Genomic DNA, 230,686 nt, shown 5'->3' with positions numbered 1-230,686 from the left:
TCGACGGCGGACGTTTGTGAAAGTGCGGTTGGCATTTGGCTGCAACGGTCCTGAAAACGAATTGCAATACTCGCAGTACATGGTTCGACTTCATCGGCGAGCGATCGACGCCTCGCACGGAATGCGAACGAAATCAGATACCGGACGACGCCGACAGGATCGGGAGCCGGCGCAGAAGGACAAGGGCGGCTATGAATTCTAACGGCGACGCACCTGCGACATCAGTTCGTGTCGTCAGAGTCCCGCCGGGCAGAATCAGGAGCGGCCGATTTTGTCACCGGTGGTTCCGTGCCGCTTAACATCCGCATGATGTTACTTCGATGCCGCCAGATAATCAGCAGCGGGACCAGCACGGAAAACGCTGTCATCGACGAAAACTGCGGTTCGGTGGCAGTTGTTCCCATCAGCCACAACTGCACGATTCCAAACGTGACCGCGGCCGCCATCGACGCCAGCGCGACCTTGCGAGTCAGACCGGTCACGGCCAGAAACACGACAAACGCGACTCCGACGGCCTTCGGAGCCAGCACCAGCACGACACCCAGAGCCGTCGCGACTCCCTTTCCGCCGCGTAGTTTCAGGTAAACCGGATACATGTGGCCGATGATCGCGCAGATCCCTGTCGCAACCGCAGCGTGCAGACGCAGTGATTCGGGCAACTGTTCGCTCGCGACCTTCATCGCCAGCCAGGTCGGCAGCATGCCCTTCAACGCGTCCAGGACCAGCACCAGTCCGCCCCACTTCCAGCCGATGACACGGCCGACGTTGGTGGCTCCGATGTTGCCGCTGCCGTGTTTCCGAATGTCGTCCTTCAGCAGCGCGCGGCCGGCCAGATACCCGAACGGGATGCCTCCGACCAGAAACGCGACAAGACAGAAAAGCGGAATCAGCACAGGTTCGTCGTTTGGCATTCGAAAAAGAATGGCCACAATGCGATCGCTCCGGACCGGGCTCGCAATCGCGGACGGAGAAATTTAGCCGGTCAGTGAACGTGTGTCACTTCGCCGCGCGAATGGCAGAAATCGGGAATCGGCATGATCGCTGTGGAGAATCTGACGGTTCGAGCCGGCAGCTTTCAGTTGACCAATGTGTCGCTGACGGTGCCGACGGGAAAGTACGCTGTGCTGATGGGGCGCACCGGCACCGGCAAGACCACAATTCTGGAATCCATCATCGGGCTGCGCCGAATCGTTTCCGGTCGCATTCGGCTGAACGGAAGTGATGTCACCGACCTGAACCCGGCGGTTCGGGGAATCGGCTACGTGCCTCAGGACGGAGCCCTGTTTCGCCGAATGTCCGTCCGCGATCATCTGGCGTTTGCGCTTGTGGTTCGAAAGTCGTCGAAGCAGGTGATTCGGCGGCGAGTGTCCGAACTGGCCGAACTGCTGGGCATCGGACACCTGCTGGACCGCACGCCTCCGGGACTCAGCGGCGGAGAACAGCAGCGAGTGGCTCTGGGGCGGGCGCTGTCATTTCGGCCCGCTGCCCTGTGCCTTGACGAACCGCTGAGTTCTCTGGATGCGGAAACGCGGCAGCAGATGTGCGACTTGCTGCAAAACGTCCGCCGGGAAGAACACGTCACCGTCATGCACGTCACGCACAGCCACGACGAAGCCAAACGGCTGGCCGACTGCCTGCTGCTGCTCGCCAATGGCAGCGTCACTCTCGCCTGATTGCAGGAACTGCGTTCGGGCGTTTCGCCGTGAGAGGTGGTTGCAAGAACCTGCAACGTGCGGTGCTGGTGAAGGAACCCCTCCCGGCCGAAGGCCAAAAGGGAGGGGTCGAACGAGCGAAGCGACGTTCGGGGGAGGGCACGTCCGCGCATTGGTCGCCCTGCGTTGTCACGACGTCGATCGCGCACTCGGCCCTCTCCCGGGCATCGCTCCGCTGGCCCGACCTCTCCCTGCCGCTGCGCTGGGAGAGGTGCATGATGCGCGGGCCTTCCCCGCACACAGCGCTGGGAGGCGTGGCAGTTGTGCCCTGACGCCGTCGAGTGCTCAGATGCTCGACGAATCGGCGCCCAGAAGTCCGACCGGTATTCCGTTCTGCTTCAGCACGTTCGTTGCCTTGGCGTTGACGGCCAGCAGTGCGATCAGACCAATGCAGGGAATCAGTGTCAAAAGCCCCAGCAGGATTCCGATTCCCGTTCCGTAGACCTTGATCGCCAACATGAACGTAAAGACGGCTCCCGTGAGTCCGACGGCCAGCATTCCGAGTCCCAGAAAAAGCCGCAGTGTTTCCGGCAGGAGAAATTGCGATACCACAGCCAGCAGGTAGATCGCAATACAGATCAGGATCACCTTCTGGTAGCGAGCGACGGCTCGCAGGTCTTCCCGGGAACCACTGAGTACTCCCACGGCGGAATCGCTACTCTGCGGCGCGGCGTAGGGATTGTCGTCCATCCGATCGTCCATTCAAAAAAGTCGCGACCGAGGTCGCATCCGGTAAGTGCAGGTGACGACGTTCGTCACGTTGCGCAGAACCTGCGACGCCGCGCGCTCGATCGATCAGTTCGATCAGGCTTTCGGTGGTGTAGAAGTCAGCAAGCTGAGGTTTGTCGACTCCCGGGCCATCGACCACGATCAAAGGTATGCCCTTTGCTCCCAGTTCCGTCAGGTACTGCGCCGCCACGCTGGTGTTGACCGTGGTATCAGCCTTGAATGTCACCAGGGATTCATCGGATTCCACAAGCTGCCGGATGCGATTGGAAGACAACACGGTCTTCCAGAGAGCCTTGCAGTTCAGTCACCAGTCGGCGGTGAAGTGGACGATCGCGACCTGACCACTGGCTCTGGCGGAAGCGTATCGCTGCGGGTCGTAGTCCTGCCACGGCGGAGGACGAAGCTGCAGCACGTGACGGCCGGCGCCGTTGCGTACCGCTTCCTCCAGTTGAGTCACATAGGCCTTCATTTGTTCGGTTTCGGTATCATGGCGAACCATGGCTTCCCACGAATCGGCGGTTTCCCCGTTCGACCAGATCGCCATGCCGGCGAACAAGGCCAGCGAAAGCAGCGAATACCCGATTCGCTTGACCGTCGACTTCGTGATGCGAAACGTCTGCAGTGTCAGCCATACCGACATCACCGCGACGAACCCGGTGGCGATCCACCAGTGCAGCACCGGTCCAAGGTGTGGATGCTGTTTGACCAGGCCGAGTACTCCGGTGCCTCCAAAGAAAGCCGCCACGGCCAGCATCAGCAGACCCATCACCTGCTTGACCAGCACGCTGGCCGGACCGGTTCGAGGAACTTTGCTGACCAGTTTCGGATACCACGACAGCAGGACATACGGCCAGCCCATGCCGATGGCGATCGACGCGAACACCGCCAGCACCAGACCGGGGCTATTGGCCTTCGTCGCCCAGGCCGCGGCACTGCCCATGAACGGAGCGGTACACGGAGTCGACAGCACCGCTGTCATGACTCCGAACAGAAACGCGCCGTGCAGCGTGTCGTGTTTGGGGTTGATGCGATGCACGGCCTGAGGAAGCTGGATGGTCATGTCGACCAGCATTCCGATCCCCATGAACGCGATGAACAGGCCGACGCTGATTCCAAACACCGGTCGCTGAAACAGCGAACTGATGCTGTCGAATCCGCTGACGAACGAAATCGCTGCGCCGATCGCCAGCCAGAACGCCAGAATCCCCAGCCCCATCGACACTCCCAGAACTCTGGACCGGCGAGCGTCCCCGGCCGCCGATTGCGTCAGTCCCATGATCTTGATGGGAATGATGGGCAGCACGCAGGGAGTGAGGTTCAGCAGAAATCCTCCGACAAACGCAAACAGCAGCAACAGCGGAATCGCGAAGGCGCTGTTCGCCGAAAATCCGAAGTTCGTGCCGAACACGTTTGTCTGAAAGTCGCCGGCAGCGCTTTCCGTGCCATTGGCTGTCGAACCGGCAGCGGCATGGCCGGAGTCATCGGACGTTGGTTCCCCAGGTGCCGACGGCGCAGGCGCAGTATCCGTGCCCAGTGAATCGTCGCCGGAAGTTGCCGGCGAATCCGCAGCGTTTCCGACGGGCGGAGACTCAGGCGGCGCGCCCGGAGAATCGCCGGCCACCGTCAGCGCGACGGTCAGCTTCTCTGTCGTCGGCGGCAGACACAGGCTGGCACACGTCTGATATCGAAACGCGATGTTCAGAGCGTACTTTCCCGGCGCAGCGTCGGCGGCAACGGTCACCGGAATGGAAAACACGACGCGGCCTTCGTAGGCCGGCTGCAGTTCGTTGAACGCGTTCTGAATGAATCCCGGTGCGGGCCAGACAGTTTCACCGATCGTGATCGCCGGGGCTTCGGACTCCACCGTGATGCTGGTCGGAATCTCGATTCCCTGGTGCTGCTCGCGGCGAGGATAGATGTGCCAGTGCTTTCCCTTCGAATCAAGATCGCTGGTGATCTCGGCGACTACTTCAACAATCGCTTCGGCGCCGGGTGCAACGGGCTGCTGACTTTGCAGCGCCGCGGTCACCTTCACGGGAGCTTTCCCGACCTGCGCGAATACGACGCCCGGGCGGACGCAGGTCGCCAGCGTCAGTGCGGCGGCCAGCAGCAACGTTGTCGGTCTTCGATTGGGAATCATGAGCCCGCTCCGCATGCTCCACTGCGAAACCCGCGGATACGACATCTGTGAACGAGAAACCACGGCAGTTATACTTCATCTCTCCGCTGGCGTCACCGCCGTTCCTTCTGAAAGGCAATACGTGAATCTTGCAGTGTTGCGGTAAGTGTACTTTCGTTTTCCGATTCCCCGTCCGGCCTGAGAACGCTGAGCACCGGCCGCCGTGCGGGATTTCAGGTGTCAAATCACCGGGAATTTCCGCAGGAGTCCATTCATCTAAAGCCGCCATGACAGCCGCACGAAGAATTTATGCCATGCTTGAAAACGAAAGCCTGTGGGACGCCGCAGTGCGCTGTGGCCAGGTCCTTTCGGATGCCGACATTGCGTATTCAGTGTGCGGCGGAGTCGCCGTATGTCTGCACGGTTACCAACGGAACACGGTTGATCTGGATTTGATCGTACACCCCGCGGATGCTGACCGAGTGCACAATCTGCTCACCAAAGCGGGGCTTGTGTGGGATGCCGGCGCAAAGGAATTTCGAACGGATTCCGGAGTTCCCGTGCAGTTTCTGTTGTCCGGAGATGATGCGGGCGGCGGTGAAGTCCGAATTCCCGAGCCTGCCGGGGGCGACAATGTTGAGACCATCGACGGACTGACGGTACTGCGATTGTCGCGGATCATCGAAATGAAACTTGCCTGCGGCATGGCGAACATGCGGCGCCTGCACAGGGATTTCGCCGACGTTGTGGAACTGATCGCCGTCCGACAGCTCGACGGATCATTCTCGCGGCTGCTCCACAAATCGGTCCGGCCTGCGTTTCGAAGACTTGTCCGACGAGTCAGCGGTACCGACGCGTGACAACCGACCCACTTGTTCGCAAACGCCGACGTCGCAACACTGAAACCTGTTGCACGCCCGGCCAACGGCGGTCCCCTGGCGGCTCGCCGTCTGAATTCCCGATAAAACGCTCCCCGGATTCGGTCCGGCAGGCGTCACCACTGTTTCGTGCCCGGACCAGAGTTTGCGACTGAGTTTTCAGATCCTTCCGACAAGGAGAACAGAATCCATGCGAGTCACGATTTCCGTTTGCTCTTTGCTGCTGCTTTGTTCGGCCTGGCTGCCGCGAGCGTCAGCGGAGGATGCAAAATCGTTGTTTCAAAAGCCGGTGCAATTGACGGCCGCAAATGAGCCGATGGGCAACGGGATTTACTACCCGTCCCCGAAACTTCAGGATCTCGACGGCGACGGCGTCGCGGAAATGCTGATCGGAGATCTGACCGGACGGCTGCTGTTCGCAAAACGCTCCGGAGACGAAAATTCCACCGCCTGGAGCCAACTGGAACCGCTGACGACCGCCGACGGGCAGCCGATCAAATTCGACAACTGGTGATGTATCGGGATGGCTCCACAGTTTGTGGACTTCAACGCCGACGGTCATGTTGACATTTTCACCGCCACGTTCGACGGCTCACCTCACGTGGCCTACGGCAGCAAAGACGGCTTCGACCGCCCGCAGCGGATTCTGGACGCAAACGGCGAACGCGTGCTGCTGACTCAATTCTGGAATTACGACACCACGAAATGGGACGACACCGGTCGAACGATCAGCGACAACACCGACGGTCAACTGCACTGCGTGTCGTCTGTCGCCTTTGACTGGGACAACGACGGCGACTTCGACCTGTTGCTGGGCGACAAGAATCGCGGCCGGCTGTTCCGGCAGATGAACGAAGGCAGCAGCGCCGAACCGAAGTTTACCGGCAGAAACATTCCGGTGCTGAGCGATTCCAAGCCGTTTGAATTGAACGGCGGCATGACAGCGCCCTACCTGGTTGACTGGGATGCCGACGGCCTGATGGATCTCGTCTGCGGCAACTTTGGCGACTCCTACGGTGACGGCCCAGGCGGCGGAATCTTCTGGTATCGCAACATCGGCCACGCCGGCGATCCTCAGTTTGCAAAGCCGGTCACGCTGATTCCGCCCAGCCCCAGGGGTACGGAGACGCCGACTCGCCCGGACAGCGGCCTGTACGTTGATGTCGTCGACTATAACGGTGACGGACAACTCGACCTGGTCGTGGGCGGGTATTCGCAGTGGACGCCCGTGGCAAAAGACAGCTCCGAAGAACAGGAAACTCGGGCCGCGGAACTTCAGAAGCAGCAGGGAGAACTGATCAATCAACTCACGTCTCTGCAGAGCAAGCTGCTAAAGGAGTCCGAGGACTTGACACCTGACGAAGCGAACAAGAAACGCCAGGAGTTGCTGACGTCGGATGAGTACCGGAACCTGGTTCAGAAGTACTCGGACATTCACAGGGAATTATCCGAATTGAAACCCGGCCCGAAACGCGAAGCCTTCGTGTGGCTGTACCTGCGAGCCGACGCGAACAAAGTGGTCGGCAACTGACACGGAGCTTTGAACGAACGAACGAAAAGCAAGTCGCAGGCAGGGTTCGCCGTACGGACCCTGCCTGCTGGCTTCTCAGGATCATTCATGCGGTTTGTACGATGGGACTCCGATCCCGTCGCGCGCGGGTTCGACGGGATTGGAGTCCGGTCGCGCAAAGCAGGACAAACAATCCCGGCGAAGGTGTTTTCAGGAAATCAACGCAACCGTCACCGTCAGCTGAATGACAATGGTTGCAAGCGCCCGAAAGCTGTTTCGGCGCCATCCGATGACGCGATTCACGGCAGCGACTCCGTCTGTTTGCCGTCTCACGCTGTCGCGTCACTCTTTCCATAGCAACGTTGCCGCACGAGGTCCGCGATGAAAGTGACAATCGACTGGAGTGGTTCGTTTCAATGTCGCCTGGCAACTGACCCCGGGCCCAGCAATTCCAGCCCGACTATCTACTCAGCAACATCGGGCTGGACGATCGCTTACGGCGAACCGGCGTTTGATCGATTGATTCGGCTGCAGTCCCCCGTCAGTCTGCGCACTGCATTGGTGGATTCGTGGGAGGACACGAAGGTCACCAGTGTTGTCCTCAGCTTTCCTGACGGATCCAGCCAGACGGATGAAACCCTGAAGGGCAAGAAGGTGTCGTATGGAACTGTCGTCTTCGACGGTCCGATTCCCGCGCAGGAGACTTTGAAAGGACTGGAAGTGTCCATCGGCACCAGTGGCGAGTTCACCGGGAAACCCAGTTCACCCGCCCAACTGACCGGCGCGAAATTCGACAAGACTCGGCAGGGTCTTTACGAACCGGCCAAGAAGGCAAAGCTTTCCCAGGTAAAGAATCCGGTTCGCCTGGGAACGATTGGAACGCTGATGACGAACTACGCAGCGTTTTACGGATTCTGGGCGGAGACCGGTACCGTCACGCTGAACGCCACGGGAACCGCAGAGTTTCTTCGCATCCCGGAACGTAATGCGCATGCCGTCACAGAATTCAATTGGGAGTTCAGCACGAAGTTCTTCGCATTCGACGGTGATACTCTGACCGGCAGGATCACGGGGCAGTTGATAGGCAATCTCAATCCGGCTCCGGCCTTTCCGTTCCCCTGATTGGCAGCGACGCAAAGGCGCCTTCGGCCACCCGTCCGCGACGACGGCCGCAGTGTCATTCCCCCCGCAGACCGCAGAGTCCTTCCGGTATCCGTCCGGCAGTCTCGCTGTACCGGAAGCTGCGCACCAGGGCGGCCGGCTCACCCCAGGCGTTTACCTCGTACCCAACGCTGGCCGAATGCGTACCTTGCGAAAGTCGGTCTCTGTTGGCTGCGAGAGGCCCACTTTCGTTTCGCTCAATCCGTCCACTAATAACCGGAGAGCCGTGTGCGGGAAAACCGCACGCACGGTTCGGAGGGAAGGGAGTCCGGCTCAACCGGACTTTTCTGCCCCAATACGTTGTGCCTGCCCTGCGGGCATCAACAACCGGAACCGCAGTGTTGTTGGATCCCAACGTCAGATCTGACCGAAGAATCAGTAACATTGACGTCGAACATCGGCGAGCCATCATCGACCGATCCCTCAGCAACACCCCCATTCCCCGGAAGAGCCAGAAAACATCGGTGCCCTTATCAGAAACATGATCCCTGCTCGCAACTCGTTGCAGGCGTGCGATTTGTTGCAAGCAAAAATAGAAAAAGGCACTTACGACGAATCGCAAGTGCCCTAATGAAATGGAGGCGGCGGGAATCGAACCCGCGTCCTGTGGACCCTTGATCAGAGCTTCTACGTGTGTAGTTCGATGATTGAATTCGCGACGACGAGGTTCGGCGAACAAGACCTTCCGGCGCTAGATCACAACGAATCTTACATCAACCGTGGTGACCAGTGAGTTGATGCCAGTCTGAATTTGCAACCGAACTTCGGACTCCTCAGACGGGGATTCCTGATTCGGGACGGCCTATTTCTAGGCAGCCAGAGAGTACTGCGGTGTAGCAGTTATTGTTTGATCAGCTTTTTACGTGGCCAACTGATCAACCACGACACGCCACCCTGATCGACGGTGACCCAGTCAAATCCGATCGCCCCCGATACAGTCCGGACACAGACGCCGTGCCCTTCGTTCACCCGTATTGTATCGGCTGCGGAGTCATTTTGCAGTGGTCGCTTCCGGGGAATTTCCGGCGGTGATGCCGGTGGCCCGGGTGATCCGTCACTGGCTGCCGAATTCTTCGTCGTAGTCGGCGATTGACGCTTCGATCACCTTTTCGGCATGCGCGCGGTCATAAATTGTGTCGATCGACACCTGCGTCGACGTGTCGCCGGGCATCACTTTGTACGTCGTGAAATAGTGGCGAAGTCGCTGGACGAGAGCCTGGGGAAGTTCGTCGAGATCCTCGACGTGTGACCAGATCGCGTCGGTCGCCAGCACTGCGATGATCTTGTCGTCGGCTTCTCCATGATCCAGCATCGGCAGTCCGCCAATGACTCGCGCGTTGAGGATGACTTCGGACTTGTTGATCGGCCGTTCACTCAGAACGCAGATGTCCAGCGGGTCGGCATCGCCGCGTTTGGCCTGAGGCATCAGCGCTGCGACACGTGGACCGCAGTACGTTCTCGGGACAAAGCCGTACAGAGCCGGGGGCTGCGATGACGTCCGTTGCGGCCGGTCGACTCGCAGGTATCCCGTGACTTTGTCGACTTCGTACTTCACGAGGTCGAACGGTGTGATTTCGATGAAGGCGTGAACCAGGTGCGGCGGATCGGGGCCGACCTGAAGTCCATGCCACGGATGAGGGCGCCACCGATAAAAAGGCTGCGGAAAACTCATTCGGTCCTGCCGACGCGAGAACAAAGGGAAAACACAATCAGTCCGGATCACCAATGTCGCTGTAGAAGAAGTCGGGGCCGCCGCCCGACGGTTCCCGAGAACTCCTGGCCGCGATTACTCCGGGCCGCAATTTTTCACGGGTGCAAGACGAAAGCCGCTGCGTCGAGTGACCCGGAACCGTCCGACTCCGGCGTTCTACAAAATCCATCGACCATCGGAAACGCCAGACTTCCGCAACGGATCGATTTCCGAAACTCGGACAAGCCGCTTCGCGGGGGACCGCGTCCGTCCCTGTTCCGTCCGGGCAGACATTCCGCACGACGCCGCCGGAGGACGGGATTCTGCCCGGCGTCCGCAGTTTCGTCAGGCAGGAATCGCCGGTTGGCAGCCGGGGCAATTGGCAGTGACTGTAGTTGCACGGTTCGCAGAAAAGCCAGGCGGCGAGGAAATCGGTTTGAGACATCCTGACGGGTGTGACGATTGCAAGGGATGATGCCGCAGTACGAAACGAAGGCGGGAATTGCGCAGTGCCAAGGCTTACGCGAATGATCCCGCCGGGCACGGATGTCAGCGTTTGGCTGCGGCGGGAACGATTGCTTTTCAGGCGTACGGAGACGCGGTGATGCCCTTTCGGAAACCCTTCTGTCTGCTGGCAATGTCGGTCGTTGTGATTTCCGCCGGGTGCAGTTCCGGCCGTTCCTGGAAGGGCTGGAACCGCTTTCTGGCCGCCGGAGATCAGGCTGTCGAAACGGATCCGCTGGCCGGCAGCAAGACGGAACTGAGCTCTGAGTTCAAGACCGCTCAAAAGAGCCTGGAAGAGCCTGACAAGGCTCAGCTTGCCTTTGCCCGCTGGAAGGAAGACATGGGCCAGCATGCGGAAGCCCGGCAGCGGTATCAGGAAATTCTGACCGCCGATCCGGACAACCTTTCCGCGAGACTCGGGATCGCCCGAATTGAATTCGCCACCGGGCGAGCGTCGGAGGCTCAGAAGATTTTGCAGGCCGCCGCGGCGCGAAATCCCGGCAGCGCAGAAGTCTGGATCGAGCTTGGACGAATTCAGGCGAAACGTGACGCGTGGACCGAAGCGATTGCCAGCTTTCAGAAGGCCACCGACATCAATGCCACTGATCAGGTGGCGCGCTACGAACTGGGCATCGCATATGCCCGGGCCGGGCACCTGACGGAAGCGATGAACCACCTGGACTATGCCGTCGGTGAAGCGGCGGCGATGTACAACGTGGGCTTTGTTTTGAGTGAGCAGAACCGCATGTCTGAAGCGGCTGCCTGGTTTGAACGTTCGCTGGCGGCTCATCCGGACGTTCGCACCAGAGATCAGGCCGAACGCATGCTGGCACGCGCCGGCGGCAATCCGGCAATGCGTCGCGTATCGCAGTCGGGCCAGTCATCGGCCTTCGGGCAGCCGATCGTGCAGTCCGCCGCAGTTCCTCAGATCCGACCGAGTTCCTCATTCGCCCCGGCCATCACGCCGCAGCAGGGAATCGCGTCGTCCGGGCAGGCGTCGTCGATGTTCGCGTCGCAGGCATCTTCGGCCAGACAGCCGGGGATCGTGAAGCAGGCTTCGTCGTCGACCACGGTCAACGGAATCCCTGCCGCCACGGCTCAGTACACGTCGGACCCTCAGGCGGGAACAACTCTGCCCGTGATCACGGCACAACCGGCTTCGATGACGATGCCGGTTGTCAGGTCGGCGGATCATGTTCGTTCCGGAGACGTTCGATCCGCTGACGGCAGCAGCGGTCCGGCTCAGTGGAATGGTCCGCAGTCGACGTCGCCGCCAGTGTTTGGAAACGGAGCGGCAACCGCTTCGGGAAACATCCCCGTTGAGCCGGAACCGTGGCGACCGGGTCGATAGGCGTGACGATTCGCGTCAGGCGTCGGTGATCCGCACGGCGACCGCGGCGTCATACGTCAGCGACGGTTTCATCAGCCGGGCGCCGTTTCGCAGGTAGTGAAACGCGGCGGCTCGGCGAGACTTCGAGCTGCGGTTCGCGGCCGATTGATGCAGCGTATTTCCGTGGTGGAACAATACGCCACCGGCCGACACGGGTGCCGCGGTCATCATCGCGTTCTGCAATTCATCGCCAGTTACCTGCAGGTTGAACGGCTCGTTCTCGGGAGCAACATGCGGCAACACCGGGCCGAGGTTGCTTCCGTCCGCGTAGAACAGGCAGCCGTTTTCCAGCGTCGCGTCATCCAGAGCGATCCAGACGGTCAGCGTCGCGTCTTCGTCATCGGGGCCAAAGTAGAAGTTGTCCTGATGAACGGGCTTCGGGCCTCCCACTTCCGGCGGCTTGCAGAAGATCTGACTGAAGAAGACGCCGACTCCCGGTCCGATCAGTTGCTCGACGATTCCCGTCAGGCGTTCATCGCACGCCATCGTCCGAAACACGGGCCGATGAAAGACGGGATTGTCGAGCTTTCTGAGCACGACTTCCGGTCCTGCCCTTCGTTCCAGAAACCAGCCGTGCTGCGTTTCGTCCAGTGAGCTTAGAAACTCGCGGCTCCAGGCTTCCATGTCGCTGATCGCTGCGGCAATCTCTTCGGCGGTGAATATGCCTTCCACCGTGACGTGCCCGGTCTGGCGAAAGGTCTGTAGCTGCGTGGCCGTCAGTTTCATGCGCGGGTCTCGGCGGCGGGCGGAGTTCGGTATTTGTCGATCTGAGCTGGCAGGTCCTTGAAGGCGATCTTCGCGGCCATCGCAATCAGAATCAGCAGGCCGACGGTACCCAGGCTCGTTGCGATCGGACCGTTGACGTGGTCGCCCATGATGTCCCGCGAACTGGTGAGCCACAGCAGCACTCCCGCCACCAGCGGTGCGGCGATCACCGTGACCGCCTGCGCCGCGATAATGGTGGGAGTGCGATCGAAATCGAACGCCAGCACCGCGACTCCCACGGCCATCCCCGTCAGCAATGCAACCGTGGTCAGCATCCGCGGCCCAAGCTGGTCGGGACGGCTGCCAAGTCCCAGACCGTCGGCCGCCATGAACCCGCCAATCATGGAATTCACCAGGAACGACGAATACGCGGCGGAGAACAGTCCCACGCAGAAGATGACCTTCGCCGACGGCCCGAACGTGGCTTCCAGCGCTTTCGCCACGTCGGCCGGATCGTTCAGCGGAGCGGAGCCGTCCCGCGGAAGACCGGCCGCGGCCGTCGACATCAGCATCACCGTAATCAGAAACATGATTACGGACCCGACGCGAGCATCCATCAGACCGTGCTTCAGGTCCTCCGCTTTCCAGCCCTTCTGACGGACCAGGTATGCCTGGTAAAAGGCTGCCGTGATGACCAGCGTCGTGCCCACAAGTCCCAGCACGGCCAGTGCCTCGCCGGAAGCATCAACACCGCCCGGAGTCTGGCCGGACGGACCGAGCGACGGAATAAAGCCTTTTAGCATGGCAATCGGATCGGGCTGCAGTCGAATCAGATTGATGGCGAAGCTGACCAGCATCAGCCCGACGAATACCGCCATCAGGCGTTCCAGCCAGCGGTACAGGTCCCGGAATGCAAACAGAAAAGCGATCGCCAGGACGTTGAAAGCGATCACCAGTCCCGTCACGACCCACTTCGAATCAACAAACGCCGCGAATGCCGCGGCCACGCCGATGTTGTTCCCGGACTGATACGCCGCGGAAATGAAAAACACGCCCAGGCCAACCAGCATCGCCAGCCAGCGTCCGGCCTTCATACGGATCAGATCGCCGGGAGCCTGCGCGGCGACGGCTCCCAGCTTCGCTCCAAGCGTCATGTAAACCAGCATGAACAGGACCGACGCTGCCACCACCCACAGCATCGCATAGCCCTGGCTGACGCCCACTTTGGAACTGGTCATGATACTTCCCGGACCGATGACGACGCATGCCGTAATCAGCCCCGGACCAATTCGCGTGTACCACGGACGTGACGACGGAGCAGGACTCATGTGAATTCTTTCAGCGCGGAAAACGGAAGGAACCAGTTCAGCGCTGAACAGTGTCCGCAAAAGTCTGTCGCCTGCCAACTACCAGTGCATGACCTGACCGCCATCGACGTTGATCGTCTGTCCTGTGACATGTTCCGCTCGGGCTGATGACAGAAAGACGATCATGTCAGCCACCGAATCCGCGGTCTGCCATTTTCCAAGAGGAGTCACGGTCCGAATCTTCTGTTCGGCCCATTCCTCGTAGCTCAGGCGATCCGGTTCCGGCGTCTGATCGTGCCATGCCTGCCAAACGGATTGATTCAATGCCGTGCGAACCATGCCAGGGCAAACGCTGTTGACGCGTATTCCGTGCGGCGCCAGATCCTTTGCCAGGCATTGAGCGAAGTTGATGTTGGCCGCCTTCGAAGCGCTGTACGGCGGGTCCGTCTGCGATCCGATCTGTCCGGCGATCGACGCCACAAACACCATCGTCCCACTGCTCTGCCGCACCATGGACGGCGCAACGGCGTGGGCGACGATTGTCATGCCGACGATGTTCACGTGCAGAACTCGTGACCAGTCGCACGGCTTCAGATTCGTGAATGGAAAACCGAATTTCCCCGATCCGACCGCGGCTGCGTGAACGAGATGTTCGACCGGCCCCAGCAGCTCCGTGGTCTGCGCCATTGCCGCTGCCACACCTGCTTCGTCGGTGATGTCGACGACAATTCCCCGACACTCGACGCCGCATGTATCGCCGACTTCACGGGCAGCCGCGGTGACTTGTTCACTGCGGTCCCAAATGGCAACGCGCGCTCCTTCGTTCGCGAATGTTCGGGCGGTCGCCATCCCGATACCGCTTGCTCCGCCGATGACCAGCACGACGTGATCAGAAAGCTGCAATTCCATCACCAACCCCCGGACATCCACCGCTCGGATACTGTTGCGAATGCGAACCGGCTGCGATCAATACCACTGAAACAGGAATTCGTTGAACTGCCTGCGGGCGTTATTTCGCAGACTTTCGTTGTCGTGGAACGGCTGAAGCCGCGAACGAATCTCCCGGAGACGAAGCAGCAGCATGTCGTCCGCAAGCTGAAACGCGGACCAGCCACTCTCTGCCGAAAGCGAAGCGTCCTGTTCGCACTGGATCAACCGTTCCGCCAGCATCGACCGAATCCCTTCCCGGATCGTTTCGTTCTCGGACTGCAGCAGCGGTTCAAGTACCAGATACCCGTCCGCGGTGATCGGATGAACGCTGATCTGAACTCCGGGAGCCAGGTCTCCGGCCAGCACTCGGCGGACGTTGTAGCGATGCACCATCGGGTCCAGCGGCAGCAGCGCGTACAGCAGCACCGCCAGAGCAACCGTCAGCAGGTGTCGTCGCAGCAGCCAGGCGAACCGCCGGTTGAAGACAATTTTCCACACGACAAGTATGAAGCCGATGACGACGCAACTGATTCCCAGCAGCCCGACGACTCTCATCCGCGTCATCCCGTTGTAGCCGATGTAGATCAGCAGCCGGTGATAGACGGTGATTGCCAGCAGTCCGTTTTCCAGCGACCACAGCCATGCCAGCTTCCGAATCTTCGGAAGCCGCGGATCGCCCAGCGTTGCACCGCGAAAGATCAGTGACAGGACAACGGTTGCCATCGCCAGAGCCATCGTCAGCCACGCGGCGCCTTCATGAGCGTACTTGTGGACTCGGCCGGACCTAAAGAACGTCTCCGGAAATTCGCGGAACCAAAGCGTTCGGAACTCAAATACCAGATAGATCGCGAATAAGGCGATCACTGACAGCAGTGTGTTCCGAAACGCGATCAACAACGGCGCTTCGGCGGCGGGAGTTTCCGGCCGGCTTTCGTCTGCAACGGACGGAGCGGCGGTCACGTACGGGCGAATCAGCCCGACACTGACCCACAGTGCCGCAACCCAGAACACAACTTCCCAGAACGAAAACGCGGACAGCCAGTCACTGATCGCATCGATAACAATCTGCAGGCGTGTGGAGACAATCGTTACCAGATCCGGGTTGGCAAGAATGAACACGGTACCGAACGCCAGCAGCGCGGCCGCCGGCAGGCCCGTGTTCATCCAGGGCCTGCGCTGTTGAGCATCCGCTCGGCGTTCCAGAACTTTGCCGTATTGCTTCAGTCCTTCGAATCCGGAACGAACCGTCTGCGATGCAAAGACCAGAGTTTCCAGCACAAACGGGCACGATCCCGCGAGTGCCATGGAAAAGGCGAACAGCAGTCCCCAGCCGCAGAGCGTCAGCAGAGCAGAACCGCTCCACAACTGACGAGCCGCGACAAGCGCAAGCAGCAGGAAGACAAGTGAAGACGCGAACGTGACTTTCCGTGTTGGAGTTCCCGTCCAAAACAACAGCGGAGCGATTGCAAACAGAGCTGCGTACGCCGCGTACCCTTCGCCTCGAAAGATGGTGACATCGGCCAGAACGACCAGCAGCGCGACGACAATGAGTTCGCGTTTGCTGACCGGTGCAGGCGTCACTTCGGGCTGGACGGCCGACAGCGAGTCGTCCAGTGGAAGACTGTCATCGTCCGGCCCGATCGCTGCCACGAGATGCTCCTTTTGTCACGCTTCGAAATCTCCCTGTGGTACGCCGGGATGCAAGTTGCTGTTGGGGCGATCGTGAAAAACGGTACCGCGCGACGATGAGTCAACGGGCCATCAAGCCGCCCTGGATCCGGCGCGGACGGTTTCGTCGGGCACCTCTTCGGACGATGAAACTTCTTCGGGAGCCTCGAGGGGAATCGCTGCCACGCCGGGAGCGACCGTGCGAAGATGCAGGTCTCGCTGTGGAAATGCGATTTCAATCCGTGCCTTGCGGAATTCCCGGTCGATTGCCGAATGCAGGTCTGTGATCACCTTCAGGCGATTATCCAGATTCGGCAGATAACACCGCAGAACCATATTCAGGCAACTGTCACCGAAGCCTTCAAACGTCGTCACGGGAGCGGGGTCGTCCATCACCAGCGGATGCTCCTCCGCCACGCGCAGCATCAGGTTCAGCGCTTTTTCCGTGTCGCTTCCGTAGGCCACGCCCACATTGATCATGACGCGGTTCGTCTTGTCCGACAATGTCCAGTTCAGCAACCGCCCGGTGACGAATTCCTTGTTGGGAACGATGTATTCCTTGCGGTCCCAGTCCGTGATGGTCGTCGCGCGGATCTGAATTCGTGACACGCTGCCGCTGACGCCGTCGATCGTAACGACGTCGCCGATGCGGATTGGCCGTTCAAACAGAATGATGAGTCCGGAAATGAAGTTGGCGAAGATTTCCTGCAGCCCGAAACCCAGGCCCACGGTCAGTGCCGCCAGCAGCCATTGCACGCTGGACCACCCGATGCCGACTGTTCGGCAGGCCATGACGATACCCGTCAGCATCAGGGCGTAACGACACAGCGTTGTGACGGCATGGCGACCACCGTGATCCAGCGGAAGACGCTGCAGAACGGACAGTTCCAGCAGGCCGGGAAGGTTGCGACTTGCGAGGACCGCAATTCCCAGAATTCCCAACGCGACGATCAGTGCTCCCAGCATGATCGGCTGCAGCTGTGTAACTTCGCGGATTTCGCTCTGGCCGTTCCCAAGGTCATACGACTTCGCGATCGTAACGGCTGTCGTCCAGAGTTCGACGCGATTCAGTATCTGCAGAGCAGGCAGCACGCGGCTCCAGATCATCCAGCCGAACGTCAGAAACAGGACACACGCGGCTCCCTGAACCAGATGCAGCATCTGCTGATTCACGACGGACAGATCGACGCGAGGGATCTCCGCGGCGGGAATAGTGTTGCCGGATGTTTCTCCGTTCTGCTGCGCGGCGGCCATCGCAGCCGCTCGGCGGGAACGAGCCTGTTCCATGGCAAGTCGCCGCCGCGCTTCCAGCATCCACTGTGTGATCATCGTGTAGGCGATCGTCAGAATGACGCACAGCGACAGTGTCAGTTGCAGCCGCAGCATCAGTTGCTGCGCCGTGTACACGTAACCCATCAATGCCAGCGCGGCGAGTGCGATCGGTGCCGAAACCACAACCGGATACCAGATCGTTTTTGTTCGTGACATCCAGCCGGTGGGGTTGCTTCGCAGGATCTCGCCCAGCCCGGCTCCATCGGGACGAACGGTGCCGCGAAGCAGAACCGTCAGCAGCACGCAGAACGTCACCAGCGCCGCGCGTCCCAGAGAATCCGCCCACTTGCCTTCGTCCAGCCGTTCGGCCACGACCACGAGAAACACCAGCGGCAGGCCGGCCATCAGCAGACGCCGCAGGCCGATTCGAAGCACGCGGATGATGTCGACGGGCCAGTCCAGAAATGTTTCCGCGATTCCCTGCGGCCGGCACAACTGGCGAAAGACTTCCACCGACCAGAACACAATTGCTGTCGCCTGCAAAGCGTCCGCGACGGAACGTGTGAAGTCGTTTGCTCCTTCCGACGACATCCTCCAGCCGACCAGCCATGTCACGGCCGGCCACCACGAAGCCAGCACCACCGTCAGTCCCAGCGCCAGCAGTGTCGACGGAATTCCCACCGAAGTTCGCCGGTGCTGTATTCGTCCCAGACTGCGGATCAGAATTCGGATGCGCCGTGAAAACACAAGCAGGCCAAGTCCCGCCATGAGAGCCAGGCCATAGGCCGGAGTTCGCGACTGGACATCACGAATCAACTGACTTCCCGCGCCGGCCCAGTGCCGCGGACTGGCCATGACCTGCGTGGCCGACACCATCCGCTGCAGCGTGCCCGTATCGACGCCGGACGCGCTGCGAATCCACAGCACGCGTTCGTCAATGTAGTTTTCGTATTCAGAAATCCTGTCGGTCAGTCGGCGGCTGCTGACATCCAGTTCGCCCAGCGTCAGCAAACACGTGCCATAGTCCGTCAGCAGATCGTAGAGATACCGCTTTCGGTCACGCAGCAGTTCGAAGACCATGTTCTGAATCTGATCGGTCATCGCGACGCCGGACTGCTGAATTTCGTCCAGAGTCGCCTGCGTGCGAATGTCCAGGTCCGTCAGGTCGTCGCGTTCGTCTTCCAGTTGCATCTGTTCCAACTGCATCCGGACGATTTCCGCTTCCGTGTCGCTCAGGATGCGAACGTATTCTTCCGTCGACGGCAGATGGTTGCGCTGATTGCGAAGCAGCAGACCGATGCCGGTTGTCAGTCCGGCGCGGGCTTCCTTTTCGACGACGTTCCGGAAGTCGTGTTCCAGGCCGTCCAGAGTCCTGTTGACCGCAGTCAGATTCGCGGTTGAGGCGGCCAGACGTTCCTGCAGAGCCTTCCGCTGCTGTGTCAGTTCGGAATTGCGTTCCGCCAGATCTCGCAGAGCCGGGTGGGCGTTGCGCAGCGTTTCGCGAGCTTCCTGCGCCTGGCGTTCGCTTTCGCGGCGGCGAGCTTCCGCAACGGCGGACTTCCAGAACTCCGTACGCTTTTCAAGGGTATTGCGGGTGCGGGACAGATAGTCTCGCTGCAGCGGAAACCACTCCGCCAGCGCCTCGTAGCGCACCTGTTCAATGCGGTACTGATCGAGCTGCTGCTGCAGCAACTGCACCAGCGCCATCTGATCGGTCTGCCGGGCCTGTGTCAGCACGGCCGGTTCGCCTTCGGGTGCCGGAGCGTCCAGAGATTTCCTCGCGTCGGCCAGTTGCTGCCTTGCCTTCTCAATGATCGTCGGCATCTGCGGCTTGCGGTCCGTTCGCTGCTTCGCGCGAGCTTCCCATGCTTCCAGATTCTTTCGAGCTTCTTCGGCTCGCACTTCGTCCGCCAGACGGAACTGTTCCAATTCCGCCAGGGTGGTTCCTTCAGGAATCGCGGGATCGGAATTTGAAGAGTTCTGAGCCAGCAGGGCTTTGGCTTCCGCGATCATTGCCGCCGCGTTGTCGCGTTCGGCTTTCCACTCGGAGGTTCTGCGAGCTGACTCGACGGAAAGGCGGACGGAATCCGCGGCGCGCTGCAGCAGCTTCAACGCCTGGCTCCGGACCTCGTCGGACAGCTCCGGCGTCTGTTCAATCAGAGTTCGCTGTTGCTGGATATCTTCCGGAGACAACAGCGCCGTCACGGGTTCCGCGTCGGTTCCTGTACCCGGAACGGCCGCGGTAACCGGATTCTGTTCGGTGCCGGATTCGGCCGTCACGGCTGAGGGTTCTGTCGCGATTGATTCCGCGGCGGGTGGCTGTGACGCAGGAATCGTGACTCCGTACGCCGCCTGAATCACCGGCGGCGACTGACGCTGTGGCTGCCTTTCGTAGTACGCAGACCGCAGATCGTCGCTGTCCGACGTCGGTACCGGCAGCAGACGTGATCGTGTCGAATCGGCCGGCCGCGTCCCGCCGAGAGGTTGCCATGCGTTTTCATCGAACGACGGTGATGTCCGCGACGACGGGATTTGCAGCGGCGAATCCGCGTTCGGAAACGTCCTGTCCAGCGGCGTGATTTGAAACAGCGATGGCGGCGACTTCGGACGTCCGCCGTCGCTGGTCTGCGCGTTCGTCTGCGCCACACCGGTCAGCACAATGACGGCGGTGACCGTCGCTGCAAGCATCCTGAGACGCGCGGAATGCGTTTCGGTGGTATCGTGCCGAACGGCTTGAATGGGCATGGACGGACCGAACTGAAGGGGAATGGCGGCAGTGACGCATTCCGGAGGCAGCGAAGCTGGTGCTGCCGAAGCGCCACAGCACCGCGAACCGGAATTGGACCTTCCGGCCCGCCACTGGAACGGCGGGAATCACCCTGTGAATCTCCGCTGACTGTTCGTATCCGACGCTCCGAAAGCGGTCAATACGCGATGCGTCACAGGATCGACGGACACCAGCCGCGCACACATACGTTCGAATCGATCCCCTTGTCGGACCGGCAGTTCCTGCCGATCACCGTCGCCGTCGCCCGGGTTTAGGCGTGCGGCAGATGAGAATCGACCCGCCAGCCGCAGCGCGCTAGCCCCCGTTCACCGCGGGCACAACCGCGGCAAGCGCCGTGCGGCTCGCGGGCAGGTCACGACTCATCTGCCGCTCGCCTTGGTAGGTCGGCTGAAGCCAGCAGCCCCGGCAAGCAATGTCGCCTGACATCCCGTGTGACGGAATTGACAGCAGTCCGGTTGTTCCGGTCGTCGTTTTGACAGCGCCGCCGGGCTACTGACGATTTGTGTTGACGTAGCCGGCTGGTCTGATGCCGGTGTCGGCAGATCCGCCGACAAAGGAGTTACCGGATCCGGAAGTGCGTCGCGAGTAGCTGACTGCGTGTCCGGTAACGGCGCCTCCGATGGTGGCCAGAGGTTGAACCTGCGGCACGAATTCTCCCAGCGAACCGCCGACGCGGATTCCATACAACGGCGGCATGATGCGATTGTTTTCCGCAACCAGAAACGGCTGGTCGCTGTCGCGCAGCCAGTCCGATGCCAGATGCGCCGCTTGAGTTTCGTGCCAGATATTGATCCCGGAAATGCCCTGAGCAAATCCGTAGGTTCCGCGATACTTGTGCCGGGAATTGTCGACGGCATAGGCGGTTTCATGGACGGCAGCCGTTGGGATGTCGGAGTAGATCGACACCGTGTTCGTATACGGATTGTAGTTGTCGCCGCCGAACAGCCGCCCCGGAATAAGTGTGTAACCGAGCGTCGAGATCGCTCCAAACGTGTATCGCCACAGAGGACTGACGGCTTTGTTCTGCGTCAGCCGCTTCCATTCGGCGCCTGGTGAATACTGGTTGACGCGAATCTTCACATCCTGCATTCCGTTGTCCGCAAGATACTGTTCGACGGTCCGGATCGTTTGCGGTGACACGGAGTGGTTTTCGGCGCGGCTGTCCCAGAGCAGGATCTTCTCCGGGATACCAAAGAACCAGCCGATTCCGTCGATGAATCGATTCGGTCGCCCGACTTCGATCTGCGGGTCGCAGCCGGCGAATTCCGCGCACGCCGGCGATTCCCGCCGGAACGAAGCCGGTGTGACGGAGTCTGTGGACTGAGTCACTTCCGCCGACTGTGCTCGCCACGCGGATTGCCGAATGCCACCGGAATGAAACTGAGCACAGCCCGTGAGCGACATCGTCACCAGCGACAGCAGCGCCACGATTTTTCGAGTGATTGAACGGAATTCCCTCATGGTCATCCACCTTCGGTTGATGCAGAAAACTGCAGGATTGATCTGTTTGCCACGCGTCGCTGACGCAACAGAGCCGCGGCGGCAACAACCAGCGGCACCGCGATCTGCCCCGGTGATTGTTTCATGTCGGGCGCCGCTGAAAACGCGTCGGCATCGAAACGAAGCGTCGCGCGCGGTTGGTCCCCTGTCAGATTCAACTGGCCGACCGAGACTGCGGCCACCAGCACTTGCAGGCTCAGCGCTGTGCCAAGCCACCAGCGTCCGCGGCCCGAATGTTCCCAGGTGCGGCACATCAGCACGGCCGCTCCGACGAACGGAAGAAACACAGCCGAACGAAAACAAACGCCGCAAACGATATAGCCCGCTGTCCACGGCAGACTTGGATTCAGGAACTCCACACCCAGGAGCGGCAGCAGATCCGTAATTGTAAAGATGCAGGCTACCGCACTCAGAGTCAGCAGCAGCGGTGTGCCGAGCATCGTAACGGCCAACAACGCGAGCAAAGGGTGTCTGCCGGCAGGATGCTGTCGTCGGAATTCCGTGACGATTCCCTCCACGAGCACGTCCACACTTCCCAGAACATTTGAAGGATCGTGAGTCGACGCGACGTGTCGGCCATCGGTGGTGTCAGCGGCTGCATCGTCCACATGAGCTTTCAACTCACCGATGACGCGGCGGACGTAGGCAGCCGGCAGGCATTTCCGCAGCCGAAGTTCGATGTCATCAAAGAACGGCAGGTTCTGCATTGCTGTCTCCATCCAGCATCGTGCGAATTGCCTCAGCCACCGTGTTCCAGCGTCGGGAGATTTCGCCCAGTCGGCGCTTGCCCGCTGCCGTGGTGCGATAGACCACGCGCTGCCGCTGATTCACGGTTTCCGTCCGGCTGGTTAGCAGTTTTTCCGCTTCCAGACGGTGCAGAATCGGATAGATGCTGCCTTCGCCGAATTCGAAGACCTGGTCCGACTCCCGCCGGATGGCTTCGACAATTTCGTATCCGTACATCGCTCGACAGCTAAGAAGTTTCAGTACCAGCAGTTCCGGCACACCATTCAGAAACTCCGGATTGGATCGCCGCATTCGTCTTTCCTGAATCCGTCCGACGGGTCATACCTTTCGGTTCAAGGTATGTATCGGCGGTTTCATACCTCGAACTGCAATGTACCGTCAACGGGAGTTAGCGGTCCGCCGTTCGGCGTCCGTCGTTTGAGGGCAGTCGCAGGTGGATCAGCAGTCCGCCGATGCAGCGGCAACGGAACCCGACTTGCATGTTTTCGCGATGGAAGAGCGCGTTCGGGACGACCGGAAGCCGATGGCAATGGGGCAGAAACTGTCAGAGTTCGCCCCATTGCCTAAGGACAGCAGTTGCTCTATTCCGGTTTCTTCTTTGCGATTTTCAATTCTTCCAGTTGCTGTACGATGTCTTCGCCGTGGCTGTCGGCTTTGACTTTCTTATCGATGAATTTGATGTTGCCATCTTCACCGATGATGTACGTCCAGCGTTCGGGCACGTCGCGTCCTTCATGGACGACTCCGTAGGCTTTGGCAACGTTCTTTTCCGGATCGCTGAGAATCACGTAGTCCAGATCCAGACTCTTTGCAAACTCCGTGTTCTTCTCCACGCTGTCACAACTCGCGGTGAAGTAGGCCACGTTGAATTCACGGATGGCTTCGCCGCTCGCACGGAGCGACAGACATTCCTTCGTTCAGCCACCGGTAAAGGCTTTGGGATACCAGGCCACCACGACGGCCTTCTTTCCCTTGAAGTCGGACAGCTTGTAGGTTTTCCCGTCGCTGCCCTTCAGTTCAAACGCCGGCGCGGCGTCGCCGACTTTCAATTCCTCAGCCTGGGACATGTTGACTCCTGACGCCAGCACCAGGCCGGCAAACGCAATGGCAAAACTGTGCTTCATGGAAACTTCTCCTGCGTGAAGGAAACAGCCGAACGCGGCTGCGCGAGTGTGACGGCGATATTGTTGCCGAAATGTGGGATCCGCCGCTACCGATGTGTAGAATCTGCACCGGTGTCCCCGTCACGTCTCTGTCCATTCGGCGTGAACCATGCAGCCGTCGCTCGCCTCCGTACGACCTCGCTTCGTCTCGAAAGGGACCGGCGATTCGCTTGTGCTGGAGGAAACTGTCCGAGACGCATTTCAGCATTGTTCGTCCGGAATCATCGAAATCACCGGACCAGCCGGATCCGGCAAGACGTCCGCCGTGCTGCATCTGCTGGCTGTGCTGTCGGCCGAACGCGACGTGGGCCTGATGGATCGCAGCGAACTCAGTGAAACGTCCGGCGTCCAGCGCAGGATCATCGTCGAAGTCAATCTGCACGCGCCGCCGCTGACGAATCGCATCGCTCGCTTTGAACTCGCGCCGTGGGGCATCGACGAGTTCATTGAATACGCTCTGGCCGTTCATCCGCAGCAACATCAGTCGATCATCGCGCGTCTGCTGGCCGCGAAAGACCGATCACTGCTTGATGGCTCCGCGGAGCTGAGCACTCGAGTGATCGACCGCATGGCTGAGAACTCCGGCATCACCACGATCGCAGAAGCACTGCGGGCGGAGATCTACCGCCTGACGGATTCGGATATCACAAAGCTGCCACCGCCCAATGTACTGGTCGGCGTTGACGCATTGTCTTCATATAAAAAGTATGCGCGAAATGTGCCGGATGAACTCGCCCGCCTGTTTCGCCACGCTGCAGCCCGCGTCGTTGCGTGCGCCATGCAGATCGCGGCAGGTTTGAACAACAGTTGCGTCTCCGGGATTCCAGCGGGGACCAATCTGCAGAACTTCAATGAGCTGATCGAACTCACCGCACGTTTGATGGAACCCGACGGCGTCAGTTTCCTCGCGAAGGCGTTGAATTCTCGAAAGTATTCGTCGCGTCACTCGGTGCTGGCGTCGCTGTTGTTTCAGTGCGATCCGACCTGGCGGCCAGGCAGTCCGCGTCTTGATTTGTCCGGTGCTCTGCTTCCGCGGGCGGACTGGAACGCAATCGACCTGCGTCGATATTCACTCGATGCTGCCGACCTTCACGGCGCACAAATGAAGAATGCCCGGCTGAATGCCGCGACCTGCGTGGGAACTCAGTTCGAAGGTGCTTCACTTCGCAATGCACTGCTGGTGCGAATTCAGGCCGCGACGGCGGATTTCCGCAACTGTGATCTTCGCGGCACCAACGCTTCGCTGGGCAAGTTTGAGCTCGCGAAGCTGCGAAAGGCTAACGCTGCCACAGCCAGGTTTTCGCACTCCGACCTGCGGCGGGCGGACTTGACGGAAGCCATTTTTCGCGACGCCAATCTGAGCGGTGCGAATCTGACAGCAGCGACTCTGCAGTTCACTGACTTATCGAATGCCGATTTGTCTGACGCAACGCTGGTATCGATCAACCTCTCTGATGCCCGGATTGACGGCGCGAACTTTGAAGGCGCTGTTCTTAGTCACAGTTGTCTGGAGGGCCTGCGGATCGCCGATGCGAGGTTCGCCGGCTGCCGGCTGTGTCATGCCGCGATGACAGGCTCGTCGTTTCCCCGTGCTGACTTCGGCAGGGCAGATCTGACCGGAGCGTATTTGGCGGAAATCGACTGGCCTGGTGCCGACCTGCGCAACGCAGACCTGCGCGGCTGCACGTTTCACATGGGATCGTCTCGCAGCGGGCTGGTTCACAGCGATATCGCCAGCGAAGGGACTCGCACGGGCTTCTACACATCTGACAACGACGACCACCTCTACCGCCGGCCGGAAGACATCCGCGTCGCGAACCTGAGTGGTTGTAATCTGCGCGGTGCCGACATCGAGGGCGTCGACTTTTTTCGAGTCGACCTGCGCGGAGCCCGCTGCGATCAGCATCAGCGAGATCAGTTTGTCGCCACAGGAGCGATTCTGGAATAGACGTTGCTCCGGCCGCCGCATGTTCGCACGTGTGACCAGCTTCCGCGCGAGGCGCACGGGACGCCCCGACCACGCCTGCGAGTTCATTCGTGCGTTTTCGCAGCTTCATTCGCGACGACATCATCCAGCACGATGGCTTCGGCATTCTTCACGTTGAAGGACGGTCCCGCAGTCTGTTCGTTGTTTCGATAGACATAGATGCTGCAGCTCGATCCCAGCGCGATTCCGTCGAATGAGTAGTTGCCGTTTTCGTCGGACAACGTTGTCAGTGAGATGCCGTTGCCTGCTTCGGGAAGATCGACTTCGACGTTCAGCACGACTCGCGCGGCAGCGACGGGCTTGCCCTGATCGTCCACGATTCGCCCGGTGGCACTTCCCGCGGGAACCAGCGTCAGTGTCACGTCGGCCGTGTCTTCTGTGATCCTTACGAAGCCAGCCAGGCCTTTTTCGCTGTGCAGCGCATACACGACCATTCTGTCCGACCAGCGTTCTGTGCTGAATCGACCATCGGCACCGGTCTTCGTGCGGAAACCCGCGTGTCCGAGTGCGGCGATCGATTCGCCGTGGACCTCGCAGCCAGCCAGAGGCTCACCGTCTTCACCGACAGCCGCACCGGTCAGAGTCACGCGGTCTTTTCGATCCGAATGACCGTCATGCACGATTTCCGCTTCATTCGTGACGCGCACAGCGATCTCCGGCCGGGACTCGGAATTCGGCAGTCGCAGCGTGTAATTGCCGGGGCCGACACGAAAGCGATAGCGGCCCTTTTCGTCGGTGAAACTCCAGCGAACCAGATCCGTTCCGCCGGACGACTGCAGCAGCGTGGCGTTATCGCCGACAACCGGTTCGCGGTCTTTGCCGAGCGTGATCGTGCCGTGAATCAGAGTTCCCTCACTGACGACGAAGTCCGCGTCGTCCAGCGATTCACCTTCCTTTAGCAGAATGTCCATGCGACTTTCGGCCGCGTGGGCATTGTCCGTGACGGCGATGATCGTGGACTGGTCGGGGTACACGTCGATTTCATACGTCCCGTCCTTCCGAGTCATCGTGTGGCCGCGAAAATATCTGTTCGTGTTTCCTCGGCCTTCTCCCTGCAGATGAACTCCCGCGACCGGCGTGCCGTCGGTTCGAGTCACCATGCCGCGAATCGTCGCGACGCGCAGGACGTGAGCCGTCAGGTCGGATGCTTCACTTTCAAAGTACGGCGGCTGCGGACAGTGATACTTTGGATGATGGATAATAAACGCCACGTTCCGCGCCAAGTCGATTGGAAGCCACGGTACGGCGGCGATCCCGGAGTCATCGGAAATGGCCACGTCCGGCATGCCGCTGAGATTGATGTATGACAACTTTCCCGTCTTCTGAATGATCCACGGCGTAACACGAACTCCCGATACCGGCTGCTTTTTGGAATCAACGACGATGACATCGGCAGACTGGCTGCCGTTCAGAGTCAGCGTGATTTCCTCCGGCGGCGTCAGTCGTTCCTGCGTGGGAAACGCGTCGTAATTTTCGTAGTAGTCAAAGCCCTTGCCGGCGAGCCTGGCGAAGACCCAGTCGATTTGCGCGTCGGCGGGCAGATCAAAGCCGGCCCGGCCGTCATCGCCGGCCGTTGCCGAGTCCAGCAGCCGCATATCCGCAACCACACCAATTGTCGCACCGGGCTGCACGTTGCCGGAATCGTCGACGACAACAACGGACACCCGGCGCACGGGTTTCAGAACAACGCGTGTCAGCTTGCGAGTCCAGTGGTCTGGCTGCGGCACGAAGCTTTTCCGGCTGCCGTCACTGCTGCGAACGACCATGGGCGATCCGTACTGGCTCGCGGAACGAAAGTTGAACACGAAGCGGCCGTTGCTGTCCGTCACGGCCGACTGAGCATGCTCCCGCGCCGGCAGCGTTTCGACGATGGCTCCGGCGACACGAGTTCCCTCTTCATCCTCGACGATCCCCGGAATGTACCACTCAAATGGGAGGGCGGTGTCGTCCGTCTTTTCGTCGAGTGCCAACGCGGTCGATGAAACAAATATCAACCAGATCAGTGCAAGTGCAGTTCCCGTGTCACTTTTCATGCCGCACATCATCAGTTTCTGCAATGTCATCGCGGAACCCGTCCTGAATCGCCTTTTGGCCTGTATTCAAAGTGGTCAGGGGCTATCCCGAGGCGAGATAGTTGCGACCGGGTCGCTTCACGACGTGTTTGCGGCACCGGAGGGAGGATGTGAGTTGTCAGCGGGGTGCTGCTTTGAGTTCGGAATCTTCCGCCAACCAAAAAGCGTTACCAGGACGAGCCCGAGCGGCAACTGGACCGCAATGTGGATGAACTCTATTCATCGGGACTGCCAGCCGGAGGCCGAATTCCGGAACGCGACAGAAACGTACCATGCCACGCTGATGACTGCCATAAGAACCAAAATTCGCCGACGGCTGGGATGCGGCAACATGACGACTGCAAAAACCACCATCCCCGCCAATGCACCGACGAGCGGTCTCCCCGGCCCCGGAAAATCCCGCGATCGGCCCGAATCGAGAACAGGATCCGGAAACGACCACGTCAACCAGCTAAGGATGACAATTAGAAGGCAAAGCTTCTACGGCTTTCAGACATGCCACGATCTGATCACGGGACCGGCGGCCGATGATGGAGACAAAGTCACTACTTCGAATTGTCTGAGATTTCTTTCAATCTCTTACTCTTTTTTCAGTATGGACGTTGCAACGGGATGCTCGTCCATGAAAAGCCGGGCAGGACAGTCGCAAATCATCCCTGGTTGAATCCGGCTCACGAACTTCACAGGGTTTCGCGGTCACATCGTGCGCCGAAGCGCCGGCCTGTTTCGATGCCGCTCGTTACGTCAAGGTCTGCCATGCAGGCAGCCCGAGTTTTACCTTCGCTGCACGTAAAGCTTGACGTTGTGAGTCGCTCGGCCGCCGGCGACGATGTCGGGAAAGCCGTCGCCGGTCAGGTCTTCCACGATCAGGTCTTCGGTCGCGATGCCGCCGGAATCGATCACGTGTTTCTGCCATTTCTGTCCGCTGGCGTCCGTGACGTCGTAGATGATAACTCCGAACGTATCCGGTGTGTCGCTGTGGCCGAAGACGATTTCGTCACTGCCGTCACCGTCGATATCGGCCGTCCATAACGCGTGGCCTCGCACGAAGCCGCCGTCGATCACGTTGCGCTGCAGTTGTCCGGTGTCGTCGGCGGGAGGCAGGTAGACGGACACCAGATGACCATGCATCGGTTCGACGGACGTGACGAATCGCGGGCCGTCCTTGATCTGTCCGATCTTCACTTCACCGGCTCCGCGCTGAGGCGGATCGTCAGGTTCCGTGCCCTTGCCCAGGCCGGTGCGACTCCAGCCGTCGGCATTGCGGCGAATCAGATAGACTCCTTCCTGACTGGCGGTCAGAGTGTCGATCACTTCGTCGCCGTCGAAGTCGACGTGCCAGTGGTTGTGCATGCGGTTCATCGTGTTGTCCAGCACGGTCGACGGCCAGCGATCGTTCACGGGATCAGCCGGGATTTCGAAAGCGGTCAGGCGAACTCCCGGGCCGGCCGAAGCATTCAGCGGGGAGATCACCAACTGCGGAGTTCCCGTGTTCAGCACATCCGCCCATCTCATGCGATGCAGCCACAATTCTTCGCCGATGGAATGCACGGTCCATTTTTCGTCGAGCGATTCTCCGCGGCTCAGCCAGTGCAGCGTGCCGATTTTCGTCCAGCCGGCTCCCAGAGCAAAGTCGACCAGGCCGTCACCGTCGATGTCGTGAGCCGCGATGCAGACGTTGTCGCGGGGCGTCTGGTCTTCGATGATGACGCGGGCTTCCCACGACGGGTTCTGATACCACAGCACTCGGTTTTCACTGACGGCCACGATGTCTCGCAGGCCATCGTTGTCGACATCGGCAATGGTGACGGCATAGCAGACATTGCCGATGTTGGCGTCGATTGTCCTGGCTTCAAAAGCCGGAAAGGCCTCGTCGGCAGCGACGGAATTGAGCGTGACCAGGACAACTGGCAGCAGCCGGACGGCTTTGGTGATCGCGTTGTGCATGAGAGTGCTCCAGGGCAAACGGGGACATCACGCGGCCATCATCGTCGACGTTCGCTGCCCCCTGCAAGGGACGCGGCGCGAAAGTCAGCGGGCTCCGGTTCGTGTCGATCGTTGTCCGCGTTCATTTCGAGTATTCTGCGGACCGGCATCGCGAGTTCTGCACGATGTGTCACCGGGCTCAAAAACGATGACGACTCTGATACGCGACAAGCAGCGGGAGCAACCACGAATGTTTCGCCAGAAACGAATCCGACAAAGTCTGTTCATTGTGACGGCATTGATTGCCGCGACGTTTGCCGGGTGCGGCGAAGATTCCGGCCCGGAGAAGTCCGCCGGCGAGGAGGTTCGCGGAACCATCGGCTATTCGGCGCTGACGCTCACGAACCCGTTCTTCAAGGTCATTGCCGACAAGATGACCGAAGAAGCGGCGGCTCACGGATACAAGGTGATCGTTGTGTCCGCGGATCAGGACGTGAACGAACAATCGCGCCAGATCGATAACTTTATCGTGCAGGGAGTCACCGCCATCGTGCTGAATCCGGCGGATTCCCAATCGATCGGCCAGGCCATCAGGAAGGCGAACGACGCAGGGATTCCGGTGTTCACGAACGACATCAAATACGCCGGTTCCGACGGCAAGGTCATCTGTCATGTCGCCACTGACAACCTGCAGGGCGGGCGACTTGCCGGAGAAGCCATGGTCAGGCTTCTTGGCGAATCGGGAGGCCAGGTCGGCATTCTGGGCTACCCGGACGTCGAATCGTGCCAGATGCGAGTCCAGGGATTCAAAGAAGTTGTCGATGCTCACAATGCCGCGAATCCGAATGCGAAGATCGAATTGGTTTCAGAACTGAATGGAGAAGGAACGCGCGATGCCGGCAAACAGGCGACTCAGGCCATGATCGAAGCCAATCCGGATCTCGCCGCCATCTTCGCGATCAATGACCCGTCAGCACTTGGAGCCTGGGTGGCTATCGATGCCGTCGGCAAGACTGACCAGGTGACGATTATCGGATTCGACGGCCACATCGATGGCAAGCGCGCGATTCTGGAAGGCAAGATCCTCTGCGATCCGATCCAGTTCCCCGATCGGATGGCGGTGCAGACAATCGATTCCATCGTGAAGTACTTTGCCGGCGATACGAATCTGGAATCAGAAATCCTGATCCCGTCGCAGCTCTATTACAAAGCCGACGCGGAGAAGGATCCGGAACTGGCGTCGGGCCATTGACAACTTTGGGCGTGCTATCCGTCGAGAGATGCGCGACGAAGTGTTTCCGGCGGTCCGATGCTGCCGATCGCTGACCACTGAAGGAACCGGCGCCGATGTCGCTCAGTGACACGTACTTCAGTGACGCAGACTGCGCGATACCGACGCCGACTGCGGCAAATTCCCATTGACGGTGGGAATGCACGGCGCCTCGGGAAATAATGCCGACGGAAACTCAATGTGAACTCAGTGCGGCCGTGCAACAACCCGGCCAGCCGAATTCTCTGACCAGGTGATCTTGCGATGTACACGTTGAAGATGGCCAAACGCGTGCTGCTGGAAACTGACAAGCGTTTGCTTTGGAAACTTGTCTGGAATCTTGGCGTCAAGGGCAGCCGTTCCGTCATGAAACACCGGCGACGGATGAAGCGCGGACAGTTCTTTCCGCCGTTCCTGTATGTGTCGATCATCAACAGTTGCAACCTGCGCTGCCAGGGATGCTGGGTCGATGTCGCTCACAGGCAACAGACGATTGATCTGCCGGCGATGAACAAGCTCATCACCGAAGCCAAGGCCGCCGGCAACAGTTTCTTCGGACTTGTCGGCGGTGAACCGTTCATGCACCCCGAACTGTTCGACATCCTGGCGGCTCATCCGGACTGCTACTTTCAGGTCTTTACGAACGGGCAGTTCATCTCGGAGGAAAAAGCGAGGCGCCTGTTCGAACTGGGAAATGTGACTCCGCTGATCAGCATCGAAGGCAATGAGATTATCAGCGACGAACGGCGGGGCCGGTCGGACGTGTACAGCAAGTCTTTGGCCGGAATTCAGAACTGCCTGAAGCACAACGTGATGACGGGAGTCTGCACCAGTCTGTGCAGGACGAACATTGACGACCTGCTGACCGAAGAATGGATCGACCGGCTGATCGAAATGGGCGTGCTGTACACCTGGTTTCACGTCTATCGGCCAATGGGGCCGGACGCGATGCCCGAATTGTGTCTGACTCCCGAACAGCAGCGGCGTGCCCGCGAGTTTGTCGTCGACATGCGTGCCAGAAAACCGATCGTCATAATCGACGCCTACTACGATGGAGAAGGCAAAGCGCTTTGTCCCGCGGCGAATGGCATCAGTCACCACATCAATCCCTGGGGAGATATCGAACCGTGTCCGATCGTGCAGTTTTCGAAGGAATCCATCCATTCGACGGACGATGATCGACCGCTGTTTGAGAAGTTTACTCAGTCGGAGTACCTGGCGGACTTTCGACTGCTGGCTCAGGAAACAACGCGCGGCTGCATCGTTCTGGAACGACCCGAACTGCTGAGTCAGCTCGTGGAAAAACACCAGGCCAGGGATTCAACCGCGCGCGGGACCGCGCTGCAGGAACTGAAGTCGATGGTTCCCCGGACATCGCAATATCATCCGGGGCACGAAGTCCCCGAACGAAATCTGTACTATCGACTGGCAAAGCGATTTCTGTTCAATGACTTTGGTGTCTACAGCGGGCACGATCATTCGACGTCAGCGGCTCCGTTTCTGACCTCCGGCGGCGATGCAGTCGTGGAAGCGACAGGTGTCGGATCCGGAGTGCGGCATCAGACGCATGAAGACTGCTGCATGTCCGAAACGCTGGTTCCACTTGCCGCTGATGCAGGCTCGAAAGCAGAGTCGCAGCACTGATCGTGACGGTTGATATCGCACGGATCGCTGGGCGAATTGCGGCAAAAGCACGGCGGCAGGTTTCGGACGCCGCCGGACAAATCTGTCGCGGTGCGGTTGCCACACCAGCCGTGTCGCCGCTATGTTCACAGTCCGGATGGAAATGCCTGCACGGACTACCGGCCTTGCGCAGTTGCGTCAGTCTGCGCGGCGTCGCAGTGTCGAGAATGAACGGATTCCTGTGAAGTTCAACTCTTGCTTCATTCCTGTTCGAAAGTCTGCTGGAGATTCTATGAGATCGCTTCTGTGCATTGCTCTGCTGCTGAGTCTGTCAAACATCGCCGCCGCGGAGCTGACGATGAGTTCCGTATTCAGCGACCACATGGTCCTGCAGCGGGATTCGCCAATTCACATCTGGGGCTGGACCGCCGCAAATCAGGAAGTTGTTGTCTCGCTTGGCGGGAAGGGAGTGAAGGTCAATGCGGATGCCGACGGACGGTTCGACGCGGAACTTCCGCCGATGTCAGCCGGCGGTCCTCACACACTGTCGGTGGCCGCCGACGAAACGAAGGCGTTTGCCGACGTACTGATCGGCGAAGTCTGGCTGTGTTCCGGCCAGTCGAATATGCAGTGGCCGGTCGCCGCGTCGAACGATGCTGATCTGGAAAGCCTGACCGCGAAGTATCCGAATCTGCGGATCATTACCGTGCCCCAGGTCGGTTCTCAGCAGCCGGAACGCAGCTTTCGCGGTGAATGGCAGGCGGTGACTCCCGATACCGTCAAGGACTTTTCCGCCGTGGGCTATTTCTTCGGCAGGCAATTGCAGGAGACACTGGATATCCCCGTCGGACTGATCGACAACTCCTGGGGAGGCTCTGCCGCGGAAGCGTGGGTGCCCACCGCAAAGCTGCAGGGAAGGGAACTGTATGCTCCCCTGCTGGATCGCTGGAAGAAGATGGAAGCGGATCCGGAGGCCAACAAGAATCAACTGGCGGGCCAGCACCGTCCGGCGAATCTGTACAATGGCGTGCTGTATCCGGTGCTGGGCTACACGATTCGCGGTGCCATCTGGTATCAGGGCGAATCCAATGCCGGCCGTGCTTACCAGTATCGCGACCTGTTTCCGCTGATGATTCAAACCTGGCGGGACGACTGGAAGCAGGGAGATTTTCCGTTCTACTGGGTGCAACTGGCTGACTTCAACGGAGAAGCATCAGAACCCGGTGACAGTGCCTGGGCCGAACTTCGCGAAGCTCAGACGATGACGATGACCGCACTGCCGAACACGGGAGAAGCAGTCATCATCAATCTCGGCGAAGCCAGCGACATTCATCCGCGGAACAAGCAGGACGTTGGCAAGCGGCTGGCTCGCTGGGCGCTGGCCAACGAATATGGCATTCCCGTGGCTTTCCACAGCCCGATGTACAGTTCAATGACTGTTGACGGAAACAAAGTCACGCTGAAGTTTGCACACGTCGGCGGCGGTATGGACACCTTCGACGTGAAGGAACCGATCGGCTTCACCGTGGCCGGTGAAGATCGGCACTTCCATAAGGCGTCGGCAAGACTTGTCGACAGGGAAACGATTGAAGTCTGGAACGATTCCGTCGCAAACCCCGTGGCCGTGCGATATGCGTGGGCGGACAACCCTGTCGTGAATGTTCAGAGTGCGGAAGGATTGCCGCTGACGCCGTTTCGCACGGACGACTGGCCCGGCGTAACAGCCGACGCGAAATAGCCGACGCGAAGGTGTCGGCAGCGACCGTGCGAAAACGACAGATGTGATTCGCGACGCGGGATTTGGTGAGCCGCCCGACGGGATGCCGGGCCGATGCAGATCGGCCCGGTGACGTCGCGCGGCTCGTCCGTTTTTTGCCGGGCGATTCGTGCGAAAAACGTGTGGCCAGCGCGGTCACAGTCCCAGGACGTCCGCCATCGAATACAGGCCGGCGGACTTGTTCGCGACGAATTTTGCGGCGGCAAGTGCCCCGTAGGCGTAGCTGTCGCGCGTGTGGCCGCGGACGGTCAGGTCGATCGTTTCACCCAGCAGTCCAAACACGATGGTGTGTTCGCCGACATTGTCGCCGGTTCTTAAAGCGTGGTAGCCGATCTCATCGCGGGGCCGCGGGCCGGGGCGGCCATGACGGCCGTGGACGTGTGCCGTCTGGCCCATTTGTTCCGCGATCAGCCTCCCGAAATGCAGTGCTGTGCCGCTGGGAGCATCTTCTTTGAAGCGGTGATGCCGTTCAATGATCTCCACATCGCAGCCGGCGGTCGTATTCTTCAGCACGCGAGCGGCATCCGAAGCCAGCTTCATCACCAGATTGACGGCGGTACTCATGCTGGGAGCCATCACCAGCGGAATGGACTGTGCGACCTTTGCGACGCGCTGCAATTGTGCCGTCGACAAACCGGTTGTCGCCAGGACGAGCGGAATCAGGCGTTCTTCGCAGACCGTGATGATGCCGTCGACACCTTCCGGCGTCGAAAAGTCAATCATCACATTGGCTTTGCCAACCAGCTCCGCAGTCACCGCGACGCCGCAGTTTCCGGCTCCGCAGAGTTCGCCCGCGTCCTTTCCCAGCGACGGGCTTGCGGCGGCTTCCAGCGCGGCTGACAGTTTCAGTTCGCTGTCCGCCAGCGTCAGCGAGACGATGCGCTGCCCCATGCGACCTGCGGCTCCGTTGACAGCAATCGTCAGTGGATTCGATGACATCGATGATTTCCGGAAATCAAAGGGATATTCGTTTTGAAAGTAGCGGCGCGGCGGACGGTAGCCTCTGCCAGACATTGGTTTCAGAACACACCGGCCGGCGTCGAAGCGTCTTCATGGCGGACGCCGACGCAGTTCTCCAGCCAGTCATCCAGCATCGCGATCGTGTCGCAGACGGTCAGCAGCGAACGATACTTTGACGGAAGAAACTGCTGTTCGACCATGTTGTCAATGGTTGTGATCAGGCCGTCATAAAGCCCGTTCAGGTTCAGCAGGGCGATCGGACGCGTGTGAATCTTCAGTTGAGCCCAGGACAACACCTCAAACAGTTCTTCCATCGTGCCGTATCCTCCCGGCAGCGCGATGTACGCATCGGACAGTTCGTGCATCAAAGCCTTGCGGGCGTGCATGTCCGGTACGATGCGCATGTCATCGACTCGCGAATGCATCAGTTCGACACTGGCCAGCGATTCGGGAATGACGCCAATGACGTCGCCGCTGTTCTTCAGCATCTCATCCGCGATCGCGCCCATCAATCCCACGCTGCCGCCGCCGTACACCAGTCGATGCTGTCGACGAATCAGCAATCTCGCGAGTTCCTCCGCCGCGGACGCGGCCGTGTCATGGAGCCCAGTTCTGGAACCACAAAAAACGCAGATTGCTGACATGGCGTAGAACTTTCTGAATGCCGGACGTTTCTGCAGCGGTCGCCGCTGAAACAGGACCGGTCTTTGACGTTCCGATTCCGGAACGTGAAGCTGTCAATCCGCGCTGAGTATCCGTCGAAATGCGACCAACTGCTGCATCGGTTCGAACAGAGCTTCCCGGAACAGCGCCATCGCGGGTTCGTTTTCGGTACCGACCTGAGCTTCGATTAACTGCACAGACTGGTCGCGAAGTCGCCGCGTGATCTCCAGGACAAGTGACAGTCCGTAGCCCTGTCGGCGGTACGGCTCCGGCACGTAGATTTGCCGCATTCCTACAGCCCGCACGCCCCACTTGGGCACGTACACGTCCAGGCCGATGATTTGTCCCATGGCGACTGCTTCATTCGACACGCGATCGCGTAATTCGAACTGAATGGCGTCAAGGTGACCGAAACGCGTGTACCACCACCAGTTCAGCCCGGGAATCCGGTCAGTAATCACCAGATTCAGCCGACGGCGGTGACGCAGCAGTCGGGAACTGACGGGATCACGTCCCTTGTTCAGATCACGATGCAGCACGACAACGGGAGGTCTGGCCTGGTATCCCAGCCGTTCGAAAAGCTGACTCCAGGGAGCGGCGGATTCGGCAAAGCCGGACGGTTCCAGTCCGCCATAAATCCCCACGTAGAAACCGTTTCCATCAGCCCCGCCTCCCGCCGTGACTTCCTTCGCGCCTTTTCCCGCGAGGTAGCCCTCTGCGCGGCGGATGAGTTCCGTGGCAATGCCGCGGCGGCGAAAATCGGGATGCACGACCAGAGCGGCAATGACGCCTTTTTCGAAATCCAGAGCGTCGCCGGCGCGGCTCGCTGAGAAACCCGCATGGACAAAGCCGATCACACGTTCGTCTTCGATTGCAAGAATGCAGCCGCGACGGTCAAAGAATGGCTGCGAGAAGACGAATAACTCAAGTACGTCGCAGGGAAAGCCTTCGGCGGCGCTGGGGCCAAGGTTGCTGGCGTGCCAAAGTCTCAGAATTTTCGGAGGATCGGCGTTGTGAAAGGTACGGTACTCGACCACAAAATCATCCATGCCAGAAAGTTACTCGGATGCGTCGGAATCTAACGCTCGCCATTCTCTGAGGCAAGTTGTTAGAGTTGGCGTCGCAGACATTCCGACGTTTCGTCAGGATGCGACTTACGACGCGTTCGTCGTCCTTCAGCCCTCGCAACAGAAGAGTCGAATTGATTTGATGACCTGGACCGACCGCGAACTGACGGCGTGGCTGGACGAGATGCTGCCCGTCGACCGAATGACACAACTCGAACAGCAACTTCGCGACGATGCCGCCCTGCAGCGCCGAATCGCCGCCATCATTCGCGACCGCGATCAGGGCGGGCACACCGTCGGCGAAATCTGGCAGCGCGAACGGCTCAGTTGCCCGGGCCGCAGTGAGCTGGGCGGTTACCTGCTGGGAACGCTGACTGCCGAAGCCGCAGCCTATGTGGAATTCCACCTGCTGACGGCGGGATGCCGCGTTTGCCAGGCCAATCTGAAGGATCTTGAAGACCACGCGACCGCGGCCTCCGACGCCCCCGTGCGCAGAAAACGATTCTTCGAATCATCCGCCGGACTGCTGAGTCAGCCGGACAGCGGCGAAGAATTCTAACTATGCCCCGCAACAGGCCATCCGGTTCGCCACCGGGAATCGTGCAGCCACTCGATTACGGCATGTTCCGCGGCAATCGTGGCCACTGGCACGGCGATGGTTCTCGCCGTCCGCGCCATTCTCACGAGCAGCCGCCTGAACCGCAGCCTCCCGATCCACAGCCTGACGATTGCTGAATGACTCCGTCGGCGCTAACGGACTGGACATGAATGATGCCCAGGCCGGCGGCAGCCGCCAAAAGCGCTAAGCGAGTCGTTTCCGCGCCCCGATCGTTCAGCACGTACAGCACAATTCGGCTGCGATCCAGCGTCCATTCCAGATCAATGAGCTGCAACTGCAGATTCCATGCATCGATCCGCTTCCGCCAGTCTTCAAACTGCTGATTCGCCATGCGTTCGTTTTCACGGAATCGGCCTAGATCGTCGTCGCTCGCGGTTCGCAGAACAGACCCGGACACGACTCTTCCGGCAGCCATTGCAGGTACCAAATTTTCCAGGACGGCACCGAGTTCCAGCCCGCGACTGGTTTCGACGACAACTCGCGTCCCGCGAATGTCATTGCCGTTCAGTTCGCTATTTCGGTCTGCGGTGGTCGGAAGTTCCTGAGATGACCATTCGAATCGCGCAACCTGTGGTACGGAACCATACCGTACCAGCACCACCCGGGAGCTGGCTGAGTTCGATTCAGAAACGGTTGATACGGGCGCTGGAGAGATCACGTGTCACAGAGTCCCGGCAATTCATGTTCAGCGATTGAGAAATGCCGACCATCACAAATGACGTCGACTTCGGATTTGCTACGCTCCTGCCGAAGCGGTCATACCAGTATCGAAGATCCGGAGCCAAACTCCAATGAAGGCACTTGTAAAACGACACGCAGAAAAGGGATTGTGGCTTGAGGACGTGCCGGAACCGAAACCGGGCCTGAACGATGTTCTGATCCGGATCGACCGGACCGGAATCTGCGGCACGGACGTTCATATCTACGAATGGGACGAGTGGGCGAAAAAGACGATTCCCGTTCCGATGGTTGTCGGACACGAATTCGTGGGAGAAGTCGTTGAGGTCGGCAGCAACGTGCTGGACTTTCACGTCGGCGAAGTCGTCAGCGGCGAAGGCCATGTTGTCTGCGGGCGCTGCCGAAACTGCCTCGCCGGTCGTCGGCACCTCTGTGCGAAGACGCAGGGTATCGGTGTGAATCGTCCCGGAGCGTTTGCTGAGTACATCTCGCTGCCGATGACCAACGTCTGGCATCATGCCGATGACATTGATCGTGATATCGCGTCGATCTTTGACCCGTTCGGCAACGCCGTTCATACGGCGCTTTCATTCGACGTCCTTGGCGAAGACGTGCTGATCACTGGTGCCGGTCCAATCGGTCTGATGGCCGCCGCTGTCGTCCGCCACGCGGGAGCACGCCACGTTGTAATCACCGACGTGAACCCGTGGCGCCTGCGACTGGCGCAGGAACTTGGCGTCACTCTGGCCGTTGATGTCCGCGATACCAAACTGGAAGACGTCCAGCGGCAACTTGGAATGCAGGAAGGCTTCGACGTCGGGCTGGAAATGTCGGGCAATCCGGCGGCGTTCCGTGACATGCTGAAGAACATGTGCCACGGCGGAAAGATCGCGATGCTGGGGATTCCTTCGGAAGAAATCGCGATCGACTGGAATACCGTGGTGTTCAACATGCTGACGATCAAGGGCATCTACGGTCGTGAGATGTATGAGACCTGGTACAAGATGACCGTGATGCTTCAAAGCGGTCTGAACATCAGCCCCGTGATCACTCATCGCCTGCCGTACAACGATTTTCAGCAGGGATTCGACGCCATGCGTTCAGGAGAATCGGGCAAGGTCATTCTGAATTGGCGATCTTCGTAATCGCCGGAAGTTCCTGCTGCGAGCCATTTCAATGACGGACTTATTCCTGGACCATCTTTCGTCACAGCTTGAAGAGATCCGGCTGCAGGGTCTGCTGAAGGCCGAACGCCTGATTGATTCGCCACAGAGTGCTGACATCAGGCTGGCTGACCACAGCCAGGTGCTGAACCTCTGCGCGAACAACTATCTGGGGCTGGCGGACCATCCGGAGATCGTCCGGGCAGCTCACGAAGGGCTTGACCGCTGGGGCTACGGGATGGCATCGGTGAGATTCATCTGCGGCACTCAGACAGTTCACCGGCAACTGGAACGCGGCCTGAGCGAATTTCTGCAGATGGACGACACGATTCTGTACAGCTCCTGCTTCGACGCGAACGGCGGCCTGTTTGAAACCATCCTTTCCGCCGAAGATGCGGTGATTTCCGATCAGTTGAACCACGCCAGCATCATTGACGGAATTCGCCTGTGTAAGGCTCAGCGGTTTCGGTATCGCAACAATGATATGGCGGACCTTGAGGAGCAGTTGAAGCAATCCCGGTCGGCTCGGTTTCGTCTGATTGCCACCGACGGCGTGTTTTCGATGGATGGCTTTCTGGCGAACCTGGCCGACATCTGCGAACTCGCTGACAGGTACGACGCGATGGTGATGGTGGATGATTCTCACGCCGTTGGATTTATCGGCGACCATGGCCGGGGCACTCCCGAACACTGCGGTGTTATGGACCGAGTCGACATCATCACGGGCACGCTGGGAAAGGCGCTTGGCGGAGCCAGCGGTGGCTTCACCAGCGCCAGACAGCCCATCGTGGATCTGCTTCGGCAAAGATCGCGACCCTACCTGTTTTCAAACACGCTGGCACCGCCCATCGCGGCGGCATCATTGAAGACATTGCAGTTGCTCAGCGAATCCGACAGCCTGCGGACACGACTGCGAGACAATACGGCGTTCTTTCGGAAGGCGATGTCTTCCGAAGGTTTTCGGATCCCGGATGGCGTGCATCCGATCATTCCGGTCATGATCGGCGATGCCGCACTGGCGACGAAGTTGTCCGATTCCCTGCTGAAACGCGGAATCTACGCCGTGGGCTTTTCCTTCCCGGTCGTTCCGAAGGGCGAAGCGCGAATCCGAACGCAAATGTCTGCGGCTCACACGACAGACCATCTGGAACGGGCGGTTGCCGCGTTTCGGGACGCGGGGCGCGAGGTGGGTTTGATCTGACGACTTCCGTTCGCGAATCCTGCCGCGTGGCGCGTCGTCGCCGCGACTCTGCGCGATTACAGGTCGGCCGCTTCATGAACGATGCCGAAACGCGATCGAGCCGACGAGGCTCCGTGAAGAGCTTCGCCGGCTCGAATGGAATCGGCCCGGAAGTGAGCAGGTTCGGTCGGCGGACCCCTACTTTCCGCCGAAGACGGCGCTGTTGTTGCCGGTGGAGCTGGTAGCGCCGCGACGACGGTTCGAGTAGAGTCCGGAGATCGCAGCGGAACTGTTTCTGCTGCCGAATGTCGCTCCGACCGAACCGCTGCGGGCTCCATTGGATAGTTTGCCAGGAAATTCCTGTCCGGGAGTCCAGCTGATCTGCTTGCGGCTGTAGCCGATGTGTTCCAGGAATGCTCCAAGGCTGATTACGTAAACGCCGTGGTTGTCAGCCTGATTGCGGAGTTCCGCTGTGCTGTTCTTGATGTCACGGTACGCCGCCTGCAGGTCAGCGTCGTTGGTGTCGTTGGTTTCTCCGGTATCCGCGATCACCAGGTACCGGATTCGTTCCGTGATTCTGTCCTGGGCTTCCTGGGAGGCGATCGGCTTCCCGGAACCGTCAGTGAATCGGCCTTCCTTGTCGACCATCACAGCAATATCCGCGCCGGCTCCCGTCACGATTCTCTTAAATGCGGCACGGTCACTGTCGCTGCCGTCTTTGCCATCCAGGTTGATCATGCCGGCCACCGCGATTTGCAGTTTCTCTCCGCTGGTGAAGATCGGCGAATAGATCGGGTCATCGTTGGCAACGGGCCGGATAAGGTCTTCTTCAACGATACGCGCCTCAGCCAGGTGATTGCCGAGAATTGAAACGACTTCAATCTTGCCTTTCACGTCCTCGGTGTTGTTTCGGCCCACACCGTTGTTGTTTTTCTGATAGACGGAAAACGTCGTGCCGATTCGCAGTTCATCGCTCTCACCCAGGTTGATGTAGCAGATCTTCCGCGAACGATCGATGGACGACACGATGCCGTCAGCGCGGCTGAAGCTCAGGTCTTCCTGTTCAAACAGCTTCTTGCGCAGGAAGACCAGCGCCGTGCGCTTTTGCGTGATATCGGCCTCCAGATCGGCCGTGTCCCGGTTGTATCGAGTCTGCAGCGCTGCGTAGTTGCTTTCGAGTTCGTTCTTTTCCTTAATCAGATCGTCGATCTGTGTCTGCAACTGGGACAGTTCTTCGCTGTGCTGCACTTCCTTTTTGCGGAGATCTTCTTCAGTTCGCCGACGGGCGTCCTGGTGCTCCTTGATCTCAGCATCTTTGGAAGCAATCGTCCGATTCAGTTCCGCTTCCTTTTCATTGAAGTTTCGCAGCCGTTCCGTGGCGGTCATGGCCTGCAGGTCGCGATCTGTCGCAGCCTTCAGCAGCCCGGATTCCAGGTTCAGAGCAGCGTTGGTTCCGTCACCGGCGGCTTCTGTCACGGTTTCCTGAAGCTTTGTCACGACCGCAGCCACGTCGGTCTGATCCGCCGCACCAGGTGTCCCGGCGATTGCCAGTAACGAGCCCACCTGTTCGTTGCGTTCACGCACGGTTGTGTCGCGAGCACTCAGGTCCGCCTGAGCCTTTGCAAGCTGCCCGGACATTGCCTGGTTGTCGGACATGGTCATGTACCACGCGACGGCAAATCCGACCGCTAGGACCATCGAAAATGCAAGGGCGATAACGGGGCCATTTTTCTGCTGAGCCATAGACCTGAATCCCGGGAGATGTTTCCGAAAGGCAGCACAAAGCGGATTATGCGAAACGCAGGGAAACTACCGTCATGGCGGAGTTTCTGCAGCTTGATGGCAAAACGACGTGAAATAAGGTTATCGGAGCGACTAGTTGAGTCAAGAAGTTCCTGACCCTGCCCGCGATCCATCCGCAGACGTTTCAGCAAAGTGGAAACAACCGATACCGACGCGTCATCCGGAGGTCCGTTCCCGACGCAGCATGGTCAAGCCCGGATCAATCCGCGTCCGGGATGCTGACTTCTTCTGCTTATCGAACGGCCGGGCATTTCAGATTGACCTCCCCGGCAGAATGACCGATCAGCCCGTCAATGCAGGCGGTTTGTGATGTCCCCGCTGCAGCAATCGCACCGACTTCATCGATTGACCGGCCTACCGCACGGACTCCAGAAACGGCAGCACAACATTCAGCAGCGGCTGAGTCGCCGTCCAGTGAATTCCATGGGGAGCACCGGGAAACGCCACACGCAGAACCCGGTCATTCAATGCCAGGACATATTCTGCGTCGGCCCTCGTCAGCATTCCACCGGCTGCTTCATCGGCGTGAAGAATCAGAGCCGGGCATTTCAGAGCCTGAAAAACGTCATCGACGGAAAAACCTTCGAGCCAGGTTGATGTCAGAATCGGTTCCAGCACCGCGGGATCCAGCCGCTTCAGGCTGCTGGCGGCAAATCGCAGTTGAGCCGCATCGCGGGTGTCTCCGATGCGTAACGACGTTCCCGTTGCGGGATCCTGATAGGTAGTGTCGGCGAGTTCCCTGGCCATCACATCGACGGGAAGTCGGCTGCCGGCGAACTTGCCGACCTGCGTGAAATAACTCAGCAGCGACGTTTCACCGATGCGGGTGCCCATCGTCTGCAGCGGCGGATCTTCCATGACCAGGGCGGAGACATGCTCACCCAGCCGGGCCGCGACACCGGCTGCCGTCATCGCTCCCAGTGAATGCCCGTAAATCATCAGCGGGCCCGGAATACAGGCGTGGATCAGTTCACAAATGTCATCGACGTAGTTGACGACGCGGTAGCCTCCGGTCGCCCGATCCGATTCGCCGTGGCCTCGCAAATCCACCAGCATCAGTCGACATCGCTGCGCCAATGCGGCCGTGACGGGAAGAAACGTCTGCCATCGCCGCGTGACACCGTGCAGCATCAACAGCGTCGGTTCACTTGAAGCTGTTGCGGGTGTGGACGCCGTCGACAGAGCCACGTCTCCGATTTTCGTCATCGCAATGGTGAAGCTCATCGCTGCAGTCCGCGTAGTTGGAAACTGATTGCGGGAATTCATCGCCTGGCAAAGCGTTGTCATCCTGGCCGCGACTTGCAATCCAACGAGGCGGTTTTTCAGAGGCCGTTGTGAGAATCCTGCCAGCGACGATCAATCCTCCGCACCTTCGCCGGAATCCGTCGTGCAGTAATGCGAAGGTTCTCGTCCGCCAAAACACTTCATACCGATCATCGCGAATTTTCCGGTCAGTCCTTGCATGCACATTCAGCGTCGGATAGAGGTATGACCCCCGGCAGCCGATCAGCCACAGGGCCCAACATTGGGTTGACGCACGTCTCGGGTTTTCCTGGTCCGAAGTGCCGGATCGCAAAGGCTGATTCTCCTTCTGAGCATGTGCTGCATGCGGTATTCCGAGGTCATTCACGATTCGAAGACGCGGCGGTATGTCGCGCGTCAACCTGTGAACCGCAAACCGTTTCGTCGCGGCTTCACGATCGTCGAACTCTTGACCACGATCGCGATCATCTCGGTGCTGATCGGACTTTTGCTGCCTGCCGTCCAGCAGGCGCGCGAAGCCGCCCGGCGTACTCAGTGCCAGAATCAACTGCGGCAAATCGGACTGGCGCTGCACATGTATCACGACAGCGTTCGAGTGCTTCCGCCCGCGTATCCGGGAGGATTTCAGTTGCATCTGGACGGCAAGCGCTGGGGGTGGGGAACTTTTCTTCTTCCGTATCTCGAACAGGCCCCGCTGTATGCAGAACTGGATCCTGATCATCGTGAACTGTTTCATGTTGTTTTCGACAACCACCGACGGCATCTGCTGCAGACCGTCATTCCCACGTACCTGTGTCCCTCCGATCCGTCTGAGGTGATCGCTGACCGGAATCATGACTTCACCGGCCCGACTTCAATTGGCGGCGCGGTCGCCTTCCACCTGAATCACCTGGGCTTTCGCGGTGCGACATCGAACTATGTGGCGAACTTTGGATCGTCATGGCGTCCGAATTACGGAATCTGGAGCGCCGATGAACTGCGGGGCAACGGAGTCATGGGCTGCAACACGGCGGTTCGGTTTGTTGACATCACTGACGGGACGAGCCAGACATTCGCCGTCGGCGAGCGAACCTATGCCAACCACGCATCGGTCTGGTGCGGCGTTGAGGAATGGGATCAGTGCAGTTCCTTCGGCGTCCCCATGGTGGCCGGTACGGCGTACTTTGACCTGAATCAGCCGGCTTCTGCATACCCCTACACCTGTGACGGCCAGGGTGCCGCAGGTTTCAGCAGTTCCCACGCCGGCGGGGCGAACTTCCTGCTTTGCGACGGATCTGTTCGTTTCGTCAGTGACAGTATCGAGTCGCGCAATTCAGACCAGATTGGAAAAAGCAAAGCGCCGATTGGACTCTTCCAGCGACTGGCCAATGCCAGAGACCAGCTTGTCGTGGGAGAGTTCTGACACCATGCCCGATCGCTTCTGCTGCCTGCCCGCCGCTGTGCGGGGGACACTGGTCCTGCTGTTTGCACTACAAGTCATCTTTGCCGCCATTGGCTGTTCAAAGGATGATGAGCAGCATGTGCATGAACCCGGCACGCACGGCGGGATCATCGTGTCGGTCGGTCAGGACCACTATCACGCCGAAGCTCTGTTTTCCGAAGGGAAACTGCGACTTTACATGCTGGACCAGGACCAGGCGAAAGTCATTGATATCGAACAACAGGAACTGCAGGCGTTTCTGCGACCGTTTGGCGACGCTCAGAGCTATCCGATCACGCTGATTCCGGAGCCACAGGAAGGAGACGGTCCGGATCGGACATCGCTTTTTGTGGGGACGCTTCCGTCGGGCATGAAGGCCGGGCAGTTGCTGGTCAACGTGCCGATGATCCGGATCAACGGCGAACGGTATCGGTTTTCGTTCGCGACAGCCGAACCTGTAATGCCTGCGAAGGTCACCAGCGACGCCGAAAGGCAACTCTATCTGACACCCGGAGGCCGATACACTGATGCTGATATCGCCGCGAATGGTTCCGTCACCGCTTCGGAGAAATTCGCAGACTTCGTCTCATCGCATGACATGCACCCGGAACCAGGAGCAAGAATCTGCCCCATCACCAACACCGTCGCCAATCCCGACTGTGGCTGGATTATTGGCGGACAGGAATACCTCTTCTGCTGCCCTCCATGCGTCGACGAATTTCTGAAACGGGCCAAGGAGGAACCGGAGTCCGTCCTGGATGCGGCTGCATACGTCAAGTAGGCAGATGCTTTTGACATCGTACGGACTGTCCACACAAAAACACAAATCCGCCTGATTGCTTAACGACATTCGGCGTGCTGCAACAAATTGTCTGACACCCTGAGAATACGCCTCAACGTAATTCGTCCTTGCTTTCGTTCGTTCTTGAGAAGGGTTGTCCATGACATTGCTGACATTGCTGACGTCATCCGCTCGGATGTCGAAGTTCTGCCGTGGTTCGCGGAGCCGGGTTGGCCTCCGACGCTTTCGGTCCCGACGGGAAGCCGTCGGAATTCGGCAAATTGAACGGTTTGAAGATAGGTCACTGCTGTCGAGCGTCGGCACGCTGGCCGACGTTCCGCTGCCGGTTCCCAAGCCGCCATCAAAGAGTGACAGCGGTGGAATGTATCTCGCGTCTACTGACGGGCCGCAACTGTACGCAACCGTCGACTTTGAGTTGTTTGATGGTGTCACGGCACCCTCACTTCCAGGCGGCTGGACGTCGACGACGACAAATGCCAACAACTGGGTGACGGTGGCGACGGGCAGTGACTCCGCCCCCAATCATGCGTTTGTTGCCGACATCGCATCGACCAGCGACAACCGGCTGACATCGCCATCGTTCGCGGTATCCGCGGCCAATGGACGTCTGAGCTTTCGGAACTCCTACGCAACTGAAGCCAACTACGACGGCGGGGTCCTGGAGATCTCAGTTAGCGGCGGAAGTTTCACGGACATCATTTCCGCCGGCGGAACGTTTGTCAGCAACGGGTATGTGGGTGTAATCGATTCCGGTTTTGGAAACCCGCTGGCTGGCCGAGATTCCTGGAACGGGAATTCCGGCGGTTATCTTTCCACCGTCGTCGACCTTCCCACTGCGGCATACGGACAGAATGCTCAGTTACGATGGAGAATGGGGACCGACAGTTCGGTCTCAGCGACCGGATGGAGAATCGACACCATTCGGCTCAGCGACGTACCGGATCCGCCGACCGAGGACTTCGGCGACGCCCCGGCACCGTATCCCGTCACATTGGCGGAAAACGGTGCGCGCCACACCGCTGGAGCATTATTCCTTGGAGACTCGATCGATGTGGAAGCTGACGGAACGCATAGCTCTACGGCCGCCACAGATGGCGCCGATGAAGATGGTGTCGTCTTCGCCACCGGCATTGATCCGGGTGAGTCCGAAACGATTCAGGTCACGGCATCACTCGGAGGCGGCCTTCTGAATGCGTGGATCGACTGGAACGCGGATGGCGACTGGACCGATTCCGGAGAACAGATCTTCACCGACCAGTCGCTGTCGGCCGGTGTGAATTCTCTGACGGTCAACGTCCCGGCGGGTGCGGTTATTGGCCAAAGCTTCGGACGTTTTCGAATCAGCACGGCGAGCGGCACCGGCATCACAGGAGCCGCAGCGGACGGTGAGGTCGAGGACTATGCGGTCAATATTGGTCTGCGTCGCCTGAACTGGGTGAATCGCGGGCTGGCGTCAGACCGATTCGATTCCACTTTCGGCACGGACGCAGCCCTTGCGCGGGGCGTGGTGGACGCCGTGTTCGCTTCGTGGGAACGCGTCATCACTGACCTCAATCACGCCGGTTTTGGTGGTCCCGGTCAAATCAACATTACTGTGTCGATGGCTGCGTCCGGAACGGGATTCGGAGCATCCGCCGGTGCGTCCTTCCAAGACGGTTATCCGACGTCCGGAAATGTGACCGTCAGCCGGGGGAATGACACGACGGGCGACGGACTGGGTGATGGAGGCGGCTTCTTCCTCGACCCGACTCCGATGGACTGGTCGGAATTCCAGGGCAATCCCACCGGTGGCGCGTTTATGGCGTTCGCTCATGCCGGCAGCCCGGCTGCCGGAAAGTCCGACCTGTTTACGCTCGTGAATGCGGAAATCACGCATTCCATCGGCCTGTTTCTTTCGCCCGCCCGAATGAACAGTCCCAATAACGGCACTGTCACCAACACGGGAATCGCGGACCAGTCAGAAGGCGGCGGCGTCGGGAACTATTGGGTCTTTGACGGTCCCAGTGTGACTCACCTGATGACCAGCAACAACGGCGGTGGCGGTGGAAACGACTTTGGTCAGGTTGTCCACAGCGCCGGCAAGCCCGGGTCCGGCACCAATCAGCCGGTAACATTCAATAGCGCGTATCGCGGCACTCGCAATCTTGTGGGCACTGACGATCCTGGCAATGCGATTTACGCATTCGGCCAGCGCACGCTGGTGAACGACGTTTTGGCGCTCGTGTTTCAGGATGTTTACGACTACTCCATCGTCATGCCGCAGACATTCGGCACGACGTATGCCTTTCTGGATGAGGCAGCCGGAGAACTTATTGTCCGCGGCGGATTGGGAGGAAGCGCGGACGTGATTGATGTTGCCATGGACGGATCGGATATCGTCGTTTCTGTGGACATCGGCAACGACGTTGCCGGTACCGGTCCGAATGGCGACGCATCGGATCTCCCGGCGTTCGTCAGCCGATTTCCCGCGGCGGCGATATCAGCGATTACGATCAACGCCGGAGACGGGAACGATACGATCACGGTGGCACCGCAGGTTGGGATACCGATTGCGATCAACGGCGGAAGCCCCGTGTTTCCGAACGGCGGAATCGGAGACCACCTGAGCTTCGATCTTGCAGGAGTTTCCGGTGTCGTCTTCACGGACAACGGCAACGGCACCGGATCGCTCACTTCCTCAAGTCACGCTGCGGTCACATGGTCAGAAATCGAGATTGTCGATGCACCGCTGGCACCTCCGCTGCAGGTGACCGAAGTGAAAGTCAGTTCGTCTTCGTGGAACGACGACTTTCGCGATGCAGCGGATGGCGAAACTGTCGGCTCCGGACTTGGTCAGGGCTTTTCCATTCCGACAGGATCGGCGGCACAGATCACGCCGCTGCCGTGGGGAAATATCAACCGCCTGATTGTGACGTTCACGGAATCCGTCGACGACGCGACTGTGATCGAAAACGGCAACGTAATCCTGCATGGAGTGAACTCGTCGCCTTCAATCAGTCTGATCACCGTAGTCGGCAACCAGATGGTCATTGACCTGACCGCGACACTGCCGGTTGACGCGCTGCGACTGGAAATCCAGGACACCGTACTGAGCCTTGCCGGAGAGCCTCTTGACGGCGATTTTGTCAATTCCGTCGACACGCTCACTTCGGGCGGCCCTGCCCCGGTGGGTGATCCGGCCAACGACTTCAATTTTCATCTGGTGACAAATCGAGGCGACGCAAATCGCAGTGGACTGGTCAATATCAGTGACGCGGTACTCGTCTTTCAGAATTTCCTGGCTCAGCCGGGGGGCGCAGGCTATTCGATGTTTGCCGATATGAACGGCGATGCGATTCTGAATATCAGTGACGCGGTGATCGTGTTCCAGAACTTCCTGGCGATGCCCCCCGCGTCGTTTCCGGGATTGTTTTCTTCAAGCTCCGGTTACGTGACGCCGCCGGTGCTGCCGCCGTCGGTAATCCCCGCCAATAGCTCTTCTGCGACGATGAGCCCGAACCGGTACGCATCGGCGCCATCGGGTACTCAGTCGGCCACAGGCATGACGTCAGGCAGCATGAGACCTGTCGCTGGCGACCTGAAGGTGCTGGATGATGTCCTGGCTGACTCCGTCGGCGAACTGCTGACAGTGTAGCCGGACGTCCGGTGCTGGGTCTCTGCGCGACGAACCCGGTTGGGAACAACCAACCGGGAATGTCGCGCGACATGACGACTGGTCGGCGCGTTACGCCTTGAAGATCTTTGCTCGGCCTTCCCGAACGTTTTTCGTGGCGTTGCGAGTGTCCAGGATCATTCGGGAGTGCTTCACGATGAAGTCATAGTCGTAGGCCGAGTGATCGGTCGCAATCAGAACGCAATCCTGGGAGGCCAGAAACTCGGGTGTCAATTCCGTGCTTGACATTTCCGGCACGTCGTGATGCCGCATCCTGGGCAGCGACGGAATGTGCGGATCGTTGTACGTCAGTCTCACGCCGCGTTCCATCAGCAGTTCCATCAGTTCGAACGAAGGACTTTCGCGCGGATCGTCGACGTCTTTCTTGTAGGCCATTCCCAGCAGGCAAATGCGGCTGCCTTTAAGCGGTTTTCCGACTTCGTTCAGGAATTCCGCCAGTTGCGAAATCACGTATCTGGGCATGACGGCGTTCACTTCGCCGGCAAGTTCAATGAATCGAGTGGACATTCCCTGGCGGCGCGCAAGCCACGACAGGTAGAACGGGTCGATGGGAATGCAGTGGCCTCCCAGGCCAGGACCCGGATAGAACGCCTGGAACCCGAAGGGTTTAGTTTTCGCCGCGTCGACGACGGCCCAGACATCAATGCCCATCCGGTCAAACAGCGTCTTCAGTTCATTGACCAGTGCGATGTTGACAGCGCGATAGGTGTTTTCAAGGATCTTGCAGGCTTCCGCGATTTCGCAACTGGTGACCGGAATGACCTGAACGATTGCGTGAGAATACAGCCTGCAGGCCAGGTCGCAGCTCTGCTCGTCAGCTCCTCCGACAACCTTGGGAATTCCGGCAGCGGAATAGTCCGCATTGCCCGGATCTTCCCGTTCCGGGCTGTAGGCCACAAAATAGTCTTCGCCGCATTTGAGTCCGGCGGGATTGGAATCCAGGATCGGGATCATCACATCGCGCGTGGTTGTGGGGTACGTCGTGCTCTCCAGAATCACCAATTGGCCTGGCCGCAGCGTCTTTGCGATTGCTCTTGCGGTGCCTTCGACATAGGCAAGATCCGGATCGCGGCTATCGTTCAGCGGCGTCGGGACACAGATCAGCAGTGCGTCAGCTTCGTCCAGCCGAGACATGTCAGCCGTGGGTTCCAGCACATCCCTCTGAATCCAGCCTGCGATGGTCTCGCCCGCGATGTGTTTGATGTAGCTGCGACCGGCTTTCAGTGCGTCGACCTTTTTCTTGTCGACGTCGTAGCCGATGCATTTCAGACCGGCGTTCGTGAACGCGCTGATCAGCGGAAGTCCGACGTACCCAAGTCCGATCACGCCAACTTTCGCCGTTTTGCTTTCGATCTTCTCCAACAGCGCTGCGGCCGTGGAATTTGCTTCGATGGTTTGACTCATGCCTGATCTCTCTTCGTTTGTGGACCGCCGCGGAACTGGGAGGCGGACGGAATGTTCATGACTATGGCAACGAATTGACGAGAATCAACGGTCTGACCTGCGATTCCCGCGAATTCGATTGGCGAGATGTTCCGTCAGATTGCTTCTCTGGCTTTTCGCTTTTCGGCGACGAGCCGGAGGTATTCGCCGTATTCATTCCTGTAGCCGTCGGCGAGCGCCAGCAACTGCCCGCGATCGATGAATCCGCGGATGTAGGCGATTTCTTCCGGGCAGGAGATTTTCAGCCCCATTCGTTTTTCGATGGCGGCAACGAAATTCCCGGCGTCCAGAAGGGAATCGTGCGTTCCCGTATCCAGCCATGCGAACCCGCGAGAAAGGGGCTCCACCTGCAGAGTTCCGCGGCGGAGGTACTCCCGGTTGACATCCGTGATTTCCAGCTCTCCGCGGGGCGACGGCTTCAGATTTCGTGAGATTTCCACGACATCGTTGTCGTAGAAGTACAATCCCGGGATTGCGAAGCTTGATTTCGGTTCGGCGGGCTTTTCCTCCAGTGAGACGGCTTTGCCGTCGGCGTCGAATTCGACGACGCCGTACTGTCTGGCGTCGCGCACTTCATATCCAAAAATCGTGGCTCCGGTCTTCAGCGACGCGGCACTGGCAAGGATCTGCTGGAATCCGCGGCCGTAGAAGATGTTGTCACCAAGCACCAGCGAAACATGGCTGTCGCCAACAAAGTCGGCTCCCAGAATGAATGCCTGAGCAAGTCCTTCCGGATTGGGCTGCGTCACATAACGAAACGACATTCCCCACTGCGAACCGTCCCCCAGCAGTTTTTCGAAACCGCTGATATCACGTGGCGACGAAATCACCAGAACCTGCTGAATTCCCGCCAGCATGAGCGTTGACAGCGGATAGTAGATCATCGGCTTGTCGTAGACCGGTGCCATCTGCTTGCTGATGCCAAGTGTCAGCGGAAACAGTCGCGACCCGGTGCCCCCGGCAAGGATGATTCCTTTGGAAAAATAGCTCATCGTGATTTGAGTCCTGGCAATCCGGGAAGAGTCAGACGACGCCGAGGCGTTCCCGCTGGTAGGCTCCGGACTGGACGCGTGCGATCCATTCGGGATTGTCCAGATACCAGCGGACGGTTTCTTCAATCCCGGAGTTGAAGTCTTTCCGGGGAGACCAGTTGAGTTCACGCCTGATCTTCGATGCATCAATCGCGTACCGCCGGTCGTGGCCGGGACGATCCCTGACATACGTGATCAGCGAACGGCACGGCGCGTGGCTCAGTCCCGGCTGCAGTCGATCGACAGTGTCGCAGATTGTGTTCACGATGTTGATGTTTGTCTGTTCGTTGTTGCCGCCGACGTTGTAGCACTCACCCACGCGGCCGTTCGACAGGACAGCTTCAATCGCGGAACAGTGGTCCTCAACAAACAGCCAGTCACGCACATTCAGGCCGTCTCCGTAGACGGGAAGTGGTTTGCCTTCCAGCGCATTCAGGATCATCAGAGGGATGAGTTTTTCGGGAAACTGAAACGGACCGTAGTTATTGCTGCAGTTCGTGATGACGGTCGGCAATCCGTAGGTATGCAGGTAGGCTCTGACAAAATGATCGGAAGCAGCCTTGGAAGCTGAATACGGGCTGTTCGGGGAATACGGAGTTTCTTCCGTGAACAGACCGGTATCGCCGAGCGACCCGTAGACTTCATCCGTCGACACATGCAAGAACCGAAAACGGTCGCGGTCACTGCCGCTCAGCGATCCGTAGTACCGGCGAACTTCCTCCAGCAACCGGCAGGTTCCAAGAACGTTCGTTTCCACAAACTCCAGAGGTCCGTCGATGGAGCGGTCGACGTGCGATTCGGCTGCGAAATTGACGATCGCAGCGGGACGGTGAGTCTCCAGCAGCTCGCGCACCAGACTGCTGTCGCCGATATCACCTTCGACCAGCAAATGCTTGTCCGGGCCGCAGTCCGGCAGTGAATCGGGATTTCCGGCGTACGTCAGCTTGTCCAGATTGATGATTCTGGTGTCGCCGCGATCTACCGCGCGGCGAACAAAGCAGCTTCCGATGAAGCCTGCTCCACCAGTGACGAGTAGCGTATGCATCATGTTGTGGCGTTGATTCGAAGTAGCGGGTGAAGTATCGCGACGACCGTGTTCCGGACCTGACGGAATCAGGAACAGGTGAGATTATGACCGCCAACCGGCCTCGCGAAACAAAGGACTGAGAATTATCCGGGAAAATCCGCCGGCGCAGTGACCGGAAGTGCCGCTGGTCTCAGCCGGAAGTGCTCTGTGGATCCGCCTGCGGATCGGAATCCTTCCTTCGGGAAACCGGCCACGCGGCGATTAGCGTCGCCGCCAGGGCCGCGGAAAGATGCGCTTCGTTGGCGAGTCGCGAAAGGTTGTGCAGGCGCATGAATTCCTGAGTCCGTGCCTGGCCGGGAGGGACAATCAGTGCCTGAAGCGGCCGGTAGACGAAAAAGTAATCAGCGCAGAACAGAACACCCGAAAGCACCAGGAATGCCAGAATCAAAATGACCCGGCGACGGACGCCGGCAGTGCTCACCAAGATCGCGGCGCCACATGCCATCGCGGCCGCAATGTGCACGGCAAAGCCAAAGTCGTAGTAATACGGAAAACGGATCGTTGCCAACTGGTCGCGAGTCGTGGAGTTGATATTCGGCGATGTCTGTTCGGCCACGCTGGTCATCACGTACAGAACTGCGGCTCCGATCCATGCCGCCAGGATGATCCGCAGGCACATCAGCAGAAAATGGGAAGTAAGATCCTGAAGTCGTGACATTTCAGTTCCGGCAGGGGGAATCGTGGCGGCGGCGACTGCGTGATGGGAATAATCGGCGGCGCTGGCTGTCAATTCCGCCGACGTGAGTGCTGCATTAAGCGATCAGCATCGCATCGCCGTAGCTGTAAAAGCGATAGCGCTGTTCGACGGCAACGCGATAAGCTTCCATTATCAGATCGTATCCGGCAAGCGCGGCGACAAGCACGATGAGCGTCGAACCGGGCAGGTGAAAATTCGTCAGCAGCCGGTCAATGACCTGGAAGCGAAACCCCGGTTGAATAAACAGGTCTGTCCGTCCCTGCCACTCGGACAGTGATCCCGTTTCGGCGACCGCGGCTTCGAGAGTCCGTACGGTGGTTGTTCCAACCGCCGTCACGAGATGTCCGGCGGCTTTCGTGTTGAGAACATCGGCGGCGGTTTGGCCGGGAACCCGGCACCATTCGAAATGCATTCGATGATCGCTGAGTTTTTCGGTGCTGACCGGCCGAAACGTGCCGATTCCGACATGCAGCGTCACGTAACTTTCCTCAATGCCGTGTTGAGCGCACGACGCAAGCAACTCAGGAGTAAAATGCAGTCCCGCGGTCGGGGCCGCGATGGCCCCCGGTTCCTGCGCAAAGACCGTCTGGTAGCGATCGCGATCTTCTGCGCTGGCTATGCTGCGACCGATGTAGGGCGGCAGCGGCAGCGTTCCGAAGCTTTCCAGAATCTCGAAAGACGCTCCGCTCGGACAAGGCGACGCGATCCAGGTTCCGTCGTCGCATTGTTCTTCCAGCAGAAGCTGCAGCGACCGGCTGCGGGCAGCGTGATGGTCCGCCGGTTCGATTGTCAGGCTTTCGCCGGCTCGAAGCCTGCCGCGCGTTTGTCCCGTAATTCGCCAGCGACGGTCGGGCAGTTCTTCCAGGAACAGGCCTTCCCAGCGGCCCTTTGTCGAAGTTCGAAATCCGAGCAAACGCGCTTGCAGCACTTTCGTATCGTTGAAGACCAGGCGGTCTCCCGGCTGCAGAAGTTCCGGCAGGTCTCGTATCCGGTGATGCGAAATCTTCTGCGTCTGAGTGTCCACAAGCATCAGGCGTGCGTCGTCGCGGCGAGCGGCCGGGCGCGTGGCGATCAGGTGTTCGGGCAGGTCGTACTGCCAGGCGGAAATATCGTTCAGATCGGGTGCTGACATGCGGCTGACGGAGATCCGATGCGGCTGCGAAGTTGAGCCCGCCGAACAGTCTCGCGGATGTCGCCTGCTCGACATCTCATCCGTGAAGCGTACAACTCACGGAAAGAAGCTCATTGACGGAGGGCGACAACGCGGAAGTCTGCTGCGATGCGGGATGCGTGGCGTCGTTCGCGGGCGAAGTGTGACGTCGCAATTCGCCAACATCCACCGTCAATACGTCGAATCGGCGACAGATGCAGAATTCAGACGCGAACTCTGACGTGAATTCCCCGTCGCAGACTTCATCAAAGCGGCTCGTTTTCTGCATTACGGAACTCGACCCCGGCGGGGCCGAAAAGGCTCTGGTGCGAATCGCCGTCGGACTGAAGGATCTGGGCTGGGACGTGTCCGTCGTCAGTCTGCGCGATGCCGGAGTGATGGCACAGCCGCTGCATGCCGCGGGGATCCCCGTGACTGCGCTCAAGTGCGGTTGGTTCGGCGACGTCCGGGCCGTCTACCGGCTGACTCGCCATTTGATAGCTTCGCCTCCGGAGATCCTGCTTTGCTTTCTGCACCAGGCGAACATTGTCGGTCGAATCGTCGGTCGCTGGCTGAAGCTCCCCCGCGTGGTGTCCGGAATTCGCGTTGCCGATTCGCGTCGCTGGATTATCTGGTCGGACCGGCTGACGCGTCGGCTCGTCGATCACTATGTCGCCGTGAGTGATGCCGTCGCGGAACTTCATTCACGTCTGTGCGGCATTCCGTCGTCGAAGATTTCTGCGATTCCAAATGGAGTCGACCTTCCGGCTGAGCCGTCTCGCCGCGTTGTCCTGGGTTCACCAAGTAGCTTTCGGATTCTGTACGTCGGGCGTCTGACGGCTCAGAAGTCGCCGCAGACACTTGTTGAGGCATTCTGCCGACTGTCTGACGGCGTGCGGACGGCGACCACGCTTGACTTCATCGGCGACGGTCCGCAGCGATCGGCGATGACGCGGCTGATCCAACAGCGTGGATTGAGCGATCGTGTGCGGCTGCTCGGACATCGCGATGACGTTGCCGATTTTTTGCAGGCCGCGGATCTGCTGGTGCTTCCTTCGATTTGGGAAGGGCTGCCCAACGTTGTTCTGGAAGCGATGGCTCACCGGCTGCCGGTTGTGGCTTCAGATGTCGACGGTGTGCGCGATCTGATTCGGGACAAAGACACTGGCTGGCTGGTTCCGCCCGGACAACCTGATGACCTTGCGGCCACGATCACGCAGGTGCTTCAGTCGCCTCAGCTTCGTGCGGAAGTTGCTGAGAATGCATTTGCGATGGTGAAGGAAAACTTCACCTGGGACGCCGCGATCCGGAAATACGACGGACTGCTTTGTCGGCTGATGAAGTCCGACTGACCGGTGCGTTGCAGTCAGAATCCCGCTGGTTTTCCGCCCTTTCGAGGATCGCTGCCTCCCGTCAGACCCGACGCGTCGCGGGCGGCGGCCTGGGCAGCCGCGAGTCCCGAGCTTCGCTTGACGGCATGGCCTCGCGACTGCAGATCCCGTGCGACAGCATCGGGAATTGCCTCTTCCAGCAGCAATTCATTCGGTGACCACTGGTGATGAAATCGCGGCGTGGCGACGGCCTGATCCGGCGGCATGCCGAACACCACATGATTCAGAATCGACTGCAGCGTTGCAGAAATGATCCGCGGACCGCCGGAGGCTCCGCTGGCGAACACGGCCTGATTGTCAACGACCAGAATCGTGGGAGTCATGCTCGACAGCGGCTTCTTGCCTGCCGCGACGGCGTTTGCATTGCTTTGAATCAGGCCGAAAGCATTCGGCTCACCCGGCCGAGCCGCGAAGTCATCCATTTCATTGTTCAGCACAACACCAAACTCCGGAACCACGACAAAGCTTCCGTATGTCAGGTTGATCGTTTCCGTGCAGGCGACCGCGTTGCCGGCGGCGTCGATGACGGAGAAATGGCTGGTCCCTGCATCGGGTCGATTGAAGAATCGTCCGTACGCTTCCTGCGACAATGTGCGGTTCAGCGTGATCTTTCCAGCCATCCCGCCCGCGTAGTCGGCGTCGAGCAGTCGGCGAACGGGAACGTCCACGAAATCGGAATCACCCAGAAATTCAGCTCGATCCGCAAACGCGTGCTTCATCGCTTCGGTGACGACATGAATGTAGTCCGCCGAGTTCTGATGCAGCGAATTCAGAGACCGACCGGATTCGGTCTCCCAGCGTTCCAGCGTCTGAAGCATCTGCAGCAACGCGACTCCGCCGCTTGACGGGGGCGGCATGGTGACAATATCTGCCCCGCCGAACCGGCGCACCAGCGCGGCGCGCACGACGGGTTGCATGGTTCGCAGATCATCCATTGTCATCGCGCCGCCGTGATTGCGGACAGTGCCCGCAATCGCTTCGGCAACGCGGCCTTCGTAGAACCCGGCTCTTCCTTCCGCTGCAATGATCTGAAGCAGGCGGTGCTGCGGAGAATGGAACCGATCGCCCGCCGACCACAGTTGCCCCCTGTTCAAATACAGCCTTCGCAGCGACGCGAACCGGCTGTCGTAGCCGGCAAACCGATTCAGCTTGCCCAGCGTGTCGTGTTGCGCTTCAACATCGAATTCGTCCACGGCAACTCCTTCGTGAGCCAGGCGAATGGCCGGCGCCAGCAGCGTTGCCAGAGGCAGAGTTCCATAGTGTTCGGCGGCGTAACACAGCCCCGCGACCGTACCGGGAACGGCCACCGCTCGTCCGCCGCGCACGCTGGCGTCTTCCGGCTGCGATGCGGCTCCGTTCTGCGCAAACATCTCGGGCGTGGCAGATGCCGGAGCTCGTTCGCGATAGTCAAGAGCAACGGCCTGGTGTTTTTCGGCATCCCAGATCAGCATGAAACCGCCGCCGCCGATGCCGCAGCTCGCCGGACGAACGACGGAAAGTGCAAACGACGTTGCCACTGCCGCGTCGACGACATTGCCCCCCTGCTGCAGCATTTCGATTCCCGCGGCACTGGCCGCCGGATGGTCAGCCGCCACGACCGCCTGCGGAAAAGTTTGCGGGCTCGCGACGGAAAGTCCCGGAAGCAGCAGCAACGCGGTTACAACGGCATGACGAATCGCGAACATGATGTTACTTTCGATTTGTTGCAGACCACCGACCGAACCGTGATCGGTCAGCAGCCGTTGACGAATTCCCGGCGTTATTCCTGATGCGGAGTCGCCGGTTCTGTACGCGACAGGCTGACCATTCGGCTATACCCCGAGCGGGGCAATTTGAGGTATTCTGGCTCGCGGCATGAAGAAGTGCGAAAAGTATCAGCGTTCGCCGCGGCCAGTATAAATCAGCTCTCCGCTGCGAATCAGCATGTCACGGATTTCCGCAGCCAGAAAAATCGAACCGGCCACGCAGATCAATCCGCCTTTGTCGGCGAGTCGACGAGCCTCCGCCAGGGCCGCTTCGGGGTTTGGTGATTCAGAAATTTCGGCCGCGAAGTTCAAGGTGCCCCGCGAAGGCAGCAGCGATCGAAGTCTGGCAGGTGACGCACTGCGGGGATTGGTTTCAAAGCGTGTCAGGATGACATCGTCAAAGGCAGTGACCACCTGATTCAGCATTCCGGCCGCGTCCTTGTCTTTGCTCGCGGCAAAAATCAGCACTCGTCTGCGTGACTGCCACGATGGCGACTCCAGCGTCGCCAGCAGCGCCTCAATCGCATCCGGATTATGGGCCGCGTCCAGGATGATCGTCGGCTGCGTCTTGATGACTTCAAACCGCAGCGGCCAGCGTGTCGCGGCAAGACCCGCGCGGATTGTGGCCGGCGTGATGCGATCGTCGGTCTCACTCAGCGTTGAGACAGCGGCAACCGCCAGTGCAGCATTGCGAAGCTGGTGTTTGCCGATCAGCGGAACCGTCAGGTCGTCGTAACGCCAGTGACCGGTGTTCACCGACAGTTTCCCGGAACCGGGTGATTCTGATTGACTGAAGCCGATCCGGATATCGCGCCCCAGCAGCCGGAAATCGCAGCCGAGTTCCGCCGCTTTGGATTCGATGACTTCCCGTGCCTCCCGCCGGTTGACTCCACAGATGACCGGTACGCCGGTCTTAATGATTCCCGCTTTCTCCGCAGCGATCTGCTGATGAGTGTTGCCGAGGATGTGTGTGTGATCCAGGCCGATCGTCGTGAACACCGTCACCAGCGGGTGGCAGACGTTGGTGCAGTCCAGGCGGCCTCCGAGTCCGGTTTCCAGAACGGCCGTTTCGATGTGCTGGTCATCAAAGTACATCCACGCCAGCATTGTGGCGACTTCGAAGTACGTGGGGCCGCCTTCGGCCGCTCCTGTGTGATCCGACTGCAAAATGGCTGCCAGCCGCGCGACAAGGTCCGTCATTTCCGATTCGTCTGGAACCCGTCCGTCGACCTGCATGCGTTCTTCGAACCGATGGATATGAGGCGACGTGTACAGCCCCGTTCGAATTCCGGAGGCTCGCAGCATCGAGTCAATCATCGCAGCTGTGGAGCCCTTGCCCTTGGTTCCTGCGATGTGGATCGCCGGAATGCGGTCCTGCGGCGAGTTAATCAGCGACAGCAGCCGGCGAATTCGGTCCAGCCGAAAATGGTTCGACGACCGGCGCGGCCGGATTTGTTCGTAATTGATACGACCGTAAATCCAGCGAACGGCATCGTCATACGATTCAATGGCGGTCGGAAGCGGCTTGTCCATTGCATGCAGGCTACCGGCTGTACCATCCGCAAATCGCTGTTACCTGCTGCATCCGGGCCAGGATTCGGACGCGATTCAGTGCGGATCTCAGACCCAGCGCCGGTGAATACCCGAAGTTGTGATCCGTTGTTGCCAGGGCCGCCTGCGCGTCCTGCAGTTCGATCCGGGAATCGCCGCGTCTGGCCGCTCGCAACACCGCCAGCCAAAGCGTAATCGGATACATCAGGGCGAGACTTTGGAAGCCTTCCAGCAGCGGCGTATCGTAATGAGCCGGGCCGCAAAAATGTATTCCCTGAATCTTGACGCGAAAATACCTTGTGAAGAGTTCATCAACATCGGGACGACGGCAACTGAACGGCGCTTCAAGATCTGCGAACGAAGGTCGGCGGGACGGCTGTTGGCTGCGACGCGACTCCGCTGGTGTCGAAGGCACCGCCTCAGCATCGGATTCTCCCCGCAGATTTCCGCCAAACGCAACTGACACCGATGCAGGTTCCGGCATGAGCGGCACCCTGCCCCGACCGGTTGCGAACCTGACAGCCGTTGCCGCCAGCCGCAGCTTCGTCTTCAATCCTCCGCGCGCGGTCGCTTCCGTATCGTGCCTCGCATACTGAGCGACCATCTGTCGAAACATGGTCCTGGCGGATCGACCAGGTTTCAGAACCGGCAGGTCGTTGTCCGGCTGAGCCTTCCTGGCCGCGGCCAGCAGGCGCGCAAGATAATCGTCCAGCTTCGCACCTCGCACCGTGCTGAATTGTGAGACCTCAACAACTTCCAGCCATGTCAGCACACGCATCAGTCGTACGGCAAAATTAACGGACTCGTCGGCAAACGAATCATCCAGCGCTTTCAGGAAACGGTGGAAGTCCGCCCAGTCGAGTTGCTGGCTTCCATGAATCGCGGGAGGCGCGACGGCCATTTTTTTCCCGGCGATGACCTCCGACGCAACTTGTCGCAATCCGGCGGACTGTCGGGCAACCGGAGTTCCCAGATTCTGGACAACGGACGGGCAACTGAATCGAAGGCTGACTGTGATTTCTTTGCCTGCAGGATGGTACGCGTACGGATACACCCGACATGCGAGTGGCTTTGCTGATTCGCCGAAGTTCGCATGGATGCGGCAAAGTCCGTCTTCGTTCAGAAACACGCAGGCTCCATCAGCCGTGTGAGCAAGGCGATAGCGGCCTCGGGCGATCTTTTGAATGACAGGGCGTTCCATCGAGATCCCGTCCTTCGCCGTCCAGCCCTGCTTTTCAATGCGGCGTTTTTCGACTTCGGTAATCTCAATCAGATGCTCGCGGCAACACCCGCTGCAATTGTGGCAGCTCCAGTTCTGGATAACGGGCAGCTTAAGCGAAGGCTGAGACATGCAGGAAACACGAAGTGATTCGAGGAAGGGAACTTGCCGGCCCGGCAGACAGGGTGGTGCGATGTCGCGGCCGACATTCGGCGACGATCCGCCAGTTGCGGCAAGGCCGGATCAGGGATCTTCTTTGCCGGAGTTTCGCAGCGTTCGAATCCGGTCAACCGTCATTGCCAGCAGCGACAGCACAACAACCGCGACCAGTTCACCCAGCAGCAGCTTGTTCACGTGAGCCTCGAACCATCGCGCTACGGGAGCTCGCGGGTCGCCGAACAGACACGCGATCGTGGCCAGTATTGTCACGACAAACACTGCCGTCGCCGGAACAATGAGGCGAAACAGCAGGCCTGGCGGTGAACCGGGACGTTTCATGGAATCCGCGCTGATAAAGACGTATGGTTTCGCGTACTTCAAAACGGAAGAGCCGCTGGCAGGTATTGGACCGGGTTTTGAAGTGACCCGCAACGTTCCGTCAACGCTGGTCTTTTCAGGCATACTCTGTCGCGGCCCGGACGGCATGGTGTGCGTTCGAAACCGGATCCCGATAGCCGACGGTTCATGTCTCGCAGATTTCTTTCACCGCAGGCGCTCTGGCTGGCACTTTGCTGGCTGTCAGTTCTTGAATTCTGCCGCCGAGCCGAAGCGCAGCGTTTGCGAGCAGTCCTCGACGCAGGTGCCGACGCGCTGGTCTGGGCCACCAGTTTCTGGAGCGTCGAATCGACTCCGCCGACAATTGTCCTGCTGGCGTTGCCGTCGCTGTTTCTGTTCGTCCGGCGACACCAGCGACCACGAACGGCATCGGTCGCAGGTTACGCGGATATGCCTTCCGGACCGTATCTCGCCTCGCTGCGACAGCGAACCGCGTCCGTGGCTGCGGTGTTTCTTATGTCGCTGGTTTGCAGTGTCGCCGTCGGCAGCCGGCCGGTTTCTGTATCGAACGGGTTCAACGCCCAAACAACAGCATTCGCCGACCTGCCGCCCGCCTATCACGATGAGTTCAGCTACCTGCTGCAGGCACGCACATTTCTGGACGGAAGACTTTCGTATCCTCCGGCTGCCGTGCGACCGGATTTGTTCCATCAATTTCACGTCCTGAACGAATATCGCACTGCCAGCCGCTATTTCCCATGGACCGGCATGTGGGTCGCTCCGTTTCTGAAGCTGGAGCACCCGGTCTGGGGACAGTGGCTGGCCGGTGCCCTTTCCGCTGCATTTTTCTATCTGTCGGCAGCTCAGCTTGTTCGGCAGCGAGCCGCTCTGGCCGGAGGGCTGCTGATCGCGGCCAGTCCCGGGCTCGCTGTGTTCAGCAATCTGATCCTGGCACATCACCCGACGATGCTGGCTCTGAGCATTTTTCTGTGGGCTTTTCTGCGAATGTTGCAGGGAGGCGGCTGGCGATTCTCGCTTATCGCTGGCACGGCACTGATGCTCGCAATGCTGGGGCGACCCATGACGGCAGCCGGGTTCGCTCTGCCGTTTGGCCTTCTGTTTGCATGGCGAATGCTCGCTCGATCGTCGAAATCGGATGCCGCGACCAGCGACTCTTTGCGACCATTCCCGAAAGACGACCGCGCGGACGCGGAAATCCGTCGGTCGGCATCCGCAATGAATCTGCCTGTCCTCGCTGCCGGGCTGGCGGTTCCGTTGCTGCTTGGATTCGCGATTCTCGCGCTGTTCAATCACAGCATCACGGGTTCCTGGCTGAAGTCGGCGTATCAGCAGTACACAGACACGTTTACTCCGAGCCATCGCTACGGATTCAACAATGCCGCGGCTGCGGTCGAATCGACAGTTGACACGGTTCGACCGAAAGCGGTTGTCGAATATGACCGCTGGGCCACCAATCTGACTCCCGCCGGTGCAGTCGTGAATGTTCGACATCGCATTGCATCGAGCGCGCAGTGGTCGCTCGGCATCGTGCCGGTGTTGTTCGGCCTGCTAATGACATTGCCGCCGCTGCTGTTCGGGTCGCCCAGCAGAGATGCCTCTGATGCAGCCGAAACCGCGCAGACGGACGGCGGTCTCGTTGTCAGCAGGACCGGAATCCGACTGCTGGCCTGCAGCGTCATCAGTCTGCACCTTGTTCACATCCCGTATTGGTTTGACGGGATCATGCACTGGCACTACGTCTTCGAAACGGCTCCCCTGCTGCTGCTGCTGACGGGAATCGGGTTGACGTACGCGGTCGATATTCTGAAACGTCAGTTGCCGCCGAAGCCAGCGATCGCATGGATGCTGTGCTTCATTGCTTCCGCGCTGCTGCCGGACTGGGTCAGTGTTCCCGAAGTGTGGGGTACTTCAAAGGTCGACGCAGCTGTCAGCGAACTGGCGTACTCAAGAATCCGCATGAAGCAGTTTCAGAATGTGGTCGGCGACGACGCCGTGGCCAAACCGGCGCTGATTCTGGTCGACGAAACGGGTACCGATTTTCAATTGAGCTACATCGTCAATCCACCGGACTACAGCGGTCCCGTCCTTGTTTGCCGCATGCCGGAATCGCCGGAAGAGATCGATGACCTTCAGGCCGCGTTCGCGGATCGCCGTGTCTATGTCTTCGATCCTGTTGCGTTTTCGCTGACCGAAGTGCCGGCAAGATCCAGCCCTTAGAGTTCACGGACTTCGCCAGGCCGGAAGTGGCTCCCCCCAATCCGCACCGGGGGTGTCGGCACCGCCTGATCCGCTCGCCGCCACCGTTATTCCGGCAGTGCCGCCGCAGCGATTGTTCCAATCCGTCCGATGAGCGGATTCACCGATCCCTTTCCGTCGGGATGGACACGATTGCTGAGGAAGATCACGAAAAGCTGCAGTTCCGGATCGATCCACATTCCCGTGCCCGTGAAGCCTCCGTGTCCATACGCGGAACTCGACATCAGGTCGCCGCGATTTGACGAATAGGGCGATCTCATATCCCAGCCGGCCGTTCTCAATCCGGACGAGACTTCGACTCCCGCCGTCATGCGTTCGACCGTTTCCGGCTTCAGCACCTGCACGCCACCCAGGCTGCCCTGATTGAGCATCATCTGTGCGTAGCGCGCCATGTCGCGCGCTGTCGAGAACAACCCGGCGTGTCCGGCGATTCCGCCCAGCGCAAAGGCGCGCGGGTCGTGGACTTCGCCCTGCATCCAATGCCCGTCCCGCTGTTCCGTCGGGGCGGCTCGGGCACGCAACGGCTCCGCAGGCAGAAATCCCGTTTCCGACATCTGCAGCGGTTCGAAAATTGCCCGCTGCGAGTACTCGTGAACGCTGCTGCCGGAAACCCGCTCGACGAGCTCACCAAGCACGATGAAGCCAACGTCCGAGTATCCGAATTTTGTGCCCGGATCACTGATCAGTCCAAGGCTGTGAATTCTTTCGAAGGCGGTGTCCGGTCCGTTCTCGTAGTCACTCATCGCGTTGTCAGGAATCAATCCGCCGGTGTGAGTCAGCAACTGCTGCACGGTGATGGTGTCTTTGCCGCTGCCGGTGAATTCAGGAATGTATGTCGACACCGGAGCATCCAGCTCGACCTGCCCGTCTTCCACCAGCTTCATCACACTGGTGGCTGTGGCCATCGGCTTTGTCAGCGACGCCATGTCGAACACAGTGTCCTTGTCCATCGGCAATGGTTCGGGCTGAAGCTGCCGATGCCCGAACGCTTCGTGGTAGACGATGCTTCCGCGATAGCCGATCAAGATCACGCAGCCGGGCATTCTGTCGCGGGACAACTCCTGCTGCACGATCTCTTCAATGATCTGCAATCGACGGACATTGATTCCGAGGTCCGACGGATTTGCAATCGTCAGTCCCGCGATCGCATCTTCCGCGGCGACCGGTCGGTGATTGCAGCTTGTCAACAGAATGGCGCACAGCGCAACGGGCAGAGTCAGCGTTCTCACAGGCCTATTCCGAAATTCGCGACTAATCCAGCCACTCGTCGTCCGGATCGAATTCCGGAATGACGATGATCAGGACTTTCATTCGTCCGAGCGCCCGGTGACGAACTCCGGGCGGAATGACGATGGCGATGCCCGGACGGACGTCAATCACTTCGTCGTCCAGTTCCATCCTCGCACCGGGACCGCATTCAAGGAAGTAGTAAGTTTCTGTCAGGTTCTTGTGGTAATGCTTCTGAGCGTCGTCGCTGATTTCCGTGACGTGCAGCGAACCCGGAAACGCATCGATTCCATGGAACGCGCGTCGTGCGGTGCCGCAGGGACACGGGACACCGTCAATTTTCGAGAAATCGGCCAGCGTCCACCGCCGTGTTGTCTCTTGTTTCATCATGCAGTGTGTTCGCCTGACAGAGTCAACTGCAGCCTGATGGCATCTCGTCCGACTTCTGACCACGGATACCTGAACCCCGTGTCAGTGTGATTCCGCGCCGCGCGATCTGCAAGCGCGCCGGTCGCTGCACGCTTGACGAGGTTCTGTAAAGAGGTAAAACAAGTACCTCTTTTGCATGGTTGTGAGGCGACTGCCGGGCGTCGAACGCAGACGCGGTGGAAGTCGCCAGTTGATACGGTGCGGCGGGAGTCCGCTCTGTCACTTTTCAGCCCGTTTTTGTTCGGAAGGGTTCGCGATGATGAAGAAGTATGCGGTCGTCCTGTGCTGTGTGGCTGCCGTGGCCGCCGCAGCAATGTACTTCAGTGTCAGTGCCGGTCGTGCTGAGGCCGACGAAAAGGCGGCAGCCGGGAAGCCGGATGCAGCCGCAGTGGAACGTGCTCGCAAGACAACCGCGATGCTCGATAACATCTTCAAACAGACGGTCGTGCTGATCACCGACAAGTATGTTCACGATGAAAACGACTTCGCGGCGGGCAGTGCTGCCGTGGCGCTGTTTGAAAACATTTCAAGTTCCGGTCCCACGAAAGTGCGCCTGATCGATGCCACCGGACAGCCATACGATGAGAAAAACGTCGCCCGCGACGATTTCGAAAAGGCGGGTATCAAGAAGCTGAAGGCGGGGGCGAAGCTTCATGAAGAGGTTGTCAGTACAGACGGGAAGCCGTTCCTTCGCACTGTGACTACCGTCCCGGTCGTCATGGAAAAGTGCGTCATGTGCCACGCCCACTACGCCGAAGTCGAAAAAGGTGCACCGATCGGAGCGATCAGCTACACGATCCCCATCGAATAACGACTCCGCTTGCCGGATTCGTGTCTTACAGACGCCCACAGCCAGCGCCGAGTATTCTCAGCCACGGATGTGGGCGTTTCGACTTTCGTTCCGCGCTTCGACACGTTTGCGGAGTCGCATTGAGGACCCATCCGGGAGTTTGGGGGCGATTGCCCAATCGCGTTTCAGACCCCGCGGGCCGACACAACCTGTGCTGGTGGCGTCAGCCACTGGTCAGGTGCCTAATTCCTGGCAAAAGCCCCGGAGGGGCGATACAGCTTTAGCCGCAGCGGATGTGTCGGCCGTTCAGGCCTGCGGACGCGGAGACGCCGGCTTCCGGAGCCTGCCGGCTCCGGCTGACGTTGTGCCTGCCCTCCGGGCATCAACAACCGGACACGCAGCGTTTGTCGGATCGCAGCGTCAGATCCGATCGAAGTCTCCGCAGGAATGACGGCGAACATCAGCAGACCTTCATCGACCGATCCTTCAGCAACTCCCCCATTCCCCGGAAGCGCCAGTTTCCGCGATGAAATAGACAGCTACTTCTATGCCGCGAGCGGGGCAGAATGCGGCACTCGGGCTCGCGGGAGTAAGAAGAGCGAAAAGTTTCGGCGTCCGCCGCGGCCAGCCAAATCCGCCCTTTTCTCCGCGTTCTGGATTACGCTGACGTTTCGGTCTGTCGCAGGAAATCCGTCACGAATTCCTCTCCTCTGTCTTGTGCTGGATATTTCGTTTCGCGCAGAGCCGACGTTCCGGCCTTCGAAGCATGCTGGCTCCGGCTGTTGTTGTGCCTGCTCTCCCGGTATCCATACTCAGGCTGCTACTTCGGTTCCGACGATGCGGCCGATCTGTTCAACTGGCGGTGCGTTGGTGCGATTTCGGCAAGCGTCACGCTGTTCAGATATTCAAGCTGGATTCGCTCCGCTTCCGCCAGGACGCGTTTCAGCTTGCAGAAGGACTCGATCGCGCAGACGTTTGTCTGATCGATGCAATCCAGAAGGTGCAGGCTGCCCTCAAACCGGGAAATCACGTCGCCGACCAGAATCTGATCCGGCTGTCGGGCGAGTTCAATGCCTCCTCCGACGCCTCGAATGCTTCGCACGAAACCATGCCGCGACAGCAGGTTCACGACTTTCGCGACATGGTGTACGGAGATTCCAAACAGTTGCGAGACTTCGCCGACGGTGGCCCTTGAAGAAACGGCCGCGAGGTACATCAGCGTTCTCAGCGCGTAGTCAGTCTGTGTTGTGAGCTGCATTCGCGACTCCGAAAGTGACACGTATTCCTGTTCCGCCTCTTTGTCGGCGGCAGCAGCTGCAGCGGGCTTTGCAGGTGACACATGCCGGCCAGAACTACACTTCTTCGCCAATGGCACGGGACACCGGCCGGGACATTGTCAGAAACAGCCGTTCAAAGTGAGGATCGGGCAGCAGGCACGGGTGCTTATATTGTTCGACACTGCCTCCGGCGCGGCTGATACGTTGCGCCATGAATGCGTCCCAGTGATGGTCGGGCACCACGCATGTTTCGACCGATCCCAGCCGCCGGGTACCTCGTTTCTCTTCGTATTCGCAGTTCGCCTGCCGCAGCAGCCGGTCGACTTCGCGTGAAAGATCCTGCAACAGCGAAGCCGGTGGCGACCCGTTTAAACTGCGAGGCTGCACGAACAGTGTGTATCGCGGCGGAGTTCCCCATTCGGGAGTCAGCGTGAACTGCTGCAGCAGAACCTCCTGATGACGACAGGCACGCTCAACGGCATCCACAACCTGGGACTCCGCGATCTTTTCCCCGGCGATGCTGGAAATGTGGGCGCCCTTATGACGGAACTCCAGCAGCGGCGTCGTGCCATAGTAGCCCACGCATCGGACTACGTCGCGGATGTTGTATCGATAAAGCCCCGATGAGGTTGTCAGCAGAATGAAATAGTCGCGGCCGTACTGCAGTTCGTGAGCTTCCAGGACATCGGGACTCGCGATTTCGCCGTATTCAACCGGAACGAACTCAAAAAAGTGCGACTGAATGTCAAGGATTCCGGCCGGCGTTCCATCGTCAACCGGACTCGTCATCCGGCCTTCGCTGGCATGCAGTCCGTGATCTCGAATTGGTACATCGCCGTACACATGCCGAAGCTGCGTCAGATAGGCTCGAGCACTGCCGCCACTCCAGACGCCCAGTGTGTGCAGCGCCTTCCAGCATTCCGTGGGCTTCAGCGCACCGTGTTCATTCAGAATCCTGTGAAGTTCGCGAGCCCTTGCCGGCCGTCGCTTCAGCAGGCGTTTCAGCGTTGCCTGTTCACTTTTCGACAATCCCTGGCAGCGAATTGTTCCGTCAGAAATATCCCGAATCAGGCGATCCGCGTTGTCATTGAAGAACTGGCAAAGGTGCAGCAGCGTTCCGGGGTTTGCCGTGATGAACATGCCAACCCACGGATCAGCCAGTGCGAACCAGGAGACAGCATAACGTTTGGCGTCCGCGTCGTTCAGGTGAGCGACATGGGCCGGGATGCTGTACAATCGGCGAACAATCGGTCGCTGCATCTCAGCAACCAAACCGCTGATGTTGCCGCAGGGAGTGCCGTCCGGAGTATGGAACCGTCGATGGCTGCTGGTGATCTGAGCCATGTTCAGGTGCCGAAGCTGAGGACGCTGCATGTGTGCCGCCACTCCCCAATGCTGCCAGCCCCGCCGATAGTCCGCGACGAACCGGTCCGTAATCGGAATCAGTTTCGAATCCGACGTCGTACCGCTTGTGACGGCATACATCAACAACCGATTGCGACGGCCCAGCAGCGCCCGATGATCTCCGACCTTCATTCGATCAACGTACGGAGCGACGCGATCGTAGTCGGAAATGTCCAGCCGAGACTGAAAGTCTTGAAGACATAGCCCCGGTCGAAGTCCGAAGTCGCGGGAAAACTGACTGTCGGCATTCAGCTCCAGCAATCCCTGCAAAACGCGGTGCTGAGTCTCCCGGCAGAGTGACTTCGCCTGCCACAGAAACATCTGACGCTGGCGATCCAGACGACGACGAAATGCCCCGCCCAGCACCGCTCGAAGCTTGTTTCGAATGGGAATCTCTGCCATACCGAACGCGGCACCCGGCTGATGAGCGGACAAGTTCCAGGATGAATCCGAAGACCTCCGTGAACCAATATCCTCCCATTCTGCCGAATCTCGGCAGATCACCGATATCCCAATCGCCCCTGGTTTCGCGCAGAGCTGCGCCGCAGTGCGACTTTTGCCCCGGCGATCGTCCGAAGTCACGCAATTCCTGCCGACCACGGCCGCAGGATTGTCCGCGCAACCGGCACGAACTCCGACATCCCTGGTGTCGCCGAAATCTCGCGAGAAACAACCGCCAACGCAACGCCGAAACTTCGGGCCTACTTGCCTGCGTCGTCGCCGTCGTCCTTGGACTTCTTTTTCTTCTTGCCGGTGACAACCTGTCGAATACGGACTTTCGGAAGTCCGAGCGGGCTGCGGCCATCACTCCAGCGATCTTCAGACATCAGTTGAAGGATGCGTTCACCGCGTTTAAGGACGTTGCGTGAGCGGACCATACCGCTCGGTTTTTTCAGAGATTTGTCAATGGACACGTCATCAGACTCCGGTTGGCGATTTTGGCGAACGCGGGAGTTTATCGACCGACAGTGCATTTCTCAACTGCGCTGCGACGTGTTTATACTGGCCGCGGCGAACGCTGATACTTTTCGCACCTTTTCATGCCGCGAGCCAGAATACCTCAATTTGCCCCGCTCGGGGTATATTTCGCTGAAATTCTCTGCCTGCCCGACCCTCCTGACGCCGCGTGTGTCTGGTTTCCCGATACCGACGTTGCCTGCAAATCCGCCCCGCCAAACGCCCGACGACAACATTCAGCAGACCGATCCTGCATTGTCAGGAGTCTCCGAAGTCCGTTGTGACACCAGGTTGCATGAGGTTTCACAAAGTCCTATACCTGTCGGAGAACCGGCAGTCTCGGGGGCGGATTGCGTTTCACCGGTTCCTGTACTGAAATCCAAGGTGTCGTCAATACTGCATGACCAGACCTTCGCCCGGCCCAGTGGCGGAATCGGCAGACGCACGGGACTTAAAATCCCGGGTCTCGAATGAGACGTGCGGGTTCAAGTCCCGCCTGGGCCATTGGAGGAACACCGCATCATGACTCGAATGGCGGATCGGGCAACGCCACGTTCACGGTCAGCGGCATTGGGATCTTCTGGATTCTGAAGCTGCGGATTCGAGCGTCAGACGTTCACGACACCTGGGCACGTCGTCGTCGGAATGGCGATTCAGGATTCTGACAATGACATCAACTCCCGGCGGAATGGCGGTTCGTCAAGCTGAGGATGTCGTCCGGGGAATGCTGACTCAGCACCAGGCGGTCTTGCGCGGTGCAGTGTCTGTGCATTCATCTTTCCCAGTGCAGCATCGGGGGAGATCGCACAGGCGAAGCGATGTGTGGGCGGGGCGGCAGGATGTCGCGGAGCAGGCGGGTCGCGATTCCACCGACGCCAGATCGTGTCGCTGGAAACTGCCGGAAGTTTGGCCAGTTGCACTATTTAACGGCCGGTGCTTCCCAGACCTGCAGGGACACTCTCATTCCCGGTTCCAGCGGAGTTCCCGGCTTTGGCTCCTGGTTGCGAATGCGGTGTGTGTCGACGGCTCGCGTTGCGGGGCCGCCCTTGAAGTACTTGACATCCTTCTGCACGTCGACTCCAAGTGCCTGCAGTTGCTTTGTGGCGTCAGTATGCGCCATTCCTCTTAAATCCGGTACGACGAGTGCCTGTGGTTGCTGACCGGGATTTGCGGCCTGCGCGGGCGCGTTGTTGCTCTGGGGTTTCTGAGCGGCCGCCTGGCCGGGCTTCATCACATCGACGTTGTACGGTCCCAAGTCCGGGCGAAACCAATCCCTGTCCCAGAGAAATGGGATGGTGAGCGGGTTCTTTTTCATGTCCGTGAAACTGTACACGGTCTCCTTTGTCCCGGCAGGATCGATCAAAGTCGCACGTGTGCGGGCAGAAATGTCTGCACGTCAAGAATGATATCTGCCCGGCTCCAGTTGGCCTGGTCCTGCTGCAGCTTTGGTTCGGCACGAATGTGTGCGTAGCGATCGCCGCGTTTGAAGACCTGCGGACTGCCATCTCTGCCGGGAGAGAAGCTGAGAGAGAATCGTTCCACCGCGTTTTTCGGCGGCAGCCCGAACAGAAACGGCAGCGGACTGTTCATGATGTTGGCCCCCTGCAGTTGCGGAGGCAACTGAACGACCGTGGCCTCTTTTCGCTCATCGTCAATATCGAAGATCTTTTCTCCATCGCAGATCCAGCGTTCCGACTGTCCTTTCTCCAGCTTAAACGGCTGGCCCGCCCGGCCGCGTTTGGAGGGGATCTTGCCTTCCTCCCGATCCTTCACCATTTGCCGTGTAATCTCGATCGGATGAACATCGATGCGGCCCTTATCGGGAGCTTCGTAGTAGAAGTTTCCTTCGGTGTCCTGCTCCACTTCAAACGTATAGTCGTACACGCGCCGCAGGTGTTTTCCCTGCAGCTTGCGGATTTCCTGACTGCTCTTCGACCAGTACTCCAGCAGGTCCCAGAGAACCGGATCGATTTCCGCTGTCGTGGCCTGATTGGCGGCGTTGGCGATAACCGCACGTCCGGGCTGACCCTGAGCGACGGCATGCCCTGCGAATCCGGACGAAATGACACCGGCAGCAGCGACCGCCAGCAAACGAACTTTAGGTGACCCGAACATCGGACTCCTTCCGATGGCTAGTTTTCTGAATCTGCAAATCGAATCCGGAGAACATCAGCTTTGGACGACAATCCTCGTCACCCGGCACTGGCGCGACCGTTTGGCGCAATCGACTCCGGTCCGATTCAAGGCGGAGGGCTTATAGTTGCTGGCGACATTTGCCGCCAGACCGATTCCGGTGCCGGCAGGTTCCGGGCGGCGGAAACGGATCGCTTGCTGCAACCTCCTGATTACGAACAGCTTCGGTGTGCTGTACCGGCCGGAGCGGCGGCGTCTCTAGCTGAAAAACTGCCCCTGGCCGATCGCTTCGAATGCGTTCCGAAAGTGCTCAACCACTGGCGCAGACTGATCTTCCGGCCAGATGATGGATACCACGTCAAAGCGGGCGGAATGTTCCAGACGGCGATGTTTTTTCAGCCATGCCAGAGCCAGCCGCGTGAGTTTCTGCTGTTTCTGCCGGTTGACGGCCTCAAACGGCTGCCCGTTGTCGGCCGTCCGGCGAGTCTTGACTTCCACGAATACGATCTGCGAACCGTCCAGAGCGATAATGTCGATTTCGCCCGAACGGTCACGGTACTGCTGGCCCAGGATTTTCAGCCCCTGCTTCTTCAGAAACCGCGCCGCTTCGCGTTCACCACGATCGCCCAGCAGCTTGTGCAGAAAACGCTTCATCCGTTCCTGGCACCCGTGTCGACTTCCCATGCTTTCGGCTTGCGTTCCCGAAGGCGAGTCGACTTGCCGGTGCGTTCACGCAGATAGTACAGCTTCGCGCGCCGGACTCGGCCGTGACGAAGGACTTCGATCTTCGCGATCTTTGGAGTGTTGACCGGGAAAATGCGTTCCACACCTTCGCCGGCGACAATACGCCGCACGGTGAACATTTCGCTTGCGCCGTGGCCGCGGCGAGCGATCACAACGCCTGAGAATACCTGAATTCGCTCCTTCGAGCCTTCCAGAATTCGCGTGTGAACGTCAACTGTATCGCCAATGGAGAAATTCAGTTCGTCTTCCCGAAGACTGGATTTTTCGGCCAGGTCCAGAAGTTTGTGTCTCATGGTTCGAGTTCCTTTCGTTGACAGGATGTTGTTTCTTTGACTGAAGTCACACAGACTTCAGACTGATCGATTTCCGGAATCACGATGTCCGGCCTGGATGTCTGCAGCTTTCGGAGGTATCGGCATTGCGACGCAGGCCGATGCGGCTTTGCGCACGGCGCGACATGGGCACCGGGGACCAACGGACCTGTGCCGGTCGGAGCCCGGAAGATTTTGTCAGGGGTTTCAGTGCTTTGTGAGTCGAGTATTGATGGATTGAGCGATCGTTTTCATTGCGCGCGATTCGGGAGGGCGAGACACTCGCCGAGCCGCTGCGGATAGGGAAGTCCTGTGGCACACGCGGCTCGGCGGGAGCCTCGCCTTCCCGAGTCGTCGATCGCACATTCTCACACATCATTTGACGCCTGACAGACCATCGAATCGACACCGCAACGGTACTTACTTCATTTCAGCAGATCGGAACGCCGTTCTGCCGTTCGTTTCAAGCTCTGTTCATGCTGCCATGCAGCAATGGCTTCGTGGTTGCCGCTCAACAGAACATCCGGCACTGACATTCCCCGATACTCGCGCGGCCGCGTGTATTGAGGATGTTCCAGCAGTCCGGCCCTGCTGAATGAATCGTATCGGCTGCTGGTCTCGTCGCCCAGGACGTCCGGAATCAGGCGGATGACTGCATCGATCAGCAGCATAGCGGGCACTTCTCCGCCATTGCAGATGAAGTCTCCCGCGGAAATTTCCAGGGGTTGCAATCCTTCGCGAATCCGTTCATCGAATCCTTCGTAACGCCCGCACAGTATCACCAGCCGCTGTTCCTGAGCCAGCTCTTCCACCAGCGGTTGATTCAGAGTCCGGCCCTGCGGACTCATCATCACCAGTCGGCCCGGCTGTTCCTGCTGAACCTGCACGGCCTCGACGCAGTCGAAGACCGGCTGACACATGATCAGCATTCCCGGACCGCCACCAAAGGGTTTGTCGTCGACGTGGCGGTGCTTTCCGGGAGCAAACTCCCGAAAGTTGTGCCGACAGACTTCAACCAGTCCGCGTTCGATGGCTTTTTTCAGCAGACTCTGTTCAAGGTAGCTGTCGAACAGTTCCGGGAACAATGTCAGAACATCGAAACGCATGACCGTGGCTATTCAGCGGAGGCCTCTTCTGTCGATTCGGTCGTCTCCTCTGTTTCCGCCGATGCTTCGGCCGCGGGTTCCGGAGGTTTCGGGGCCTGCATCGGCGGTGGTGCCTTTGCAACTCCGAACCTGCCCTTCTTAACCTTTTGGATCAGGGCGTTCACCTTTTCTGACGGCTGAGCACCCACCGACAGCCAGTAGTCGACGCGTTCCATGTTCAGGCTGACGCGCTTGGCCTTGTCGGCAACAGACGTGTCGTAGAACCCGACCTCTTCGATTGCCTTGCCGTCACGTGCCCGCCGCTGATCCATGATGCAGATGCGGTAAAACGGGCGGTGCTTTCTGCCCATCTTCTTCATTCGAATTCGTACTGCCATTTCAACTCCTGAAGTTAGTAAACAACACCATGTTCGCCCTTGTTCCGCGAATCATCCCATGCACGCCAGGGGGCTTTCCCGGGAATTTCTTTGACTATTTCCGGCGATTCTTCTTCTTCTGTTTCTTTGCGTCCTTGCGCTGTTTCTTTCGCTTTTCCCGCAGAGCGTCCAGGTCGGTCGGGCCGCGTTTGCTGCGAATCTTTCGTTCCTTCAGATTGGCATTCGGGTCCAGCATGCCTCCGTCCGCCATCTGCCGGACGGTCCGCATTCGGTCCCGCATTCCCATGCCGGACATGTCCTGCATCAGCTTGCCCATGGCCTGGAAGTCCTTGAGCAGCTTGTTGACGTCCGCCGGCTGGACGCCGCTTCCGCTGGCGATGCGGTTGCGACGACTGCGGTCGATCCGGTCCGGGTTATTGCGCTCATCCAGCGTCATCGAATTGATGATGCCTTCAATGCGTCGCATGTCGTCTTCGGGATTCAGGTCGCCCATTTGATCGACCAGTTTGTTCATGCCGGGAATCATCTTCATGACTTCCCGCATGGACCCCAGCTTCTTGATCTGCCGCATCTGCTTGCGGAAATCATCCAGAGTGAACTTGCCTTCCAGCATCTTCTGCTGCTGGGTAAGCATTTCCTCTTCATCGAATTCCTGCTGTGCCTTTTCGACCAGCGACAGCACATCGCCCATGCCCAGAATGCGTCCGGACATGCGATCGGGATGGAATTCTTCCAGCCGGTCAAGCTGTTCCCCCACGCCGATGAATTTGATCGGTACGCCGGTGACCGCCTTAACGCTAAGCGCCGCGCCGCCGCGAGTATCACCGTCCAGTTTTGTCAGAATGACGCCGTCCAGTTCCAGGGCTTCGTTGAAAGCCCTGGCGCTGTTGACGGCGTCCTGACCGGTCATTGCGTCACAGACAAACAGGCACTGGTCCGGACTGACGCGGCTGTCGATCCGCTTCAGTTCGTCCATCAGGGCTTCATCGATACCAAGCCGGCCGGCGGTATCCAGGATCACGACTTTTGCACCCAGTTCTTTCGCCTGACGCACGCCGTTGCGGCAGACCTGGACCGGGTCGCTTTTCGCCGGATCTTCGGCATACACCGGGCAGCCCACCTGCTGACCGATGACCTTCAGTTGTTCAATGGCCGCCGGGCGCTGCAGGTCGGCCGCCACCAGCATGGGCGGATGACCGGCTTCTTTGAGCTTCCTGGCAAGCTTTCCGCAAGTTGTGGTTTTGCCGCTTCCCTGCAGGCCGCACATCATGATGATGCTGACGCCGTCGCGCTTCACGGCCAGCGAATGATCGACGGGGCCCATGAGATCGATCAGGCCCTCGTGGACGATCCCCACGATCTGCTGATCCGGCCGCAGCGATTTCAGCACCCGTTCTCCGACGGCCTGCTCGGTGATCCGCCTGACAAAGTCCTGCGCGACATCATAGGCCACGTCGGCTTCCAGCAGAGCCGTGCGGACCTGCTTCATGCCGTCGCGAATGTTGCTTTCCGTGATCTTCCCGGTTCCCCGAAAAGCCGAAAAGGCAGACGTCAGACCTTGTGTGATACCTTCGAACACGAACCCGAACCCGGATGATAACGCTCTCGCCCGCGACTACCGATTTGATCGCGTCACTTGCCGGTGAAGGATCAGTTCGCAAAGCATTTTCAGAAGCCAGGTTGCGCGATTTTTCGACGGCCGTATACAGCAACGGACCGAGTACGCAACGTGCCCCCGCGAAAAGTGAAGCGGGATAATATCGTTGACGTAACTACCTGACAAGCCGTCCGTTGCGTTTATGGACGCCCCGCTGCGGATTGTCGCCGCGTCTCGTTCTTGCGGAGAAATGACCGCATGCGTAGTGCCGAGTCGGTTCAACGCACTCTGGAATCAGGCCACTGATTCGCCGTGGCAGCGCCGGCTTTGAAAAGGTCCGGGAGGCAGTTTCCCGCACGCACGCGGCGGCACAAGTTGTCCGTCCAGACACCAAGTCCGGCGGCGAAACGCTGAAACGCTGCGGTGCCGCACCGGAAACACCGGAAGACGTCGGCTGGCTTCTCACGGGTGTCCGCAACGGCCTATACTCCGGCGTGCCTCCGAAAACAGAGCCGCCATCGGCTGGAAGCAGTGCCACGGTCGATGTTGATGCGGACGTTCTCTTGTCGCTGGCCCTGTTTTTTGAGGCGACCTCGCGAGAATTGGTTTTTCGCCGGGTGATGCCCGGTTTCTCTTTCGTCCCAGCAAGAGTCCACATCGATGTCCGTGCCCGAGCAGGAAGTTGAGCCGGCGAAATTCGTCGTGCGGTACGGTGCGATGCGGCATCTGGGGGAATTCGCCGCAAAGCGAAATCAACCCATCCGACGCGGCGACGAAGTGATCGTCAAGACGGATCGCGGCGTTGAATGGGGAACTGTGCTGCGCGATGCAGACGCGAGAACTCGCGAGTACCTTGGTTCCGGCGCGCGGTCGGGCCGGATACTCAGAATGGCGTCGGACGAAGATCGCCGGTCGCTGGAAGAAGTGGCGGATCGCGAGAAAACTTCGTTCCGCGAAGCTCAGCGAATGATCAACGAGCGCCGAATGCAGATGCAGCTTGTCGACATCGAACAGGTATTCGGCGGCGAACGAATCATCTTCTACTACCTTGCCGAACAGCGCGTCGACTTTCGCGATCTGGTTAAGGGAATGGCGCGGGAGTTTAACACTCGCATTGAAATGCGGCAGATTGGCGTTCGTGACGAAGCGAAACTTCTTGCCGATTACGGAGACTGCGGAAAGCCGGTCTGCTGTAACACGCACCTGAGCGAGATGCCGCCGGTGTCGATGAAGATGGCCAAGCTGCAGAAGGCCACGCTGGACCCGAACAAGATTTCCGGCCGCTGCGGACGTCTGAAATGCTGTCTGCGGTACGAATACGACACGTACGAAGCTCATCGGAAGGAACTGCCGAAGGCCGGTGCCGTCGTCGTGACAAAGGCCGGACAGGGACGTGTTCTGTCGCAGGAGCTGTTGTCAAGAAAACTGCTTGTCAGCTATGAAGATGGTCGCCGCGTGCTGACGGACGAATCCGAAATCGTCACAGTCGTTTCGCGCGGCAATCGCGGAAGCAGGGACAAACCTGCCGCCGATCCGAATCAAAATGGCGAATAGACGCTTCAGTACGGCGGGGTGCCGTTGTACTATTTCAACAACTGGTGTTTTTTCGCAACGTTCGTTTCGATCACGTGAGTCCTTCGATGCCCATCGTTCGTAAGAAGACACAGTCGCGCAGTTATCACGCCAACGCCTATCAGTTTGTCTTCGCCGGTCTGCGGTACGCACAGGAACATCTCGGTCGTGATCGAACTGACTGCCAGACCGGACACGTCAGCGGCCGGGAATTGCTGGAAGGTGTTCGTGCTCTGGGGCTTCAGCATTATGGCTTGATGGCTTCCTCCGTGTTTGCCAATTGGGGAGTTCACTGCACGGAAGACTTCGGACGCATCGTGTTCGAACTGATCGAAGCCGGCGAAATGCGAAAGACCGACGACGACCAGCTTTCTGACTTTGTCGACGTCTTCGACTTCCGCACCACGTTTCTCGAACACTACGACATCGATACCAGCACCGCGCTGAAGGCAAGGTAGTTCGTTCTCAGCGCGCCGAGCGTACGGTGTGGTTTTTCGAGCGCGCCACGCCGCATCCGAATCGCGCGTGATGCATCGGCGCGTGGATTGGCTACCGACGCTGCCTCACGAACGCGACCAGATCGCGCACCTGGTCGGGTGTCAGCGAATCCAGCAGGCCGTCCGGCATCAGCGACTTGTACGTGCGAGTCCGCTCTTCGATGTCGTCGACCGCGATGACCATCTGTTCCTTGTCGGTCTGGACCGTGACGGTGCTCTCCGTCTCGCCGATGACCACGCCGGTGATGACTCGGCCGGACTTCAGGATGATGACGGACGTGGTGAACTGCCGCGGCACCTCGGCACTGGGATCGATGACATTGCCCAGCAGGTAGTCCATGTTGGCTCGATTGCCGCCCGTCAGATCCGGGCCGATCTTTTCACCCTCGCCGTACAGCTTGTGGCAGTTGGCGCAAGTCTTCTTGAATAGTGCTGCTCCGTTTTCCAGATCGGCTTCGGCCAGACTTTCCTCGGTCAGCTTGTCTTTCCACGATGCAATCGCAGCGGATTTCGCTTCGGACGAATCATTGATGACGCCCCAGTGCTGTTCAACGACGTGCGTTATTTCAGGGTCATTGAAAGCGAGCAGTTGCCGCACCTGAGCGGCCGTCAGCACCGACGCGTCGACTCGACCGTCATCGATGGCCTTCGAAAATTCCGCAGCATACGACCTGCGACTCACCAGAGTATCGGTCGCCGCTTCCTGGGCTCCATGCCGCAGATTGTCCCAGCGTTTCAGAAGCTCATCGGGGATTCGCGGATCATCAAACGCAGCAAGTGCGCGGGCGACGTCGACGTACACGGCACGGTCGTTGAGAAGAGACAGGAAGACTGGTACTGCGTCTGCGTTGCGAGATTCGGCAATCGCCTTCACCGCGACTTCTCAGCGGACCCTCATTCATTCGATCCTTCACTATCGCTAGTAATTCGGAGCCAGCCGCAGGATCATCAAAACGACTCTGCAGTGCAGCCATCTGCTAGCGCAACCTCAGGATCCCGGTAGTTATCAAACCCGTGCGCGGCATCGCGCAGGTTCGATGCCGCTTCTTCAGTCAGCTGAAGATTCGTTCGGCCACCAGTTCCCTTCAAGACGGCGGTGAGCGCATCTTACCACGCGCCCTCAAAGTCGGCCTTTTGCTCGTCCGTAATCAAGTTCGGGGTAAAGCTGCGGAATTCCAATTGAAAGGAGACTAGCTGTGACGTCGCATCCCACTCACTTGCCAGGCGCCGCATGCAGAGCGCAAGAGTCCGTAGTCATTGGGATCTGTAAAGCCATCGATCTTGTTCCAATGGGGCTCGATGCCGTACCAGATCATTCTCCTCAACGGCTTGTTCTTCTCTAGGTCGGCTGTGGCAGGATTATTTTGCAGCAACTCGGTAGCCAGCCTGGGTCAATGTCATCGGGTGAATCAAACGCAAGCTTCTGCAAACAGCTCGCCAGGCTGAGCAGGACGTGCGGGGCGAGCGTTCCTGCTTTGCGACACCGACCAGGATCCGGCCCACCTGATCTGACAGTTCCGATGACTCCGCAACGAACCGTACTGCGAGAGCACGCATGTAATCCTTGCGAGAAAGCAACATTTCAGTGGCCAGCTCCGCATTGACCTCTCCGGCGACGTAAGCGGAATAAGCTGCATGAACATCAGCCGGCGCAGTGTCGAATATTGAGCTGAAATGACTGAATACTCTGTCATTCACGATTGTTTCAATTGCCTTGCCACATCGTCGCGACTCCTGTCGTCGACTGACTCCGCAAGGCGTCGAATATGGCCGGTTACGCCATGTTGAGAATTGCGGCGATCGTCCAGTGAGATCCACCCCAGACGGAGAATCGATCGTTCCGAAGCTGATCCGGTAAATCCTCCCGCTCTTCCGGTGCACTCCGTCGTGGTCGTGGCATTCGCCGTTGTCGGACCAGTCGCTCAGGTATACGCAGCCGGCCGGGCCGTATTTCAGTTCCACTCCGCGGAACCATGGCGTGTTGACCTTCAGGAAATTGGGTTCGTGCTTCGCCACATAGCTGCTGCCTTTGCGTTCCAAACGGTCCACGTTGATGCAGCGGCCGTGAGTGTTGCACATGAAGGCTTTGCCGCGGTATTCCTCCGGAAAATTCTGGCCGTAGTAGATCATCAGGCCGCTGTGACTGTGGCCTCCGCCGAGATCTTCGGCCTTGCCGTCGCGGCTGTTCTGCCAGCCGCCGGATTCGTCCCAATGGTAATGATCGGCGCACATGCCCATCAGTTCGTACAGATGAGGATTGAAGTCCTGGCCGAACATCCGTTCGTAGTGAGCTCCGGGAATCACATGCCACAAGTGGCCAATCACGTTGTTGGACATGAAGAAGTCGCCGTATTCGTTGTAGTCCAGGCCCCAGGGATTCGTGGTTCCGTGACACACGACTTCGAACGTGTGCTTCGTCGGATGGAATCGCCAGATGCCGCAGTTGATCGGCGGGCGTTCTTCCTTCGGCGTGTCGGGAGTTCCCGGGTACGACGTGTCGGTGATGCCGTGGCGACCGTAGAGCCAGCCGTCCGGTCCCCACAGCAGTCCGTTCACGAAATTGTGGCCGGCATTCTTCGTCCAGCCGTTCAGCATTTCGACCGGTTCACTGTCGGGCACGTCGTCGCCGTCGCGGTCGGGTATGAATGACAATGTGCCGTCGTTCAGAATCCAGAGTCCGCCGAATCCCCAGGTCAGGCCGGTCAGCATGCTGCCTTTGTCCCAGAAAACTTTGCGGACGTCGTGGCGTCCGTCCCAGTCCTTGTCTTCCAAAATGATGATGCGGTCGCGGAGATTGGGATCGATCTCGCCGTGAGCACTGTACGTGTAGTTTTCCGCGACCCAGATGCGACCGCGGTCGTCGAAGTCAAACGCGATCGGCTGCTGAACGTCGGGTTCTCCGGCAAAGAGTGTGACGTTGAAGCCGTCAGGCAGTTCGAACAGGTCGAGCATCTCTTTCGGCGACGGCGGGTGTTCGCCCGGAGCCTGCGTGTTGACTGGTTCCGGGAAGTCGTCGGCATGGACGGTGACGTTGAAGGTGAACAGCAGGCAGGCGGCGAATGCGAATCGAATGTGCATAGGAGCCTCGAACAGCAGTGTTGGACCTGAAGATGTCTTGCCGTGATTTCCGCGACGTACGGCAGCGCTGTGCGAATCTGCGACGGCTGTCGGCAATCAATTCCTTCGACTGTGTTGCGGTCGCGGGAAGTGGATCGCGCCGGTGCGGCCGACGACAAGCGGAAGTGCTCAGGCTATCGACAGAAACGGAGTCACACCAGCGGTCGGCGCAAAACCGTGTTTCACGCGGAGCCTGCGCCGCAGTCGTTCCTGCACGGCATGATCGGCAGGACCGTCAGCACCGGACGTGGGGGGATTTGGCATCACTGCGACATTCGCATCACTTTCGCAACCTGCCTGATGCCGAATCGCGGCATTCTGCGAAAAGTCAACGGCACCGCCGACGAGGGGAACTAGGTTTCCGGGAAGAGATTCCCGCAGCGATTCATCCGCAATCTGCCGACCAGCGAAGTGCGGACGGTTCGCGTGACGGGAATTCAGCGGAGCCAGAACTCGGAATGTCGCCAACCACACATTCAGATTCGCCCGACAGCCGGCCGTCGACTTCGGTCGACCGTGGCTCTGTGTCGCGTGCTCACCTGCTGACGGTCAACGTGGAAGACTACTTTCATGTGGCTGCGTTTCGAAAATACATCAACGCGAATCACTGGTACCGGTTCGAATCCCGGCTGGAACGAAATCTGGACGAGGCGCTGACGCTGTTCAGCGATACTCAGACGAAAGCCACGTTCTTTGTGCTGGGCTGGATTGCGGAGAAGCATCCGGAACTCATTCGCCGGATCAGCCAGGCCGGGCACGAAGTCGCGAGCCGGGGTTTTCTTCATCAGCCATTGCCGAACGTACCGCTGAACGAGCTTCGTGACGACCTGCGACGTTCGAAGGCCGTGCTGGAAGACATCACCGGACAGGCGGTCAACGGTTTCCGGCTGTCGGACGGCTGGCTGAAGCGTGACTCGATGTGGCTGCTGAACGAAGTTGCCAAAGCCGGCTACACGTACGATTCCAGCCTGATGCCGCGTCGTCGAGACTTTCGCCGCGATCCCTCTCGCCGGCTGATTCATGAAGTCAGCACCGAAGCCGGAAAACTGCTGGAACTGCCGCTATCGACGCTGCCGTTTGCCGGAGCCTGGTGTCCGATCGCCGGCGGCAACTATCTGCGGCAATTCCCCGATCAACTGATGAAGCGGGCGATCGACTGGCGGATCCGCAGTGAAGCCGCTCCGTTTGTCATGTACTTTCAGATCTGGGAGCTGGACCCCGAGCAGCCGACGCTGAGCGTTTCCGGTCGCATGACCCGAATGCGGCATTATCGAAAACTCGGCAAGTATCGGCAGATCCTTCCGGAGTACCTGAATCGCTACAATTTCACGTCGGTTGCCGATCATGCCGCGCGAGCAGACAGTCCGCTGCATTCGCTTCAGGACCGACCCCTTCGCCGAGGTGGTGTTCGGGCGGACTGCCGATGCCATTCAGCCACTGCCAACGTTCGGCAGCGGTCCACCGCGGGAACGCTGTGGTCGGGCCAGGCGGATTCCAGGCGAATTCCCGTCACGATTGTGATTCCGTGCTTTAACGAAGAATCGTCGCTGCCATATCTGGCGCGGACTCTGGAGCATGTCGAAAACGTTCTTTCGCCCCGCTATCAGACTTCATTTCTGTTTGTCGACGACTGCAGCACCGACAGCACTTCGGAGACGCTGACGGAGCTGTTTCACCAGAAGTCGAACGTGCGAATCGTCCGTCATGACGTCAACCGCGGAGTGTCCGCCGCAATCCTGACCGGCATCGACCATGCGGAAACGCAGGTGGTGTGTTCGATGGACTGCGACTGTTCCTACGACCCGCTGGAACTGCAGCACATGCTTCCGCTGCTGACGGATGACGTCGCGATGGTCACCGCATCGCCGTACCACCGGCTGGGTCGCGTGAACAACGTTCCCGGCTGGAGGCTGGTTCTGTCCAGGGGCCTGTCTGCGATGTACCGCGTTTTGTTGAATCAATCGCTGGCGACGTGGACCAGCTGTTTCCGGGTCTATCGCAAGCTGCAGATCATTGACCTTCCGCTTGTGGAAAACGGATTTCTGGGGACTGCCGAACTGGCCGCTCAGCTTGCCCTGCACAGCAGAATAATCGTCGAGCATCCGGCGACGCTGGAAGTGCGTCTGTTCGGGCTTTCGAAGATGAAGACGCTGCGAACCATCCGGGATCATCTGGGCCTGCTCGCTCGCATCGCGCGACAGAAGGTCACGGGACACGGCCCGGAAATTGCGACCACCGCCAGCGACGTGATCGCGGATCGTGTTGAGTCCAACAAGGCACTTGCCGGAATGAACACCGGCGGCATCGCAGGAGGCGCCTCGTCCCGATAGGAACTTTCCAAACAACACCGGACTCACGTTTGCAGACCGGGCGGTTGGCCGCCAGCGATCGTCAACAGCCCGTCCCGTGACTGTGAATCCGACAACCCGGTCAAACAACTTCTTCCAACCATCATTTGCCCGCAACAAGATCAGGACCTTTCACAATGACAGACTTCATGAACCTGCCTTCCGACCAGGATTCCACCGGCCGAACTCTGGGAGCCGAAGAACTGGAACTGCTTCGGCAGTGCATTGAATCCGGCACTTTGACCAGCACGAAGGGCGCGTTCGTCAGGAAGCTGGAATCGTCCTTCGCGGAAAAGCTGGGCAGCCGGCACGCCTTTGCCTGCAGCAGCGGGACGGCGGCCGTTCACTGTGCGATCGCCGCAATTAATCCGGAACCCGGTGACGAGATCATCACCACGTCCATCACGGACATGGGAGCGCTGACGCCGATCATTTATCAGGGCGCGATTCCTGTGTTCGCGGACGTCGATCCGGCCACGTACAACGTCACGGCCCGGACGATTGCCGCATGCATCAGTGACAAGGCGAAAGCCATCATCGTCACTCACCTGTTCGGCAATCCGTGCGACATGGACGCCATCATGGAACTGGCGAAGAAGCACAACATTCCGGTGATTGAAGACTGTGCTCAGTCGTTTCTGTCCAGCTATCGCGATCGGATGGTCGGGACGATCGGAGCCGTCGGCTGCTTCAGTCTGCAGCAGGGCAAACACATCACCACTGGGGAGGGCGGACTGGTTGTGACCGACGATGATGCTCTGGCTCGCCGCATGTACCTATACATCAACAAGGCGTGGGGTTACGGAGATGCAAAGCCGGATCATTACTTTGTCGCGCTGAACTACAGGATGAGCGAACTGCAGGGCGCCGTCGCGGTGGCTCAGCTTGCGAAACTGGAAAACGTGGTCGCTTCGCGTGTTCGGCTGGCCGATTCGCTGACGAAGGAACTGCTGGGAATCCCCGGCATTGAAACACCGGCGGTGACTCCCGACAGCGTGCACACGTATTGGAAGTACTGTCTGCGAATCGACGAACGAGTCATCGAAGGCGGTGCCGTCGCACTGGGCGCCTCGCTGCGGGAAAAGGGCATTGCCTGTGCACCGCGATACATTCAAAAGCCGGCATTTGAATGTCAGGTGATTCGCGAACAGGTGACATTCGGCACCAGCCGCTGGCCGTTCACGCTGGCTCGCCCGGAAGCCGTTGACTACAGCCGCGAGCGTTTCGTCGGCACCTGGGACGCACTGCAGCATGTGCTCGTCCTTCCGTTCAACGAACTCTACACCGACGAACATATCGCATACCTGGCCACCAACATTCGGGACGCCGCGTCGGCTCTGACGGCGAAAAAGGCGCTGGTGTAATCGTCGTCTTCCTGCATCGCAACGTACGACGGGACTCTGATCCCGTCGGATCGGAAACGCGACGGGAACAGAGTCCCGTCGTACACATTTCTCAGCCGCGATTACATATCTCTTGCTCAGGACCAGACCCATGATCATGCCCACGACTCCCACTTTCGTCATTGTCGGTGCCGGCGGCATCTCAAAGGCGTACGCCCAGGCGTTTGCCGATGGCCTGCCGTTTCATCTTCTGGGAGTGGCCGACATTCGCATACAGGCCGCTGAAGAACTGGCCGAGACTGTCGGTTGCAAAGCGTTTGACTGCGTCGAAACGATGATCGACCAGATTCAGCCGACCGCGGCGATCGTTTGTACTCCGCCGTCGACCCATCCGGACATCTGCGTGAAGCTGATGAACCGCGGTGTCAACGTGCTGTGCGAAAAGCCGCTGGCGATCTCCACGGCCGAAGCGCGACGAATGGCGGATGCCGCCCGCGCCTGCGATGTCACGTTCACGATGGGTTCGAAGTTCCGGTTTGTTCAGGACGTTCAGACGGCAAAACAGATCATTGCCTCCGGCAGCCTGGGTGACGTGATTCTGTTTGAAAACACGTTCGCCGGATTTGTCGACATGTCGAAGCGGTGGAACAGCAAACCGGAAATCAGCGGCGGAGGCGTGCTGATTGACAATGGCACGCATTCCGTCGACATCCTGAGATTCCTGCTGGGTTCGATCGTGGACCTGCAGGTTGTCGAAGGCCGGCGCATTCAGAATCTGGACGTCGAAGACACGGCTCGACTGTTCGCCCGCACCGCGTCCGGAGCCATGGGCAGCATCGACCTGTCCTGGAGCATGAACAAGGTCCAGCCGCACTTCATCAGTATCTACGGTTCCAAAGGGACACTGCTGATCGGCTGGAAGGAATCCCGGTATCAGCTTGCCGGTCAGAATGACTGGACGGTCTTTGGCAATGGATACGACAAGGTCGCCGCGTTCCGGAATCAACTGACAAACTTCGTCGCGGCGATCCGCGGTGAGGAAGAACTGGTCATCACGGCCGAAGACGGAATCGCTTCCGTCAGCGTGATTGAAGCCGCGTACGAAGCCCTGCGAGGCGAATGCTGGTATCGGGTGGCCGACGGTGACCCCGGCAGCCGCATCGGTTCACAGAATCCGCAGCCGGTCATTTAGTGGCCACCGCAACGGGCGCCGGGTGCGTCCGCCCGTTCCGTTGGTGTTGCAGTCAAATCCAGGTCAGAGGTTCAGCATGCCCGTTCGCATTCATCCGACCGCAATCATCGAAGACAACGTGCAGATCGGTCACGGCACGAGTGTCTGGGACAATGTCCACATCCGTCACCATGCGACGCTGGGCAGCGAATGCATTGTCGGCGGAAAGTCGACGATTGCGTACGGCGTGATGATCGGCAACCGCGTGAAAATCAATTCCAACGTGTACATCTGCAATGCCGTTACGATTGAAGACGGCGTCATGATCAGCGCGGGAACGATCTTCACCAACGACCGCTTTCCCCGTGCGGCGACATCGGACCTGAAACAGCTTCGCAGCTCGGATCCCGACGAACACACGCTGCCGACTCTGGTTCGCGAAGGAGCGACGATCGGTGCCGGTTGCCTGATCGGCTGCGACCTGACGATCGGTCGTTTCGCGATGATCGGCATGGGTTCGATCGTTACGAAATCCGTGCCTGACTTTCATCTGGTGCTGGGCAGTCCCGCTCGATCGGTGGGCTGCGTTTGCCGCTGCGGACTGCCGATTCACCGTTTTGAAGCCGACGATGAGCGGCCGGTGGAAATCACCTGCGACTGCGGGCTGATGTACGTTATCAGCCGGCGAACGGTCCACGAACGCAGCTTCGGTGCGTCTGATGACGTTGCTCAGCGGGAGACTTCGCGTCATGCATGAATCCGCGGAACTTGTGACAACAATTCCTGAACGCCGGTCGTCGCGAGTCTCCCGATCATGGGCCGTCGTAGGCGGCGGCATGCTGGGAATGACGATTGCCTGGCGGCTTGCTCAGCAGGGCTATCGAGTCACGCTGTTTGAATCTCGGACAAACGCCGGAGGACTGGCTGACTCCTGGCGCATCGGTGACATCACGTGGGACCGGCACTACCACGTCACGCTGATGTCCGATCTGCTGGTGCGCGAACTGCTGAAGGAACTGCGGCTGGACGACCAGATGGAGTGGGTCGAAACGAAGACCGGCTTCTTCACCGACGGCCAACTGTATTCGATGTCCAACACGGTGGAATTCCTCCGGTTTCCTCCGCTAAGCATGATCGACAAGCTGCGGCTCGGCGGCACGATCTTCTACGGTTCCAGGTTGAAGAACTGGAAGAAGCTGGAGCAGATTTCCGTTGAAGACTGGCTGACGAAGCTCTCCGGACGCCGCACGTTTGAAAAGATGTGGCTGCCGCTGCTGCGGTCAAAACTCGGAGAATGCTGGCGAGACACTTCGGCGGCATTCATCTGGGCAACAATTGCGCGGATGTACGCGGCCCGGCGATCAGGGCTGAAGAAGGAGATGTTCGGCTATGTTCGCGGCGGCTATGCGGTCATTCTGAAACGGTTTGAAGAACAGCTTCGGCAGGCCGGCGTCGACATTCGCTGCGGGACTCCCGTTCTGAGCGTCGAATCGGGGCCGGAAGGATCGGTGATGGTCGGAACGCGCCGCGACGAGGAATTCTTCGACCGCGCTGTCACCACTGTTCCGTCACCGGTCGTGTCGCGCGTTCTGCCGCAACTGACCGACCGCGAACGACAACTCCATGAGGGGATTCGTTATCACGGCCTGGTCTGTGCGTCGCTGTTGCTGAAGCAGCCGCTGTCTCACTACTACGTCACGAACATCACCGACGGTCGTGTGCCGTTCACAGCCGTAATTGAAATGTCGGCGCTGGTGGACCGGCAGCAGCTGGGCGGCCATTCGCTGATCTACCTGCCGCGTTACGCGACCCCGGACGACGACATTTTCATTCGCACGGACGCCGAGATTCAAAGTGAATTCGTTTCCGCTCTGGAACGCATGTACCCGCATTTTTCGTCGGACGATGTGGTCGACTTCCGCGTTTCGCGAGTCCGTCACGTGTTCGCGCTGCCGACACTCGGCTACTCCCGGCAACTGGCTCCGGTTGCAACGTCGATACCGAACATCTTTGCCGTGAACTCCTCGCATATCGTCAACGGCACACTGAATGTCAACGAAACCGTCAGGCTCGCAAACGACTTTGTCAGGCAACACGCACCACGGTGTCCTTCAGAACGCTGAGTCTTGCGTACTGTTTTCGGCGGTGCGTTGAATCGGTCCGGACGAGAACTCCAGCGAACGACCGCGTCTGTCGGAACGAAGTGACACAACAATCCATTCTGTGCCGGGCGACGTTCGGCGGACTACCATCGGATTCGAAACTTCCATGTCTCAGCCCATTGCCAGTCTGTCGCTGGATCTCGACAACAAATGGTCGTACATGAAGACTCACGGCGACGCCGGGTGGGATCGCTATCCCACGTACCTGGACGTCGTGGTGCCGCGTTTCCTGAGCGTGCTGGATGCTCGCAGCCTGAAGATGACAGTGTTCGTCGTCGGCCAGGACGCGTCGCGTGAAGAGAACTTCGAGTCGCTGGCGTCGATTTCCGCGGCGGGTCATGAAATCGGCAACCATTCGTTCAACCACGAACCCTGGCTGCACCTGTACAGCGAACAGGATCTCGTCAGCGAACTGGCTCGCACGGAAGAACACCTGGAGCGAGTCACCGGACAGTGCCCGATCGGTTTTCGCGGCCCCGGTTTCAGTTTCAGCGAAACTCTGCTGAAGGTGCTGATCCGGCGCGGATATCAGTACGACTGCTCAACGTTTCCAACGGTGCTCGGACCGCTGGCTCGGATGTACTACTTCATGTCCACAAGGCTCAGCCGGGAAGAACGGGAAGAGCGCAAACAGTTGTTCGGCAAAGTCAGCGAAGGCTTCCGTTCGCTGAAGCCCTACGAATGGAAGTTTGAAGAAGGCACGCTGACTGAGATTCCCGTCACGACAATGCCGCTGTTTCGTGTTCCGATTCATGCCAGTTACGTGCTGTACCTGGCACAGTTTTCGAAGCACCTGGCACGGGCATATTGGAAGACCGCGCTGTCGATGTGCCGGTTGACGCGAGTTGCTCCGTCACTGCTGCTGCATCCACTGGACTTCATGGGCTGCGACGATGACCGCGACCTGGCATTCTTTCCGGCGATGAAACAGCCGTCCGAACCAAAGATCAGCCTGGTCGCGGAGATGCTGGACGAAATGAGCCGGCACTTTGACGTACGTCCGATGTGCGACCACGCGGCAGCCGTCAAGGCCGGTTCGCGAACGGCCGTGTCTTCGTTCGGCAGGCCGCCGCGAGAATCAACTCCGGCAGAAGTTGTGATGACATGACAACACAGGTCGCAATCCCGGACCCCGCAGTGATTCGCAGGCCCGATTCCCGCCGGAAGCCCGAAGAAACGGCGCAAGAGCTTCCCGATGACGCTTCGGCTGCGCCCATGACGTCCGCGCTGTGGTGGTTGGTGCTGGTCCTGCTGCCGCTGCTGCTGCACGTCGCTGTTGTGCAGCCGGATGAACCGATCTTCGGCGGCGATTCCAATCGGCACGTGATGACCTCCGTGTTCTTTCGCGACCTGCTTGTCGATGGCGACATGACTCACCCGAAGCAGTACGCCGAGCAGTACTTCGAACAGTATCCGGCTCTGGGACTGCTGATCTGGCCGCCGTTCTTTCATGGAGTCGCCGGTCTGGTGATGACTGTGTTCGGCACATCGGTGGTCGTTCCTCGCATGGTTGTGCTGGCGTTCCACCTGATCGCAGTCGCCGCGCTTTATGGAATCGTCAGTCGCCGCTTCGACGCTCGCTTCAGCCAGATCGTTGCGCTGGTGTTTGCCATTTCGCCGCTGGTGTTTGAATACAGCCGCTATGTGATGCTGGAAACTCCCGCGCTGGCGCTGTGCCTGGTGTCCCTGCACCAGTTCGACGCGTGGCTTCACAACAACCGGCGCCGCTGCCTGGTCATTGCGGCACTGATGGCTGCGTTCGCCGCGCTGACGCGATTCGACGCGGCCATCCTGCTGCCGACATATCTGCTGGCAATTGCGTTTCATCGCAGCGGTGACAAACGGCACGCGGCAGGCAGCGCGCCCGCCGCTGCCATGGGGCGGGATGCATCCGGAGACTCGGCACCAGCGACACAAGAATCGGGGACACCGTCAGTGTCATTGCCGACAAACCGCTGGTCCCAACTTCTGCAGCGAGACGTCATCATCAGTGCTGTCCTGGCCCTGGCTGTCGTTGCGCCGCCGTATGCCGTCATTCTGAAGGAAGCCGGCGGCCTGCACCTGCAACAGGCATCGCAGTCAGTCGGACTCGCCGAAGACGAAGGCGACGACGTCGGCTTTCTGCATTCACGCAACTTCTTCTACTACCCGAGTTGTCTGCCGGAACAGATGAGCTGGCCGGTAACGATCTTCTTTGTGGCGGGACTTTTGGTTTCACTGAAACGACCGCTGCGGCAGAAGTCCGGCCTGTTCTGGGCGCTGCTGCTGGCGACGTATCTGCTGCTGACGCCGCTGGCTGAACTGCGTTCCCGACATGCCATCTACTGGGTGCCGGCAGTTGCGTTCTTCGCCACATTGGGAGCCGCCGGTGTCGCGGCCTGGTGTCAGCAACGTATGCCCGCCTCCGTGAGAAAGGCTGCGCTGATCGCCGTTTATGGCTTGTTGATCGTCAGTCCGGCGGTCGCATCCTGGTCGCTTCCGGAATACCGAGTTACCGGCTACCGGCAGGCAGCGGAGTTCGTGCTGCAGCATTCTCAGCCCGGTTCGCGAGTCTTCTTTGACGGCTGGTGGGACGGCAACTTCACGTATCACATGCGTTCGCTTGACGCATCTCGCTCGCGAACCGTCATTCGCGGTGACCGGTTGCTGTACGACTTCACGTGCGTTCCTGACACAGACTTCCAGCAATACGTGGAAACCAGCGGTGAAATTCTCGCGGCACTGTCGGACGCCGATGTGGAATTCCTCGTGCTGGAACAGCCTCAGTTCTTTCAAAAAGTGGAGATTGCCGAACAGCTTCGAAACGTGGTTGCCGAACACCCGGAGCGATTCGAACGTGTTGCCTCGTTTCCTGTTCAATCCACGATGAAGGATCTGCCGGCGTTTTCTCTTGAGATCTATTCCGTCCGGAAATAACTGCCGACGTCTGCGGAACGTTCACAACGGCCACACGCAACTTCAACTCTGACATCACATCCGACAATCCGAACCCGCAGGCCATGGATGCATGCCGGTCTCAACATCACGGACCCTGCATCATGAAACTGCTGTGTGTCTTCGGCACTCGTCCCGAAGCAATCAAGATGGCACCGGTCGTCAGGGCCGCTCAGCGACATCCGAAAGCCCATCCCGTCATTTGTTCCACAGGTCAGCATCGGGAAATGCTGGACCAGGTGCTGCGGTACTTCCGGATTCGCCCGGACATTGAACTGAAGCTGATGACCGACCGCCAGACGCTGTCAGATCTGACCGCTCGCTGCCTGACCGGTCTGTCGGCCGCCATCGAACAGCACCGTCCGGATTGTGTGATCGGACAGGGCGACACAACGACCGCTTTCTGTGCCGGGATGGCGGCGTTCTACGCGGGGCTGCCGTATGTTCATGTGGAGGCCGGACTGCGGACCGACGACATTCGGTCGCCGTTTCCGGAAGAATTCAACCGTCGTGTGTGTTCGCTGACAGCGACGCTGCACTGTGCTCCCACGCAGACAGCGGCGCGAAACCTGCGGAAGGAAGGGTTCGACGCCGACAGCATCGTTGTCACGGGGAACACAGTTCTGGACGCGCTGCACTGGACCGTCGACCAGGAACGCCTGAACTCCGCGACATGGGTGCTGAAGCATCCCAATCTGGCGCAGCAGCGGATGGTCCTGATTACGGCCCACCGGCGAGAAAATCACGGCGACGGGATTCGCAATCTGTGTGCGGCCATCGCGGAACTGGCGGACCGGTTTACGGTCGTGCAGTTCGTCTACCCCGTGCATCTGAATCCGAACATCCGACAGCCAGTCCAGGAACGACTTTCCGGCCGCTCAAATGTCCACCTGATCGCCCCGGCGGAATATCCGGAGTTCGTCTGGCTGATGGATCAGGCGACGCTGATTCTGAGCGATTCCGGCGGAGTTCAGGAAGAAGCGCCGTCGCTGGGAAAACCGGTGCTGGTGACTCGCGACAGTACGGAACGCCCGGAAGCGCTGGCGGCGGGAGCCACGCGGCTGATCGGCACCGACCCGCAGCGCGTGGTCAGTGAGGTGACTCGACTGCTGACGGACAAGGCTGCCTACGCCGCCATGCAGGTCGACGAGAATCCCTATGGCGATGGTCGAGCGGCGGAGCGAATCGTGGACCTGGTCGTCACGCGATTCGGCAGTGTCGACAGAACGCTCGTTCTTCACGGCGGCAAGTCGACGTAAATCGGCCGCACCATCCTGCTTTGCGACGCACCGAATCCGGAATTTGCCGGTCGGTGTTGCGTCCCGGCATTTGCAAAAACCGATATTTCTGCTAGGGTTTCGGGTTCGCTGCCGACTAACTGGCTCGGTGCGGTTTGGCTTTTCATCCCCTAAAATGGAGGCTCTTTGTGGTTAAGTTGCGTTTGCGTGATAATGAAAATGTGAATGATGCGGTCAAGCGATTCCGGAAACTCGTGGAACATGCCGGAGTCAAAAAGGAAATGCGCAAACGCGAATTCTACGAAAAGCCAAGCGACGAACGACGGCGCACCCGTCGCCGATCGGAGTTGCGAGCCAAGCGAGCACAGTCTCAGCCGGACATCGGCGGCTGAAGCGTCACGCTCCTGAATCAAGATCGAATGCAAAGCCCGGCACTTTCGCGTGCCGGGCTTTTTTTGTGTTAGGTCACGGCTGCCGACAGCTTCCTATACCCGCCAGCCGCACTCAAACCCGATGTCGCCACGGCTGGTGCGCCGTAAGCGGTTCTGCAATCGAACCCTGCTGACGCGTCCGGACAGACGGGCGGCCTCCTGCGCCTATTGCTAATTGAATTTGCGCAGCCAACAATGAAGGCATTCGAAGTTCCCGTCAGCAGCCCGAAACAAGGAGAATCGGATGAGCCAGCTTTCTCAGCGAACACAGACGTCCGGCAGTGACCTGCGGTGCGGGATTCGCTCGGTTGTGGTTTTTTCGACCGTGTTGCTGACATGCCTGCTGATGCCGACGATCGCGGAAGCTCAGCGACACGGTGGCGGACGCGGCATTGCCGGGGGCAACCGAATGTCGATCGGTTCCACCTGGGAAGGCAGCTTCAGCGGGTCCGGATTCGGCAACCAGGGTTCCGGAGCGAACTTCGGTGGAGTTCCGTATCAGTACGGCGGCCATCACCACCACGGTCACGGCGTCTACGATGGCGGCTACTACGGCGGTGGCTATTACGGAAACGGTTTCTACGGAAACGGCTATTACGGCGGCGGCTTCTTCCCGACGTTCAATTCCGTCACCGTGCATTCGGCAAGATACGGGACAAGCTTCACGGCTCCGCTGCTGTTCCCGTTCACTCCGTACTACGGAATCGGTTACGGCTACAACAACTACGGTTTGGGGCCTGGCTACGGTTACGGCTATCAGAACACCGCCACGTTTGTGAACCCGAACGTGGTTGTCGCGACACTTCCAGCGCCGAACGTCCCGGTGTTCGTTCCGGACGGAAATGCGGATCTCGTTCAGCCGGCCGCAAAGCCTCCGATTCTGAACCTTCCGAATCCGTTCGCGGAACGAGTTCCCCTGGTTGACGAATTCCCCGTCGCGGCGCTGCCCGGAAACGGTCGCGGCGAAGGCAACGCGGTTGACGGAATCCAGAGCCTGCGGATGCAGTCGGCCGGCGACGACGCGTTTCGACACGGCGACTACGTGTCCGCGGACGCCGCCTATCGTTCAGCGATTCAGCTCACGCCGTTTCGCCGCGCGCCGTGGATGCGGCTGACGTGGGCACTTGTGGCTCAACAGCGGCTGGGCGACGCGGCTGCCAGTCTGAAACACGCGCTGCTGCTGCCGGAGGATCCGACGCGAGCCTGGATTCACGGCGACGAACTCTACGGTGACAACGCGCAGAACATCATCAACAGCCACAGCGACGTGATCTGGAACTGGCTGAATGAACGGCCGGGCTCCAGCGATCGGCTGCTGCTGCTGGCGGCCTTTCAACACCTGCGAGGCTACTCCGGCATCGCGGAAGAACTGCAGAAGACGGCTCGCGCGGTCGGTCTGCAGAGAAAGTTTGAAGATGCGCTGTCGTCGGTTCTCAGCGAGGATTCGGGTCAACCTGATCGCCACGAGAGGCGGATCGAGAAGCCCGACGAAGAGGCCGCCGTTGAACCGGCCGATCAGGCCGCGGGCGCGGGATTCTCGCTGACGATTCCCAATGAATAGCGTGGAGCCGGCCAGTTGGGCTCTATTCTTCCGAGCTGGCTGGCGGATCGGCGGCTGGCGGTTCCGCGACCGGCGCTGGTTCCGGATTTGCAAGCGCCGTCAGCCATAGTTTGCTTGTTCCGGAACGACCGCCGGCAACAGCAGCGACGCGAGCCGCCGGCATCGCTGCGTCCGTTGAGTTCTCGTCCCCGGTGACGGTTTCTCCCTGAACTGTAAACACGCCCGAATGTCCCGCCGGCAGTGTCGACGCAAGCCTGATCGTGACCGACTTACTGCTGTCTCCCTCCGGCAATGATTCGGCGGACTCGAAGGTAATGCCTTCCGGCAGTTGATCGGCAGTGATGCGGACCGTCCCGGCGAAACCGCCCCGGCGCTCGATCGAAACAGGCACTTCCAGCGGCTTGCCCGGAGCGATCTCAAAGTGATCCGCCGCGACAGAAAGCACGAACTCCGGTTTCGGTTCCGTGCATGTCAGCAGATAGAAGAATCGCTCGCCGCCATGATCGAACCGATCTGCGATTTCGATGCGGTATTCACCGTCGTCCGGAAGCGTCACGGTAACCTGAACATCCTGATTTTCTTTGCTGATATCATCAGCGTCTTTGATGACTGTTCCGTCTGCCGTCTTCAGTTCCAGAACCGGATCGAGCAGGGAAAACTTTGCTCTCGCAACGACCGACAGTGCAATCTGCTGCGACTTGTTGCCGGTGAAGGAAACAACGTCCACCTGACCCGGTGCATTCACGGAGCCCGAAACGGCAAACGGAATCGTCATCGTCGCAGGAAGTTGAGGTTCCGTGAATGTCGGATAGTCCATCACATCGACCGATGTGCTTCCGGCCGCGGACGTCGCAATGTTCAGCGAAGTTTCGTCGCCGGTCGCTGCTGCTTTCGTGACACGGGCGTCCGCCGAAAGATTCCAGCCATGCAGCAGGACGTCGCTTTCGACTCCCGTCGTGACCGCCAGCGGCAGGGAATGGTCGACGAACGCATCGGTGGCCAGCGTCAGTCGGTAAACAAAGTCCTCACCGCCCGCGAAGCGAATCGTGCTGTTGGGAGTCGCCGGGAATGCAAACAGGCGGACGAAATAGGTACCGTCGGCGGGAGCCGTAAAGGTGATCTGAGGATCAAAGCCGTGATCGTCATCGTTCTGTTCCAGGACTCGCCCGTCCGGCCCAAGGATCTGCAAGACGGCATCCATCGGCGAACCCAGATCGCGGTGTGCCTGCAACGCCGCCACAAGAATCTGACCGGACGTCAACTGTACGGCAGCGCAGTCAACGTCATCGGTTTTCGACAGAACTCCGTTGATGACGACACTGCCGGTGTAACAGCTTCCTGACTCAGCGACGCGATCGTTGGGTTCGGTTTCCGTCGTTTCCGGAGCGGTGCCGATGACAAACGGCAGCAGGCTGGCAGCACCTGCGGTGTTGTGGAATCGCAGCCAGCAGAGACCCGGAGATGCAGTTTCAGAAACTGCGATGTTTGCCGAAGTGCCGTCTTCGGAAACCTGACAGTCGACCGCCTCAGAGGAACTCCAGGCGCTGACAGGAAGAGTTCCGGGCTTCCCTTTCAATTCGACAGCAACCGTCGTTCCGATTTGTGCTCCCGGCGGAAAGACTCGCGTGATCTGCGGCGCGGCGGGATCGTCGGCCGATGCGCGAGAAACGCACGACACCAAAACTGCCAGCACCGAGAGGACGCCCAGCCCGCGCGAGCGAGACCGTCCCGATGATTTCTGTGATGTGCCGGTTCCGGCGATGTGTCGTGATCGTGTTGCATTCATGGAAACAGATGATCCTGTCACGGCCGGGAAGGGTCAAGGTTCTGATAGGGGTCAAAGGTGATTCGATGCACCCGTCGACGGGAGCGATTTCACCCGTGCGTCACACGGACGTTTTCCAGCGTGACCGTTGCGCGCGGTGCTCAATCCGTCGGCGACGCTGGACAACGACGGCGGACGTCAGTCAACTGGTGACGCAAACATCCAGCCCGTACCGTTCCGCCGTCGGTCGACGGCCCGCCACCGGAGACACGATCATGACTGTAACTCGCCGCAGTTTCCTTGGAGCAGCCGTTGCCGCAGCCTCGGTTCCGTCGTTCGCATTCCCTGCCGTCGCTGCCGACCCGCCCGACCACATTCCGGGGTCACACATGAAGCTCAGTCTGGCGGCCTACAGCTTCAATCGCCTGCTGCCGCGGCGAGGCACGCCGGAGGACATCGCAAAGGCGAAGATGACACTGGAAGACTTCATCCGGTTCTGCGCCGAACAGCAACTCGGGGCGACCGAGCTGACCGGTTATTACTTTCCGAAGGAGATCACGACTGACTACCTGCTGAGTATCAGGCAGCTGACTCACCGCCTGGGGCTGACAATTTCCGGAACGGCGATCGGGAATGACTTCTGCGTGGCCGAAGGTGAGGCTCGCGACAGACAGCTTGCCGACTGCCGCGACTGGATCGACTACGCAGCGATCATGGGCGCGCCGGCGATTCGCATCTTTGCCGGCAACGTTCCGAAGGGTGATACCGAAGAGGCTGCCGTCGAACGCTGCGTCGACGGCATCAACCAGAGTCTCGACTATGCCGCCACAAAGGGCGTCTTTCTCGCACTGGAAAACCACGGCGGCATCACATCGACTCCCGATCAAATATTGAAGATCGTTCACGGCGTGAAGGATTCGCCGTGGTTCGGAATCAACTTCGATAGCGGCAATTTTCGCACGGACGATCCGTATCGTGACCTGGAACGCATCGCGCCGTACGCTGTTAATGCCCAGATCAAGGTCGCCGTTTCGATCAACGGAACGCAACAGCCGGCAGACCTGAAGCGAACTGTCGAGATCCTGAAGGCCGCCAACTATCGCGGCTTTCTGGCGCTGGAGTACGAAGAGTCAGCCGATCCATTCACGGAGATCCCGCGATATCTTGCCGAACTCCGGGAATTGATCGAAGCGTGACAGCGCGTGGGTTGCCATTCCGTCGTGTGTGACGTGGTGCCGCCGTGCGGTACGTTCGCGCCAAATCGAAGTGGGCGAGGCTGCGAACCCAACCGCCGCGCGAGTTGCGGGATCGGTGGCCTCATCCGCTGCAACAGTCGGCCGGAACGAAGCCGGACGTGCTCTTCGGGCCATTCCTCCGTCAGCGAACCGTCATTTTGCGGGTTGGCCCAGGTAAAGGTCGATGCGGCTGTGCATCGTGTACAGTCGAAAGCGAATTCCGTCGGGCACAAGCTGGCCGCTTGATCGATTATCCGGAATGGGCAGCAGCGGTCCTCCCGGATGCTTCGTCCAGTGCCGCAGGTCGTCAGAAACCGCCAGGTACGTACACCAGTCGCGGGGTTTGGTGGCGGTTCCGGTGCCGTGCAGTACCGCATAGTAGCGACCGTTGTGACGGATCACCTGATTCATCGCGATCATCAGGCTGTCATGGTTTTCCGGACCGGGAACGATCAGCGGCTCGTCACTGACGTTGGTCCAGACCGTCATGTCGCGGGATGTGGCCAGCCAGATGCCCTGATCGCGGCGTTCGTAGAACAGGTACCAGTTTTCATCTTCGAACCATGCCGTTGGTGTTCCGTAAGGTCCCGGCGGAATCGGTTCTCCGTTTGTCAGTCGTACATCCAGCGTTCTGATTCGTTGCCACTGAATGCCGTCGGCAGACTTCAGTAGTTGCGCCTGGTCGCCGGCTCCTTCGGCAAACATGAAATACGTGTCGCCATGCTTCACGACCATCATGTCTTCGATCCAGACATCATCGAAGACGGGATTTCGGGGATATCGAACCCACCGGATGCCATCCATCGAGGTGGCATACCCCAGCTTCATTTTCAGCGGTTCCTCGGCGTCATCGTAGCCGGTGTACCACAGCTTCCACTGCTCACCGTCTTTCATCACCCAGCCGCGTTCGCGGATTTTCGAATCCCACTGACCGGGTGCCGCCGCGAAGATCGGATCTGTCGACACCGCTTCGAAGTGCGTGAGTTCCGGCGGAAACACATCGTCAGCAGCGGCCGCCAGCGGAAGCGACAGCGAACCGACGGCGACAAACGCGGACAACAATCGTGCGGGAATGGTCAAGGGCATTCTACGGCTCACATATCGGGCAATTGGCGGCATGTCGCAGAATAGTGTTCAACAACAGTCAGCGGCAATTTCACGGCAAATCTTCGGCCACGTCGCACGCGACAACGGCGCGCCTTCAAGCCGGATCGAGTTCGAATCGTGGTGCTATTCCGATTCGTCGTCATCGCTTCCCAGGATTTCGCGAAGGCGTCGAATGGCCCTCAGGTATCGCATTCCCGCAGCGGGTGCGGTCAGTCCCAGAGCCTGCGCGACCTCGGCGTTTCCCAGATGTTCGAAGTGCCGCATCACGATCATTTCCCGATCGTCGTCGCCAAGCTGGTTCAGTGCCGCCAGAAACCGCTGCTCCATTTCTCGCCGAACGGTGGCCGCCGCCGGCGTCAGTTCAGCATCCTTCAGCAGACTCACCAGGTCGGCGGCTGACTTGTCGTCGCTGCCGAGACTGCTGACGTGCTGCTCCCGGTCGACGCTGCGCCGCTGAGCCGTACGGTGGCGACGATGCATGTCAATGATGCGGTCGCGGGCAAGCTGTCGCAGCCACAGATGAAACGGCATTCCCGGATCGCGGATGTATTCTTCCATCCGCCGGCTCGCTTCAAACAGGACGTCCTGGACAACATCGCTGGCATCAACCCGTCGCGACAGTGCGTTGTCCATTCGCATCTGAATCATGCGGCGAACGGCTTCTCGATGCCGTTCCATCAGCCGATTCACAGCGTCGCCGTCGCCGTCGCGGACGCCATTCAGCAGTTCCATCGTTTTCTCACCTTCCGGCCACATCAGGTTTATCCTTCCACAGTATTGCCGGTTTCGCAAGCAGCGGCGAATACGGCGTCGTCAGCGGAGAGCCGTCGCAGTGGAGCATTCAATGGCTCGAAAAAGTCAAAGTCGGGATGATTCACCGAGCTGCGTCCCGCCAGCCCGGTCGCTGATTCGCGTCAGACAACGAACTCGTCCGTTCCGGTGCGAGTCGCGCTGATTGGTGTTTTTACCGGCCATCGGGGGCTGCAAAGACCTCCACGATTTTTCTGGCCGCCCGCAGACCGTCGACCGCCGCTGTTACGATACCGCCGGCATAGCCCGCGCCTTCGCCCACGGGATAGATGCCCGTCATCCCGGGAACCTGAAACGACTGCCGGTCACGGTCAATGCGAATGGGCGAACTTCCGCGCATCTCCGGTCCGACCAGTGTCGCGTCTTTCAGAAACTTCCCGTGCCACCTGCTGTCCATGATCGGCAGACCGCGTTTCACGGCCTCCAGAATCACGGGTGGCAGAACTTCACACAGATTTCGAACCGCCGTGCCGCGATGATACGACGACGCCAGCTTCTCGCCGGCTGCCGGAGTTCTTCCTTCCAGAAAATCGATCGCCCGCTGGATGGGAGCGTAGTACGTTCCGCCCGTGAGCCGAAACGCGGCCGATTCGTACTGCCGCTGCAGAGCGACTCCGGCCAGCGGATGATCGCTGCCGAACTGTTCCGGTTTCAGAGTCACTACCAGCCCGCTGTTTGCAAATGGTGTGTCGTGCCGGGAGTTGCTCATTCCGTTGGAACAGAACATCTCCGGCTCGGACACGCTGGGAATCACAACTCCTCCGGCACACATACAAAATGTAAACAGGTCGCGTGGTCCCTTCGCCACCAGAGAATAGTCGGCGGCTCCCAGCAGCGGCAGATATTCGGGACGGCCGTATTTGTGGTCGTTGACCGTTGCCTGAGGCTGTTCGATTCGCAGCCCAAGCTGAAACGCCTTGGCTCGCAGCGGCAGTCCGGCGTCAAACAGCATCTGGTAAGTGTCGCGGGCACTATGGCCGATTGCCAGTACGCAGTGATTCGTCTCGATCAGCCCGCTCGACGTTGCTACTCCCGTCAGCCGGCCGTCTGTAATCCTTAGACCCTCCAGGCGGCAGCCGAAGCGATATTCCCCGCCGAGCGACTCCGTCCTTCGTCGAAAGTTGCGACAAATGAGCGGCAGTCTGTTGCTGCCCAGATGAGGGCGATGCTCGTAGATCAGTGATTCACGGCCACCGCAGTCGACAAAACTCTGAAGAACCCAGTCGACGTCCGGCCCGGTGATGCGACACGTCAGTTTGCCGTCGCTGAAGCAGCCGGCGCCGCCCTCGCCAAACAGGTAGTTGTTCTCCGGATCATGTTCGCCGCCGCAATCGAATCGCCGGATGGCCGGGACGCGATCCTTCACCGGCTGTCCTCGTTCCAGAACAATCGGCCGATAGCCCCTTGTCGCGAGGTAATAGCCGGCCAGCAGTCCCGCGGGCCCGGAACCCACAACGACCGGCTGTGAGGTCATCGGCTGCCCGCCAGGATCGGGATCAAAGAACGACTCCGGCTGGTATGCTTCCGCTCGAAAGTCGCCTGCGCTTCGGTTCGAAAGAGAATCCGGTCCGTCCACCGCCACCGAATACACGAACTGCAGTCTGTCGCGCTGCCGGGCATCCAGACTTCGCCGCAGAATTCGCATCGAACGAAGATCCGCGACGGCCACGTTCAATCGCTTTGCCAGCACGTGCAGCAGCTCACGTTCAGGCTGCTCGACGGCGACTCGCAAATTCGTAATTCGAAACAACATGCACCACAGACCACACACTGGATGACAACGGGCGAAGCAGCGTGGCGACGACCATCACTGTTGTCAAACCACAAGCACCGCCGCAGCGTTCTGCGTTTTGATTGCCCCCGGCCAGCATCGGCGGCTTCGCAAAACAGCACCGCGCCGAACCCTCTCACCGCAGCAGGCATCGTTGCGGATTGAGACGTCACGGGTATACTGCGACCCGCAAAGCCGGAGTGGTGGAATCGGCAGACACGCTGGATTCAAAATCCAGTGAGGGTAATACCTCGTGCGGGTTCGAGTCCCGCCTCCGGTAGTCGTTGATGTGCGTTTCGACTGGAAAAAGACTGAGAGTGCTGTGTTTTTCCGGCTGAAGTCGGTAGTGGCGTTCCCTTCGAGTCCTTTCGGGAATCGTCGATTCCGTCCGATTCTGTGCCACTATTTGCGCTTTTGCAACGGCGGGCATCATGCTGTTGAACCTCTCGAAGTGGCCTTCGGTGATCTGAGCGTAGCTGGCTCGCTGGACCTTCACGGAATGTCCGATCCACGCAGCCACCACGTGTGCCGGATGGCCTTCGTCCAGCCAGTCGGTTTCGCAGTTGGCTCGCAGGTTTTGAAACAGCTTTGGCCACGGCACGATTCCCGCCCGGTGCAGAATTTTGCGGAACGGTTTGTCGAGATTGCTGTTCGACTTTGAAAAGCGAGTGATGATCGGCATGTCTGCCGGAAGGCTTCGTTTTCCATCCGGCAATGCCGCTTCGAAAACCACAGACGGGTGAACTTGAACGTCGCGCGGCAGAACGTAGCGAATGTCCTTGCCGTCGTGACCCGCTGTTTTCTTCGAATGGACTCGCATCCTGCCCTTGTCGAACAGCATCGCCCCAGGTCAGTTCGAACACTTCCATCTTCCGCAGGCCGGCGTAGCGCCACGGTGCCACCAGCAGCCTCCATTCGTCATCCGGACAGGCGGCGATGATCTGCTCCGTCTCTGCACGGGAGACGTAGTGGTCGCGATCGCGATTCTTTTTCGTGCTGGAAACGAGATGGTCGAACGGATTCCTGTCGATCAGCGCGTCGCAGAGCGGCGTTGAAAAAGACCTTCGCATTGTCGATGTGTTTTCGCTTCCCGTTTTCCAGCATTGGCTGACCTTTGGGGCCGCCGGTGGTCGTCTTCCTGATGCGTCGGTTGTCGAGCCACTTCCGGAATTGGTAGGCGTCTTCGCTGGAGATGGAATCCAGCAGCCGTTTCGCCCGAACACTTTCACCGAGGAACTTCATCGTGCCTGCCCATTTCAGCAGCGTCGATTCGGCTGCGGGATCGCCCTTCGTGGTGAGTCCGGCCGCCAGATACTCATCGAGATAGTCCTTCAGCGGGAACCTGGGCAGCCGGCTCGGCTTCGGGCTCCATTCTCGGTTCTGCCAGGCCGGCGTACAAGGCGAGCATGCATGGCGGGGGAAGGCCGCCGAGCCAGACGGCGTCGACTTCGGTCAGTTGCACACCCTGCAAGCGAGTGCTGATGATGCTTTCGATGTGGCGGAAGTGGCCTTCCGCCTGTTTCTTCGTGACGTTGTAGAGCCGGATCTGCTTTCGCTTTTCCGTGCCGCCGAGATCCCTGAACAGGATTCGCCACCGCTTCGGACTTTCCTGGCTGAGTGATGCCATTGAGTTCACTGCCTTTCTGTGAACAGCCCTGCACTTTCGGAGATCTCGATAGTCCAGGTGAGCGTTGGGGTCGGTGGTGGGGATGATGGGTTGGCGGGGGCGCGGGAGGATTGGTCTGGAAGAGAACGGGGCTCTCGCGGTATCACGCGGTACATCACAACCTGCCTGACCGGAGAGCCCCGATGGCTGCATGGACGCTGCCCCGAAGGTTTCGCGAATGGACAACTCAGATGGCCGAACCGCTGGATCGGCGATCGCGGAAGTACTTGCTGCCGATTGTCATCGGCGTGCTGTTTGCCACTGGCCGCCGCACACAGGGTCGGCGCATTTGGAAGGTGGCTAATTTCCGAACAGAATGGCTTCGAGGGTGTCAGTGCTGAGTGTGGCGCGTAGTCGTTTTCGCTTGAGGCTTGTTTTGGGCAGCGAAGTGTCGCGCTTGAGCAGTGTCAGGACAAAACGCCGCAGGCCGCCCATGATCGCGGGCGCAGTGCCCTTGCGAATCCGGCTTTTGTCCTCGGTAAAAGTTACATCCAGGGTCCAGTGCAGCGAGTTTTCAACCGTCCAGTGTCTGCTGACGTATTTGGAAATCAGCGAGGCCGTCGGTCGCAGGCTGCTGATGAAAAATGTCACGCTGTCGGTTTCCGGGATCGCTCGCGGACTGCCGGAATTATACTGGCCGCGGCGGACACTGGTGCTTTTCACAACTCTTACTGCCACGAGCCTGCTTCCCTCATTTTCCCCCGCTCGCGGTATAACCGGTTCGCGGTGGCGCCAGACCATTCCGATCGACTGGATGCCCTGCCACTTGTCCATCGCCCGGATGGATTCGGGTACGGGTGCGACCGTCACCACCTGTTCGCTCAGGTCGGCCGCGCGAACGGCTGCGTCTGCGGTGCGAACGAACCGTGCGGTCGACTTCGCCGTTTTCGAAGTACTCGTCAAACCGGTCAGCGATCGCCTGAGCCAGTGTGGGCTGGTTGTCTTTGACAGTGATCACAAAGTCGGCTTCCTGTTCGATGATCTGCTCGACGGTCTTCTGCTGGCAGTTCATCGCGTCCAGCGTGATCACCGCGCCTTTGATCTCCAGCATCTCCAGCAGCAGCGGCACAGCGGTGATCTCATTGGACTTCTGGTCCGCAGCGATCTGGCCCAGGCAAACACTGTGCTCATCGACCCAGGCACTGACCAGATGCAGTGCCTTCAGATTGGTGTCGCTGTCAAAACTGTGGCGAGCCGTCTTGCCGTCCACATGCACGCCCCTGCCGGCCAGGTCAAGTTTGAGGCCGCTGATCCAGTCCTGCAGACAGGCGTAAAAAGCGGCCGTGTCGAGCCGCGAAATGACGCGGGCAATCGTGTCATGATGGGGGACACCATTTTCGAGCGGGACGTATTTTCGAAGCCACTCCAGCCGCTCATAGCCGAAATCTTCGATGTCTTCCCACGTCTCGCACCGGCAGATCGTCGCACAAAGTGCCAGAAACATAATGTCAATCAGCCGATGGCGATGATTGCCGGCCGGGCGGCGCGGATCGACCAGCGGCTCAAAGCATGCAGGAACTGCCAGGCACCTTGTAAACATTACAGACTCCGTTCGGATGGAAGGTTCGTCTGCCGAATCATTCAGCCGCAAAAACGAAGCGTGCTCCCTCCGCCCGGTTGACTGTCGCCATCTCCCCGCAACAATCACGCCACTGCCTGCACCCTGCCAAATGCGCCGGCCCTGGATCAACAGCCGAAACAAATTCGTGTTCCGTCAGCGAAGATTCTTCAGACATCCGTGTTTCCATGACAATCTGGCAGCAATGAAACGTGTTCATTGACAGCGCAATTCTCATGCCAAACTCCACCATGTCAGACAGAAAAACCAAAGTGAGTGACATTGGGCTGACGCCACCGGCACAGGTTGTGTCGGCCCGCCGAGGGCGTCGGGATAGAGGCACGCGGGCGTTTTCTTGTGTCCGGCAGTTTCAGTTGCTGTCTTTGGAGCAGGCAGTAGAATGCCGCTTCGTTTCCCCGGCAGCCTTTGGTGGCTGCTCCGTCGGGCGGCTGCATTGACGACTGGATCTGTCTGGCAGCTTTACGGGGTCTTTGCCCGCAGTTTGCAGTTTGCTGAACCGTTCCCTGAGGACCGGTACACGCAGAAAGAGAGCAAGTTCGTCGATGGCCACAATTTCCAAGAATGACCTGAGAAAGCTCCGGAAGCGCCGCGCAAAACTCAAGAAGAAAAAGATGAAGTGTCCGTTCAGCCCGGACGGCGTTGTGTCGCGGCCGGTCTACGTGGATTACAAGGACTTGAAGACTCTGCGAACTTTGATTGACCGCGAAGGCCGGATTCTGCCTCGCCGCCGTACCGGAACGTCCGCCCTGTACCAGCGAGCCGTCCGGTCGGCTGTGCTGCGAGCCCGCTTCATCGGTCTGCTGCCGTTTGTTGCGGAAGAATAGACCCGGCGCGATGAATCTGCTGGCCAACCATGCGGCGTTCGTGACGGGCAGCACGATGGGAATCGGCTGCGAAATCGCCAACCACGTCGCCGCGGCCGGAGCGTCGGTAGTTCGGCATGGTCTGGACCGTGCTGGCGGTGGCGACGGCGACTTTGTCTTCGGTGATCTGTCGGCGCCGCTTCCTGACTGCGCTGTTCGCGTTGCGGACGCTGCACTGCAGTGCAACCCGGACATCGACCTGCTGGTCTGCAATGCGGGCACGTACATCGATCAGCCATTTTTGGAATTGGATTTTGCCACGTTCGATCGAACGATGCGGCTGAACGTCTATTCGCAGTTTGTTCTTGTTCAGCATTTCGCCCGGCGATGGGTAACAGCGGGCGTTCGCGGTCGAATCATTCTGATCGGTTCCATCAACGGGCGGTTGTCAGAACCGACTCACGTGGCGTACGACACGTCCAAAGGCGCCGTGGAGGCTCTGGTGCGGTCTCTAAGCGTGTCGCTGGCGCCGCACGGGATTCGCGTGAACGGCATCGCTCCCGGCCTTTTTCGAACGCCGCTGACGGAACCGGCACTCAAAGACAAGCGGTCACTGCGATGGATGGAACTGCATACGCCGAACGGAATTGTTCCCGGACCGGACGCCGCGGCGGGCGCCGCCGTTTTTTTGCTCAGCGACGCGGCGCAGCACATCCATGGTCAGATGATCTTTGTTGACGGCGGGATGAGCATCTGGCAGCAGCCCGACGTTCCTGAAGACTGGCAACCCTGACACGCAGCGCCGGACGAATCGCGGTGCGATGGCGGAATCGCCGTCATCCGTCAGATTGACGATGGCGCCACTGACAGAGATTTGCGAGCGGCTCTGGTATCATCCCCGAGCACTGGAATGCATCGTCGAAACGCGAGGGAGGTTTCTTCCGGTCAGTTCAAGGCAGGTCTCATGAGTTTGCAATCTGGTTCGGTTCGTCAGTTGTCCGCGGTGCTTCTCGTTGTCGGATGCAGTCTCGCGCGAGTGGCTTCACTTGCGCAAGCCGAAGACACCGACTGGCCGACTGTCGGGAACGATCCCGGAGCGATGCGATATTCGCCGCTGGATGAAATCAATCGCAGCAACGTCAGTCAGTTGCGACCGGCCTGGACGTTTCGTACCCGCGAACTGCAACCAGACGGCAGCGGGAAGACCATTGAATGCACTCCGGTGATTGTTGACGGCGTGATGTATGTCACTACCGGCTACCTGCGCGTGGTGGCGCTGAACGCGGCGACCGGTGAGGAACTGTGGCAGTTTGATCCCCTGAAAGATCACCCGTGGCCGCATACGCCGACGTCCGGCGGCGTCAATCGGGGCGTGGCGTACTGGAGCGACGGACAGCCGGACGGTCAGCGTCGGATCATTCACGGTTCGTCGGACGGCCGGCTGTTTTCACTGGACGCGAAGACCGGCAAACTTGATGCCGGCTTCGGTGACGGAGGAATCCGCGATCTGCGCGCGGAGTTTGCCGACGATGTCAGAAAGCTTGGCTACGGTCCGACGTCGGCGCCTGCAGTCTGGCGCGACACGATCATCGTCGGCGTGTCGAATGGCGAGGGTCCGGGTATTGCCGCTCCCGGAGACATCCGCGCGTTTGACGTGAGAACCGGAGAACAGGTCTGGAGTTTCCGCACGGTGCCGCATCCCGGCGAATTCGGCAACGACACCTGGGCGGAAGGTTCCTGGAGGAATCGCGGCGGAGCCAACGCGTGGGGCGGCATCACCGTGGACACCCAGCGCGGCCTGGTGTTTTGTGGCACGGGTTCAGCCGCGTTTGATTTCTATGGCGGCGATCGGCACGGGCAGAATCTGTTCGCCAACTGCACACTTTGCCTGGATGCAGAAACCGGAAACCGCAGGTGGCATTTTCAGACGGTGCATCACGACATCTGGGACCACGATACTCCCGTCTATCCCAACCTCGTGAGTGTGACTCGCGACGGCAGAGCGGTCGACGCGGTTGCTCAGGTCACGAAGACGGGCTATGTGTTTGTCTTTGACCGCGAAACGGGAAAGCCGCTGTTCGATGTCGAAGAAAAGCCGTTTCCCGCGTCGACTGTCCCCGGCGAACAGGCATGGCCGACTCAGCCGGTGCCGGTCCGTCCGCCGCCGTTTTCTGTTCAGCACTTTGATGAATCCAACGTCACAAACATCGGTGAAGCCAACCGGCAGTCAGTGCTGGACAAGCTGAAAACGCTGCGCCGAGGATCGACGAATACGCCACCGAGTCTGGAAGGATCCGTCGTGATTCCCGGCTTTCACGGCGGAGCAAACTGGTCGGGAGCTTCCTTCGACCCGACGACCGGGCTGCTTTACGTGAATTCGAACAACGTACCGAACATCATGACGCTGGTTCCGGGAAAACCGGGCGACCACGACCGGTTTGGTCACAAGGGATACGTGCAGTTTCTGGATCATGAAGGCTACCCGGCGATTCAGCCGCCGTGGGGACAGTTGACGGCCATCAATCTGAACTCCGGCGAATTCGCCTGGCAGATACCGCTGGGTGAACACGAAGAACTGACGCGGCGGGGAATTCCACAAACCGGAACAGAAACCTTCGGCGGCTCAATCGTAACCGCAGGCGGGCTGGTGTTTATCGCCGGCACGAAGGACGAAAAATTCCACGCATTCGACAAGGCCACCGGCGAACTGCTGTGGGATTACAAACTGCCCGCGGGAGGTTATGCCACGCCGTCGACGTACATGGTCGGCAATCGGCAGTACGTCGTCATTGCCGCCGGTGGAGCCGGAAAGCTGCGAACGAAAGCGGGCGACAGTTTCGTCGTGTTCGCACTGCCGGGGGAAGAATGAACTGATGAATCGACTGCTTCCCATGCCGATGTCCGGGCGACCGCCGCGATGGATCTCCAAATCGGTTGTGTCTCTTCTGTTGCTTCTGACCGTCGGTTCGATGCTGCATGCCGACGAAACGAAAACGCCGGCGCCGGCAGTTGATTCCTATTCGTCCACGGACGTCGTCGCGGCACAACAGTTAGTTCACGGCATGGGCGTTGCCGACTGGCTCGGCCCGCTGGCTCCCGTTGCGTTGTCGCCGTTTTTCGGAATCACGTGCCTGTCGGGAATGGCGATCTTCGGAAAAGGCTGGGTGTCGGCGGAAAATCCGTTTCTGGGTGCAACATCACCGCTGAACAATCCGGCGGTGTTCTGGACGTTCCTGGCGCTGACGCTGGTCACGTCGATTCCGCGATTTACCAAGGTCAGCAAACCGTTCGCTCAGGCCGTCGATCAGGTGGAAGCCTGGGCAGGGATCATCACACTGCTGACATTGAAGGTGCTGATGTCGGCGACGACCGGGTCCGACGTCACGGTTGAAGCTCCGGAGGTTGTGCAGCTTGGCGTCATTTCCGTAACGGTCGACACGCTGCTGATGGTCGCTGCGGCGATTAACATTTTCGTCATCAACACGGTGAAGTTCTTCTTTGAAGTGCTGATCTGGATTACTCCGGTCCCCGCGATCGACGCGGTCTTCGAAGTCGCCAACAAGACAGCCTGCGCGGTGCTGATGGCGATTTACGGGTTCAGTCCGACCATCGCAACGGTCATCAACCTTGCGATGCTGGCGGCATGTTTGGTCGTGTTTCGCTGGATCTATCGCCGAGAAGTGTTCTTTCGCACCATGCTGCTTGATGCCGTGTGGGCACTGATTTCTCCTCCAAAGACGCAGCTTCGGCCTGAGGTCGTCGTGTTTCCGGTGGCTACGGTCGGAACAGTACCGGCGCGGTCGCGCTGCATCCTGAGTCGCAGCGAAGCCGGCTGGCTGCTGACTCAGTGCCGACTGCTGCGAGATGACGCAGTGACGAAAATCCCGTTCGATGGATGCCGAGCCGAGCTGGTGACGGGTTATTTCACCAACAGTATTCGATTGTCCGGCAGTCACACGGCGGAACTGACCTTCAGTCGCTGGTACAACGGCCAATTGCCCGCGCTGGTTGAGGCGCTCGACGTTTTGGCTCGCGAATCAGACGCAGATCGAAGCGTGCCGCATTCGCGTCTGAAGACCGAACTGGCGTAGTGCTTTGCCAATCGTGTCATCCGCCCATTGATGGATTGCACGGACGCGACCATCGGGATACGTGATGTTCGGGACGCGTGATGATCGGGAGGGCGAGGCTCCTGCCGAGCCGCGTTTGCCAGCGGGCGCTTAACCCGGAATATTCACGGGTTTGTACGACGGGACTCCGATCCCGTCGAAATGCAGTGACGGGATCGGAGTCCCGTCGCGCAGTGTGCGTCTCGCCGACTTGAAATAGCCAACGTCTCCCAGACACCGTACACCAGAAAACGCTGATCGCGTGAGTAATCCGGGCTAACGCAGCGGCTCGGCAGGAGCGTCGTCCCCTCGTTGGAATTGACCCTGCTGCCGTCGGTCGCACATTTGCCGGGCGGAGCGGCGTATGGGTTCGTCCGCGTCGACGCGCGTGAACGACGCGGCGGCTTCCGCTATCCTGCCGTACGAGTTCACATCCTTCTCAAATACGTCGGGGACACGATCATGAAACGGCGCGACTGGCTGAAGAACACGGCACTGGGATCCGGGCTGCTGGCAGCGGGGTCTGCTCACGGCTTCGTTCAGCAGACCGGCACAACGGCGGCCGGCAATGATGATGTTCGCATCACCAACGTGAAGTCGATTCTGACCGCGCCGGCGGGAATCCGGCTGGTTGTGGTCAAGGTCGAAACCAATCAGCCGGGTCTCTACGGACTTGGATGTGCCACGTTCACGCAGCGAGCCCGCGCGGTTGAGACCGCCGTTGATACGTTTCTCAAACCGTTTCTGCTGAACAAGCCGGCGACCCGGATCGAAGAAACCTGGAACTCGATCTTTCTGAGTTCCTACTGGAGAAACGGGCCGGTTCTCAATAACGCTCTCAGCGGAGTCGACATGGCGCTGTGGGACATTCTCGGGAAGCTCTGCAATCAGCCCGTGTATCGGCTGTTCGGCGGACCCGCGCGGACTGCGGTAGATACGTACCGGCACGCGTCCGGCAACAGTCTGGAAGCCGTCGAAGAAAGTGTGCGGCGGTACATGGCCGAAGGGTATCGTCATATTCGGGTTCAGGTCGGAGTACCCGGACTATCGACGTATGGTGCCCGCGGCAGCGGCGGTTCGTCGGACATTCCGGAGAACGCTCGACCGGACGTGTTTGAACCCGGCCCCTATGTTCGTCTGGTGCCAAAGCTGTTCGAGCATCTTCGAAACAACATCGGAGGCGACGTGGAACTGCTGCACGACGTTCACGAACGCGTCCCGCCGATTCTGGCCATGAAGCTCGCGAAGGATCTGGAACAGTACCGGCTGTTCTTTCTGGAAGATCCGTTCAGCCCGGAAGACGTGGGCTACTTCAAACATCTGCGCCAGCAAACGGCGACACCGATTGCGATGGGAGAACTGTTCAACAATCCGAATGAGTTCGTCGACATCATCGCCGGGCGTCTGATTGATTTTATTCGAGTTCACATTTCGCAGATCGGCGGGCTGACGCCGGCGCAGAAGCTGGCGCATTTCTGCGAATTCTTCCGAGTCCGCACGGCATGGCACGGCCCCGGAGACGTGTCGCCGGTAGGACATGCAGCGAACGTGCATCTGGACCTGGCGACTCAGAACTTTGGCATTCAGGAAGCACGTGAGTTTCGACAGGAAGAAGAAGACGTCTTTCCCGGCTGCCCGACTCTGAAAGACGGCTACTATCACGCCAACGACAAGCCGGGGCTGGGAATTGACATCGATGAGGCTCTGGCCGCAAAGTTTCCGATCAGGGACGATCCGCCGTTCGACATGAACTGGGGAAATCTTCGACGACGTGACGGCCAGATCACCAAGCCGTAGCCCGTTGGCGTCGTGGCTGAGGTTCGCATCGGCTGCATGAAATGAGATGTCGGCGAGTCGCCGAAACCGCTGCCAGGAATTCGGATCGGGAATAACGATGAAGAATGTCGGCTTGGTCTCTGCCGCGATGGTGCTGTTCGGCGCTGTCCTTTCGACAGATGTTCGCGCGGACGACAGCCCCGCGGTCTATTCGGCGGAACTCATCTTTCCGCTGCATGACAAACACAATCACGCTCCGGGGATCGCGGAACTTGCGAACGGCGAACTGATCGTGTCGTGGTATCGCGGCAGCGGTGAACGATCGGCCGATGATGTTACCGTCTGGGGTGCCCGAAGGAAGGCGGACGGCGATGCCTGGAGCGAGCCGTTTCTGATGGCTGATACTGTCGGCTTTCCCGACTGCAACACGGCTCTGATGACGGATTCCGACGGAAGGCTGTTTCTGTTCTGGCCCGTCATCATCGCGAACTCATGGGAATCGTGTTTGACTCGAGTGAAGGTCAGCAATGATCCTTCCGGCAGCGGCTGTCCGACATGGAATCGCGAAGATGTCATTTTGTTGAAGCCGGATGACTTTTCGAAAGACGCCCTGCTTGCCCTGGACGAATTGATGAAACAACTTCCGCGGCCACTGACGGAACGTGAGGCTGCCGAAGTCGCCGACAACCGGGCGAAGCTGAGTCAAAAGCTTTACCAGCGCCTGGGCTGGCAGCCTCGCTGCAAGCCGACCGTCGTGTCGTCAGGCCGAATTCTGCTTCCGCTGTACACCGACACGTTTTCCATCGGTCTGATGGCGATCAGCGACGACGGCGGACAGACATGGTTCGCCAGCAAACCTCTGCTGGGTTTCGGAGCCATCCAGCCCAGCGTGCTACGACGCAACGACGGAACCCTGGTCGCCTACATGCGGGAAAACGGATTCACCGGCAAGGTGCGAGTTTCCGAATCCGGCGACAATGGCGAAACCTGGGGGCCGGTCGGCACGACTGACCTGCCGAATCCCGGGTCCGGTCTGGATGGCCTGCGGCTGAGCAGCGGACGGTGGATTCTGGTTCACAATGACACCGTTAAAGGGCGGAACCGTCTGGCGGTTTCGGCGTCAGACGATGAAGGGCGTACCTGGAAGCTCGCTCGCCATCTGGAAGACCACCCGACCGGACAGTACCACTATCCGTGCGTGATTCAGACATCGGATGGAAGAATTCACGTCGTTTACAGCTACTTCGTGGAAGGCGGAAAATCGATGAAACACGCGGCGTTCAACGAAGCGTGGCTTTCGGAGACTTCCGGAAAGTAGCCGGCCTGCGTTTGCGGTTTTCTGAGAGTGACCGACGGAGCCCGCGTCAGGCTGTTCGCTGTTCCCGTGACGCTGAAGTCGGGTTCAGCGAAGCGTGAACTCCGTTATTGAATCGAGACGCTACTCGCTTCGCAGCGCTTCGATCGGGTGCAGCATGGCAGCTCGTCGGGCGGGGTAGACACCGAAGCTGGTGCCCACCAGCATCGCGACGGCGACAGCAATAATCGGGGCTTCCGGAGTAATGATCGTCTCCCGACCGCTGGCCCAACTGACGATGGACGGAACCACAAGGCCCAGCACGGCGCCAAGCAGGGCTCCGGTGAATGACAGCAGAGCAGTTTCGATCAGAAACTGCGAAATGATATCTGCCCGCTTGGCTCCCAGTGCACGTCGAATGCCGATTTCGCGAGTCCGTTCGGTCACGGTGGCCAGCATGATGTTCATGATCCCGATACCGCCGACCAGCAGTGAAATTCCGGCCGTTGAGCCCAGCAGCAGACTGAAGATCCGCTGAGTCTGCTCAGCCTGTTCCAGCAGTTCCAGCGGGATTGTAACGGCATAGTCTTCCTTCGTGTGGAACGCGCCCAGCACGTCTTCGATAACGGTCGCGGCTTTGCGGACGTTGTCCCGGTCATCGATCTGGACGGTAATCTGGCTCAGTTCGATGCGTTCGACCGACTGCGAACCGGACGTTTCGTAAACGATCATTTCGCCGAAACGTGCGCGGTCGGTGCTGACGGGAATATACACGTCGCGATTGTAGTCTTCAGCACTCAGACTGGAACCCGCTCCGCCGGTCGGTGAACGGTAGTTGGTGACGCCCACGATGCGGTAGAAGTGGTTGGCTCCGATGCGCACGGTTTTCTGAAGCGGGTTCTCGTACGGAAACAGCTCCTCGGCCAGTTCCGCACCGATCACGCAGACGTTGTGGTAGCGAGACAGGTCGATGGGTTCCAGAAACCGACCGCTTTGAAGCGATGACGACGTGAGTTCCAGATAATCCGGAGTCGCTCCGACGACGCGGCCTTCCAGGCTGCGATTCAGGTGACGAACCTGTTGACGGAACTCCCGCAGCGGCGTCGCCCCGGTGGCGCACTTCAGCGTGGTGCGAATGCGGTCGAGATCGTCCCAGGTCAGGCCATACGCGAGCACGAACTCGCTGCTGGCGTTCTGACTTTCGGTATCTTCCACCGGCTTCTTACTGCGAACGATGATGTTTCGCACGCCCAGCGATTCAATCTGCTGCTGAGCCTCGTAGCTGGCACCTTCCGCGATCGCCAGCATGACGATCACGGACGCAACGCCGAACACCAGCCCGAGCATCGTCAGGAACGACCGCAGCTTGTGCAGCGTGAGGCTTCTCACAGCGGCTCGGATCAGCGGGATGAGTAGAAAGATGCGACGCATTGCGGGGGAAGCAGTAAACGGTTGGTGGTTCTTCGCGCGATGAGATCAGTCCGATCCGTCCGGTGGGACTGTTCCACCCGGTTCATCTGACACTGGGGCCGCGTCGTCGGCCATTTCGTCGTCGACCGCTGCATCGTCGGCCGTTTCGTCGTCGACCGCTGCATCGTTGTCGGCTTCGTCGCCGGCGTCGGTTGCGTCTTCCGCATCTCCCTCGCCGTCGTCTGCTTCCGTCAGTTCCTGCAGCTCTTCGCTGTCTTCGGCGGCTTCGTCATCGGAAAACTCTTCAGCAGCGCGGGATCGCGCGTCCAGTGCCACGACATCGCCGGCCTCGATGCCGGCGTTTATGACGATCAGGCGGTTGTTTGTCTGGCCGACTTCGACATCGCGGCGTTCGTAGCCGTTTTCTGTCTGAACGTAGGCGAAGTGTTTGTGACGATGTTCGGCAATCGCCTGAACGGGAACGGCCAGAACGTCGGTCAGATTGTCGACCAGAATCTCGACCTCCGCCGTCATACCGGGGCGCAGAGGGATGTCGCCGAAATCGTTCATTGTCACGATCGTCGGATACTCCTTCACTCCGCCCCCCATGTAACGGTCGGACTTGCTGAGCTGAGCGACGCTTTTGACGACACCGGTGAAGGCCTCGTTGGAAAACGCGTCGACTCGAATGACTGCTCTTTGAGTAGCGGCGACGCGTTTGACTTCGGATTCGTGAACCTTGACTTCGACTTCCATCAGCGTCATGTCAGGAATGTGGAAGACGGACTGGCGACGGTAGACGGTGCCGCCTTCGCGGATGCGGCGCGATTCAGACCACCAGTCTTCGTTCGCATAGGCGACGACTCCTGTCTGCTGAGCTTTGATTTCACACTTCTTGAGTTCCGCCTCTTCCTCGGCCAGGTCTTCCTGCTGCAGCTTGAGTTCGGCCTGTGCTGACTGCAGTTCATTCTGGGCCTTCTTCAGATTGGCGTCAGCCGTGGCCTTCGCTCGCCTTAACTTCCGTTCGGCTTCCTCCGCCTTCGCTTCGAACTCCGTCAGTTTTCGTTTGGAATCGTAGTTCATCAGCACATCCAGCTTCCGTTCGTCGCGGTTCAGGCCAAACTTCGCCCTTTCGACTTCTTGTTCTGCAATCTGAATCTGGTCTGGTTCGCGAAAGCCCTTCTTGACGAGTTCGCGGACGTTTTGCAGGTTCTCCTGGGCCTTCTGCAGATCGATTTTGGCCAGGCTGATATTGCCGCTAAGGTCAGCTTGTTCCACCTGAAGATCACCGTCGCGGTACTTTTCGAAATCCAGTCTTGCCAGAGTCAGCTCCAGCTCAGCCGCGGCGATTTCGCTTTCGCCGGTATTCTTCGCGACTTCGACTTCCTGCCGTTTTGTTTCCACAACGCCTTCCGCCTGAGCCACCTCCAGCTTTTCCTCCGCGATTTCCGTTTCGATTTCCGACGAGTCAAAGCGAACGACAACATCGCCTTCCTGAACCGTCGCGCCTTCTTCGACCAGGAAAATGATCTTGTTGTCGTAACCGCCGAGTTCGCAGACGCCGTTAACGGTTTTCTGGCTTTGCAGCGTGCCTCGTTCGGTAACGGTGATCCGCAGGTTGGTGCGTTCGGCGGTCCACGTCAGCGACTCATCCAGCACTTCGTCGACGCTGCCGGCCATGACGTACCAGATTCCGCCGCCGATCGTTCCGCCCAGCACCAGGAATGCGATCAGTTTGCCGAAGACGCCCTGGCGTTGCGCGGCGGGCCTATTCGACGGGACCGAGGTCGATGACGGGCTCGACGTCGCTGTCGGCTTCGTCTGGCTCGGTGTCGGCGTCTGCGGCTCGATCGGGGCCACCACCTTCTTCGGCGGAGTCTTCGGCGCTGCGGGTGCCGTCGTCGAAGCCGTCGACGTTTTCGGTTCCGCTGTCGGTGAGGAAGTTGTTGCTGAGCTGTCCGTCATTGATCCAGTTTCCGGAATCGTCGACCTGCAGGATCTCCAGCGTCCGGTAAAGTTCCATCCGGGACGTTTCGTAGTTGACCCAACTGGAAATCAAACTGTTGCGAGCGCCGAGCAGCGTTTGCAGTGCCTGGAGCAGGTCGCGGGTGAGGTTGGAGTCGGCTTCAGTCGAAAACCTCAGATTCACCTGAGCCTGTTCGACCTGCCGAGCGGCGGTGATGAGTTGTTGGCGGGTAATCTCGAACTGAAATCGATTCAGCTCCAGATTACGAAGATTGTTACGAACTTCGAAGGAAATCCCATCCTTTGCCTCCATAAAGTCGCGCCGAGCCCGCTGAAATGCAATTTGTGATGCTCGGTAGACGTTTCGTTCAGCCATCCGGTTCAGAGGTCCGTCGAACTGCAGACCTGCCTGCAGCGAACTGGCAGACGCGTCGAATCGAGCCGGATTCAGCCGCGTCCCGTCTGTGCGAACGTCGGCTCCCAGAATCAGGTCGAGGTCCGCTTCCAGCAGATCGGCCGCTACTTCCTTTCCACGGTATGCGTCGACGACCTGCCCCTGGATGTTTTTCAGATCCAGACGATTTTCTCTGGCCAGCCAGTGAGCCGCCTGTTCGGTGATTTCAACCGGCTGAATCTGAATCAGATAGACCCGCACCTGAGTCTGAATGACGAACAGGTCCGCCAGCCGGCCTCGAATGACATCGCCCACGATTTCATTCAGCATATTCCACGCCGTCAACCGGTCTTCTCGTGCGATGGCAGCCCTCGATCGCATCAAGTTGACCCGCATCGAGCTCAGATTCGTCTGAAATTTCGTCCAGAATCTCAATCAGCCGATCGCAGAGTTCCCGTTCACGCTGAGATTCCAGCCGTTCGGTTTCGCGCTGGGTCTTGGAATCTTCATCACCGGTTTCGTCGTCGCCGTCATCAAATTTCGCCGCGCGGTCTTCGATCTGAGCTTTCCACCGCAGAAGCTCGTCGCGGATTTCGTCGGCGATCGGTTGAATCCGATCCAGGACTCCTGCGGCGATTTCGTGAAGCTGGTTAAGTTCGTCCGACGTCGGCAGGTTGGATTCGGCATAGATGCGTGCCGCCCGCTGATGTTCTTCCGGCGTCAGCGTGGCGAGTTGCTCGACCGGCGGCAGACCGAGTTCCGCGAATCGTCTCGTTAAGCGTCTGCCGCTGCTCGTCCGACATGCGATCGACATCTTCATCAGCCGGCAGCCGCAGTTCCGAATACTGCAGCAACTGAACACGGACCGATTCGTTTTCATCCGTCAGTTGATCGAGCCGGGGATCAGACAGTTCGAAGAGCTTGAGTTCGTCGCTGTCGAGCGTCACTTCCAGGGTCGGCGGCAGTCCGAGCTGCAGCTTGAACTGGTCAAACGCGACCTGCAGAGCCTGTCTCGCCCGCAGCAGGCTCAGCCGGCTTTGCTGGTACTGCTGGAAGACCTGGTCGACCTGAAACTGCGAAACTCTTCCGGCGAGATACAGAGCATCGTGCTCGTCCAGGTTAAGCCGCAGACTTTCAAGGTTCGATTCTTCGTTGCGAACCGCCTGAGCAATCGCCAGCAGTCCGAGGTATCCGTTCGAACCAGCCGTGTCGACATAGAACGCCCGGCGGAATCGTGAAAAATTGCGAACGGAATACAACAGATTGCGTTCCGCAAGAGTCAGCGGTTCGAGCTGCACGGACCGGAACGCGCGCCTCATCAGCGGCTGCAAAAACTGAAACGACAACACGGAGTTCGCCGAAATTGACTGACCGCTCAGTTCCCAGACCATCGCGTTCGAAAAGTCGGCAAGCAACTGACCGCCGGACGCGAATCGCTTGCTGAACCCCAGATCGTCATTCAACGTCAGCGTGTCGACGGCTCCGGTCGTGTTGATGCCCTGATTGAAGAAATGCGCGCCGAAGCCTCCGTTCCACTGCGTGTCATACTGAAATCGCTGCAGCGAAACCGGCAGCGCCGTCAGGTAGACGCCTTCGACCTGAGTCTGGTAATCACGGCTGTGCAGCAGAGCAAGTTCCATCGACGTGGCCCGGTTAAGCTTCACGGCACCTTCTTCGTCGATCGGCAGAAACTGCTTCCAGTGCTCGAACTCCACCGTCGGCAATTCACCTCGCTTCCGCCAAACGCTGGAACCCCGCGACTTGTACGGGCGCGCCATGTATCGCCGAGCGTCCGGATCATCCGGGGGCAGTGGACCGCAGTCCGGATCCGTCAGGTCCGCCATTCGCGAGTTCGATGCCGCTTCAACGGTTCGGTCCGGGAGAAAGTAGCGGGGTTGAATCCGTTCTGACACTAGCCGCGAAGCATCGATGTCCGCGTCAAGCCGGTACTGGCGGCGGGAACAGCCGGTCAGCAATAGTGCGAACAGAACGACGCAGAGGAATCGGACTCCGGGCCGCCGAATCTGTGTGTATGCCGCAGTCCGATTTGCGTCACTCTGATTGTGTCCGCCGCAGCGCATACTCACTTTCTTCGAGTTCGGCAGAATGTGCCGGCTGGTCCGGTCGTACCGGTTGTTCGCTTCAATCCTATCGTCAGAGAATACGCGCTGTTTGAACGGCGAATGCCGCAAGCGCTGCCGAACTCCGCGGCGCGTCATGTGAAACCGTCTCAACCGGCGCCACACCGGCAATCGGCACCATCGTTACAGCCGGACTGCTGCGATCACGACCGCTGGTAAGCTGCGAACGGCCTGTGGAATACGGAGCGGCTGACAGCCCAGCCACATTTCATCAGTCCGAATTCCGCGGCAGGAACATGCCGCGTTGGACAGTACGGCGTCATGTCCGGACAATGCGGCATTCGAAATCTGTGCGACGCGGAAAGGCACGGCATGAGACCCTGCGGCAAACATTGTGACCGACGACGCATGCTGCTGAGTTCTTTCGCTGGTCTGTCGGCCATTTCCTTTCCGGTAACGCAGGCCGAATCGCAGCGGCCGGAACCAACCGACTTCCAGCTTGCCTGCATGACACTGCCGTACTCGGCATTCCCTCTCAAGCGAGCACTCACCGGCATCAAACAGGCCGGTTTTCGATTCGTCGCGTGGGGCACGACACATCGCGAGACCGACGGCGGCAAACAGGTACCCGTCATGCCGGAAGACGCGGCGCCGGTCCGTGCGAAGGAACTGGCGTCGACATGCCGTGATCTGGGACTGGAACCCGTGATGATGTTTTCCACCATCTATCCGGAAGCGCCGAAAGGGCTGGAAGTGCTCACACATCGAATCCGCCAGGCCAGCGCCGCGGGAATCGGCCAGGTTCTGACGTTCGGACATACCGAAGGAGGCGACCGCCGGTTGTGGCTCGATCGGTTCCGCCAACTCGGACCGATCGCGCGCGATCACAATGTTCTGCTGGTCGTCAAGCAGCACGGCGGCTCGACGGGAACCGGCAAGGCCTGCGCGGAAATCATTCGCGAAGTCGACGATCCCGGCGTGCGAGTCAATTACGACGCCGGCAATGTGATGGATTATCTGAACGTTAATCCGATCCCCGACATTCAGGCCTGCGCCGATGTCGTTCACAGCTTCTGCATGAAGGATCACCGCAACTGGCCCAAAGATCAGGACTGCGGACCCGGTTTCGGAGAAATCGACCACTATCGGCTGCTGCACCCCGTCGCGTTTACCGGACGGCAGACGCCGTTGTGCTGCGAAAACATCTTCGCGCCACTGGTACAACGACCGGTCGATCCGGATGAAGTCGACAGGCTCGCTGGCATCGTTCGACAGTATCTGCAAACGGTGATTGACGGCCTGCGAACGATCGACGCCTGACCATTCTGCTGTCATCGGAACCAAGACCAACGGCCATTACAAAGGAAGCACGATGAAACGTTCAGCAAGCAGTCGACGTCAGTTTCTCGGTACATCGCTTGCGGCTGCATCAGCGCTTGGCGCGGCCGCAGGTTCATTATCCGCGGCCATGCACGCAGGCGGTGACGACCGACTGAACGTGGGGCTGATCGGCTGCGGCGGCCGGGGTTCCGGAGCCGCGATTCAGGCACTGCAGGCTGACGACAACGCCAGACTGGTCGCTATGGCGGATGCCTTTGAAGACCGGCTGACGTCAAGTCTGGCGTCACTGTCGAAGGAAGCTGCGGTCGCCGAAAGAATCGACGTGCCGAAGGAACGGCAGTTCGTCGGCTTCGACGCGTACGAAAAACTTCTGGCGGCCGATGTCGACGTCGTGCTGCTGACGACACCGCCACACTTTCGGCCGTTGCATCTGAATGCTGCGATCGCTGCCGGCAAGCATGTGTTTGCCGAAAAGCCGGTCGCCGTGGACGCTCCCGGCATTCATTCCGTACTGGCGTCGTGCGCCGAAGCAAAGCGGAAGAACCTGTCCGTCGTGTCCGGGCTGTGCATTCGCTACGACGGAGGATTCCGCGAAACCGTGCAGCGGCTGCACGACGGCGCGATCGGCGAAATTCATACTTTGATCGCCAACGATTACCGCGGGTCGATCTGGGTCAAGCCGCGCCAGCCGGAATGGACTGACATGCACTGGCAGATGCGAAACTGGTACTACTTCACGTGGCTGTCCGGAGACTTCAACGTCGAACAGCACGTGCACTATCTTGACGTGTGTGCCTGGGTGTTTGGCGACTATCCCGTGAAAGCCATCGGCATGGGAGGGCGGCAGGTTCGCACGGGAGAAGAATTCGGCAACATCTTTGACCACCACAGCGTGACATATGAATTCGAAAACGGTACGAGACTGTTCAGCAACTGCCGTCAGCAGAGCAACTGCCGCAACGACATGTCCGCGTATGCCATCGGTTCCAGGGGCCGGGCTGAAGTGTCGGAGCGGCGACTTGAAATCACGACGAACACGAACTGGCGTTTCGACCGCAAAGTGAAAAACATGTACCAGGTCGAACACGATGAACTGTTTGCCGGAATCCGGTCGGGCAATCCCGTCAACAACGGCGAGTACATGGCAAAGAGCACGCTGCTGGCGATCATGGGGCGAATGGCAACGTACACCGGCCAGGAAATCACGTGGCAGCAGGCTCTGGATTCCAGGCACGATCTGTCGCCCGCGCAATACGAATGGGGCGATGCTCCGGCGATTGAAATCGCTCGACCAGGAATCACGAAACTAGTTTGACTGAATCAGCAGAGTATGAACGCGAATCCAAAACTTCTGATTCTGGGAGCCCATCCGGATGACGCGGAGTTTGCTGCCGGAGGCCTGGCGACGCTCTACAGTACGCTCGGTCGCACCGTGAAGATGGTATCCGTCACAGATGGCGGCGCTGGTCACTATCGCCGGTCCGCGTCAGAACTTGTCGAGCTGCGCCGCAACGAAGCGGCAAACGCCGGAGCAGTGATCGGGGCCGAGTATGAAACCTGGGAATTCCCCGATGGCGGCCTGGAACCGACGCTGGCGGTTCGTCACCACATCATTCGTGAAATCCGCAGCTTCCGACCGGATCTGGTTTTGACACATCGACCCTGTGACTATCACCCGGATCACCGCGCTGTCGGACAGTGCGTCCAGGACGCGTCGTATCTGGTGACCGTTCCGCTGGTCGTGCCGGAAGTGCCGGCTCTTCGAAGAGATCCCGTTGTTGCGTATCTGCCGGACCTGTTTACTCGACCGAATCCGATGAGGCCCGACGTGATGATCGATATCGAGCCGCACCTGGACACGATTGCCGCCATGCTGATGTGCCACAAGACGCAGGTCTTTGAATGGCTGGCCTACGAAGCCGATATTCTTGACAGCGTTCCGAAGAACGAAGGTGACCGGCTTCCGTGGGTGCGGCAATGGTTCGAAGGCCACTGCCGGCCGCGAGCCGACCGATTTCGCGCTGAACTGGTCGCTCGCTGCGGCGAAGATCGGGGGAACGCAACCAACTTCGTGGAAGTGTTCGAAATCAGCGAATACGCCCGACAGCCCGACTCGGAGTATCGGAAACTGCTGTTCCCCGGTTCGATCGGCTGAACCGGCATTTCGGGGACATGCGATTGGCGTACGCCTGCCGAATGAGACTCGCGGCGTCAACTTTGAGAACACTGCCGGTCGCCTTCGGAAGAATTTGTTGCCGCCCGTACATCATTCTATAACGCGGCCCGGACCGGCGCGGTGCAGGTCTCGTTGCCGGGTTGGTCTACAGGCACTTTTCTGACGGGAACAACGTTGGATTTTCTTTCGGACGGATTCCTGGGCTACCGCACATCGCTGATGCTGGATGTCGTCGTGTGCGCTTTGGCGCTTGTGGTGCCACTGCTGGCTGTCAGTCTCTGGCTGGTTAAGTTTCGTCGCCAATACAACCTGCATAAATGGATTCAGATCGGCCTGGGAATCGTTCTGCTGGTAGCGGTCGGCGGTTTTGAAATCGATCTGCAACTGGTTCACGGCGGCTGGGAAAACATTGTTGCCAGGTCATACCCGGAAGAAGCCGCTCTGGCGGCCAAGGTCAGCGAGGTAAGACCGTATCTGTGGCTGCATCTGATCTTCGCCGTCACGACTCCATTCCTGTGGGCCACGACGCTGACACTTGCGCTGCGACGGTTTGCCAGTCCGCCGATTCCGGGGGTCCACAGCCGAACTCACAAGGTGCTGGGCTGGCTGTCCATCGTCGACATCACACTGACATCGGTCACGGGACTGGTATTTTACTACGTCGCATTCGTCGCGGGATAAACGCTCGCCGCGGCGGGAAACCATTCTCGTACGGCATTCCGGGACCTGCGGTCGCACGTTCAGTCCGAAGGAGTCCAGATTTTCGAAACAGATTCCGCGGGCTTACCGGAATCGCGAGTTCGGCGCCGGGCCTTCATTCGAACGTATGGCGGAACGAATCTGCCGCGATAACCGTAGTGCGTCACGTCCGCGTTGCGATCCGCGCGAACGGGTTCCCGCAGGTCCTCCAGCACAAACCCGCTGCGGCAAAGTCCGCCGACAAGATCTTCCCACCGATGCAGGTACTCAACCGCGCCGGATTCTCGATACGACGTGTCGCGCTGCGCGGGCAGCGGCCCCGTGTGATAGTACTCGACGCCAATCACAAACTGATGACGCTCGTTGCGATGGCTGATCTGAAGACTTGTGGGCTGCTTATGCTGGCTGATGTAGATGCCGTCATCGCGAATCACGCGCGCGACTTCCCGATAGACAGCGGCAACTTCCGGGACGTAGCACGTGCTGACCGGCTGGTGGACAATATCGAACGACGCGTCGGCCAGTGCGGACAGATCGTCCATGGAAGTTCGCAGGCACGTAACGTTCAGGCCGCGGCGGCGGGACTCGCGTTCATCGAGTTTCAGCATCGACTCACTGATGTCTGCGACCGTCACGCGCGCTCCCGCGGATGCGTACAGGATTGACTGCCAGCCGCCTCCCGATGCCAGGCAAAGCACATTCAATCCGGCCACAGACGAAGGCAGCCATCCCCGGCCGTCCAGCACAGCCAGCGGGTCGCGGCACTGTTCGTCTGTCGCGACGCGGGCGAACTGACTTCCGGAGTCGGCCAGGTGATTCCACGTCCGGCGATTGACGTGGCGATAGTTCCCGGGGCCTGGCATGTCAGTCACGCTTCACAGGGATGTCTGTTCCCGCAGCCAGGCCGCGTAGTCATCGCTGATGCCGACGATGGGCATGGCGGTGATGCAGGGGCAGTCATAGCTGTGCAACTGACGGATGCGAGCCACCAGCGCAGTGAAACAGCCCGACCGTGTCTTCATGAACATGGCCGCTTCGGGACTGACCTGAACTTCTGCCTGCCATTCGTAGATCGATTCGATGGCGGGAACGATGTTGACGCAGGCAACCAGCTTTTCCCGCACCAGAATCCCGGCGATCGTCCTGGCCTCGTCGACCGACGACGTCGTGCAGTAGGCAGTGACAAACTCCGGCAGTGACGAGTCCACGGATCGTCGCTTTCCAGAAATCGCGAACGATCCGGTCGTCTGCTCACGTCAGCGCGACGACCTGGCCGTACGCTTCGCCCGTCGGATCAGGCCGCGTCGTAGTTCTTCAGGCGATTGTGCGGCGCAAAGACTTCTGCCGGACTGGCCTTCAGGCAGTACCGCATGTAGTAGGCGTCTTCCAGCGTGTCGTCGTAGTGATTCCGCAGCACGGACAGCGCTCGAAAATCGCAACTGCTGAAGAACAATTGAGCCGACAGGTTCGTTTCGCGAACTTCCAGCACGATCTCGCGACGACGCTGCTGCGACAGCTTGTCGATCAGCCGCTGAACCATCTGCTGTCCGACACCACGCCGACGGTGATCGGGCGACACGGCGAAATTCAAGATCCGCAGGTACGACTGGTGCAGCTCGTAGATCATGAATCCGACGATCTCATGATCCAGTTCCGCCACGGTGCCGATGCAGTTTCGCTGGCGCAGACAGAACAGGAATTCGTCTTCGGTCCAGGGAAACTCAAAGCTGCCGCGTTCAATCTTCAGGACTTCGTCCATGTCGCGGCGAATCAGCCAGCGAATCTGACTGCGGGAACCAGCGTCATCTGTCCGGGACGGACGACCGGGAGTGCCTTCTGAGTGCTTCAAATCCATTTCGGCCTCCGTGCCGACTTGTATTGAAGAAGGAATGTGCCGCGGAAATAGCGCAGGCCACTGGAAGTGATCGACAGGAAGTTAGCACAGATTCCAGCCGCACGTCCATGCCAAAGAACATGTTGCCGGCGGGCCGCGGAAATTTTGTCAAAATGTCAATTTGCCGCTGCGAAAGCTGCCGAAGTCATTCGACTTGCGACAGCTTTTGCGACATGCTGAATGCGGGCCGTGCGTCAGTTGCTGATTTCCCTGTCGATGTGACTGGTCGTCACCGAACACACCGCATCGTTGATCGCTGTCGGGGCGGTTCATAAGATCCCCGCTCCTTTCACATGCGGTGTGCAGGAATCTCTGACGGGATCTCCGCCTGCACGCATTCATCATTCGGTTATTCCCGCACTCCATTCGGTGCCTACTGCATGTCTGATCATTGCTGGCCGTGCCGAGCGCTGCCCAGTCGTCAAATGTTGCGGAGCTTCCCGGCGCTCGGTGCTCTGCTTGCCGTCCTGGCTGGCGGTCTGCTGATGGCACAGTCGCGGGACGAATCATCAGATGCTGCTCCGCCGGCGAATGCCGCGAAGGACTCAGTCGCCGTCATTGCCGAAGGGGAAACGCCACCGAAGACCGTCAAGGCGGGCAAAGAGGAAGTGCTGCTGAAGCAGGACACGTTCCTTGACGTCTGGAAGCACTACAGCTCGCGACCGGAGGTTCCGCTGCAGGAGGTCTGGAGACTCGTACGCGGCGAAGACGGTACTCCGGAACTCGTCTGCACCGGCGATCCGAAGGGCTATCTGTTCACCGTCGAAAAGTTCTCCGACTTCCGGTTGTCATTCGAATGGAAGTATCCTGATGACCCCCACGGAAACAGCGGCATTCTCGTTTTTACCCAGGACGACCGCCGCTTGTGGCCCACGTCCATTCAGGTGCAGCTGCATCATCCCAAAGCGGGCAGCGTGTTCCCCAGCGGCGATGCTACAAGCCGCAACACCAGTGACGCGGCCGACCTGGCGGTTCAGGCCGATAGCTGGAATCGATGCGTCATCGACTGCCAGAACGGTGTTGTTTCCGTCACGGTGAATGAAAAGAAGGCCGGTGAAGTAACCGACTGCCGTCCCTCCGAAGGCAGCATCGCCATTCAGAGTGAAGGGTCCGTTGTCCATTTTCGCAACATCACGATCGTTCGAATGGACGCCACGGTGACGGCCGCTGTCGAAAGCAAGGTCGAATAGTCGCTTGCTCCGACTCATCAGCGCCGTTCGCGATCGACTGATGATGTCGCGCGAGAATCCTTCAGCCGCGCTTCGTAGACCTCCACCAGCCCCGTCAGTTCTTCCTGCTGTTCCGCCGGAGCAACCTTTGACGCCTCTTCCGCCCAGTGTCGCGCCGATGAAAAGTCACCGGCCTCCGCATAGCAGGCGGCAAGCGTGCTGAGGTGCGACCAGTTGCGATAGCCAGTCAGTTCGCAGGCCTTCCTGGCCAGATAAACGGCTCGCGGCGGGTCGCGGAAATCCGGATCGGACGTCGTAGCCAGCAGCCAGGCAAGGTTGTCGTAGCCCTTCGCAAACTTCGGGTTCAGCGTCGTCGCACGTTGGTAGTCACGGATGGCGGATTGCAGATCGCCGAGTTCCGAATACGCCGCCGCTCGATTGTTCAGCGCGCGAAACAGATCCGGCTGAATCTTCAGCGCCGCGTCCCAACTGATAATCGCATCCTCGAACCGCTGCCTGGCAAACTGCAGGTTTCCGCGGTTGTACAGCGCGGCGCTGTGGCCGGGGTCAAGTTCCACGGCTCTCGAATAGTCCTGCAGCGCCGCTTCAGTTTCGTCCGCGCGAGCGTGGATGTTGCCGCGAACGTACCAGTAGTCCGCCTGGCGATCGTCGAGTTCGATCGCGTGATCAATGTCAGCCAATGCCGCCTGCGACTCGCCCAGATGGTTGCGAGTCAGCGCCCGCCGATACAGCGCGGCGGCCGAGTCGGGGTTGATCAGCAGAGCACTGGAATACTGTTCCACGGCTTCCGCGAAGAGTCCGTCGCGATGCATCAGTGTTCCCAGGCGAATTCTGGCCTCCGCGTCGTCGGGCTTGTGCCGGAGAGCTTCCTGCAGATCGTCACGTGCGTCCGCAAAGCGCCCCTTTCCCTCAAGGATGACGGCCCGGTGAAGTCGTGGTTCCGGATCATCCGGATCTTCGGCGATCACGGCATTCAGGTCGTTGAGCGCGGACGCGAGATTTCCTGTTTCGATCAGACAAATCGCCCGCTTCCTTCTTAGTGAAAGATCATCAGCCGCAGAATCCGTAAGCAGACTGTCATAGTCGAACAGAGCCTGATGGTAGTCGCCTTCTGCGAATCGGCAATTGGCGCGGACTCGCAGTGCGGCCGCGTCATCGGGCTGCTGCCGCAGGACCGACTCGGCGTCGCTGAACGCCTGAGTCATGTCGCCGATTTGTTCGAAAACCTCAGCTCGCGCGACTCGGGCCGAGATTCGGTCGTCCTGAAGTTCGAGCACCCGGTTGAGATCGCGAATGGCGGCATTGCGGTCACCGGACTTCGCCAGCGCCTTTCCGCGAAGTTCCAGCAGTTCGGCATTCTCACCAACCGTCTGAATTGCGAGATCAAAATCCTGCGCGCTGTCGCGATAGTCGCCGTGGTCCAGTCGAACACGTCCGCGCGTGGTCAGCGCGTCGACGTCACCTGGATGCTGAGTCAGGACAACGTTCAGATCGCTGATCGCGGCCGGCAGATCGCCCCGTCGCTGATACACTTCCGCCCGAAGTCGATGAAGCGCCACATCGGCATCCGGTTGCCGGATTGCTTCGTTCAACACCTGCAGCGCGCGATCCGGCTGCTTGTTATCGATGTACAACTGGACGAGCCGGCGAGTGGACTCTGGGGCGAAGTCACTGCGTTTCACGACCGTCGTCAGATCCTGAATTGCCGCTTCGTGCTCTCCGATTTCCAGAAACGCATCGGACCGTTGCTGCAGCGCTTCGACGTCGGCCGGGTCGAGCTTCAATACCGTCGTCAGATCGGCGATCGCCAGCATCGGGCGGCCCGAGCGTGAGTAGCCTTCCGCTCTTTCCCGAAGAAGTTCAACGTCGTCGGGATCGTTCTCCAGGAGGGCAGACAGGTCGGCGATCGCTTCGTTCCAGCGTCTGGAATCCGCGTGCAGCCGGGCTCGCTGCAGCAGTGCCGCCGAACGATGCGTTTCAAGCGACACCAGCCGAGTGTAGCTGTCGAGTGCTTCATCAGATCGCCCCACTTCGGCCAGCAGATCAGCCCGCCGCCGAAGCGCATCCGCATGGTCCGCGTCGATCGACAGCAGGCGGTCCAGCACCACGATGGCTCGTTCGGGCTGATGGTCCTTCGCCAGCAACTGTGCCTTGCGGTACAGAGCGTCGGTGTTGCCGAAATCCAGTTTCAGGACCTCGTCAAGATCCGCCAGACACCGGTAGGTATCGTTCGTCGCCTCAAGAATGTCGGCTCGAAGCAGCAGAGCGGCCATGTTCTTCGGCTGCTTCAGGATGATCAGATTCAGATTGTTGATCGCGTCCGTATGGCGGCCCAGTGCGGTCTCCGTGGCGGCCATCTCCAGCATGCAGTCCCTGTCCAGCGGCGCCAGTTTCAATGCTCGCGCGAACTGTTCGCGCGCTTCATCCGGCCGAACGAGTTCAGCCAGCGCCGTTCCGCGAGCCTTCCATGCCGCCGCCTCTTCGGGATCAAGCCGGCATGCAACCGTCAGATCCGCCAAAGCTCGTTCAGAATCGCCAAGCTTCAGGTACGCCTGACCGCGGTGAAGCCAGCCGGCTGCCTGTTCGCGGTCGAGTTGAATGAGCTGGCTGAAATCCTGAATCGCTTCCTGAAGCTGACCGTTCTCCAGCAGCAACTGACCGCGGTGCTTCCAGCCGCTGATGTTCTGCGGTCGCACCGCGATGATCCTCGAAAAATCACTGATGGCCTCCGCCGATCTTCCCATGTCCTTCAGCAGACACGCGCGGTCAAAGACAGCGTCGGTCATGCCGGGATCCAGTTTGACCGCGACGTTGAACGCTTCCAGTGCCTCGCGGTCTCTGCCCTGCGAGCGATCAGACGTCGCCAGTGCCCACCATGCTTCCGCCCAGTCCGGTCGAAGTCGCGTGGCCCGAGTCAGGTCGTCTGCGGCGGCTGTGAAGTCACGAAGCGCCGCGTGACTGGTACCTCGCAGATAAAACGCTTCTGCACGTTCCGGATCCAGAGCCACGATTCTGTTGCTCGTTTGAATTGCGTCCCGGTGCTGTCCGTTTTTCTGCTGCGCGGCGGCAGTGCGAACAAGGTTCTCCGCCTGCTGCTTCTGGTCCGAACAACCTGTCAGAATCGCTCCGCTGAAAAGCGCACTCACAGCGATCAGCCAGACCAGCCTGCCATGTTTGAATCGGCGGACAGCCGCGGGACCGGAGGTGACGGAGGAACTGCAGGATGTTGAGACAGTTTTCGACATTGGGCACCTGCTGCAAATCGGGATGCGTCGTTGATGCCGGCATCGTCGCGCTGTTTCCAGCGCGCAAGCAGAACCGGATCTGTCATCAGGATCGGCATTAACGGTTTCACCAATTCCGGCCGGATTGTCCGGCAGGATCGTTTCGCGCTGACCTGCGAAGATCGTCCGTCACAGCCTGAACATTCGTAACATCCGGACTCATGTGGAAAGGCGGGTAACCTCCGCGTCGTGGAATCCCGCTCACCGGAAAAATCTGCCACCGATACCGCGGCACTGTGTTCTGAACAGTCATCCGAAGTGGCAGACGCTGCTTCGCAGTCATCCGGGCGAGATCTCTGAGGGCATCGGCCAAAGCGAACTGAAGCGGCGCGGCGCGAAATTCCGAAACCGTAGTCATGCAGGATCTGCCGATGGCACGTTTCGGCAGACCTCCCGGCCCGGATTCCGTCGGACGATTCGTCCGGCGGCACCGGGCAGTGTTTCACGTCCGGCGAATCGCCATTCCGCAAGACACGGATTACGAGTTATGGATCTGACCTCACTGTTTTCAGACGATCAACTGGCTGTAATGGGCTGTTTCATCGCGCTTGCGGTCTGCGGCGGAATTGCTGCCCTGAGCTTTCAGTTTGGACCGGCAAAGCAGCGGCCTGCGACCCGCAGCGTTCAGTTTCGCGATGTTCGCAGGGACGACCGACACGACGATTCGACGCGCAAAGCTGCCTGAGTAATCCACCTCGCGCGGCGCCAACGCACAGCTTGCCGGTCAAAACAATCCGCTGCAGCGATATTCTGGCACAGGCTGTTGCGGTTCCCCGCGCCGAACCATAAAAATGCATCACTCCGCGCTGTCTCGGAACGGTTTCCGGTGCGGCGCGCGGAGTAGGCACAATTCGCAATTCCAGCACGGCGGTTCTTCGCCTGGCAATTTTGAGGTGCAATGATGCGACGACTTCCCATGATGTTGGCGGCGGCAGGTCTGTTCGGCATTGGTTACCTGACCGGACTGTCGCAGGCCGGGAATTCAAAGGCGTTGATCGCCGCGACGCAGCCGCCACAGCAGTCGGGAATCGCCGCTCTTTCCGACGATACGCTCGTCACCTACAAGAAGGCATTCCGGTCGACGAATGATTTGTCGGATATTCTGCGAGCGGAAAGTCTCTACGCCCCGGCAACGGAAGGGCTGAACTATTTTGCTCTGTCCGTCGGCGGAATCGACGTTGTCCGGGACCTTGAAGAAGGGCGCGGCGTCGACCCCGAAACCTTTGCAGCACTCTACGCGGATCGAGCCGTACCGGAGATCAGCCAGAACATCGACCGCGACGAAAGCGGACGCGTCCGCTACAAGGGTACGGTCGTGCGTCTGTATTCCCGCGACCAGCTTAAGGAAATGTTCCGGCATCGCGACCAGCTCGAAGTCCGCGCCAGACGAGCCTCGGACTAACACGCGACGCGTTGGGACTGCGGCAGTTCGTCGCCGCTTTCCTTTTCACTGACGCGGTGATTTCAGAGGAACCGAACGACGGCTCGGAATTCGGCCATTCCTCCAAATCCAAAGCGATGCTGGACGATCGCACTTCAGGAAATCACCTGGATTACGCAAGGAAGTCCGGTCAGTTGGAATCCAGTGTTTCGTTAGTCGCCGAACATGTGGTGGTTCGACTCGCGGCGACAATGCTGATCTGAAGTTGGCTTTCGGCAGGTCCGGTCACAATCAGCGAACCCTGCTGCGTCGTTGGCTCGAAGAATGCCGCGGCGGTCCCCGCGATCTCGATCGAAACGGGCCGATTCGGGTGAATCTCCTGCAGTTGAATGCAGCACTCAGCCTCGTCTCGCGACGAATTTCTCAGCCAGGCGTTTTCCGGCGCCGGTGAAATCGCCGGCTTCGCGCAGAGCACCGTGTCAGAGCAAATCCGGCCCGCCAGCAGCTCTATGGTCCAGTTGCGAAACAGATCCGGGAATTGTCTGTCGGCCAGACTTTCGAGCGATTCGATGGCGTCTCCCTGAGCATCGAGCAGCGTTGCGACGCGAGCTTCGCCGGGCACCGATGACAGAACGCTCTCCAGAAAACTCACACCTGCCGCTCGACAGCCGCCGCGTCCGTAGGCAGAAAATTTCGGAGCATTCGGAATCACGATCGGAAATCGGTGCGGTGTTTTCGCGAATGCCGCAGCGCGAGAAACCAGGTTGCGGCCATCGCTGCCGGTCCGGCGTTCGAAGTGGTGTGAGATTGCCTCATTCAGCCAGTCGGGCACTCCGAGCGACGTCTCAGTCAGCCCGACGGAACCTCGTTCGGCAAGTTGCGAGAACGTCACGACATGCGCCAGCTCGTGAGTCAGGATTTCGGACAGATCGTCGCCGTCCCGCAGGCTTTCGTCGAGATAGACGATGTCGCCGCCAAAGTCGGCGTTCGGCAGGAAGAAGTCGCTGCGACGGACACAGCCCAATACCGGCTCCGTGTTGTTGCCGCGTTCGGACAAGCCGGCAGGCTGCAGGTCGCACAGGACAACGCACAGCATTCCGTCACCGTCAATATCTCTCAGCTGGGCATAATTCGACTCAAGAAACGGCAGCAGGCGAGTTTCACATTCGTGAACAATTGCCGCGGCCAGTTGCGTCATCCGGAGGCGGGATGTTGGTGCTTCTGCGGTGACCGCCGAGAATACCTGAAGGCGCTGACCCTGCGCGACCAGACGTCCTTCTGCTATTCGATGCGAACCGTGCCCCGCCGTCAGGACAGGAACAGCAAACCGCCGCACAACGTTCTCACACGACTCGGCGACGTCAACGTCCGCTACTGAGGCAACCTGATCTCCGGAAGCACAATTCCGGCCAACGCGAATTCCGGCACAATGGCTGAGGTGCAGTTCCGCTTCGCTGATCCGGCGAACATCGACGGTCGGAGGCGCGAAACCGTCCGGCGAACTATGGACAGCCGTGGGATGTGCGTCGCAGCGCAGTTCGATCGTGATGGTGTGAGAGCGCGCCGAGCGGTCAAGGCTGCCGACGATCAGCAGACTGCCCGCCGGAATAACCGGCAGCTCCGTTACAATCGGCTGCCCGGCCGGGTGCTGATCGAGATGCAGTGACGACATCGGCTTCAGCGGCGTCGTGCGGGGAATCTGCCGGTGCCTTTCCCCGAAGATCGCCGACAGCAGCATCGCAATCAGAATCGCGCATGTTGTCGGCGCAGTCCACCGTGCCGCCGACATGGACAACTCACTGCGCGAATCAACGTTGGCATCCCGCAGAGGTTGCCGAACCAAGCAGCCTGAGTCCTCTGCCCCCGACAGTCTGTATCGAGTTTCCGCAACATCAAACTTGACACAATCGTTGCGTTCGGAACTCGCGACGTTGCCTGCTGGAAGGGATTCTGCCCGGTTCCGGCTGCAGCGTTCACGCGAGCGGCGCTATTCCGAGAAGCTTTGACGGTTGCGCCGATGCTCGGAATTGCGATCGCGGACGGCCGCTGTTTCCGACCGTAAACTTTGCCGAGTGCAGCGGCTTCACCGCGCGATTTGAACGACCGCGGCAATTCAGAAGTGGAATGGTCGTTTTTGCGGGGAATTCATTTCTATCAAGTCCGAGAACGAATATAGAATGTTGCCTTCGCGGTGATCCGTGCGCGGACCACCCGCTGTAATGACCAATTCACTCAAGCCAATGTCGGTCTCACCGAAAGGGATTCCTCATGCGGCATCTTCGTCGTTCTGCGTTCCGGTTTACTTGTCTCGCGTTCGCCGGACTCATCGCAGGTTCGCTGTCGGCTGCTGAAGATGCTGCCGGTACCGCGGTCGCCAGGGAATACCGTTCGGCCAGCGGCGCCGAATATTTTGCCCTGGCTCTGCAACCGAATCTGTCGCGTCAGGCAGCCGTTCGGCAACATGTGCTGTTGCTGGATACGTCAGCAAGTCAGGTCGGAAAATTCCGGTCTGCGGAACTGATGCTGACGTCGGAGATTCTCAGCAGCCTTCCTGCCGACGATACCGTGCAGATCTTTGCGGTCGATGTCACCTGTGAAGCGCTGACCAATGGCTTCGTTAAGGCCGGTTCCCCTGAAGCCGCCAGCGCTCTTGAAGCACTCAGGAATCGAACTCCACTGGGTGCGACAAATCTTCCGGACGCTCTGAAAACTGTTGTCGGATCTCTCAACGGTCATCCGACATCGGTGTTGTACATTGGCGACGGTGTGACATCTGCCAATCTGATGTCGGTAGAAGATGTCGATCGTGTTGCGAAATCAATGTCGGCGAATCGCTGCAGCATGCATTCCATCGTGCTGGGACCTTCCATCGACCTGGAACTTCCCGCGATCTTTGCCAACCTGACCGGCGGCGTCGTGCGTCAGTTCAAGGGCGACGAGGCCGGCGACACCGCTTCGGCAATGATCGCAGCCATGACAACCGCGCCGACGAAGCTGGACGGTATCACACTGGACGGCAACGGCCTGAACGGTCTGGCTTCAGTGGCAACCTTTGCCCGACCAGATCGGCACACTGTCGTCGTTGGCCGCGGCAGCCTGCCGGCTTCCGGTTCACTGACTCTGCAGACGGCTGACGGACAATCAACAACCTGGTCAGCTTCCGAGATCACTCAGCAGAACGGCGGCGCAGAACTGCGGCTGCTGGTTGAACGTGCCGAAGCCTCCCACGGCGTCAATGCTCCTGCCGCAAGCCTGGAGATGCTGAATCTGACAGGAAATGAACTTGCGGCGTTTCTGGATCAATCCGTGAAGGTCGTGAAGGCTCTGCAAAACCGTGGCCGCAACCGCGAAGCAGCAGCTCTTGCAACTCGCGCTGCGGATATCGACGACACCAACAGGCAACTGAACACGATTTTGACATCGATGGAATCCGAACAACCGTTCGTTTTCAACTTCAGCACGCAGGAAGAAAATCCTTTCGCTCCGCCCGTTCTGGAAGACGCCCCTGCTGTGCAGAATGCTCCGCCGCCGGTCAGTGCGGGTTCCGCTCAGGACGAGCTTGACGCGGGATTTGGCGGTACGTCGGATCCGCTGTCGGAAGTGGAATCGCAGATTCTTGTCAGAACTCAGCAACTGACTCAGGCGACCAATGCAGCGATTGCGGAAGCGGTGGAATATAGTAAGGATCGGCCGGAGTACGGTGAATCACTGCTGAAGGACGTGCTGGCGACAGTGCGGTCAGAAAACAATGTCAACCCGGCGGCTCGAGCCGAGCTGGAACGGCGGCTGACCTCGGCATTGGAATCCGTCCGTACAGCGGCCATTCGAGCTGCCGAGACTCGGAAGCAGCAGCTTCAGGTCGAAGCGGTCGGAGAAGCTCAGCAAAAGCTGGTCATCCAGAACGCGGAAGAAGAAGAGCGACTTGAGTCGCTGATCGATTCGGTCCGCGGACTGCTGGATCGGGCTCGTCACGGCGACGTGAACGGTTACGAAGATGCCGAAGCAGTGGCCAGGCTGGCAATCGACATGAGACCCGGAAATGGTCCGGCGGCACAGGCGCTGGTCGTGTCGGAAGGCGCCGGACAGCTCGATAAGTCGCGACGACTGCAGGAACTGCGGCACGACCGCTTCCTGGAAACTCTGTACCAGGTGGAATTGTCACACGTTCCGTTCCCGGACGAGCCGCCGATTCAGTACCCGCCGGCAGACGTCTGGCGTGCCCTGACTTTGACTCGCGTGCCAAGATACAAGTCGCTTGTGTACTACGAGCAAAAGCCGGTTGAATTGTGGCTGAACCGGATGCTCGACGAGCCTGTTCCGCCTCTGGACTTCCCCGGCGATGCTCAACTGAGCGAAGTTCTGCAGCAGATTTCGGAGTTCTACACCGCGACGTATGGTCGCGAAGGTGGAGCTGACTACCGGATGACGATTTGGCCGGACTATGCCGAACTGGAATTGGAAGGGATTAACTCGCTGGAAGAAGTCACGGTCAAGGACATCGTCTTAAACGGCATCAGCCTGCGAAATGCGCTTTCGCTGATCTTTGATCAGACAGAAGAACCGGCGCTGACGTACGTGATTAAGAACGAAGTCGTGCAGATCACGACACTCGCAAAAGCTGAAGATCCGCAAGAAAGCGCGACAACCCGCGTGTACGACGTCCTGGACATCATCTCCACGCTTCGGCCGGTCCAGGGCGGTGGCGGTGGTCTCGGCGGCGGTGGCCTTGGCGGTCGGGGCGGTGGCGGCGGCGGCCTGGGTGGCGGTGGTCTTGGCGGCGGCGGTGGCGGCGGCTTCGGCGGCGGTGGCGGCGGCTTTGGAGGCGGCGGCTTCGGTTCAGTACCTGTGTCCGCTGACTGGGATGCAATCCTGAAGGCCGATGGTCCGAACGGAATCTCCAACCAGGCTATTGATAACGTCAAAAAAAAACCAGCAGTGAAGTAAGCGTTCCGGAACCGACCCAATCTGTTCCGGGAAAGGCGACATCTTCCGCGAGCGAAAGTCGCCGGCCGCGACGCTACATTTCAACACTGTTTCAAACAAACCAACCTTCAACACCGCAGCGTTCGGCCGATACCGACGCTGCGGTGTTGTCGCGCGCGGCTGACCTCCTGAAGCAAGTCGGTAAGAACACCGATTCCCCCGATGCCTGGAACCAGGCCTTTCAGTCGCACCGACACTCGGATGCAGCCGTCACCGAAGTCTTCGCCCGTCTACATGCAGAACGAAAGTTCGAAGCCGCGGTCCAGGGAATTCAGGCGGCGATTCGAAATGATCACGCCCAGCCATGGATGTACGACGTCCTGGCAGGCGAAATGAAGCTTACCGGGCGCCCGCAAAGTGAAATCGACCGGGCTCTTCTGTCACGAGTCGACTTCACGGCCGGCGACGCGGATCAACTGCTCGTCACCGCTGCCCTGCTGGCGCGTTTTGAAGCCTGGGACCGGGCAATTGCCCTGTGTCGGGAAGCAACCGATCGAAACCCGTGGCGATCCGAACCCTGGCTGATCGCCAGACGCTACGCCGACCGCAGTTCACAGCCGGAACACATTCTGTGGTCGCGCATCGGGATTCTGAAGTATCTCTGGACCGATGACTTCGACACTCAACACGCGGAAGCCACCGAAACCCTGCGCGAGCTGCAGCGTTCACTGACGGCGGCAGGCAACTCGGAAACAGCGCAGAAAGTGAAAACGGAACTCGACGAAGCGCTGATTCATGATCTTCGAATTCGCGTTGAGTGGGCCGGGGACGGAGACGTCGACTTGTCCGTCGCGGAACCCGGTAAACAAACCTGCTCCTTCCGAAACAAAGTCACCAAAAACGGAGGCGTCCTGCTGCTGACCGGCGACGGAACTCTGCCGAAAGGAAAACGCGGACCATCCGTTGAGGAATACCTGTGTCGTGAAGCACCATCCGGTCAGTATACGATCACGCTGAGACTTGTGACCGGCAAGGTCATCACCGGCAAAGTCATGGTCGTCGTGACTCAGTACGAAAACACAACCGCGGAAAAGAAGACTCGTCTGCCGGTCGCGGTTGGCGCAGGGATGGTGAAGTCAAAGTCGAACTGAAAACGGGCGCCGCGAGGAAAATGGCCCGCCGGGACAGAACTGACTCGGGAAACTGCTCAGGAGACATTCAGCTTCGCCCTGGACGTCGCGAGGAAACAACAGTGCCGGTCGCTGCACCGGATGTGACACACGACACGACAATGCGGCGACCCTCGCAAAGTGCGGTTGCCTTTGTGCAGCGCCGCTTCCGGAAGGACTCGTCAGGAAGACCGCGTGACTGGCTGCATCCGATCCGCGACGGCCAAGCGCAGGACATTCACGTCATGGAATCGCTCGTCGCGGTGCTTCCGAAGGCAGATCGCCACGATCTCGCGAAACTCGGCCGCCTCAGAAGGGATTCGATCCAGAGCCGGCTCGACGCAAAGATGCTGATTCAGGGCATCCGAAACCGACTCGGCGGCAAACAGGGGCTCGCCGGTCAGGCACTCAAAGATCAGGCAGCCGATCGCATAAATATCGGCTCGCCCGTCGATCGCCGTGCCGCGAATCTGCTCGGGAGCCATCGACTTCGGTGTTCCACAGATCCCCCGGCTGGCGTTGTCCGTCCCGGTCGCCATCGTCGCCAGACCGAAGTCCAGGATCTTGACCACGTCGGTCTGCCCGCCGGTTTCCGCCAGAAAGATGTTGGCCGGCTTCAGATCGCGATGCACCATTCCCCTGGCATGAGCTTCCTGCAGTCCATCGCAAAGCTGCAGGACGATGGATTGAGTTTCCATGGCCGTCAGCGGTCCGCTGGCCACCAGCCGTTCCTGCAGCGACTGGCCGCGCAGATATTCCATCACGTAGTAGAAATCGCCTGTTGCTGTGCGACCGTAATCGTAGATCTGCACGGTATTCCAGTGAGAAAGCGTGGCGGAGATCTGAACTTCGTGTTCGAAACGCGCGATCGCCGCTTCGTCCGCGGCTGACTCCGATCGAATCAGCTTGATGGCGGCCGGGCGTTTCAGCAGGCGATGTTCCGCGCGGTATACCACTCCCATCGCGCCGCGACCGATTTCGTCCGTCAGGCGGTACTGTCCGTACTGCCGAGCTTCCTCGACCTCGCGGCGCATTGAATGCACGACATGAGCTCCGACGGTGGCCACCGCCGCCATCGACAGCGTCAGCGTGGACACCGCAAACTGCGCCGCGTCCACCGAATCGGCCAGACGCGGATCGACCCATGTGTGAATCATCGCCACGATCGTCGGCAGCGACGCCGTCAGGCCTGTCACGACGGCCGTTCGTCGCCACGTCCCCGGAATGAACATCCCGTAGGTGGCCACCAGCACACACACCGCAACTCCCACAGCCGCGCGGACGGTTTCCACCGTCTGGAGTTCACCCTGGGTCGCGTAGATCCGCGTGCGAATGACCTGAACGATCAAAAGCTCGATCACCGGTACGGCGATCACGACCAGTTCCAGCCGCCGCAGAGCGGCCATCGAAATCGTGGGCACTCGCCACAGGACCACGACGACAGCCACAATCAAGCCGATCGCCAGCGGTCGCACCATCAGGCCCTGCCCGTGAAACTCGTCGTTCGTTGCCATGATCACGGTCACGGCAATCATGATCAGCAGGACGGCCCCCGCGGCAATCATCAGCCGTTGCCGCAGAAGCTGTCGAGTGGCTTCGCCGAATCGGCTGCTCAGATCGCCGGAAGTCGCTGCGGCTCCCACTGCGATTCGCGAACGCGCGACGACGTGAGTGTCATCCCGCGAAGCGCCAGGGCCACCGCCGTCCGCGACAATAACTGTCTCCTCAAGCTCGGCGGTCATGACCCGGAACCTTTCCTTTCAACCATCACAGCTCACCGGCAGTTCTTTCGAAATCCTGCCAGCTGCCAGGTCAGGCATCGATAATCGTGTCACGGACTCTGCGCTCGAAAATCCGGCGAATTGTCGGCGTCCTTTGTTCTCGAATCCACGTCCTGGAGAACACCAGCTGACAATCCGGGACTTCTGCACAGTGCCCCGACGATAACACGGTGGCTGCAGGCCGGCCCGCTCGGGTCGGGTCAGGACGCCCGTCGAACGTCAGCCGATAAACCTTTCCGGCCGAAACAACTTCACCAGTGCAATCTACTGTTGCCCGTCGTTCTCGCGCAGCAGTTCCGGCGGAAATTCGGCTGCTTCGGCACCACTTTTCAGACGCAGATTTGCTCCCATTCCCTGCTTGTGGCTGAATGGCACCCGGTTAGCGCCGGCATCCTCCAGAATCGTGTGCAGGTCCGCTCTCATCTGAGTAATCCGATCCTGATGCTGCGGATCGAAAATCAGATTGTGTTCTTCATCTGGGTCCTGCTGCATGTCGTACAATTCGTCAATATCCCAGATGCCGTGATATTGAATGAATTTGTACCGATGGGTCCGCAGGGCGAACGTTGTCGGCGTGTGAGGATAGTTGTATTCCCAGTAGTACTCGTACAGCAGGTTCTGACGCCACTGGTCCGGCGGCAGTTGTCCGGCTGCGAGCTGCAGAAAACTGCGACCGTCCATCTGTGTCGGCGTTTTCACACCGGCAGCTTCCAGAACAGTTGGCCCGATGTCGATATTGGCCACGACCTGTTCCAGCGTCGTCCCCGGTTTCCACAGCTTCGGACAGACACCCAGCAGCGGAACGCGGATCGATGCTTCGTAGGCAGTGCGCTTGTCAATCAGCCCGTGTTCGCCCCACTGGAAGCCGTTGTCGCCCATGTACATCACCAGCGTGTTGTCGGCCAGACCGTTGTCTTTCAGCCATTGCCGGACGCGCCCGATTGACTCATCGACGCTCAGCAAAGCTTCACAATACAGCCGATAGTGTTCGGCAATGTCGGAGTCCTGGTGGTAGGCGAAATCCACTCCGTGCCAACTGTTCCGCTGGTTCTTCAGCCACATCGGTTTGTGATGGTAGTTCGCTTCGGTGTTGACCATCGTCTTTGGCTTCGGCAGCGGCTTGCCTTCGTAGCGGCCGGCATGGCGTTCAGCCGGATGAAACATTCCGTGAACGCCCTTGTGAGACAAATACATGAAGAACGGTCTGCTGCTGTCCCGGACACTGTCGTTGAGCCAGCCGATTGCGTAATCCGTCAGTTCGTCCGTGATGTAGCCTTTTTGAGGAACCGGCTGTCCGTCCACATTCAGCGACCAGTTTTTCAGATGTGTCGGCGGGTCGTAGTGACCCTGTCCCCGAAAGGAAACCCATTTGTCAAAGCCTGGCCGCGGCGCGTCCGAGTGGCCGCCCATGTGCCACTTTCCAAAGTACGCCGTCTGGTACCCGGCCTGCTGAAGGTACTGCGGAAAGAAGATGGTTCCGGGCCGGGTCAGCACGTTGTTGTCAACCACGCCGTGGTGATGCATGTATTGACCGGTCAGAATCGACGCGCGACTGGGTGAACACAGGGACGTTGTGACCATCGCATTCCGGAAGTAGACGCCGTCGCGAGCCATCGCATCCATTGCCGGAGTTTCCACCCACGGGTGCCCCAGGAAACTCATCACGTCGTAACGGTGGTCATCGGACAGAATGAAGACGACGTTCAGCGGTTCCGCTCCGTCGATCCGATCGGCGGTAATCTCGTCGGCTGACGCAACAGGCAGCAGGGCGAGCAGGGGCACCACTGTCAGCAAAAGGTCTCGAACAGAAGCGACCATGATGGACCTCAGTCGTTTGCAGCGGGTGAACGATCATTGTCCTGCCATGCTAACGGACGACGCTTCAATCCGAAACGACCAGTCCGGCCAGCGAACGCGCGACGATTCAGAAAGGCAAGGCCACACGACTAGCAGCTGGTGTTCGTTCTTCGCCGTCGAGAGCCAGTCGGACCGGCGGATGGCACGTTCGCGGCCATCAAGTCACGGCACTGCCGGAGTTTTTCGCCGTTGTCCGCCCGAAACGCATGCATCCGATTCCGACGGCACACGCACCAAGAATTGCGCCGCATCCTGAAAAACGGGCTGTCGCGTCAAAGTCTCCGCATCGTCCCAGATTTCGAGGCAAATCCAGTGATACCATTCGCCGCTGAAAATCGCTGGACAAGTCGGGGCGACACGATTTGAACGTGCGACCTCCTGCTCCCAAAGCAGGCGCTCTAGCCAAGCTGAGCTACGCCCCGAATTCTGTTTCCACCACAGTCGTCTGACACAAGTGCGGTTGGTTGGTTCGGCCATTCCGCTGCAGGGCACGGACCGTTTCGAAACCCGCAACCGACCGGCCAACTTTGTTCAATCGGTCAACTGGTGAGACCTGCCCGCTTGCCGGTTGTGGTGCGGCGGGGAGTCTAGTGGGCCTGGGAATCCGTTGCCAGAGACGTTGCGAAGTTTCTCACTCCTTCACCCCGCCGCTGTGCCATTTCGCAGGCTGTTCTCGTGGCGAAGCGCGTCGCCTGTGAATCCGGGCGCGTCCGCGGCGATGGCTGCCGGGCCGATGTAGACAATTTGTCCTCCGGAATCGGCACTGTCGGGGCCAATGTCGATCAGCCAGTCGGCGGACCTCATTACGTCCGTATTGTGTTCGATCACAATCACGCTGTGGCCGGCGTCCACGAGGCTCCTGAACAACAGCAGCAGGTGAGAAACGTCTGCCGCGTGCAGTCCGGTCGTCGGTTCGTCAAGGATGTAGAGAGTCGATTCCGCGTGTTGCGAGGCCAGTTCCGTGGCCAGCCGGACTCGCTGGGATTCTCCGCCGCTGAATGTTGACGCCGGCTGTCCGAGCGTGAGGTATCCGAGTCCCACATCGTGAAACGTCTTCAACAGTGATCGCAGAGAATCAAATTCCCGAAACACGTTCAGAGCCTGATCGACTCGCAGATTCAGGATGTCGGCGGCGTTCAGTCCGGCAAAGCGAACGGTCAGCGTTGATTGGTTGAACCGGCGGCCATGGCAGGCGGGACACGGGACGGTCGCGTTCGGCAGGAAGTTCATCTGAATGTCCTTCAAGCCGGTGCCGCGGCATTCGGCACAGCGACCGTCGCCGGAATTAAAGCTGAAGCGATTTGCCGCGAATCCCCGTGCTCTGGCGTCGCGAGTTCTGGCAAGCACTTTGCGAATGTGATCCCACAGACCGCTGTAGGTGGCGATGTTCGAACGACGATTGCGTCCCAGCGGGCTGTTGTCGACGGAAACGACTCTCGCGATTTCCTGCAGACCGTCGATGCTCCCACACCGGACATCCGCCAGCGTTGTCGCCGGGTCAGCGTCCTTTCGGAGTGATGCGGCAGCGACGGGCAGCAGCGTATCCATAATCAGGGACGTCTTTCCGGAACCGCTGACGCCGGTGACGCACACCAGTGCCCGCAGTGGAATGTCGACCGTGACGTTCTTCAGATTGTTGAGTCGCGCGTTTCGGATCGTGAGTGATTTCAGTGCTTCATCGCCAGGAAAGAGTTGCCGTTGTCGCATCGCAGTCGCGTTGGGTGAACTCTCCTGGGCTGCAAACGGTGGTTCTGCGCCGTCGCGATTGTTCGGCGAATTTTCTTCATCACGAGTTTGACTCGAAGATGCGCGGGTCAGACAGTGCATCGTCGGTGTGTCAACGCCGGATGGAATGGCGTCGCCGGGCCGGCCGGAGTACAGCAACCGGCCGCCGTCAGCTCCTGCGCCGGGACCAAGATCGACAAGCCAGTCGGCGTTTCGGATCACGTCGCTGTCGTGTTCCACGACGACGACCGTGGCACCGCGATCGCGAATTTCAAACAGCGTCTGCAGCAGTCGACGAGTATCTCGCGGGTGCAGCCCGGTTGTGGGTTCATCCAGAACAAAGCACGCTCCATGCAGACCGGTGCCCAGGCAGGCGGCCAGGCGTGCTCGCTGAAATTCTCCGCCGGAAAGAGTACGAGTCGGCCGGTCCAGAGTCAGATAGCCCAGACCCACCTGCTGCAGGCATCGCAGCCGCTGCCGGATATCGGGAAGCGTACGATCCGCGACAAGCCTGGCTTCCGGGCTGAGTGCATTCAGAAGCTGTGCGAACGAATTGCTGCCGGAACGCGAACCGGCTTGTGTGTTCGAAGAAACCGCATCGACGATGCCACCGCTGGTTGCGGCGGAATTCCGGGGCAGCGTTTGAACCTCCGGACTTTCATCATTCGCCAGCCATGCCAGAGCTTCGTCGACATTCATCGAAGTCAGATCAGCGATACCGCGGCCGAGAAACGTCACCGACGAAGCAAATGGCTGAAGCCGGCTGCCGTGGCACACCGGACAGGCTGCCTTTGAAAAAACGGTGATGTCGGCTGAATCATCGACAACACCGTGAACTCCGAAACCCTGACACTCCGGACAGGCTCCCCACGCGCTGTTGAAGCTGAAGGTTCGCGGTTCGGGGGTCGGGAAACTCAGGTCGCAGGCCGCGCAGTGGAAGCGGGTGCTGAAGAATCGGTCGTGCCAGCCGGCATCTGTTTGTTCGCAGAGGATGCATGTTCCATCGCTTTCGCGAACAGCCAGGTGAATCGATTCGCGAAGCCGGGTTTCAATGCCGTCCTTCAGAATGATGCGATCGATCACAGCCTCGATGTCGTGTTCGCGCGACGCGGTCAGCTTCGGGACGTCAGCGATGTCATACTGTTCGCCATCGACGCGGGCTCTCACGTAACCGTTTCGAGCGATCCGTTCGAAGATCTCCCTGTGAGTGCCCTTTCTGCCACGGACGATCGGCGACAGGACCATCAGCTTTGTGCGTTCGGGAAGCTGCAGCGTGCGGTCCACGATCTGCTCAACCGTTTGGCTTTCGACGGGCTGACCGCAGCCCGTGCAGTGAGCCGTTCCCGCTCGGGCAAACAGCAGCCGCAGGTAGTCGTAGATTTCCGTGGTGACGGACAGCGTACTGCGCGCCGGAGCCGCGGCGACTCGCTGATCGACGCAGACGGTCGGCGGCAGACCACTGACTTCGTCGACGTCGGGGCGCGTCAGTTCGCGCAGCAGTGCTCTTGTGTGGACGGAAACACTTTCCAGGTAGCGCCGCTGGCCCTCGGCAAAGAGCGTGTCGAAGGCCAGGGAACTTTTTCCCGACCCGCTGACTCCCGTCATCACGATCAGCCTGCCCAGCGGCAAGTCGACGTCAATGCTCTTCAAATTGTGCGTGCGAGCCCCGCGAATGCGAATGGATTCCGTCGCAGCGGATTCGCGGACAGAGTTGCGACCGGTCATGGCGAAACTGGGCGGGTTGAGGGTAAAGGCGATCGGTAAGCGGCACGTGTGCGTCGTGGGCGGGACCGCGCGTCGAACTGCCCGGAGCCATTACGGAGATTCACATTCGAGTGTATAGCGGACGAGATCAACTCGGGAGGCCGACGCGTGTTGCCGACGGACATCGCGACGGTGTGAAAGATCCGCTGCCGGGGATCTAATCGCGGCTGCGAACGGTTACGAACCGGTCGTCGGAAAGCGTGGATTCGCCGTCGAAGCGGTAGCCGCATAAAAGTCCTCCTTTTGCGACACTGTAATCCAGGCACGCGATGTTAGCGGCCAGCGGCGCCGGCTTGCGGGGCGGCAGCCAGTAGTGACCCACGAAAACCGGCGGCGCGTCGGCTGGATACGGAACCGCAGGAGCGCTTTCGGGTACAGAAACGCCTGGGATGTTCGGTTCCCGCGGCAATGCGTAGTCGCCCAGGTGCCGCCCCTGCGGAGATTCGAACCACCGAATTCGAATGCGACGTCGCGCGGTCCCGTCCTTGTCGGTGACCACGACTCCTTCGGGAAGTTCCATTTCCGGTCCCTTCAGGACTCTTTCGACGGCGTCGAACAGAGGATCTCCCACGGCCGTCGCGCGCTGCATGAACTGTGCATCGAACGGCTGTTTACGCGACAGCGTTTGATCGATGAAATCAAGACCGCCGGGATCCCAGCAGGCGTGCACAATTCGGATGGACTGCAGGTCAAGGCAAACCGGCAGTGAACGAAACCAGTTGAGCCAGTCGGCAAGTTCCATTTCGGAAATCTGATCGAGCGTCGCACGATGCTGCCGAACGTTCTTTTCGGAATGCGGACGACAGTGTTCGCCGGGCAGATCGGAGCGTTCAGTATGAAACGCGATCGCGTTGAACTCATGGTTGCCCATCACGGCCAGAGCCGCAGCACCTTCGACCATGCTGCGCACAATCGTCAGGACATCGTGAATCTGTGGCCCGCGGTCAATATAGTCACCGCAGAACACGGCCTGTCGGGATTCGTGCCGAAAGCAGCCACCTTCTTCGCGGTAGCCGAGTTTTTCAAGCAGTTCGACCAGTTCGTCCGCGTGCCCGTGTATGTCGCCGATGATGTCGTAAATTATGCTGCTCCGTGAACAATCGCTGAATTCGCGGCTCGATCGCCGCGGGCCGCAACTCGCAACGCGACCGGCGAATCGGGTTTTATTCGGTCATCAGGTCGACAACGCCGACACGTTGCAAGCATCCCGCAAACCGTCGCTGTGCTCCGCGATGCGACGATGAATCGTAGATCGTGACAATACGTTGTCAAAACACAGGAATCCCCTCATCGTGACGGAATCTCAGCTCGAACATGAATTGCACTGGTCGCTTCCGGCCGGATGGGAGTCGTTGTTGCCGAAGGAAGCTCTGACCGGCGACCAGGCCAGGATGAACTTTGTCGTGGGTCTGGCAAGGTGGAACATCCGTAATCGCACGGGTGGACCGTTCGCGGCAGCGGTGTTTGAACGAGGCAGTGGTCGGCTGGCGGCTGTGGGAGTCAACCGCGCTGTCCCGCTGACCAGCAGCATGGCTCACGCCGAAGCCCTTGCGATCGGACTGGCTCAAAAGCGTTTCCGGACACACGACCTTTCCAGCGTCAGCGGCACCGGCTTTGAACTGGTGACGTCGGGACAGCCGTGCATTCAGTGCTTTGGGATGGTGTGGTGGTCCGGCGTCACGCGTCTTGTTGTCGGAGCGCGGGCGGCGGACATTGAGGAAATCTGCGGCTTCGACGAAGGGCCGATTCCTGCGGACTGGAAGTCGCAACTTGAAAACCGCGACCGGCTGCCTGCGGTGGAAGTGCTGCTGGACGTTTGCCGCGACGAAGCCTGCGCAGCACTGCAAATGTACGCGGACATGAACGGACCGAACTACAGCCCGGGCCATTCTTAAACGGCCCGCGGAACGTGCGGCGCGTTCGACGCGGCCGGTTTCGCGGGAATAGCTGAGCGTTTCGACAATCTTCGCGGCGGCCATATACTTCCGCCCGCGACGGCGTTTCGCGGTTGCGAAAGGAAAGTGACCGCGTCGCCCATTTGAGAACTCCGCCGTCACGTGATGTCTCGCTGACGCTCCGGGCCGGAATTTTCCGGAACCCTGCGCCGTCCAGCGATTCCCAACACGCCAACTGCCGACTGTTGCCCATATGTCAGAAACCGACATCGTGATTCGCGGTGCTCGCGAGCACAACCTGAGAAACATCAGCCTTTCGCTGCCGCGAAACAAGCTGATTGTGATGACGGGCGTCAGTGGTTCGGGAAAGAGTTCGCTGGCATTCGACACGCTCTACGCGGAAGGACAGCGGCGGTACGTCGAATCGCTGTCGACGTATGCCCGGCAGTTCATGGGCCAGTTGCCGAAACCCAACGTCGATTCGATTTCCGGCCTGGCGCCGTCGATTTCAATCCAGCAAAAGTCGACCAGCCGCAACCCGCGAAGCACGGTCGGCACGATCACGGAAATCTTCGACTACCTGCGAGTTCTCTTTGCCCGAGTCGGCCAGGGCTACTGCTACGTCAGCGGCAAACCGATCAGGGCTCAGTCGACGGATTCGATCATCGACAGCATCGCCAGCATGGAAGAAGGCACGCGATACTCGATCCTCGCGCCGATCGTGCAGAACCAGAAGGGCGAGTTCCGCGATCTGTTCGAAGATCTGCTGAAGCGAGGTTACCTGCGCGCCCGCGTTGACGGGGAAGTTGTTTCGCTGTCAGACGATCTCAAGTTGCGGCGCCATCACAAACATACGATCGAAGTTGTCGTCGATCGACTCGTCGCCGGCCCGTCGAACCGCGGTCGCCTGGCGGAGGCCGTCGAACAGGCCCTGAAGCTGGCGGACGGAAGGCTGGTTGTTAGTCGAGAGTCGAGCGTCGAGGGTCGAGAGAAATCGCGACAACAAAGAACAAAAACTCACAACTCTCAAACCTCAACGCTCGACTCCCTCTACTCCGCCAACTACGCCTGCGCCGAAAGCGGCATGAGTTACGAACCGCCCAGTCCGCAGCTTTTCAGCTTCAACAGTCCGCTCGGCATGTGCATGCACTGCCACGGACTCGGCATGAGTCACGGGTTCGCAGCCTCGCAGATTGTCGCCGACGAAAAGAAGTCCATTCAGAACGGTGCACTCCTGCTGCTGCCTTCGCTGCGAAAGATGGGTCGCTGGCCGCGACACATCCTGACCGGAGCCGCCGAAGCGATCGAGTGCATGTTGGACCTGCACTACGGCTCGCTGCTGAAAACAAAATGGCGGGATCTTCCCGATCAGGCGAAGCACTTGTGGCTGTACGGCACGGGCGACACCCACATCACGTTTGCCTGGAGAACTCGCGGCGGCGTCTACAAGCACGGCGGCACGTGGGAAGGCTGGGTCAACCGGCTGCTGAACGATTACCGCACGACGAAGAATCCAATGCGCCGCCGACAGCTCGAAAAGTACATGGAAATCGTGCCGTGTCCGAGTTGCGAGGGCGAACGACTGAACCGCCAGGCTCGCAACGTACGAATATGGGGGCGCAATCCGAGTGCCACTGGCTCTGCCAGTACCTCAAGCCGCAATCCGAACAGCACTGGCACAGCCAGTGGCAGACAAACGAATCGGCGACGATCGCAATGGGTGGAACTCAGCCTGCCGCAGGTCTGCGCGCTGAGCATCGAAGAAGCGGCCGAGTTTTTCGAATCGCTGAAACTCGATGCCACGCAGCAACTCATCGCCGAAGAAGCCCTGAAGGAAATTCGCGGGCGGCTGGGATTCCTGCTGCAGTGCGGGCTGCATTATCTGACCCTGGAACGGTCGGCTCCGACGCTTTCCGGCGGAGAATCGCAGCGCATCCGACTCGCCGGTCAGATTGGCTGCGGACTGGTCGGAGTCGTCTACATTCTGGACGAACCGTCGATCGGCCTGCACCCGCGAGACAACACGATGCTGCTGGAAAGCCTGCAGCGCCTGCGTGATCAGGGCAACACGGTCATCGTTGTCGAGCACGATGAAGAAACCATGCGCGCCGCCGACCACATTGTCGACTTCGGCCCCGGCCCGGGAATTCGCGGCGGTGAACTGGTCGTCGAAGGCACGTTAAGCGACGTCCTGAAGAACAAACGCAGTGTCACGGGGCAGTACCTGAGCGGAAGTTTGCAAATTGAAGTGCCAACCGTACGACGCGGAACCGACGACCGCGAGCCACAGGGCGCTAGCCCCGGTTCGTCAGCGCGCAGCAGTTCGTCGAAGCAGAAAACCGGGGCTAGCGCCCTGCGGCTTGCGGACTGCATCACGGTCAGGAACGCCCGCCACAACAATCTGAAAGGCATCGACGTCAGCTTCCCGCTGGGACGGTTCATCTGCGTCACCGGTGTCAGTGGCAGCGGTAAAAGTTCGCTCACCAACGACATCCTGTGGCAGGTTCTGAACCGCGACGTCAACAAAGGCAAAGGCGAACCGGGCAAACACGATCGAGTCAACGGGCTGACAAAGATTGACAAAGCCATCGACATCGACCAGTCGCCGATCGGCCGCACTCCGCGCAGTAACCCGGCCACCTACGCGAAGGTCTTCGACGAGATTCGCCGACTGTTTACCCAGTTGCCGCAGTCGAAACTTCGCGGCTACAAACCCGGTCGTTTCAGTTTCAACGTTGCCGGCGGCCGCTGCGAAGCGTGCGAAGGCCACGGAGCCACCAAGCTGGAAATGGACTTCCTTGCCGATATCTGGGTGCCCTGCGACGTGTGCCAGGGCCGGCGGTTCAGCCATGAAACGCTGGAAGTGAAATTCAACGGGTACAGCATCGCCGACATACTGGAACTGGAAATCCGCGACGCTCTGACGGTCTTCGAGAACGTGCCGAAGATCAAACGGATGTTGCAGACGCTGGTCGATGTCGGCCTGGACTACATGCACGTCGGCCAGCCATCGCCCACACTGTCCGGTGGCGAAGCGCAGCGCATCAAGCTGTCGCGCGAACTTGGCAAACGGTCCACCGGCAGCACGCTGTATCTGCTGGACGAACCGACCACCGGCCTGCACTTCGCCGACGTCCACAAGCTGCTGGAAGTCCTGCACAGCCTGGTGGACCTCGGCAACACGGTGATCGTCGTCGAACACAACCTGGACGTGATCAAAACGGCCGACTGGGTAATCGACATGGGTCCCGAAGGAGGCGAAGGCGGCGGTCGAGTCGTGTGCGAAGGCACTCCGGAAGATGTCGCGGAGTGCAAAGACTCCTACACCGGAGCCGCCCTGCGTCCGGTGCTGGGAATGAAGCCACTGCGATCCGGACGGGCGAGGCTGCTGCCGAGCCGCGCGCCGGGCGGCAACGGATTGGCAGCGGCTTCCCGCACCAAAGCGGATCCGTTCATCTTCGCCAAACGGATTCAGATCAGCGGAGCGTCGCAGCACAACCTTCAGCATATCGATCTGCAGGTTCCGCGCGGCGAAATGAGCGTTTTCTGCGGCCCCAGCGGCAGCGGCAAGACGTCGCTGGCAATGGACACGCTGTATGCAGAAGGCCAGCGGCGGTACGTCGAAAGCCTGTCGGCGTACGCCCGGCAGTTTCTCGGCCAGATGCCCAAGCCGCGAGTCGACAGTATCCAGGGCCTCAGCCCGGCCATCGCCATCGAACAAAAAACCGTCGGCGCCACCCCGCGTTCAACCGTCGGTACAGTGACGGAAATCTACGACTACCTGCGAGTGCTGTTCGCCAGACTGGGAACCGTTCACTGCCCGACGTGCGGCCAGCCCGCTCAAAAACAAACCACCGACGAAATCGTCGACGCCATTCTGCAATTGCATGTCGGTGCCGACGGGCCGCGGGAAGTGACTCCTATCCGAGCGCTCGTGCTCGCGCCGATCAGCGTTGATCGCCAGACAACCTACGAATCCGCATTTGAGCGCCTTCGCGCCAACGGCTGGGTTCGAGTTCGAATCGACGGCGTAACCTGTTCGCTGGAAGAGACTCCGGCGATCGATCATCGACGCAGTCACGTCGTCGAAGTCGTCGTCGACCGTATCACGATCAGCGACAGGGACCGGGGCCGCATCGCCGACTCCGTGGAAGCCGCTCTGGATGTCGGCAAGGGAATCATCCGAGTCGCGCTGGCCGAAACTTCCACCGACGAGCCCGAATGGGAATCGCATACCTTCAGCCTGCACCTGTCTTGTTTCAAATGCGGCCGGTCGTTCGACCACCCGACGCCGCAGCAGTTCAGCTTCAACAGCCCGCTTGGATGGTGCTGGAGTTGCGAGGGACTCGGCACGGAGTACGGAGCCAACCAGTCGCTGCTGGTCACCAGCCCCGAACGCAGTCTGCTGAATGGAGCTATCGGAGCACTCCCCGATCCTCGCGAAAATGCTCCGTTCCGCACAATGCTGGAAGCCGTTTGCGCGGAGTTCCACATCCCGCTCGACCAGCCGTGGTACCTGCTGACTCCTGAACAACAGCGCGTGATCCTGTACGGCGATGAGGAGCGATGGATCGAGTTCAAGGCGGAAGAAGAAAGAAGGACGGAGGAAGGAATTCAGCCGCCTTCCGCCTTCCGCCTTCAACCTTCATCCTTCCGGTACCGCGGTCTGTTTCCGACGATCGAACTGGCCGCACGGCTGTCGTATTCGCACCGTCGGGCACTGATGGAGATGGCGGGCGAAAAGGACTGCAGCGTGTGCAACGGAACGCGGCTGCAGGATGTTCCCGCCGCAGTCCGCATGAACAACGTGACTCTGCCGCAACTGTGCCGTATGCCGCTGGCCAGAGCTCTCGAATTTCTGAGGTCACTCAAGCTGAACAAGACCCAACAGCAGGTTGCCGGAGACCTGCTGGACGAAGCGGTTCACCGGCTGAGTTTCCTGGTCGACATCGGTCTGGAATACCTGACGATGGACCGCGGTATGCCCACGCTGTCCGGCGGCGAATCGCAGCGCATTCGGCTGGCCGGACAGGTCGGTCGTTCGCTAACCGGAGTGCTGTACGTTCTCGACGAACCGACCATCGGCCTGCATCCGCGTGACAACGGTCGTTTGCTGGCAGCTCTGAAACGGCTTCGCGATCTCGGGAATACGGTGCTGCTGGTTGAACATGATCGCGAAGTGCTGGAAGCCGCCGACAGGCTTTACGACTTCGGTCCGGGCGCCGGCAGGCTCGGGGGAACGGTCGTTGCGGAAGGCACGCCGAAACAAATCGGCCGGTTGTCGAACAAGTCCCTCACGGGCGCCTACCTCAGCGGCAAACAGGGGATTCCGGTGCCGGAGATGCGGCGCATCTCCGCTCGCGCAGCGGCCTCCGCTGTCCGCTGTCCCCCGCAATCCAATAAACGCACCCCGGAAGACTCGCCAGCGGGGGAGAGGAGGCAAACGCCACCCTGGCTTCGCCTTCTCGGCGCTTCCCAGCACAACCTGCGCAATGTCGATCTCAACATTCCACTCGGCACACTGACGTGCATCACGGGAGTCAGCGGCAGCGGGAAGAGTTCACTGGTGATGAACACGCTGGCTCGGGCCGTGGCCAGGCGACTCAACCTTTCGACGGAAGCACCGGGACCGTTTCGCGAACTGCTGGGCATCGAACATCTTTCCAGGATCGTGATCGTCGACCAGAACCCGATTGGGAACACGCCCGCGTCCAACCCGGCCACGTACACGGGAGTCTTCGACCACATTCGCGAACTGTTCTGCCGCATGCCGGAAGCGAAGGTGCGAGGCTATCGGCCGGGCCGTTTCAGCTTTAACCGAGCCGGAGGCCGCTGCGAAGACTGCGAAGGCATGGGGCAGCAAAAGATCGAAATGCACTTCCTGCCTGACGTCTGGGTCGAATGCCCGACCTGCCGCGGCAAGCGCTATAACAACGAGACGCTGTCCGTGAAGTTCAACGGCAACAGCATCGCCGAAGTGCTGGACATGCCGATCGAAAAGGCGCTCGATCTGTTTTCGAACGTGCCGAAGATCCGCGCGCCACTTGCGACAATGAACGCGATCGGTCTGGGCTACCTGACGCTCGGCCAGCCGGCTCCGACGCTTTCCGGCGGAGAAGCCCAGCGCATCAAACTTGCTGCGGAACTTGCAAAGCCCAACCAGGGCCGCACGCTGTACCTTCTGGATGAACCCACAACGGGACTGCACTTCGACGACATCGCCAAACTGCTGGGCGTGCTGAATAGCCTTGTCGAACAGGGCAATACGGTCGTGGTGATCGAACACAATCTGGACGTGATCAAGACCGCCGACTGGATCATCGACCTTGGTCCCGAAGCCGGCAGTGGTGGCGGCATGATTGTTGTGGAGGGAACTCCGGAAGACGTCGTGGACTATGCGGCTCGTTCCAGGACGCTTGCCTTGAACGCACCGCCAGGAGACTCTGCCTCCGGTTCGAACGCACCTGAAGCAGGTGCCCGGGAACAAATGGCAGAAGCTTCAGGGCATGGCGTTCCGGAGCGGAGCCCGGAAACGAAGTGGCGCTCCTACACGGGCGAATTGCTCGCTCCCGTTCTTGCTGAAGCAAAGACCGGAAAAATCGAAACCTTCGACGTCGCGGCCGCCGCAACAAAGCACGCCGGAGATGTCAGTGTCGAGCAGCTCGGCAAGTCCGCGCAACTGCCGTGGGAAACCAATGGCCAGCGCTGGCACACAAAGGAGTGTCTCAGTCACGACGGTCAGCGGTGTCAGTGGGACGGCGCAGCGCTGCAGTTCGTCATCGATCTGCTGGCGAAGGACAAACGCTTTGCTCCCGTCAACTGGAATCACCGGTCGACGGTCGAGGTCAAAGCCACGAATGGTGTCGGCTGGTTCCTGCACGCTCGCACGGGACACGTTTGGCTGATGGTGCTGTGCTTCCGAGTAAAAAAGGGCACGTTCGAAACACGGCAGCTGGACTTTGAACTCGACCTGACGCCGATCGATGACGTCGACGAAATCCTGTACTACAGCCAGTCACCGCGAGTCAAAGTTCGCAAGATGGCCGGGCCGTGGCAGGAAATAAGCATCAAGGTCTGGAAGAAGGAAGAAATCGACACGCCCGCGTTTCGCAGGTTTCTGAAGCAGGCCGCGGACGCACACGTGGCTCAGGCGTCAAGGGAAAAGGCCACACCGCAGGAATTGCTGCCCTGGAAACAACTCGGGCGGAAATGGCACCTGATGAAAAAGGATCTGGTCAACAATGGCCGCATCGACTGGGAGTTTGCGACGGTGGAAACACTGCTGCCCGTCGTCGAACAGGCGCTCGTCGACTGCGACGCCGACTACGGCATCCGCACAAAGATCAACTTCAATCGCAAGTCGGACGGTTCTCCCGTCGCCGAACTGCAGACCAAACGTCGCGACGGCGTCGATCTGGTGCTGTACGTCCCGCAAGACTCCGTCACCGTCGGCAGCGTCGCTCATTTTGGAATTCAGCAGACTGTGAAACGCCATCTCGCCGGCGGCGACGCGGTCACGCTTCGGTTTACGAAAGCGGAACAGGTAACTTCAGAACTCGCGAAGTGGATTTCGAACGAAGCCTTCCGAACCAATAACGAGACATGACGCGGGAGTTCACATGAAACAGCTTCGCAGCGGAGGCGGCTGGAAGGCCGTCGGTTACAGCATCAGGCTGGCCGGTCGTGTCGGCTGGTGGAAGATGTGGAAAGCAATGCGATCGAAGAACGCCTGCAAGACCTGCGCGGTCGGCATGGGCGGGCAGCTTGGAGGAATGGTCAACGAAGGCGGCTACTTTCCCGAAGTCTGCAAGAAGTCGTTTCAGGCAATGGCTTCCGATCTTCAGGGAGCCATTCCGTCATCGTTCTGGCAGCAGTACAGCGTGAGCCAATTGGCTTCGATGTCGTCACGGCAACTGGAATACTGCGGGCGAATCGTGGAACCGCTGCTGCTGGAATCCGGATCGAAACACTATCGGCCCGTCGGCTGGTCCGAAGCTCTGGACCGGATCGCCGCCGCGATGAAGTCCGCCGGACCGCAGCGAAGTTTTTTCTATGCCAGCGGGCGATCGTCCAACGAAGCCGGATTCCTGCTGCAGTTGATGTCGCGAGTGTTCGGGACGAACTACGTCAACAACTGCAGCTACTACTGTCATCAGGCCAGCGGAGTCGGGCTCGGTGCCAGCATCGGCACGGGAGCCGGCACCGTTCGGCTGGAAGACCTGCGCTCCGCCGATCTGTACATGCTGATTGGAGCGAATCCGTCATCGAACCATCCGCGGCTGATGAAGTCTCTGATGGAACTGCGCCGCCGGGGCGGAAAAGTGATTGTCGTAAATCCGGCGAAGGAACTCGGGCTGGTCAACTTCCGGGTTCCCAGCGATGTCCGCAGCCTGCTGTTCGGCAGCGAAATTGCCAGCACTTACGTTCAGCCGCACATCGGCGGCGACCTCGCGCTGCTGACGGGTGTGGCAAAGGAGATTCTGGAACAGCACGCGCACGATCGAAGGTTCATCGATCAGCACACCGAAGGCTTCGCAGAATTCGCGGCGATGGTCAGAGACACGTCGTGGGACGACATCGTTTCGGGCAGCGGAGTCAATCGCGAACAAATCGCAGACATCGCGGCTCAGTACGCCGCGTCCAAGAACGCTGTGATCGGCTGGTGCATGGGGATTACTCATCATCTGCACGGCACGCAAAACGTTCAGATGATCGCCAACGTCGCATTGCTGCGAGGCATGGTTGGTCGCCGCGCGCCGGAGTCATGCCGATTCGCGGACACAGCAACGTGCAGGGACTCGGTTCTGTCGGAGTGACTCCGGCTTTGAAAACGAAAGATGCTGGAACGCTTCGAGCAGAAACTGGGCATCGACGTTCCGACGAGTCCCGGCCTGGACACGATGGCCTGCATGGATGCCGCTCACCGCGGTGAGATGGATTTCGCGCTGTGCCTGGGAGGCAATCTGTTCGGAAGCAATCCCGACCACCGGTACGCGGCGGAAGCCATGAACCGCCTGACGACGCTGGTTCATCTGTCAACGACGCTGAACACCGGCCACGTGAACGGACTCGGCCAGGAAACATTGATTCTCCCTGTGCTGCCGCGTGACGAGGAACCGCAGCCGACGACGCAGGAATCGATGTTCAGCTACGTGCGGCTCAGCGAAGGTGGCCCGGCCAGGTTTGAGGGACCTCGCAGCGAAGTGTCGATCCTGGCCGCCGTGGCTGAACGTGTCTTTCCGTACGATGCGTCTCCAAACCAGTCGAAGCTTCGGGAGGCTGCGGCGGCTGGCGATCCGCATCAGCCAACGGAAGTCCAGCGTCTCAGCGGCGCGCCGGGGGCCTCGCCTTCCCACACGCAGCACACCGATGCGACGGGATCGGAGTCCCATCGTACGGGCCGAATCAATTTCGCGGAACTTCGCAGCCACGCCGCCATCCGTCAGCTCATCGGAGAACTCGTTCCCGGCTACGAACATATGCTGGGCATCGATGCCTCGAAGCAGGAATTCCACGTCACGGGTCGGGCCGTCGAGAATTACCACTTCCCGACAGCAACCGGCAAAGCGACGTTCCACGCCGTGCCTCTTCCCGATAACACCATCACGGAAAACGAACTGCGGCTGATGACCGTGCGTTCGGAAGGCCAGTTCAACAGCGTGGTCTACGACGACGAAGACGTCTACCGCGGTCAGGACCGCCGCAACGTGATCCTCATGAACGCCGCTGATCTGCAGCGATTGGGACTTCAGCCGGATCAGCAGGTGCGAATCACCAGCGCCGCCGGAGAACTTCGGCTGTTCCATGCCCGCCCCTTCGACATCCGAGCCGGCAACGCCTTGATGTACTACCCGGAAGCCAACGTCCTGGTGCCTCACCGAGTGGACCCGCAATCAAAGACCCCCGGTTTCAAGGGAGTCAGGATCCGGGTCGCCGCAGAAGCCGTCCGCAAATCGTAGCCGAGTTCCTCCGGGAACCGGCCCATTGGCGCGTTCACCGGGCGATAACTTTCGGGCTAAGCCACCGCAGGACATTAGCTGCCATTTCAGCAAAATCGATCCGTCACTCGCCGGCGTTTCCAGGCGATGCACACAAGCCCAACAGCGGCCGACGAAAACCATAACAGCGAATTTGGTTCGGGCACAGCCACGATCCCGTCGGCACGAATGCTGAAATCGTCAAAGAATGCCGAGGTGGCTCCAAGCGTGCCCGGCCGCTCTTCCAGGTGGAAGAATTGAAAACCCGCCGCTTGTGCGAACCGAGGATCCGACAGTGCTGCCACGAGATTGCCATCGTAGAATGTCTCAACCTGGTTACCGGTTCGCACAATTCCAAGACTGGACGCTGAAAGGCTTGTAATACCGCCGCCCGTCGGAATGAGCCCTTCAGGGAAGAAGAAATTCGCCAGCTTTTGATTCGCAAAATAGAAGACGTCGGCGGCAACCGAGCCGTCACCAAAGAACGCCAGAAGTCCTACGGAGCTTGTCGTTTGCTGCGGTTCGATACCGATGAACGCTTCGAAATCACCCGTCACTCGAAAACTCGTATTCACTCTGACCCCGGACGCCCCCGCGATGCCCGCCGACTTTGTTGTATTCGCCCGGCCGCCTGCAACCGTCAAATCCCAGCCCGAATTCGCGTCAACTACGAGCGACGGACTGAGCGAGGATGAGAAATCCTCGACAAATACAACATCCCCAAGCGCCAACTCAGTGGGGAAGAGTGCAAGAGCCACTACGGTGACGACGAGAATCCGTTTCATAATGGTCATATCTCTCCAGAGCAGGTTATTGGAGTCAGCTTCTTTTGGATCTCCGCGCCACGCGCGCATGTTGTATGGCGACCCTGTGGTCGGTCGAAGTCGCCGATCGACAGACTGCTGCGGTCGTTTGGCCGAAACGGAACGCATTCGGGCTACGCAGGTGGCGCATGGACGCTGTTCTGCCCGCTACTTGTTCTTTCCGTTCCCGTTGCCGTTGCCGTTGCCCGGACCGCTGTTGTCATCGCCGCCGCCGGTTGGGTCGAACACCGGGATCGCTCCCCAAAGCGCACTGCCGACAGTGATGTTGTCGGACGATCCGTCGATCAGGCTCACTCGATATGCCGAGTCAAAGCCGCCACGTTTCTTCTTGCCCTTCGTTGACGACCAGACCGCGTCATGGAATGTCACCGGATCAAACAGTTGCAGCCCGTCGGCCGGGCTCATGTCCAACTGAAGCATCATCCCCGCGCCAATGGCGTCCTGGAGTTCATCCCGAGTCGGCAGCCGCCAGACGCCGCCTTCGACGTCAACCGGGCCGTACAATGTGTCTGAAAATTCCTGATAAGTCAGGTACAGCCATTCTTCATCGCCTTCCGGATCCCAGTCCTCTTCGATAATGACAGTTGTTGCCATTGCCCAATCCCACGTGTAAAGAGGCGTGGCACGGCTGTAAACAGCATTGACTTCCTTGAAGTGATGGCCCCAGATCAGTCCGGTTTGCGTGCCGAGCAATCCCTGATCCACAGGCTGAAAGCGATCAACCTGCGCCAGGGCTGCTGGCTGGCTCAGAACGGTGAACACCGCAATGGCAGCGGCAATCAGAATCTGCGAAACACGTGTGCGTGAGGCGGGCATTGAGATCTCCGTGACCTGGTCGGAATGAGGGGTACATCTGCGACAGACATGCGGTGCCGCGGCTGACGAGTCCCCGCCGGGGCTGGCCGCCTGTCCTTCAGAACACTCTGTCACTCCGAATCCCGCAGAAATAGCCGATCGGTTCCCGGAAAAATCGTGAGTTTCCGGATTTTCGAGAGAATCATCGCTGCGATTGGCGGAACGGTGTCGAGTGCTGCGACCGGGTCAGTTTCGGAGAAACTGACCCACAGCCGTCGCCTGGTTTCTCCGAAACCTGGACGAGCATGCCTGTGCCGTGCTGCTGCCATCCGGCCACGAATCGGAATTCGACTTTAGCAAACACCGCTGTTCATTCAGGTTTGCAACCGTCACGGGGCCAGTTTTCGAGAAACTGACCGACGGGTTACAACTCACGTGTCCAGTGCGTGAACTCGTCAGCCGGGACGTGGCCGTGGATTCCGTTGTTGGCGATGTACCGACGCAGATGCTGAAACTGGCATTCGCTGCGGACCAGATGGTCGAAACTCTGATGCTTCCAGAATGCTCCGTTCAGATCCAAGAGGGTGTTGATCTGACGAGCCTGGAAGCGTTTCCAGCCGGCAATCTGCTGTGTGGCCAGTTCTTCGGTCCGGAACGCCGCCAGCAGGTGGATGTGATTAGGCATCACGCAGAAATCCGTCAACAGGTAGCGGTCACCGTCGAACTTCAGCAGGCTGTCCGAAACGATCGTCGCGACGTCCGGGCGACGGAGCAGGCACGCTCCGTGACAATCGTCGAGTCGTTCGTCAAAGCGATTGATGAGTTGCCATTTGATTCGCAATGAATGATTCAAAGGCAGGGCGCTCACCCGGGCACGCCAGTCCCCCTGGGGATTGATGCCATGAGATCTCAGGATGTCGTCTCGATCGGAAAGCCACTGGCGCACGACGGATTGCGGCATGGAATCTTCTGTTCGCCAGGTGATGAACACGACCGTGCCCGCCTGAGTCCAGTGCGGCAGGCGATTCCATCGAATGGAGAAGTCATCGTCGCGATCGAAGAACCGCAGGTCATCGGGAGTAAGTGGTGTGTTGGCCATGATCGGAGTGTAACAGCCGTCGCCAGGTTTCTCCGAAACCCGGTTGATCGCGCATTTGGGGAGCTGACGCCCAAAGATGTTGTTTGGGGAGCGGGTTGCCGGTGACCGCGGGTTTGGCTGAAGGGTACTGATCGTCACGCTGCGTCAGTTTCGGAGAAACTGACCGACGGATGACGATGTGCTGTCCAGCGTCCAGACCAGCAATTGGCGCTTGCCTTCGTGGACGCCTTCGAGGCCAAGATGGCGGCCATCGGGCGAGAACCGCAGTAGTCCGTGATTGAGTCGGCGCACAGGCAGGGAAAAGCAGGGGCGCCGTGTTGCGAAGTTCCACAGCGTGACAGAACTTCCGTCACACGTGGCAAGGGTCCGGCCGTCGGGTGAGATCGCCAGCGACACACCTGCGTCCGGAGATGCCACGAATCGATCGACTTCCGACCAGGTTGACGTGTCCCAAAGCGACACCGTGCCGTCGCTGTTGGATGTTGCCAGGAAAGCGCCGTCCGCCGACCAGGCCTGGGGAACGCCTCCGTACCGGTGCGGCAGCACCTGTCGCTGCCCGGTGACAATATCGACGATTTCGACACTGTAAGTCACTCCATCAGTGGACCCGGCAGCGACTCGTCGGTTGTCCGGTGCCCACGCCATGTGCCAGCCTGTCCGGCCGTTGAACAGGTCGCCGGAGTCCCAGCGGCCGGTTGCGTGATCGAAAAACCGCAGGTGGTGGTCGATCGCGGCTCCGACACGGCGCCCGTCAGGTGAAACGTAGACGCCGACAACTTCGCGGTAGCTTTCCCCAATGTCTGCCAGCAGTGTTGTATCGATGGGCCGATCTTCCTGCAGATCCCACGTCTGCAGCCGGCTGCCCGATTGCAGCAGCCAGCCGATGCGACCGTTTGACGAGATAGCGTCACGCCAGGAGCACGTGGCGACCAGCAGCTTGTCGTGAAGCGAAAGACGGTCGACATCAGCCAGGTGGATGCGCCGTGGCTCGGAGGGACTCAGTTCCTTCGTCGGCCAGCGAACGATTTGGCCGTGGCGATCGGACGTGACCAGCCAGCGTTCATCCTGCGTAACCCGGGCACACCACAGCGGGACGTGGTACTTGAACCGACGGGAGCTGATCAGAGCGGGTGGCTCAGAGTCCCAGTCAACGTTCCAGATGACGGCCCATCCGCCTCGATCTGCCGAGATCAGTTCGCCGGTCGGTGTGAAACTCAGCGATTCAATGCTGCTGTTGTGCGGCCCCGGCAGACTCAGCAATGGAGTATGACGCTTGGAATTCAGCGGCCACACCAAAATGTCCTGGCCAATACCGGCGGCCACGAAGCGCCCGGCGACATCCACTGCAACACTACTGACCATGCCGCCGGGATTTCGCCGACTGATAATGGCGGGATCGCCCACAGTGTCGGCGTCGAGCACAAAGAACCAGCCGCCGTCATTCACACCGGCCACGTGAGACGAACCGGGCACTGCAATCATCGCCTGGATATAGCCTCTCTGGCTGGCCTGCCACAGCATTTTTCGGGTCTTCAGGTCAAACGCACGGACACGGCTTTCCCGTCCGTTCCGCGTTTCGCGTCGTTCGGCGACGACCAGCCGGCGGTGATCGGGCAGCAGGTGAGCCGCGACAACCCACCAGCCGCACTGCACGGAATCCAATACTTCCCAGGTTTGTGTGTCCCGAATCTTCACCGTGCCGTCGTCGCTGGCGGACAGCGTGCGGGTTCCGTCGGGCGTGAATTCACTGAAGTTCACATCGGACGTGTGTTCCGACAGGTGCCTGACCGGCTGCCAGGTTGTTGTGTCCCACAGCCGCACGCCGTCGGAACCGCTGGTGGCCAGCAGCTTTCCGTCCGGTGACTGCGTAATGTGGAAAGCTTCGCCTGTGTGTTTCCCGAAGGGCTCCGGCGTTTCCTCGAGAATTCTCCACAGGTAGTGCCATGCGAAATCGCGCAGATCGGTTTCTGCTTCTGCCGGCACACAGTCGAGCAGCCGCCGGCGCATTCCCGTCCCATCGGTCCCCTGCCAGCTTTGCCAGGCGAGCTGCAGACTGGCGACGTAGCGATGGTTGCGAGTCGCGTCACGCTGCCGGTCAATCACCGCCTGCTGCTGTTGCCGAAGGTACTGTTCGACGATTCGCTGTGACCGTTCGTGCCAGGCGACAAATGCCACGACGCTGACGACAACGAACATGATCGCAGCGGCCAGGCCACCGATCACGAGCCGTCGGCGATGCCGGCGGCACCATTTCAGAAACCGGTCCGCCGTTGTGGGCGGGCGTGCCTGAATCGGTCGGTGTTCCAGAAACGCGCTCAGGTCGACTTCGAGTTCCGCCGCCGTCTGGTATCGGTCAGCCGCATCGAAGGACACAGCTTTCATCACGATTGTCTCAAGATCGCGCGAAACCAGAGGTTGTCGTTGCCGCAACGGCACAGGTTCTTCGTGTAACAGCTGCTGCAGCAGCTCCGGCTGTTCGACAGCGGACAGCATCGGTTCGTCGGCCAGCATCTCGTACAGCGTAGCTCCCAGGGAGTAGATGTCGGCTCTGTGGTCGACGCCCAGCCGGTTGCCGCGAACCTGCTCGGGACTCATATACCGCAGCGTGCCCAGCAAATGGCCGGATGCCGTGAGGGCCGGGTCGGATTCAACGCGAGCCAGGCCAAAATCAGTGACCCAGACCTTGCCGTCGGTATCCACAATCAGATTTGACGGTTTGATGTCTCGATGAATGACACCCTGAGAATGAGCGTGCTCAAGTGCCGCAGCCACCCGCGTTCCAATCAAAGCGACCCAAATCTGGCGCTGGTTGAAGTCGCCAGGCGGCCTTAGTGGCCCGGGGGCTTCATCACCGCTGACTGAAGCGGAATCTTTTTCGGGAACTCGATTCAGCCGCGCTGCAGGATTCATGACCGCATGAGAGCGCCGGCCAAACCATGTCTGGCGCGGCTGCGGCGCCTGACGGAATTCCGCCAACTGGGCCGGAAGCGGAGTTGTTCCGTGCGGCTGAGTGCCGCGGCACTCGGAAGTCCTGTCCGGCAGATCGGTTCGCAGCACGCGCGCGAGATTTGCTCCGTCAACAAAACGCATGGCGATAAAGTGCCGATCGTCGTGGGAGCCAATGCCGTACACGTCGACAATGTTGGGGTGACTTAGCTGAGCGGCGGCATAGGCTTCATTGCGAAACCGTCTCAGCCGCATTTGGTCGGAAAGTGATCCAAATGGAAGCACCTTCAGGGCCACTCGCCTTGCCAGAGAAACCTGTTCTGCTTCATATACGATTCCCATGCCGCCGCGGCCTAGTTCACGCAGCAGAAGGAAGTCGCCGAGCGTTGTGTATGCGGCAAGCCGTTCAACGCCGTCCGGGTTTGATGAACAGTTCCTCGCGAGATCAGTGGTCCGGATTTCGAGATTCGGCAGCCCGGTCATTGCACGCAGGCACGGCAACAGTTCGCGCAGCCGATCTTCATATTGCGGGTGAATTGCCAGCAGTTGGCTGACAAGAGAATCATCTCCGTCCGTTAGCGCGTCGGTCAGATCCTCGACCAGGTTCAACAGTTGAGGATCTTCCACGGGGATTTCGTCAGTCGTACTCATGCGTCGCCGTCGATTCCAGCCTTCTTCAGAATTGAACGCAAGCGATTCAACGCCCGGTAGTGGCGCGACTTTACGGTTCCCTCAGCCACACGCAGTACGGCAGCGGTGTCGGCTACGGATAGCTGCTCAACGTGACGAAGGATCAGCAGTTCGCGATCGTCATCAGCCAATTCCATGAGTCCGGCAGCGACAGCTCTAAGGGTTTCCCGGTGCGCCACCTGGTCCGCGGGTTCCGCAAGTGATCCGACAACACGAGTCGCCAGATCGGGTAGTGAATCCTCCGATATCGGCGGCACCGGCGTATCTTCCCGAACGATGCTGCGTTTCGATGCCGCCAGGTGGTGGCGATGGACGGCCGTCAGCCGCCGAGCGGCAAGCTGTCGCAGCCAGGGATAAAACGCGATCGGGCGGTCGCGCAGGTAGTCCGGAAGCCGCCGATGTGCCTCGGCCAGAGTCTCCTGAATCACATCAGACGGATCGACACGGCGAAGGAAGCGTCCATCGAGACGCGCGATGACCATTCTGCGTAACTGATCGCGATACCGGCCAAATAATCGTTCGACTGCGGAGGCGGACCCGTTGGCAGACCGACGCAGCAGGTCGTCTGTATCGCTGACACCGTGATTGGACATTCGCAATCGCGTCCGTGTGAGGACCAGTCAGGCACCCCGCATTCGCCCAATGTGCCTCGACGATCGTTCGGGGCAGTGATTCCCGTATGTGAGTATCGTTGCCGTGACTGTTCAGTCAATGCAACCCTGTCGATGGCCGAGGCCAGCCACCATGCGCTCTTGCAGAACGCGCGCGAAGGGATCTGACTTTGCGATTCGGAGAACAGTCTGCCGGCCGATACCACCCCGCCGTTGCGTCGGTTATCCCGGACTTGCGAAAGCACCGCGGGTACTTCCCGGACCACAAGACATGCTCCCGTGCATCGGCGACGTGATACGACTCCAATCGCGGACGCCAGGCTCGCGCGAACGGCCGGAGTCAGATTAGGGAGCGGATCAGGGCGGCGGCCATGCGTTTGGTTTCTGTCGCATTCAATGCCTGGTCTCTGTTGGCGTCGTAGGCCATGCAGCGTTGCACAAAGATCTCCGCCAGTTGTCCGGTTGTCGGCTGTTTGTTGCCCGATACATCGCCGTTCGCGTAGGCGTTGGCGACTTCGGGGCTATTCCGCCCCCGCATCTGTTGAAGTTCTTTGATGACCGCCAGGCCGACCTGCCGCAGTTCGTCCTTGTCGAGCAATTCGTTCTGATCACGATCGAACTGCTTCACGTTGCGGACGAACTGATCGACATCCGGAAGGCGATCACGGCGAGCGGCGATCGCGGCGTTCAGGGCGCCTCTGGTGATGGCGTCCTGCACGACGAGATTGTTTGCGGAGGCCGATAGTCCGAGATTCACCATCCTGCGATCGCCGGAGACGACTCCGCCAACCGTCATGCCGCCTCCGCTGATAACGCCGTTTTGCTGAGTCACACTGAACCCGATCTGTGCGGCGGATTCTTCAGCGCAGGCAGACAGCACGAACAACGTCGCGAACAACAACGCTTTTGAACGAAGCATGATGACGACTCCCTGTAACGACAGCGCCGGTGAGTTCCCTATGGCATCCATCAAACGAAAAACCCGCGAAAACGTCCAGAGGCATTCTATCCCAATACCGGCAGAATCGCGAAATCCGTCCGACGGACCGTGGCGGTGCTTCCGATCCCGCCACGATCACGCGGACTCACACGGTCAGTTCCACCGTCAGAAACTTCCAGGGCGTCGACTTGTATGCGGTCTGCAGCTGCTGCAGAGTTTTCCAGCGGATTCTGTGGTTGGGAGATTCAAATTCCGGAAACTCGGCCGGCAGGTTCGTCAACAGGTCGCGGCGAATCACCATCGCTCGCACCTTGCGAGTTCGAACTTCGCCGTCGCATTCGTTGGTCATGCAGATCACGTATTCCGCAGCCAGCACCGGATGACCGACATCGCGCTGAATCAGGCCAATTGCGAACTGTTCGGACAGTTCATTCAGGACCGCATTGAGGTAGTACCAGCAATCCTGTTGCGGGATCGGCACGATCGGATCTTCGGCGGTCGTCTGCTGAGCCAGCCGGATGAGTTGGTCGGTGGCGACCTTGTTGAGGAACACGTCGGAACAGGATTTTTCCGACAGCGTGCGAATCCGCAGCGTACCGTCGCGAATGCTGTTCAGTGAGAAGTTGATGCGGTCAAAGAACTCCCGCTTCTTCCAGTCGCGCGCCGCGCGGCGGCGGGCGATAAGCCAGCCCAGCGCCGTAAACGCACCAGCCGTGACGAACTTGACCCAGTGTTCGTCGATCATCTCGCTGACAGCGCGGATAAAGTCGTCCATGAAATCGGGTACTCGATACGTTGTGAAGGGAATCGGCAGCGACGTTTGATGACAACTCGCGCCGGTCAGCACGGCCGGATTGTATTCGAATTCGCAGATCTTCACTCCCGAAATCGGGTGCAGCACCGGCCGCGGATTCCGGCTGCTTCGGTCGAAAATCCCACCCATCGCTGGCATACTGTCGCAGAGTTCGCCGGGCTGACCGGCGATTCAACATGAACACCACATCGACGCGGGAGAATGCAGATGTCCCTGGCAACTGAATCCGGAACAGCAACGGCACCAGGAATCCGACAGACCGGAATTCTGATCGGCGACGAATTCCGCTCGTCCGTCAGCGGCAAAACATTTGAAACGATCAACCCGGCAACCGAGGAAGTCATCTGCGAAGTGGCGGAAGGAGACGCGGAAGACATTGATCTGGCGGTTCACGCCGCCCGCTCCGCGTTCGAAACCGGCCCGTGGTCACGAATGGACGCTCGCGACCGAGGCCGCCTGATGTACAAGCTGGCCGAGCTGGTCGAAAAGAACCTGGAAGAACTTGCCGCTCTGGAGACTCTGGACAACGGGAAACCGATCGGTGATTCACGAGCGGCCGATCTGCCGCTGGTGATCGATTGTCTGCGGTACTACGCCGGCTGGGCCGACAAGGTTCATGGCGACACGATTCCCGTCCGCGGCGACTATTTTTGTTACACGCGGCGAGAACCGATCGGTGTCTGCGGTCAGATCATTCCGTGGAACTTCCCGCTGCTGATGGCCGCGTGGAAATGGGGACCGGCGCTGGCCACGGGCAATACCATCGTCATGAAACCCGCCGAACAGACTCCGCTGACCTGCCTGCGGCTGGCCGAACTGGCTCTGGAAGCCGGGTTCCCGCCGGGAGTCATCAACGTGGTTCCCGGTTATGGACCGACCGCCGGTGCCGCTCTGGTGAAGCACCCGCAGGTCGACAAGATCGCGTTCACGGGCGAAGGAGCCACCGCTCAAATCATCATGAAGGATGCCGCTCAGACACTGAAGCGCCTGTCCTTCGAATTGGGCGGCAAGAGTCCCAACATTGTGTTTGCTGATTCCGATCTGGACGCCGCGATCGCGGGAGCAGAATTCGGACTGTTCTTCAATCAGGGGCAATGCTGCTGCGCGGGCAGCCGGCTGTTCATTGAAGAGTCGGTACACGATGAATTCGTCGAGAAGGTCGTCGCGCGGGCTCGCCAGCGCGTGCTGGGGAACCCCTTCGACAGCGAAACGACTCAGGGCCCGCAGGTCGACCAGGCTCAGATGGACAAGATTCTGGACTTCATCGATCGCGGCAATAAGCAGGGAGCCAAATGCGTCGCCGGCGGCCGGCGAATTCACGGCCCCGGCTACTTTGTGGAACCCACCGTCTTTACGGACGTGACCGACGACATGGATATCGCGAAGCACGAGATCTTCGGTCCGGTCATGTATATCCTGAAGTTCAAGGACGTCGGCGAAGTGATCGACCGGGCGAATAACACGTTCTATGGTCTGGCGGCCGCCGTCTGGACTCGCGACGTCACAAAGGCTCACCGCATCGCCGCCGCTGTTCGAGCCGGTACGGTCTGGGTGAACTGCTACGACGTCTTCGACGCGGGAGCACCATTCGGCGGTTTCAAGATGAGCGGCATCGGCCGCGAACTCGGCCAGGCGGGACTCGCCAACTACACCGAACTGAAAACGGTCACAATGAGCCTCGGTGGTTGAGCACTTCCGACCGACAGCTTCGGCAACTCCGACACCCAGCGCGCACCGACGGGCGACGTCGCCAAGTCTGCGATGTGCTGCGCTGATTGCACCCGGCCCGGATTATTCACGAGATCAGCAATTCCTGACGTAAAGCGTCCTGGAAACGGATGTGGTCTCGAATCGGCAAGAAGCACACTGTACGACGGGACTCCGAACCCGTCGCTGCAATTCGACGGGATCGGAGTCACGTCGTACAAGCCCGTGAATAATCCGCGTCAACTGAGGACGCCGAACGCCTTGACGCCGCGTTGAACACGATTCCCGCCGCGAGCCGCACGGTGCGGCGGGAGCGCGTGGTTTGCGCCCGTCGGTCCACCAATACACGGGGTATTCGCTGCAAATCCGATTTTTTGGCCAGACGAACCATTTTGGTGAAAATTCAGTGACCCATCCGGTCGCCGTGCCGTTTCCTGATCAAGAACTGTGATTCAAATCGTGTCCCTGAACCGGCGGAACGCAGATGATCCGGCTCACTGAAATCACCCAGCACTATGGCGTGCGCCCGGTGCTGCGAAAGCTGGACTTGGAAATTCGCGGACCGGGTGTCACTGCGATCGTTGGGCCCAACGGCATGGGCAAGACGACACTGCTGTCAGTGATAGCCGGAGTTCTGTCGCCGCAGAAGGGTACCGTCGAAGTGGACGGAATGGTTCGCCGTTCCACCGTCGAGAATGAACTTGAGATCCGGCGACGTGCCGTATTCCTGCCAGACCGTCCGTGGCTGCCGAAACATCGCACTGGACGGGAGTTCCTGCTGAGCGTCGGGGCGATCTACGGTATCGCCGTGGACCGACTCTTCGCGCATGCCGACGGCCTGTTCCAGTTGTTCAACCTGTCTCGCGAGTCCGACTGGCCGATTCGCTCATATTCGAATGGGCAACAAAAGAAGCTGGCGCTCGCCTCGGCCATTATCACGGATGCTCGCATTCTTTTGCTGGACGAACCATTTGGCGGCGGCCTGGACCCTGCCGGAATTCTGGCGTTGAAGCACGTCCTGCGGCGGCTTGCGCGGGAACACGACTATCTGGTTGTGCTGACGGCTCCCGCGCCCGAAATCATCCAGGATCTCGCCGACAACTTCGTAGTCGTCCGCGACGGTCATGTTGTCGCCCATGAGTCGCTCGACGGGCTCCGGCGATTAACGGGAATCGGCGGACCACTCAGCGACGTCCTGGCGTCGCTCACCAGCCCTGAAACTCTGGAAAACGTCGACCACTACTTCAGCAGAGTCTCGCAATGAGAATACAGATCATGTCCGGGATGCGACAGGTTTTTCCGCCACCGGTCTTTGCACTGACGGCTGCTGTTGTGCTGCTGAGCATGGAAGTCACCTGGGCAGCGATCAGCAGTATCGACGGCCCCGGTGAAGCGGCAGACTCCGCACTGCTTGCCAGAGATTTTGGCATTGTCGGCCTGATGCTTATTTACGGAATGCACCGTGTGCTGTCCTTTCACCCGCTGTTCAATTCTGAATACCTGAAATGGCTGAAGAATTCTCCATGGAAACGCGGGATGCCTTTGCCGATCGGAGCGGTCCATCCGCTGTGGGCGGACGCAGTCGTCATTGGAGTTCTGGCCTCACTGCTGACGGACTCCCGTACATTGTTCGATCCGAGCCTCAAGCGGCCGGACGCGATCAGTGCGATTCTGACATGCCTGCTATCGCACGGGACAACTGTCGCAATCATTGTCTGGCTGACTCGACCACGACCGCCGGCCTGGATATCGCTTTTCCTGCTGGCGGCAGGAATTCAACTCAGTGCGTGGTTTCCCGCCACGGCCGTGCCGTGCCTGTTGGCTGGATGGCTCGTGGCTCTCGCGGGACTCAGCAGTAGCTGGAAGTTATTTCCGTGGGACGAGACAACGGTTTGGGGAAGCCGAATCAAGACGCGTTGGACATCGATGAAGACTCGATCCGGCGGAACGATTGACGATCAGTCGTCGCCTGAAAAGCTTCCGCCGTCAGAATTGGGCTGGCCTTTCAGCTCGCTTTCGCCCTGGGTACCGACGCGATCGATCAGCACCGGCGAACGGATGATGACTTCCGCTATGGCAGGATGGTGGCTTCATGCGTTCCTGATACATGTCCGAGACGAAAGCGTTCTTCAGGGCGCAACCATCATGTTGCTGATCTATGGCACGATGTTTCTGATGGCGTTCCGGATTGCGCTTGTCGGCGGAAATCACGCTTCGCCAATCAACCCTCTCGGCAGGCTGCTGACGCTGCGCTGGATTATTCCCGGATACGATCAGATTATCGTGGCGCCGATCCTTGTCGGCGTGGTACCGCTGGTCCTGATGCTGGCTGGCAGGCTGTGGTTTCCCGTTCCGTTGCATATCCTGACGCCGGTCGCGGCAGTGCTGACACTCTGGACGTTTCTGCTCGTTGGGCCGGACCCAAACAACTGGAAGCTGACGGCACCCGCACGAGTCTTTGCGGGCAAGCCAAACACAAAATCCTTCGACCAACTCACGTAGTTGCCTCAGCCGTTGTTCTGGTCGGCGGGCGGTTCGGAAGCGGTTGATGCCGAAGGTTCTTCCGGCGCGTTGTCGGGCTTTGCGCCGGGGCGGGGGCCGAGGATTTTTTCCACTTCGCTGCGTTCGAGGTTTTCGTGTTTGAGCAGCGCCTCGGCCAGCGCATCGAGCTGTTCGCGATGCTGCGACAGCATCTCGATGGCCGTTGAATTTACTTCGTGCATGATCCGCTGCACTTCCATGTCGATGATGCGAGCGGTCTCTTCACTGAATTCACGGTAGCTGTGCATTTCCTTGCCAAGGAACGGATGTTCTTCCGACTGCTTGAACGAAACCGGACCGACCTTTTCGGACATGCCCCAGCTTGCCACCATGCGCCGCGCGAGTTTCGTGGCGCGTTCGATGTCGTCTTCGGCTCCGGCGGAATACTGATTGAACACCAGTTTCTCAGCCGCCCGGCCGCCCATCATCATCACCAGTCGCAGCCGAAGATTGTCTTCCGCGACGTTGTGGATTTCCTTTTCGGGCATCAACTGCGTCACACCGAGTGCGCGGCCGCGCGGGATGATGGACACCTTGTGGACCGGATCCATGCCTTCCTGATACCACGCCAGAACCGCGTGACCGGCTTCATGCCAGGCGGTCAGCCGTTTTTCTTCGTCGTCCATCACTTCATCGCGGCGCGCGCCCATCAGCACGAGATCCTGGGCGAACAGAAAGTCCTCCATCTCGACGCGCTTCTTGTTTTCACGGGCCGCATGAATCGCCGCTTCGTTGACGAGCTTCTGCAGTTCGGCGCCGGAGTAGCCCATCGTTGTCTGAGCGAGGTCTTCCAGGCTGACATTGTCGGCCAGCGGGACTTTGCGAACATGAACCTTCAGGATTCCCAGGCGGCCGTCTCTGGCAGGACGATCCACAGTGACATGCCGATCAAAACGCCCGGGCCGCAGCAAAGCGGGGTCGAGCACGTCGTGACGATTCGTTGCCGCAAGGACGATCACGGTTTCCGACTGGCTGAACCCGTCCATCTCGCTGAGAATCTGGTTCAGTGTCTGTTCGCGTTCGTCATGGCCTCCGCCGACACCGGCGCCGCGAACGCGTCCTACCGCGTCGATTTCGTCGATAAAGATAATGCACGGAGCGGACTCGCGAGCGGTCTTGAACAGATCCCGGACGCGCGTCGCACCAACGCCGACGAACATCTGAATGAACTCTGATCCGTTGATCGAAAAGAAGGGGACTCCAGCTTCGCCCGCGGTCGCGCGTGCCAGCAGAGTCTTGCCTGTGCCGGGCGGCCCGACCAGCAGAACTCCCTTGGGAATCCGGGCACCCAGTTTCAGAAACCGGTCCGGCGACTTCAGAAACTCGACAACTTCCTGCAGATCCTGCTTGGCCGTCTTCAGTCCCGCCACATCGTCGTACGTGACTGCTCCTTCTTCCTTTTCGAACCGCCGGGCAGGACTGCGAATGAAGCTGCCCATCATGCCGCCGCCGCTGAACGGATCAGCGGTGCGGCGCATCATGATGAACATAAACAGCAGCAACAGCAGCGGCACTGAAAACCAAATCAAAAGTTCGCTGCCCGGTCCCAGCGACGTGCGTTCGGCGCTCAGACTGGTGAGTCCGTGCTTTTTCAGTTCAGCGGCCAGCTCGCGGTCTTCGGCATACGGCGGCAGCAGCACCGTATTGAATTCCTTCTTCAGAGTGCCGGTCAGACCTTCGGGCTTTGACTGCGGAACAGTCTTCCATTCACCCGTCAGAATTTCTCCGTGAAACTGCACGGACTTGACGTTGTCCTTCAGCAGTTCGTTCCAGAAGAATCCGTACGGGACCTGCGTTCCGTGGCTTCCCGGGGCGCTGAAGATGTAGTAGCCGCCCAGCAGCAGCAGGACGATAAAGACCAGCGTCATCGGTCCGAACGGACCGCGACCCGGCTTTTCGGAAGCATCCGGAGCGGCTCCGGGTCTGCGTTTCTTTGGTGGCCCGGCGGACGGACGCTCCCTATCCTCGGTCATACTCGCTGCAATCCGGCTGTCGCCGTCGCTGTTCGGACAGAATGAAGGAGCGAGACGCTACCTCCGCATGCACCAGAGAACCGAACACCGCAGGGCTGCTTCCGTTAGGACCTGACCCGGTTTGGCTGGCCTCTCCACAATTGGAGGCAGCGTCCCGCTCCTTGAAGGACGGCTGCTTTCAGAACCCGGATTATCGACAGCGAAGGCGGGAAGGCAAGGCGGTCGGGGGGTGGAAACGAGAAACGCCCGCGAATGCGTGCAGAATCATTGCTCGTCCTTCCGCGATTCCACGATCCAGCCCGGCCTGGGAATTGCCGGGTGGCGAGCAATCAACATCAGCACCCCGACGGAGATCAGCAACACCGGCACCTCCGCATTGAAGGTGATCCGGCCGGTCTGTCGCAGTACCGACAGAATGCTTGTCACCAGAAAGAAGCCGCCGATGACCAGCGTGCCCTTGTCGAACCCGACCGACACAAAAGTCATGACGCCAATTAACGCCAGGGCCAGAGTCCACACCCAGTCGATTTCCGGAGCGATGCCCAACACGGACAACAGCCATCCGGTTCCAGTCACGATCAGCAGCAGGGGAACGGCAAGCGTCCTGTGATTTGGGCTCACAGTGGCTTCAATCCATAAAGATCCGCTGGTAGTTATCGAAGATCACGTCCAGAAGATCGCGACCCGATTCCGTGGCGGCATAGCGCACGTAGCCTTCACCGGCCTGTGTCTGTTCCTGCACGATGCGAACATTATCCGCTTCGCTGTACATCCACGCTTCCTGCTGCAGCAGTCCAAACACCGAGTGCAGGGCGGTTTCGTCGGCGGGAATAAAGACTTCGCCGTCCAGGAACAACTGATAGGCGTACTCCTCCAGCTTCGGCCACGGCAAATCGGAATCGCTGCCCCGATAGTACGGTTCCAGAACGGAATGTTCATCCGGCTTCACATTGGGATTGTGAAGCATGTCGATGGCGTTCCAGGGACAGATCGTCAGCGTATACAGGTCGTTGCTGTCACTGGGCGACCGATAACACATCTGGCAGCCGATGCAGCGAGTGGTATCGATCTGGTGGTAGCTCTGAGACGGAACGGGACTGACGACTTCGTAAATGCAGTCGACCGGACACACGGAAGCGCAGGATTCGCACGACGTGCAGTTGTCCTTGTTGATCACGTTCAGGTAGCGGGTTTCCTTCTTCCGATCGGCTTTGCGAGTTCGAAAGTATTCTGTCGCTGAAATGGTCATCGAAGTACCTGCGTGAGAATGCTAATGCCAGCCGTGAGCCGCACTATGGTACATCGGTCACCGGCCGGGCGCAAGATCAGCGCCGGTGAAACTTACGACGATTCCGCGTTCGGGACTACCGCCCGTCGCGGCGAACGCGGGAATTGCGACTATTGTCGCGGCCTTTCCTGCCAGTGAGAATCACAGGGACTCCAAAGTGATCATTCGATGGCGGCAACTTCGTTGATCGACTTGTAAATTTCTCCGTGATATGCGGGATCGATATCCGCCAGCATTTTCTGCAGCCACTGGTCAACGTCAGCGGGATTGTGAGCCCGATAGAACCAGTAGCGAACCAGCAGCATCCCGGCGCGTTCCCGGGGGGTTGCCGACGCCACAACGTCGTAGAAGCCAACGTCCCCGGTCTGTAATTCGACAAACAGCCTGCGAAGGCCAATGTTCGAAGATTCCAGGATGAGTTGTTCCGCTTCCTGATGTGCCGGCTGGCTACCTGATCGCAGGTTCCCCAACTGCAGCAGATAAATGAATTTCACCAGCTCCGCCAGCTTCATCAGGGCATCGTCGCGGCCGGTCCGTTCAGAATCGATCAGTTCAATCAGCTCCACAAGGTAACGGCTGTAGGTCCGAACGGTACTGTCATCCAGCCGGCTGCCATTGGCGCCTTTCTCGCGTACCAGCCGGCTGTACCTCATCAGTCGCTCATCAACAAGGACTTTCTCGTCAGCCGTCACTTCGCGCGGCTGATAGCCAATCAGCGGAACGGTGGAGTTCTCGCGTGCCTCGAAATCCAGTTTTCGGTTGATCTTCTCGATCGCTGGCAGAGTCGACTGAACAAATCGCAGTCGGTTCTCCATTGCGTCGATCTTCGAAGTCATTTCTTCCGGACTCAGCGCTTTGCCGACCTCCGTCGACTTTCCCCCGAACAATTCAGGGTTCGGGCTCCGGAAATAGCCGCTGGACATCCAGCCGAGAGCAAACACCGCGGCAAGCCCAAGTGACAGGATGACTGCGGTGGCCCGGCGACTTCTCAGAAACCGGGGAGTCACATCGAGCGTCGCCGACGCACCTCGTTCTTCGGACTCCGATGACGCCGTCTTATGCGTCGTGGGTGCTGAACGCTGCCGTCTGCCGGGAGAAGGATGCAATTCGCGAGAATCGCCGTGCATCATCAGCAGCATGCCCAGCGGAGTCCACGAGTCTCCGTCGTCCGGAGTGCATTTCGAAGCGTCGTCGATCAGCCCGTCTGCCTTGCGCAGCCGGAGCTGCTCCAGCGTGTATTGCTTCGACAATCCCTGCACCGTCTGAATTCGGTACTTGCACTCGGCCATCACGAAGGTCTCATTACCTCAACACCACGTCCAACAGGTCCGGTCGTGGAAGACAGCCGTCGCCCGTCCGAGGGCCAGCCTCTGTCAGGAGGCGGCCAACGTGGAGATGCCTCTTCGGTCGGACTACGTCAGCCTGACTCAACTTCGCGCGGGATAGCGGCTCTGTGTTCAGAAATTGTTAAGACGAGCAGAATCTCTCGCTGGAACAACAGATTTCCCGAACAAGACGCGGCGCTGCGGAATGCGGGACACCATTGGGGTCATTGGGACCGTTCGCTGGCCGAGGAGCCATTCGACCGACTGGCGGCGGCTACACCTGCTCCAGCGGCGCGTCGACGGAGGTGACGGCTGGCGATTCCGATTCGGCGCAGTGGCGCGTCGAACGTTCCCGAGCGTCCCAGTGCTGCAGATAATGCTCATAGGCCGGGTGCTCATCGGCCTGATCCTTCAGCATCGCCTTCGTTTCCTCGACGAGTGCCTGTTCTTCATCAAGCGTCAGGCGCCCGATCAGTACGCGGCTGCGCAGGAAGACAAAGTACGTGTCCAGCACATCGCAGCGGCAGTAGTCGTTGATCTTGTCGGCCTGACCATCCCAGTACAGCCCCTGGACCTGTGAACCGTCGACACCTGACTTCCCCGGCTTGCTGATCAGATTCGCCATCAGGTTCAGTCCGCCGCTGATTCGAACCGCGCTGAAGTTGGAAAACAGATCCTGAAGGTCGATATGCCGATCGATGTTGTAGCGGTTGCGAGCCTGCTCGAAGCTGCGGGATTCCACGTTGAACCATGCCGGAAGGCTCAGTCCATATCGAAACGCGCCGAATTCAAGTACTGGAAGGTCATAGCCGCGACCGTTAAACGTCACCAGCGTTGGTCGCCCGTAGTGCATCCAGCCCTGCCAGAACTTTCTGACGATCTCTTCCGGACGGAATTCCGGGGCGTCCAGGACACAGAGTTCGGTCAGGCGAAAATCGGCGGTCACCTTGGCGACCGCGACTGACACCGGCAGCACAAACGTCGCCGGCAGTACGTCGTGTCCGGTCTGTTCCAGCAGATCCGCCTGAAACCGCTCGATGGCTTCGCGCTCCGAAAGCTGCTCATCCGGATACTTGACCCGCTGTATCAGACCGCCGTCGCCGACAGCTTCCACGTCGAAAATCAGGTACTTCACGTCGCTCATGGATGGAACTTTCAGGGGTGCTTAGGCGGAGATTCAGGATTCGGAGGAGACGATGCCCGGCAGTTCACGTCCGCGTGCTTGTCGCGCCGACGCGACTTGTTCCGGCAGGAAACCCGATACAACAAACGCGAACGAAGTGACACCGGTCGAACATCATGCCCAAACGCGCCGGCGTTCGCCAGGCATCGGTCGAAATCCGCTCGCAATTCCCGAGCGTTGTCGTTCCAATGTTCGCAAAATCACCGGTCCACGATCCCTTCGAGCGACGAATGTCACAACAGCAGGAACATGCGAAAAGCGAGTCACGACCGCTCGCGACGGAGCAATTGGAAGAACAGGCGATTAAGGGCCTGACCGCCGCCTATCAGCGAATGCGTCAGGAAATCAGCAAGGTGATCATCGGCCAGGACGAAGTCGTCGACGAACTGCTGATTGCAATGTTCTGCCGTGGCCACTGCCTGCTGGTCGGAGTACCGGGTCTTGCCAAGACTCTGCTGTGCAGCACGATCGCTTCCATCCTGCAGCTTGCCTTTCGGCGAATTCAGTTTACGCCGGACCTGATGCCGTCCGACATCACCGGCACGGATGTTCTGCAGGACGATCCCGAAACCGGCCGGCGACATTTTGAATTCATCAAAGGCCCGCTGTTCACCAACGTTCTGCTGGCGGACGAAATCAATCGTACGCCTCCAAAGACCCAGGCGGCACTGCTGGAAGCCATGCAGGAACGACACGTCACCGTCGGTTCCAGCACGTACCAGCTTCCTGATCCGTTCTTCACGCTGGCGACGCAGAATCCGATCGAACAGGAAGGAACATACCCGCTGCCCGAAGCGCAGCTGGACCGCTTCATGTTCAACATCGTGGTCAAATATCCCACGGCGGCCGAAGAACTGAGAATTCTGAAGCAGACTACCGGCAGCGAGAAGCCGCAGTTGACTCCGGTACTGACGGGAAAACAGATCCAGGCACTGCAGGAAGTTGTCCGCAAGGTACCCTGCGCCGAATACAACTTCGTGTACGCCAGAGACCTGGTCCGGGCAACCCGACCGAACGAACCGGAAGCGCCGCCGTTTGTGAAGGAACTGGTCAGCTGGGGAGCGGGACCGCGAGCCGGCCAGTATTTGATTCTGGGAGCTCGCGCGCGAGCGCTGCTGGAAGGTCGGTTCCACGTGACGACCGACGACATCAAGTACGTGGCCAGGCCGGTGCTGCGGCATCGCATGGTCACAACGTATCAGGCAGACAGCCAGGGCGTCACGACGGACGACGTCATCGAGCGACTGCTGAAGTTCGTCCCCGTCGAACTGCATGAACGAGCACGCAAGCGCACTGGAAAGCCGGCCCCGCCGCAATAGAACGTGCTAATCGCCGCGAGATCAGCCGGGCTGCGAGCGCTTCGCGATTTCCGTGATCGCCAAACGAATTCGCTGACGCCGCGATAAGGCGTGGAGCAAATTCATCAGAAATTAACGCCGGGATTCTACTGTGGAATCGCTGCGGTTCTGATGTCTGACGACTCCGCCGACAGCGTCCTGCGCCGCCGCCATCTGCAATCGGGAACGGTCGCACGTCGCCGAGCGTAACGGGCGATCCAGTCGCCCGGCGCGAGGGACTTCACTTTGAGATATCAGGTTTTGAGGAACGAACGGATCGTGTTCAGACGAATTCTGCCGCTGATGATTGTCGCAGCCATTGGACTTGTGATCGGCTGCGGAGAACAGGTCGACTTCAGTAAGCCGCCGGAACGAATAGCCGAACTTCGAGCGAAGAACAAACCGGACTCAAACACGGACACATCCGCTTCCGCAGCAACAACGGCCGACGCGGATGCAACAACGAAAGCCGCTGTGGATGCAACAGCCTCGCCGGAAGCAGACGCCGCAAACGCATCACTCCCGCCAGCGCCGGTGGCCGAGAATGGGGTCGCCGAAAATATCGGCCTCGACGTCGCCGCAGATTCGACAAACATTGTGACGACTGTTGTCACTCCGACTGAAACCGGTGATGCGGTAACTCCAGCGCAGAAACCCGCCTCCGATGCCGAAGGTTCGACGGCACCGAACAGCGAATCCACAGCCCTGAGTCCGGCACCAGGCAATTCGAATACGGGATCGGAATCAGTCGCCGGGGCTCAGACGCCTGAGACAGTCTCCGCCAGCGACTCGCCGTCGCGACAGAATCCGGACGCCGCTGTGGCCAGTGACGACTTATTGACGGCGAGCGGAAGAACGAATGCCGACGCGGAAAAACGCAGGGCCGAATCGAAGAACGAGTCTGTGGCTTCGGCCGGACTGTCACTGCTCGATCGTCTGAAAATGGAAGATGGTGGCCGGAAACCGACGGTCGGTGGTGTCGCCGCAGCCGCAGAAACTGTGATTTCACGGACCGGCCGCTTCGCGATTGCGACTGCGGCATGGGTGAAGCTGCAGAATCAACTGGCACGCCGCTTCTACGTTGCCGCTACGAATGACGGATCCCGGATCGCAGCGACATCCGGTGAACGCAGTCTTGGTGTCGTGAGTACCCAGGTGGAGGTGTTGGGCACGGAATCGTTCTGGACGACACGGTCCGGTGTTGCGCGCGATTCTGACATCGTCATGGCTGTTACAAGAAACAGGAAAGAAGTGACGACGCAGCCTGTGATCGGACTCCCCGGCGAAATCCGCAGCATTGAATTGCTGGACGGAGGCGACACGGTTGTCGTCGGTACGGCCGACGGTCGCCTCATTGCGCGCAGCAGCGCGAACCTGCAGGATTGGGACATCTATTCACAGGATCTGTTCGCGTTCCTTGATGAACGGCGTGCCATGTCACGGCTGGCAGATTCCGGAATCGTGCTGATTAGAGCCATTGACGGCGAATCTCTGATGACCGTCACAGAACACGGCCTGTGTCAGATCTGGCAAACGTCGAAGGTCGTGCAGCAGCCGACGCCCGTGCTGACAATGACCGAGGCCGAAGCCGTGTCGCCGGAGACCCCTGTGGTGACTGTTCAGCCGCTGTTCAACGTGGAGTTGCCTTCGTCACCGATCCTGAATCTGTTCTTTTCCGAGACCAGAAAGCTGGCGGCTGTTGTGACGTCCGACGAAGTCGTAACGATCTTCAGGACGGACGACGGCACCATCGTTGACCGGGTTACATCGCAGGCACTCGACGATACGCAGCCGGTTTCAGGACTGATTGAGGAAGAACACGGCCGAATCGTCGTGGGACTGGCCGACGGACGAATCCTTCGACGCGCACTGACAGGAGGCGAACCAGTCCGGGGAACCGACCTGAACGGCGACGACGTCGAATACGAAACCGTCTTCGCTCCGGACCTGGGCGACGTATCAGGTGCAATCACAGCGATGGAGCGAAAGCACGACGGCAAGCTGACCTACATTGGCCGACTCGACGGGTCACTCACACACTTTGACCTGGCACGAAAGCAGATGGTCGCAACGTTCAAGCTGCATTCCGGGCCGATTGTCGAACTTCGCAGCACTCCGGCTGGAGTCTTTTCCATCAGCGATGATCGCATTGCTCTGCTGACGGACGTTCCTGGTAATACCGACTCCGCAAAAGCAAAGGAAACGTTCACCCTGCCGAAGGACGCATACCTGGTCACCAGAGAAGTCATTCAAAACGGTGAAGTGCAGCGTCAGAGCGCGAACACAATCGCAAGGAACTATGACCGCGATATCACGACCGCTCAAAACAATCTGACACTGACCGGAATTCGTTCGACGAATCCGCTGCTGGCGCTGTATGAGCACCAGCTTCGAGTTTCCGAAACGGAAGAGCAGCGTCGACGGCTTCGCGAGAGAATTACGGCGATCCGGTCGCAGGACCCGGAACGCGCGGCCGAGCCGACAGCGGACTCCTCAGCGGATGTCGATCCCATTGCTCATGACGGCCAGCCCGGACTCCTGAGCACCATGCCGACGGAATTTGACTTCCAGTCACGCCCGATCCGCCGAGTTGTCCTGTCTCTCTGCGATGACGCCACAACTCTTGCAGCGGCTCAGTTTCTGGAAAGCAAGCTGATGCGGGGAGCCGCTCCAGATCAGCCCGTGGTCGTCTGGGATACCCTGACGGGGTCAAGGCTACGAACCTGGCGAAGGTCGCAGGGCGTCTACGACCTTGCACTGGACCGGACTCGCGGACTGGTGATGCCGTCGCCACTTTCAGCGACGATGGACCTGGTCACCGGGAAGTTTGCCGACGAAGAACAGCAGGCACTTTCGTGGCAGTGGGGAAGAATCGCGGATGCTGCTGTTCTGGGTGTGACCGGCATTCCGGGAATGGCGGCAGATGTGCTTTCCATCCGCAACCTGAAGACCGGAGAAAGCCGACGGTCACTGGAAGCCTTCGAAGGCGCAGTGCCGGCGATGGCGCTTTCATCGGACGGATACTCGCTGTTCGTCAGTGTTCGGGAACGAACGCAGTTCCGGCTTCTTGAACTTGACGCCGAGACTCTGCAGGAAAAGGCATCGATCCTGAAGGAAGACGTGACGGGAAAATGGGACGTCGCAAGGCTGAACCCGGACCCCGACATCCTGGGTCCAACTCTGATTCTTCCTTCGCCGGGCGGGAAGCTGCTGGCGACGTACGGTCGGCACAGCGACGGTAAGCTGCAATTGCGAATCTGGAAAAAAGCGGGCGACCGCTGGCCTGAAGACAAGGCTGTCACCATTTCGTCAACGGAGCCAATGCTGGATACGCGGATGACGGATACACAGATGATGTTTGTCGATCGAAAGGACGCAGCCCTGGCCCTGATCGGAGCAAAGGGAGTTGTCGTCATCGACACGCGAAAGGGGCAGCCAATCTCCGAACTTCCGCTGCGCGACGTCGCAGGGCACCGCCCCGTGGCACTGTTTTCACCGGATGGCAAGACACTGTTTGCCGGAGACTGGGAAGGTCGTGTCTGGAGCTGGCAGCTTCGAAATCTGGATCGGCCGCCAACGGAGTTCAAGGCACATGCGGGTCCGATCATTGGACTTGGCATGTCGAACAACGGTCGATTCCTTGCGACCGCAGGTGAGGAAAACCGGCTTCGTGTCTGGGATATGGAACCGCGAAGCGAAGTCGCGGAAGCCAGATCGAAGAAATAGCGTGATCCTGCCTTCTTCATCCAACGGCGCGAACGCACATCATGATCGCGCTTTGCGGTTCGTACGCAACGTCGTCGGCAGAAACCATCCGGCTGCAGGTTCAGGACTGACCGGCATCGGCAACCGGCTGCGTTGAATCGGCGCCGGACGCGGCGGTTTCAATCGTGCCGGCGGCTGGTGACTCAGACTCAGTCTCAGCCGACGGTTCCGCAGCGGCGGAATTGTCTGTCTCGGCGCCGCCGACTGGCATCGACGGGCGGACTTCCGTTTCGCCTGCGCCCTTGACGATGCGGTACAGCGGCAGATTGCCGAACTTGCTGGAACATTTCGGGCACTTTGCTTTTGCAATCGATTTGCCCGCGGCACCGCCGAGTTTCTGCTTCGCGCGGGACTCTTCCGAAACGGCAATTCCACACGCACAGCACTTGTACCCGGACAGCTCCAACTGGAATCCCGGGTCGTTTTGATAGAAAGACAGGTTTTTCAGCGATTCGACCCGCGACTGACTGATGAAGCAGCTCAGGGTTTCGGTTTCTTCTCTTGCCGGAACGCCGTTTTCTTCGGCCGGCAATTCGACGGAATGCGTCTGTTTCAGTCGGGCGGCAAAGGTTCGAAACGTGCTTAGCGGAAACGACAGAAATGCCTGTCGGCTTTCTCCGGGATCCAGCGGCAGGTAGACCGCGATGCGACCATCTCCGAACACTGCGACTCCGGCGAACATGGATTCGTGTGCCGCGGAAACCGGCTGCACCATTCTGATCTGAGTCGCTTTCTCGGCGTTGATCGTCATCACTTCGGCGTTCTGTACGTCAGCGAAACCTCCGGTCTTTGTGATATGAGCGCGTACCTCCGTTCGCTGGTCCGCTGCTGACGAATCGCCGCCTGACCCGCGACCGAACAGTGACTTTTTCTTTCCCTTCGCGGCAGCTCCCAACTTGACGATGTGAACGCCGCTTTCATGAAATCCAACGTCAACGGGCTCGAACGACTTTTCAAGGCTGCCGGGTTTCAGCACCAGATCCGTGGGAGTCAGAACGTGCAAATGCACATCTTCGACCCAGTCCACGTTGATTTCGGGAGCGGCTTCCTTCTTTCGGGCAACTGCCGGTTTTTCCTTCTTCCTGATCTCCGGTACCAGCACCGGTTTCTTGCACTGGCGGCAGCGGACTGTGCGTCCGGATTGTTCTTCCGTCACGCGAACCCAGGCCCCGCAACTGCACGGAATCAGAATGCGCTTGCGTTTCGCTTCAGCCAGACGGTTACGGCGACGCTGCTGGGCTTCTTTTTGTTCCTTCAGTGCGATACCGAGAAGCTCGTCCGCGTCTACGCCGGCGGGAGCCTTTTCACTGGCTGCGGTCTTCGTCGCGGCGTCCGCACCACCTTCGGATTTCGAACCGTCCGATTTCGCTGAGTCCGCAGTCGCGCCGCCAGGCGTTTGCTTCGTCGGCTGATCGGGACCGTCGGTGCGCGCGGCGGGCGGCGTCTTTGCGGCTTCAGCAGTCGATTTTGCCGAGCGCTGGTGAAGGTCGGCATCCAGCTCGAACTCGCGGTCGCCACCGTCCGATGATCCGATGCCCTGCAGCGTGAATTCATCGTCCTGATCGTCTTCCGCGTCGAACACGTCGCTGCCGTATCCCCCGCCGGAGCGCGTTCCCGGCCGTGGCGGAATGAACTCAGTCCGCTGTTCTGCCGGGATGTCACTAAAGATGATTGGCTGGGGATTGCTGGTCAGCTTCTGGTAGCGTTCGGCAATGTCCTGTCGCATAAACGAGTTGCAGCGCCAGCAGCGAACCAATCCGGTCCGCACCATTTCGCCGCAACTCGGACACGGGTCATGCAGAGCGTTAAATTTTTCCTTCTCGGCATCGCGAGCCTGCTTTGCGGCTGTGGCGGCTGCCGCCTTGGACTTGTCGAAAACATGTCCGCATTCCGGACACTCATAGGTGTCAGACAGAATGAAGCTGTCGCAGCCCGGACAGGTTTGAATCGCATTTGACGTGTTTGACGCTTTTGACGACATGGATACAAACTGGTCCGAACGAAGGATTTGACGAACAAAGCCCGCCGAGGCTGGCCCGGACAGGCAGATCATATACCGAACAACACTCGGGCAGTCCTGAATTGTGTTCCCGGATGCATCTGAACCGTCCCTGCAATCGGCACGATGGCTTCTTTAGCCAGGACCGGCCCTTGCTTCAGAAGCCGATCCCGCCGGAAGCTCGCACCACAATCTGCTCCGGTCAACACGCATTGCGCGGGACTTCGGGACACCAGCCGTCAGACGCACGCATCGTAACTTGAAGACTCCGGTTACGTGAATCGAGTCGATTAGAGCCACACGGCGTTTCAGGCAATCCGTGAATCCCGTGCGCCGCGTTCTTCAGAATAGTGGATTGCGTTCAGGAACTTTACCATTTTCCTGGCGGAAACTGTCTCGTATCGTTGAATTTCCGCGGATGATCCCGTTCAGGCGTTAGCCCGATTCCCTTCGTCCGAGATGCATCCGCGACCAGGCTGCAAAGGAATGCCGTAAATTGACCGGGCTTTCAACCGACCGTAGACTGTTTGTCGGGTATTCGCCCGTTTTTGACCGTCGCGGGTGTCCGATACCGCCAGGTTGCCGACGTCGCTGGCCGGCGGGAGTAGAACGCCCCAGGAATTTCAATGCCCACAGGAACGCCGACTGAGTGGAGCTGCGATGATGCCTTTCACCAACTCGAAGCACGAGATCTCTCATCGAATCGTCGTCCTCGGCGCGATACTGCTGACCGTGTCGATTTTGCCGTCGTTTGCGTATGCCCAGCAGGCCGCCGCGGCTCGAAAGGGCGCTGGCGACGACCGCATCCTTTACGCCCCGGACGGATGGCCGATTCACGTCACATACTACGAAGCGAAAAAGACCACCGAACCGGCTCCCGTGGTGATCCTGTTGCCCGGTGCGGAAGGTCGTGAAGCCGGAAGCATGACTCGCCGAGTCTGGGATGAGACCGCCGAAGCCCTGCAGAGAATTGGTTTCGCCGTCGTGTCTGTGGACCTGCGAAAGCACGGCGACAGTGTTCCCGAAGGTGACGCCGTCCCCGCAGCCCGGCTGAATCGTCTCGCCGCCGAAGATTACCAGGCGATGGTGCTCGGAGACCTGGAAGCCGTCAAGAACTTCCTGATCGAGGAGCACGAACTGAAGAAGCTGAATATCCGCAAACTGGGGATCGGCGCCGCCGGCTCCAGCGCTCTGGTGGCCGCCACCTTTGCCGTTAACGATTGGGCGAAGGCACCCTGGAACGACGCTCCCACGCCTGCTGCCAGCACGCCGCGAGGCCAGGATGTGCGGGCACTGCTGATGCTGAGCCCAAAGTCCAGCGTCCGCGGGCTGAACGCGCTTGGAACAATGCAGGCTGTCTCCTCGATCGTGCCTCCCATCGCCGTGCATGTGTATTATTCTCAGGAAAGCAGGCAGGAGAAGAAATCGGCCGAATCGCTGTTCCGGCCGGTGGAGCCTCGGGAGGAAGGCTTCGAAGAGGTGCGCCGGCTGGCTCCGGGACCGGCGTCCGCGGAAGGTTTTTTGAAATTACGAAGCACCAGCGGCGAAAACCTGATGGAAAAGAACATCGCCGACTTCTTCAATCACAACCTGAAGGAACTGCAGGATCCCTGGCGGACACGTGTTAGCAAGCTCCTGAATTGATCTGCGGACGACCGCCACACACGCCGCCCTGCGACACCGTATGTTCGGGCTCAGATTTGATGGTACAAGTGACCCTTTCCGTACTCGAAGGTCTTGAACGCGGGCGCATCTACAAAGCACTGACGCTTCCCGTCACCATCGGCCGCGAAGAAGATAATACGATTCAGTTGAATGACGAGCGCGTCAGCCGAATTCATGCAAAGCTGCAGGAAGATCGTGGCCGCGTCATACTGACCGACCTGAACAGTACCAACGGCAGCCGGGTCAACGGTCATCCGGTTCAGTTGCGAGTTCTGCAGGCCGGCGATCATCTGCAGATCGGGCGCTGCACGCTGTTGTTTGGCAGTGACGACGAAATCTCGTCACGGGCCGCTCGGCTGGGATTGACGGTTGCCGCGCTGAATCCGCTGCAGCATCCGGACAACGTTCCTCGATTGTCGGCAGCGGCCGATTCGCAGGCAGAATTCAGTCTGTCGTCAGATCTGAATGCAGAAAATCTGCAGTTGCCCCTGTTTCCCGGAGGCCGTCCGCCGCTTCCCAATGTCCTTTCGGCGGCCGACAGAGCGTGCCTGAGCGACGTGCTGAGCTTCATCCATGAACGCCTTCGGGAAGTCGCCGTAGAAGCCATCGACCCGGATGAGTCCGCTTCAATGCCGATGGTTGACGTGCCGTGGGACCGATGGCAGAACCTGCTGCTGCTGCAACGCGACCTGGCTGCATACCTGCGCGAAGTTGCCAACCCCGGCGACGAATAGAACAGCACCGGGCCGAATGTTGTCGTAATTCTCCGATTCCAGCGGCGGCATTGCATAACCGCCGCCGCTGGCCGGGTGAATCAGATTTTTTTCCTGCCGCAGCTTGATTCCGCGGCATCGGCCAACGATGTTAGGTGCCCCGAACCAGGCTGGTTCGAAGGGAAATTCTCTCCCGGGCAACGCACCTGTGGCTTGCCGCCGTTCCGCCCGGATTCGTTTCACCCGGCTACGTCCCGTCAGAAGAGTCACACATGCCCATCAAGGTTCGCTGCAAAGAATGCAGTACCGTCCTGACGGTCTCCGACAAGGCTGCCGGTCGCGTTGTCAAATGCAGGGAATGCAGTGCCCCGGTGAAAGTCCCGTCCGGCGGCGCGTCGGCGGGAGCCGGTTCAAAAAGCGGTCGAACCGGGACACAGCGAACCGGCAGGAAACTCGCTCGATCCGGACGACCGGCCGCGTCCGGGAATCCGGAAAATCTGTTTGGCGGACTGAATCTGGATGAGGCGGCCGACAAGCGCCGGCGAGTCTGCCCGAACTGTACGACGCCCGTGGGAATCGACGACGTCGAATGTCCCAAGTGCGGCGTGAACATCGAAACCGGGATTCTTAGTGAACGCGAACGCCTTCGCCGCGCGAGAAAAGGACCGCCGCCGGAAGAATTCTACGGGAAGATCTGGAAGAACTCCTGGAGGTTCCTGCAGAAGCACTGGGGTTACGCCGTTCGCACCGGCGTGATCTGGGGATTCACCGCCACGATGGCGATCTGCAGTGCGTTCACGCTGAACTGGTATCTGCAGGCGCGAACCATCGAGCTGCGGGATTCCGCGGAGGGCAATATCGAGATCCAGAGAACCGCCGTCATCATCACGATTCAGGAACCAACCGATGAAGCCACCTACGACGGAAAGAGATACACAAAGGGCAACGTTCCCGGCGGAATTCTCATCCTTCCGCCTCCGCACGTTGGGGCCTGGTTGTCGCCGCCGACCTATTTCTGGGTGTCGATGCTGAGCGTCTTCATACTCGGATTCGGCGGCTGGGCATGGACGCTGGCGATCAAGATCGTCGAAGTCACTCTGGCCGGCGAAAAGAAAATCAAGCGTTTTCAAACGGACCTGTTCGGAAGCATGGCGCTGGGGTTCCGTTCCGTGGTCTGGCCGCTGGTGCTGCTGTACCCGTTTCTGTGGATCCCGGTAGTTGTTCAGCTGGCGACGGGCAGCCAGGTGGCGACAGCCATTCTGTGGGTTGTGATCTTCCTTCTGCCAATTCTTTTGTTTCTTCCGGCCGCGCTGGTGCATATGACGCAGCGATACACGTTTCGAGCGTGGCTGCTGAACTGGATGGCCCGGGATACTCTGAAAACTCTGGCGCCATCGCTGTATGTGGGAATGCTGCTGTTCTTTCTGGTGCTGATTATTCCCTGCGCGATCGGCGGAATCACGGCGGCTCAGTGGGGACAGGTTTCCCGGTTCTATACGCAAAGCATCGAAAATCCCGCGCTGAACGGCATGTTCGGATACAACCCGGAAGACTTTCTCAGCACCGGAAGCTTTGTGTTCTACCGGTTCCCGTTCCTGTTTGTCGTGTCGTTTGCAGCGTGCTTTCTGCTGTTCGGAATACTCGCGTTTCCGGCCATCTTCATGATGCGCGTGTACGGGCTTTACGGCCTTTACTTCCGACCGGACCTTTCCCTGGTGAACGAGCAGGTCGAATTGGAACCCGCCGGGTTTGGTCCGCGCTTTCTGGCTTATCTGGTGGACAGCATCCTGCTGACCGTACTGGCTCTGGTGGCGTTCGTCGCGGCAATTCTGATCGGTGGGCTGGTGGGTTTCCTGTACGGCATGTCGGCACAAGTCGCAATGTTCGTTCGATTCGGCATCAACGCCATCATCATGCTGGTTCTGTGGGGTCTGTACTTTGCAAGCTGGGAGTCGGGTCAGAATCGTGCGACGCTCGGAAAATCAGCGCTGGGACTGCTCGTACTCAACGACGACGATACGCCAATCACGCTGAAACAGGGCTTTGGCAGAGCCCTTTCCGCACTTGTCACGGCCCTGACGCTCTACATTGGATTCGTGATCTGCTACTTCCGAAAAGATCACCGGGCAATGCATGACCTGATGACCAAAACCAAAGTCGTCTGGCGCGGCGAAGACGATCGGCAGTAAAGCACGGTTTCGGGACGGCAGCCTCGCCCTCCCAGCCGTTGCCGGATCGGGCGTTTCCTGGCACTCCCGAAGTATCGTTCACATCGGCATTCCGCAATTCACGGTTGGTCAGACACTCGCGGGCATTGCTGTCAGCCGTGTCACGTCACGGGCGGTGACGGCCCGCTTCGAAAGGCATGTTCGCCGGGCCGGGTGCTCAGTGAGGCGTGCCGTCTTTCCACGGCAATTCGCCCATCGCGATGCGAAGTCCCAGTTCCGTGAACAGGATTCGGCGAGCCGCCACGGCAGCAGCGGATCCCTGCAGCGTTGCCAATGTCACACCGGCAAAAATCGACTGACCCGTCACATTATCCTTCGCGGGGACGGCCGGAGCGCTGGGAGGCGTCGTGCTGCCGTCGGAGTGGTACGCCGCCATTCCCGGCCAGCTTGCCGGGCGACTCATGTCGGCACCTTCCGTCGCTTCCATCGCGCTGCGGCGGTTGATGTCGGTCGGATCACTGACCCAGGCTTCCGTCAGTTGCAGCAGTTCCGCTTCGCCGTCATAGAGTTCATCGATGGAACGAACGCATTTCACCAGCCACCAGACTCCACAGCGCTTCGGCAGCGCGTAGGCCAGAAACTTCAGCGCCGGGATTCCGTCCTGCACTGGCTGCAACCGCTGCAGGTAATGTTCGGGCGTTTCGCGGTCTTCAGGAGTCAGCGGCAATGCCTGCTGAAGCCTGAACCGACTGACAATTTCGGTGGCGGTCTCCCCGCTGAAGCCGCGCGTTTGAGTGATGTCCGACTTCCGATGCCGTGGTTCCTCCGGTGAATCGGCGACGGGAGCCGCCGCAACGGCCACGGACTGCGGTGCGGGCTCCGGCGCGCGAGAAATCGTCTGCGGCGGGGCCATCTGCGGTGGAGTCGCGGCGACCGGTGGCGGCACCGATACTGAAGCGGCCGGGACCGGATGAGGAGGACGTGCCGCAGCGGCAGGCGGACGCTCGGTTGACCGATCGTCGGAAAGAAATCCCTCGCGAGACCGCTGCTCAAACGGCACGGTCAGATCGAGTTCCTCCATGGCCAGCACAGTGTCAATGTTGCGGGGGTCAACGGCGGATCGCTGCGGCAGTGGGCGCGGCGGAAGTCCCCGGTCAGCATCCGAGAAATCGAAAATCAGTTCCGTTGTGCCGCACCGCAGCACATCACCATGCGCGACTTTCGCGGAACTGATGCGTCTGCCGTTAACCGTCGTTCCGTTCGTACTGTTCAAATCATGGATGATGCAGACTTCACCCTGCAACTGGATCGACAGATGCCGCGACGACATCTGCGGATCGCCGGCGAACACCAGGTCGTTCTGTTCACCTCGGCCGACGGTAAACAGGCGATCGGGATCGACAACGGCGACATCTCTGCTGGAAGATCCTTCGCGGACCTGCAGGAAGACTTGCATCGTTCGGTGTACTTTCCGGAGCTGCTCCTCACAAAAAACGCGGCAGCCATTCTACAGAGCTAATTGATTTTGGTCATGCCTCCCATCAGCGTCAAAGTTGCATCACCGTTGATCGACGTCGCCGGTGACTTCATCGACGCGGTGGCGTCTCCTTCGGCCTTGACGACCACGCCCTTGATGCTGACTCCCGCCTGATCGATCCGGACTGTGCTGCCGCCGACAATCAGTTCAATCGACACGCCGGCTTCGATCGTGATGGTCGTGCCCGCCTTGATCGTGATGCTGCCGGACACGTCGGTATTCTGGTCGCCGGACAATGCGACATTCTGACTCGTGGCGTTCAGGTTGTCGTCACCCGAGATCGTCGTCCCGCGGGTTCCGCCGATTTCACCGTTTTGATCGCTGCCGATCCGGTACGTCTGATTCGCGCCGATTTCGATATTCTCGTCGGTCCCGACGGATGCCGTGCGGTTGTTGCCGACGTCCAGCGTCTGGTCGGCGCCGATGGTCGTCGCTTCATTGCTGCCGATGGTGACGGTCCGGTCGACAGCGACATCCAGCGTCTGATTGTTGCCGACTTTGGTGTCCATGTTGTGCTGAGCGTTGATGCGGATCTGTTCCGCGCCGGCGGTATCATCCATGGACATTTCGTTGTAACCACCCGCCTTGTGGCTTTTCGTCGTGTTTCCGCGCCGCGTTTTTTCCGCCGGAAGTGCAAACGGCGGGGAGTTCTCTCCGTTGTAGACTCGACCAATCACCAGCGGCCGGTCGGCGTTGCCTTCCTCAAAGCAGACAATCACTTCCTCACCGATCCGCGGCAGGTCCATCATGCCCCAGCCCTGGCCTGCATGAACCTGAGACACCCGGATCCAGCAACTGCTGTTTTCGTCGTTTTTCCCCAGTCGGTCCCAGTGGAACTGAACCTTGATGCGACCAAATTCGTCGGTATAGATCTCTTCCCCCGCCGGACCGACGACTACGGCCGACTGCACGCCATGCACACCGGGCCGCGGACGGTGCGGCGGTCGAAAGATCGTCGGGGCCGGAATACTTCGGAACTGATTCTGGTAGATCTCGTCCGAATGACTTCCACCGGAAACATAGCTGCCGCCGACGTGAGCGCTGTGCTGCACGGCGGTCAGCACATACTGGCCACCTTCTTCGCCGGCATTGTGATGCTTCGTCACCGTAAAGCGGCCGCCGGGCGAGAACGAACGGCACTCGCTTCCTCCGGATATTGTGTCATAGCCGGCCTCTTCCGCTTCCATGCGCAGTCGGGACAGCGTATCTCCGTCGCCCTTCACACCGTACTCGCCCGGTGAGTCATAGACTTCGAACCGGCTGCTGTCGGGCAGCGGAACCAGGGTCTTCTTATTGACCAGCAGTGACGTCGACGGCGTTTCGAAGTTGTAGTCGGCCAGAGCCCACTTGCCCGTCGTGAATTCATACTCGTGTTCCCAGCCCGTCAGGTTGTCGGTGATCTCCGGTTGCGACAGATTCGACAGCAACTGAACTTCGGCGTCGCGGCAGTCGAACACGCCGTCGACATGGTCGGACATTTTCATCACGTGTTTGCCCTGCTGGTGCAGAAAGTAAAAGTAGATCCCTTCTTCGGACAGCAGCCGCGTGATGAAATCGTAGTGCGTCTCTCGATACTGAACGCAGTAGACTCGTGTGACTGGCGTCCGCTTGACGTCCCATGCAAAGTCGGAAAATCCCAGTTCGCTCAGCAGAGCATCGATGATGTCCTTCGCTGACATCTGCTGCCAGATCCGGCAATCTGCGCCTTTCGTCAGAAGCCACGCCCACGGAACAACCTGAGCCCGGTACAGATGCGACCGATCGCTCTGGCCCGCATACGCGAAACGGTTGACGATGCCGTTGAAGTACCGGGGCGTTCCGTCCGGATAACGAACGTAGCAATCGACATCTTTCCCGACGATGTCCACCGGCTTTATTCCGCCGTCGTCGGAAAGCAGCTGCAGATCGAAGCGGAACAGCCCCGACATGCGTTCTTCGCCGGAAAAGGAATTCAGCACCAACTTGTCTTTTCCCAGCGGTGTTTCGACGCCAATCGGACGATCGTCCTGGAGAAACTGTTCCATAGCCTGATCCTGTTCGTGGGGTAGTTCAGCAGCGTCGATCGGCCGTCACTGAAGCCTTACAGTCTTTGGTTCGACGGTCGTCCGTGTCGCCGGTGTCCGCGTCCAGTGTTTCGCGTCGAATTCAGGCCCGCGGAGGAACAATCTGCCTGACACAACCTGCAACCCATTCCGATAGAGGAACGACGCCACTTCGTACGTCCGTGCGCCGCAGGTCTTGTGGTCTGCCAGACGTCATCTGATAAGCACACGCGGCTCGGCAGGAGCCTCGCCCTCCCGCTGACATCGATCCCCGGATCGCGCCCGATGACAGCAACCGTCCAATCGATCAATACTCGGCTCTCGAAGCACCGGACTCCGCCCCCGCGCATCGCCGGCTGCACGCAAACGAGAACCGCTCGCAGTTCACCGGGTCCGCTTCAGCGGCATTCCGCGGCAGTGAAAGTTACCGTCGATGGCCTCGCGCGCAGCGAAAAGACGCCGTGGTACTTCGCATTCGTCTGAGTCCAGCCGGACCCGAAAATTGCGGAGAACCACAGCGCCCTGAGACCCAAAATCTCGAATCGCCTGAGGCATTGTCAATTTCGTGCAACATAGGCTGCAAACCCGAAATTCACGCCGCACACAAGCCGTCCGAGCGGCCGGCAACCGACCGCTCGAAACGGTTCCATCGGCTGCTTAGCTCTTGCCTTCGCCGGGGTTGTACTTGGCGGGGACGTTGCCGACCGGCTTGCCGGTTTTGGGGTCGAGCGTGACGTAGGTCCATTCGACCTTGGTGTAGCCAAGTGTGATGGATTCACTGGGCAGCGGATCGCCGGAGGAATTCGCGGAAATCGCATAGCTGCTGACGATAACGTCGGACAGCTTGTACTTCAGGTACGGTTCCTGCTTGTTGCCGACGGTCGAGCAGAAGTGAATTTCCACTTCCGGATAGAACGTACCGTTGGCACAGGCTTCCTGCAGTTTCGTGGACGACTTGTCCAGTTCCCGCATCACCACGATGTCGCCCAGCGTGGTTTCTCCCTTGGTTCGCTGATGGTCCTTGGCACCTTCCGGAATCGACCGGTAGATCGGCGAACTCATGGACTGAATGATGACCCAGTCCTTGTGTCCGGAATCCGTGGCTTCGCCCTTGATGTCCCCGAGCTTAATGTACGCTGGCATTTCATGTCTCCCTGGTTCTGTGGTCCAAAACGGTCGGAGCCAAACCCCTGTCCGGCTTCCGTGTCCCGACCCTGACTCAGGGCCGTTGTAGGCCTATTCTCCGGGTTCGTCGAAACCGGTTGCGTAATTTTCAGGCGATTTCCGCCGTAAAAAAAGCCCGACGTTTTTGGCGTCGGGCTGTTTCCGGAGTACCAGGTGACGGATCACACGACTTTCACACGTCCATCGGAAGTCAGCGATCCGGTCATTCCCGCGAAGGCGGGAACCCAGGAGACGAATTACGCGACTTCCACATGTCCTTCGGAAGTGGCGTCAACGGGTTCTGCGGCATCGTCTTCGTCGGTGACGTGGTCGACGAATCCTTTCAGGTGGATCGCCCGAGTGTGGTGCTGAAGCTTCTTCAGTGCCTTGCTTTCGATCTGGCGAATCCGTTCCCGCGTGACCTTGAAGATGCGGCCGGTTTCTTCCAGCGTGTAGCTGTATCCGTCGCCGAGCCCGTATCGAAGCTTGATGATTTCCCGCTCGCGATATGTCAGGCTCTTCAACACGTGGTCAATCTTGTCACGCAGCATCTGCTTGGCTGCTGATTCGGCCGGGCTGCTTTCGTGCGAATCTTCCAGGAACTCGCCAAAGCTGCTGTCTTCGCTTTCACCGACGGGAGTATCCAGGCTGATGGGATGCTTCCAGGTCTTCATGATCCGTTCGGTTTCTTCGATGCTCATACCGACGGCTTCAGCCAGCTCTTCGTTGCTCGGCTCGCGGCCGGTGTTCTGCCGAATTTCTTCGGCCTTGGCCTTCAGCATCGAGATATTCTGGAACATGTGAACCGGGATTCGGATGGTTCTGGCGTGATCCGCGACTGCTCGCGTGATCGCCTGCCGAATCCACCAGGTGGCGTAGGTTGAGAACTTATAGCCGCGGCGGTACTCATACTTTTCCACACCGCGCATCAGTCCGGCGTTGCCTTCCTGAATCAGGTCAAGAAAACTGAGCCCGCGGTTGCGATATTTCTTGGCGATCGACACAACCAGTCGCAGGTTTCCGCCGGACAGTTTCTGCTTGGCATCAGTCCAGCCGTCCATGCGTTTCCGGATCTCGCGACACCGTTGCAGGTACTGCGCGGGAGTCTCCAGTACCATCTGAATGTACTCTTCGAGTTCTCGTTCCAGGGACTGCCGCTCCGATTCGGCTGTGCGCAGGCCCTTCAGGCAGGCGATTTCATCCTGCAACTGTTCGATCCGTTCGCCGATCTGCAGCATGCGTTTCATCACCGGTTGCATCCGGTGAGTTCGCACGCTGAGTTCTTCGCACAGGGTACACATCTTGACGCGGCGTTCCTGAATCTGCCGGGCCAGCACTGCCTTTTCGGGATTGTTGTCAGGCAGCTTTCGCCAGGCGTGGAACGCGGCGGCGTTGACGTCCATCAGGTGTCGAAGCGTTCGCAGGTTCAGTTCCATGCGGCCTTCGATCTGCTCTTTCCGAACGTCTTCTGTCTCCGAGGTTCGAAGCGTCCGTTCGAATGGCAGTTCACCGCGCTGGACTTTTTCGATGGTTTCGACGGCGATTCGCAGGGCAAAGTCGGATTCGACGACGTGTCGCCGCATGCGCTTGCGAGTGATCTCGATCTGTTTTGCCAGAAAGATTTCGCGATCCCGGCTCAACAGGGGGATATTCCCCATCTGGCTCAGATACATGCGAATCGGATCGCGCGACGACAGAGCTGATGTTTCCGGTCCCAGCAGCGCGCGAGCAGCCTTTTCGGCCTGTTCTTCCTTGACGGTTTCCTCGACAGGTTCCGGTTCGAGTGGAATATCGGGGTCTTCGATGAAATCGAGCTTTTCGGCATCCATTGCCTTAATCAAGTTGTCGACCATCGCGGGGTCACCACCTTCGTCAGGCAACCATGCATGTGCCTGCTGAATGGTGACGAATCCTCGTTCCCTGGCCTTTTCAATGATCGCCTTCATTCCTGAATCGAGACGATGCACACGAGTCCCCTTTTTCTTGAGTTCCTCAAGCCGAGCGATTCCTCACGACTTCGTTCGGAGTACGGCAGGGCCCAGTGAAGTACGAGTGTCCGTGCCTCCGTGTGAGACACACGCATTTGGGCAAATGCTGACGCTGATGGCATGTCGCACAGTGTCAGTTGCCCCGGTCGCGACGCGCGCGACCGGAATCCTTCAGCATACCGGTGTTTCAGAAAAATCAATCGACTGTCGCGTGATTTCCGACAATCCGCAGTGCACAGGATGCATTGGCACGCAGGGCCGCTCGCTTGCATTGTTACGCAGCGGCTCACCGATCTGTACCCGCAGTGTGCTCGTTTCACCACTCCTTCAGCTCAAAGCACGCAGATCGCATTCGCCGATTTCCGCTCCACGGTGCTTCCCCCGGGAAATCGCATGGCTCAGATTATTCGCCTGGCTGACGGCCTGCGTCAACTTGAGTGAGCGGCAGATTTCACGACTTTCCCGGAAACCTTCAAAATCCTGTCCAGATCACTATCGCAGCAGATCTGACGCGTTCCACCACCTCCGCTGGACGGGAAAAACCCGCCCGGCAAGAATGGAAGACCTTTCGGTCATCGATATGACCATGTTCACAGGCATCTCCCTCTGGCGTCTGTCACACCAATCAGCCACGAAAGCTTACAGACCGTCCGATCATGGCCGCTGCAAAGAAAAAGAATACTGACGATCCGAACTCGCGAATCGTGTGCCGAAACCGCCGAGCACGACACGAATACGATGTGCTCGATGAGGTCGACTGCGGTATTCAGTTGTACGGAAGTGAAGTCAAGAGCATCCGCAACAGCAAGATCTCCATTGAAGAAGCGTATGCCCGCGTCGACGACGGACAGGTCTGGCTGATCAACTCGGACATCGCCGAGTATCCCCAGGCAACCGTCTATAATCATGAACGCAAACGGAAACGAAAGTTGCTGCTGCATCGCCGCGAAATTCGAAAATTTGCCGAACATGGTGAACAGCAGGGACTGACTCTTGTCCCGCTCTCCGTCTTTCTCGCGCGGGGTTTTGTCAAGGTAAAACTGGGGCTCTGCCGCGGGCGCAAGCTGCACGACAAGCGGCAGCAGCTTCGGAAACAAGCCGACGCGCGGGATATGCAGGCGGCGATGAAACGCCGCTGAAGTCTCCTCAATGATGGACTCGGCACACGGCCACGGCCTGATGTGAATTCTCTCGATCAGATGATTTCCTTCGACCCTGCCGCTGGCGGGTATTCAAGGCTGTCCGTGCCGAATCGCCCCATCGGGGGTTCGGGCGCGACGATCGAAATGCCTCGGGCCGGTGTCGGCCGGGTTACGGTGCCGCTTTGCAGTGATGTGAATCGTTTCCTTTGCGCGGGATCCGGCATTCGTCAGGCCGGCCCGGAAATTCGAAGGATTCCGGAACACGTGTTGCATTATGCGGCAATCGGTGGGAAGTGATGGAGAAGCGGGAATTCAGGAGCCTGCTTGTCTGTTGGCCGCCCGGTGAGCCGAATACCGTGTTTTCTCACGGAAACAAGTCGGTATGCCGCGTCACGATCGACCGCTGACGCGACGAATCACCGGGACGCCTTGAATTATTTACAACTCGAAACGGCAGGAATTACAAACCCGGCAGGCGGCACATCGCAAATGGATTTGCGAAACCACCGCCACGATGCGGAATCTGCAGACGCCCGTCAGAACGGTCGCTATCCGGCTCGAATGACAACGGCTGCGGACCAGATGAACCCGTATCCGTCACTTCACAAACACCGGCAAGGAAGCCACGATGAAACTGCTCACCATGCTGATGATGGCCGCCAATCCCGGCGGCGAGTCACTCCCCGATGTTGTGTTGCTGGACTTTACGGCAGGCTATTGTCAGCCGTGTCAGGAAATGGTGCCGCGGCTGCAGCGGATGGAAAGCGACGGCTTTCCGGTCCGCAGGATCGACATCACGCAGGATCCGGAAACAAGCCGCCGGTACAAAGTTGACCGAATTCCGACTCTGATTCTGTTGGTTGAAGGTAAAGAACAGAAACGCTTTGTCGGCCTGACGTCGGAGCAGGAGTTGCGGCAGGTCATGAACGACGCCGCGCGAAAACTCGATTCGGTCCGAAACACTGCCGCCGAACCCGCCATGGCAGCGTCCGATGAATCGCCCCGCGAAGTTGAAGCCGCCGAATCGACACGGGAATTCGACGTCGAAGGCGATCCGTCGCCGGCATCGCCGGTCACCGCTGAAGAACCAAAGCGCAAGGGACTGGGAGCCATCTTCGCCCATATCCGCGAAGGACTCACCGGGTCACGTTCGCAGCCGCCGCGTTTCGAACACCCGACGTTTCGCGGTCAGAGTCCCGATTCCGATGGCTCAGCCGGCAGTCGTAACCCGCTGCCCATGCAGGCGAGTGTTCGAGTCACGGTGCGCGACGGCAGAAACCAGGATTTCGGCACGGGAACGATCGTTCACAGCGTCCCCGGAAAGTCCATGGTGCTGACGTGTGCTCATCTGTTTCACAACGTCAGCAAAGATGCCATCACCAAGGTCGAACTGTTCAAAGATGGCAGAGCCGTCAGCTACCCGGCGAAAGTTGTCGGCGGCGACAGGGAGTCTGACCTTGCGATGCTGCAGATTTCCACGGTCTCCGCTCTGCCGGTCAGTCCCATCGTCGGACCCGATCGCCAGTTGCTGGAAGGAGACGACGTCTTCAGCGTCGGCTGCAGCAACGGAGGACCGCCGTCTACGCTGTCGATGAAAGTCGTTTCACTGAATCGGTACCTGGGGCCGTCCAATATCGTTTGCACTTTGATTCCGCAAAAAGGGCGTTCCGGCGGCGGACTGTTCAATCAGGACGGCGAATTGATCGGAGTCTGCAGCGCTGCGGATCGAGAACAGAATGAAGGGCTTTACATGGCTTCGGTGGCGATTCGCCGGTTGATCACCGATCTGAACCTGCAGGCCCTGTTTGACGGACGTCCGGTGCCGGCTTTCGAAAACTCGGTCGCGGAAGCTTCACGGGAACCGGCCGGACCGTTCGCGGAATTCGAAGACGCCGAACTTTTTGACCAGATCTTCAACGAAGAAGTCGCGGTTCCCGCGGAAAAGCCGACTCCCGTAGCTGTCAGTCGCCACGAACAGGCTCCGCCAATTGATTCTGCTGACCCGTTTGGCAGCCACGAGACGCTGCGGGACGCCGTGGCACAGGTGGCACCGACGGCCGTCAGCGCCGCTGCGAATGCCGTCGCCGGATCGAACCTGGCTCCGCAGGAAATCACTGTCATCATCGATTCCAAAGACCCGTCCCGTGGCAAGCAGGTTATCGTGATTCCTCGTCCCAGCCCGTGGCTCGTGCAATTGCTCACCGGCGAACCACCGACGGGAGATCACGGTATGACGACAGCTCGCAATACCAACATTCGATCAGCGGCAACGGCGTCGCAGGTGTCGCTTCGAAACTCGGCGCCTCGTGCAAAGGCTTTCCCCGTGGCCGGTCCCTGACGGGATCAGTAGATGACGCCGAAGTGGTGCGACAACAACCCTGTTTGCGTGATTTTCGATTGGCGGTGAGCTGCAGGTGCCGGCAGCAGGAGCGAGCGTTGCTGCCGTCAGCACTCTGTCGAGAAGTTCGTTCACACTCGTGTGCAGTCGATCATGTCATCCACGGTTGCCACCGAATCTGCGATCGCCAGGCCTGACATCACGAAGTCTGACGTCACCGGCCCGGGAGGTTCCGGTGGCGCGCCAGCGCGTCGTCCGACCGGTGAGGAACGTACTTTCGCTGAACAGCATGAGTCTTCGCCGCTGAAGACACTGTTATTCAGCGGCCTGCTGCTGCTGCCGTTCTGGATGATTCCGATCGCGCACCTGCTAAGTTCGCCGGACACCGCGACCGGGTTGTTTCAATACGAACTTCCCTACTACGTAGCCAATGGCCGAGCGGCCTTCGAACGCGGCGACGGAATCTTCTATCCAAACCCATACGATCCTTCACCGAACGCTCCGGTGATCTACGCTCACTGGCTGCCGTGGGTCCTGGGCTGGCTTACCGCAAAGTGCAGTGCTGACCCCGGTGACACAATTCTTGCGGTGACCTTCTTCGCGTCACTGATGTTCGCTGTCGCAACGCGAACGCTGGTGCGACAGAGACTTGGGACGGGGCAGGGCACGGGGCCGTCGAAAGGAACCGAACGCGTCGCGTGGATGACTGCGATGTGGGGCGGTGGTCTGCTGAGTTTCGCGGGGCTGCTGCTGCCGACGCCGACGGGAACCGCGGGGATCGAAACCCTGCTGAGATTTGACCCCGGCAACGGACTGTGGTTCCTGAACTGGGGACGCAATGCCTTGTTTCCGACCGAGGCCGTGTACCACACGCTTGTCGCCGTCTGCTGGGTCTTCGAACTTCGCGAGCGACGGGGGATTTCGACGGCTTGCCTGCTGTTTCTGGCAACAACTCATCCGTGGTCAGGCATCGAACTGCTGCTGACGATCATGTTCTGGCGGACGGTGCAGCTTCTGCGCCGACGAAACCGGTCGTCGGCCGCATGGTGGCTGCTTTGCGGAAGTTTGATGGCCGGTTTTCTGGCTTACTACAAGATCTGGCTCCCGTCGTTCCCGGAACATGCGGAACTGCAGTCTGTCTGGGAACTTGACTGGAGCCTGTCCTGGACAACCGCGATTCCGGCATACGGCCCGATTTCCGTCGCCGCGCTGTTGTACGTGACGGGACGCATGAAGTCCGGATCATGTTCCGGTTCCGATCAATTCCTGCTGTGCGCATTCGTCGTGGCGGCTGGACTGGCGTTTCACGACCGGCTGATTGCTCCCGTGCAGCCACTGCACTTCACGAGGGGTTACGTGTGGATGCCGCTGTTCCTGCTGGCTCTGCCGAAGCTGACGGAATGGTGGCAACGGGCGTGGTCGCGTTCGCTATCTGCGCGCGTTCTGGCGGTCACGCTGGTTGCGATGCTGTGCAGCGACAACGCGGCGTTCAGCATCGTTCACACCATCAGGCAGTATTCCGGAAAGGATGGCTTTTACCTGACGGCCGATGACCGGGCACTGCTGCACGATCTTCCTGAGAAATGTCCCGGGGCCGTCGTGCTGACGGAATCGGAGACTCTTAACTACCTGGCACCTGCGTATGGCGGAGTGCGGCCGTGGCTGGGCCATCATTTCAATACGCCCCAATTTCCCGTTCGTCGCGAACGATTTGAAGCCGGCTTTCCCGGCAGTCGCGTTTCTGTCTCACAGATTCCGCCGGAAGTCGATGTGCTTCTGATTCGCCGTGACCGAGACGCCTCTGCTTTGGCGGATTCCGGGCGGTGGATTGATATCGACCTCCACAACGCCGGATGGTCGGCCTGGCTGCGACTGTGACCACGCCATTGCCACTGCAGCACTGCCACCGGTCAGCGCCGTTGACCACGTGTCCAAACGGGTGATCCTGCGGCAAATGGCCCGGATTTTCGAAGAATCCGCCATTCGTCGCGAAGTTATGGAGAGTCGCAACGGATTGTGGCAACATGGTTTACGGAAATCTCGATGATTTCATTCGCGAAATTTCAAAAATTGCTGATAAACTCTGCGAACCTTTTCGATAGCAACGTGGTCAAACACGCGTGCCGCCGGTTCTGATGATGCAAAGGGTCCGGACATTGGCGGCCAGGTTACGACACAGTCGAAAAGAATTCTGACTTCGCCGACGTGTGCGGACTTCAGAAGTTTGAAGTTGGCACAGGAATCGGCAACCGCGCTGCGAATGGTCGCAGCGCAATGACATGGACCGCCACTTTCCTCATCGAGGACGGGGTCGCTTTCAGGAGCCTGGACAATGCTGCTCACAAACACGATTAACGCTCGAACCAACAACGCGTCCATTGCCACGGGCAATGCGATCGTCGGCGGTATCGTTCTGCGTGGCGGTGTTGAGCTATCTGTATGCCAGGCCCGCCCCGTCGTATTCGCAGTTCGACCGTCGGAGCAACTCTCGCGCAAACGCAGATGCGATCGCGCGATGTTTAGCCCGTGCCGGCAACTACTGCATGCAGCCTATCCGACCGTCGGGCATTCCTGGCGATCGGGGTTGCGGCAGCCCGGCTCGGGAAGCTGTTGCGGCATCGGTCGCAGCCTTAGCTGACTCAGTCACTCAGAACCCGTCCGTTCTGATCCGCTCAGTTCTGACGAAATCTGAAACGCTGAAACAGCAGGCCGAAGTGCTTTCGGAATCCCGTTGCCAAACGTGGTTTCCGCTTCGTTCGGGAACGCCGGCGCACCGCCGATCTGGACTCCTGAGGTCTGACTCGTCGTGCGTTGTTCCCGGTTCTGTGATCTGCGAATTCACACTCTCCGTCGCTGACCATCGGCTCACCGTTCACGCTTCGCTGCGTGACGCCCGAGTCCCACTCAGTTGCGGAGCAACTCTCGATGAGGAGAGTGACGATCATGTCTCCTGAAACTCTGACAATGACTGTCCTGCGAGCTCAGAAGGGCGACCGTGCTGCCTTCGATACGCTGGTGATTCACTTCGAATCGAAAGTTTTCGGAATCGCCATGCAGCGGCTGCGCAACGCGGCCGAAGCTGACGAAGTGACACAGGAAGTCTTCCTGCGCGCTTTCCGCAAGCTGACTCAGTTGAAGGAAGCGGAAGCATTCGCCGGCTGGCTGTGCCAGATCGCTGCGCGGCTGTCGATCAATCGCGCTGTACGACGTCCTCCGGAAACGGCCTGCGAACCTGCTTCGTTTGACGTTTCAGTGGAACCGGACGACGGCCCGTCCGCGGAAATTCTGCGGCGTGAAGATGCGGAACAGCTTCGCCTGGCGCTGCAGCGTCTGGGTGAACTGGACCGCGCGACTCTGGTTGCCTTTTACTTCGAAGGTCAGTCGCTGAAGGAAATGGCGGTTGTTTTCGACAGCCCGATCGGAACGATCAAGCGTCGACTGCACACTGCCCGAACCCGGCTGCGCGACGCGATGGCCTCACTGCAGCCAGCCTGATTTCCGGCAAAGTGGGCCGAACTTCCGCCGCGGTGCAACACGGTCAATCCGGTTGCATCGCGGCTTCTTCTGCGCCAACGTTGCCTTTCCGTTCGACGAATGCCGGATTCAGGACGCATCAGAATGTCCGCCGGAAACAGGTTCCGACATCGTTCCCGATTCGTCCGTGCTTCCCTGAGTGCCTGCCGTGCGGCGGATTCTGGAAACCTGCCAGCCTCCCAGCAGCATCAGTGCCCCGCCAAGATAGTATGGAGTGGAACTGGCGAACTCGCGCGATGCCACACCGATGGCCGGGCCCAGAATGCGCGCCAGCGAAGAGAGGCTTTGACCTGATCCCAGCACGGCCCCCTGTTCGTCGGCCGACGCCGCTCGCGACAGCAGCGACTGCAGCGACGGAGTCACGGCGGAAAATCCGATGGTGACGACCGGAAGGACAAACCACAGTGCCCGGGGTGGCAGAATTGTGCTTCCGGTGAGCCCGATCAGCAGCAGTCCCACCGTCATCAGACCGACGCCGATCGAAGCCATGCGGTGTTCCCCGATTCGCGGCAGTAGCCTTCGGACCAGCAGGCCCTGTCCAAGCATCAGGATCGCGCCAATATAAGCGAACAGCAGAAAGTTACTGCGTGATCCGTAACCGAAGTCGCGCGTCAGCAGCGAGAGCGTGCTTTCAAATTGCGCGAACGCGAACGTCGTCAGGAAGATTGCTCCCAGGATGACGGCGAACGAACCGGACGACAATTGGCGGACCATCGTTCCCAATTGAAACAGACCTCCGCGGCGATGGGCCGTTGACGACGAGGAGCCGGACGATCGCGACTCCGGAAGCTTTGCGATCGCCAGCAGCAGGGCCACGCCGGAAAGCAGAGCAGCCACGTACCCCGGCGCGGCTGTCGGAGGTTCCAGCAGGGCCTGCCTGACCTCATTGCGCGGCCTGGATTGCTTCATGTATTCGTTCAGCAGTCGCTGGTCAGCTTCCTCCAGCGGACCCCGTGCCCGCAGGTCGGCCGCGATCTGCTCGGCGCTGATCTGTTCGTCCGAATCGGGCCATTCCGCAACGGCTGCATACTGGTCATCAGTCAGGCCCAGTGCGGGGCGTCCGGTTGTGAACGCGGCCCCGATCAGTGGCCCGAATGTAAACCCGATGCCAAAGGCGGCGCCGATCAGTGCCATCCCCCGGCCGCGATTCTCAGCACCAGTGCTGTCGGCGATCACTGCCTGAGCCGTCGCGATGGTCGCCCCGGCAATGCCCGCCGCGATGCGAGTCAGGAACAGCCACGGCAGCGCACCCAACCCCAGCAGCGTTCCATGTCGTCCGAGTGACGTGGCGACACCAAACATGGCGTATGCCACGGTCGAACCCGCCAGTCCGATCAGCAGAACGGGACGCCGGCCAATTCGGTCGGACAATGCACCCCACATCGGAGCGAACAGAAACTGCATCGCGGAAAACGATGCCATCAGCAGCCCGAGTTGTACCTCCGACGCGCGGAAGTGAGCGCCATAGCGCGGCAGCAGCGGCAGGACAATTCCAAAACCCAGCAGATCGATGAAGACCACGACAAATATGATCAGCAGGGTCGATTTCTTTGCGGTCACTGAGCAGCCTTTTTACGGGACGGCGGTCTGATTCGAATGCGCAGGGCTCACAGACTAATGAACCAGACACACAGCCATGCCAGAAGCGGAAACAGAATGAAGATCAAGCCGAACGTGACCAGGGTCGATCGGGTGTTGTCGGGCCAGCGTCCCACGGAATACCTGCCTGATGAGTGAAAAAGCCCGGCATCTGGCAGACGCCGGGCTTTAAAGGTTTCCAAAAATCAATGCGACAAGCCGGAGCTACGCTGTTGTCACCTGTTCATCGGTTTCCGGAGCCGCATCCGAAGTCGGATCGAACCATTCGTCCTTAAAGACGATGCGTTTCTGGTGCTTCATCGCTAGGTTTGCCGTCAGCGCCATGATGGCGTCGGCCATTGCGACGGTCCCGTTGCAGCGCAGCTCGCTGACGCTTTTGCCTTCGCTGATGCAGTAACAGAAGTGTTCCATTTCCTCACGGTAGCCGCGACTGATTTTGCCCTGAGGGACGTTGCTGGCCGCGGCGGACGGAGCGCCGGTTTCGTAGCTGTCCAGTACCGCGCCACCGGATTCGCTGCTGACAACCCAGATGCGCTGTTCGACGCCGCCCGGGCTGTTTCGTCCCTGCTCCTTGTACAGCAGCGCCTCTTTTTCACCTTTCATCCAGAGTGTTCCGCGGCTGCCGAAGATGGCCTCACCGTAGGGTTCCCAGCCGTTCGTATTGATTGACGAATAGGTGACGATGGCTTTGTCGCGGTCGTTCTGTTCGTAGTGTTTTCCGGGGAATTCAAACGTGACAAAGATCTGGTCGTCGATATCGCGATCGTCCGTCCACTTGTCTTCCGGTCCCACGCCTTCGATGCCGTAGAAGTTCTTGCCGCCGAAACCGGAGACGGCGATCGGATGAACGTGGCCCAGAAAGATGCTGGCTGCATCCATTTGATGGCTGCCGAGTTCCGCCATCAGCCCGCCGCCGGTGTTGTTGTACAGCCGCCAGTCGACAAGCTGCTTCGCGCTGTCGTAGCCGAATTCCTTCAGCACACCGTCCTTTTCCAGCTTCAGCAGGTAGTCGTGGTCGCGTCTGGCATACCCGTCGTAGTCCCAGTTGCGCCATGCGTCGGCTTTCGGAAAACTGTTGTTGCGATGCCACTGAGCACGGATGAACTTCAGGTCTCCCAGCAGTCCCATCTTCGTCAGGTGTGCGGCATTGTCGTACAGAACGCTGTAGTGCCGCTGGTGACCGACGGCCAGCAGCAGACCTTTCTCTTCAGCCGTCCGTATCATCTTCTTGCAGTCGGTGATGTTCTGAGCCATCAGCTTTTCGCACAGCACATGCAGTCCGGCGTTCAGGCACTCAATGGCGATCGGCGCGTGCTGGTTCAGCGGTACCGCGATGACAACAGCTTCGATTCCCAGTTCGTCCTTTTTCTCCAGCAGTTCCCGGTGATTGCTGAAGGACTTGATTTCGGACGCAGTTGCTTCGCCCAGCACTTTGTTCAAACCGCGACGCGCTTCCGGATGGCTGCCGGTGAACGTCCGCTTCAGGTTTGCCGGGCGCAGGTCGGCGATCGCCACGATCTGCATGTAATCCGACGGATGTTCATTGATCAGGACGTTGCCTTCATCGCCGGTTCCGATGAATGCCGTGCGGATTGGTTTGCCCTTCAGTTTCTCGTATCCGAAGTAGACCGCGCCCAGGCCGGTTCCGGCGGCGGCGGCCCCTTTCAGAAAGTCGCGACGAGAGACGCCGACGGAATCATTGAAATTCTCGCGGCCGATTTGTTCCTGTTCGGGTGTCAGCAACATGTCAGGATTCCCCTTTGTAGATTCAGGCAGCCGTTCCGACTGAGCGTTCGCCGGCCGCAGGTGTTCCAATTCCTGATTGTATGAACCAGTGGATGACGTGGCAAAACGATTGCGGGAGCGACAGCGGTCGGACGAATGCCTTGCCGAGATGAAACGCCATTATGAAGCCGAATTCGCTGTCGACTTTTTTTTCCCGCAGCACCTTCCCCAGCAATAACTGACCAGCCGGTCGAGACCGAACCAGCGTCCCGTGGGCAGCGCGGCGATCCCCAGCAGCGCGAAGACTTCAATCAGATTCTTGTTGATGATGAAACTGTGTTCCGTTCCCGGTGGCTCCGGGACACCGGGCCATGGCGGCATTGCCAGATAGAAATTAAACAGCATAAATGCGGCGACGACCGCCGACAGCCGTGTGAACAGCCCCAGAATCAGCAGCGCGCCCAGAATTGTCAGACCTGCAATCGTCAGCACGTCGGTGATTCTTAGCGGCGTCCATGGTTCTGGCACTGGTCCGGCCGAGAGCTGATCCGTGGTCAGAATCTCCTGAGCTTTCTCGTGCAACTCGGCCTCCATGGCCCTGATCGGGCCGACCAGTTCTGACCGAAGCGTCTGGATTTCGCCCCAGGTATGGTTCAGATGATCCCATTGGAAGCTGGTGGACGCCCTGGAACGGTCTGTTTCGTATTCGGCCAGCATCGTTCTGTACTGTGCCGCTTTGCCGACGAGCTGTGCGCCTTCGTCGCCCACAACTTCGGGATCGCCTCCGAGCGCGCCCAAGAGTTTTCGCCGGTATCCCATACCCTTCTTCTGTTTGTCATACAGCCGTTCCAGCGCAGTCCGGAACGCGGCGGCATCGGCATCCGTTCGCGATTTGACCAGACCTTCCAGCCGTTGTTTCTCACCAGGCTGAAGCGGCTTGTCGGCATCTACATACAGTTGTTTCGCGGATTCGTCATACCAGATGACGCTGTCACCCACGTTCAGTTTCACGTCGAGTTTTTCCAGTGGTTCACCGAATGCCAGGCGCTTGCCGACTTTCGTGTGGCTGCCTTCGATCAGCCGATACAATGATCCAGCCTGGTTATCGGTCAGTTGGTAGTGCGACCGGAACCGGGCTGCCCAGTCGTCCCAGCGAGCGCTGACGGTGTCGTAATTCAGCCAGTCAAGGTCGTTGGGATCGCCCGCCATGCTGCGAAACGTGTCTCGCATCGGGCCTGCGGAATTCTTCAGATACCCGGCCGACGTCCACGGCGTCGCCGTGCTGAGCGTGTTGATTTTCCAAAGACCTTCGTAAAGCAGATGCCAGCCGATGGCCAGCCTGAGAACGACCAGCAGCACAACAGCCGCTGCTGAATTGCGACGCACTTCGCTCACGAGATGATTGCTCCGGGATTCTTCTGTGGTACCGGCCGCCGTGAGCGCCGTTACGTTCATATTACCAGTTTGGGACGACGAGCCATCGCGTCAAATCCTTCCACCGGCGACTTAGCCCTCGGTGGCTGCAGGATCAACCTGTTCGGTGTCCCAGAACAGCCGATCCGACGGAATTCCTATGACTGTCGGGGTGACCCGTCGTCCGCTGGCGGGAAAGGGGATCAGCACGGCGGCGACATTGTGCAGATTCTCGCAGCACTTCACAGCGTTTTCGACTCCCATCGCGAAAAACGCGGTGGAAAGAGCGTCCGCCGCCGCCGCGGATTCGGCCAGCACAGTCACCGACAGCATGCCTTCCACAGTCCTGCCCGAACGAGGATCGATGATGTGGCCGTACCGTTTTCCTTCGTGCCGAAAGAACTGAATGTTGGAACCGCTGGTCGACATCGCCTGGTTGTGCAGCAGCACTGTACCCAGTCGCTGCTTTGTGAACAGGGGATTGCCGATACCGACCGGCCAACCCGGCAGGTCATTGTGTTCGCCCCGAGCCAGCAGGCTGCTGTGCCCTCCATGCATCAGATAAGACGCCGGTCCGCAACCGGTGGTTGAAAGCCACTCTGACGCCTGATCCAGAGCGAATCCCTTGCCGATGGCTCCCGGGTCCAGTTGCAGACCATCGACATCGAAGCGGACCGACATTTCGTGATTGTCAAGCTGTAGATGTCGTGAACCCGAACATGCCACTGCCCGGGAGATCTCTTCGTCCGTGGGAATTCGCTGTTGTGAACGACATTCTCGCCAGAGTTTAATTTGAGCTCCGGCAGCCATGTCGAATGCGCCGTCAGTCTTTTCGAACAGATCCAAAGCCGTCTGCAGCAGTTCAAAGAACGATCGTCGTACCCGTACGGCGGCTATCGAAGCCTGGCGGTTCACAAGAGAAATCTCGCTGTCCGGCTTGTAGATGCTCAGCCAGCTTTCGATGTCATGAACCATCTCCAGAACGCTGCTGACGGGGTCCACATGGTGGTGCGACCCGGGATTCATGACGACGGAGAAGTCACACGCCATCGCGCGCGTCGCCAGCCGAATCGTGCCGCCGGCGGCCGGCTGACCGAGTTCGTTCAGGCTGATCAGCGGCGCAGCGTCCCCGCGCGGCGACCTGCGGCCGAAAAAATCGCGTCTTGTTGACGGGACGTTGGTCATTTCACAATTTGTCGTTGCGGCGTGACGGTCAGGTCATCGTCGGGAAGCATCGGCTGCGGACTCGCTTTGATGCTAACGCACTAAATACACTGTGGCCATGACAGACGAGACACTGTCCAATCCGCATGATCGATATTTCAGGGAAACCTTTTCCCGTGTTGAAGTTGCGAGGGACTTTCTGCAGTCGGCCCTTCCGTCGAATGTGCTGTCGCGGATGGACTTGTCATCGCTGGAACTTTCCAAAGACTCGTTCGTCGACGAGCGACTGAAGAGCAGCTATTCCGATCTGCTGTACCGAGTCACTTTGGCGGACAACGCGGGAGAAGGGCTGGTCTATGTGCTGCTGGAACACAAAAGCACTCCCGACCGAATGACCGTGTTTCAGTTGTTGCGGTACTTTGTTCGCATCTGGGAACAACGGTTGCATCAAAACCAGACTCTGTGTCCGGTCGTCCCACTGGTGGTTTATCATGGGCGGAAACGCTGGACTGCGGGCACGTCACTGCGAGAATTGGTTCGCGCGCCGAAAGAATTAACTGCCTTCATCCCCGATTTTTCCTTCCAGCTGTGTGATCTCAGTAAATGGTCTGACGATGAATTAAGGGGAGTCGCTCTCACGCGAGCCGCGCTGCTGGTGCTAAAGTATATCGCTCGGGACGAATTGCCCGACCGCCTGCCGCAAATTCTGAAATTGTTCACGGACCTGATTCGTCAGCCTGACGGAATGTCGTGTCTGGAAACTCTGTTGATCTACATTTCATCCGGCACGGATCGTGTGGATGACGAGCAACTGACGGTGACTCTCAGGGAGATTTTGGGCCATTCGGGAGAAGAACTGATGCCGACGATTGCACAAAAATGGCTCTCGCGAGGTCGCGAAGAAGGTCGCGAAGAAGGTCGCGAAGAAGGCCTGCGTACCGGGATTCGCGCGGTGCTGGAGCTGCGATTCAGCGCGGACATCGAATCAACGGTCGCGAGGCTGTCAGCGATCAGGTCTGTCGCGACGCTGTCACAGCTACTGGAAGTCGCCAAAACGGCATCCGGCCCCGGTGAAGTGACCGAGTTTCTGAAACGTCATGGCATTCCTTAGCGCGTCTATCATGGCTGCGGAAGCGAGCCGCAGGGCGAGTCATTCCCGCCGTGATCGAGCTGCGAACGTCCGCAGCCGTCCGCGAGTGGCATCCAGCAGCACCGCGGCGACGATCACACTTCCGGTTATCATGCCCTTCGTGCCTTCGCGAACACCCAGATGAGCCAGACCGGTTTGAAGGACGGCGATGATCAGCACTCCGAAGAACGTGTTGATCATTGAACCACGACCGCCCATAAGACTCGTCCCGCCGATCACGGCCGCCGCGATTGCCGAAAGTTCAAAACCAATCGCAGCGTTGGAATCTGCGACCTCAAGCCGTGACGCTTCGATCACGCCGGCAGCGCCCGCAAGTGATCCGCAAACGATGAATGCCGCGATGCGAGTCCAGCGAGGATCAATGCCGCTGTACTTCACGACGGTTTCATTGAACCCGATTGCCGTGCAGTATCGGCCGAACAGCGTTCTCCGCAGCACCACCTGCGCACACAGCACGCCGATCGCCGCCGCGATGAATGCGGGCGAAACTCCCAGTCCGTCAATGCGAGCACCAATCGGCGCGATTGCCGCACCGATGAACTTCGTCTGAGAATCCGTAATCAGCCGAGCGGCCCCGCGAGCGATCTCCAGCACCCCCAGAGTCACGATGAACGAAGGAATCCCGGCCAGCACGCTGACGCTGCCGTTGATCAGTCCGCAGATCGCTCCGGCCAGGATTCCCACCGGAACCGCCGACCACACCGACCAGCCTCGGTCCACCATCAGCACGCCGACGACCGACGCACACAGCGCTGTCACGCTGCCGACCGAAAGGTCGATCCCGCCGGTGATCAGTACAAACGTCATTCCCACCGCCACCATTGTCAGCGCGGGAATCTGATTGACGAGCGTTGTCAGCGTCGGCAGCGTCAGGAACCGGTCGCTGAGGCTTCCGAAAACTGCGGCGAGCGTGCCGAGGACCAATAGCATTCCGATGTATTCACCGACTGCGGACACCCATCGGTTTCGGCCCTGGTGAGCGGTGGAACGACTCACAACGACTCCGCCGTCACCAGATCCACCGGCGTTTCCTTGTCCTGAAGCGCTGCTGCGTCGTCGTCCAGAGACTCCAGAGCGTACTCGATGCCGAACACCGCAAGCTGATCGCCGTGTTGGTCGGCAGTCGCCAAAATGCTGCCGTCTTTGATGGCCTGCTGCACGGCCGAGATACTGTCGAAGCCAACAATCTGCACGTCGTCAGTCCGACCGGCTGCCTTGACTGCCGCGAGTGCTCCCAGAGCCATGCTGTCGTTGCAGGCCAGAATTGCTCTGATGTCCGGGTGAGCCGTCAGCATCGCCGAAGCCACCTGATTCGCCACGCTGATTTCCCACTTCGCCGACTGAGAATCCACGATTTCGATCCCGGCCGCTTCCATCGCTTCTTCGAACCCGGCCTTCCGCTGCTGACTGTTGAACGCGGTTTGCACTCCCTCCAGCACGACCACCTTGTCGTCGGACTGAAGCGACTTCGCCAGATGTTCGCCGACTTTGCGAGCTCCCGCTTTGTTGTCCGGCCCGACAAACGGAATCTGCGTTCCGCTCATTCCCAGCAGTTGCGAATCCAGCTTGTTGTCAATGTTGATGACGACGATGCCGGCGTTCTGAGCTCGCTGCAGCACCGGAATCAGCGCCTTTGAATCGGCCGGAGCAATCACGATGGCGTCGACCTGCTGAGCCATCATCTGTTCCACCAGCGACACCTGAGCACTCAGGTCCGTTTCGTCTTTGATGCCGTTGACGATCAGTTCGTAGTTGTCCGCGTGAGCCGCCTGGTGATCCTCGGCGCCCTTCGCCATTGTGGAAAAGAACTCGTTGGCCAGTGACTTCATGACCAGCGCAATGCGCGGTTTGGACGAACTGCCTGCCGACACCGAATCGCCGGTCTTCTCGCCTTCACCGCAGCCGGCAATGGAAAGCACAGACACGGCAAGCGTCAATGTCACAACGCTGAGTCGGTTGATTCGCACGATAAGAGTGTCCTGCTGTTCCGAAAGCCGTTGAATGGAGACAATTCAAGTTTAACCCGCGGGCGGTCCGGTGACTTCTGCGTCCACCGGGACGGAAGCCTGAAGCTGCCCGGCCAGCCGTTGGTCAAACGAGTTTCTCGACGTCGTCTCGCGATGGCATTCCCGGTTGGGCACCTTCGCGAGTTGCCGCGACGGCTCCGGCCGCGCAGGCGAAACGGACAGCATCGCGAAAGTCGGCTGCTTCCGCCAGCTTCAAACCCAGCGCCGCCGCGAACGCGTCTCCCGCAGCCGTTGTGTCGACTGCATGCACCGAAAAGCCGTCCACGAAACCGCACTCACCATTTTTGTCGCAGAAGACGGCTCCCTGATCGCCGAGCGTGATGATCGCTCGCGTCGCGCCGCGCTGCTGCAGCGCCAACGCGGCTTTCTCGGCGGCGGTTCGCGACGAAACGCCAATGCCGGTCAGCAGACTGGCTTCTGACTCGTTCGGGCAGACGACGTCCACCTCCAGCATCTCCGGCGGCAGATCCGTGACCGCCGGAGCAGGATCCAGCACGGTCAGCACGCCGTGCCGCTTTGCCAGTTCGATCGCTGCCCGCACAGTTGCCAGAGGAATCTCCAGTTGCAGCAGCAGAACATCGGCCGCGGAAAACAACGCTTCGGCAGCACTCACGTCTTCCGGAGTCACAAGGCCATTGGCTCCGGGAATCACCGTGATACAGTTCTGTCCGCTGTCTTCGACGCCGATGATCGCAATTCCGCTGGAAGAACCTTCCGTCGACCTGACGCCGCCCGTGTCGATACCGGCCGACTTCAAGCCGTCGAGCAGTCTTCCGCCGAACGCATCGTCGCCGATCCGGCCAATCATACTGACGTTCGCTCCCAGCCGAGCAGCCCCGACAGCCTGATTCGCTCCCTTACCGCCGGGAATCTCGCTGATGCTGCGACCAATCAGAGTCTCCCCCGGCGTCGGCAGCCGAGCCGACTGCACAACCAGGTCCATGTTGATCGAACCAACAACAAGAATGCTGCGCGGTCCATTCATGGATTCGCATGATCTCCCAACGTTCAATTGCACGACCGACGCCGTTAGGCCAAGCGGCAGCTGAGCTGTTACCTGCCCGCAAGCCGCACGGCGCTAGCCGCGGTTGTGTACGCTGAGAACCGGGGCTAGCGCCCTGCGGCTGGCGGGTAGATTCTCATCTGCCGCACGCCTTACTTCTTACTCATCTCGAACTCGACAGTCACGCTTGCCTCAATCCTGATGTGCCCGGGTGCAATGAGAGCGTCCGTCGCTTCGCGTTCATTCTGCTGGAGTGACGTCAGAACCACCGGTGACTTTCGTGTGATGATGTTCTGCTGATTATTGCCGGGAATGCTTAAGCCAAACCCGCCGCCGCCAAATCCGCGCCACGGCCCCGCCCTGTCAAGTCTCGAGGCGAATCCGCCGACACCAAAGTTGCGAACCTGATTCTCCTCAATCCGGATCGGTTGTCCCAGTGTCATATTCGTCAGTTCAGTCAGGTGCCTGGCCTTCTCGCGGGCGTAGCCAATGGCAAGTTCCCGCGCTTTCGTCTGGTGCTTTCGCTGGTCGCGGACGCGAAATTCCATCGCATCAATCTGGTCCACTCCCGCGGTGATCAAGGCCGCAAGAAACGGCTCGATCTGTTTGAAGTCCGTCAACCGCACTTCCAGGGCACGCGCAAACGTATAGTCTCCCTCATCATTGTAGCTGTATTGGCCAGCGCGCAGTTCAACCTGAGTCACCGTCATGCCGTTGGGTTCAATTGCAAACTGTGGCGCCAGTGCAAACACTTTTGAAGTGATCTCGTCGTTCTTCTTCTTCGCGTCCAAAAGCGCTGCGGCTTCCGTGTCGACAGAGAAGGTCAGCACGACTTCGTCCGGCACCACCTTGACTTCACTCACTGCGGTGACTGTGATCGATCGTGTTTCTTCTGCGTCAGCACCGGAGGCGAGTGCCAGAAACAAGACTGGAATTATTCGTCGCATTTCTCACTCCTCACATTTGGCCGTTGCAGTCTGCTCCTGATGCATCCCACTGCGGGACACAGTGGACGGGCATTGTACCACAAGGGCGAAGTCTGCGAGCAGCTGAGCGACGAAAAGGGCGTGTGGAAATTCAGCACGGCGTCAGGATGCTGGAGTAATGATGCGTAACATTTCGGTCTTGCCCCGTTGAACAAGCAGCCGGGGCTCCCGCGCACAGAACAAACCGCTCATCCGGGAAATGGCGGTGTTTGTTCAGATGCGTTTCAGGCCCGGCGGGCCGACATAACGTTAGCCGGTGGCGTGAGCCACCGGTCAGATGCCTAAGTCCTGTCCAAAGTCCCGGAGGGGCGATACAGGCTTATCGGCCGTGGATGCGTCGGCCCTTCAGGCCTGCGGACGCAGAGTCGCCGGCTTCCGGAGCCTGCCGACTCCGGCTGACGTTGTGCCTGCCCTCCGGGCATCAACAATCGGAAACGCCGCTGCTGTCGGCTCGCAACGACTGATCCTTTCAGAGCAGCGTTTCCATTGTCGGCGAACATCGGCGTGCGTTCAATGATCGATCCGTCTGCAACACCCCGGTTTCCCCGAAGAGCAAAAAAGACGGCGAGCACGTGGCTCGCCGTTGCTGTTCTGGGTTGAGGTTCTTCGTCTGCTATCACACAGCCGGAATCGTGGCGCTGACGGGGTTGCTCCAGGGGCCGTATTCGCCTTTGGTGTTGACCCAGCGCAGCAGGTAGTGAGCGGTCCGGTTGCCGTCGGCGCTTGGGAACGTGATGCGTTCCGGCGTGCGCGTGCTGAGTGTCACGAAAGCGTATTCGTCGGGATCCGCCGGAGCGGCGTCGGAGACGCTGACGAAGATTTCGCAGCCCTGAATGCCGTACGGACGTGCTCGGCGATCTGGCGTGCCCTGGTCGGAATATGACAGCGTGTGTTCCAGCACGTCGGTGGAGATCACGCTGCCGACGGGTGACGTACGCGGCGGCGGAACCGGCGTGCGAGTCGTCTTGTGAACCGGCAGCCCGGCCTTCTCGCGAGCCGCGTTGCTCACGTCGTCGTCGGCCTGAATCCGGCGGGCGGCTGAGCGGATGGATTCCTCCAGCGCCGCGCGAGCTTCGTCCTTCTGAACCGTCGCAGCCTTCGCCGCGTCGCGAGCTTCCTCGGCGGCGGCATAGGTGGTGTCCCATTCCGTCAACTGTTTCTGCAGCGTCGCGATCTTTTCCGAGCTGAGATCATATTCGTCGGGATTTTCCGAAACCTGCTTCACAAAGTTGCGAGCGAAGGCATCAAACTTGCCTTCCGAATTGGGGATGGCGGGAGTCTTTGTTCTTGTCGTCATCAGGATACATCTTTCCAAACAAAGTGAGGGAATCAGCCGCCGCGCGGCCAACGCGTACACCCTGGTTCACAATCACCGTTTGCCTCGCCGGCAATATTGAAAACGTCGGGTTTTACAGCCGACGGTTTCCGGCCCGAACGTTTTGTTGAACAAGTTGGAACGGTTCTGACGCCAAAATTAGCGCGCAGAAACCGCAGCCGACTGGCTCGGAACGACTCCCACCCACTGCGCCGCGACTCCCACCCATTCCGCCGCAACCCCCAACCATTGCGCCGTCGTTCCCAACTACTGCGCACCGATCCGCAGCCCTCCGGCAGCTCCTCCAGCCCACTGCGGAATCACCCGCAACCGTTAGATTGGCCAGCCGGTGCCATCCGGCCGATGTCAAAAGTTGTCGACGATGGATTGTTTGGGCCGTGCCGATTTCGGTGGGCTGCCGGTCGCTACGGGGAATTTGAAACACGGAGGCACAGAGATCACAGAGGCTGGTTGGTGCCGCGGTCTGTATCCTCCGTGGCTCCGTGCCTCTGTGAGATGCTGCCAGTTCAGCGACGGCGAGTTTTCCTACTTCGGCGGCTGGCTCGACAACTGCACCAGGGCTTCGGTCACGCGGATCTTTTGTTCCGGCGACATGATCAGGTACCGATGTCGGCCGTTGTCGCTGGCTTCGAACGTTGTCAGGCCATCTTCGGCGACCGTTACTGTTCCGGCAGATGAAACGTCGAAGAAGTCGCGATCCGGGTAGACTCCATACAGAACGCTGGTCAGGTCCCAGGTTGGTCGATTGTGGGGCGGCGGCATATACAGGATGTAGGCTTCCTTCAAAGGATGATGGTCCACGTATTCGTAGTCGTTTTCGATGCTGACGGCCGGGTAGGCGGCGGCCAGTCCGATTTCGAAGCCGCTGTACACAATCGCTGTCGGCCAGTAATTCGCCAGAGTCGTCGCGGCGGGGATATCCTTGACGATGTTGTATTCCCGGTGGTCGTACAGTTGGCCGGAATCGTTGCGGATCTGTTCGAAGGCTCCGGCCATCACGGACAGCAGCTTCACTTTTTTCTTCGCCAGGTCATGTCCGGTCAGCGGTGAGATGTCGTCCGGGCCTGATTTCAGCAGGTTGGCCAGGTTGGTCGAAAATCCCACCTGAGCGATCACGACGGAACCGTCCGGCTGAGACGCCAGCGCTTTTCTCAGCACGCTGACAGCGTCCGGAGCATTCGTTCCGCTCAGCAGATCGTGAGGGTACCGCAACCGCCCGTCATCCTTTTCGTCGGCCAGCACTGTGAACTTGCTTTGTTCGGTCGTGATGCCGCTGTGGCAGACGCCGATCGGAACGTCGCCTCGACCGTAGAACGTGTTCACCGCGTCGACGAACGCGGCGCACTGCGGGTGGTCCTTCGTGATCGTCACGGCGACCAGTTTCACTTCACCGCGAGTCTGAAGCGAGTGGATCACTCCCAGCGCCAGAGCGTCGTCGACATCGTTGCCGATGTCTGTGTCGAAAATGAACGGGATCGGTTGCTGTTCGGCCGCGATCGCTGCACATGTGCAACACGACAGGGCGATCAGAGATACGAGTTGATTCACGTCGGGAACTCCTGCGGTCGTTGATGGTTGCGGAACGGATGAAATCGGTTCGCACAGCGTATCTCCGGGCGGTTCGCAATTCGAGCGGGGCCGGTGCTGCGTGCGTCGGTGCGAATTGCTGATAGACTGGCACCGGTTCGAGCTGTGTTGCCCGCCCGATTGCCGTTCACCTGCGATCGCCCCCAGATTGCGATTACCTCGTTACGCCATTCCCTATGACTCGCCGGCAGTTCAACATCGCCGTTCTTCCCGGTGACGGCATCGGCCCGGAAGTCACCTCCCAGGCGGTTCGGCTGCTGCAGGAAATTGAACCGCACCTGAACGATGTGACGCTGCAACTGACGCAGCATTCCGCGGGCGTCGGCGAGTACCTTTCCAGCGGCGACGCGCTGCCGGACTTCGTGTTCGAAGCGTGCCGGACCAGCGACGCGATTCTGCTGGGAGCGATGGGGCTGCCCAGCGTGCGTTATCCCGACGGACGCGAAATCGTTCCTCAGATCGACCTGCGCGAACGGCTGGACTTATACGGCGGCGTCCGTCCGATTCGTCTCTATCACGAGAACGATACGCCGCTGAAGGACTCTTCGGCCGGCGATATCGACTTCGTGCTTGTCCGCGAGAGCACGGAAGGTTTGTTTTCGCGCCGGAACGCATTGCCCGCGGCAGACGCCAGCCAAGTCTGCGACACGATGACGATCACTCGCGACGGGGCCGAGCGAGTCTGTCGGCTGGCCTTCCAAATCGCGCGCACTCGACGACGTCGTGTGACTCTGGTCGACAAGGCGAACGTGCTTTCGTCGATGGTTTTCTTCCGCCGTGTGTTCGACAGCGTTGCGGAGGAATTCCCGGATTGCGAAGCCGGTCATGTTTACGTGGACGCCGCCGCGCTGTTTCTGGTGCGCGATCCGCGACGCTTCGACGTGCTGGTGACGGAAAACATGTTCGGCGACATTCTCAGCGATCTGGCTGCAGGACTGATCGGCGGGCTGGGAATGGCACCGTCCGCAGATATCGGAGATCGCACGGCCGTCTTCCAGCCGGTACACGGTTCCGCGCCCGACATCGCCGGGCAGGGGATCGCCAATCCGATCGCCATGATCCTGTCGACCGCAATGATGCTGGAATGGCTGCCTCACGAAGAAACGAAGCGAGCCGGACAGGCTCTGCGTGACGCGGTGGTTCAGGTGCTCAGCGATCCCGCGAAGCGAACCGCCGACATGGGCGGAACACTGACGACAACACAGATGACGGATGCCGTTTCCGAAGCGTTGAAGCGGACGATCGGCGGCTGACCGTTCCGACCGGAGACTGCGCCATGCTTCCACGATGCAACCTGTCACTGAAGTTGGAGTCTAACGACTGGCGTGTTGACCAGCCCGTTGTTTGGCGACATCTGTACTACGGAAACGTCTTGCTCTCAAACAACATTGAGTATGCTGACTGGTCGTCAGAGCCAGTAGCACCGATCGCGTGTCTGGAATGCTGGAATCCCTGGTGTTCGCAGTCTGGCCTGGCCCATATTGTGCGAACGCGGACTCAGTTGCTGTGGATGCCACCGTACTTCGCAACGGAGAACCGGGTCCTCACAGATGGTAGTACGCAGGAGCAATGGCTGAGCGAACTTCAGCCAGGCCAGTTGTTGCAGGATGCGTTGCTGATTGACAGGTCTGACTGGGATGCGTTGAAGTCGTCGGCACCGCACGTGCCTGACTTTGAACGATTTCCCCAGCTGACGACCCGCGACATCGTTCAACTCTGGGCTCAACAACTACCCGAATTTGCGCAGCCTGACGAATACAACACCGTGACCTCTCATCATCGGAAGCATTGCATCGCCAGCCATCCGCTCGAGATTGACGACGCACTTGCGGTACTTTCCGATCTGCTGGCAACTTCTGACGGCCCATCAGCAGCCATCGACGGGAGCTTTTGCCCGGTCGATGTGAGCGCGGAATCCCACAACAGTTTTTACTTCGACGAGATCGGGGTTCCCGTGTATCCGGCGTTCGCATCTCGGCCGCCGCATTCGCTGTTAGTCGCCGGTCAGTATGAATTCCGTCCGATCTGCTGAGCCAAACGTCTCGGGGCAACGTCTACGTTAGCTTCCGCGCATTCGCAGAAAGTACGACGGACGTAGATTGGTGAACGCCAGTCAGCAATCCTTCCGCCGCGAAGCCGCAACCGTCGCCATGAGGCTGGTTGGCTGAGTTCACGTCGGCGGAGTTCGCTGCTGCAGATACTTTTCCAGCGCGAGTCTGTTGGATTCGAACGCCATGTTGCCCAGTTCGCTCGGACCGGGGCGGCAGAAGTGCCACGCGGCGATTTCACCGTCCTGCACAGCGATACCGTCGAACGACTGAACTTCCGCGATGAAGAACAGATCGGTCACGGGAATTGCGGTTCCGGCGAACTCGTAGCTGTTGGGGAATGTTGCCAGGAAGGTCAGCCGCGTGACCTGCAGGCAAACTTCTTCAAACACTTCTCGCCGCAGCGCGTCTTCGGCCGATTCACCGGGATCCACGAAACCACCGGGCAGACCGAATTTGCCTTTGCCGGGATCCTTTGCCCGAATCAGCAGCATCACGTTGCCGTCCGCGTCCGTTGTGATCGCGCCGACGGCTGTGACCGGAGAGAAGTAGTGCGTGTGTCCGCAGGAGTTGCAGTGGAACGGATTGCGACCGGTGACGTCGGCTTCCGCACCGCAGCGAGGGCAGAACTTCCACGATTCGGCGACTGGCTGATGGTTGCTCATGCGCGGCAGTTTATACTGGCCGCGGCGAACGCTGATACTTTTCGCACTTTTTCATGCCGCGAGCCAGAATTCCTCAAATTGCCCCGCTCGGGGTATAGACCGGAACGGTTCCGCGTGGAATCGCCAGCTTCGAGTCGGATTGCTCCGACCGTTGACGTTGCGCGTGGCAATCGCTTTTCGTCGCAACGGCAGGTCTGCCGTCGGCGTCGGACCGGTCAGGTCAGTCAGGCCAACAGCTTTGTTGCCACGACGCCTTCCACGTCGGTCAGGCGGAACTGTCGACCCTGATACTTAAACGTCAGACGTTCGTGGTCAATGCCCAGCAGGTGCAGAATAGTTGCGTTCAGATCGTGGATATGCATGCCGTCTTCGACCACGGAATATCCAAGATCGTCTGTTCGTCCGTAAACGAAACCGCGTTTGACGCCGCCTCCCGCCATCCAGATCGAGTAAGCGTCCCTGTGATGATCGCGGCCGGTGGTTGTCTTGCTGCCGGTGTCGGCTCCCTGACCCATGGGAGTGCGGCCGAATTCCGACGACCACACGACGAGAGTTTCGTCCAGCATGCCTCGCTGATTCAGGTCACGGATCAGCGCCGCCAGCGGCTGATCGACCTGTTGCGTCTTGCGGGCCAGATTGGTGAATACGTTGCTGTGATGGTCCCAGCCCTGATCGAACAACTGCACAAAGCGAACGCCGCGTTCGACCAGCCGCCGGGCGAGCAGGCAGTTGTTGGCGAAACTGGTCTGACCGGGACTGGTGCCGTACAGGCGATGGATATGTGCCGGTTCAGAACCGATATCCATCAGTTCCGGCACCGACGACTGCATTCGGTACGCCATCTCATACTGACTGATGCGGGTTGCGATCTCCGGGTCGCCGACATCAGCCAGCTGCACAGTGTTCAGGCGATTGACAGCGTCGATAATTCGCCGACGGCTTTCTGTTCCGACTCCGTCAGGATTTGAAAGAAACAGCACCGGATCCCCCTGGCTGCGAAATTCGACGCCCTGAAAAACGGTCGGCAGGAACCCGCTTCCCCACGCGCTGTTACCGGCTCCCAGCACCTGTCCCGTGATCAGCACCACAAACCCCGGCAGATTCTCGTTCTCGCTGCCGAGTCCCCAGGTGGTCCAGGCTCCGAGACTGGGCCGGCCGAATCTTTGAAACCCGGTCAGCAGAGCCATCTGTGCCGGAGCATGGTTGAACTGATCCGTATGCAGGGATCGCACGAACGTAATTTCATCGGCAACCGTCTGCAGGCGGGGCATCAGGTCCGAGATCTGGATTCCGGCAGCGCCGCACGGTCGAAACTGAAACTTCCGTTCCATCGGCGTTCCCAGCAGCTTCGGCTGAGTGCGAATGAAGGCCAGTCGCTTGCCCTGAAACATCTCGTCGGGACACAGCTCGCCGCTGCGCCTCTGCAGCTCCGGCTTGAAGTCAAACAGGTCCAGGTGAGACGGCGCTCCCACCATGTGAACGTAAATGACATTCTTCGCGCGAGCAGGAAAGTGCGGCGGCGCTGTTGCAACCGGCAGTCGTTCCGCGTCCTCGGCAAACGCCCGGTCCTTCTGCAGCAGCGTCGCGAACGCAGCGCCTCCGATACCGGAGCCGGCGGATTGTAAGAGGTATCGGCGAGTCAGCAGCGAGGTCATGATCGTTTCCCGCGGGTCCATCCCGCCAGGATGGACGTTCGGAACGCACGAAGCGGCACGGAATGCGGGCCGCCGCGCGTGAGATGTCGTTGATTGGTTGTTCGCGTCGCTGTGAAACGCCGGCCGCACCCCGTCCGGCCGGCAATCACTATCGGGTCATTGTTTCATCCAGATTCAGCAGCACGTTGGCGACATGGAACCAGGCCGCCAGTTCAATGGCGTCGACGGTGTCCGGTGGACGGAAACCTTCGACACCGTCGACGATGGCCGTTGCTTCTGCCGGAGCCTGTCGAAGTCGTGCGAGTTCTACTTCGAAGACGCTGAGCAAGTGGTCGACCTCTTCGCTGGTCGGTTCCCGCGCGACGCAGCGTTTCATTCCGTAGACGGCGATCGTCCGCGGATTGGCGCTGTTGTCATGCGTCATCATCTGATGGGCCAGCGACAGAGCCATCTCCACATATGCCGGGTCATTCAGCAAAGTCAGCGCCTGCAGTGGCGTGTTGCTGCGAGGTCGTCTGGTGACGCAGGAGGCTCGATCGGGCGCGTCAAAATTCACGAAGCTCGGATACGGAGCCGCTCGGCGCCAGACGACGTAGATTCCGCGGCGAAAGCGATCTTCGTCCGTCGCTGCCTGCCAGACGGGTGCATTGCGACCAACCTGCCGCCAGATTCCGTCGGGTTGAAACGGCATGATCGGAGGACCATGCATTTTTGATGACAGCAGTCCGCTGACCGCAAGGCTGTTGTCACGAATGGTCTCGGCCGACATCCGGAAGCGGGGACCTCGCGTGTACAGCGTGTTTTGCGGGTCGACAGCCAGCGTCGCCGCATCGACTCGGGAAGACTGCCGGAACGTCGATGACATCACAATTAGTTTCAGGATGTGTTTCGTCGACCAGGGTCCTGCGCCTGACGATGGTTCCATGAATTCGCAGGCCAGCCAATCGAGCAGTTCCGGATGCGTCGGCGGTTCGCCCTGAGTTCCGAAATCTTCCGCGGTGGCGACAATTCCGTGCCCGAAACATTCTGCCCACAGCCGGTTCACGGCCACTCGCGCCAGTAGCGGGTTGTCCGGGGAAACCAGCCACTGTGCCAGACCCAGTCGATTTGCGGGCTGCGATTCAAGGGACTCATGCAGCGCCGCCGGAGTGCCGCAGTTCACCCGGCTGCCCGGATTCAGGTAGTCGCCTCGCAGCATGACAAACGTTTCACGCGGCTGATCGAGTTCCACCATGACAAGTGTCGACGGTGGCCGAAGCTTGTCAATCTGCTGCTGCAGGCCGCTGATCTGCGAACCCAGTTCCTTCGTGTCCGACGATTTGTCGGCGGCTTTTTGTTTCTGTTTCAGTTCGTCCAGTTGCCGCTGCAGTCGCTCGCATTTGTGCTGCTGCGAAGGTTCGGTCGGCAGTTCCATCCAAGGCCCGTTAAAGTCGTAGCTGACGCCGCTGGTCAGCTTCACTTCCAGCGGCGTGTTGTTGAAGTATGCGAACAGCCGATAGTAGTCGTCCTGTGTGAACGGATCGTATTTGTGGTTGTGGCACTGACAGCATTCCAGCGTTGTGCCGAGAAACACCGTGCCTGTGGTGTTGACGCGATCAATCACCTGGTTCACACGGTTCTCTTCCGGATGGACACCCGCTTCGACATTGCAGGTAACGGTTCGATGAAAACCAGTGGCGATTTTCTGGTCGACGGTGGCGTTCGGCAGCAGGTCGCCCGCAATTTGTTCAGTGACAAACCGGTCGTACGGCATGTCAGAATTCAAAGCGTTGATGACCCAGTCGCGATACGCCCAACTTTCGCGAAGCTGGTCGGCCTGAAATCCGTTGGAATCCGCGTAGCGAGCCAGGTCCAGCCACGGCCTGGCCCAGTGTTCTCCGAAATGGTCCGATGCCAGCAGCCGGTCGACGACCTGTTCGCAGGCATCCGGCGAATCGTCTGCCACGAACGCGTCAACTTCCTGCACGGTCGGCGGCAGACCGGTCAGCGTCAACGAAATCCGGCGAAGCAGCCGGGCTCGTTCTTCCAAAGGCGACGGCTGAAGATCGCGTCGTTCCAGATTTGACAAGACGAAGCGATCGATGGCGTTCGTCGGCCACGCGGCATTCCTCACGTCGGGAGGCTCCGGCCGACGCGGTTTGACGTATGCCCAGTGCTTTGCCGCCGGTTCGTCTTCAGTCCATTCAGCGCCGGATTCAATCCACGACGTCAGTGTCTGAATCTGCAATTTCGTCAGTCGATCGCCGGCCGGCGGCATCATGGTATCGCTGTCATCGCTGCTAATTCGTTTCAGCAGCAGGCTGGCGTCGGCATGTCCGGGAACAATCACCGGCCGGCCGGAATCTGTGGTTGCCAGGGCATCACGGCGGCTTGTCAGTCGCAGCCCGCCTTCGCGGGAGGACGGTCCATGGCATTCAAAGCACCGCGTTTCAAGAATCGGCTGCACGTCGCGTCGGAAGTCAACGGTCTGACCGTCCGCACCGGCGGCGAAGGAAACAGTGACACAGATAATGGTGGCTGTGATGGTGCGGAACGTTGCCCTTAGCATGGCTGGTCTGTCTTCAGGAGGCTCCGGCTGGCGGGACACGATGGTTTTCGACAGTCTAACTTCGAGGCCGCCGACTTCGCAGTCAAATGCGCGGGAAACCGCCGCCGGCGAAAGATCGCGCGGCTTGATCCCGCTTCGTTCGCGCCGGATACTTCCGGTCTTCACCGCCACCGTTTGCCGACGGCTGGCGGATTCGCGGTTTCGGTTCTGTTGAAAGGCTCGTCATGAAACGTCTTTCCGTGATTCTGTTGTTGCTGACGACAGCGATTCCCGCGCAGGCCGGGTCCGTGGAAGATTGGACCGAAGCGCATCTGGACGAACTCGTGCGGCTGTATTTCCACTTCCACCGCAATCCGGAGATTTCGTTTCAGGAAGAACAAACCGCCGCGCGCATTGCTCAGGAATGGCGTGCGGTCGGATACGAAGTCACGACGGGTGTGGGCGGCCACGGCGTGGTGGCCGTTCTGAAAAACGGCGACGGTCCCACGATTATGCTGCGAACTGATCTGGACGCGCTGCCGGTGCGTGAAGCGACGGGGCTGGAGTATGCGTCCTCCGGAACGGTGACGAGTTCCGACGGCAGTCAGACGGGAGTCATGCATGCCTGTGGTCACGACATTCATATGACCAGCCTGGTGGGAGTGGCGGGATATCTGGCCGAACACCGTGATCTGTGGAGCGGGACTCTGGTGCTGATCGGACAGCCCGCGGAAGAACGCGTCGGTGGAGCGAAGGCGATGCTGGATGACGGTTTGTTCGAACGTTTTCCGAAACCGGACGCCGCCGTCGCGCTGCATGTAAGTTCGGACCTGGCCGCCGGACGAGTCGCCTGCCGCGCGGGGTACGCTCTGGCGAACGTCGACAGTGTGGACATCACCATGAAGGGCCGCGGCGGACACGGTTCCGCGCCGCATACCACGATTGATCCGGTCGTGCAGGCAGCCGAACTGGTTGTGTCGCTGCAGACGATTGTCAGCCGCGAAATCGACCCGCTGCAGCCGGCCGTCGTCACGGTCGGATCGATCCACGGCGGTTCCAAGCACAATATCATCGGCGACGAATGCCATCTGCAACTGACTGTTCGCAGTTACGATGACGGTGTCCGAAAGCACCTGCTGGAAGCCATCGAACGCAAAGCGAAAGCCGTCGCCGCCGGCGCGCGGGCACCGGAACCGGAGGTTCGGTTTTCCGAAGGATCTCCGGCGCTTTACAACGATGACGAACTGACCGCGAGGGTGACGGAGTCGCTCAAACGCACCGTGGGCGACGACAACTTCGAAGTGCCGGAGCAGGTGATGGGAGCGGAAGACTTCAGTCTGTATGGAAAGGCGGGAGTCCCCGTCGTGATGTACCGCCTGGGCAGCGTCAGTCAGCGACGTCTGGATCAGTATGAAATGGCCGGGCGAACGCCGCCGTCGCTGCATTCGCCGGTCTACTATCCGGACTTTGAAGACACGCTGCGCACCGGTGTGGCCACAATGTCCAGTGTCACGATGGACCTGATGAAACCGGCGGCAAAGTGACGGCAGCCTGCCGCATTCTCCGGCTGTTGCCCGGAACCGGAGCAGCGACATGCGGGAACCGTCGGCGACGCGTTGTCAGGACAGGATCTTGTCCCGCAGATCGACCAGCAGTCGCATTGCTTTCCCGATGTCCGCCTTCTGCTGGTCGCGGTCTTCCGGAATTTCGCGTTCAATCGTCAGCGGGCCGTCATAGCCGAGTTCATCCAGGGTCCGCAGATAGTCTTCCATTCCGACGTCGCCGTCTCCCAGTGCGACTTCGCGACCCCAGTCCTTTCCGCGACGATCCGCGGGGGCTCGTTTGGCATCCTTGCAGTGAACGCTGCGAACATAAGCGCCGACCTTCTTCAGAGCTTCAATGGGTTCACCGGTGCCGTACAGAATCATGTTGGCCGGGTCGAAGTTAATGAACAGGTTGTCGCGCTGGACGTCACTGATGAAGTGCAGCAGATGATCGGCAGTTTCCTGTCCGGTCTCCAAATGCAGTGTCTGGCCGTTTGCCTTGACGTGATCCAGCAGATCGCGGGTCGTCTGCAGCAGATCCTGATACCCCGTCGACGAGGTGTCTTCCGGCACAAAGCCGATGTGCAGTCCCACGGCGCTGCAGCCCAGCAGCTTTGCGAAGTCGCTGATTTCCTTCATTTCCTGCACCCGCGCGGCGCGAGTTTCTTCCGGCACCAGTCCCACGGTCCGCGCGGTTGTCGGGATGTCGGCGTAGCTTTCTCCTTCGAAGCCCCCGAACACGCAGGTCACGGTGACTCCCGCGTCGGCACATTTCTGCAGAAACGCATCTGCGGATGCCTGCGTGCGCGTCTGTTTGTGAGGAGCGTGCAACTGAATGGAAGGGATGCCGAGTTCCCGGACGACATCAAAATGCACTCCCAGCCCGGCGTCGATTGACGCGAACACTCCGATCGGCCATTTGTTCATCACTTAAGACTCCTGAACTTTGATGGAACGGAAGGTGGGCCGACATGTTGGCGGACAGGGATTGCGAAATCAATTCAGTGAAGCATCGAGCGGCGTTCGGCATTCGATGAACAGCAAGACACTTTTTCTTGTCCGCCACGCGAAGTCGAGCTGGAAGGACGCATCCCTTCCGGATCATGACCGCCCGCTGAACAAACGCGGTCAGCGGGACGCGCCCGTGATGGGTCGACGCCTGGCTCGGCGCGGAGTTGGTCCGGAGAAAATCGTCAGCAGCTCCGCTGCGCGGGCTCTGTCGACCGCCGGGATCATCGCCGGGGAATTGGGGCTCGGAGACGAACAACTGCGGATCAATCCCCGAATCTACGGCGCTTCGGCGGACGCATTGCTGACGGTTGTACACGGCCTTGATAAGTCCGTGCTGCGGATCATGCTGGTCGGGCACAATCCGGGGCTCACCGAATTCGTGAATGCTCTGACCGGTTACGACATCGACAACGTGCCGACCTGCGGGATCTGCGTCGTGCGGCTCGGCAGCGTCTGCTGGAAGGAAGTGGACTTCGGAAGCGGCGAGCTGGTTGAGTTCGATTTTCCGAAGAAGCCCGACTGACCGGAATTCGCGGCCTGGCCGCGACGCCGCATCGGCCGCCCCGCGTTTCTTTTCGCGCGGCGCGATGCGGCGTGAATTTCGGGAGCGAACTACATCACGGAGAAGTAGTTTTCGACGGCGAAGTCGAAGGCGGCTCGCGAGATCTCCAGCGGCTGGCAGTGGAAGTTGCAGTAGTTTCGTACCTGAAGCAGCAGGTCGCGTGGCTGGCAAAGTCGGAAAGGACGACCAATCGCCAGGTAGTGCGTTTCGATCAGGTATTCGATGGCATCCTCATCGATTTCGAATCCGGTAACGCCGCACATGATGTGAAACAGGTCCCGGAATTCTTCGACGGTCGGATCGGGGACTTCGATCTTGTAGGGAATTCGGCGCAGAAACGCTCCGTCGACCAGGTCCTTCGGTTCCAGGTTGGTTGAGAACACAATCAACTGGTCAAAGGGAACCTTCAGCTTCTTTCCGCTGGGCAGGTTCATGAAGTCGTACCGTTTTTCCAGCGGAACGATCCACCGGTTCAGCAGCACATCAACCGGCATCTTCTGTCGACCGAAGTCGTCGATCACGAGTGTCCCGCAGTTGCTCTTCAACTGCAAAGGCGATTCGCAGATGTTGGACTGGCGGTTCTTGGTGACTTCCAGTTCGTCCATGGTCAGTTCACCGCCGGCGATGACGGTCGGCCGTCGAATGCGAATCCAGCGGCGGTCGATATCGTGCGAGTCCAGAAGTCCGCCGGACTGAGTCTGATCGTCGACGATTTCATGAACACCCGGATCGAAGACGCGCATGATCTCTCCTTCCAGGTAGATCGCTCGCGGAATCCAGATGGCCGAACCAAAGGCGTCCGTGACACGTTCAGCGATGCTGGTCTTGCCGTTACCAGGCTGGCCGAACAGAAACATGCCGCGGCCGGAATTGATGGCTGGTCCCAGGCGGTTCAGCATTGCCTGGTTGATGATCAGCCCGTCGAAGGCGCGGCGCAGGTCGTCGGCGGTGACGACTTCGTCGGCAATCGACTGAGCGGCGACGGAACGGACGTAGTCTTCCAGTGAAACCGGGGCGGCTCCAAAATAGGTGCACTCGTCCGTATAGCGGCGGCCTTTTTCCCGCCCCGCGTCTGTCACGGAAAATTCCGGGTCGCCCGTGTTGGTGGTTCCGGTCAGGTCGATCTGCTTATCGGTCCGAAGCTGTTTCAGAATCGGTTCGATGATGCGGAACGGCAGTTTCATCTGTGACGCGATGACTCGGCTGGGAGCCACTCCGACCTGATACAGGAACTTCATGATCAGCCGCTCAATCAGTGCGGCGGTGATGCCGGATTCCCGCAGAGTCAGCGGCTGGCGCGGCGTGAAGTTCTTGTCCGCCGGCAGTGCTTCGCGACGAGCGTCCGCTTCTTCGGAAGCCGTTGCGCCACCCAGAAGCTGGTTGACCCGGTCAAATAGCTCGTCCAGTCCCTTGCCGTTGGCTTCCGAAGATTCGGTGGAAGTTGTCACGTGTGCTGTTCCTCTGACTTCGCGCGGAATGGTCCGCTCAGTTTTTTCTGCCTTCGCGTGCACGTCTGCATCACGGAAACGACGCTGAATGGTGCGGGCACAGAATGCTGCCGAGATTTAGGCCGCGGATTACGGGGGGTCAAACCCGGAGTTGCCAATCCGCATCAGCCGCTGCGGCAACCAGGGGGGAAGAGTTCGAACGTTCGTGTTGTGCGGTTGTTTCCGAGTTCATAATCGCAAATGATGCGGCCCGCGCGACCGGTGGAATGCTCACGCGCCCCGCAACCGGAACTCGCCGTTTTGCATTTCTGTCAAGGGAGCATCCTGGTATGAGATTTCAGGACCGCGTTGTCATTGTCACGGGCGGCAGCAAGGGCATTGGCGAAGGCTGTTCGCGCGTCTTCTGCCGGGAAGGCGGCCTTGTCAGCGTACTGGCCCGCGGCACACAGGCCGGCGAAAAACTGGTAGCGGAACTGAACGCCGCGGGACCGGGAAAGGCCATCTTTCTGCCCTGCGATGTTGGGCAGCACCTGCAGCTTCGCGATGCCATCGAAAAAACTGTGCAGCACTTCGGACGGCTGGACTGCATCGTCAACAATGCCGGCCAGCATCCTCCTGCCATGTCGCTGGACGACACGTCGGTTGAGTTCATGGAGGAACTGATGCGAATCAACTACCTCAGCACGTTCGCCGGCACGCGGTACGCGCTGCCTCACCTGCGAAAGACAAAGGGCACCATCGTCAACATGTCGTCCATCACGGCCGTGCTGGGACAGGACCGATCCAGCGCGTATTGTGCGACAAAAGGGGCTCAGGTGAGTCTCACGAAAGCTCTGGCGAAGGAACTCGGCCCGGAAGGAATTCGCGTCAATGCAATCCTGCCCAGCAACATCGACACACCGCTGATGCGCGACTGGGCGGCCACGCTGGACGATCCGGATTCGGCACTGGAACGCGTTTCGCGGTTGCAGGTGTTCGGCCGCATGGGAACCATCGAAGAAATGGGCGAGGTCGCTTTGTTTCTGGCCTGTGAAGAATCGAGTTTCATCACCGGTCAGGCCATCGAAGCGGAAGGCGGTGCAAGTCTTGACTACTGACTCGCCGCGCGGCCGAATGCTTCCCGGCCGGGGCGCGGTTCCGTACGGTTCGGGCTGCATTTCGCGGTCGTTCGGTCAGCCGCAACGTGCTCATGCTGCCTTCAGCGCCGTTTGCGCAGAGAGTGACTGCAGCGGAATTGCGAATGTTCGCGCGGTGAACAGACTGCTCTTCGAAGTGACCGACCGATTCGGTGTCCGACTTCCTTCCCGATTGAACAGCATCCGATTTTTTCTCTCTGCTGAGAAATGAGTGCATCGCCATCGCGGCATGAAACGATGATCGGCCGCGGCATCATTCGATTACGACTTGCGATACCGACACCGCGCGTCACGTTTAAGGACCATCAACATGAAGTTCGCCATCTGCCAGGAACTGTTTGAAGACATGCCGTGGGATGAGCAGTGTCGTCTGATCGCTGACATCGGATACACGGGGATCGAAGTTGCGCCGTTCGCGATCAGCGATGACATGACTCATGTGGCCGAGTCACAACTGAAATCGATGCGGCAAACGGCGGAGCAGCACGGGCTTCAGATCATCGGTCTGCACTGGCTGCTGGCGAAGACCAGCGGGCTGCATCTGACGACTCCTGACGCCGCTGTGCGAACTCGAACGGCCGAATATCTGAAGCTGCTGGCGGACGCTTGCCAGGTGCTGGGCGGACACGTGCTGGTATTCGGTTCACCGCAGCAGCGAAGCCTTCCGGCTGGCGTTACACGGGATCAGGGTCTGCAGTTCGCGGCTGAGGTGTTTCGGGCGGCGATGCCGGTATTTGCCGAAAAAAACGTGGTTTTGTGCATGGAACCGCTGACGTCGAAGGAAACGGATTTTATCAACACGTGTGCCGAAGCAGTGGAGCTGATGACGCTGGTTGACCACCCGTCATTCATCCTGCATCAGGACGTGAAGGCGATGCTGGGAGCGGAAGCGGACTCCATTCCGGAACTGATTCATCGTCACAAAAATGTCTGCGGACACTTTCATGTGAACGACACCAACCTGCTGGGACCTGGGATGGGTGAGACGGATTATCATCCGATTCTGCGCGCGCTGCGCGAGGTCGGTTATCGCGGATGGGTGTCCGTGGAAGTCTTCGACTACAGTCCCGGCGCGGAGAAGATCGCGCGCGACAGTCTGAGTTATCTGCAGCGTGTTCTGACGGACCTTGACGACTGATCGTGTCGCTGAAGGACATCGTGCAAGCTTCGATCATCGGACGCGCGACGCGGTCATTCATCATCACCGCAGCATTCGGTTACGAGGCCGGACGACTCGCGCGATTGACCGCTGAACAGGACCCTGTGATGTTGCTGAAAGCTTTCTTTGAAACTTCGGAAACATCGCGATCGATTGATGAAGAACAGTCTTGCACATTCCGTCAATTTGAATACGATTTCGCCCGAACGTTGATGCAGGTTCTGTTGAGTGGTGATGAATGATTCGTGATGCTGAAACTTTCTGAAGTAAGGTCTTCATCACGATCGTGTCATTCGGACAGAGCCTGCTTCACCACAACTGTGTAAGTGTGGTGAAATTTTTTCGTGAGGTGTGGTTTCACTGCCCAATGGTTTTTTCGAAGCCCGGTAACTGCGGCAGGTAGGCCACAACGAACAAGATTAAGGAGGACACTGTGGCTAAGAAGAAGGCAACCAAGAAGAAGGCAGCGAAGAAGAAGGCTGCTCCGAAGAAGAAGGCTGCTCCGAAGAAGAAGGCTGCCAAGAAGAAGGCCACCAAGAAAAAGGCTGCCAAGAAGAAGGCCACCAAGCGATAAGCGTCGCGGTGGAAGTGTTTGAAACAGCGGCTGACCGACATATCGCGGTCAGCCGTTTTTTTATGCGCTGCCGGCCGGATTCTCCGCCGGCAGATCCGGCTGCGTCAGTGCCGACAAATCGGCAATGCTTTCCGAGCTGCCGAACGCAAACAGGTTGTCGCCGCGTTCGATCTTCAGGTGGCCCGGCGGAGGAAAGAACTTCTGCCCGGAAGCGCGGCTGACTCCCAGAAGCATGATCCCGGATTCGCGAAGTCGGGTTTCACTCAGCTTTCTGTCAATCAGCGGTGAATGTTCAGGCACCTGAAACTCGACGATCTCCCAGTCGACGCCGCCGGATTCCGCGACTTCCACGAAGTTTTCGATGCCGGGAGACAGCATGAATCTGGCCATGCGAATCGCGCCGGACGACAGCGGATTGATGACCCGCGTGGCTCCGGCCTGCAGCATCTTCTGCGACGCGCGCTCGTCCGTTGCGCGGGCGACGATCTGCAGATTCTTCGACAGCAGTCGTGACGACAGCACCAGATACAGATTGTCGGCATCGGTCGGCAGTACGGCGGTAAGTCCGCGAGCACGTTCCACTCCGGCTTGCTTCAGCACATCGTCCTGAGTCGCGTCACCGGAAAGAAACAGCCACTGCCGCTGCTTCATCTCCACCGTAAACAGTTCCGGATCCTCTTCGATGATCACAAACGGCTGACGGCGCTGCTGCAGATAATCGCACAGCGTCGCACCCATGCGTCCGTACCCGCAGATGATGAAATGGTTGGTCAGTTTGGCAATTTTTGCTTCCATCCGACGTTGCTCCAGAATTGATCTCAGGTCTGCGTTGACCAGCGTCTGCCCGAATTGAAACGCGCTGTACGTGAAGACCCCCAGCCCGCAGGCCAGATACGTGACCGTGAACAGCATGACGCCCGGAGTCAGCGGCTCCGGCTCATGCGATCCCACGGTTGTCAGTGTGATGACCGCCAGATAGAAGCACTCCAGGATTGGAAGCCCGGTCAGCAGGCGGAATCCGATGGCCCCGACCAGCAGCATCGCCAGTATCAGCAGCGGGATTTGCAGCAGTTGTCGCATGCGGGATCTTGTCGACTCAGTCTCACGGTTCCCTGACCGCGCGAAGTGTGACCAAACGATTGAGGCGTTTCCAGCGTTGCAGGTCGGCAGCAGACATCGCACAACGGTCGTGCGGCGACACCGCAGCCGGATCGGAATCACTCATTCCGCCGACCTGCCTGTATCCGGCGCTGCGGTTTGCGTTGTGGAGGAAAGTTGCTGCCACGCCCAGCGATACAGATTGCGACTATCGGTGTAGCGAGCATCAGAGGAAGTCGAACCCAGCACAACCATCAGCAATCGGGTACCGTTTCGTTCCGCCTGTGACACCAGGCAGGCGCCGGCGTCGTCCGTTGTGCCGGTCTTCACACCTTCGTAGCCGCTGATTGCCAAAAGCCGGTTTGTGTTTTTCCAGAGAACGTTTCGCTGGTAGCCGCCGGAGCCGGTGACCGTGCATCCTCGCTGTCGAGTTGAGACGTACCTGCGAAACGCCGGGATCGAGACCGCGGTCGCCGCAAGCTTCACCAGATCAGCGGCCGTCGACGAATGTCCGTCTTCCGTAAGTCCGCTGGGGTTGCGGAAGGTTGTTTTCGTCATGCCGAGTTCCGTTGCGGTGCGATTCATTTCGTCGACGAACAGGCGCAGCGGATCCGCTTCCGGACGCCGTTCTTCGCTCGGCGAATGACGCAAACGATTTCCGAAGTGTTCGGCCAGTGCCACGGCCGCGTCATTGCCGGAAGGCAGCAGCAGACCGTAAAGCACTTCTGAAACCGGCAGTTGTTCGCCTTCGCGGATCGCGGCTGTTGAACCGCGCGTTCGATCGGCTCGAAGCGAAAACGTCACGGTCTCATTTAATACGGCAGCATTGTCCTGCGCCAGACGCAGGACGACGCAGGCGGTCATGATCTTGGTAGTGCTGGCAATATCCAGAACCGAGTCCGCGTTTTCGCTGAAGAGGACACCACCGCTGTCGTCGGCGATCGCCCACGCCCGGCACGTGACGAACGGAGGTCCGTCGACGGAGTCTGCTTCGGCCAGTGGCAGCACCTGGGCATTCACCACAATTGGGTCCGGGACCGGTTCGTCTTCGGTCAGCAGCGGACTTAGCGCCTTCCAGACGTCGGAGTCAACGACGCCCGACGTCTGCAGCCCGGACTGTCTCTGGAAGTCTCTGACCGCGGCCAGCGTCGCGGGACCGAAATCGCCATCGATGGAAAGTTGCGGCGACGGTTCCAGCATGGAATTCAGAGTTCGCTGAACGGCTTCAACCATCAGGCCAAAGTCGCCCTGTCGCAGCGTTGTTCGATCTGAAGTGTCGTTCGGCAGGGACGGATTGAAATGATCGAAGACCGTTCGGGCAATCTGTCCACCCAGAACCTGTGCCGCGTTGTTGCTGCCCCAGCTCTGGTCTTTGTTGTTGTTAGTCAGAACGCAGATTGCGATGGGGCCGCTGTTTGTAAACAGAATGCCGGCGTCGGTGCGAGCGTTCGAAACGGACCCGGACTTGTGAGCAACTCTGACGTCGTCCGGCAGCAGCGAAGGCAGCATGTCCCGGCTTTCACAGGCGGTCAGGTGGTCCAGCATCGCGTCGGAAGCCTCTGGCGACACCAGTTCCCGGCGATGCAACTGATCCAGCAGCGCGATCATGTCGGAACTGGTTGTGCTGCCGAGACCAAATTCCCGGCTGCGTTCGGGAAAAGCGGACGTACTTCCGCGGTACACTTTCGAATGGATCTTCGTTTCCGGAAATCCCATCGCGGCCATCGTGTCAGCGGTCGATGTGAGTCCGATTCGGTCGAGAACAAGATTCGTCGCGGTATTATCGGAA

The 230,686-nt window shown here is 59.5% G+C and carries 174 protein-coding genes, 3 tRNA genes and 1 other RNA gene (2 of these 178 running past the window's edge); 75 read left to right on the top strand and 103 right to left on the bottom strand.

The window, feature by feature from the left end; all coding sequences use genetic code 11:
* Both R3C19_05570 and plsY read right to left on the bottom strand, forming a co-directional pair.
* Positions 1-35, bottom strand: partial view of a sulfurtransferase gene (locus R3C19_05570; protein ID MEZ6059811.1) — the 5' end (the start) only. The gene continues 1,858 nt to the left of window position 1, outside the view; the window shows 35 of its 1,893 coding nt (coding positions 1-35); its start codon is at positions 33-35; its stop codon lies off the left edge, out of view.
* A 186-nt stretch (positions 36-221) separates the two neighbouring features.
* On the bottom strand, positions 222-929 hold the full coding sequence (plsY, locus tag R3C19_05565; GenBank protein MEZ6059810.1) for a glycerol-3-phosphate 1-O-acyltransferase PlsY: 708 nt from the start codon (positions 927-929) through the stop codon (positions 222-224).
* A 105-nt stretch (positions 930-1,034) separates the two neighbouring features.
* Between plsY and R3C19_05560 the strand changes: the two genes are divergently transcribed.
* Complete coding sequence (locus tag R3C19_05560) at positions 1,035-1,673, top strand: ATP-binding cassette domain-containing protein (protein ID MEZ6059809.1); 639 nt, start codon at positions 1,035-1,037, stop codon at positions 1,671-1,673.
* A 324-nt stretch (positions 1,674-1,997) separates the two neighbouring features.
* On the opposite strand, the gene R3C19_05555 is transcribed toward R3C19_05560, so the two are convergent.
* From R3C19_05555 to R3C19_05545, 3 genes are read right to left on the bottom strand one after another with little or no spacing between them, the layout of a single operon-like run.
* Positions 1,998-2,402, bottom strand: a complete 405-nt coding sequence (locus R3C19_05555; protein ID MEZ6059808.1) for a hypothetical protein — start codon at positions 2,400-2,402, stop codon at positions 1,998-2,000.
* Positions 2,368-2,715, bottom strand: coding sequence for a hypothetical protein (locus R3C19_05550; GenBank protein MEZ6059807.1), 348 nt, complete (start codon positions 2,713-2,715; stop codon positions 2,368-2,370). The genes R3C19_05555 and R3C19_05550 overlap by 35 nt, the downstream gene beginning before the upstream one ends.
* 30 nt (positions 2,716-2,745) lie before the next feature.
* A complete protein-coding gene (locus tag R3C19_05545) occupies positions 2,746-4,581 on the bottom strand; it encodes a cytochrome c biogenesis protein CcdA (GenBank protein MEZ6059806.1) in 1,836 nt (611 codons plus the stop codon).
* Between the two features lie 266 nt (positions 4,582-4,847).
* Here R3C19_05545 and R3C19_05540 point away from each other — a divergent pair, with 266 nt between their 5' ends.
* The 4 genes from R3C19_05540 to R3C19_05525 all read left to right on the top strand — a co-directional run bounded on the left by R3C19_05540 (position 4,848) and on the right by R3C19_05525 (position 8,070).
* Positions 4,848-5,420: a hypothetical protein gene (locus R3C19_05540; GenBank protein MEZ6059805.1), complete on the top strand. Its 573-nt coding sequence runs from the start codon at positions 4,848-4,850 to the stop codon at positions 5,418-5,420.
* Between the two features lie 208 nt (positions 5,421-5,628).
* Positions 5,629-5,952: a hypothetical protein gene (locus tag R3C19_05535; GenBank protein MEZ6059804.1), complete on the top strand. Its 324-nt coding sequence runs from the start codon at positions 5,629-5,631 to the stop codon at positions 5,950-5,952.
* Between the two features lie 9 nt (positions 5,953-5,961).
* The gene (locus R3C19_05530) at positions 5,962-6,969 is read left to right on the top strand and encodes an FG-GAP-like repeat-containing protein (protein MEZ6059803.1); all 1,008 of its coding nucleotides are present in this window, start codon (positions 5,962-5,964) and stop codon (positions 6,967-6,969) included.
* Positions 6,970-7,329: 360 nt separating this feature from the next.
* Positions 7,330-8,070, top strand: coding sequence for a hypothetical protein (locus R3C19_05525; GenBank protein MEZ6059802.1), 741 nt, complete (start codon positions 7,330-7,332; stop codon positions 8,068-8,070).
* 612 nt (positions 8,071-8,682) lie between these two features.
* Here R3C19_05525 and ssrA read toward each other — a convergent pair.
* Positions 8,683-9,040, bottom strand: a transfer-messenger RNA (tmRNA) gene (ssrA, locus tag R3C19_05520).
* Between the two features lie 123 nt (positions 9,041-9,163).
* Positions 9,164-9,781, bottom strand: coding sequence for an inorganic pyrophosphatase (locus R3C19_05515; protein MEZ6059801.1), 618 nt, complete (start codon positions 9,779-9,781; stop codon positions 9,164-9,166).
* A 622-nt stretch (positions 9,782-10,403) separates the two neighbouring features.
* Here R3C19_05515 and R3C19_05510 point away from each other — a divergent pair.
* Positions 10,404-11,654: a tetratricopeptide repeat protein gene (locus R3C19_05510; GenBank protein ID MEZ6059800.1), complete on the top strand. Its 1,251-nt coding sequence runs from the start codon at positions 10,404-10,406 to the stop codon at positions 11,652-11,654.
* 15 nt (positions 11,655-11,669) lie between these two features.
* Here R3C19_05510 and R3C19_05505 read toward each other — a convergent pair whose 3' ends face one another.
* The 9 genes from R3C19_05505 to R3C19_05465 form a co-directional block, all read right to left on the bottom strand.
* On the bottom strand, positions 11,670-12,419 hold the full coding sequence (locus R3C19_05505) for a phytanoyl-CoA dioxygenase family protein (protein ID MEZ6059799.1): 750 nt from the start codon (positions 12,417-12,419) through the stop codon (positions 11,670-11,672).
* Positions 12,416-13,726, bottom strand: a complete 1,311-nt coding sequence (locus R3C19_05500) for a divalent metal cation transporter (GenBank protein ID MEZ6059798.1) — start codon at positions 13,724-13,726, stop codon at positions 12,416-12,418. Before R3C19_05500 ends, R3C19_05505 begins: the two co-directional genes overlap by 4 nt.
* A 78-nt stretch (positions 13,727-13,804) precedes the next feature.
* Positions 13,805-14,614 carry an SDR family oxidoreductase gene (locus R3C19_05495; GenBank protein ID MEZ6059797.1) on the bottom strand — a complete coding sequence of 270 codons (810 nt, stop codon included), beginning with the start codon at positions 14,612-14,614 and terminating at the stop codon, positions 13,805-13,807.
* Positions 14,615-14,671: 57 nt separating this feature from the next.
* On the bottom strand, positions 14,672-16,285 hold the full coding sequence (locus R3C19_05490; protein MEZ6059796.1) for a DUF4153 domain-containing protein: 1,614 nt from the start codon (positions 16,283-16,285) through the stop codon (positions 14,672-14,674).
* A 111-nt stretch (positions 16,286-16,396) separates the two neighbouring features.
* Positions 16,397-20,320 (bottom strand): mechanosensitive ion channel, encoded by a 3,924-nt coding sequence (locus tag R3C19_05485; GenBank protein MEZ6059795.1) that lies wholly within the window; start codon positions 20,318-20,320, stop codon positions 16,397-16,399.
* Positions 20,321-20,852: 532 nt separating this feature from the next.
* Positions 20,853-21,824, bottom strand: a complete 972-nt coding sequence (locus R3C19_05480) for a hypothetical protein (GenBank protein ID MEZ6059794.1) — start codon at positions 21,822-21,824, stop codon at positions 20,853-20,855.
* A 2-nt stretch (positions 21,825-21,826) separates the two neighbouring features.
* The gene (locus tag R3C19_05475) at positions 21,827-22,570 is read right to left on the bottom strand and encodes a hypothetical protein (protein ID MEZ6059793.1); all 744 of its coding nucleotides are present in this window, start codon (positions 22,568-22,570) and stop codon (positions 21,827-21,829) included.
* Positions 22,548-22,901: a PadR family transcriptional regulator gene (locus R3C19_05470; GenBank protein MEZ6059792.1), complete on the bottom strand. Its 354-nt coding sequence runs from the start codon at positions 22,899-22,901 to the stop codon at positions 22,548-22,550. Before R3C19_05470 ends, R3C19_05475 begins: the two co-directional genes overlap by 23 nt.
* Before the next feature lie 290 nt (positions 22,902-23,191).
* The gene (locus R3C19_05465) at positions 23,192-23,677 is read right to left on the bottom strand and encodes a peroxiredoxin (GenBank protein MEZ6059791.1); all 486 of its coding nucleotides are present in this window, start codon (positions 23,675-23,677) and stop codon (positions 23,192-23,194) included.
* 205 nt (positions 23,678-23,882) lie between these two features.
* On the opposite strand from R3C19_05465, the gene R3C19_05460 reads away from it, so the two are divergent.
* Positions 23,883-25,721 carry a pentapeptide repeat-containing protein gene (locus R3C19_05460; GenBank protein MEZ6059790.1) on the top strand — a complete coding sequence of 613 codons (1,839 nt, stop codon included), beginning with the start codon at positions 23,883-23,885 and terminating at the stop codon, positions 25,719-25,721.
* Between the two features lie 83 nt (positions 25,722-25,804).
* Here the strand turns inward: R3C19_05460 and R3C19_05455 are convergent, their stop codons facing one another.
* Both R3C19_05455 and R3C19_05450 read right to left on the bottom strand, forming a co-directional pair.
* On the bottom strand, positions 25,805-27,823 hold the full coding sequence (locus R3C19_05455; GenBank protein MEZ6059789.1) for a carboxypeptidase-like regulatory domain-containing protein: 2,019 nt from the start codon (positions 27,821-27,823) through the stop codon (positions 25,805-25,807).
* 783 nt (positions 27,824-28,606) lie between these two features.
* A complete protein-coding gene (locus R3C19_05450; GenBank protein MEZ6059788.1) occupies positions 28,607-29,779 on the bottom strand; it encodes a VCBS repeat-containing protein in 1,173 nt (390 codons plus the stop codon).
* A 229-nt stretch (positions 29,780-30,008) separates the two neighbouring features.
* On the opposite strand from R3C19_05450, the gene R3C19_05445 reads away from it, so the two are divergent.
* The 3 genes from R3C19_05445 (at position 30,009) to R3C19_05435 (ending at position 34,389) form a co-directional block, all read left to right on the top strand.
* On the top strand, positions 30,009-31,010 hold the full coding sequence (locus R3C19_05445; GenBank protein ID MEZ6059787.1) for a substrate-binding domain-containing protein: 1,002 nt from the start codon (positions 30,009-30,011) through the stop codon (positions 31,008-31,010).
* A 282-nt stretch (positions 31,011-31,292) separates the two neighbouring features.
* On the top strand, positions 31,293-32,672 hold the full coding sequence (locus tag R3C19_05440) for a radical SAM/SPASM domain-containing protein (GenBank protein MEZ6059786.1): 1,380 nt from the start codon (positions 31,293-31,295) through the stop codon (positions 32,670-32,672).
* Between the two features lie 271 nt (positions 32,673-32,943).
* Complete coding sequence (locus R3C19_05435; GenBank protein ID MEZ6059785.1) at positions 32,944-34,389, top strand: sialate O-acetylesterase; 1,446 nt, start codon at positions 32,944-32,946, stop codon at positions 34,387-34,389.
* Positions 34,390-34,563: 174 nt separating this feature from the next.
* Here R3C19_05435 and dapB read toward each other — a convergent pair whose 3' ends face one another.
* The 3 genes from dapB to R3C19_05420 all read right to left on the bottom strand — a co-directional run bounded on the left by dapB (position 34,564) and on the right by R3C19_05420 (position 37,100).
* The gene (dapB, locus tag R3C19_05430) at positions 34,564-35,367 is read right to left on the bottom strand and encodes a 4-hydroxy-tetrahydrodipicolinate reductase (protein MEZ6059784.1); all 804 of its coding nucleotides are present in this window, start codon (positions 35,365-35,367) and stop codon (positions 34,564-34,566) included.
* 80 nt (positions 35,368-35,447) lie between these two features.
* The gene (locus R3C19_05425) at positions 35,448-36,032 is read right to left on the bottom strand and encodes a TIGR00730 family Rossman fold protein (GenBank protein ID MEZ6059783.1); all 585 of its coding nucleotides are present in this window, start codon (positions 36,030-36,032) and stop codon (positions 35,448-35,450) included.
* Positions 36,033-36,125: 93 nt separating this feature from the next.
* On the bottom strand, positions 36,126-37,100 hold the full coding sequence (locus R3C19_05420; GenBank protein ID MEZ6059782.1) for a GNAT family N-acetyltransferase: 975 nt from the start codon (positions 37,098-37,100) through the stop codon (positions 36,126-36,128).
* 160 nt (positions 37,101-37,260) lie between these two features.
* Between R3C19_05420 and R3C19_05415 the strand changes: the two genes are divergently transcribed.
* Positions 37,261-37,677, top strand: coding sequence for a hypothetical protein (locus R3C19_05415; protein ID MEZ6059781.1), 417 nt, complete (start codon positions 37,261-37,263; stop codon positions 37,675-37,677).
* 121 nt (positions 37,678-37,798) lie between these two features.
* Here the strand turns inward: R3C19_05415 and R3C19_05410 are convergent, their stop codons facing one another.
* Positions 37,799-38,338 carry a hypothetical protein gene (locus tag R3C19_05410; protein ID MEZ6059780.1) on the bottom strand — a complete coding sequence of 180 codons (540 nt, stop codon included), beginning with the start codon at positions 38,336-38,338 and terminating at the stop codon, positions 37,799-37,801.
* 190 nt (positions 38,339-38,528) lie between these two features.
* Here R3C19_05410 and tdh point away from each other — a divergent pair, with 190 nt between their 5' ends.
* Both tdh and R3C19_05400 read left to right on the top strand, forming a co-directional pair.
* A complete protein-coding gene (gene tdh, locus R3C19_05405) occupies positions 38,529-39,560 on the top strand; it encodes an L-threonine 3-dehydrogenase (GenBank protein MEZ6059779.1) in 1,032 nt (343 codons plus the stop codon).
* A gap of 31 nt (positions 39,561-39,591) precedes the next feature.
* On the top strand, positions 39,592-40,779 hold the full coding sequence (locus tag R3C19_05400) for a glycine C-acetyltransferase (GenBank protein MEZ6059778.1): 1,188 nt from the start codon (positions 39,592-39,594) through the stop codon (positions 40,777-40,779).
* Positions 40,780-40,956: 177 nt separating this feature from the next.
* On the opposite strand, the gene R3C19_05395 is transcribed toward R3C19_05400, so the two are convergent.
* Both R3C19_05395 and R3C19_05390 read right to left on the bottom strand, forming a co-directional pair.
* The gene (locus R3C19_05395) at positions 40,957-42,501 is read right to left on the bottom strand and encodes a DUF4200 domain-containing protein (GenBank protein MEZ6059777.1); all 1,545 of its coding nucleotides are present in this window, start codon (positions 42,499-42,501) and stop codon (positions 40,957-40,959) included.
* Positions 42,502-42,915: 414 nt separating this feature from the next.
* Positions 42,916-43,785: an alpha/beta hydrolase gene (locus tag R3C19_05390; GenBank protein MEZ6059776.1), complete on the bottom strand. Its 870-nt coding sequence runs from the start codon at positions 43,783-43,785 to the stop codon at positions 42,916-42,918.
* Positions 43,786-44,167: 382 nt separating this feature from the next.
* Here R3C19_05390 and R3C19_05385 point away from each other — a divergent pair, with 382 nt between their 5' ends.
* The 3 genes from R3C19_05385 to R3C19_05375 all read left to right on the top strand — a co-directional run bounded on the left by R3C19_05385 (position 44,168) and on the right by R3C19_05375 (position 49,680).
* On the top strand, positions 44,168-45,226 hold the full coding sequence (locus R3C19_05385; GenBank protein ID MEZ6059775.1) for a DUF1559 domain-containing protein: 1,059 nt from the start codon (positions 44,168-44,170) through the stop codon (positions 45,224-45,226).
* A gap of 4 nt (positions 45,227-45,230) precedes the next feature.
* Complete coding sequence (locus tag R3C19_05380) at positions 45,231-46,025, top strand: hypothetical protein (protein MEZ6059774.1); 795 nt, start codon at positions 45,231-45,233, stop codon at positions 46,023-46,025.
* A 160-nt stretch (positions 46,026-46,185) separates the two neighbouring features.
* A complete protein-coding gene (locus R3C19_05375; GenBank protein ID MEZ6059773.1) occupies positions 46,186-49,680 on the top strand; it encodes a GEVED domain-containing protein in 3,495 nt (1,164 codons plus the stop codon).
* Positions 49,681-49,770: 90 nt separating this feature from the next.
* Here R3C19_05375 and R3C19_05370 read toward each other — a convergent pair whose 3' ends face one another.
* The 5 genes from R3C19_05370 to queA form a co-directional block, all read right to left on the bottom strand.
* Positions 49,771-51,123, bottom strand: coding sequence for a nucleotide sugar dehydrogenase (locus tag R3C19_05370; GenBank protein MEZ6059772.1), 1,353 nt, complete (start codon positions 51,121-51,123; stop codon positions 49,771-49,773).
* Between the two features lie 134 nt (positions 51,124-51,257).
* Positions 51,258-52,154, bottom strand: coding sequence for a glucose-1-phosphate thymidylyltransferase RfbA (gene rfbA, locus R3C19_05365; GenBank protein MEZ6059771.1), 897 nt, complete (start codon positions 52,152-52,154; stop codon positions 51,258-51,260).
* A gap of 31 nt (positions 52,155-52,185) precedes the next feature.
* Positions 52,186-53,238, bottom strand: coding sequence for a dTDP-glucose 4,6-dehydratase (gene rfbB / locus R3C19_05360; protein ID MEZ6059770.1), 1,053 nt, complete (start codon positions 53,236-53,238; stop codon positions 52,186-52,188).
* A 172-nt stretch (positions 53,239-53,410) separates the two neighbouring features.
* On the bottom strand, positions 53,411-53,938 hold the full coding sequence (locus R3C19_05355; protein ID MEZ6059769.1) for a hypothetical protein: 528 nt from the start codon (positions 53,936-53,938) through the stop codon (positions 53,411-53,413).
* A gap of 94 nt (positions 53,939-54,032) precedes the next feature.
* Complete coding sequence (queA, locus tag R3C19_05350) at positions 54,033-55,109, bottom strand: tRNA preQ1(34) S-adenosylmethionine ribosyltransferase-isomerase QueA (protein MEZ6059768.1); 1,077 nt, start codon at positions 55,107-55,109, stop codon at positions 54,033-54,035.
* 233 nt (positions 55,110-55,342) lie between these two features.
* Here queA and R3C19_05345 point away from each other — a divergent pair, with 233 nt between their 5' ends.
* Positions 55,343-56,479, top strand: a complete 1,137-nt coding sequence (locus tag R3C19_05345) for a glycosyltransferase (protein MEZ6059767.1) — start codon at positions 55,343-55,345, stop codon at positions 56,477-56,479.
* Positions 56,480-56,493: 14 nt separating this feature from the next.
* On the opposite strand, the gene ggt is transcribed toward R3C19_05345, so the two are convergent.
* From ggt to R3C19_05325, 4 genes are all read right to left on the bottom strand, one after another.
* Entirely contained in the window at positions 56,494-58,203 is a 1,710-nt protein-coding gene (gene ggt, locus R3C19_05340) for a gamma-glutamyltransferase (protein ID MEZ6059766.1), read from the bottom strand.
* A 189-nt stretch (positions 58,204-58,392) separates the two neighbouring features.
* The gene (locus R3C19_05335; protein ID MEZ6059765.1) at positions 58,393-59,796 is read right to left on the bottom strand and encodes a folylpolyglutamate synthase/dihydrofolate synthase family protein; all 1,404 of its coding nucleotides are present in this window, start codon (positions 59,794-59,796) and stop codon (positions 58,393-58,395) included.
* 10 nt (positions 59,797-59,806) lie between these two features.
* Positions 59,807-61,165 carry a YkgJ family cysteine cluster protein gene (locus R3C19_05330; protein ID MEZ6059764.1) on the bottom strand — a complete coding sequence of 453 codons (1,359 nt, stop codon included), beginning with the start codon at positions 61,163-61,165 and terminating at the stop codon, positions 59,807-59,809.
* 111 nt (positions 61,166-61,276) lie between these two features.
* Complete coding sequence (locus R3C19_05325; GenBank protein ID MEZ6059763.1) at positions 61,277-61,531, bottom strand: hypothetical protein; 255 nt, start codon at positions 61,529-61,531, stop codon at positions 61,277-61,279.
* A gap of 186 nt (positions 61,532-61,717) precedes the next feature.
* Here R3C19_05325 and R3C19_05320 point away from each other — a divergent pair, with 186 nt between their 5' ends.
* Positions 61,718-63,766, top strand: coding sequence for a glycosyltransferase family 39 protein (locus R3C19_05320; GenBank protein MEZ6059762.1), 2,049 nt, complete (start codon positions 61,718-61,720; stop codon positions 63,764-63,766).
* Positions 63,767-63,852: 86 nt separating this feature from the next.
* On the opposite strand, the gene R3C19_05315 is transcribed toward R3C19_05320, so the two are convergent.
* Both R3C19_05315 and R3C19_05310 read right to left on the bottom strand, forming a co-directional pair.
* Positions 63,853-65,034 (bottom strand): serine hydrolase domain-containing protein, encoded by a 1,182-nt coding sequence (locus R3C19_05315; protein ID MEZ6059761.1) that lies wholly within the window; start codon positions 65,032-65,034, stop codon positions 63,853-63,855.
* Positions 65,035-65,056: 22 nt separating this feature from the next.
* Positions 65,057-65,422 (bottom strand): cupin domain-containing protein, encoded by a 366-nt coding sequence (locus R3C19_05310; protein ID MEZ6059760.1) that lies wholly within the window; start codon positions 65,420-65,422, stop codon positions 65,057-65,059.
* 295 nt (positions 65,423-65,717) lie between these two features.
* Here R3C19_05310 and R3C19_05305 point away from each other — a divergent pair, with 295 nt between their 5' ends.
* Positions 65,718-66,272 (top strand): DUF3365 domain-containing protein, encoded by a 555-nt coding sequence (locus R3C19_05305; protein ID MEZ6059759.1) that lies wholly within the window; start codon positions 65,718-65,720, stop codon positions 66,270-66,272.
* Positions 66,273-67,071: 799 nt separating this feature from the next.
* Here R3C19_05305 and R3C19_05300 read toward each other — a convergent pair.
* The 3 genes from R3C19_05300 to R3C19_05290 form a co-directional block, all read right to left on the bottom strand.
* Positions 67,072-67,509 carry an Rrf2 family transcriptional regulator gene (locus R3C19_05300; protein ID MEZ6059758.1) on the bottom strand — a complete coding sequence of 146 codons (438 nt, stop codon included), beginning with the start codon at positions 67,507-67,509 and terminating at the stop codon, positions 67,072-67,074.
* A gap of 94 nt (positions 67,510-67,603) precedes the next feature.
* Positions 67,604-69,367, bottom strand: coding sequence for a GH3 auxin-responsive promoter family protein (locus tag R3C19_05295; GenBank protein ID MEZ6059757.1), 1,764 nt, complete (start codon positions 69,365-69,367; stop codon positions 67,604-67,606).
* 266 nt (positions 69,368-69,633) lie between these two features.
* Entirely contained in the window at positions 69,634-69,846 is a 213-nt protein-coding gene (locus tag R3C19_05290; GenBank protein MEZ6059756.1) for a small basic protein, read from the bottom strand.
* A gap of 461 nt (positions 69,847-70,307) precedes the next feature.
* On the opposite strand from R3C19_05290, the gene R3C19_05285 reads away from it, so the two are divergent.
* Positions 70,308-70,393 (top strand) — tRNA-Leu (locus tag R3C19_05285).
* 415 nt (positions 70,394-70,808) lie between these two features.
* On the opposite strand, the gene R3C19_05280 is transcribed toward R3C19_05285, so the two are convergent.
* The 7 genes from R3C19_05280 to ffh form a co-directional block, all read right to left on the bottom strand.
* Positions 70,809-71,222, bottom strand: coding sequence for a PASTA domain-containing protein (locus R3C19_05280; GenBank protein MEZ6059755.1), 414 nt, complete (start codon positions 71,220-71,222; stop codon positions 70,809-70,811).
* A 26-nt stretch (positions 71,223-71,248) separates the two neighbouring features.
* Positions 71,249-72,004 (bottom strand): hypothetical protein, encoded by a 756-nt coding sequence (locus R3C19_05275; GenBank protein ID MEZ6059754.1) that lies wholly within the window; start codon positions 72,002-72,004, stop codon positions 71,249-71,251.
* 276 nt (positions 72,005-72,280) lie between these two features.
* Positions 72,281-72,676: a YraN family protein gene (locus R3C19_05270; GenBank protein ID MEZ6059753.1), complete on the bottom strand. Its 396-nt coding sequence runs from the start codon at positions 72,674-72,676 to the stop codon at positions 72,281-72,283.
* Positions 72,673-73,059, bottom strand: a complete 387-nt coding sequence (rplS, locus tag R3C19_05265) for a 50S ribosomal protein L19 (protein MEZ6059752.1) — start codon at positions 73,057-73,059, stop codon at positions 72,673-72,675. Before rplS ends, R3C19_05270 begins: the two co-directional genes overlap by 4 nt.
* A 443-nt stretch (positions 73,060-73,502) precedes the next feature.
* Complete coding sequence (trmD, locus tag R3C19_05260; GenBank protein MEZ6059751.1) at positions 73,503-74,183, bottom strand: tRNA (guanosine(37)-N1)-methyltransferase TrmD; 681 nt, start codon at positions 74,181-74,183, stop codon at positions 73,503-73,505.
* Between the two features lie 8 nt (positions 74,184-74,191).
* Positions 74,192-74,560 carry a 30S ribosomal protein S16 gene (gene rpsP, locus R3C19_05255; GenBank protein ID MEZ6059750.1) on the bottom strand — a complete coding sequence of 123 codons (369 nt, stop codon included), beginning with the start codon at positions 74,558-74,560 and terminating at the stop codon, positions 74,192-74,194.
* 94 nt (positions 74,561-74,654) lie between these two features.
* Positions 74,655-76,139 carry a signal recognition particle protein gene (gene ffh, locus R3C19_05250; GenBank protein MEZ6059749.1) on the bottom strand — a complete coding sequence of 495 codons (1,485 nt, stop codon included), beginning with the start codon at positions 76,137-76,139 and terminating at the stop codon, positions 74,655-74,657.
* A 678-nt stretch (positions 76,140-76,817) separates the two neighbouring features.
* On the opposite strand from ffh, the gene ricT reads away from it, so the two are divergent.
* Both ricT and R3C19_05240 read left to right on the top strand, forming a co-directional pair.
* A complete protein-coding gene (ricT, locus tag R3C19_05245; protein MEZ6059748.1) occupies positions 76,818-77,711 on the top strand; it encodes a regulatory iron-sulfur-containing complex subunit RicT in 894 nt (297 codons plus the stop codon).
* A gap of 86 nt (positions 77,712-77,797) precedes the next feature.
* Positions 77,798-78,187 carry a hypothetical protein gene (locus R3C19_05240; GenBank protein ID MEZ6059747.1) on the top strand — a complete coding sequence of 130 codons (390 nt, stop codon included), beginning with the start codon at positions 77,798-77,800 and terminating at the stop codon, positions 78,185-78,187.
* Between the two features lie 91 nt (positions 78,188-78,278).
* Here R3C19_05240 and R3C19_05235 read toward each other — a convergent pair whose 3' ends face one another.
* Both R3C19_05235 and R3C19_05230 read right to left on the bottom strand, forming a co-directional pair.
* A complete protein-coding gene (locus R3C19_05235) occupies positions 78,279-79,100 on the bottom strand; it encodes a c-type cytochrome (GenBank protein MEZ6059746.1) in 822 nt (273 codons plus the stop codon).
* 485 nt (positions 79,101-79,585) lie between these two features.
* Complete coding sequence (locus R3C19_05230) at positions 79,586-81,304, bottom strand: hypothetical protein (GenBank protein MEZ6059745.1); 1,719 nt, start codon at positions 81,302-81,304, stop codon at positions 79,586-79,588.
* 42 nt (positions 81,305-81,346) lie between these two features.
* On the opposite strand from R3C19_05230, the gene R3C19_05225 reads away from it, so the two are divergent.
* The 11 genes from R3C19_05225 (at position 81,347) to R3C19_05175 (ending at position 94,531) form a co-directional block, all read left to right on the top strand.
* A complete protein-coding gene (locus R3C19_05225; protein ID MEZ6059744.1) occupies positions 81,347-81,700 on the top strand; it encodes a hypothetical protein in 354 nt (117 codons plus the stop codon).
* A gap of 101 nt (positions 81,701-81,801) precedes the next feature.
* Positions 81,802-83,673 (top strand): glycosyltransferase, encoded by a 1,872-nt coding sequence (locus R3C19_05220; protein MEZ6059743.1) that lies wholly within the window; start codon positions 81,802-81,804, stop codon positions 83,671-83,673.
* 155 nt (positions 83,674-83,828) lie between these two features.
* Positions 83,829-85,055 (top strand): DegT/DnrJ/EryC1/StrS family aminotransferase, encoded by a 1,227-nt coding sequence (locus R3C19_05215; protein ID MEZ6059742.1) that lies wholly within the window; start codon positions 83,829-83,831, stop codon positions 85,053-85,055.
* Positions 85,056-85,185: 130 nt separating this feature from the next.
* The gene (locus R3C19_05210) at positions 85,186-86,226 is read left to right on the top strand and encodes a Gfo/Idh/MocA family oxidoreductase (GenBank protein ID MEZ6059741.1); all 1,041 of its coding nucleotides are present in this window, start codon (positions 85,186-85,188) and stop codon (positions 86,224-86,226) included.
* A 76-nt stretch (positions 86,227-86,302) separates the two neighbouring features.
* Positions 86,303-86,962: an acyltransferase gene (locus R3C19_05205; protein MEZ6059740.1), complete on the top strand. Its 660-nt coding sequence runs from the start codon at positions 86,303-86,305 to the stop codon at positions 86,960-86,962.
* A complete protein-coding gene (locus tag R3C19_05200) occupies positions 86,955-88,328 on the top strand; it encodes an NAD(P)/FAD-dependent oxidoreductase (GenBank protein ID MEZ6059739.1) in 1,374 nt (457 codons plus the stop codon). Before R3C19_05205 ends, R3C19_05200 begins: the two co-directional genes overlap by 8 nt.
* A gap of 145 nt (positions 88,329-88,473) precedes the next feature.
* The gene (locus tag R3C19_05195) at positions 88,474-89,475 is read left to right on the top strand and encodes a polysaccharide deacetylase family protein (protein ID MEZ6059738.1); all 1,002 of its coding nucleotides are present in this window, start codon (positions 88,474-88,476) and stop codon (positions 89,473-89,475) included.
* Positions 89,472-91,283 (top strand): glycosyltransferase family 39 protein, encoded by a 1,812-nt coding sequence (locus tag R3C19_05190; GenBank protein MEZ6059737.1) that lies wholly within the window; start codon positions 89,472-89,474, stop codon positions 91,281-91,283. Before R3C19_05195 ends, R3C19_05190 begins: the two co-directional genes overlap by 4 nt.
* Before the next feature lie 122 nt (positions 91,284-91,405).
* Positions 91,406-92,560 (top strand): UDP-N-acetylglucosamine 2-epimerase (non-hydrolyzing), encoded by a 1,155-nt coding sequence (wecB, locus tag R3C19_05185; protein MEZ6059736.1) that lies wholly within the window; start codon positions 91,406-91,408, stop codon positions 92,558-92,560.
* Between the two features lie 167 nt (positions 92,561-92,727).
* Entirely contained in the window at positions 92,728-92,931 is a 204-nt protein-coding gene (rpsU, locus tag R3C19_05180) for a 30S ribosomal protein S21 (GenBank protein ID MEZ6059735.1), read from the top strand.
* A gap of 283 nt (positions 92,932-93,214) precedes the next feature.
* On the top strand, positions 93,215-94,531 hold the full coding sequence (locus tag R3C19_05175; GenBank protein ID MEZ6059734.1) for a hypothetical protein: 1,317 nt from the start codon (positions 93,215-93,217) through the stop codon (positions 94,529-94,531).
* 22 nt (positions 94,532-94,553) lie between these two features.
* Here R3C19_05175 and R3C19_05170 read toward each other — a convergent pair whose 3' ends face one another.
* Positions 94,554-96,317 carry a PPC domain-containing protein gene (locus tag R3C19_05170; protein MEZ6059733.1) on the bottom strand — a complete coding sequence of 588 codons (1,764 nt, stop codon included), beginning with the start codon at positions 96,315-96,317 and terminating at the stop codon, positions 94,554-94,556.
* Between the two features lie 254 nt (positions 96,318-96,571).
* Here R3C19_05170 and R3C19_05165 point away from each other — a divergent pair, with 254 nt between their 5' ends.
* A complete protein-coding gene (locus R3C19_05165) occupies positions 96,572-97,492 on the top strand; it encodes a sugar phosphate isomerase/epimerase family protein (GenBank protein ID MEZ6059732.1) in 921 nt (306 codons plus the stop codon).
* 192 nt (positions 97,493-97,684) lie between these two features.
* On the opposite strand, the gene R3C19_05160 is transcribed toward R3C19_05165, so the two are convergent.
* From R3C19_05160 to R3C19_05150, 3 genes are all read right to left on the bottom strand, one after another.
* Positions 97,685-98,617 (bottom strand): glycosylase, encoded by a 933-nt coding sequence (locus R3C19_05160; protein MEZ6059731.1) that lies wholly within the window; start codon positions 98,615-98,617, stop codon positions 97,685-97,687.
* A gap of 144 nt (positions 98,618-98,761) precedes the next feature.
* Positions 98,762-99,370, bottom strand: coding sequence for a sigma-70 family RNA polymerase sigma factor (locus R3C19_05155; GenBank protein ID MEZ6059730.1), 609 nt, complete (start codon positions 99,368-99,370; stop codon positions 98,762-98,764).
* 232 nt (positions 99,371-99,602) lie between these two features.
* Positions 99,603-101,201: an FAD-dependent oxidoreductase gene (locus tag R3C19_05150; GenBank protein MEZ6059729.1), complete on the bottom strand. Its 1,599-nt coding sequence runs from the start codon at positions 101,199-101,201 to the stop codon at positions 99,603-99,605.
* A 212-nt stretch (positions 101,202-101,413) separates the two neighbouring features.
* On the opposite strand from R3C19_05150, the gene R3C19_05145 reads away from it, so the two are divergent.
* Positions 101,414-101,499 (top strand) — tRNA-Leu (locus tag R3C19_05145).
* 638 nt (positions 101,500-102,137) lie between these two features.
* On the opposite strand, the gene R3C19_05140 is transcribed toward R3C19_05145, so the two are convergent.
* The 4 genes from R3C19_05140 to R3C19_05125 form a co-directional block, all read right to left on the bottom strand.
* Positions 102,138-102,461, bottom strand: a complete 324-nt coding sequence (locus tag R3C19_05140; protein MEZ6059728.1) for a hypothetical protein — start codon at positions 102,459-102,461, stop codon at positions 102,138-102,140.
* Positions 102,462-102,534: 73 nt separating this feature from the next.
* Positions 102,535-102,846 (bottom strand): hypothetical protein, encoded by a 312-nt coding sequence (locus R3C19_05135; protein MEZ6059727.1) that lies wholly within the window; start codon positions 102,844-102,846, stop codon positions 102,535-102,537.
* A 339-nt stretch (positions 102,847-103,185) separates the two neighbouring features.
* Complete coding sequence (locus R3C19_05130) at positions 103,186-103,476, bottom strand: ISAs1 family transposase (GenBank protein MEZ6059726.1); 291 nt, start codon at positions 103,474-103,476, stop codon at positions 103,186-103,188.
* 100 nt (positions 103,477-103,576) lie between these two features.
* On the bottom strand, positions 103,577-104,425 hold the full coding sequence (locus R3C19_05125) for an ISAs1 family transposase (protein ID MEZ6059725.1): 849 nt from the start codon (positions 104,423-104,425) through the stop codon (positions 103,577-103,579).
* A 581-nt stretch (positions 104,426-105,006) separates the two neighbouring features.
* Here R3C19_05125 and rpsR point away from each other — a divergent pair.
* The 6 genes from rpsR (at position 105,007) to R3C19_05095 (ending at position 112,470) form a co-directional block, all read left to right on the top strand.
* Positions 105,007-105,288 carry a 30S ribosomal protein S18 gene (gene rpsR, locus R3C19_05120; protein ID MEZ6059724.1) on the top strand — a complete coding sequence of 94 codons (282 nt, stop codon included), beginning with the start codon at positions 105,007-105,009 and terminating at the stop codon, positions 105,286-105,288.
* 10 nt (positions 105,289-105,298) lie between these two features.
* Positions 105,299-106,060, top strand: coding sequence for an SDR family oxidoreductase (locus R3C19_05115; GenBank protein ID MEZ6059723.1), 762 nt, complete (start codon positions 105,299-105,301; stop codon positions 106,058-106,060).
* Positions 106,061-106,231: 171 nt separating this feature from the next.
* Entirely contained in the window at positions 106,232-108,136 is a 1,905-nt protein-coding gene (locus R3C19_05110; GenBank protein MEZ6059722.1) for a pyrroloquinoline quinone-dependent dehydrogenase, read from the top strand.
* 4 nt (positions 108,137-108,140) lie between these two features.
* On the top strand, positions 108,141-109,358 hold the full coding sequence (locus R3C19_05105) for a hypothetical protein (protein MEZ6059721.1): 1,218 nt from the start codon (positions 108,141-108,143) through the stop codon (positions 109,356-109,358).
* Positions 109,359-109,838: 480 nt separating this feature from the next.
* Positions 109,839-111,173 carry an enolase C-terminal domain-like protein gene (locus tag R3C19_05100; protein MEZ6059720.1) on the top strand — a complete coding sequence of 445 codons (1,335 nt, stop codon included), beginning with the start codon at positions 109,839-109,841 and terminating at the stop codon, positions 111,171-111,173.
* Between the two features lie 97 nt (positions 111,174-111,270).
* On the top strand, positions 111,271-112,470 hold the full coding sequence (locus tag R3C19_05095; GenBank protein ID MEZ6059719.1) for a sialidase family protein: 1,200 nt from the start codon (positions 111,271-111,273) through the stop codon (positions 112,468-112,470).
* Between the two features lie 120 nt (positions 112,471-112,590).
* Here R3C19_05095 and R3C19_05090 read toward each other — a convergent pair whose 3' ends face one another.
* The 4 genes from R3C19_05090 to R3C19_05075 form a co-directional block, all read right to left on the bottom strand.
* Entirely contained in the window at positions 112,591-113,877 is a 1,287-nt protein-coding gene (locus R3C19_05090; GenBank protein MEZ6059718.1) for an ABC transporter permease, read from the bottom strand.
* A 45-nt stretch (positions 113,878-113,922) separates the two neighbouring features.
* Positions 113,923-115,575, bottom strand: a complete 1,653-nt coding sequence (locus R3C19_05085) for an efflux RND transporter periplasmic adaptor subunit (protein ID MEZ6059717.1) — start codon at positions 115,573-115,575, stop codon at positions 113,923-113,925.
* A gap of 49 nt (positions 115,576-115,624) precedes the next feature.
* Positions 115,625-116,545: a TolC family protein gene (locus R3C19_05080; protein MEZ6059716.1), complete on the bottom strand. Its 921-nt coding sequence runs from the start codon at positions 116,543-116,545 to the stop codon at positions 115,625-115,627.
* A gap of 320 nt (positions 116,546-116,865) precedes the next feature.
* The gene (locus R3C19_05075; protein ID MEZ6059715.1) at positions 116,866-118,059 is read right to left on the bottom strand and encodes a TolC family protein; all 1,194 of its coding nucleotides are present in this window, start codon (positions 118,057-118,059) and stop codon (positions 116,866-116,868) included.
* Between the two features lie 645 nt (positions 118,060-118,704).
* Between R3C19_05075 and R3C19_05070 the strand changes: the two genes are divergently transcribed.
* From R3C19_05070 to R3C19_05055, 4 genes are all read left to right on the top strand, one after another.
* Entirely contained in the window at positions 118,705-119,616 is a 912-nt protein-coding gene (locus R3C19_05070) for a TIM barrel protein (GenBank protein ID MEZ6059714.1), read from the top strand.
* Between the two features lie 52 nt (positions 119,617-119,668).
* Positions 119,669-120,952: a Gfo/Idh/MocA family oxidoreductase gene (locus R3C19_05065; protein MEZ6059713.1), complete on the top strand. Its 1,284-nt coding sequence runs from the start codon at positions 119,669-119,671 to the stop codon at positions 120,950-120,952.
* 15 nt (positions 120,953-120,967) lie between these two features.
* Positions 120,968-121,792 carry a PIG-L family deacetylase gene (locus R3C19_05060; protein ID MEZ6059712.1) on the top strand — a complete coding sequence of 275 codons (825 nt, stop codon included), beginning with the start codon at positions 120,968-120,970 and terminating at the stop codon, positions 121,790-121,792.
* 195 nt (positions 121,793-121,987) lie between these two features.
* Positions 121,988-122,494 (top strand): DUF420 domain-containing protein, encoded by a 507-nt coding sequence (locus R3C19_05055; protein MEZ6059711.1) that lies wholly within the window; start codon positions 121,988-121,990, stop codon positions 122,492-122,494.
* 59 nt (positions 122,495-122,553) lie between these two features.
* Here the strand turns inward: R3C19_05055 and R3C19_05050 are convergent, their stop codons facing one another.
* From R3C19_05050 to rimI, 3 genes are all read right to left on the bottom strand, one after another.
* Complete coding sequence (locus R3C19_05050) at positions 122,554-123,375, bottom strand: class I SAM-dependent methyltransferase (protein MEZ6059710.1); 822 nt, start codon at positions 123,373-123,375, stop codon at positions 122,554-122,556.
* Between the two features lie 12 nt (positions 123,376-123,387).
* On the bottom strand, positions 123,388-123,720 hold the full coding sequence (cutA, locus tag R3C19_05045) for a divalent-cation tolerance protein CutA (GenBank protein ID MEZ6059709.1): 333 nt from the start codon (positions 123,718-123,720) through the stop codon (positions 123,388-123,390).
* Positions 123,721-123,806: 86 nt separating this feature from the next.
* Positions 123,807-124,367 carry a ribosomal protein S18-alanine N-acetyltransferase gene (rimI, locus tag R3C19_05040; protein ID MEZ6059708.1) on the bottom strand — a complete coding sequence of 187 codons (561 nt, stop codon included), beginning with the start codon at positions 124,365-124,367 and terminating at the stop codon, positions 123,807-123,809.
* A gap of 464 nt (positions 124,368-124,831) precedes the next feature.
* On the opposite strand from rimI, the gene R3C19_05035 reads away from it, so the two are divergent.
* Positions 124,832-125,596 carry a DUF1080 domain-containing protein gene (locus R3C19_05035; protein ID MEZ6059707.1) on the top strand — a complete coding sequence of 255 codons (765 nt, stop codon included), beginning with the start codon at positions 124,832-124,834 and terminating at the stop codon, positions 125,594-125,596.
* Positions 125,597-125,613: 17 nt separating this feature from the next.
* On the opposite strand, the gene R3C19_05030 is transcribed toward R3C19_05035, so the two are convergent.
* A complete protein-coding gene (locus R3C19_05030; protein MEZ6059706.1) occupies positions 125,614-128,841 on the bottom strand; it encodes a tetratricopeptide repeat protein in 3,228 nt (1,075 codons plus the stop codon).
* Positions 128,842-129,367: 526 nt separating this feature from the next.
* Between R3C19_05030 and R3C19_05025 the strand changes: the two genes are divergently transcribed.
* Entirely contained in the window at positions 129,368-129,565 is a 198-nt protein-coding gene (locus R3C19_05025) for a hypothetical protein (protein ID MEZ6059705.1), read from the top strand.
* A gap of 216 nt (positions 129,566-129,781) precedes the next feature.
* Positions 129,782-130,282: a hypothetical protein gene (locus R3C19_05020; GenBank protein MEZ6059704.1), complete on the top strand. Its 501-nt coding sequence runs from the start codon at positions 129,782-129,784 to the stop codon at positions 130,280-130,282.
* Between the two features lie 169 nt (positions 130,283-130,451).
* Here R3C19_05020 and R3C19_05015 read toward each other — a convergent pair whose 3' ends face one another.
* The gene (locus R3C19_05015; GenBank protein ID MEZ6059703.1) at positions 130,452-132,104 is read right to left on the bottom strand and encodes a hypothetical protein; all 1,653 of its coding nucleotides are present in this window, start codon (positions 132,102-132,104) and stop codon (positions 130,452-130,454) included.
* A gap of 425 nt (positions 132,105-132,529) precedes the next feature.
* Here R3C19_05015 and R3C19_05010 point away from each other — a divergent pair, with 425 nt between their 5' ends.
* Both R3C19_05010 and R3C19_05005 read left to right on the top strand, forming a co-directional pair.
* The gene (locus R3C19_05010; protein MEZ6059702.1) at positions 132,530-135,205 is read left to right on the top strand and encodes a hypothetical protein; all 2,676 of its coding nucleotides are present in this window, start codon (positions 132,530-132,532) and stop codon (positions 135,203-135,205) included.
* A gap of 371 nt (positions 135,206-135,576) precedes the next feature.
* Complete coding sequence (locus tag R3C19_05005; protein MEZ6059701.1) at positions 135,577-136,335, top strand: hypothetical protein; 759 nt, start codon at positions 135,577-135,579, stop codon at positions 136,333-136,335.
* Positions 136,336-136,535: 200 nt separating this feature from the next.
* On the opposite strand, the gene R3C19_05000 is transcribed toward R3C19_05005, so the two are convergent.
* The 5 genes from R3C19_05000 to R3C19_04980 all read right to left on the bottom strand — a co-directional run bounded on the left by R3C19_05000 (position 136,536) and on the right by R3C19_04980 (position 144,222).
* Positions 136,536-138,095: a serine/threonine-protein kinase gene (locus R3C19_05000; protein ID MEZ6059700.1), complete on the bottom strand. Its 1,560-nt coding sequence runs from the start codon at positions 138,093-138,095 to the stop codon at positions 136,536-136,538.
* A 303-nt stretch (positions 138,096-138,398) separates the two neighbouring features.
* Positions 138,399-139,952, bottom strand: coding sequence for a sulfatase (locus R3C19_04995; GenBank protein MEZ6059699.1), 1,554 nt, complete (start codon positions 139,950-139,952; stop codon positions 138,399-138,401).
* 386 nt (positions 139,953-140,338) lie between these two features.
* Positions 140,339-140,413 (bottom strand) — tRNA-Pro (locus R3C19_04990).
* A gap of 217 nt (positions 140,414-140,630) precedes the next feature.
* Positions 140,631-143,441: a hypothetical protein gene (locus R3C19_04985; protein ID MEZ6059698.1), complete on the bottom strand. Its 2,811-nt coding sequence runs from the start codon at positions 143,439-143,441 to the stop codon at positions 140,631-140,633.
* A 196-nt stretch (positions 143,442-143,637) separates the two neighbouring features.
* Positions 143,638-144,222: a hypothetical protein gene (locus R3C19_04980; protein MEZ6059697.1), complete on the bottom strand. Its 585-nt coding sequence runs from the start codon at positions 144,220-144,222 to the stop codon at positions 143,638-143,640.
* 93 nt (positions 144,223-144,315) lie between these two features.
* Between R3C19_04980 and R3C19_04975 the strand changes: the two genes are divergently transcribed.
* From R3C19_04975 to R3C19_04955, 5 genes are all read left to right on the top strand, one after another.
* The gene (locus R3C19_04975; GenBank protein ID MEZ6059696.1) at positions 144,316-144,576 is read left to right on the top strand and encodes a hypothetical protein; all 261 of its coding nucleotides are present in this window, start codon (positions 144,316-144,318) and stop codon (positions 144,574-144,576) included.
* A gap of 196 nt (positions 144,577-144,772) precedes the next feature.
* Positions 144,773-145,375 carry a nucleoside deaminase gene (locus R3C19_04970; protein MEZ6059695.1) on the top strand — a complete coding sequence of 201 codons (603 nt, stop codon included), beginning with the start codon at positions 144,773-144,775 and terminating at the stop codon, positions 145,373-145,375.
* A 253-nt stretch (positions 145,376-145,628) separates the two neighbouring features.
* Positions 145,629-152,981, top strand: coding sequence for an excinuclease ABC subunit UvrA (uvrA, locus tag R3C19_04965; protein ID MEZ6059694.1), 7,353 nt, complete (start codon positions 145,629-145,631; stop codon positions 152,979-152,981).
* 13 nt (positions 152,982-152,994) lie between these two features.
* Positions 152,995-154,191, top strand: a complete 1,197-nt coding sequence (locus R3C19_04960) for a molybdopterin-dependent oxidoreductase (protein MEZ6059693.1) — start codon at positions 152,995-152,997, stop codon at positions 154,189-154,191.
* A gap of 21 nt (positions 154,192-154,212) precedes the next feature.
* Entirely contained in the window at positions 154,213-155,334 is a 1,122-nt protein-coding gene (locus R3C19_04955; GenBank protein MEZ6059692.1) for a molybdopterin dinucleotide binding domain-containing protein, read from the top strand.
* Between the two features lie 86 nt (positions 155,335-155,420).
* Here R3C19_04955 and R3C19_04950 read toward each other — a convergent pair whose 3' ends face one another.
* From R3C19_04950 to R3C19_04920, 7 genes are all read right to left on the bottom strand, one after another.
* Positions 155,421-156,206, bottom strand: a complete 786-nt coding sequence (locus tag R3C19_04950; GenBank protein ID MEZ6059691.1) for a hypothetical protein — start codon at positions 156,204-156,206, stop codon at positions 155,421-155,423.
* Between the two features lie 117 nt (positions 156,207-156,323).
* Positions 156,324-156,992 (bottom strand): hypothetical protein, encoded by a 669-nt coding sequence (locus R3C19_04945; GenBank protein MEZ6059690.1) that lies wholly within the window; start codon positions 156,990-156,992, stop codon positions 156,324-156,326.
* Between the two features lie 403 nt (positions 156,993-157,395).
* Complete coding sequence (locus R3C19_04940) at positions 157,396-158,070, bottom strand: transposase (GenBank protein MEZ6059689.1); 675 nt, start codon at positions 158,068-158,070, stop codon at positions 157,396-157,398.
* A 144-nt stretch (positions 158,071-158,214) separates the two neighbouring features.
* On the bottom strand, positions 158,215-161,667 hold the full coding sequence (locus tag R3C19_04935; GenBank protein ID MEZ6059688.1) for a serine/threonine-protein kinase: 3,453 nt from the start codon (positions 161,665-161,667) through the stop codon (positions 158,215-158,217).
* Positions 161,664-162,299, bottom strand: coding sequence for a sigma-70 family RNA polymerase sigma factor (locus R3C19_04930; GenBank protein ID MEZ6059687.1), 636 nt, complete (start codon positions 162,297-162,299; stop codon positions 161,664-161,666). Before R3C19_04930 ends, R3C19_04935 begins: the two co-directional genes overlap by 4 nt.
* 358 nt (positions 162,300-162,657) lie before the next feature.
* Positions 162,658-163,236, bottom strand: coding sequence for a hypothetical protein (locus R3C19_04925; GenBank protein MEZ6059686.1), 579 nt, complete (start codon positions 163,234-163,236; stop codon positions 162,658-162,660).
* A 166-nt stretch (positions 163,237-163,402) separates the two neighbouring features.
* A complete protein-coding gene (locus R3C19_04920; GenBank protein ID MEZ6059685.1) occupies positions 163,403-164,158 on the bottom strand; it encodes a hypothetical protein in 756 nt (251 codons plus the stop codon).
* Positions 164,159-164,278: 120 nt separating this feature from the next.
* Here R3C19_04920 and R3C19_04915 point away from each other — a divergent pair, with 120 nt between their 5' ends.
* From R3C19_04915 to R3C19_04905, 3 genes are all read left to right on the top strand, one after another.
* Positions 164,279-165,760: an aldehyde dehydrogenase family protein gene (locus tag R3C19_04915; protein ID MEZ6059684.1), complete on the top strand. Its 1,482-nt coding sequence runs from the start codon at positions 164,279-164,281 to the stop codon at positions 165,758-165,760.
* A 502-nt stretch (positions 165,761-166,262) separates the two neighbouring features.
* Entirely contained in the window at positions 166,263-167,042 is a 780-nt protein-coding gene (locus tag R3C19_04910; GenBank protein MEZ6059683.1) for an ABC transporter ATP-binding protein, read from the top strand.
* A complete protein-coding gene (locus tag R3C19_04905) occupies positions 167,039-168,280 on the top strand; it encodes a hypothetical protein (protein MEZ6059682.1) in 1,242 nt (413 codons plus the stop codon). The genes R3C19_04910 and R3C19_04905 overlap by 4 nt, the downstream gene beginning before the upstream one ends.
* Before the next feature lie 5 nt (positions 168,281-168,285).
* Here R3C19_04905 and ftsH read toward each other — a convergent pair whose 3' ends face one another.
* The 5 genes from ftsH to R3C19_04880 all read right to left on the bottom strand — a co-directional run bounded on the left by ftsH (position 168,286) and on the right by R3C19_04880 (position 174,049).
* Positions 168,286-170,292: an ATP-dependent zinc metalloprotease FtsH gene (ftsH, locus tag R3C19_04900; protein MEZ6059681.1), complete on the bottom strand. Its 2,007-nt coding sequence runs from the start codon at positions 170,290-170,292 to the stop codon at positions 168,286-168,288.
* 264 nt (positions 170,293-170,556) lie between these two features.
* The gene (locus tag R3C19_04895; GenBank protein ID MEZ6059680.1) at positions 170,557-170,913 is read right to left on the bottom strand and encodes a hypothetical protein; all 357 of its coding nucleotides are present in this window, start codon (positions 170,911-170,913) and stop codon (positions 170,557-170,559) included.
* A gap of 7 nt (positions 170,914-170,920) precedes the next feature.
* Positions 170,921-171,541 carry a 4Fe-4S binding protein gene (locus R3C19_04890; protein MEZ6059679.1) on the bottom strand — a complete coding sequence of 207 codons (621 nt, stop codon included), beginning with the start codon at positions 171,539-171,541 and terminating at the stop codon, positions 170,921-170,923.
* A 200-nt stretch (positions 171,542-171,741) separates the two neighbouring features.
* Positions 171,742-172,869 (bottom strand): hypothetical protein, encoded by a 1,128-nt coding sequence (locus tag R3C19_04885; GenBank protein MEZ6059678.1) that lies wholly within the window; start codon positions 172,867-172,869, stop codon positions 171,742-171,744.
* A gap of 310 nt (positions 172,870-173,179) precedes the next feature.
* A complete protein-coding gene (locus tag R3C19_04880; GenBank protein MEZ6059677.1) occupies positions 173,180-174,049 on the bottom strand; it encodes a 3'-5' exonuclease in 870 nt (289 codons plus the stop codon).
* A 269-nt stretch (positions 174,050-174,318) separates the two neighbouring features.
* On the opposite strand from R3C19_04880, the gene R3C19_04875 reads away from it, so the two are divergent.
* Both R3C19_04875 and R3C19_04870 read left to right on the top strand, forming a co-directional pair.
* Positions 174,319-175,407 (top strand): MoxR family ATPase, encoded by a 1,089-nt coding sequence (locus R3C19_04875; GenBank protein MEZ6059676.1) that lies wholly within the window; start codon positions 174,319-174,321, stop codon positions 175,405-175,407.
* A 297-nt stretch (positions 175,408-175,704) separates the two neighbouring features.
* The gene (locus R3C19_04870) at positions 175,705-179,151 is read left to right on the top strand and encodes a hypothetical protein (GenBank protein ID MEZ6059675.1); all 3,447 of its coding nucleotides are present in this window, start codon (positions 175,705-175,707) and stop codon (positions 179,149-179,151) included.
* A gap of 100 nt (positions 179,152-179,251) precedes the next feature.
* Here the strand turns inward: R3C19_04870 and R3C19_04865 are convergent, their stop codons facing one another.
* Complete coding sequence (locus tag R3C19_04865) at positions 179,252-181,171, bottom strand: hypothetical protein (GenBank protein ID MEZ6059674.1); 1,920 nt, start codon at positions 181,169-181,171, stop codon at positions 179,252-179,254.
* 678 nt (positions 181,172-181,849) lie between these two features.
* Here R3C19_04865 and R3C19_04860 point away from each other — a divergent pair.
* From R3C19_04860 to R3C19_04850, 3 genes are all read left to right on the top strand, one after another.
* Positions 181,850-182,833 carry a hypothetical protein gene (locus R3C19_04860; GenBank protein ID MEZ6059673.1) on the top strand — a complete coding sequence of 328 codons (984 nt, stop codon included), beginning with the start codon at positions 181,850-181,852 and terminating at the stop codon, positions 182,831-182,833.
* A gap of 59 nt (positions 182,834-182,892) precedes the next feature.
* Complete coding sequence (locus R3C19_04855; protein MEZ6059672.1) at positions 182,893-183,588, top strand: FHA domain-containing protein; 696 nt, start codon at positions 182,893-182,895, stop codon at positions 183,586-183,588.
* A gap of 251 nt (positions 183,589-183,839) precedes the next feature.
* Entirely contained in the window at positions 183,840-185,756 is a 1,917-nt protein-coding gene (locus R3C19_04850) for an RDD family protein (protein MEZ6059671.1), read from the top strand.
* A gap of 196 nt (positions 185,757-185,952) precedes the next feature.
* Here the strand turns inward: R3C19_04850 and R3C19_04845 are convergent, their stop codons facing one another.
* The 4 genes from R3C19_04845 to R3C19_04830 form a co-directional block, all read right to left on the bottom strand.
* Positions 185,953-187,191 (bottom strand): FHA domain-containing protein, encoded by a 1,239-nt coding sequence (locus tag R3C19_04845; protein MEZ6059670.1) that lies wholly within the window; start codon positions 187,189-187,191, stop codon positions 185,953-185,955.
* A gap of 59 nt (positions 187,192-187,250) precedes the next feature.
* On the bottom strand, positions 187,251-189,296 hold the full coding sequence (tssI, locus tag R3C19_04840; protein ID MEZ6059669.1) for a type VI secretion system tip protein TssI/VgrG: 2,046 nt from the start codon (positions 189,294-189,296) through the stop codon (positions 187,251-187,253).
* A gap of 675 nt (positions 189,297-189,971) precedes the next feature.
* Positions 189,972-190,457, bottom strand: a complete 486-nt coding sequence (locus tag R3C19_04835) for a type VI secretion system tube protein Hcp (GenBank protein ID MEZ6059668.1) — start codon at positions 190,455-190,457, stop codon at positions 189,972-189,974.
* Positions 190,458-190,735: 278 nt separating this feature from the next.
* On the bottom strand, positions 190,736-192,445 hold the full coding sequence (locus tag R3C19_04830; protein ID MEZ6059667.1) for a sigma-70 family RNA polymerase sigma factor: 1,710 nt from the start codon (positions 192,443-192,445) through the stop codon (positions 190,736-190,738).
* A gap of 677 nt (positions 192,446-193,122) precedes the next feature.
* On the opposite strand from R3C19_04830, the gene smpB reads away from it, so the two are divergent.
* The 4 genes from smpB (at position 193,123) to R3C19_04810 (ending at position 199,441) form a co-directional block, all read left to right on the top strand.
* Positions 193,123-193,605, top strand: a complete 483-nt coding sequence (smpB, locus tag R3C19_04825) for an SsrA-binding protein SmpB (GenBank protein MEZ6059666.1) — start codon at positions 193,123-193,125, stop codon at positions 193,603-193,605.
* Between the two features lie 631 nt (positions 193,606-194,236).
* A complete protein-coding gene (locus tag R3C19_04820; GenBank protein MEZ6059665.1) occupies positions 194,237-195,946 on the top strand; it encodes a trypsin-like peptidase domain-containing protein in 1,710 nt (569 codons plus the stop codon).
* Positions 195,947-196,099: 153 nt separating this feature from the next.
* Entirely contained in the window at positions 196,100-197,824 is a 1,725-nt protein-coding gene (locus R3C19_04815; protein MEZ6059664.1) for a hypothetical protein, read from the top strand.
* 1,065 nt (positions 197,825-198,889) lie between these two features.
* On the top strand, positions 198,890-199,441 hold the full coding sequence (locus R3C19_04810) for a sigma-70 family RNA polymerase sigma factor (GenBank protein MEZ6059663.1): 552 nt from the start codon (positions 198,890-198,892) through the stop codon (positions 199,439-199,441).
* 108 nt (positions 199,442-199,549) lie between these two features.
* Here the strand turns inward: R3C19_04810 and R3C19_04805 are convergent, their stop codons facing one another.
* From R3C19_04805 to R3C19_04790, 4 genes are all read right to left on the bottom strand, one after another.
* Complete coding sequence (locus tag R3C19_04805) at positions 199,550-201,040, bottom strand: MFS transporter (protein ID MEZ6059662.1); 1,491 nt, start codon at positions 201,038-201,040, stop codon at positions 199,550-199,552.
* Between the two features lie 243 nt (positions 201,041-201,283).
* Positions 201,284-202,825 (bottom strand): Gfo/Idh/MocA family oxidoreductase, encoded by a 1,542-nt coding sequence (locus R3C19_04800; protein ID MEZ6059661.1) that lies wholly within the window; start codon positions 202,823-202,825, stop codon positions 201,284-201,286.
* A 159-nt stretch (positions 202,826-202,984) separates the two neighbouring features.
* Positions 202,985-204,199: a hypothetical protein gene (locus tag R3C19_04795; protein ID MEZ6059660.1), complete on the bottom strand. Its 1,215-nt coding sequence runs from the start codon at positions 204,197-204,199 to the stop codon at positions 202,985-202,987.
* Between the two features lie 111 nt (positions 204,200-204,310).
* Complete coding sequence (locus R3C19_04790; protein MEZ6059659.1) at positions 204,311-205,402, bottom strand: FAD:protein FMN transferase; 1,092 nt, start codon at positions 205,400-205,402, stop codon at positions 204,311-204,313.
* 97 nt (positions 205,403-205,499) lie between these two features.
* Between R3C19_04790 and R3C19_04785 the strand changes: the two genes are divergently transcribed.
* A complete protein-coding gene (locus R3C19_04785) occupies positions 205,500-206,492 on the top strand; it encodes an Rpn family recombination-promoting nuclease/putative transposase (protein MEZ6059658.1) in 993 nt (330 codons plus the stop codon).
* Positions 206,493-206,531: 39 nt separating this feature from the next.
* On the opposite strand, the gene R3C19_04780 is transcribed toward R3C19_04785, so the two are convergent.
* The 6 genes from R3C19_04780 to R3C19_04755 all read right to left on the bottom strand — a co-directional run bounded on the left by R3C19_04780 (position 206,532) and on the right by R3C19_04755 (position 213,431).
* Complete coding sequence (locus R3C19_04780) at positions 206,532-207,527, bottom strand: ABC transporter permease (protein MEZ6059657.1); 996 nt, start codon at positions 207,525-207,527, stop codon at positions 206,532-206,534.
* Positions 207,524-208,498, bottom strand: coding sequence for a sugar ABC transporter substrate-binding protein (locus tag R3C19_04775; GenBank protein MEZ6059656.1), 975 nt, complete (start codon positions 208,496-208,498; stop codon positions 207,524-207,526). Before R3C19_04775 ends, R3C19_04780 begins: the two co-directional genes overlap by 4 nt.
* 124 nt (positions 208,499-208,622) lie before the next feature.
* Positions 208,623-209,543: a ribokinase gene (gene rbsK / locus R3C19_04770; GenBank protein ID MEZ6059655.1), complete on the bottom strand. Its 921-nt coding sequence runs from the start codon at positions 209,541-209,543 to the stop codon at positions 208,623-208,625.
* Between the two features lie 170 nt (positions 209,544-209,713).
* On the bottom strand, positions 209,714-210,508 hold the full coding sequence (locus R3C19_04765; GenBank protein ID MEZ6059654.1) for an SIMPL domain-containing protein: 795 nt from the start codon (positions 210,506-210,508) through the stop codon (positions 209,714-209,716).
* A 655-nt stretch (positions 210,509-211,163) separates the two neighbouring features.
* Positions 211,164-211,844, bottom strand: a complete 681-nt coding sequence (locus R3C19_04760) for a hypothetical protein (protein MEZ6059653.1) — start codon at positions 211,842-211,844, stop codon at positions 211,164-211,166.
* 564 nt (positions 211,845-212,408) lie between these two features.
* On the bottom strand, positions 212,409-213,431 hold the full coding sequence (locus R3C19_04755; GenBank protein MEZ6059652.1) for a nucleoside hydrolase: 1,023 nt from the start codon (positions 213,429-213,431) through the stop codon (positions 212,409-212,411).
* Positions 213,432-213,646: 215 nt separating this feature from the next.
* Between R3C19_04755 and R3C19_04750 the strand changes: the two genes are divergently transcribed.
* Complete coding sequence (locus R3C19_04750) at positions 213,647-214,723, top strand: isocitrate/isopropylmalate dehydrogenase family protein (protein ID MEZ6059651.1); 1,077 nt, start codon at positions 213,647-213,649, stop codon at positions 214,721-214,723.
* Positions 214,724-214,980: 257 nt separating this feature from the next.
* The gene (locus tag R3C19_04745; protein ID MEZ6059650.1) at positions 214,981-215,502 is read left to right on the top strand and encodes a hypothetical protein; all 522 of its coding nucleotides are present in this window, start codon (positions 214,981-214,983) and stop codon (positions 215,500-215,502) included.
* A gap of 138 nt (positions 215,503-215,640) precedes the next feature.
* Here R3C19_04745 and R3C19_04740 read toward each other — a convergent pair whose 3' ends face one another.
* The 3 genes from R3C19_04740 to R3C19_04730 all read right to left on the bottom strand — a co-directional run bounded on the left by R3C19_04740 (position 215,641) and on the right by R3C19_04730 (position 220,386).
* On the bottom strand, positions 215,641-216,183 hold the full coding sequence (locus tag R3C19_04740; protein MEZ6059649.1) for an NUDIX domain-containing protein: 543 nt from the start codon (positions 216,181-216,183) through the stop codon (positions 215,641-215,643).
* A 224-nt stretch (positions 216,184-216,407) separates the two neighbouring features.
* Positions 216,408-217,838, bottom strand: a complete 1,431-nt coding sequence (locus R3C19_04735) for a DUF1501 domain-containing protein (GenBank protein MEZ6059648.1) — start codon at positions 217,836-217,838, stop codon at positions 216,408-216,410.
* A gap of 148 nt (positions 217,839-217,986) precedes the next feature.
* Positions 217,987-220,386, bottom strand: coding sequence for a DUF1553 domain-containing protein (locus tag R3C19_04730; GenBank protein ID MEZ6059647.1), 2,400 nt, complete (start codon positions 220,384-220,386; stop codon positions 217,987-217,989).
* Positions 220,387-220,610: 224 nt separating this feature from the next.
* Between R3C19_04730 and R3C19_04725 the strand changes: the two genes are divergently transcribed.
* Positions 220,611-221,909, top strand: coding sequence for an amidohydrolase (locus R3C19_04725; GenBank protein MEZ6059646.1), 1,299 nt, complete (start codon positions 220,611-220,613; stop codon positions 221,907-221,909).
* 75 nt (positions 221,910-221,984) lie between these two features.
* Here the strand turns inward: R3C19_04725 and R3C19_04720 are convergent, their stop codons facing one another.
* On the bottom strand, positions 221,985-222,836 hold the full coding sequence (locus R3C19_04720; protein ID MEZ6059645.1) for a sugar phosphate isomerase/epimerase family protein: 852 nt from the start codon (positions 222,834-222,836) through the stop codon (positions 221,985-221,987).
* A gap of 106 nt (positions 222,837-222,942) precedes the next feature.
* On the opposite strand from R3C19_04720, the gene R3C19_04715 reads away from it, so the two are divergent.
* Positions 222,943-223,443, top strand: a complete 501-nt coding sequence (locus R3C19_04715) for a histidine phosphatase family protein (GenBank protein MEZ6059644.1) — start codon at positions 222,943-222,945, stop codon at positions 223,441-223,443.
* An 89-nt stretch (positions 223,444-223,532) separates the two neighbouring features.
* Here the strand turns inward: R3C19_04715 and R3C19_04710 are convergent, their stop codons facing one another.
* Entirely contained in the window at positions 223,533-224,930 is a 1,398-nt protein-coding gene (locus R3C19_04710) for an AAA family ATPase (protein MEZ6059643.1), read from the bottom strand.
* A gap of 329 nt (positions 224,931-225,259) precedes the next feature.
* Here R3C19_04710 and R3C19_04705 point away from each other — a divergent pair, with 329 nt between their 5' ends.
* The 3 genes from R3C19_04705 to R3C19_04695 all read left to right on the top strand — a co-directional run bounded on the left by R3C19_04705 (position 225,260) and on the right by R3C19_04695 (position 227,799).
* The gene (locus tag R3C19_04705) at positions 225,260-226,027 is read left to right on the top strand and encodes an SDR family oxidoreductase (protein ID MEZ6059642.1); all 768 of its coding nucleotides are present in this window, start codon (positions 225,260-225,262) and stop codon (positions 226,025-226,027) included.
* Positions 226,028-226,376: 349 nt separating this feature from the next.
* A complete protein-coding gene (locus R3C19_04700; protein MEZ6059641.1) occupies positions 226,377-227,204 on the top strand; it encodes a sugar phosphate isomerase/epimerase family protein in 828 nt (275 codons plus the stop codon).
* Between the two features lie 454 nt (positions 227,205-227,658).
* On the top strand, positions 227,659-227,799 hold the full coding sequence (locus R3C19_04695; protein ID MEZ6059640.1) for a hypothetical protein: 141 nt from the start codon (positions 227,659-227,661) through the stop codon (positions 227,797-227,799).
* A gap of 60 nt (positions 227,800-227,859) precedes the next feature.
* Here the strand turns inward: R3C19_04695 and R3C19_04690 are convergent, their stop codons facing one another.
* Both R3C19_04690 and R3C19_04685 read right to left on the bottom strand, forming a co-directional pair.
* Positions 227,860-228,879 carry a potassium channel protein gene (locus R3C19_04690; protein ID MEZ6059639.1) on the bottom strand — a complete coding sequence of 340 codons (1,020 nt, stop codon included), beginning with the start codon at positions 228,877-228,879 and terminating at the stop codon, positions 227,860-227,862.
* A gap of 141 nt (positions 228,880-229,020) precedes the next feature.
* Positions 229,021-230,686, bottom strand: partial view of a serine hydrolase gene (locus tag R3C19_04685; protein ID MEZ6059638.1) — the 3' portion only. It continues 398 nt past the right edge of the window; 1,666 of the gene's 2,064 nt are visible here — the last part of the coding sequence; its start codon lies off the right edge, out of view; its stop codon occupies positions 229,021-229,023.

Source organism: Planctomycetaceae bacterium, assembly GCA_041398785.1.
Lineage (GTDB): Bacteria > Planctomycetota > Planctomycetia > Planctomycetales > Planctomycetaceae > JAWKUA01.
Note: the sequence above shows the minus strand (reverse complement) of the source record. Positions and strands in the feature narration are given on the sequence as shown.

Coding starts and splice junctions, on each gene's coding strand:
- R3C19_04985 (MEZ6059698.1), bottom strand. CDS start 143,441: ATGACCGGTCGCAACTCTGTCCGCGAATCCGCTGCGACGGAATCCATT.
- tssI (MEZ6059669.1), bottom strand. CDS start 189,296: ATGGAACAGTTTCTCCAGGACGATCGTCCGATTGGCGTCGAAACACCG.
- rbsK (MEZ6059655.1), bottom strand. CDS start 209,543: ATGAATGGACCGCGCAGCATTCTTGTTGTTGGTTCGATCAACATGGAC.
- R3C19_05190 (MEZ6059737.1), top strand. CDS start 89,472: ATGACAACACAGGTCGCAATCCCGGACCCCGCAGTGATTCGCAGGCCC.
- R3C19_04820 (MEZ6059665.1), top strand. CDS start 194,237: ATGAAACTGCTCACCATGCTGATGATGGCCGCCAATCCCGGCGGCGAG.
- R3C19_05525 (MEZ6059802.1), top strand. CDS start 7,330: ATGAAAGTGACAATCGACTGGAGTGGTTCGTTTCAATGTCGCCTGGCA.
- R3C19_05545 (MEZ6059806.1), bottom strand. CDS start 4,581: ATGATTCCCAATCGAAGACCGACAACGTTGCTGCTGGCCGCCGCACTG.
- tdh (MEZ6059779.1), top strand. CDS start 38,529: ATGAAGGCACTTGTAAAACGACACGCAGAAAAGGGATTGTGGCTTGAG.
- R3C19_04975 (MEZ6059696.1), top strand. CDS start 144,316: ATGAAACGCGATCGCGTTGAACTCATGGTTGCCCATCACGGCCAGAGC.
- R3C19_05540 (MEZ6059805.1), top strand. CDS start 4,848: ATGACAGCCGCACGAAGAATTTATGCCATGCTTGAAAACGAAAGCCTG.
- R3C19_04740 (MEZ6059649.1), bottom strand. CDS start 216,183: ATGAGCAACCATCAGCCAGTCGCCGAATCGTGGAAGTTCTGCCCTCGC.
- R3C19_04790 (MEZ6059659.1), bottom strand. CDS start 205,402: ATGACCAACGTCCCGTCAACAAGACGCGATTTTTTCGGCCGCAGGTCG.
- R3C19_05125 (MEZ6059725.1), bottom strand. CDS start 104,425: ATGTTTACAAGGTGCCTGGCAGTTCCTGCATGCTTTGAGCCGCTGGTC.
- R3C19_05375 (MEZ6059773.1), top strand. CDS start 46,186: ATGACATTGCTGACATTGCTGACGTCATCCGCTCGGATGTCGAAGTTC.
- R3C19_04865 (MEZ6059674.1), bottom strand. CDS start 181,171: ATGTCGTCAAAAGCGTCAAACACGTCAAATGCGATTCAAACCTGTCCG.
- R3C19_05400 (MEZ6059778.1), top strand. CDS start 39,592: ATGACGGACTTATTCCTGGACCATCTTTCGTCACAGCTTGAAGAGATC.
- R3C19_05300 (MEZ6059758.1), bottom strand. CDS start 67,509: ATGCAGCTCACAACACAGACTGACTACGCGCTGAGAACGCTGATGTAC.
- R3C19_05455 (MEZ6059789.1), bottom strand. CDS start 27,823: ATGACATTGCAGAAACTGATGATGTGCGGCATGAAAAGTGACACGGGA.
- R3C19_04705 (MEZ6059642.1), top strand. CDS start 225,260: ATGAGATTTCAGGACCGCGTTGTCATTGTCACGGGCGGCAGCAAGGGC.
- R3C19_05275 (MEZ6059754.1), bottom strand. CDS start 72,004: ATGTTCGGGTCACCTAAAGTTCGTTTGCTGGCGGTCGCTGCTGCCGGT.
- R3C19_05395 (MEZ6059777.1), bottom strand. CDS start 42,501: ATGGCTCAGCAGAAAAATGGCCCCGTTATCGCCCTTGCATTTTCGATG.
- rfbA (MEZ6059771.1), bottom strand. CDS start 52,154: ATGAGCTATTTTTCCAAAGGAATCATCCTTGCCGGGGGCACCGGGTCG.
- R3C19_05020 (MEZ6059704.1), top strand. CDS start 129,782: ATGCGACGACTTCCCATGATGTTGGCGGCGGCAGGTCTGTTCGGCATT.
- R3C19_04935 (MEZ6059688.1), bottom strand. CDS start 161,667: ATGAGTACGACTGACGAAATCCCCGTGGAAGATCCTCAACTGTTGAAC.
- R3C19_05510 (MEZ6059800.1), top strand. CDS start 10,404: ATGCCCTTTCGGAAACCCTTCTGTCTGCTGGCAATGTCGGTCGTTGTG.
- R3C19_05390 (MEZ6059776.1), bottom strand. CDS start 43,785: ATGAGCTTCACCATTGCGATGACGAAAATCGGAGACGTGGCTCTGTCG.
- R3C19_04885 (MEZ6059678.1), bottom strand. CDS start 172,869: ATGGCCGAGTGCAAGTACCGAATTCAGACGGTGCAGGGATTGTCGAAG.
- smpB (MEZ6059666.1), top strand. CDS start 193,123: ATGGCCGCTGCAAAGAAAAAGAATACTGACGATCCGAACTCGCGAATC.
- R3C19_05005 (MEZ6059701.1), top strand. CDS start 135,577: ATGAAGCTTACCGGGCGCCCGCAAAGTGAAATCGACCGGGCTCTTCTG.
- rpsP (MEZ6059750.1), bottom strand. CDS start 74,560: ATGGCAGTACGAATTCGAATGAAGAAGATGGGCAGAAAGCACCGCCCG.
- R3C19_04875 (MEZ6059676.1), top strand. CDS start 174,319: ATGTCACAACAGCAGGAACATGCGAAAAGCGAGTCACGACCGCTCGCG.
- R3C19_04720 (MEZ6059645.1), bottom strand. CDS start 222,836: ATGAACAAATGGCCGATCGGAGTGTTCGCGTCAATCGACGCCGGGCTG.
- R3C19_05450 (MEZ6059788.1), bottom strand. CDS start 29,779: ATGCACAACGCGATCACCAAAGCCGTCCGGCTGCTGCCAGTTGTCCTG.
- R3C19_04815 (MEZ6059664.1), top strand. CDS start 196,100: ATGTCATCCACGGTTGCCACCGAATCTGCGATCGCCAGGCCTGACATC.
- queA (MEZ6059768.1), bottom strand. CDS start 55,109: ATGTCAGCACCCGATCTGAACGATATTTCCGCCTGGCAGTACGACCTG.
- R3C19_04700 (MEZ6059641.1), top strand. CDS start 226,377: ATGAAGTTCGCCATCTGCCAGGAACTGTTTGAAGACATGCCGTGGGAT.
- R3C19_05135 (MEZ6059727.1), bottom strand. CDS start 102,846: ATGGCATCACTCAGCCAGGAAAGTCCGAAGCGGTGGCGAATCCTGTTC.
- R3C19_04835 (MEZ6059668.1), bottom strand. CDS start 190,457: ATGCCAGCGTACATTAAGCTCGGGGACATCAAGGGCGAAGCCACGGAT.
- R3C19_04715 (MEZ6059644.1), top strand. CDS start 222,943: ATGAACAGCAAGACACTTTTTCTTGTCCGCCACGCGAAGTCGAGCTGG.
- R3C19_05330 (MEZ6059764.1), bottom strand. CDS start 61,165: ATGTCTCAGCCTTCGCTTAAGCTGCCCGTTATCCAGAACTGGAGCTGC.
- R3C19_05240 (MEZ6059747.1), top strand. CDS start 77,798: ATGCCCATCGTTCGTAAGAAGACACAGTCGCGCAGTTATCACGCCAAC.
- R3C19_05220 (MEZ6059743.1), top strand. CDS start 81,802: ATGTCGCCAACCACACATTCAGATTCGCCCGACAGCCGGCCGTCGACT.
- R3C19_05105 (MEZ6059721.1), top strand. CDS start 108,141: ATGAATCGACTGCTTCCCATGCCGATGTCCGGGCGACCGCCGCGATGG.
- R3C19_05150 (MEZ6059729.1), bottom strand. CDS start 101,201: ATGTTGTTTCGAATTACGAATTTGCGAGTCGCCGTCGAGCAGCCTGAA.
- rplS (MEZ6059752.1), bottom strand. CDS start 73,059: ATGAGACACAAACTTCTGGACCTGGCCGAAAAATCCAGTCTTCGGGAA.
- R3C19_05415 (MEZ6059781.1), top strand. CDS start 37,261: ATGACCTGGACCGACCGCGAACTGACGGCGTGGCTGGACGAGATGCTG.
- R3C19_05205 (MEZ6059740.1), top strand. CDS start 86,303: ATGCCCGTTCGCATTCATCCGACCGCAATCATCGAAGACAACGTGCAG.
- R3C19_05385 (MEZ6059775.1), top strand. CDS start 44,168: ATGCGGTATTCCGAGGTCATTCACGATTCGAAGACGCGGCGGTATGTC.
- R3C19_05445 (MEZ6059787.1), top strand. CDS start 30,009: ATGTTTCGCCAGAAACGAATCCGACAAAGTCTGTTCATTGTGACGGCA.
- R3C19_05050 (MEZ6059710.1), bottom strand. CDS start 123,375: ATGCCAGGCCCCGGGAACTATCGCCACGTCAATCGCCGGACGTGGAAT.
- R3C19_05530 (MEZ6059803.1), top strand. CDS start 5,962: ATGGCTCCACAGTTTGTGGACTTCAACGCCGACGGTCATGTTGACATT.
- R3C19_05320 (MEZ6059762.1), top strand. CDS start 61,718: ATGTCTCGCAGATTTCTTTCACCGCAGGCGCTCTGGCTGGCACTTTGC.
- R3C19_04800 (MEZ6059661.1), bottom strand. CDS start 202,825: ATGTTGCTGACACCCGAACAGGAACAAATCGGCCGCGAGAATTTCAAT.
- R3C19_04810 (MEZ6059663.1), top strand. CDS start 198,890: ATGTCTCCTGAAACTCTGACAATGACTGTCCTGCGAGCTCAGAAGGGC.
- R3C19_04930 (MEZ6059687.1), bottom strand. CDS start 162,299: ATGTCCAATCACGGTGTCAGCGATACAGACGACCTGCTGCGTCGGTCT.
- uvrA (MEZ6059694.1), top strand. CDS start 145,629: ATGTCAGAAACCGACATCGTGATTCGCGGTGCTCGCGAGCACAACCTG.
- wecB (MEZ6059736.1), top strand. CDS start 91,406: ATGAAACTGCTGTGTGTCTTCGGCACTCGTCCCGAAGCAATCAAGATG.
- R3C19_04730 (MEZ6059647.1), bottom strand. CDS start 220,386: ATGCTAAGGGCAACGTTCCGCACCATCACAGCCACCATTATCTGTGTC.
- ftsH (MEZ6059681.1), bottom strand. CDS start 170,292: ATGACCGAGGATAGGGAGCGTCCGTCCGCCGGGCCACCAAAGAAACGC.
- rimI (MEZ6059708.1), bottom strand. CDS start 124,367: ATGGATTTGAAGCACTCAGAAGGCACTCCCGGTCGTCCGTCCCGGACA.
- R3C19_05140 (MEZ6059728.1), bottom strand. CDS start 102,461: ATGAAGTTCCTCGGTGAAAGTGTTCGGGCGAAACGGCTGCTGGATTCC.
- R3C19_04910 (MEZ6059683.1), top strand. CDS start 166,263: ATGATCCGGCTCACTGAAATCACCCAGCACTATGGCGTGCGCCCGGTG.
- R3C19_04950 (MEZ6059691.1), bottom strand. CDS start 156,206: ATGCGCGCGTGGCGCGGAGATCCAAAAGAAGCTGACTCCAATAACCTG.
- R3C19_05485 (MEZ6059795.1), bottom strand. CDS start 20,320: ATGCCCATTCAAGCCGTTCGGCACGATACCACCGAAACGCATTCCGCG.
- R3C19_04955 (MEZ6059692.1), top strand. CDS start 154,213: ATGCTGGAACGCTTCGAGCAGAAACTGGGCATCGACGTTCCGACGAGT.
- R3C19_05000 (MEZ6059700.1), bottom strand. CDS start 138,095: ATGACCGCCGAGCTTGAGGAGACAGTTATTGTCGCGGACGGCGGTGGC.
- ricT (MEZ6059748.1), top strand. CDS start 76,818: ATGTCCGTGCCCGAGCAGGAAGTTGAGCCGGCGAAATTCGTCGTGCGG.
- R3C19_04980 (MEZ6059697.1), bottom strand. CDS start 144,222: ATGGAACTTGCCGACTGGCTCAACTGGTTTCGTTCACTGCCGGTTTGC.
- R3C19_05070 (MEZ6059714.1), top strand. CDS start 118,705: ATGCTGCTGAGTTCTTTCGCTGGTCTGTCGGCCATTTCCTTTCCGGTA.
- R3C19_04995 (MEZ6059699.1), bottom strand. CDS start 139,952: ATGGTCGCTTCTGTTCGAGACCTTTTGCTGACAGTGGTGCCCCTGCTC.
- R3C19_05035 (MEZ6059707.1), top strand. CDS start 124,832: ATGTTGCGGAGCTTCCCGGCGCTCGGTGCTCTGCTTGCCGTCCTGGCT.
- R3C19_05080 (MEZ6059716.1), bottom strand. CDS start 116,545: ATGCTGAATGAAATCGTGGGCGATGTCATTCGAGGCCGGCTGGCGGAC.
- R3C19_05325 (MEZ6059763.1), bottom strand. CDS start 61,531: ATGAAACGTCCCGGTTCACCGCCAGGCCTGCTGTTTCGCCTCATTGTT.
- R3C19_05010 (MEZ6059702.1), top strand. CDS start 132,530: ATGCGGCATCTTCGTCGTTCTGCGTTCCGGTTTACTTGTCTCGCGTTC.
- R3C19_04960 (MEZ6059693.1), top strand. CDS start 152,995: ATGAAACAGCTTCGCAGCGGAGGCGGCTGGAAGGCCGTCGGTTACAGC.
- R3C19_04945 (MEZ6059690.1), bottom strand. CDS start 156,992: ATGCCCGCCTCACGCACACGTGTTTCGCAGATTCTGATTGCCGCTGCC.
- R3C19_04725 (MEZ6059646.1), top strand. CDS start 220,611: ATGAAACGTCTTTCCGTGATTCTGTTGTTGCTGACGACAGCGATTCCC.
- R3C19_05065 (MEZ6059713.1), top strand. CDS start 119,669: ATGAAACGTTCAGCAAGCAGTCGACGTCAGTTTCTCGGTACATCGCTT.
- R3C19_05555 (MEZ6059808.1), bottom strand. CDS start 2,402: ATGGACGACAATCCCTACGCCGCGCCGCAGAGTAGCGATTCCGCCGTG.
- R3C19_04690 (MEZ6059639.1), bottom strand. CDS start 228,879: ATGCGACAACTGCTGCAAATCCCGCTGCTGATACTGGCGATGCTGCTG.
- dapB (MEZ6059784.1), bottom strand. CDS start 35,367: ATGTCATCGAATCCACTGACGATTGCTGTCAACGGAGCCGCAGGTCGC.
- R3C19_05305 (MEZ6059759.1), top strand. CDS start 65,718: ATGATGAAGAAGTATGCGGTCGTCCTGTGCTGTGTGGCTGCCGTGGCC.
- R3C19_05030 (MEZ6059706.1), bottom strand. CDS start 128,841: ATGTCGAAAACTGTCTCAACATCCTGCAGTTCCTCCGTCACCTCCGGT.
- R3C19_04750 (MEZ6059651.1), top strand. CDS start 213,647: ATGACTCGCCGGCAGTTCAACATCGCCGTTCTTCCCGGTGACGGCATC.
- R3C19_04915 (MEZ6059684.1), top strand. CDS start 164,279: ATGTCCCTGGCAACTGAATCCGGAACAGCAACGGCACCAGGAATCCGA.
- R3C19_05560 (MEZ6059809.1), top strand. CDS start 1,035: ATGATCGCTGTGGAGAATCTGACGGTTCGAGCCGGCAGCTTTCAGTTG.
- R3C19_05160 (MEZ6059731.1), bottom strand. CDS start 98,617: ATGCCCTTGACCATTCCCGCACGATTGTTGTCCGCGTTTGTCGCCGTC.
- R3C19_04735 (MEZ6059648.1), bottom strand. CDS start 217,838: ATGACCTCGCTGCTGACTCGCCGATACCTCTTACAATCCGCCGGCTCC.
- R3C19_04845 (MEZ6059670.1), bottom strand. CDS start 187,191: ATGCAAGTCTTCCTGCAGGTCCGCGAAGGATCTTCCAGCAGAGATGTC.
- R3C19_05505 (MEZ6059799.1), bottom strand. CDS start 12,419: ATGAAACTGACGGCCACGCAGCTACAGACCTTTCGCCAGACCGGGCAC.
- R3C19_05440 (MEZ6059786.1), top strand. CDS start 31,293: ATGTACACGTTGAAGATGGCCAAACGCGTGCTGCTGGAAACTGACAAG.
- R3C19_05110 (MEZ6059722.1), top strand. CDS start 106,232: ATGAGTTTGCAATCTGGTTCGGTTCGTCAGTTGTCCGCGGTGCTTCTC.
- R3C19_05090 (MEZ6059718.1), bottom strand. CDS start 113,877: ATGCGTCGCATCTTTCTACTCATCCCGCTGATCCGAGCCGCTGTGAGA.
- R3C19_04860 (MEZ6059673.1), top strand. CDS start 181,850: ATGATGCCTTTCACCAACTCGAAGCACGAGATCTCTCATCGAATCGTC.
- R3C19_04855 (MEZ6059672.1), top strand. CDS start 182,893: ATGGTACAAGTGACCCTTTCCGTACTCGAAGGTCTTGAACGCGGGCGC.
- R3C19_04765 (MEZ6059654.1), bottom strand. CDS start 210,508: ATGCGACGAATAATTCCAGTCTTGTTTCTGGCACTCGCCTCCGGTGCT.
- ggt (MEZ6059766.1), bottom strand. CDS start 58,203: ATGTTCGCGATTCGTCATGCCGTTGTAACCGCGTTGCTGCTGCTTCCG.
- R3C19_05425 (MEZ6059783.1), bottom strand. CDS start 36,032: ATGTCAGCAATCTGCGTTTTTTGTGGTTCCAGAACTGGGCTCCATGAC.
- R3C19_05380 (MEZ6059774.1), top strand. CDS start 45,231: ATGCCCGATCGCTTCTGCTGCCTGCCCGCCGCTGTGCGGGGGACACTG.
- R3C19_05210 (MEZ6059741.1), top strand. CDS start 85,186: ATGATCATGCCCACGACTCCCACTTTCGTCATTGTCGGTGCCGGCGGC.
- R3C19_05025 (MEZ6059705.1), top strand. CDS start 129,368: ATGGATCTGACCTCACTGTTTTCAGACGATCAACTGGCTGTAATGGGC.
- R3C19_05500 (MEZ6059798.1), bottom strand. CDS start 13,726: ATGAGTCCTGCTCCGTCGTCACGTCCGTGGTACACGCGAATTGGTCCG.
- R3C19_04880 (MEZ6059677.1), bottom strand. CDS start 174,049: ATGAGCGACGTGAAGTACCTGATTTTCGACGTGGAAGCTGTCGGCGAC.
- R3C19_05345 (MEZ6059767.1), top strand. CDS start 55,343: ATGCAGAATTCAGACGCGAACTCTGACGTGAATTCCCCGTCGCAGACT.
- rpsR (MEZ6059724.1), top strand. CDS start 105,007: ATGGCCACAATTTCCAAGAATGACCTGAGAAAGCTCCGGAAGCGCCGC.
- R3C19_05165 (MEZ6059732.1), top strand. CDS start 96,572: ATGACTGTAACTCGCCGCAGTTTCCTTGGAGCAGCCGTTGCCGCAGCC.
- R3C19_05310 (MEZ6059760.1), bottom strand. CDS start 65,422: ATGATGAAACAAGAGACAACACGGCGGTGGACGCTGGCCGATTTCTCG.
- R3C19_05215 (MEZ6059742.1), top strand. CDS start 83,829: ATGACAGACTTCATGAACCTGCCTTCCGACCAGGATTCCACCGGCCGA.
- rfbB (MEZ6059770.1), bottom strand. CDS start 53,238: ATGCATACGCTACTCGTCACTGGTGGAGCAGGCTTCATCGGAAGCTGC.
- R3C19_05470 (MEZ6059792.1), bottom strand. CDS start 22,901: ATGCGGCGATCCAATCCGGAGTTTCTGAATGGTGTGCCGGAACTGCTG.
- R3C19_04850 (MEZ6059671.1), top strand. CDS start 183,840: ATGCCCATCAAGGTTCGCTGCAAAGAATGCAGTACCGTCCTGACGGTC.
- R3C19_05170 (MEZ6059733.1), bottom strand. CDS start 96,317: ATGAATGCAACACGATCACGACACATCGCCGGAACCGGCACATCACAG.
- R3C19_05270 (MEZ6059753.1), bottom strand. CDS start 72,676: ATGAAGCGTTTTCTGCACAAGCTGCTGGGCGATCGTGGTGAACGCGAA.
- R3C19_04905 (MEZ6059682.1), top strand. CDS start 167,039: ATGAGAATACAGATCATGTCCGGGATGCGACAGGTTTTTCCGCCACCG.
- R3C19_05075 (MEZ6059715.1), bottom strand. CDS start 118,059: ATGGCGGACCTGACGGATCCGGACTGCGGTCCACTGCCCCCGGATGAT.
- R3C19_04925 (MEZ6059686.1), bottom strand. CDS start 163,236: ATGCTTCGTTCAAAAGCGTTGTTGTTCGCGACGTTGTTCGTGCTGTCT.
- R3C19_05495 (MEZ6059797.1), bottom strand. CDS start 14,614: ATGGAATTGCAGCTTTCTGATCACGTCGTGCTGGTCATCGGCGGAGCA.
- R3C19_05435 (MEZ6059785.1), top strand. CDS start 32,944: ATGAGATCGCTTCTGTGCATTGCTCTGCTGCTGAGTCTGTCAAACATC.
- R3C19_05195 (MEZ6059738.1), top strand. CDS start 88,474: ATGTCTCAGCCCATTGCCAGTCTGTCGCTGGATCTCGACAACAAATGG.
- R3C19_04785 (MEZ6059658.1), top strand. CDS start 205,500: ATGACAGACGAGACACTGTCCAATCCGCATGATCGATATTTCAGGGAA.
- R3C19_05200 (MEZ6059739.1), top strand. CDS start 86,955: ATGCATGAATCCGCGGAACTTGTGACAACAATTCCTGAACGCCGGTCG.
- R3C19_04940 (MEZ6059689.1), bottom strand. CDS start 158,070: ATGGCCAACACACCACTTACTCCCGATGACCTGCGGTTCTTCGATCGC.
- R3C19_05535 (MEZ6059804.1), top strand. CDS start 5,629: ATGCGAGTCACGATTTCCGTTTGCTCTTTGCTGCTGCTTTGTTCGGCC.
- R3C19_05155 (MEZ6059730.1), bottom strand. CDS start 99,370: ATGGAACTGCTGAATGGCGTCCGCGACGGCGACGGCGACGCTGTGAAT.
- R3C19_05515 (MEZ6059801.1), bottom strand. CDS start 9,781: ATGAGTTTTCCGCAGCCTTTTTATCGGTGGCGCCCTCATCCGTGGCAT.
- R3C19_05420 (MEZ6059782.1), bottom strand. CDS start 37,100: ATGGATGATTTTGTGGTCGAGTACCGTACCTTTCACAACGCCGATCCT.
- R3C19_05460 (MEZ6059790.1), top strand. CDS start 23,883: ATGCAGCCGTCGCTCGCCTCCGTACGACCTCGCTTCGTCTCGAAAGGG.
- R3C19_05095 (MEZ6059719.1), top strand. CDS start 111,271: ATGAAGAATGTCGGCTTGGTCTCTGCCGCGATGGTGCTGTTCGGCGCT.
- R3C19_05355 (MEZ6059769.1), bottom strand. CDS start 53,938: ATGTCACGACTTCAGGATCTTACTTCCCATTTTCTGCTGATGTGCCTG.
- trmD (MEZ6059751.1), bottom strand. CDS start 74,183: ATGCGTTTCGATGTTCTGACATTGTTCCCGGAACTGTTCGACAGCTAC.
- R3C19_05480 (MEZ6059794.1), bottom strand. CDS start 21,824: ATGAGGGAATTCCGTTCAATCACTCGAAAAATCGTGGCGCTGCTGTCG.
- R3C19_04890 (MEZ6059679.1), bottom strand. CDS start 171,541: ATGACCATTTCAGCGACAGAATACTTTCGAACTCGCAAAGCCGATCGG.
- R3C19_05370 (MEZ6059772.1), bottom strand. CDS start 51,123: ATGAGTCAAACCATCGAAGCAAATTCCACGGCCGCAGCGCTGTTGGAG.
- R3C19_04745 (MEZ6059650.1), top strand. CDS start 214,981: ATGCCACCGTACTTCGCAACGGAGAACCGGGTCCTCACAGATGGTAGT.
- R3C19_05100 (MEZ6059720.1), top strand. CDS start 109,839: ATGAAACGGCGCGACTGGCTGAAGAACACGGCACTGGGATCCGGGCTG.
- R3C19_05060 (MEZ6059712.1), top strand. CDS start 120,968: ATGAACGCGAATCCAAAACTTCTGATTCTGGGAGCCCATCCGGATGAC.
- R3C19_04760 (MEZ6059653.1), bottom strand. CDS start 211,844: ATGACGACAAGAACAAAGACTCCCGCCATCCCCAATTCGGAAGGCAAG.
- R3C19_05335 (MEZ6059765.1), bottom strand. CDS start 59,796: ATGGACAAGCCGCTTCCGACCGCCATTGAATCGTATGACGATGCCGTT.
- R3C19_05475 (MEZ6059793.1), bottom strand. CDS start 22,570: ATGCAGAACCTGCCGTTCTTTGATGACATCGAACTTCGGCTGCGGAAA.
- R3C19_05175 (MEZ6059734.1), top strand. CDS start 93,215: ATGAGCCAGCTTTCTCAGCGAACACAGACGTCCGGCAGTGACCTGCGG.
- R3C19_05230 (MEZ6059745.1), bottom strand. CDS start 81,304: ATGCACATTCGATTCGCATTCGCCGCCTGCCTGCTGTTCACCTTCAAC.
- R3C19_05115 (MEZ6059723.1), top strand. CDS start 105,299: ATGAATCTGCTGGCCAACCATGCGGCGTTCGTGACGGGCAGCACGATG.